Annotated in this window: 210 protein-coding genes and 2 pseudogenes (1 of these 212 running past the window's edge); 117 read left to right on the top strand and 95 right to left on the bottom strand. The window is 73.5% G+C overall.

Annotated elements, in window-relative coordinates:
- Both ACPCK6_RS01060 and wecB (ACPCK6_RS01055) read right to left on the bottom strand, forming a co-directional pair.
- A protein-coding gene (locus ACPCK6_RS01060; RefSeq protein WP_318333313.1) for a glycosyltransferase family protein crosses the window boundary here: on the bottom strand, positions 1-60 show its beginning. Its footprint begins 1,353 nt before the window's first position; the window shows 60 of its 1,413 coding nt (coding positions 1-60); it begins with the start codon at positions 58-60; its stop codon lies beyond the left edge, outside the window.
- 34 nt (positions 61-94) lie between these two features.
- Positions 95-1,180: a non-hydrolyzing UDP-N-acetylglucosamine 2-epimerase gene (wecB, locus tag ACPCK6_RS01055; protein WP_396880628.1), complete on the bottom strand. Its 1,086-nt coding sequence runs from the start codon at positions 1,178-1,180 to the stop codon at positions 95-97.
- A gap of 439 nt (positions 1,181-1,619) precedes the next feature.
- On the opposite strand from wecB (ACPCK6_RS01055), the gene ACPCK6_RS01050 reads away from it, so the two are divergent.
- Positions 1,620-3,533: a DUF6311 domain-containing protein gene (locus tag ACPCK6_RS01050; protein WP_423480059.1), complete on the top strand. Its 1,914-nt coding sequence runs from the start codon at positions 1,620-1,622 to the stop codon at positions 3,531-3,533.
- Positions 3,534-3,536: 3 nt separating this feature from the next.
- On the opposite strand, the gene ACPCK6_RS01045 is transcribed toward ACPCK6_RS01050, so the two are convergent.
- A complete protein-coding gene (locus ACPCK6_RS01045) occupies positions 3,537-4,727 on the bottom strand; it encodes a putative hexosyltransferase (RefSeq protein WP_423480058.1) in 1,191 nt (396 codons plus the stop codon).
- Between the two features lie 229 nt (positions 4,728-4,956).
- Between ACPCK6_RS01045 and ACPCK6_RS01040 the strand changes: the two genes are divergently transcribed.
- From ACPCK6_RS01040 to ACPCK6_RS01025, 4 genes are all read left to right on the top strand, one after another.
- Entirely contained in the window at positions 4,957-6,576 is a 1,620-nt protein-coding gene (locus ACPCK6_RS01040; RefSeq protein ID WP_423480057.1) for a glycosyltransferase family 4 protein, read from the top strand.
- Positions 6,573-8,141 carry a glycosyltransferase family 2 protein gene (locus ACPCK6_RS01035; protein ID WP_396880624.1) on the top strand — a complete coding sequence of 523 codons (1,569 nt, stop codon included), beginning with the start codon at positions 6,573-6,575 and terminating at the stop codon, positions 8,139-8,141. Before ACPCK6_RS01040 ends, ACPCK6_RS01035 begins: the two co-directional genes overlap by 4 nt.
- A 3-nt stretch (positions 8,142-8,144) precedes the next feature.
- On the top strand, positions 8,145-9,428 hold the full coding sequence (locus ACPCK6_RS01030; RefSeq protein WP_135239225.1) for a nucleotide sugar dehydrogenase: 1,284 nt from the start codon (positions 8,145-8,147) through the stop codon (positions 9,426-9,428).
- Between the two features lie 196 nt (positions 9,429-9,624).
- Positions 9,625-11,373 (top strand): CDP-glycerol glycerophosphotransferase family protein, encoded by a 1,749-nt coding sequence (locus tag ACPCK6_RS01025; RefSeq protein WP_423480056.1) that lies wholly within the window; start codon positions 9,625-9,627, stop codon positions 11,371-11,373.
- 55 nt (positions 11,374-11,428) lie between these two features.
- On the opposite strand, the gene ACPCK6_RS01020 is transcribed toward ACPCK6_RS01025, so the two are convergent.
- Both ACPCK6_RS01020 and ACPCK6_RS01015 read right to left on the bottom strand, forming a co-directional pair.
- Positions 11,429-11,971: an acyltransferase gene (locus tag ACPCK6_RS01020; protein ID WP_135239227.1), complete on the bottom strand. Its 543-nt coding sequence runs from the start codon at positions 11,969-11,971 to the stop codon at positions 11,429-11,431.
- A 67-nt stretch (positions 11,972-12,038) separates the two neighbouring features.
- The gene (locus ACPCK6_RS01015; RefSeq protein ID WP_135239228.1) at positions 12,039-12,377 is read right to left on the bottom strand and encodes a DUF952 domain-containing protein; all 339 of its coding nucleotides are present in this window, start codon (positions 12,375-12,377) and stop codon (positions 12,039-12,041) included.
- Between the two features lie 84 nt (positions 12,378-12,461).
- Between ACPCK6_RS01015 and ACPCK6_RS01010 the strand changes: the two genes are divergently transcribed.
- The gene (locus ACPCK6_RS01010) at positions 12,462-13,118 is read left to right on the top strand and encodes a response regulator transcription factor (RefSeq protein WP_013285276.1); all 657 of its coding nucleotides are present in this window, start codon (positions 12,462-12,464) and stop codon (positions 13,116-13,118) included.
- A gap of 10 nt (positions 13,119-13,128) precedes the next feature.
- A complete protein-coding gene (locus ACPCK6_RS01005; RefSeq protein ID WP_423480055.1) occupies positions 13,129-14,517 on the top strand; it encodes a sensor histidine kinase in 1,389 nt (462 codons plus the stop codon).
- A 6-nt stretch (positions 14,518-14,523) separates the two neighbouring features.
- Here ACPCK6_RS01005 and ACPCK6_RS01000 read toward each other — a convergent pair whose 3' ends face one another.
- From ACPCK6_RS01000 to ACPCK6_RS00985, 4 genes are all read right to left on the bottom strand, one after another.
- Positions 14,524-15,447: a TAXI family TRAP transporter solute-binding subunit gene (locus tag ACPCK6_RS01000; RefSeq protein WP_396880779.1), complete on the bottom strand. Its 924-nt coding sequence runs from the start codon at positions 15,445-15,447 to the stop codon at positions 14,524-14,526.
- Between the two features lie 71 nt (positions 15,448-15,518).
- Complete coding sequence (locus ACPCK6_RS00995; protein WP_423480054.1) at positions 15,519-16,163, bottom strand: hypothetical protein; 645 nt, start codon at positions 16,161-16,163, stop codon at positions 15,519-15,521.
- 109 nt (positions 16,164-16,272) lie between these two features.
- A complete protein-coding gene (gene yaaA / locus ACPCK6_RS00990) occupies positions 16,273-17,076 on the bottom strand; it encodes a peroxide stress protein YaaA (RefSeq protein ID WP_423480070.1) in 804 nt (267 codons plus the stop codon).
- A 16-nt stretch (positions 17,077-17,092) separates the two neighbouring features.
- Positions 17,093-18,697 carry a hypothetical protein gene (locus ACPCK6_RS00985; RefSeq protein WP_423480053.1) on the bottom strand — a complete coding sequence of 535 codons (1,605 nt, stop codon included), beginning with the start codon at positions 18,695-18,697 and terminating at the stop codon, positions 17,093-17,095.
- A gap of 82 nt (positions 18,698-18,779) precedes the next feature.
- On the opposite strand from ACPCK6_RS00985, the gene ACPCK6_RS00980 reads away from it, so the two are divergent.
- Positions 18,780-19,856: an App1 family protein phosphatidate phosphatase gene (locus ACPCK6_RS00980; protein ID WP_396880618.1), complete on the top strand. Its 1,077-nt coding sequence runs from the start codon at positions 18,780-18,782 to the stop codon at positions 19,854-19,856.
- Positions 19,857-20,058: 202 nt separating this feature from the next.
- On the opposite strand, the gene glgB is transcribed toward ACPCK6_RS00980, so the two are convergent.
- The 3 genes from glgB to ACPCK6_RS00965 form a co-directional block, all read right to left on the bottom strand.
- A complete protein-coding gene (gene glgB / locus ACPCK6_RS00975; RefSeq protein WP_423480052.1) occupies positions 20,059-22,161 on the bottom strand; it encodes a 1,4-alpha-glucan branching protein GlgB in 2,103 nt (700 codons plus the stop codon).
- Positions 22,149-24,245, bottom strand: coding sequence for an alpha-1,4-glucan--maltose-1-phosphate maltosyltransferase (locus ACPCK6_RS00970; protein ID WP_423480051.1), 2,097 nt, complete (start codon positions 24,243-24,245; stop codon positions 22,149-22,151). The genes glgB and ACPCK6_RS00970 overlap by 13 nt, the downstream gene beginning before the upstream one ends.
- 103 nt (positions 24,246-24,348) lie before the next feature.
- Positions 24,349-25,077, bottom strand: coding sequence for a class I SAM-dependent methyltransferase (locus ACPCK6_RS00965; RefSeq protein WP_423480050.1), 729 nt, complete (start codon positions 25,075-25,077; stop codon positions 24,349-24,351).
- Between the two features lie 60 nt (positions 25,078-25,137).
- On the opposite strand from ACPCK6_RS00965, the gene ACPCK6_RS00960 reads away from it, so the two are divergent.
- Both ACPCK6_RS00960 and ACPCK6_RS00955 read left to right on the top strand, forming a co-directional pair.
- Complete coding sequence (locus ACPCK6_RS00960; protein WP_366594372.1) at positions 25,138-25,377, top strand: AbrB/MazE/SpoVT family DNA-binding domain-containing protein; 240 nt, start codon at positions 25,138-25,140, stop codon at positions 25,375-25,377.
- Complete coding sequence (locus ACPCK6_RS00955) at positions 25,367-25,822, top strand: type II toxin-antitoxin system VapC family toxin (protein ID WP_423480049.1); 456 nt, start codon at positions 25,367-25,369, stop codon at positions 25,820-25,822. Before ACPCK6_RS00960 ends, ACPCK6_RS00955 begins: the two co-directional genes overlap by 11 nt.
- A gap of 123 nt (positions 25,823-25,945) precedes the next feature.
- On the opposite strand, the gene glgA is transcribed toward ACPCK6_RS00955, so the two are convergent.
- Positions 25,946-27,139, bottom strand: coding sequence for a glycogen synthase (gene glgA / locus ACPCK6_RS00950; protein ID WP_423480048.1), 1,194 nt, complete (start codon positions 27,137-27,139; stop codon positions 25,946-25,948).
- 93 nt (positions 27,140-27,232) lie between these two features.
- Here glgA and glgC point away from each other — a divergent pair, with 93 nt between their 5' ends.
- Together glgC and pgm are read left to right on the top strand one after the other, a co-directional pair.
- The gene (glgC, locus tag ACPCK6_RS00945) at positions 27,233-28,465 is read left to right on the top strand and encodes a glucose-1-phosphate adenylyltransferase (protein WP_194800913.1); all 1,233 of its coding nucleotides are present in this window, start codon (positions 27,233-27,235) and stop codon (positions 28,463-28,465) included.
- Positions 28,466-28,500: 35 nt separating this feature from the next.
- Entirely contained in the window at positions 28,501-30,144 is a 1,644-nt protein-coding gene (gene pgm / locus ACPCK6_RS00940) for a phosphoglucomutase (alpha-D-glucose-1,6-bisphosphate-dependent) (protein ID WP_423480047.1), read from the top strand.
- 6 nt (positions 30,145-30,150) lie between these two features.
- On the opposite strand, the gene ACPCK6_RS00935 is transcribed toward pgm, so the two are convergent.
- Entirely contained in the window at positions 30,151-31,080 is a 930-nt protein-coding gene (locus ACPCK6_RS00935; RefSeq protein WP_423480046.1) for an NAD(+)/NADH kinase, read from the bottom strand.
- Positions 31,081-31,206: 126 nt separating this feature from the next.
- Here ACPCK6_RS00935 and wecB (ACPCK6_RS00930) point away from each other — a divergent pair, with 126 nt between their 5' ends.
- On the top strand, positions 31,207-32,331 hold the full coding sequence (gene wecB / locus ACPCK6_RS00930; protein WP_423480045.1) for a non-hydrolyzing UDP-N-acetylglucosamine 2-epimerase: 1,125 nt from the start codon (positions 31,207-31,209) through the stop codon (positions 32,329-32,331).
- Positions 32,332-32,410: 79 nt separating this feature from the next.
- Here wecB (ACPCK6_RS00930) and ACPCK6_RS00925 read toward each other — a convergent pair whose 3' ends face one another.
- Positions 32,411-33,661, bottom strand: coding sequence for an O-antigen ligase family protein (locus tag ACPCK6_RS00925; protein WP_423480044.1), 1,251 nt, complete (start codon positions 33,659-33,661; stop codon positions 32,411-32,413).
- 279 nt (positions 33,662-33,940) lie between these two features.
- Here ACPCK6_RS00925 and ACPCK6_RS00920 point away from each other — a divergent pair, with 279 nt between their 5' ends.
- Entirely contained in the window at positions 33,941-35,299 is a 1,359-nt protein-coding gene (locus ACPCK6_RS00920) for a lipopolysaccharide biosynthesis protein (protein ID WP_423480043.1), read from the top strand.
- A 123-nt stretch (positions 35,300-35,422) separates the two neighbouring features.
- On the top strand, positions 35,423-36,715 hold the full coding sequence (locus tag ACPCK6_RS00915) for a glycosyltransferase (protein WP_423480042.1): 1,293 nt from the start codon (positions 35,423-35,425) through the stop codon (positions 36,713-36,715).
- A 46-nt stretch (positions 36,716-36,761) separates the two neighbouring features.
- Here the strand turns inward: ACPCK6_RS00915 and ACPCK6_RS00910 are convergent, their stop codons facing one another.
- Genes ACPCK6_RS00910 through ACPCK6_RS00900 form a run of 3 tightly spaced genes read right to left on the bottom strand, consistent with a single transcriptional unit; the run spans position 36,762 to position 40,038 of the window.
- Positions 36,762-37,667 (bottom strand): dTDP-4-dehydrorhamnose reductase family protein, encoded by a 906-nt coding sequence (locus tag ACPCK6_RS00910; protein WP_423480041.1) that lies wholly within the window; start codon positions 37,665-37,667, stop codon positions 36,762-36,764.
- A complete protein-coding gene (locus ACPCK6_RS00905; protein ID WP_423480040.1) occupies positions 37,664-38,980 on the bottom strand; it encodes a glycosyltransferase family 4 protein in 1,317 nt (438 codons plus the stop codon). Before ACPCK6_RS00905 ends, ACPCK6_RS00910 begins: the two co-directional genes overlap by 4 nt.
- Before the next feature lie 8 nt (positions 38,981-38,988).
- A complete protein-coding gene (locus tag ACPCK6_RS00900) occupies positions 38,989-40,038 on the bottom strand; it encodes a polysaccharide biosynthesis protein (protein WP_423480039.1) in 1,050 nt (349 codons plus the stop codon).
- Positions 40,039-40,317: 279 nt separating this feature from the next.
- Between ACPCK6_RS00900 and ACPCK6_RS00895 the strand changes: the two genes are divergently transcribed.
- Entirely contained in the window at positions 40,318-41,487 is a 1,170-nt protein-coding gene (locus tag ACPCK6_RS00895) for a polysaccharide biosynthesis C-terminal domain-containing protein (protein WP_423480038.1), read from the top strand.
- Between the two features lie 17 nt (positions 41,488-41,504).
- The gene (locus tag ACPCK6_RS00890) at positions 41,505-42,254 is read left to right on the top strand and encodes a sugar transferase (protein ID WP_423480037.1); all 750 of its coding nucleotides are present in this window, start codon (positions 41,505-41,507) and stop codon (positions 42,252-42,254) included.
- On the opposite strand, the gene ACPCK6_RS00885 is transcribed toward ACPCK6_RS00890, so the two are convergent.
- Positions 42,255-43,703: a D-glucuronyl C5-epimerase family protein gene (locus tag ACPCK6_RS00885; protein WP_423480036.1), complete on the bottom strand. Its 1,449-nt coding sequence runs from the start codon at positions 43,701-43,703 to the stop codon at positions 42,255-42,257.
- 186 nt (positions 43,704-43,889) lie between these two features.
- Here ACPCK6_RS00885 and ACPCK6_RS00880 point away from each other — a divergent pair, with 186 nt between their 5' ends.
- On the top strand, positions 43,890-44,912 hold the full coding sequence (locus ACPCK6_RS00880) for a DUF389 domain-containing protein (protein ID WP_423480035.1): 1,023 nt from the start codon (positions 43,890-43,892) through the stop codon (positions 44,910-44,912).
- Here ACPCK6_RS00880 and ACPCK6_RS00875 read toward each other — a convergent pair.
- Together ACPCK6_RS00875 and ACPCK6_RS00870 are read right to left on the bottom strand one after the other, a co-directional pair.
- A complete protein-coding gene (locus tag ACPCK6_RS00875; RefSeq protein WP_423480034.1) occupies positions 44,875-45,309 on the bottom strand; it encodes a hypothetical protein in 435 nt (144 codons plus the stop codon). The genes ACPCK6_RS00880 and ACPCK6_RS00875 overlap by 38 nt on opposite strands.
- A 259-nt stretch (positions 45,310-45,568) precedes the next feature.
- A complete protein-coding gene (locus ACPCK6_RS00870) occupies positions 45,569-48,031 on the bottom strand; it encodes a Tex family protein (RefSeq protein WP_423480033.1) in 2,463 nt (820 codons plus the stop codon).
- A gap of 101 nt (positions 48,032-48,132) precedes the next feature.
- Between ACPCK6_RS00870 and ACPCK6_RS00865 the strand changes: the two genes are divergently transcribed.
- Positions 48,133-49,644, top strand: coding sequence for a deoxyguanosinetriphosphate triphosphohydrolase family protein (locus tag ACPCK6_RS00865; RefSeq protein ID WP_396880597.1), 1,512 nt, complete (start codon positions 48,133-48,135; stop codon positions 49,642-49,644).
- Between the two features lie 42 nt (positions 49,645-49,686).
- Here ACPCK6_RS00865 and ACPCK6_RS00860 read toward each other — a convergent pair whose 3' ends face one another.
- The 5 genes from ACPCK6_RS00860 to ACPCK6_RS00840 form a co-directional block, all read right to left on the bottom strand.
- Positions 49,687-50,334, bottom strand: a complete 648-nt coding sequence (locus ACPCK6_RS00860; protein ID WP_423480032.1) for a GNAT family N-acetyltransferase — start codon at positions 50,332-50,334, stop codon at positions 49,687-49,689.
- Between the two features lie 135 nt (positions 50,335-50,469).
- Positions 50,470-51,618 (bottom strand): MBL fold metallo-hydrolase, encoded by a 1,149-nt coding sequence (locus tag ACPCK6_RS00855; RefSeq protein WP_423480031.1) that lies wholly within the window; start codon positions 51,616-51,618, stop codon positions 50,470-50,472.
- A gap of 99 nt (positions 51,619-51,717) precedes the next feature.
- Positions 51,718-52,662: an SDR family NAD(P)-dependent oxidoreductase gene (locus ACPCK6_RS00850; RefSeq protein WP_423480030.1), complete on the bottom strand. Its 945-nt coding sequence runs from the start codon at positions 52,660-52,662 to the stop codon at positions 51,718-51,720.
- Entirely contained in the window at positions 52,659-53,843 is a 1,185-nt protein-coding gene (locus tag ACPCK6_RS00845) for a zinc-dependent alcohol dehydrogenase (protein ID WP_423480029.1), read from the bottom strand. The genes ACPCK6_RS00850 and ACPCK6_RS00845 overlap by 4 nt, the downstream gene beginning before the upstream one ends.
- 74 nt (positions 53,844-53,917) lie before the next feature.
- Positions 53,918-55,126 (bottom strand): TetR/AcrR family transcriptional regulator, encoded by a 1,209-nt coding sequence (locus tag ACPCK6_RS00840; RefSeq protein WP_423480028.1) that lies wholly within the window; start codon positions 55,124-55,126, stop codon positions 53,918-53,920.
- A gap of 183 nt (positions 55,127-55,309) precedes the next feature.
- On the opposite strand from ACPCK6_RS00840, the gene ACPCK6_RS00835 reads away from it, so the two are divergent.
- On the top strand, positions 55,310-56,524 hold the full coding sequence (locus tag ACPCK6_RS00835) for an acetyl-CoA C-acetyltransferase (RefSeq protein WP_396880592.1): 1,215 nt from the start codon (positions 55,310-55,312) through the stop codon (positions 56,522-56,524).
- Between the two features lie 9 nt (positions 56,525-56,533).
- Complete coding sequence (locus ACPCK6_RS00830; protein ID WP_423480027.1) at positions 56,534-58,681, top strand: 3-hydroxyacyl-CoA dehydrogenase NAD-binding domain-containing protein; 2,148 nt, start codon at positions 56,534-56,536, stop codon at positions 58,679-58,681.
- Positions 58,682-58,869: 188 nt separating this feature from the next.
- Here the strand turns inward: ACPCK6_RS00830 and ACPCK6_RS00825 are convergent, their stop codons facing one another.
- Genes ACPCK6_RS00825 through ACPCK6_RS00815 form a run of 3 tightly spaced genes read right to left on the bottom strand, consistent with a single transcriptional unit; the run spans position 58,870 to position 62,286 of the window.
- Complete coding sequence (locus ACPCK6_RS00825) at positions 58,870-59,622, bottom strand: succinate dehydrogenase/fumarate reductase iron-sulfur subunit (RefSeq protein WP_013285329.1); 753 nt, start codon at positions 59,620-59,622, stop codon at positions 58,870-58,872.
- On the bottom strand, positions 59,619-61,553 hold the full coding sequence (locus tag ACPCK6_RS00820) for a fumarate reductase/succinate dehydrogenase flavoprotein subunit (RefSeq protein WP_423480026.1): 1,935 nt from the start codon (positions 61,551-61,553) through the stop codon (positions 59,619-59,621). The genes ACPCK6_RS00825 and ACPCK6_RS00820 overlap by 4 nt, the downstream gene beginning before the upstream one ends.
- 1 nt (position 61,554) lies before the next feature.
- A complete protein-coding gene (locus ACPCK6_RS00815; RefSeq protein WP_209310256.1) occupies positions 61,555-62,286 on the bottom strand; it encodes a succinate dehydrogenase cytochrome b subunit in 732 nt (243 codons plus the stop codon).
- Between the two features lie 35 nt (positions 62,287-62,321).
- Here ACPCK6_RS00815 and ACPCK6_RS00810 point away from each other — a divergent pair, with 35 nt between their 5' ends.
- Positions 62,322-63,254, top strand: a complete 933-nt coding sequence (locus tag ACPCK6_RS00810) for a LysR family transcriptional regulator (protein ID WP_396880589.1) — start codon at positions 62,322-62,324, stop codon at positions 63,252-63,254.
- Here ACPCK6_RS00810 and ACPCK6_RS00805 read toward each other — a convergent pair.
- The gene (locus tag ACPCK6_RS00805) at positions 63,251-63,829 is read right to left on the bottom strand and encodes a TetR/AcrR family transcriptional regulator (protein WP_396880588.1); all 579 of its coding nucleotides are present in this window, start codon (positions 63,827-63,829) and stop codon (positions 63,251-63,253) included. The two genes, ACPCK6_RS00810 and ACPCK6_RS00805, sit on opposite strands and share 4 nt — an antisense overlap.
- 67 nt (positions 63,830-63,896) lie before the next feature.
- Between ACPCK6_RS00805 and ACPCK6_RS00800 the strand changes: the two genes are divergently transcribed.
- On the top strand, positions 63,897-64,388 hold the full coding sequence (locus ACPCK6_RS00800) for an FBP domain-containing protein (RefSeq protein ID WP_423480025.1): 492 nt from the start codon (positions 63,897-63,899) through the stop codon (positions 64,386-64,388).
- Between the two features lie 41 nt (positions 64,389-64,429).
- Here ACPCK6_RS00800 and hrpA read toward each other — a convergent pair whose 3' ends face one another.
- Entirely contained in the window at positions 64,430-68,425 is a 3,996-nt protein-coding gene (hrpA, locus tag ACPCK6_RS00795) for an ATP-dependent RNA helicase HrpA (protein WP_423480024.1), read from the bottom strand.
- Positions 68,426-68,552: 127 nt separating this feature from the next.
- Here hrpA and ACPCK6_RS00790 point away from each other — a divergent pair, with 127 nt between their 5' ends.
- Positions 68,553-69,026 carry a cytidine deaminase family protein gene (locus tag ACPCK6_RS00790; RefSeq protein WP_194800957.1) on the top strand — a complete coding sequence of 158 codons (474 nt, stop codon included), beginning with the start codon at positions 68,553-68,555 and terminating at the stop codon, positions 69,024-69,026.
- A 26-nt stretch (positions 69,027-69,052) separates the two neighbouring features.
- Here the strand turns inward: ACPCK6_RS00790 and ACPCK6_RS00785 are convergent, their stop codons facing one another.
- Both ACPCK6_RS00785 and ACPCK6_RS00780 read right to left on the bottom strand, forming a co-directional pair.
- A complete protein-coding gene (locus ACPCK6_RS00785) occupies positions 69,053-69,412 on the bottom strand; it encodes a YciI family protein (RefSeq protein ID WP_013285335.1) in 360 nt (119 codons plus the stop codon).
- Between the two features lie 4 nt (positions 69,413-69,416).
- Positions 69,417-70,361: a MerR family transcriptional regulator gene (locus tag ACPCK6_RS00780; RefSeq protein WP_423480023.1), complete on the bottom strand. Its 945-nt coding sequence runs from the start codon at positions 70,359-70,361 to the stop codon at positions 69,417-69,419.
- A gap of 93 nt (positions 70,362-70,454) precedes the next feature.
- Between ACPCK6_RS00780 and ACPCK6_RS00775 the strand changes: the two genes are divergently transcribed.
- The 4 genes from ACPCK6_RS00775 to ACPCK6_RS00760 all read left to right on the top strand — a co-directional run bounded on the left by ACPCK6_RS00775 (position 70,455) and on the right by ACPCK6_RS00760 (position 74,468).
- Positions 70,455-71,501, top strand: coding sequence for a FecCD family ABC transporter permease (locus ACPCK6_RS00775; protein WP_423480022.1), 1,047 nt, complete (start codon positions 70,455-70,457; stop codon positions 71,499-71,501).
- A gap of 125 nt (positions 71,502-71,626) precedes the next feature.
- Complete coding sequence (locus tag ACPCK6_RS00770) at positions 71,627-72,637, top strand: FecCD family ABC transporter permease (RefSeq protein WP_396880584.1); 1,011 nt, start codon at positions 71,627-71,629, stop codon at positions 72,635-72,637.
- A complete protein-coding gene (locus ACPCK6_RS00765) occupies positions 72,634-73,491 on the top strand; it encodes an ABC transporter ATP-binding protein (protein WP_396880583.1) in 858 nt (285 codons plus the stop codon). The genes ACPCK6_RS00770 and ACPCK6_RS00765 overlap by 4 nt, the downstream gene beginning before the upstream one ends.
- 32 nt (positions 73,492-73,523) lie before the next feature.
- The gene (locus ACPCK6_RS00760; protein WP_396880582.1) at positions 73,524-74,468 is read left to right on the top strand and encodes an ABC transporter substrate-binding protein; all 945 of its coding nucleotides are present in this window, start codon (positions 73,524-73,526) and stop codon (positions 74,466-74,468) included.
- A gap of 57 nt (positions 74,469-74,525) precedes the next feature.
- On the opposite strand, the gene ACPCK6_RS00755 is transcribed toward ACPCK6_RS00760, so the two are convergent.
- Together ACPCK6_RS00755 and ACPCK6_RS00750 are read right to left on the bottom strand one after the other, a co-directional pair.
- Positions 74,526-75,785: an Nramp family divalent metal transporter gene (locus ACPCK6_RS00755; protein ID WP_423480021.1), complete on the bottom strand. Its 1,260-nt coding sequence runs from the start codon at positions 75,783-75,785 to the stop codon at positions 74,526-74,528.
- 239 nt (positions 75,786-76,024) lie between these two features.
- Positions 76,025-76,672, bottom strand: coding sequence for a hypothetical protein (locus tag ACPCK6_RS00750; protein ID WP_423480020.1), 648 nt, complete (start codon positions 76,670-76,672; stop codon positions 76,025-76,027).
- 186 nt (positions 76,673-76,858) lie between these two features.
- On the opposite strand from ACPCK6_RS00750, the gene ACPCK6_RS00745 reads away from it, so the two are divergent.
- On the top strand, positions 76,859-78,502 hold the full coding sequence (locus ACPCK6_RS00745) for a peptidase (RefSeq protein WP_423480019.1): 1,644 nt from the start codon (positions 76,859-76,861) through the stop codon (positions 78,500-78,502).
- Positions 78,503-78,568: 66 nt separating this feature from the next.
- Here the strand turns inward: ACPCK6_RS00745 and ACPCK6_RS00740 are convergent, their stop codons facing one another.
- A complete protein-coding gene (locus ACPCK6_RS00740) occupies positions 78,569-81,073 on the bottom strand; it encodes a DEAD/DEAH box helicase (protein WP_318333380.1) in 2,505 nt (834 codons plus the stop codon).
- A gap of 61 nt (positions 81,074-81,134) precedes the next feature.
- Positions 81,135-81,761 carry a tRNA (guanosine(46)-N7)-methyltransferase TrmB gene (gene trmB / locus ACPCK6_RS00735; RefSeq protein ID WP_423480069.1) on the bottom strand — a complete coding sequence of 209 codons (627 nt, stop codon included), beginning with the start codon at positions 81,759-81,761 and terminating at the stop codon, positions 81,135-81,137.
- Positions 81,762-81,900: 139 nt separating this feature from the next.
- Between trmB and ACPCK6_RS00730 the strand changes: the two genes are divergently transcribed.
- Complete coding sequence (locus tag ACPCK6_RS00730; protein ID WP_396880577.1) at positions 81,901-82,467, top strand: hypothetical protein; 567 nt, start codon at positions 81,901-81,903, stop codon at positions 82,465-82,467.
- A 389-nt stretch (positions 82,468-82,856) separates the two neighbouring features.
- Positions 82,857-83,468: a class F sortase gene (locus ACPCK6_RS00725; RefSeq protein ID WP_514132347.1), complete on the top strand. Its 612-nt coding sequence runs from the start codon at positions 82,857-82,859 to the stop codon at positions 83,466-83,468.
- 106 nt (positions 83,469-83,574) lie between these two features.
- On the opposite strand, the gene ACPCK6_RS00720 is transcribed toward ACPCK6_RS00725, so the two are convergent.
- Genes ACPCK6_RS00720 through ACPCK6_RS00710 form a run of 3 tightly spaced genes read right to left on the bottom strand, consistent with a single transcriptional unit; the run spans position 83,575 to position 85,670 of the window.
- Positions 83,575-83,889: an antibiotic biosynthesis monooxygenase family protein gene (locus tag ACPCK6_RS00720; protein ID WP_018784922.1), complete on the bottom strand. Its 315-nt coding sequence runs from the start codon at positions 83,887-83,889 to the stop codon at positions 83,575-83,577.
- A 25-nt stretch (positions 83,890-83,914) separates the two neighbouring features.
- Positions 83,915-84,712 carry an exodeoxyribonuclease III gene (locus tag ACPCK6_RS00715; RefSeq protein ID WP_423480018.1) on the bottom strand — a complete coding sequence of 266 codons (798 nt, stop codon included), beginning with the start codon at positions 84,710-84,712 and terminating at the stop codon, positions 83,915-83,917.
- A gap of 37 nt (positions 84,713-84,749) precedes the next feature.
- Positions 84,750-85,670, bottom strand: a complete 921-nt coding sequence (locus tag ACPCK6_RS00710; protein ID WP_194800969.1) for a proteasome assembly chaperone family protein — start codon at positions 85,668-85,670, stop codon at positions 84,750-84,752.
- Between the two features lie 393 nt (positions 85,671-86,063).
- On the opposite strand from ACPCK6_RS00710, the gene ACPCK6_RS00705 reads away from it, so the two are divergent.
- The 3 genes from ACPCK6_RS00705 to ACPCK6_RS00695 all read left to right on the top strand — a co-directional run bounded on the left by ACPCK6_RS00705 (position 86,064) and on the right by ACPCK6_RS00695 (position 87,940).
- Positions 86,064-86,915 carry a peptidase M23 gene (locus ACPCK6_RS00705; protein WP_423480017.1) on the top strand — a complete coding sequence of 284 codons (852 nt, stop codon included), beginning with the start codon at positions 86,064-86,066 and terminating at the stop codon, positions 86,913-86,915.
- Positions 86,916-87,010: 95 nt separating this feature from the next.
- Positions 87,011-87,157, top strand: coding sequence for a hypothetical protein (locus ACPCK6_RS00700; RefSeq protein ID WP_166456378.1), 147 nt, complete (start codon positions 87,011-87,013; stop codon positions 87,155-87,157).
- 39 nt (positions 87,158-87,196) lie between these two features.
- Entirely contained in the window at positions 87,197-87,940 is a 744-nt protein-coding gene (locus ACPCK6_RS00695; RefSeq protein WP_135239299.1) for an EcsC family protein, read from the top strand.
- Here the strand turns inward: ACPCK6_RS00695 and ACPCK6_RS00690 are convergent.
- Both ACPCK6_RS00690 and ACPCK6_RS00685 read right to left on the bottom strand, forming a co-directional pair.
- Entirely contained in the window at positions 87,917-88,771 is an 855-nt protein-coding gene (locus ACPCK6_RS00690; RefSeq protein WP_423480016.1) for a GDSL-type esterase/lipase family protein, read from the bottom strand. The two genes, ACPCK6_RS00695 and ACPCK6_RS00690, sit on opposite strands and share 24 nt — an antisense overlap.
- A 99-nt stretch (positions 88,772-88,870) precedes the next feature.
- Positions 88,871-89,464 (bottom strand): antibiotic biosynthesis monooxygenase, encoded by a 594-nt coding sequence (locus ACPCK6_RS00685; protein WP_423480015.1) that lies wholly within the window; start codon positions 89,462-89,464, stop codon positions 88,871-88,873.
- Between the two features lie 162 nt (positions 89,465-89,626).
- On the opposite strand from ACPCK6_RS00685, the gene ACPCK6_RS00680 reads away from it, so the two are divergent.
- From ACPCK6_RS00680 to ACPCK6_RS00660, 5 genes are all read left to right on the top strand, one after another.
- Complete coding sequence (locus ACPCK6_RS00680; RefSeq protein WP_366619161.1) at positions 89,627-89,890, top strand: DUF6343 family protein; 264 nt, start codon at positions 89,627-89,629, stop codon at positions 89,888-89,890.
- Positions 89,891-89,902: 12 nt separating this feature from the next.
- Complete coding sequence (locus tag ACPCK6_RS00675) at positions 89,903-91,315, top strand: NADP-dependent succinic semialdehyde dehydrogenase (RefSeq protein ID WP_396880572.1); 1,413 nt, start codon at positions 89,903-89,905, stop codon at positions 91,313-91,315.
- An 88-nt stretch (positions 91,316-91,403) separates the two neighbouring features.
- On the top strand, positions 91,404-92,369 hold the full coding sequence (locus ACPCK6_RS00670) for a TIGR03885 family FMN-dependent LLM class oxidoreductase (RefSeq protein WP_396880571.1): 966 nt from the start codon (positions 91,404-91,406) through the stop codon (positions 92,367-92,369).
- A gap of 37 nt (positions 92,370-92,406) precedes the next feature.
- Positions 92,407-93,987, top strand: a complete 1,581-nt coding sequence (locus tag ACPCK6_RS00665; RefSeq protein WP_423480014.1) for a Na+/H+ antiporter — start codon at positions 92,407-92,409, stop codon at positions 93,985-93,987.
- A complete protein-coding gene (locus ACPCK6_RS00660; RefSeq protein WP_210894907.1) occupies positions 93,984-94,241 on the top strand; it encodes a UBP-type zinc finger domain-containing protein in 258 nt (85 codons plus the stop codon). The genes ACPCK6_RS00665 and ACPCK6_RS00660 overlap by 4 nt, the downstream gene beginning before the upstream one ends.
- A 1-nt stretch (position 94,242) precedes the next feature.
- Here the strand turns inward: ACPCK6_RS00660 and ACPCK6_RS00655 are convergent, their stop codons facing one another.
- Both ACPCK6_RS00655 and ACPCK6_RS00650 read right to left on the bottom strand, forming a co-directional pair.
- Positions 94,243-94,776, bottom strand: coding sequence for a GNAT family N-acetyltransferase (locus tag ACPCK6_RS00655; protein ID WP_423480013.1), 534 nt, complete (start codon positions 94,774-94,776; stop codon positions 94,243-94,245).
- A gap of 23 nt (positions 94,777-94,799) precedes the next feature.
- Positions 94,800-96,047, bottom strand: a complete 1,248-nt coding sequence (locus tag ACPCK6_RS00650) for an MFS transporter (protein WP_396880568.1) — start codon at positions 96,045-96,047, stop codon at positions 94,800-94,802.
- A gap of 194 nt (positions 96,048-96,241) precedes the next feature.
- Between ACPCK6_RS00650 and ACPCK6_RS00645 the strand changes: the two genes are divergently transcribed.
- Positions 96,242-96,784, top strand: coding sequence for a DinB family protein (locus tag ACPCK6_RS00645; RefSeq protein ID WP_396880567.1), 543 nt, complete (start codon positions 96,242-96,244; stop codon positions 96,782-96,784).
- Here the strand turns inward: ACPCK6_RS00645 and ACPCK6_RS00640 are convergent.
- Both ACPCK6_RS00640 and ACPCK6_RS00635 read right to left on the bottom strand, forming a co-directional pair.
- The gene (locus ACPCK6_RS00640; RefSeq protein WP_194800981.1) at positions 96,762-97,082 is read right to left on the bottom strand and encodes a DMT family transporter; all 321 of its coding nucleotides are present in this window, start codon (positions 97,080-97,082) and stop codon (positions 96,762-96,764) included. The two genes, ACPCK6_RS00645 and ACPCK6_RS00640, sit on opposite strands and share 23 nt — an antisense overlap.
- 53 nt (positions 97,083-97,135) lie before the next feature.
- Positions 97,136-99,742, bottom strand: coding sequence for a glycoside hydrolase family 9 protein (locus ACPCK6_RS00635; protein WP_423480012.1), 2,607 nt, complete (start codon positions 99,740-99,742; stop codon positions 97,136-97,138).
- Between the two features lie 211 nt (positions 99,743-99,953).
- Between ACPCK6_RS00635 and ACPCK6_RS00630 the strand changes: the two genes are divergently transcribed.
- Positions 99,954-100,679 (top strand): PP2C family protein-serine/threonine phosphatase, encoded by a 726-nt coding sequence (locus tag ACPCK6_RS00630; RefSeq protein WP_423480011.1) that lies wholly within the window; start codon positions 99,954-99,956, stop codon positions 100,677-100,679.
- A 3-nt stretch (positions 100,680-100,682) separates the two neighbouring features.
- On the opposite strand, the gene hrpB is transcribed toward ACPCK6_RS00630, so the two are convergent.
- Both hrpB and ACPCK6_RS00620 read right to left on the bottom strand, forming a co-directional pair.
- Entirely contained in the window at positions 100,683-103,292 is a 2,610-nt protein-coding gene (hrpB, locus tag ACPCK6_RS00625; RefSeq protein WP_423480010.1) for an ATP-dependent helicase HrpB, read from the bottom strand.
- 132 nt (positions 103,293-103,424) lie between these two features.
- Positions 103,425-104,246, bottom strand: a complete 822-nt coding sequence (locus ACPCK6_RS00620) for a SigB/SigF/SigG family RNA polymerase sigma factor (RefSeq protein ID WP_135239312.1) — start codon at positions 104,244-104,246, stop codon at positions 103,425-103,427.
- 334 nt (positions 104,247-104,580) lie between these two features.
- On the opposite strand from ACPCK6_RS00620, the gene ACPCK6_RS00615 reads away from it, so the two are divergent.
- The gene (locus ACPCK6_RS00615; protein ID WP_423480009.1) at positions 104,581-105,318 is read left to right on the top strand and encodes a hypothetical protein; all 738 of its coding nucleotides are present in this window, start codon (positions 104,581-104,583) and stop codon (positions 105,316-105,318) included.
- Here ACPCK6_RS00615 and ACPCK6_RS00610 read toward each other — a convergent pair.
- On the bottom strand, positions 105,267-106,853 hold the full coding sequence (locus tag ACPCK6_RS00610) for a phospholipase D family protein (RefSeq protein WP_423480008.1): 1,587 nt from the start codon (positions 106,851-106,853) through the stop codon (positions 105,267-105,269). The genes ACPCK6_RS00615 and ACPCK6_RS00610 overlap by 52 nt on opposite strands.
- A 141-nt stretch (positions 106,854-106,994) precedes the next feature.
- Here ACPCK6_RS00610 and ACPCK6_RS00605 point away from each other — a divergent pair, with 141 nt between their 5' ends.
- The gene (locus ACPCK6_RS00605) at positions 106,995-107,120 is read left to right on the top strand and encodes a hypothetical protein (RefSeq protein ID WP_013285371.1); all 126 of its coding nucleotides are present in this window, start codon (positions 106,995-106,997) and stop codon (positions 107,118-107,120) included.
- A 43-nt stretch (positions 107,121-107,163) separates the two neighbouring features.
- Here the strand turns inward: ACPCK6_RS00605 and ACPCK6_RS00600 are convergent, their stop codons facing one another.
- Positions 107,164-108,150 (bottom strand): pirin family protein, encoded by a 987-nt coding sequence (locus ACPCK6_RS00600; protein ID WP_423480007.1) that lies wholly within the window; start codon positions 108,148-108,150, stop codon positions 107,164-107,166.
- An 11-nt stretch (positions 108,151-108,161) separates the two neighbouring features.
- Positions 108,162-108,644 (bottom strand): MarR family winged helix-turn-helix transcriptional regulator, encoded by a 483-nt coding sequence (locus ACPCK6_RS00595; protein ID WP_423480006.1) that lies wholly within the window; start codon positions 108,642-108,644, stop codon positions 108,162-108,164.
- Positions 108,645-108,758: 114 nt separating this feature from the next.
- Between ACPCK6_RS00595 and ACPCK6_RS00590 the strand changes: the two genes are divergently transcribed.
- The gene (locus ACPCK6_RS00590) at positions 108,759-109,346 is read left to right on the top strand and encodes a DUF1684 domain-containing protein (RefSeq protein ID WP_423480005.1); all 588 of its coding nucleotides are present in this window, start codon (positions 108,759-108,761) and stop codon (positions 109,344-109,346) included.
- A 39-nt stretch (positions 109,347-109,385) separates the two neighbouring features.
- Here the strand turns inward: ACPCK6_RS00590 and ACPCK6_RS00585 are convergent, their stop codons facing one another.
- A complete protein-coding gene (locus ACPCK6_RS00585; RefSeq protein WP_366619194.1) occupies positions 109,386-109,973 on the bottom strand; it encodes a general stress protein in 588 nt (195 codons plus the stop codon).
- 112 nt (positions 109,974-110,085) lie between these two features.
- Between ACPCK6_RS00585 and ACPCK6_RS00580 the strand changes: the two genes are divergently transcribed.
- Complete coding sequence (locus ACPCK6_RS00580) at positions 110,086-111,894, top strand: glycoside hydrolase family 15 protein (RefSeq protein ID WP_423480004.1); 1,809 nt, start codon at positions 110,086-110,088, stop codon at positions 111,892-111,894.
- 83 nt (positions 111,895-111,977) lie between these two features.
- Entirely contained in the window at positions 111,978-112,478 is a 501-nt protein-coding gene (locus ACPCK6_RS00575; RefSeq protein WP_423480067.1) for a metallophosphoesterase family protein, read from the top strand.
- A 2-nt stretch (positions 112,479-112,480) separates the two neighbouring features.
- Here ACPCK6_RS00575 and ACPCK6_RS00570 read toward each other — a convergent pair whose 3' ends face one another.
- Positions 112,481-112,705, bottom strand: coding sequence for a DUF3072 domain-containing protein (locus ACPCK6_RS00570; protein WP_396880558.1), 225 nt, complete (start codon positions 112,703-112,705; stop codon positions 112,481-112,483).
- Between the two features lie 53 nt (positions 112,706-112,758).
- On the opposite strand from ACPCK6_RS00570, the gene ACPCK6_RS00565 reads away from it, so the two are divergent.
- Complete coding sequence (locus ACPCK6_RS00565) at positions 112,759-113,748, top strand: NAD(P)/FAD-dependent oxidoreductase (protein WP_423480066.1); 990 nt, start codon at positions 112,759-112,761, stop codon at positions 113,746-113,748.
- A gap of 16 nt (positions 113,749-113,764) precedes the next feature.
- On the opposite strand, the gene ACPCK6_RS00560 is transcribed toward ACPCK6_RS00565, so the two are convergent.
- The 3 genes from ACPCK6_RS00560 to ACPCK6_RS00550 form a co-directional block, all read right to left on the bottom strand.
- Positions 113,765-115,054 carry a cation:proton antiporter gene (locus ACPCK6_RS00560; RefSeq protein ID WP_396880557.1) on the bottom strand — a complete coding sequence of 430 codons (1,290 nt, stop codon included), beginning with the start codon at positions 115,052-115,054 and terminating at the stop codon, positions 113,765-113,767.
- 101 nt (positions 115,055-115,155) lie between these two features.
- Positions 115,156-115,833: an HAD family hydrolase gene (locus tag ACPCK6_RS00555; RefSeq protein WP_396880556.1), complete on the bottom strand. Its 678-nt coding sequence runs from the start codon at positions 115,831-115,833 to the stop codon at positions 115,156-115,158.
- 9 nt (positions 115,834-115,842) lie between these two features.
- A complete protein-coding gene (locus ACPCK6_RS00550; RefSeq protein ID WP_423480003.1) occupies positions 115,843-117,996 on the bottom strand; it encodes a SpoIIE family protein phosphatase in 2,154 nt (717 codons plus the stop codon).
- Positions 117,997-118,196: 200 nt separating this feature from the next.
- Between ACPCK6_RS00550 and ACPCK6_RS00545 the strand changes: the two genes are divergently transcribed.
- Positions 118,197-119,057, top strand: a complete 861-nt coding sequence (locus ACPCK6_RS00545) for a mechanosensitive ion channel family protein (protein ID WP_194800995.1) — start codon at positions 118,197-118,199, stop codon at positions 119,055-119,057.
- 60 nt (positions 119,058-119,117) lie between these two features.
- Here the strand turns inward: ACPCK6_RS00545 and ACPCK6_RS00540 are convergent, their stop codons facing one another.
- A complete protein-coding gene (locus ACPCK6_RS00540; protein WP_318333403.1) occupies positions 119,118-119,480 on the bottom strand; it encodes a DUF6401 family natural product biosynthesis protein in 363 nt (120 codons plus the stop codon).
- 163 nt (positions 119,481-119,643) lie between these two features.
- On the opposite strand from ACPCK6_RS00540, the gene ACPCK6_RS00535 reads away from it, so the two are divergent.
- Positions 119,644-120,090 (top strand): hypothetical protein, encoded by a 447-nt coding sequence (locus ACPCK6_RS00535; protein WP_423480002.1) that lies wholly within the window; start codon positions 119,644-119,646, stop codon positions 120,088-120,090.
- Position 120,091: 1 nt separating this feature from the next.
- Here the strand turns inward: ACPCK6_RS00535 and ACPCK6_RS00530 are convergent, their stop codons facing one another.
- From ACPCK6_RS00530 to ACPCK6_RS00510, 5 genes are all read right to left on the bottom strand, one after another.
- Positions 120,092-120,304: a hypothetical protein gene (locus ACPCK6_RS00530; RefSeq protein WP_030499856.1), complete on the bottom strand. Its 213-nt coding sequence runs from the start codon at positions 120,302-120,304 to the stop codon at positions 120,092-120,094.
- 165 nt (positions 120,305-120,469) lie between these two features.
- On the bottom strand, positions 120,470-120,733 hold the full coding sequence (locus ACPCK6_RS00525) for a hypothetical protein (RefSeq protein ID WP_030270328.1): 264 nt from the start codon (positions 120,731-120,733) through the stop codon (positions 120,470-120,472).
- Positions 120,734-120,834: 101 nt separating this feature from the next.
- The gene (locus ACPCK6_RS00520; protein WP_013285389.1) at positions 120,835-121,296 is read right to left on the bottom strand and encodes an SRPBCC family protein; all 462 of its coding nucleotides are present in this window, start codon (positions 121,294-121,296) and stop codon (positions 120,835-120,837) included.
- Between the two features lie 58 nt (positions 121,297-121,354).
- Complete coding sequence (locus tag ACPCK6_RS00515; RefSeq protein ID WP_043325035.1) at positions 121,355-121,771, bottom strand: DUF2795 domain-containing protein; 417 nt, start codon at positions 121,769-121,771, stop codon at positions 121,355-121,357.
- Positions 121,772-121,828: 57 nt separating this feature from the next.
- Positions 121,829-122,851, bottom strand: coding sequence for a YihY/virulence factor BrkB family protein (locus ACPCK6_RS00510; RefSeq protein WP_260027786.1), 1,023 nt, complete (start codon positions 122,849-122,851; stop codon positions 121,829-121,831).
- 138 nt (positions 122,852-122,989) lie between these two features.
- Here ACPCK6_RS00510 and ACPCK6_RS00505 point away from each other — a divergent pair, with 138 nt between their 5' ends.
- Complete coding sequence (locus ACPCK6_RS00505; protein ID WP_423480001.1) at positions 122,990-123,394, top strand: ChaB family protein; 405 nt, start codon at positions 122,990-122,992, stop codon at positions 123,392-123,394.
- 60 nt (positions 123,395-123,454) lie between these two features.
- On the opposite strand, the gene ACPCK6_RS00500 is transcribed toward ACPCK6_RS00505, so the two are convergent.
- The gene (locus ACPCK6_RS00500; protein WP_423480000.1) at positions 123,455-124,888 is read right to left on the bottom strand and encodes an aldehyde dehydrogenase family protein; all 1,434 of its coding nucleotides are present in this window, start codon (positions 124,886-124,888) and stop codon (positions 123,455-123,457) included.
- 72 nt (positions 124,889-124,960) lie between these two features.
- On the opposite strand from ACPCK6_RS00500, the gene ACPCK6_RS00495 reads away from it, so the two are divergent.
- A complete protein-coding gene (locus tag ACPCK6_RS00495) occupies positions 124,961-126,553 on the top strand; it encodes a phytoene desaturase family protein (RefSeq protein ID WP_423479999.1) in 1,593 nt (530 codons plus the stop codon).
- A 446-nt stretch (positions 126,554-126,999) separates the two neighbouring features.
- Here the strand turns inward: ACPCK6_RS00495 and ACPCK6_RS00490 are convergent, their stop codons facing one another.
- Entirely contained in the window at positions 127,000-127,767 is a 768-nt protein-coding gene (locus ACPCK6_RS00490) for a polyprenol monophosphomannose synthase (RefSeq protein WP_194801004.1), read from the bottom strand.
- Positions 127,768-127,857: 90 nt separating this feature from the next.
- Positions 127,858-128,304, bottom strand: a complete 447-nt coding sequence (locus ACPCK6_RS00485; protein ID WP_396880549.1) for an SRPBCC family protein — start codon at positions 128,302-128,304, stop codon at positions 127,858-127,860.
- A gap of 182 nt (positions 128,305-128,486) precedes the next feature.
- Here ACPCK6_RS00485 and ACPCK6_RS00480 point away from each other — a divergent pair, with 182 nt between their 5' ends.
- The 8 genes from ACPCK6_RS00480 to ACPCK6_RS00445 are packed head-to-tail and all read left to right on the top strand — an operon-like array spanning position 128,487 to position 137,189.
- On the top strand, positions 128,487-130,151 hold the full coding sequence (locus tag ACPCK6_RS00480; RefSeq protein ID WP_423479998.1) for an HAD-IIIA family hydrolase: 1,665 nt from the start codon (positions 128,487-128,489) through the stop codon (positions 130,149-130,151).
- Positions 130,148-131,122 (top strand): glycosyltransferase, encoded by a 975-nt coding sequence (locus tag ACPCK6_RS00475; protein WP_396880547.1) that lies wholly within the window; start codon positions 130,148-130,150, stop codon positions 131,120-131,122. Before ACPCK6_RS00480 ends, ACPCK6_RS00475 begins: the two co-directional genes overlap by 4 nt.
- Positions 131,107-132,324 (top strand): glycosyltransferase, encoded by a 1,218-nt coding sequence (locus ACPCK6_RS00470; protein ID WP_396880546.1) that lies wholly within the window; start codon positions 131,107-131,109, stop codon positions 132,322-132,324. Before ACPCK6_RS00475 ends, ACPCK6_RS00470 begins: the two co-directional genes overlap by 16 nt.
- Positions 132,324-133,016 (top strand): D-sedoheptulose-7-phosphate isomerase, encoded by a 693-nt coding sequence (locus ACPCK6_RS00465; protein WP_396880545.1) that lies wholly within the window; start codon positions 132,324-132,326, stop codon positions 133,014-133,016. The genes ACPCK6_RS00470 and ACPCK6_RS00465 overlap by 1 nt, the downstream gene beginning before the upstream one ends.
- Positions 133,013-134,503, top strand: coding sequence for a PfkB family carbohydrate kinase (locus tag ACPCK6_RS00460; RefSeq protein ID WP_423479997.1), 1,491 nt, complete (start codon positions 133,013-133,015; stop codon positions 134,501-134,503). Before ACPCK6_RS00465 ends, ACPCK6_RS00460 begins: the two co-directional genes overlap by 4 nt.
- A gap of 55 nt (positions 134,504-134,558) precedes the next feature.
- Positions 134,559-135,260, top strand: coding sequence for an SDR family oxidoreductase (locus tag ACPCK6_RS00455; RefSeq protein ID WP_423479996.1), 702 nt, complete (start codon positions 134,559-134,561; stop codon positions 135,258-135,260).
- A complete protein-coding gene (locus ACPCK6_RS00450; protein WP_423479995.1) occupies positions 135,257-136,216 on the top strand; it encodes a glycosyltransferase family 9 protein in 960 nt (319 codons plus the stop codon). Before ACPCK6_RS00455 ends, ACPCK6_RS00450 begins: the two co-directional genes overlap by 4 nt.
- Positions 136,200-137,189 carry a DNA topoisomerase IB gene (locus ACPCK6_RS00445; protein ID WP_396880541.1) on the top strand — a complete coding sequence of 330 codons (990 nt, stop codon included), beginning with the start codon at positions 136,200-136,202 and terminating at the stop codon, positions 137,187-137,189. The genes ACPCK6_RS00450 and ACPCK6_RS00445 overlap by 17 nt, the downstream gene beginning before the upstream one ends.
- Positions 137,190-137,363: 174 nt before the next feature.
- Here ACPCK6_RS00445 and ACPCK6_RS00440 read toward each other — a convergent pair whose 3' ends face one another.
- The 4 genes from ACPCK6_RS00440 to ACPCK6_RS00425 form a co-directional block, all read right to left on the bottom strand.
- Positions 137,364-138,407: an AraC-like ligand-binding domain-containing protein gene (locus ACPCK6_RS00440; protein ID WP_423479994.1), complete on the bottom strand. Its 1,044-nt coding sequence runs from the start codon at positions 138,405-138,407 to the stop codon at positions 137,364-137,366.
- 123 nt (positions 138,408-138,530) lie between these two features.
- Positions 138,531-139,034 (bottom strand): hypothetical protein, encoded by a 504-nt coding sequence (locus tag ACPCK6_RS00435; RefSeq protein WP_135239346.1) that lies wholly within the window; start codon positions 139,032-139,034, stop codon positions 138,531-138,533.
- Between the two features lie 63 nt (positions 139,035-139,097).
- Positions 139,098-140,729 (bottom strand): RecQ family ATP-dependent DNA helicase, encoded by a 1,632-nt coding sequence (locus tag ACPCK6_RS00430; protein ID WP_396880539.1) that lies wholly within the window; start codon positions 140,727-140,729, stop codon positions 139,098-139,100.
- A gap of 67 nt (positions 140,730-140,796) precedes the next feature.
- On the bottom strand, positions 140,797-140,919 hold the full coding sequence (locus ACPCK6_RS00425; RefSeq protein WP_318333417.1) for a hypothetical protein: 123 nt from the start codon (positions 140,917-140,919) through the stop codon (positions 140,797-140,799).
- A gap of 140 nt (positions 140,920-141,059) precedes the next feature.
- Between ACPCK6_RS00425 and ACPCK6_RS00420 the strand changes: the two genes are divergently transcribed.
- Complete coding sequence (locus tag ACPCK6_RS00420; RefSeq protein ID WP_396880538.1) at positions 141,060-142,559, top strand: glycoside hydrolase family 3 protein; 1,500 nt, start codon at positions 141,060-141,062, stop codon at positions 142,557-142,559.
- A gap of 45 nt (positions 142,560-142,604) precedes the next feature.
- On the opposite strand, the gene ACPCK6_RS00415 is transcribed toward ACPCK6_RS00420, so the two are convergent.
- Together ACPCK6_RS00415 and ACPCK6_RS00410 are read right to left on the bottom strand one after the other, a co-directional pair.
- Positions 142,605-142,892, bottom strand: a complete 288-nt coding sequence (locus ACPCK6_RS00415; protein WP_396880537.1) for a GNAT family N-acetyltransferase — start codon at positions 142,890-142,892, stop codon at positions 142,605-142,607.
- Complete coding sequence (locus ACPCK6_RS00410; protein WP_423479993.1) at positions 142,889-144,115, bottom strand: cysteine desulfurase-like protein; 1,227 nt, start codon at positions 144,113-144,115, stop codon at positions 142,889-142,891. The genes ACPCK6_RS00415 and ACPCK6_RS00410 overlap by 4 nt, the downstream gene beginning before the upstream one ends.
- A gap of 100 nt (positions 144,116-144,215) precedes the next feature.
- Here ACPCK6_RS00410 and ACPCK6_RS00405 point away from each other — a divergent pair, with 100 nt between their 5' ends.
- From ACPCK6_RS00405 to ACPCK6_RS00375, 7 genes are all read left to right on the top strand, one after another.
- On the top strand, positions 144,216-144,575 hold the full coding sequence (locus tag ACPCK6_RS00405) for a hypothetical protein (RefSeq protein ID WP_262012339.1): 360 nt from the start codon (positions 144,216-144,218) through the stop codon (positions 144,573-144,575).
- A 65-nt stretch (positions 144,576-144,640) separates the two neighbouring features.
- Positions 144,641-145,462 (top strand): DUF1206 domain-containing protein, encoded by an 822-nt coding sequence (locus ACPCK6_RS00400; protein WP_396880534.1) that lies wholly within the window; start codon positions 144,641-144,643, stop codon positions 145,460-145,462.
- A gap of 75 nt (positions 145,463-145,537) precedes the next feature.
- The gene (locus tag ACPCK6_RS00395; RefSeq protein ID WP_318333422.1) at positions 145,538-146,734 is read left to right on the top strand and encodes a mechanosensitive ion channel family protein; all 1,197 of its coding nucleotides are present in this window, start codon (positions 145,538-145,540) and stop codon (positions 146,732-146,734) included.
- Between the two features lie 240 nt (positions 146,735-146,974).
- The gene (locus ACPCK6_RS00390) at positions 146,975-147,409 is read left to right on the top strand and encodes a phage holin family protein (RefSeq protein WP_396880532.1); all 435 of its coding nucleotides are present in this window, start codon (positions 146,975-146,977) and stop codon (positions 147,407-147,409) included.
- Complete coding sequence (locus tag ACPCK6_RS00385; RefSeq protein WP_013285415.1) at positions 147,406-147,747, top strand: DUF3618 domain-containing protein; 342 nt, start codon at positions 147,406-147,408, stop codon at positions 147,745-147,747. The genes ACPCK6_RS00390 and ACPCK6_RS00385 overlap by 4 nt, the downstream gene beginning before the upstream one ends.
- Positions 147,744-148,016 carry a DUF4235 domain-containing protein gene (locus ACPCK6_RS00380; protein WP_318333423.1) on the top strand — a complete coding sequence of 91 codons (273 nt, stop codon included), beginning with the start codon at positions 147,744-147,746 and terminating at the stop codon, positions 148,014-148,016. Before ACPCK6_RS00385 ends, ACPCK6_RS00380 begins: the two co-directional genes overlap by 4 nt.
- 289 nt (positions 148,017-148,305) lie before the next feature.
- Positions 148,306-148,509, top strand: coding sequence for a cold-shock protein (locus ACPCK6_RS00375; RefSeq protein WP_007075740.1), 204 nt, complete (start codon positions 148,306-148,308; stop codon positions 148,507-148,509).
- Between the two features lie 80 nt (positions 148,510-148,589).
- On the opposite strand, the gene ACPCK6_RS00370 is transcribed toward ACPCK6_RS00375, so the two are convergent.
- Together ACPCK6_RS00370 and ACPCK6_RS00365 are read right to left on the bottom strand one after the other, a co-directional pair.
- Positions 148,590-148,781: a hypothetical protein gene (locus ACPCK6_RS00370; RefSeq protein WP_423479992.1), complete on the bottom strand. Its 192-nt coding sequence runs from the start codon at positions 148,779-148,781 to the stop codon at positions 148,590-148,592.
- Positions 148,782-148,857: 76 nt separating this feature from the next.
- Positions 148,858-149,841 carry an aldo/keto reductase gene (locus ACPCK6_RS00365; RefSeq protein ID WP_423479991.1) on the bottom strand — a complete coding sequence of 328 codons (984 nt, stop codon included), beginning with the start codon at positions 149,839-149,841 and terminating at the stop codon, positions 148,858-148,860.
- An 84-nt stretch (positions 149,842-149,925) separates the two neighbouring features.
- On the opposite strand from ACPCK6_RS00365, the gene ACPCK6_RS00360 reads away from it, so the two are divergent.
- Positions 149,926-150,717, top strand: a complete 792-nt coding sequence (locus ACPCK6_RS00360) for a trans-aconitate 2-methyltransferase (protein ID WP_423479990.1) — start codon at positions 149,926-149,928, stop codon at positions 150,715-150,717.
- The gene (locus ACPCK6_RS00355; protein WP_396880528.1) at positions 150,714-151,739 is read left to right on the top strand and encodes an adenosine deaminase; all 1,026 of its coding nucleotides are present in this window, start codon (positions 150,714-150,716) and stop codon (positions 151,737-151,739) included. The genes ACPCK6_RS00360 and ACPCK6_RS00355 overlap by 4 nt, the downstream gene beginning before the upstream one ends.
- On the opposite strand, the gene ACPCK6_RS00350 is transcribed toward ACPCK6_RS00355, so the two are convergent.
- The 3 genes from ACPCK6_RS00350 to ACPCK6_RS00340 form a co-directional block, all read right to left on the bottom strand.
- Entirely contained in the window at positions 151,696-151,971 is a 276-nt protein-coding gene (locus ACPCK6_RS00350; RefSeq protein WP_355507746.1) for a hypothetical protein, read from the bottom strand. The two genes, ACPCK6_RS00355 and ACPCK6_RS00350, sit on opposite strands and share 44 nt — an antisense overlap.
- Positions 151,972-152,199: 228 nt before the next feature.
- On the bottom strand, positions 152,200-153,591 hold the full coding sequence (locus ACPCK6_RS00345; protein WP_318336326.1) for a HAMP domain-containing sensor histidine kinase: 1,392 nt from the start codon (positions 153,589-153,591) through the stop codon (positions 152,200-152,202).
- Positions 153,592-153,620: 29 nt separating this feature from the next.
- Positions 153,621-154,310: a response regulator transcription factor gene (locus ACPCK6_RS00340; RefSeq protein ID WP_318333429.1), complete on the bottom strand. Its 690-nt coding sequence runs from the start codon at positions 154,308-154,310 to the stop codon at positions 153,621-153,623.
- A 73-nt stretch (positions 154,311-154,383) separates the two neighbouring features.
- Between ACPCK6_RS00340 and ACPCK6_RS00335 the strand changes: the two genes are divergently transcribed.
- Positions 154,384-155,313, top strand: a complete 930-nt coding sequence (locus tag ACPCK6_RS00335; protein WP_423479989.1) for an ADP-ribosylglycohydrolase family protein — start codon at positions 154,384-154,386, stop codon at positions 155,311-155,313.
- Between the two features lie 184 nt (positions 155,314-155,497).
- On the opposite strand, the gene ACPCK6_RS00330 is transcribed toward ACPCK6_RS00335, so the two are convergent.
- On the bottom strand, positions 155,498-156,448 hold the full coding sequence (locus ACPCK6_RS00330) for a YcnI family protein (RefSeq protein WP_423479988.1): 951 nt from the start codon (positions 156,446-156,448) through the stop codon (positions 155,498-155,500).
- A gap of 203 nt (positions 156,449-156,651) precedes the next feature.
- Between ACPCK6_RS00330 and thrS the strand changes: the two genes are divergently transcribed.
- From thrS to ACPCK6_RS00310, 4 genes are all read left to right on the top strand, one after another.
- Positions 156,652-158,673: a threonine--tRNA ligase gene (gene thrS, locus ACPCK6_RS00325; protein WP_423479987.1), complete on the top strand. Its 2,022-nt coding sequence runs from the start codon at positions 156,652-156,654 to the stop codon at positions 158,671-158,673.
- Between the two features lie 10 nt (positions 158,674-158,683).
- Positions 158,684-159,244 (top strand): HIT family protein, encoded by a 561-nt coding sequence (locus ACPCK6_RS00320; RefSeq protein WP_423479986.1) that lies wholly within the window; start codon positions 158,684-158,686, stop codon positions 159,242-159,244.
- A 32-nt stretch (positions 159,245-159,276) separates the two neighbouring features.
- Positions 159,277-159,900 (top strand): CG0192-related protein, encoded by a 624-nt coding sequence (locus ACPCK6_RS00315; protein ID WP_423479985.1) that lies wholly within the window; start codon positions 159,277-159,279, stop codon positions 159,898-159,900.
- Positions 159,901-160,105: 205 nt separating this feature from the next.
- Positions 160,106-161,164: an aldo/keto reductase gene (locus ACPCK6_RS00310; RefSeq protein WP_423479984.1), complete on the top strand. Its 1,059-nt coding sequence runs from the start codon at positions 160,106-160,108 to the stop codon at positions 161,162-161,164.
- Between the two features lie 291 nt (positions 161,165-161,455).
- Here ACPCK6_RS00310 and ACPCK6_RS00305 read toward each other — a convergent pair whose 3' ends face one another.
- Complete coding sequence (locus ACPCK6_RS00305; protein ID WP_423479983.1) at positions 161,456-163,612, bottom strand: elongation factor G-like protein EF-G2; 2,157 nt, start codon at positions 163,610-163,612, stop codon at positions 161,456-161,458.
- A 252-nt stretch (positions 163,613-163,864) separates the two neighbouring features.
- Between ACPCK6_RS00305 and pgsA the strand changes: the two genes are divergently transcribed.
- The 7 genes from pgsA (at position 163,865) to ACPCK6_RS00270 (ending at position 169,873) form a co-directional block, all read left to right on the top strand.
- Entirely contained in the window at positions 163,865-164,485 is a 621-nt protein-coding gene (gene pgsA / locus ACPCK6_RS00300) for a phosphatidylinositol phosphate synthase (RefSeq protein WP_194802930.1), read from the top strand.
- Positions 164,482-165,414: a phosphatidylinositol mannoside acyltransferase gene (locus ACPCK6_RS00295; RefSeq protein WP_396880520.1), complete on the top strand. Its 933-nt coding sequence runs from the start codon at positions 164,482-164,484 to the stop codon at positions 165,412-165,414. Before pgsA ends, ACPCK6_RS00295 begins: the two co-directional genes overlap by 4 nt.
- Before the next feature lie 12 nt (positions 165,415-165,426).
- A complete protein-coding gene (locus ACPCK6_RS00290; protein ID WP_357208660.1) occupies positions 165,427-166,587 on the top strand; it encodes a glycosyltransferase family 4 protein in 1,161 nt (386 codons plus the stop codon).
- An 82-nt stretch (positions 166,588-166,669) separates the two neighbouring features.
- Positions 166,670-167,173 carry a hypothetical protein gene (locus ACPCK6_RS00285; protein ID WP_135239369.1) on the top strand — a complete coding sequence of 168 codons (504 nt, stop codon included), beginning with the start codon at positions 166,670-166,672 and terminating at the stop codon, positions 167,171-167,173.
- A 127-nt stretch (positions 167,174-167,300) separates the two neighbouring features.
- A complete protein-coding gene (pdxS, locus tag ACPCK6_RS00280; RefSeq protein WP_423479982.1) occupies positions 167,301-168,212 on the top strand; it encodes a pyridoxal 5'-phosphate synthase lyase subunit PdxS in 912 nt (303 codons plus the stop codon).
- 76 nt (positions 168,213-168,288) lie between these two features.
- Complete coding sequence (gene pdxT / locus ACPCK6_RS00275; RefSeq protein WP_423479981.1) at positions 168,289-168,894, top strand: pyridoxal 5'-phosphate synthase glutaminase subunit PdxT; 606 nt, start codon at positions 168,289-168,291, stop codon at positions 168,892-168,894.
- Positions 168,895-169,123: 229 nt separating this feature from the next.
- Positions 169,124-169,873: a YebC/PmpR family DNA-binding transcriptional regulator gene (locus tag ACPCK6_RS00270; protein WP_013285436.1), complete on the top strand. Its 750-nt coding sequence runs from the start codon at positions 169,124-169,126 to the stop codon at positions 169,871-169,873.
- Between the two features lie 66 nt (positions 169,874-169,939).
- Here the strand turns inward: ACPCK6_RS00270 and ACPCK6_RS00265 are convergent, their stop codons facing one another.
- The 4 genes from ACPCK6_RS00265 to ACPCK6_RS00250 form a co-directional block, all read right to left on the bottom strand.
- Entirely contained in the window at positions 169,940-171,001 is a 1,062-nt protein-coding gene (locus ACPCK6_RS00265) for an ABC transporter permease (protein ID WP_396880517.1), read from the bottom strand.
- A complete protein-coding gene (locus ACPCK6_RS00260) occupies positions 170,998-171,891 on the bottom strand; it encodes an ABC transporter ATP-binding protein (protein ID WP_396880516.1) in 894 nt (297 codons plus the stop codon). Before ACPCK6_RS00260 ends, ACPCK6_RS00265 begins: the two co-directional genes overlap by 4 nt.
- An 80-nt stretch (positions 171,892-171,971) precedes the next feature.
- Positions 171,972-172,649, bottom strand: a complete 678-nt coding sequence (locus ACPCK6_RS00255; protein ID WP_194802923.1) for a response regulator — start codon at positions 172,647-172,649, stop codon at positions 171,972-171,974.
- A complete protein-coding gene (locus tag ACPCK6_RS00250) occupies positions 172,646-173,935 on the bottom strand; it encodes a sensor histidine kinase (protein WP_423479980.1) in 1,290 nt (429 codons plus the stop codon). Before ACPCK6_RS00250 ends, ACPCK6_RS00255 begins: the two co-directional genes overlap by 4 nt.
- Before the next feature lie 87 nt (positions 173,936-174,022).
- Here ACPCK6_RS00250 and ACPCK6_RS00245 point away from each other — a divergent pair, with 87 nt between their 5' ends.
- Positions 174,023-174,583: a GNAT family N-acetyltransferase gene (locus tag ACPCK6_RS00245; RefSeq protein ID WP_423479979.1), complete on the top strand. Its 561-nt coding sequence runs from the start codon at positions 174,023-174,025 to the stop codon at positions 174,581-174,583.
- A 61-nt stretch (positions 174,584-174,644) separates the two neighbouring features.
- On the opposite strand, the gene ACPCK6_RS00240 is transcribed toward ACPCK6_RS00245, so the two are convergent.
- Positions 174,645-175,586, bottom strand: coding sequence for a permease prefix domain 1-containing protein (locus ACPCK6_RS00240; protein WP_423479978.1), 942 nt, complete (start codon positions 175,584-175,586; stop codon positions 174,645-174,647).
- Complete coding sequence (locus tag ACPCK6_RS00235) at positions 175,583-175,924, bottom strand: PadR family transcriptional regulator (protein ID WP_013474861.1); 342 nt, start codon at positions 175,922-175,924, stop codon at positions 175,583-175,585. Before ACPCK6_RS00235 ends, ACPCK6_RS00240 begins: the two co-directional genes overlap by 4 nt.
- Before the next feature lie 184 nt (positions 175,925-176,108).
- Here ACPCK6_RS00235 and dnaE point away from each other — a divergent pair, with 184 nt between their 5' ends.
- Entirely contained in the window at positions 176,109-179,642 is a 3,534-nt protein-coding gene (gene dnaE, locus ACPCK6_RS00230) for a DNA polymerase III subunit alpha (RefSeq protein WP_396880511.1), read from the top strand.
- A gap of 27 nt (positions 179,643-179,669) precedes the next feature.
- On the opposite strand, the pseudogene ACPCK6_RS00225 reads toward dnaE, so the two are convergent.
- Positions 179,670-180,083: pseudogene (locus ACPCK6_RS00225) on the bottom strand (golvesin C-terminal-like domain-containing protein); the annotation flags it as partial.
- A 232-nt stretch (positions 180,084-180,315) separates the two neighbouring features.
- Between ACPCK6_RS00225 and ACPCK6_RS00220 the strand changes: the two are divergent.
- Entirely contained in the window at positions 180,316-181,188 is an 873-nt protein-coding gene (locus ACPCK6_RS00220) for a DUF2268 domain-containing putative Zn-dependent protease (RefSeq protein WP_423479977.1), read from the top strand.
- A 258-nt stretch (positions 181,189-181,446) separates the two neighbouring features.
- The gene (locus ACPCK6_RS00215; RefSeq protein ID WP_423479976.1) at positions 181,447-182,484 is read left to right on the top strand and encodes an aminotransferase class V-fold PLP-dependent enzyme; all 1,038 of its coding nucleotides are present in this window, start codon (positions 181,447-181,449) and stop codon (positions 182,482-182,484) included.
- A 4-nt stretch (positions 182,485-182,488) separates the two neighbouring features.
- Here the strand turns inward: ACPCK6_RS00215 and ACPCK6_RS00210 are convergent, their stop codons facing one another.
- The gene (locus ACPCK6_RS00210) at positions 182,489-183,661 is read right to left on the bottom strand and encodes an acyl-CoA dehydrogenase family protein (RefSeq protein WP_423479975.1); all 1,173 of its coding nucleotides are present in this window, start codon (positions 183,659-183,661) and stop codon (positions 182,489-182,491) included.
- Between the two features lie 87 nt (positions 183,662-183,748).
- Between ACPCK6_RS00210 and ACPCK6_RS00205 the strand changes: the two genes are divergently transcribed.
- Genes ACPCK6_RS00205 through ACPCK6_RS00195 form a run of 3 tightly spaced genes read left to right on the top strand, consistent with a single transcriptional unit; the run spans position 183,749 to position 186,963 of the window.
- The gene (locus ACPCK6_RS00205; protein WP_396880507.1) at positions 183,749-184,402 is read left to right on the top strand and encodes a TetR/AcrR family transcriptional regulator; all 654 of its coding nucleotides are present in this window, start codon (positions 183,749-183,751) and stop codon (positions 184,400-184,402) included.
- Positions 184,403-184,447: 45 nt separating this feature from the next.
- A complete protein-coding gene (locus ACPCK6_RS00200; RefSeq protein ID WP_423479974.1) occupies positions 184,448-185,890 on the top strand; it encodes an aldehyde dehydrogenase family protein in 1,443 nt (480 codons plus the stop codon).
- Positions 185,887-186,963 carry an alcohol dehydrogenase catalytic domain-containing protein gene (locus ACPCK6_RS00195; protein WP_423479973.1) on the top strand — a complete coding sequence of 359 codons (1,077 nt, stop codon included), beginning with the start codon at positions 185,887-185,889 and terminating at the stop codon, positions 186,961-186,963. Before ACPCK6_RS00200 ends, ACPCK6_RS00195 begins: the two co-directional genes overlap by 4 nt.
- Here the strand turns inward: ACPCK6_RS00195 and ACPCK6_RS00190 are convergent.
- The gene (locus ACPCK6_RS00190; RefSeq protein WP_423479972.1) at positions 186,947-187,138 is read right to left on the bottom strand and encodes a hypothetical protein; all 192 of its coding nucleotides are present in this window, start codon (positions 187,136-187,138) and stop codon (positions 186,947-186,949) included. The two genes, ACPCK6_RS00195 and ACPCK6_RS00190, sit on opposite strands and share 17 nt — an antisense overlap.
- Before the next feature lie 154 nt (positions 187,139-187,292).
- On the opposite strand from ACPCK6_RS00190, the gene ACPCK6_RS00185 reads away from it, so the two are divergent.
- The 6 genes from ACPCK6_RS00185 to ACPCK6_RS00160 all read left to right on the top strand — a co-directional run bounded on the left by ACPCK6_RS00185 (position 187,293) and on the right by ACPCK6_RS00160 (position 192,832).
- Positions 187,293-188,054: an ABC transporter ATP-binding protein gene (locus ACPCK6_RS00185; protein WP_396880504.1), complete on the top strand. Its 762-nt coding sequence runs from the start codon at positions 187,293-187,295 to the stop codon at positions 188,052-188,054.
- Entirely contained in the window at positions 188,041-188,733 is a 693-nt protein-coding gene (locus ACPCK6_RS00180) for an ABC transporter ATP-binding protein (RefSeq protein WP_396880503.1), read from the top strand. Before ACPCK6_RS00185 ends, ACPCK6_RS00180 begins: the two co-directional genes overlap by 14 nt.
- Before the next feature lie 42 nt (positions 188,734-188,775).
- Entirely contained in the window at positions 188,776-190,032 is a 1,257-nt protein-coding gene (locus ACPCK6_RS00175) for an ABC transporter substrate-binding protein (protein WP_396880502.1), read from the top strand.
- Between the two features lies 1 nt (position 190,033).
- A complete protein-coding gene (locus ACPCK6_RS00170; RefSeq protein ID WP_423479971.1) occupies positions 190,034-190,915 on the top strand; it encodes a branched-chain amino acid ABC transporter permease in 882 nt (293 codons plus the stop codon).
- A 65-nt stretch (positions 190,916-190,980) separates the two neighbouring features.
- Positions 190,981-191,997, top strand: a complete 1,017-nt coding sequence (locus ACPCK6_RS00165; protein WP_423480065.1) for a branched-chain amino acid ABC transporter permease — start codon at positions 190,981-190,983, stop codon at positions 191,995-191,997.
- A 193-nt stretch (positions 191,998-192,190) separates the two neighbouring features.
- The gene (locus ACPCK6_RS00160; protein WP_423479970.1) at positions 192,191-192,832 is read left to right on the top strand and encodes a transcriptional regulator; all 642 of its coding nucleotides are present in this window, start codon (positions 192,191-192,193) and stop codon (positions 192,830-192,832) included.
- 50 nt (positions 192,833-192,882) lie between these two features.
- Here ACPCK6_RS00160 and ACPCK6_RS00155 read toward each other — a convergent pair whose 3' ends face one another.
- Positions 192,883-193,440, bottom strand: a complete 558-nt coding sequence (locus ACPCK6_RS00155) for a TetR/AcrR family transcriptional regulator (RefSeq protein ID WP_423479969.1) — start codon at positions 193,438-193,440, stop codon at positions 192,883-192,885.
- 54 nt (positions 193,441-193,494) lie between these two features.
- Here ACPCK6_RS00155 and ACPCK6_RS00150 point away from each other — a divergent pair, with 54 nt between their 5' ends.
- The 3 genes from ACPCK6_RS00150 (at position 193,495) to ACPCK6_RS00140 (ending at position 196,861) form a co-directional block, all read left to right on the top strand.
- Positions 193,495-194,556, top strand: a complete 1,062-nt coding sequence (locus ACPCK6_RS00150; protein ID WP_423479968.1) for an FAD-dependent monooxygenase — start codon at positions 193,495-193,497, stop codon at positions 194,554-194,556.
- Positions 194,557-194,675: 119 nt separating this feature from the next.
- Positions 194,676-196,241, top strand: a complete 1,566-nt coding sequence (locus ACPCK6_RS00145; RefSeq protein WP_396880497.1) for an MFS transporter — start codon at positions 194,676-194,678, stop codon at positions 196,239-196,241.
- Between the two features lie 11 nt (positions 196,242-196,252).
- The gene (locus ACPCK6_RS00140) at positions 196,253-196,861 is read left to right on the top strand and encodes a TetR/AcrR family transcriptional regulator (protein WP_423479967.1); all 609 of its coding nucleotides are present in this window, start codon (positions 196,253-196,255) and stop codon (positions 196,859-196,861) included.
- Positions 196,862-196,903: 42 nt separating this feature from the next.
- Here ACPCK6_RS00140 and ACPCK6_RS00135 read toward each other — a convergent pair whose 3' ends face one another.
- Together ACPCK6_RS00135 and ACPCK6_RS00130 are read right to left on the bottom strand one after the other, a co-directional pair.
- The gene (locus ACPCK6_RS00135) at positions 196,904-198,823 is read right to left on the bottom strand and encodes a helix-turn-helix domain-containing protein (protein ID WP_396880495.1); all 1,920 of its coding nucleotides are present in this window, start codon (positions 198,821-198,823) and stop codon (positions 196,904-196,906) included.
- Positions 198,824-198,837: 14 nt separating this feature from the next.
- Positions 198,838-199,620, bottom strand: coding sequence for a 3-hydroxybutyrate dehydrogenase (locus ACPCK6_RS00130; RefSeq protein ID WP_396880494.1), 783 nt, complete (start codon positions 199,618-199,620; stop codon positions 198,838-198,840).
- Between the two features lie 184 nt (positions 199,621-199,804).
- Between ACPCK6_RS00130 and ruvC the strand changes: the two genes are divergently transcribed.
- The 8 genes from ruvC (at position 199,805) to ACPCK6_RS00090 (ending at position 209,166) form a co-directional block, all read left to right on the top strand.
- Positions 199,805-200,332: a crossover junction endodeoxyribonuclease RuvC gene (gene ruvC, locus ACPCK6_RS00125; RefSeq protein ID WP_396880493.1), complete on the top strand. Its 528-nt coding sequence runs from the start codon at positions 199,805-199,807 to the stop codon at positions 200,330-200,332.
- Complete coding sequence (ruvA, locus tag ACPCK6_RS00120) at positions 200,329-200,931, top strand: Holliday junction branch migration protein RuvA (protein WP_318333451.1); 603 nt, start codon at positions 200,329-200,331, stop codon at positions 200,929-200,931. Before ruvC ends, ruvA begins: the two co-directional genes overlap by 4 nt.
- On the top strand, positions 200,928-201,992 hold the full coding sequence (gene ruvB / locus ACPCK6_RS00115; RefSeq protein ID WP_423479966.1) for a Holliday junction branch migration DNA helicase RuvB: 1,065 nt from the start codon (positions 200,928-200,930) through the stop codon (positions 201,990-201,992). Before ruvA ends, ruvB begins: the two co-directional genes overlap by 4 nt.
- A gap of 140 nt (positions 201,993-202,132) precedes the next feature.
- A complete protein-coding gene (yajC, locus tag ACPCK6_RS00110) occupies positions 202,133-202,477 on the top strand; it encodes a preprotein translocase subunit YajC (protein ID WP_423479965.1) in 345 nt (114 codons plus the stop codon).
- Positions 202,478-202,701: 224 nt separating this feature from the next.
- On the top strand, positions 202,702-204,615 hold the full coding sequence (secD, locus tag ACPCK6_RS00105) for a protein translocase subunit SecD (protein WP_423479964.1): 1,914 nt from the start codon (positions 202,702-202,704) through the stop codon (positions 204,613-204,615).
- Between the two features lies 1 nt (position 204,616).
- Positions 204,617-205,804, top strand: coding sequence for a protein translocase subunit SecF (gene secF, locus ACPCK6_RS00100; RefSeq protein WP_423479963.1), 1,188 nt, complete (start codon positions 204,617-204,619; stop codon positions 205,802-205,804).
- Positions 205,805-205,901: 97 nt separating this feature from the next.
- The gene (locus tag ACPCK6_RS00095; RefSeq protein ID WP_396880491.1) at positions 205,902-206,468 is read left to right on the top strand and encodes an adenine phosphoribosyltransferase; all 567 of its coding nucleotides are present in this window, start codon (positions 205,902-205,904) and stop codon (positions 206,466-206,468) included.
- A 226-nt stretch (positions 206,469-206,694) separates the two neighbouring features.
- Positions 206,695-209,166 (top strand): RelA/SpoT family protein, encoded by a 2,472-nt coding sequence (locus tag ACPCK6_RS00090; RefSeq protein ID WP_370585018.1) that lies wholly within the window; start codon positions 206,695-206,697, stop codon positions 209,164-209,166.
- 71 nt (positions 209,167-209,237) lie between these two features.
- Here the strand turns inward: ACPCK6_RS00090 and ACPCK6_RS00085 are convergent, their stop codons facing one another.
- The gene (locus ACPCK6_RS00085) at positions 209,238-210,080 is read right to left on the bottom strand and encodes a peptidylprolyl isomerase (RefSeq protein WP_423479962.1); all 843 of its coding nucleotides are present in this window, start codon (positions 210,078-210,080) and stop codon (positions 209,238-209,240) included.
- 83 nt (positions 210,081-210,163) lie between these two features.
- Positions 210,164-211,033: a peptidylprolyl isomerase gene (locus ACPCK6_RS00080; RefSeq protein ID WP_318333455.1), complete on the bottom strand. Its 870-nt coding sequence runs from the start codon at positions 211,031-211,033 to the stop codon at positions 210,164-210,166.
- Positions 211,034-211,267: 234 nt separating this feature from the next.
- Here ACPCK6_RS00080 and ACPCK6_RS00075 point away from each other — a divergent pair, with 234 nt between their 5' ends.
- From ACPCK6_RS00075 to ACPCK6_RS00065, 3 genes are read left to right on the top strand one after another with little or no spacing between them, the layout of a single operon-like run.
- Positions 211,268-211,987, top strand: coding sequence for an MBL fold metallo-hydrolase (locus tag ACPCK6_RS00075; RefSeq protein WP_302906106.1), 720 nt, complete (start codon positions 211,268-211,270; stop codon positions 211,985-211,987).
- A gap of 54 nt (positions 211,988-212,041) precedes the next feature.
- Positions 212,042-213,382, top strand: a complete 1,341-nt coding sequence (gene hisS / locus ACPCK6_RS00070; RefSeq protein ID WP_396880488.1) for a histidine--tRNA ligase — start codon at positions 212,042-212,044, stop codon at positions 213,380-213,382.
- A 51-nt stretch (positions 213,383-213,433) separates the two neighbouring features.
- Positions 213,434-214,372, top strand: a complete 939-nt coding sequence (locus ACPCK6_RS00065; protein ID WP_396880487.1) for an acyl-ACP desaturase — start codon at positions 213,434-213,436, stop codon at positions 214,370-214,372.
- Between the two features lie 109 nt (positions 214,373-214,481).
- On the opposite strand, the gene ACPCK6_RS00060 is transcribed toward ACPCK6_RS00065, so the two are convergent.
- The gene (locus ACPCK6_RS00060; RefSeq protein WP_318333458.1) at positions 214,482-214,982 is read right to left on the bottom strand and encodes a PaaI family thioesterase; all 501 of its coding nucleotides are present in this window, start codon (positions 214,980-214,982) and stop codon (positions 214,482-214,484) included.
- A 55-nt stretch (positions 214,983-215,037) separates the two neighbouring features.
- Between ACPCK6_RS00060 and ACPCK6_RS00055 the strand changes: the two genes are divergently transcribed.
- Both ACPCK6_RS00055 and ACPCK6_RS00050 read left to right on the top strand, forming a co-directional pair.
- On the top strand, positions 215,038-215,514 hold the full coding sequence (locus tag ACPCK6_RS00055) for a winged helix-turn-helix transcriptional regulator (RefSeq protein ID WP_396880486.1): 477 nt from the start codon (positions 215,038-215,040) through the stop codon (positions 215,512-215,514).
- Positions 215,515-215,715: 201 nt separating this feature from the next.
- Complete coding sequence (locus tag ACPCK6_RS00050; RefSeq protein ID WP_396880485.1) at positions 215,716-216,765, top strand: S1 family peptidase; 1,050 nt, start codon at positions 215,716-215,718, stop codon at positions 216,763-216,765.
- Positions 216,766-216,822: 57 nt separating this feature from the next.
- On the opposite strand, the gene ACPCK6_RS00045 is transcribed toward ACPCK6_RS00050, so the two are convergent.
- On the bottom strand, positions 216,823-217,521 hold the full coding sequence (locus ACPCK6_RS00045) for a DUF998 domain-containing protein (RefSeq protein ID WP_318333461.1): 699 nt from the start codon (positions 217,519-217,521) through the stop codon (positions 216,823-216,825).
- 149 nt (positions 217,522-217,670) lie between these two features.
- On the opposite strand from ACPCK6_RS00045, the gene aspS reads away from it, so the two are divergent.
- The 4 genes from aspS to ACPCK6_RS00025 all read left to right on the top strand — a co-directional run bounded on the left by aspS (position 217,671) and on the right by ACPCK6_RS00025 (position 222,370).
- Positions 217,671-219,476, top strand: a complete 1,806-nt coding sequence (aspS, locus tag ACPCK6_RS00040) for an aspartate--tRNA ligase (RefSeq protein ID WP_423480064.1) — start codon at positions 217,671-217,673, stop codon at positions 219,474-219,476.
- A gap of 65 nt (positions 219,477-219,541) precedes the next feature.
- A complete protein-coding gene (locus tag ACPCK6_RS00035) occupies positions 219,542-220,351 on the top strand; it encodes an SDR family oxidoreductase (protein WP_423479961.1) in 810 nt (269 codons plus the stop codon).
- Positions 220,352-220,412: 61 nt separating this feature from the next.
- Positions 220,413-221,027, top strand: coding sequence for an ArsR/SmtB family transcription factor (locus ACPCK6_RS00030; RefSeq protein ID WP_423479960.1), 615 nt, complete (start codon positions 220,413-220,415; stop codon positions 221,025-221,027).
- Complete coding sequence (locus tag ACPCK6_RS00025) at positions 221,024-222,370, top strand: MFS transporter (protein WP_423479959.1); 1,347 nt, start codon at positions 221,024-221,026, stop codon at positions 222,368-222,370. The genes ACPCK6_RS00030 and ACPCK6_RS00025 overlap by 4 nt, the downstream gene beginning before the upstream one ends.
- Positions 222,371-222,464: 94 nt before the next feature.
- Here the strand turns inward: ACPCK6_RS00025 and ACPCK6_RS00020 are convergent, their stop codons facing one another.
- Positions 222,465-223,205, bottom strand: coding sequence for a GNAT family N-acetyltransferase (locus tag ACPCK6_RS00020; RefSeq protein ID WP_423479958.1), 741 nt, complete (start codon positions 223,203-223,205; stop codon positions 222,465-222,467).
- A gap of 132 nt (positions 223,206-223,337) precedes the next feature.
- Here ACPCK6_RS00020 and ACPCK6_RS00015 point away from each other — a divergent pair, with 132 nt between their 5' ends.
- From ACPCK6_RS00015 to ACPCK6_RS00005, 3 genes and pseudogenes are all read left to right on the top strand, one after another.
- Positions 223,338-223,550: a hypothetical protein gene (locus tag ACPCK6_RS00015; protein ID WP_018785054.1), complete on the top strand. Its 213-nt coding sequence runs from the start codon at positions 223,338-223,340 to the stop codon at positions 223,548-223,550.
- A gap of 75 nt (positions 223,551-223,625) precedes the next feature.
- On the top strand, positions 223,626-225,116 hold the full coding sequence (locus ACPCK6_RS00010; RefSeq protein WP_396880479.1) for a replication-associated recombination protein A: 1,491 nt from the start codon (positions 223,626-223,628) through the stop codon (positions 225,114-225,116).
- A 2-nt stretch (positions 225,117-225,118) separates the two neighbouring features.
- A pseudogene (locus ACPCK6_RS00005) lies at positions 225,119-225,482 on the top strand (hypothetical protein); the annotation flags it as partial.

The raw sequence follows: 225,482 nt of genomic DNA, 5'->3' as shown, positions 1-225,482 counted from the left end.
GATGGCGTGCGGCCGCCTCCCGCCGCGCGAGCGGGGGAGCGGGACGGTGTGGTTGGTCATCGCTGATAACCGATCGTGAGGAGGGGGCGCGTCGTCATGCCAGGTGCCGTCGCAGCGTCTCGGCGACCCGCCGGGCCGCCCGGCCGTCACCGTACGGGGTGCCGCGCGGCGCCTCCGGGGCGGGACGCGTCGCGGTGGCCGCCCAGTTGGCGCCCAGCTCGCGCGGATCCGGCACCAGCACGTTCCAGCCGTCGGCGAGCGTCTCGACCCACTCCGTCTCGGTGCGCAGCGTGGTGCACGGCCGGTCCAGCAGGTACGCCTCCTTCTGGAGGCCGCCCGAGTCGGTGACCACGCCGGCGGAGCCGGCCACGGCGGCCACCATCCCTGCGTACGGCAGCGGCCGGCCCGCGTGCAGCGCGCCCCGGGTCAGCTTCAGCCCGTGCTGGTCGGCGCGGGCGACCAGCCGCGGGTGGGCCAGCAGCGCGACCGGCACGGGCAGGTCGGCGAGCGCGTCGAGCAGCGCGGCGAGCCGCTTCGGGTCGTCGGTGTTCTCCGCGCGGTGCAGCGTGGCGAGCAGGTACGGCGCGTCCGGGTCGATGCCGTCGGGCAGCGCCGGGCGGGGCTGCCCGCCCCGCGCCACGTCGTCGCGGACCCGCAGGCAGACGTCCACCATCACGTCGCCGACCAGTTCGGTACGGGCGGCCAGGCCCTCGGTGGCGAGGTGCCGGACGGCCTCCTCGGTGGGGGCGAGCAGCAGATCGGCGGCGTGGTCGGTGAGTACCCGGTTGTGCTCCTCCGGCATCCGCCGGTTGAACGACCGCAGCCCGGCCTCCAGGTGCGCCACCCGCAGGTGCTGCTTGACCGCCGACAGCGTGCCGGCCAGCGTCGAGTTGGTGTCGCCGTACACCAGCACCCAGTCCGGCGCCTCGGCGGCGAGCACCGGGTCCAGGGCGGCCAGGGTGTTGCCGGTCTGCACGCCGTGGCTGCCGGAGCCGATCCCCAGGTGCACGTCCGGGTCGGGGATGCCGAGGCCGGAGAAGAAGACGTCGGACAGGTCGGCGTCGTAGTGCTGGCCGGTGTGCACGATCACGTGCTCGCACCCGTCCTCGGCGAACGCCGCCGCGATGGGCGCCAGCTTCACCAACTGCGGTCGGGCGCCGACGATGCTGACGACCTTCACACGTGACTCCTCGTGATCTGCGACGGATTCTCGGTGCGGACCGGCCGCCGCCCGAGTCGGGAGGCCGTGGACCCCGGCCGGGTGGCCGGGCCGGTGCCCGCAGGCCCTAGGAATAGTAGTGCCCCACCCGCCGCCGGACGACGTACGCGGACGCGGCCGGTACGCGATGGTGGGCCGGGCCACCCGCCGTCACCGGACGCCGCCGCCCCGACGGGGAGCACGGTGACCGGTGGCGTGGAACGGGACACGAGGGACCAGCCTAACCGAACCGGCCGGATCACCCCGGTCCGGCGGGCGCCGGCCCGTCGGCTCGTCGCCGCCGCGGCACCGCCCGGTCACCGCCGGTACGTCCCGCCGCCGGGGGATCGTCGCCGAGTCTTCACCGGGCCGGGCGAGCCTGGCCCGGCGCCGCAGCCCGGCTTGCGTACACTACGGCGCCATGACCGCCCCCGGGCCCGAGACCCGTACCCGCACCGCAGACGCCGGTGGATCGGTGGCCGACGCCACCGACGAGACCGCGAAGCCGCCGGCCGCCGACGGCGCGGACCGGCCCGCCGAGGCCGCGCCGCAGCAGCAGGCGCAGCCGGAGACCACCGCGGCGGAGCGTGCCGACCGCCCCGGGCGGTGGCACCGGATGCGGCCGGATCTGCTGGTCGCGGCGATCTACCTGGCCGGCGCGTTCTGGGTGACCGCGCGGGGCTGGGTGAACCCCGACGGACGGCTGCTCGGCAGCCGCCCGAACGACCAGGGCTTCAACGAGTGGATGCTGGCGTACGCCGCGCACGCGGTCAGCAACCTGGAGAACCCGTTCTTCACCTCGTTGCAGAACGCCCCGGACGGCGTGAACCTCATGACGAACGTCGGCATGCAGCTACCCGGGCTGGTGCTGTCCCCGGTCACCCTGCTGTTCGGCGCGCCGTTCGCGTACCTGCTGTTCATCACGCTCAACCTGGCCGGCACCGCGTACGCCTGGTACCACGTGCTGTCCCGCAACCTGGTCTCGTCCCGGGCGGCGGCCTTCGCCGGCGGCCTGTTCTGCGCGTTCGCGCCGGCGCTGGTGTCGCACAGCAACGGCCACCCGCACATCACCGCCCAGTGGCTGGTGCCGTTCATCCTCTGGCAGGTGATCCGGCTGGCCCGGGACGGCCGCCCGGTGCGCAACGGCCTGGTGCTGGGAGCGCTCGTGGTGGCGCAGTTCTTCGTGAGCCTGGAGATCCTGTTCCTGACCGCGCTCGGCTGCCTGATGATGGTCGTCGGCTACGTGATCTTCCGGCCGCGGGAGGCGCTGCGCCGGGCCGGGCCGATGCTCGGCGGGCTCGCCATCACCGGCGTGCTCGTCGGTGCCGCCTCCGCGTACCCGCTGTGGATGCAGTTCGCCGGCCCGCAGCACCGGGTCGGTCACCCGGGCGACCCGGACGTCTACGCGCTGACCCTCGGCTCGTTCGTGCGGTATGCCACCGAGTCCGTGGCCGGCAGCCCCACCAGCGCCCTGCGCTGGGGCCCGAACACCACCGAGCAGGCCAGCTTCTACGGCTGGTCGGTGGTGATCCTCGCGATCGGCGCCGCGCTGTGGCTGCGCCGCGAGATCGTGGTCCGGGTGCTCGCCGTGGTCGCGCTGATCTCGGCGGTCTTCTCGATCGGCACCACCTGGACCGTGGGCACCCGCCGCACCGACGTGCCGGCGCCGTTCGCGCTGGTGTCCGAGCTGCCGGTGTTCGACTCGGTGGTGGTGTCCCGGTTCGCGCTGATCACCACGGTGGCGCTCGGCGTGCTGTTCGCGGTGGCCGGGGACCGGGTGGCCCGGGTACGGGCGGACGAGCCCGGCCAGTCCCGGCTGGTGCCGCGCCTGGCCGCTGTGGCGCTGTTCGCCGCGCTGCTGCCGATCCTGCCCACCCCGCTGGAGGCGCGCGGGCGCAACCCGGTGCCGGACTTCGTCACCGCCGGCGTCTGGAAGGAGCACGTCGCCCCCGGCCGCACCCTGGTGCCGGTCCCGGTCGACGGCATGACGTCGCTGTACTGGAGTTCCGCCGCGCTGGCCGGCTTCGCCGTACCGGAGGGGTACTTCCTCGGGCCGGTCTCCAAGACCGACAACACCGGCCGGTGGGGCGTCGAACCGCAGCCGACCGCGAAGCTGCTCACCGCCGTGTCGCGGGGCCAGCGGGACACCGCTGTCGGCCCGGCCGACGTCGAGCAGGCCCGCGCCGACGTGCGGCACTGGAAGGCCGACGCGGTGGCGCTGCCGGATCGGGCCCGCCGCCACGATGACCTCAAGGTGGTGCTCGACGCGCTCTACGGGCCGGGCCGGCGGGTGGCGGACGTCTGGCTGTGGGACGTCCGCCCGCTCACCCGGTGAGCGTCACGGCGACCGGGTCCAGATGAGCAGCAGGTAGCCGCCGAAGTAGGTCGAGAACGCGGTGAGCGCGACCAGTACGGTGACGGCCCGGGCCCGCCCGGCCCGGGCCAGGCCGACGGCGGCCGGCAGCAGCAGCGCGAACGCCGGCACCAGGAACCGCGCCTTGGAGTGGTAGTAGCCCGCCGCGCCGAGCGTGGTGACGATCATCAGCCCGCTGAACAGCAGCAACTCCCAGGGCTGGCGGTCGATCACGCTCAGCACGAAGAACATCAGCGCCAGCAGCAGCACCACGCTCACCACGAGCATCTGCGGCGTGGCGGACACCGCCAGCACCTCGCGTCCCCGCTGGAACGTGTCCACCCCGAAGTCGAAGTGGCTGCGCCAGCCGGCGGACTGGATGTGGAACCAGCCGTCCGGCCGCCCGGTCTGGACACCCACCCAGGCCAGGTAGGCGAGCCAGCCGGCCGGGGCGAGCAGCATCGCCACCCACGGCCGCCAGCCGTCCCGGCGCCGGACCACCGCCAGCAGCGCGGCCAGGCCGACCACCGGGATCAGTGACGAGGCGGTGGGCCGGGTCAGGCCGGCGAACAGGCAGAGCACGCCCGCGGTCAGCCAGTGCCGGCGCAGCAGCGCGTACAGCGTCCACGCGGCCAGCGCGGTGAACAGCGTCTCGCTGTAGGCCATCGACTGCACGACGGCGTGCGGCAGCGCGGCCCAGAGCGCGGCGAGCACCACGCCGGTACGCCGGTCGTGCAGGTACGAGCCGATCGCGTACAGCGCCCAGGCCGCCACCAGGCCGGCGAGCGTGGCCACGGCGAGCCCGGCGGTACGCGGGCCGAGCGGGGTGACCCGTTCCACCACGCCGATCAGGGCCGGGTAGAGCGGGAAGAACGCCATGTCGCTCTGCACCCGTTCGTACCCGTCGTAGCCCCGTTGGGCGATGGCGAGGTAGTACGTCGCGTCGGACAGGGTCAGCTCGCGTACCGGGGAGAGGTTCAGCGACCGCGCCCAGACGTACACGGCCGCCACACCGATCAGCCGGATCACCGCGTACACCGCCAGCGCGGGCGCCGCGTCCCGGGCGGCGTCGCGCAGCCGCCGGACGGGGCCGGGCCGGGCGCGACCGGCTGTGGCGGGCTCGATCGCCGGGGCTGGTGCGGGCCGGCGGGGTTCCTCGGTGGTCACCACGTCCATTGTGCGGTCCCGTTCGCGCTGAGCTGGGGTTGGCCGAGGGCCCGCGTGGCGCGGCCGGCGACCCGGCGAACGACCCGGAGCGGGCGCCGGTCGTTGAACAGGGTGGAGGGTAGCAACAGTCACAGCAGGTCGGGGGGCACCGGCGGCGGCGGGCGTCCGGGCCCGATCCGCTGTCGTAGACTCGCTCGGGTCCGCGGGCGCGGTGCTGGCGACGACGAAACGGGCAGGAATGGGATCTGACGGCACGACCGCAGCGGCGGGCACCCGGGGACGGGTCGTGATGCTGGTGGACAACGGGGTCATCGGTGACTCCCGGGTGCAGAAGGCGGCCCGGTCCGCCGCCGACGCCGGCTGGGACGTCGTGCTGCTCGGCCGGGCGCCGGTCGGCAGCCCGCGGAGCTGGCGCCTCGGCGCCGCCGAGGTACGCCTCGTGCCGATGCCCGAACCGCTGGCCCGCCGCCGGCACGAGTTCCGCCGGGCCTGGCTGCGGCACCCGCTCGCCTATCCGCCCAGCGGCATCGCGGCGCACCGTACCCAGGCGGTCAAGGCCTGGCGCGCGGACCTGGCGGTACGCCGGGCGGCGCTCACCGTCGCGGCCCGCGAGTCCGGCGTGGGCCGGCCGGGCGGGCTGCCCTGGGCCGCGCTGCGCGCCGAGGAGAAGCTGTCCGGCCTGACCCGCAAGTGGGTCGGCTTCCGCAACCGTCAGCTCACCCGGGCCCGCAAGGGCCGCAAGCTGGACGGCCCGTGGGACCGCGCGTACACGATGTTCTGGCGCGGGCTGCGCGGCGACGGCGCGTGGCGGCGCCTGGAGCCGGGCCTGTGGGACTACGAGCTGGCCTACGGCCCGGTGGTCGACGAGCTGGCGCCGGACCTGATCCACGCCAACGACTTCCGGATGCTCGGCGTCGGCGCCCGCGCGAAGGTCCGGGCCGCCGCGAAGGGCCGCCGGATCGCCCTGCTCTGGGACGCCCACGAATATCTTCCCGGCGTGCAGCCGTGGCGCGACAACGCCCGCTGGCTACCCGGCAACGTGGCGCACGAGCGGGAGTACGTGCCGTACGCCGACGCCACCATGACCGTCTCCGGTGGCCTGGCCGACCTGCTGCGCACCGAGCACGGGCTGGCCGAACGGCCGGCGGTCGTGCTGAACGCCCCGGCGGTGGACGAGCTGCCGGCCGACCCGGCCGAGCCGGTGCCGGACATCCGCGCCCGCTGCGGGCTCGGGCCGGACGAGCCGCTGCTCGTCTACAGCGGGGTGGCCGCCGCCAAGCGCGGCCTCGGCGTGATGGTCGAGGCGTTGCCCCGGCTGCCCGGCGCGCACGTTGCGTTCGTGGTGAACAAGCCCGACTCGGCGTACGTCCGGGGCCTGGTCACCCGGGCCGGCGAGCTGGGCGTGGCGGACCGGGTGCACGTGCTGCCGTACGTGCCGCACCACCAGGTCGTCCGGTTCCTCAGCGGCGCGCAGGTCGGCGTCATCCCGATCCAGCACTGGCCGAACCACGAGATCGCGCTGATCACCAAGTTCTTCGAGTATTCACACGCCGGTCTGCCGCTGGTCGTCTCCGACGTGCGCACCATGGCCGAGACTGTCCGGGAGACCGGTCAGGGCGAGGTGTTCCGCGCCGAGGACGTGGCCGACTTCGTCCGCGCGGTCACCGCGGTGCTCGCCGACCCGCAGCGGTACCGCGCCGCGTACGACCGGCCGGGCCTGCTGGCCGGCTGGACGTGGGAGGCGCAGGCGCGGGTGCTCGACGAGGTCTACTCGCGGCTGCTGCCGGACGCACCGCCCCGGCCGGCGCCGGCGGCGCACGCACCGGTGGAGCCGGCGCAGGTGGAGGTGGGGGCGTGAGCGTGCCGGACGTGACAGTGGTGGTCGCCGTCTACAACACCATGCCGTACCTGACCGCCTGCCTGGACTCGCTCGTCGGGCAGACCATCGGGCTGGACCGGCTGGAGGTCGTCGCCGTCGACGACGGCTCCACCGACGGCAGCGGCGCCGAACTCGACCGCTACGCCAAGCGGTACCCGGGCACGGTCCGGGTGCTGCACCAGGCCAACTCCGGCGGCCCGGCGGCGCCGAGCAACGTGGCGCTCGACCACGCCCGCGGCCGGTACGTCTTCTTCATCGGCTCGGACGACCACCTCGGCCCGGAGGCGCTGGAGCGCCTGGTCGACGCCGCCGACCGGTGGGACTCCGACGTGGTGCTGGGCCGGATGGTCGGCACCAACAAGCGCTACGTGCACCAGGCCGTCTACGCCACCACCCAGGAGCGGCTCGACCTGTTCGGCAGCGACCTGCCCTGGTCGTTGTCGAACACCAAGCTGTTCCGGCGGGATCTGATCGAACGGCACGGCCTGCGGTACCGCACGGACATGCCGATGGGCAGCGACCAGCCGTTCACGCTGGAGGCGTGCTTCCGGGCCAAGAAGGTGTCGGTCCTCGGCGACTACGAGTACTACTACGCGGTCAAGCGGGACAACGCCCAGAACATCACGTACGCCAGCCGGTTCGAGGAGCGGCTGCGCTGCGCCGAGGAACTCGTCGGTTTCGTCGCCGGGCTGATCGAGCCCGGCCCGCGGCGGGACGCGGTGCTGGTGCGTCACTTCACCTGGGAGGTGGCGAAGCTGCTCCGCGCGGAGTTCCTCGCCCTCTCCCCGGACGTGCAGCGGCAGGTCCACGACCGGATCCGCAAGCTCGCCGAGGCGTACCTGACCGACGGGGTGACCGCCCGGATGGCGCCGGAGGAGCGGCTGCGGGTCGCGGTGGCGCGTGACGGCGACCTCGACGCGCTGCGCACGATCGTCGGCCAGCACGCCGACCGGTCGCTGCCCGAGGTGATCATCGAGGGCGACCGCTGGTACGCCGGCCAGGTCGGCTTCCGCGACCCGGCGTTCGGCTACCCGGACGACTGGTACGACGTCACCGACCGCGCCGCCGCGATACTGGCCAAGCTGACCGCGACCGGGCTGGCCTGGGGACGCGACGCCGCCGGGGCCCGGGCCCTGGTGGTCACCGCGCGCAGCCGCTGGGCCGAGCTGGCCGAGTTGAGCGCGGAGGCGCTGCGGGTCAGCGTGGGCGATCTGACGGGTGTCACGTCGGTCGAGGCGTCCGGCCCCGGTACCGTCGTACGGACGGACTTCGCGGTGGACCGGTTGCTGGCGGTCGTCGCGGGGACTGGTGAGCGTCGTATCGTACGCGCCGAGGTCTCCGCCCTGGGCGGGACGGGCTCGGCGCCGTTGCGCACCGACAGCCCGGTCTCCGCACCCCGGCTGGTGGCCCGGCGCGGTGTCCGCTGGCACCTCGTCACGCCCACCACGAACCACAAGGGCCAGGTGATCGTCGCGATCACGCCGGTGACCCCCGGTCGGTTCCTTGCCCGCCTGCGCCGAATCTGGCCCTCTGGAGGAAAGTAGTTCATGAACATCTGCGTCGTCGCGCTCGGCAAGATCGGTCTGCCGCTGGCCGTGCAGTTCGCGTCCAAGGGGCACCGGGTGATCGGCGCCGACGTCTCCGAGCGGGTCGTCCAGCTGGTCAACGACGGTGCCGTGCCCTTCCCGGGTGAGGCCGACCTGGACGTCAAGCTCAAGGAGGCGGTGGCCGCCGGCCTGCTGTCGGCCACCACGGACACCGCCACCGCGGTCGCCGAGTCGGAGGCGGTCGTCGTGGTCGTGCCGCTGTTCGTGGACGCCGAGGGCGTGCCGGACTTCGGCTGGATGGACGACGCGACCCGGGCCATCGCCCGTGGGCTGAAGCCGGGCACGCTGGTCAGCTACGAGACCACGCTGCCGGTCGGCACCACCCGTAACCGGTGGGCGTCGATGCTCGCCGAGGGTTCCGGCCTGACCGCCGGCACCGACTTCCACCTGGTGTTCAGCCCGGAGCGGGTGCTCACCGGCCGGGTCTTCGCCGACCTGCGCCGCTACCCGAAGCTGGTCGGCGGCATCGACGAGGCGTCGGCCGCGCACGGTGTGCGGTTCTACGAGGCGGTGCTCGACTTCGACGAGCGCCCCGACCTGGACCGCCCCAACGGCGTGTGGGACCTCGGCTCGGCCGAGGCCTCCGAGCTGGCCAAGCTCGCCGAGACGACCTACCGGGACGTGAACATCGGCCTGGCGAACCAGTTCGCCCGCTTCGCCGACACCGTCGGCGTGGACGTCACCAAGGTCATCGAGGCGTGCAACACGCAGCCGTACAGCCACATCCACTCGCCGGGTATCGCCGTCGGCGGCCACTGCATCCCGATCTACCCGCGGATGTACCTGTGGAACGACCCGGCCGCCACCGTGGTCCGCTCGGCCCGCGAGGCCAACGCGGCCATGCCGGAGTACGCGGTCGACCTGCTCGCCGCCGCGTACGGCGACCTCACCGGGGTGGGCGTGCTGGTGCTGGGCGCCGCCTACCGGGGTGGCGTGAAGGAGACCGCCTTCTCCGGCGTCTTCCCGACCGTCGAGGCGCTGCGCCGCCGGGGTGCGGTGCCGTACGTCTCGGACCCGATGTACACCAACGAGGAACTGGTCGCGCACGGCCTGCCCGGCTACGACGGCGAGCCGGTCGGCGCCGCCGTCATCCAGGCCGACCACGCGGAGTACCGCACCCTCGCCCCGGCCGACCTGCCGGGCGTGACGGTGCTGGTAGACGGCCGCCGGGTCACCGACCCGGCGCGCTGGACCGGCGTGCGCCGGGTGGTCATCGGGGGCTGACCTCAGCGGTTTCCCGGGCCCCGGCCGTTCTCGGACGGCCGGGGCCCGTCGCATGCCGTCATCGTTGTGCCGCCGTCCGGAGTTCACCTGCCGGACACCCCGGCAATACTTGTGTCATGTGATCCGTTTAGGGTCGCAGCCGTCGGAGATCGACTCGGACCGACATCGGCGGGGCAGGGCAGACAGGGAGCGTTCGTTGTTGAGCAGAGTACGCAGCCAGCAGGGTCTCGCCGCGGTCGGCGCGACGCTTCTCGGCTACGCGGTCATGGTCCTCGCCGGAGTCCTCGGCCTGGTGGTCCCGTACGCGGTGGCCGCCGTGGTCGCCGTCACCGGTGAGCTGGCCCTGGCCGGGCGGCACACCGGGACCGCCACGCTGCTGGACAAGGCCGGTCTCGGCACGACCTTCCGGCGGCTGGTGCGGGACCTGTCGGTGGCCCTGCTGGTGATCGCGGCGGTGCGTCCCGGCGTCGCCGGCACCGTCGCCGTCCTGCTGCTGCCCGCCGCGCTGTGGACGGTAGCCGTCGCCACAGGCGCGGTGACCAAGGTGATCGACGGCCGGGTCGACCCGCCGGCGTACACCCGCAACATCGACCTCGGCGCGCTGCGGCGGGTGCCGGTGCCGCCGGCCTGGGCGCGACGGCTGGCCGGGCTGCACATGCCGCTGCTGAACGTGCTGCTGGTGCCCGCGGCAGTGGTGGCCGCCGCGCTCGACCGGGTCGCGCCGGTGGTGGTCACCGGCCTGGTCACGCTCGCCGCCGGCCTGGTCACCGCCGCGGTGCTGGCGCTCACCGCACTGCGCGGCCGGGGCAAGGCCCCGGGTGTGCTGCCCGCCGTGCACGACTGGATGGCCCGGGAGCGGCCCGAGGTGGCGCTCTACTTCGCCGGCCCGGCCAAGGACATCTACCAGGCCAACATGTGGCTCGCGCCGGTGGAGGCGACCGGCCGCCGCGCCGTCGTGCTGCTGCGCGCCGCGGACGCGTTCGAGCAGCTCGCCGACACCCGGCTGCCGGTCATCTGCGTGCCGGCCGGCGTGGACTTCATGAACCTGGACCTCAGCTCGCTGCGCGTGGCGCTGTACGCGGCGAACGTCGGCGCCAACATCCACCTGCTGCGGGAGCCGGGCGTCAAGCACGTCTTCGTCGGCCACGGCGACAGCGACAAGCAGGCGAGCGTGAACCCGTACAGCAAGGTGTACGACGAGGTCTGGGTGGCCGGGCCGGCCGGGCGGGAACGGTACGCCCGGGCCGACGTCGGCGTGCTGGACCGCGACATCGTGGAGGTCGGCCGGCCGCAGCTCGCCGGGGTGCACACGTTCGGCTCCGGTGCCGCCGACCACCGGTTCACCGTGCTGTACGCGCCGACCTGGGAGGGCTGGCTCGACGACGACCCGTACCACACCTCGCTCGTGCTGATGGGGGAGCGGATCGTGTCCGGCCTGCTCGCCGCCGGGGACGTCCGGGTGATCTACAAGCCGCACCCGCTGACCGGCACGCGCTCGCCCAAGGCCCGCGCCGTGCACGAGCGGATCGTGGCCCGGATCAAGGCGGCCGGCGGCGAGACCGACGCGTCCTCGCTGGACGGCGCCGCGCACCTCGTGGTCACCGGCCGCACGCCCGGACTGTTCGACTGCTTCAACGTCACCGACCTGCTGGTCAGCGACGTGTCCAGCGTGGTCTCCGACTTCGTGCAGAGCGAGCGCCCGTACGTGGTGGCCAACCCGGCCGGCCTGCCCGAGGACGAGTTCCGGCGGCAGTTCCCGACCGCGCGGGCGGCGTACCTGCTCTCGGCGGACTGCGGCGAGCTGGCGAAGATCCTCGACGTGACCCGGGCCGGCGACGACCCGATGACCGGGGCGCGGCGGGAGCTGAAGGAGTACCTGCTCGGCCCGGCCGGGTCGAACCCGATGGACCGGTTCCGGGACGAGATCGGCCGCCTCTGCGGCTGAGGCGTACCGGTGACGGGGGCGACGACCGGCGCGGTCGTCGCCCCCGGTCGTCCGGTCAGCCCTGCTGCGGCGGGTTGTCGACGTCGCGGGAGATGACCTCGCCCTTGGCGTCGACCCAGCCCTTCGGGCGGGCCGGGTTGCCGGCCACCAGCTGGTACGGCTTGACGTCGCGGGTCACCACCGAGCCGGCCGCGATCATCGCGTACTCGCCCACCTCGATGCCGCACACGAGCGTGGCGTTCGCGCCGATCGACGCGCCCCGGCGGACGAGCGTCGGGGTGATCGTCCAGTCCGGATTCTGGGCGCGCGGGCGGAAGTCGTTCGTGAACACCGCGCACGGGCCCACGAACACCTCGTCCTCGATGGTCACGCCCTGGTAGACCGAGACGTTGTTCTGGATCTTCACCAGGTCACCGACGGTGACGCCCGCGTCGACGTAGACGTTGCGGCCGATCACGCAGCCGGCACCGACCTGGGCGCTGGACCGGATGTGCGCCAGGTGCCAGACCTTGGTGCCGTCGCCGACCTGGGCGCCGGACTCCACGTCGGCCGTCGGGTGGACGAAGACGGAGGCGGACCGGTCGTTGCTGTCAGTCATCTCAACTCGCATCACATGCCAGGGCGCGTCGCGCCGTCGGGCGGGCTCGACGCAGCATAACGAGCGCTCACCCGAGTAGTTCGGCCACCGCGTCGGCGGCGGGCCGGTCGGCCGGCAGCGGGTGCGCGGCGACGACCGCGTCCACCGGCAACGCGCCGTACAGGTGCGGGAACAGCGCACCGCCACGGGACTCCTCCCAGCGCAGCGCGTCGCCGAGCCGGGACTCGTCCACCGCGAGCACGGTCAGGCCGGTGACGCCGGCGAAGAACCTCCGCGCGGTCTCCACCACCTGGTCGGCGGCGGACAGGTGGACGTAGCCGTCCTGCCGGTCCATCGCGGTGCCGGCAAACCGCCCGTCCGCCCGTGCCCGCGCCCACTCGTCGTCGGTGAGAATCTTGTAGATCACGCCAGCAGCCTAGAGCGGCCTCGCGTCCCGGCGGCGCGTCTGCCACCATTCGCAGGGCAACACGTCGAGGTGAGGGAGGAACGGGTGCGGATCCTCCTGGTCGAGGACGACCGACGGGTCGCCGCGGCGTTGTCGTCCGCGCTGACCCGGCGCGGCTACCAGGTGGAACACGCCGCCACAGTGGCCGCCGCGCTCTCCGCCGCCCCCTGCGACCTGGTGCTGCTCGACCTGGGGCTGCCCGACGGCGACGGCACCGACCTGTGCCGCGAGCTGCGGCGGCGCAGCAGCCGGCTCGGCATCATCGCGGTGACCGCGCGCGGCGAGGAACGCGACCGGGTGCTGGGGCTGCGGCTGGGCGCCGACGACTACGTGGTGAAGCCGTTCTCGATGGTGGAGTTGCAGGCGCGGATCGAGGCGGTGCTGCGCCGGGCCGCGCACACCGCGCCGCAGCGCAACCTCATCGAGGCCGGTACGGTCCGCATCGACGTGGGCGGCCGGACCGTGACGGTGGCCGGCCGGGACGTCTCGCTCACCCGCAAGGAGTTCGACATCCTGCTGTCCCTGGCCCGCCAGCCCGGGGTGGCGGTGCCGCGCGAGCGGATCCTGCTCGACGTGTGGGGCACCACCTGGGCCGACCGGCACACCGTGGAGGTGCACGTCGGGTCGCTGCGCGGCAAGCTCGGCGATCCGACGCTGGTGGAGACCGTACGCGGGGTCGGCTACCGGCTCCGCGAGGCGTGAGGGCCGGGTCGTGCGCCGCCGGCTGGTGATCAGCTACCTGCTGCTGATGGTGCTGGTCCTGATCGCCCTGGAGACGCCGCTGGCGGCCACGCTCGCGACCCGGGAGACCGACCGGGTCCGCGCCGACCGCCTCGCCGACGCCACCCGTTTCGCCTCGCTGGCCGGGCCGGCGTTGCGGGGCGGCAGCCCCGGCCCGCTGGACGGGGAACTGGCCGCCTACGACGCGCTCTACGGCATCGGCGCGGCAGTGGTGGACCGGGACCGCCGTACCGTGGTGGCCTCGTCCGGGTGGGAGCCGGGCGCGGGCACCCGCGCGGCGCTCGACACCGCCCTGTCCGGGCAGCAGTTCAGCGGCCCCGAGTCGGTCTGGCCCTGGGTCGGCGGCCCGGTGGTGACGGCCGTGCCGATCAACGACGGCGGCGAGGTGCTCGGCGCCGTCGTCACGACCAGCCCGGCGGACGGCGTGCGCCGCACCGTCACCGTGTGGTGGCTGCTGCTGGCGGGCATCGGCCTGCTGGCGGTGCTGGCCTGCGTCTCGACCGCGTTCGGGCTGGCCGGCTGGGTGCTGCGCCCGGTCACCGAGCTGGACGCGGTCACCCACGAGATCGCCGAGGGTCGCCGCGCCGCGCGGGTCCGCGCCGGACTCGGCCCGCCCGAACTGCGCCGGCTGGCGACCAGCTTCAACGACATGGCCGACGCGGTCTCCGACGTGATGGACCGGCAACGCGCCTTCGTCGCGCACGCCAGCCACCAGCTCCGCAACCCGCTCACCGCGCTGCGGCTGCGGGTGGAGGAACTGGGCCCCAGCCTCACCGACCCGGACGGGCGCGCCGAGCACCGGCTGGCGCTGGAGGAGACCGACCGGCTCGCCACGGTGCTCGACGCGCTGCTCACGCTGGCCCGCGCCGAGCGGGAGGAGAACGAGCGGGTGACTGTGGACGCCACCGCCACCGCCGCCTCCCGGGTGGCCGCCTGGCTGCCGCTGGCCCGGCACCGCGAGGTCACGCTCCGCCTCGACGCCGAGGACACGCCGGCGTACGCCCGGACCGTGCCGACCGCCATCGACCAGGCGCTGGACGCCCTGATCGACAACGCGGTGAAGTTCAGCGGTGCCGGGGGAGAGGTGACGGTGACCGTACGGGCCGCCGACGGCGGGACGGTTATGACCGTCGGCGACACCGGGCCGGGCATGACCACCAGTCAGCTCGACCAGGCCACCGAGCGGTTCTGGCGGGCGCCGGACGCGCAGAACGTGGACGGCGTGGGCCTCGGGCTGACCATCGCGGCGGTGCTCGTCGACGCCTCCGACGGCCGGCTCACCATGCGCCAGGGCGAGCCCCGGGGCCTGGTCGCCGAGCTGTGGTTCCCGGCGCCCGCCGACGAGCCGGTCCGGTGCTGACCCGCGTCAGGGCTTCGTGGCGCGATACCACTGCGCCGCGCCCGGATGCAGCGGCAGCGGAGTGGTGACGATCGCCGACCGGGGACTCATCCGTCCCGCCGCCGGGTGCGCGGCGGCCAGTTCCTTCCGGCGGTCCATCAACAGCCGGGTCACCTCCCGCACCAGCGCGGCGGGCAGGTCGGCGCGCACGATCAGGTAGTTCGGGTTCGCCACCGTGCTGACCGGGTCGGCCCGGTACACCGAGCGGGGCACGTCCCGGGTCACGTAGACCTGCCCGTACGCCCGGCGCAGCGGCTCGGTCCAGTCGCCCAGGTCGACGATCCGCAGCGAGGTCCGCTGGGCCAGGTCGGCGACGCCGCGCACCGGTAGCCCGCCGGAGAAGAAGAACGCGTCGATCCGCCCCTCCCGCAGGGCCGCCACCGAGTCGTCCAGTCCCAGGTGCTCCTGGCGCACGCGGTCGCCGCCGAGCTGCGCCACCGCCAGCAGGCGGCTGGCGGTGATCTCCGTGCCGGAGCCGTCGGCGCCCACCGACACCCGCCGCCCACGCAGGTCGTCGAGCGTGCGGATCGGCCCGCCGGCGCGGGTGACCAGGTGCAGCAGGTCGTCGTAGACCCGGGCCACCGCGAGCACCGACGGGTGTTCGGGCTCGCGAGGCGGCAGCACGTCGGCCTGGGTGAAGCCCAGCTCCGCCTCCCCGGCGCCGACCAGCCGCACGTTCTGTGCCGACGCGGCGGTGACCACCACCTCGGCCCGCACGCCTGGCAGCTCCCGGTTGAGCAGCGCCGCGAGCGACTGGCCGAAGGCGTGGTAGACGGCGGTCGGGCTGCCGGTGGCGATGCGGATGCGGGTCGGCTCGGACGTCTCGTCCCGGCACCCGGTGAGCCCGGCGACGAGCAGGAGCACCAGCACGAGCGGGGCGGCGGCGCGCACAGGCCAGTGTCGGCTCACGGGCTGCACTCTGCGCCGTGCACCCGCCGTGGCGCAAGCCCACGCCCGGCCGGTCAGCTCGCCGGGGCCAGCTCCGCGCTCTCGGTGATCCGCTCCCGGTGCTCGCCGTTCGGCACCACCACCAGGAAGCAACCCGAGCCCGGCCGCAGCGCCGCCGGCACGTCCAGCAGCGCCGCGCCGCGTACCAGCACCGCCGCCAGGTCCCGGTCGGCGAGCCGGATGCCGAGGCAGTGCCGGCGGACGTGCCGGCCACCGGCGAGCAGCGCGGCCCGCCAGGCCGCCGCCGCCAGCCGGGGCCGCCACAGCCGCCGCGGTGCCGATGCGCCCGGGACCGGCCCGCCGAGCAGCTCCCGGCGGCCCTGCCGCCAGCCCGCGGTCAGCAGATTCGCGTACGCCGCCCGGTGCGGCGGCGGCACCGACAGCCGGTGCAGCTCGTAGCGGCGGCGCAGGCCACCAGTGGTCAGCTCGTGCTCCACCGGCACGTCGAGGCGTCCCAGTAGCTGCCGCATCCGCTGCGCCGCGTCCTCGCGGTTGAACTCGGCGATCCCGCCCCGGTGCGGTCCGGAGTCGAGACGGCGGACGTCGGCGGCCGGCGGCGGCGTGCAGCGCACCATGCAGGCGACCTCGAAGGCGTCGGTCAGGGTCAGCCAGTCCAGCGGCGGCGACGGGCGCGGGCGGTCGAGCAGCGTGGTGAGCATCGGCGCGGCTCCTCGGTCAGAGTCGGGGTACCTCTACCGTCGCTGCCGAGCGCCGGGCCGGGAACCGATGCGCCCCAGCCTTGAGCAAAATTTGCGGGAAGCCCGCGGTTCAGAGTTCGGTGACGACCAGGTCGACCTGCCGGGGCCGCCCGGCCGCCCGGGGCGCCTCCTCGACCGTGTACTTCAGCTCCCGCAGCGCTCCCACCAGGGCGTCGGCGGTGCGCGGCCGGGCGTCGGCGAGCAGGAGATCCCGCACCAGCCGGCCCTTCGTGGCCTTGTTGAAGTGGCTCACCACCGACCGGGTCGGTGTGCCGTCCACGGTCCGTTCGTGCAGCACCCGTACCGTCACCGTGCGTTCGGCGAGCGCGCCGCGCGGCGTCCAGGTGGCCGCGTACGCGCCGGAGCGCAGGTCCAGCACCGGCCCGCGTCCGGCAGCCGGCTCCAGCACCGGCCCGAGCGCCTCCCGCCAGTACGCCGACAGCGCCCCGAGCCCCGGCAGCCGCGCCCCGATCGGGCAGCGGTACGGCGGGATCCGGTCGGCGAGGCGTACCGCGCCCCACAAGCCGGAGCTGATCAGCACCTGGCGGCGGGCCGCCCGCTGCGCGTCGGGCGGCAGCGTGTCCAGCCCGAGCGCCTCGTAGAGCACGCCGGTGTAGAGCCGCCCGGCCGGCGCGGTGGCCGCCTCCCGCAGCCGGGCGTTGCGCCGCAGCTCGCCGCGCTGACCCTCGGTGAGGCCCAGCGCGGTCCGGGCCGCCGTCTCGTCCGGCCCGGCGCACAGGTCGACGAGCGAGGTCAGGACCGCCTCCCGGGCCGGATTCAGCTCGGTCAGGGACAGCCGGGACAGGTCCAGCCGGCGGCCGGTGCCGGCCTCGGCCTTCCCCTCCGACGGGGGCAGCAGGATGAGCACCGGCACAGCGTACGGGCCGGGGTCAGCGCCACGGCCGGACGGCACGCTCGGGGTGGTACACGCGACTGCCGCCCACCTCGGCCACCACCGCCGCGTCGGCGCGGTCGCCCAGCAGCCGCCGCAGCGTGCGCTCGGCCGGGGAGCCGACCGCCATTACGTACCCGGGCCGCTCCGCGCGCGCCACCCGCTGCCAGTACGCCGGATAGCGGTTCTGCCCCGGCGTCAGCGTGCCGTCGAGCACACCGCAGGCCACCGTCTCGCCGGTGTTGAAGATCAGCCGGTTGCAGGTCCAGTAGTCCCCGTACACCTCGTGCAGACCGGCCGCCCGCACCGTGTCGGCCAGACGGCGGGCGGTGCGCTCCTCGTGCCGTACGCCCGGCACGCCGGTCAGGAACGCCACGGTCCCGGCGACGGTGGCGGCGGTCAGCCCGGCCAGCACCGCCGCCGCCGTGGCGCCGCCCAGCCGGGCCGCCCGTCCGGCGGTGCCCCGCACCGCGTGCGCGGCGGCCAGCCAGAGCGGCCACAGCACGGCCGGCAGCGAGATCTGGAGCACCGACAGGTAGCGGGCGTTGCCGAGCGGGTCGGTCGCGGCGAGCGGGCTGCGCACGTACGCCAGAAGTGTCAGCGCCGCGCCCACGACCAGGGCGAGGATCGCCACGGCCCGGACCCGCGCGGCGTGGTCGGCGGCCCGGCGGTACGCGCGCAGCCCGAGCGCGGCGGCGGCCACCAGCAGCACCGGGTAGAGCACGCCGAACCACTGCGCCCAGCGCGCGCAGCCGTCCATCGGGCACATGCCCGACGCCAGCGGCACCCCCTCCAGCAGCCCGCCGCGCAGCCGTTCGGCGAGCGACGGCGCGACCCCCTCCTTGGTGCTGATCTCACGGAACACCGACAGCGAGTCCTGCCCGGGTGGCGCGACGAGGTTGTCCTTGACCATCGGGGCGATCCCGGCGAGGAAGCCCGCCACCAGCAGCACACCGGGCCAGCCGATCAGGTCCCGGGGCACCGCCACCGCGAGCACCACCGCCGCTACCAGCAGGTACGGCGCGATCAGCCAGTCCGACCACAGCGCCAGCCCGGCGAGCAGCCCGAACGCGCCGGTGGCCAGCCAGTGGTGCCGGATCCGCCGGTCGCCGAGGGCCACCGCGATCAGCAGCATCGCCAGCACCGCCGGCTTCACCTCCGGGCGGCCGCCGACCGCGGTGAGCTGGTCGCGGACCACCCGTTCCGAGCCGAGCGCCAGCAGGCCCACCACGGCGACCGCCAGCCAGGGGGAGAACAGGCGGCGGGTCAGCCGGTACGCCAGCCACAGGAAGACCGCGAAGAGCGCGAGCAGCGGCAGCCGCAGCAGCGGCCAGCTCGGCCCGGCCCAGCCGACAAGCGGCGCGGCCAGGTACGACTCCAGCACGCCCATGTAGCGCTGCCCGTAGAGGAAGACCGGCCGCTCACCACCGCTCGCGATGTGCAGCGCGGCCAGGCCGAACGTGGCCTCGTCGCTGTTCGACGCGGGCACCGTGAGCAGCGTCAGCACCAGCCGGTAGCCGACAGCCGCGACGCCGAGCAGCAGCGCCACCAGCGCCGGCGCGTCCGGACGCGGCAGTACCCGGTCCCGCTTCGTCGTCGACACGACAAACGCCCCCGTCGTCGTCCCGACCGCAGTCTGTCACGGCGGCGCCCGCCGCCGGGTCGGATCGGCGTGGATCACTCGCGTGGCCCGGCCGGTCCGGTTGTGGCACTGTTGCCGTGTGCCGCCCACACCACCGGACCAGTTGGCCGTTCCGCAACTGCACCGCGCCGCGCGCTTCGAGGACGCCGTGCACGGCCTGGTGGAGCGCCGGTTGCGGCGCACCGGGTGGCAGCCGAACATCATCGCGTACGCGGGCTACGGCGCCCCGGGCTGGGCGCGCGTGCTCTGCCGGGTGCTGCTGGGCCGCCCGGACACGCGGCGGCGGGGCCGGCTGGACAAGGTGCGGGGCTGGCGCAGCTTCGCCACGCTGCCCGCCAAGCACATCACGGTGACGATCGAGGCCGACGGCGTGCGCCAGGAGGTGACCGCCGACCGCAGCGGCTTCGTCGACACCGTGATCGAGGCCGACTTCGCCCCGGGGTGGGGCTGCGTACGCCTCAGCGTCGCCGACGCCGAGCCGGTGGAGGCGCTGGTCCGCGTGCTCGACCCGGCCGTCCGCTTCGGCATCCTCTCCGACATCGACGACACCGTCATGGTGACCGCGCTGCCCCGGCCGCTGCTCGCCGCGTGGAACACGTTCGTGCTGGACGAGCACGCCCGCACCGCGGTGCCCGGCATGGCCGTGCTGTACGAGCGGCTGGCCACCGCCCACCCGGGCGCGCCGGTCTTCTACCTGTCCACCGGCGCCTGGAACGTCGCGCCGACGCTCACCCGGTTCCTGTCCCGGCACCTCTACCCGGCCGGGCCGCTGCTGCTCACCGACTGGGGGCCGACCGCCGACAGGTGGTTCCGCAGCGGCCGGGAACACAAGCGGGCCACGCTGGCCCGGCTGTCCCGGGAGTTCCCCGAGGTGCGGTGGCTGCTGATCGGCGACGACGGGCAGCACGACCCGGAGATCTACCGGGAGTTCGCCGCCGCGCACCCGGACAACGTGGCCGGGGTGGCGATCCGGCGGCTGTCCCCGACCCAGTCGGTGCTCGCCGGTAGCCTGCCCGCGCCGGCCGGGCGGTCGTCGTCCGGCCCGATCGGCCAGAAGTGGCTGAGCGCCCCCGACGGCGCCGGCCTCTGGAAGCTGCTGCGCGAAGCCGACCTGGTCTAACAGTCCCCTTCTCTGCGCCCCCGGCCTCCCGGCCTCCCGGCCTCCCGGCCTCCCGGCCTCCCGGCCTCCCGGCCTCCCGGCCTCCCGGCCTCCCGGCCTCCCGGCCTCCCGGCCTCCCGGCCTCTCCCCATCGATCATGAAGTTGACGGTTTTGTGGATCTCTTGAAGTGCCGTCAACTTCATGATCGACCGGGCGGACGGGTCAGCTGGGGGTGAGCCAGAGGACGCCCAGCGGGGGGACGCGCAGGGACGCCGACGCGGGCAGGCCGTGCCACGGCACGTTCTCCGCGTGCACCTCGCCCAGGTTGCCCACGCCCGACCCGCCGTAGTGGTGGGCGTCGGTGTTCAGCGCCTCCGCCCACGTACCTGCTGCCGGCAGGCCGATCCGGTAGTCCTCCAGCGGGGTCGCGGAGAAGTTCGCCACGCACACCAGCGTCTGCCCGTCCGGGGCGATCCGGATGAACGACACCGCGTTGTTGGCGACGTCGTCCCCGGCGATCCAGCGGAAGCCGGCCGGGTCGGTGTCCTGCGCCCAGAGCGCCGGGCTGGCCCGGTAGACCCGGTTCAGGTCGGCGACCAGCCGCTGCACGCCGGCGCGGGCCGGGTCGTGGGTCAGGTACCAGTCGAGGCCCCGCTCCTCGCTCCACTCCCTGTCGTCGGCCAGCTCGCAGCCCATGAACAGCAGTTGCTTGCCCGGGTGCGCCCACATGTACGCCAGCAGTGCCCGTACCGTCGCCAGCCGCTGCCACGTGTCGCCGGGCATCTTGCCCGCCAGTGACCCCTTGCCGTGCACCACCTCGTCGTGGCTGATCGGCAGCACGTAGTTCTCGCTCCACGCGTAGGCGAGGGAGAACGTGAGCTGATGGTGGTGGTGCTGCCGGTAGATCGGGTCCTTCGAGGTGTAGAGCAGGGTGTCGTGCATCCAGCCCATGTTCCACTTGAACCCGAACCCGAGCCCGCCCTCGGAGGTCGGCTTCGTGACGCCGGGCCAGGCGGTGGACTCCTCGGCGATCATCAGCACGCCCGGGTGGTGCCGGTAGACGGTGGCGTTCACCTCCTGGAGGAACGCGATGGCCTCCAGGTTCTCCCGGCCGCCGTGCACGTTCGGCGCCCACTGCCCGTCGGAGCGGGAGTAGTCCAGGTAGAGCATCGAGGCGACCGCGTCCACGCGCAGCCCGTCGATGTGGAACTCGGCCAGCCAGTACAGCGCATTGGCGACGAGGAAGTTGCGGACCTCGTTGCGGCCGAAGTCGAAGACGTACGTGCCCCAGTCGGGGTGCTCGCCGCGACGCGGGTCGGGGTGCTCGTACAGCGGGGTGCCGTCGAAACGCGCGAGGGCCCACTCGTCCTTCGGGAAGTGCGCCGGCACCCAGTCCAGGAGCACGCCGATGCCGGCGGCGTGCAGCCGGTCCACCAGATACCGGAAGTCGTCCGGGTCGCCGAACCGGGCGGTCGGCGCGTAGTAGCCGGTGACCTGGTAGCCCCACGAGCCGCCGAACGGGTGCTCCATCACCGGCAGGAACTCCACGTGGGTGAAGCCCATCTCCAGCACGTACGCGGTGAGCTGCTCGGCCAGCTCCCGGTAGCCGAGGCCGGGGCGCCAGGAGCCCAGGTGCACCTCGTACACGCTCATCGGCTCCTGGTGCGGCGCCTGCCGGGACCGGCGCGCGAGCCAGTCCGCGTCGCCCCACTCGTACCGTGACTCGTGCACCACCGACGCGGTGGCCGGCGGCACCTCGGTGCGCGCGGCCATCGGGTCGGCCTTGTCCCGCCACCGGCCGTCGGCGCCGAGGATGCGGTACTTGTAGCGGCTGCCCACCGGCAGGCCGGGCACGAAGATCTCCCACACGCCGCTGGAGCCGAGCGAGCGCATCGGCCACCCGTCGTCCGGCGCCCAGCCGGTGACGTCGCCGATCAGCCGCACGGCCCGTGCGTTGGGCGCCCAGACGGTGAACGCGACGCCCTCGTCGAACACGCGGGCGCCGAGCGCCGCCCAGAGCCGCTCGTGCCGGCCCTCGCCGATCAGGTGCAGGTCGAGGTCGCCGAGCGTGGGCGGATAACGGTACGGGTCGTCGTGCGTCGTGCCGTCCACCTCGACCCGGTAGTCGAGCACCTCGCCGGGGAGGACCGCCTCGAAGACACCGGCGTCGTGGACCCGTTTCATCGGGTGCCGTTCGCCGTCCGCGAGCACCGCCACCTCGCCCGCGCCCCGGCGCAGCGTCCGGATCGTGGTGCTCCCGTCGGCCGGGTGCGCGCCGAGCACGGCGTGCGGGTCGTGTACCTCGCCGGCGATCAGCTGGTCCATCGGGCGTCGTCCTTGTCGGCCGGTGCGGTCGGGGCGGTGCCGCCGGAGAGGTCGGCGGGTACGTCTTCCACTGTCAGGTCGGGCGCGGCCGGGTGCTCCGGTTCGGCGGGGGCCGGTGCGGCCGGGCGGCGCACGGTGAGCACGTGCGCCGGTTGCAGGTACGGGTCGAGGCGTACCGCGTTGCGCTGTCCCCAGTCGTACTCGGCGCCGGTCAGCTCGTCGCGCACGGTGAACCGCTCGTGCCAGTCCAGGCCGAGCGCCGGCATGTCGAGCGTGGTGTTGCCCCACTGCACCTCGCGGGAGTCGAACGAGCAGACCACGATCACCGTGTTGCCGGTCTGGAGGTCGCGCTTCGACCAGCACAGCAGCGCCGGGTTGTCGATGTCGTGGAACCGCAGGTTGCGCAGGTGGTGCAGGGCGGGGTTGTCCCGGCGTACCCGGTTCAGCGTGGTGACGAACGGCGCCAGCGACCGGCCCTGCGCCAGCGCGGCGTCCCAGTCCCGGGGCCGCAGCTCGTACTTCTCGTTGTCCAGGTACTCCTCGGCGCCCGGCCGGGCCACGTGCTCGAACAGCTCGAACCCGGCGTACATGCCCCATGAGGGGGACAGCAGCGCCGCCAGCACCGCCCGGATCTTGAACATCGGCGGGCCGCCGTGCTGCAACGACGAGTGCAGGATGTCCGGCGTGTTGGGCCAGAAGTTCGGCCGCATCCAGTCCACCGAGGCGACCAGTTCCTCGCAGTACTCCCGCATCTCGGCCGCCGTCGTGCGCCAGGTGAAATAGGTGTACGACTGGGTGAAGCCGATCTTGCCGAGCCCGTGCATGATCGCCGGCCGGGTGAACGCCTCGGCCAGGAACAGCACGTCCGGGTCGACCTTCTTGACCTCGGCGATCAGCCAGTGCCAGAAGTCGAACGGCTTGGTGTGCGGGTTGTCGACCCGGAAGATCCGGATGCCCTCGCCGACCCAGTGCAGCACCACCCGCAGCACCTCGGCCCGGATGCCCTCCGGATCGTTGTCGAAGTTCAGCGGATAGATGTCCTGGTACTTCTTCGGCGGATTCTCCGCGTACGCGATGCTGCCGTCGGCCCGGGTGGTGAACCACTCCGGGTGCTCGGTGACCCACGGGTGATCCGGCGCGCACTGCAACGCCAGGTCCATCGCCACCTCCAGCCCCTGCTCGGCGGCGGCCGCGACGAAGTCGCGGAAGTCCTCCGGCGTACCCAGATCGGGGTGGATGGCGTCGTGGCCGCCCTCGGCCGCGCCGATCGCCCACGGCGAGCCCACGTCGTCCGGCCCCGCGGTGAGCGCGTTGTTGCGGCCCTTGCGGTTGACCCGGCCGATCGGGTGGATCGGCGGCAGGTAGAGCACGTCGAAACCCATCGCCGCGACACCCGGCAGCCGCTGGATCGCGGTGGCGAACGTGCCGGAACGCGCGGGCGCGTCGACGGTGGCCGGGACCGCGCCCTCCGAGCGGGGGAAGAACTCGTACCAGGCGGAGAAGAGCGCCCGCGGCCGGTCCACCCACAGCGTGCGCTCCTCGCCGGTGGTGACCAGCTCGCGCACCGGGTGCTCCCACAGCAGGTCGGCCAGATCCAGCGCAGCGCTCACCCGCCGCGGCAGGTCCAGGCCGTCGTCGGCCAGGGCCCGCACGGCTTCGCGTACGCGATCACGGCCGGCCCTCGGCACCAGGTCGAGCGCGGCGGTCAGTACCCGTACGCCCTCGGCCAGGTCGTTCGCCAGCTCGGCCGCGCCCTGGCCGGCAGCGAGCTTCTTGGTGACCGCGTTCTGCCAGGTGAGGTACGGATCCTGAAACGCCTCCACGGCGAAGCGCCACAGGCCCACCGCGTCCGGGCGGATGGTGGCGTGCCAGCGGTCCTGGCCGGGCTCACCCGGGCGCATCCGGGTGAACGGGCGGGCCGCGCCGTCCGGGCCGAGCCAGACCACGTTGCATCCGAGCGCGTCGTGGCCCTCGCGGTAGGCGCGCGCCGACACCGGTACGACCTCGCCGACCACCGCCTTGGCCGGGTAGCGACCGCAGGAGACGACGGGGGAGACGTCTTCGATCGGGAACCGTCCAGTCACCCGCTCAACCTACTGCGCGAGATCCTCTCGCGCTCGGCGACTTCACCTCAGCCCTCAACCCGCGCTCACAGGGCGTCGACGATGCTCAGCCCGACGGCGACGTTCAGGTCGATCGCTGGGTGACGAACACGAATTCCCGGCCCGGGCGGTCGGGCGCCTCGCGCACGTCCACTACCCGGAATCCGGCGGCGGCCAGGCTCGCCTGCACCTCGTCGCGGTCGCGGAACCGCAGCGTCGAGTCCGACGTGACGACGGCGCCGTCGGCCGGGAAGCGGTAGGTGAACCGGAAGGACACGAACGGCAGCTCCACAGCGGTGACCTCGAGACGCCGTTGCACAGGCCCTTCGCCCGGCACGTCCCGGGTCACCGGCGCGGTGTCCGCCGCCCACTCCTCCCACGCGCGGCGTTCGGGGCGGCGCGTCTCGAACACGAGATGCTCGCCGGGCCGCAGCTCGGCACGTATGCCCCGCAGGGTGCGCGCCCAGTCGTCGTCGGTGCGGAAGGCCTGCGCCACGTTGCCGGTCATCACGGCCAGGTCGGCGCGCAGCGGCGGCAGCGTCGTGGCGTCGCCGTGGATCCAGCGGACGCGGTCGGCGCCGTCCTTCGCCCGGGCGACATCAAGCGACGCCTCGGCCGGGTCCACGCCCACGACGGTACGGCCGTGCCGGGCGAGCAGGAGGGCGAGGCTCCCGGTGCCGCACCCGAGGTCGAGCACCACGCGCGCGTCCAGCTCGTCGGCGATCGCGAGGTACGCGTCCAGGTCGTCCCGGTCGCCGTCGAACGCGTCGTAGACCGGCGCGAGCCGAGGATGGGCGAAGATCGCATCCGGCATCCGGGGACTGTATCCGCGTCCGTGACACGTATCATCTGTATTACGTGACGGGAGGATCCGATGAGGTTGAACAGCAAGGGGCAGGTGACCATCCCGGCCGAACTGCGTGCCCGGCACAACCTGCACGAGGGCGACGAGGTGGACGTGGTCGAGGAGGGCGGCGCTCTGCGTATCGTGCGTGTCGATGACGTGGAGACCCGTGGACGACGTCTGGTTCGGCGCATGCGTGGACGAGGCGCTGCCCGAGAGGTGGAGGGCATGTCGACGGATGAGCTGATGGAACTGCTCCGTGGCGAGTGAGCGGATCCGAGCCGTGGCGGGCCGAGCCACCGACACGGTCGCGACCCTGGTCGACACGAACGTTCTGCTGGACATCTTCACCGACGACCCGAAGTGGGCGGACTGGTCCAGCGACGCCCTGGCCGCTTCTCGTGATGCCGGTCTTCTGGTGATCAACCCGATCGTCTACGCCGAGGTGTCCGTGCGGTTCGCGCGCGTGGAGGACCTTGATGACGCACTGCCGGCCACCGATTTCCTGCGCGAGGAACTGCCCTACCCGGCCGGTTTCCTGGCTGGCAAGGCGTACGCGCGGTACCGGTCACGCGGGGGTGCCAAGCGTTCGCCGATCGCCGACTTCTACATCGGCGCGCACGCGGCGGTCTGCCACTACCGTCTGCTGACCCGGGACAGCAGCCGCTACCGCAGTTACTTCCCTGGACTGGCCGTGATCGCGCCCGACGTCTGACGTCCGGCAGCGTTGTCAGGCGGTTGTGCACGAGCGGGCTGCGGTCCAGGCAGGCTGCCGTCTCGTGCGGGTTGTTAAGAAGGGGCCCTTCCTCTACCGGGGGCGTTAATAGGGTGCCCTTCCTTACACGCCCACCGAGCGGTACACCTCTACCGTCTGGCGGGCGATCGCGTCCCAGGAGAAGTGCTCCACCGCCCGCCGCCGCCCCGCCGCCCCGAACGCCGCGATCCGGTCCGGGTCGGCCAGCAGCTCGTTCATGCGCGCGGCCAGGTCGGCAACGAAACGCTCCGGGTCCAGCGGCGTGCCGGAGCCGTCGCCGGCCTGCTCGATCGGCACCAGCAGCCCGGTCTCGCCGTCGGCCACCACCTCCGGGATGCCGCCGGTGGCGGTCGCCACCACGGCGGTCTCGCAGGCCATCGCCTCCAGGTTGACGATGCCCATCGGCTCGTAGACGGACGGGCAGGCGAAGACCGTGGCGTGGGTGAGCACCTGGATCACCTCGTGCTTGGGCAGCATCGCCGCCACCCAGATCACCCCGGACCGGGTGGCTCGCAGCTCCGCCACGAGACCCTCCACCTCGGCGGCGATCTCCGGGGTGTCCGGCGCGCCGGCCAGCAGCACGAGCTGGGTGTCGGCGGGCAGTTCCCGGGCCGCCCGCAGCAGGTACGGCAGGCCCTTCTGCCTGGTGATCCGCCCGACGTAGACCACGCTGGGCCGCGCCGGGTCGATGCCGAGCCGGTCGAGCACGTCGGTGCCCGGGTCCGGGGCGTACTGCGCGGTGTCGATGCCGTTGTAGACCACGCGTACCCGGTCGGGGTTCACCGCCGGGTACGCGGTGAGCACGTCGCGCCGCATGCCCGCGCTCACCGCGATGATCGCGTCGGCCGCCTCGAACGCGGTCCGTTCGCACCAGGAGGAGAGCGCGTACCCGCCGCCGAGCTGCTCTGCCTTCCACGGGCGCAGCGGCTCCAGGCTGTGCGCGGTCACCACGTGCGGCACCCCGTGCAGCAGCTTCGCGGTGTGCCCGGCCAGGTTGGCGTACCAGGTGTGGCTGTGCACCACGTCGGTGCCGGCCGTCCCGGCGGCCATCTCCAGGTCGACGCCCATGACCCGCAGCGCGGCGTTCGCGCCGGCCAGCGCGGGCGGCTCGGCGTACGCGGTCACGCCCTCCTCGTCGCGGGGCGCGCCGAAGCAGTGCACCCGGACGTCGGCGAGCCGGCGCAGCTCACGGGCGAGGTATTCCACGTGCACACCGGCGCCGCCGTACACCTCCGGCGGGTACTCGCGGGTGAGCAGGTCGACGCGCATCGGTGCCATGCCCGCACCCTAGTGCAGAGCGCCGCGTCGCACGCGGTGGCAAGTGTGGGCGTCCGAGTGGTGAAGTCGGTTCGAGGTGGTTAGCGTCTGAGCATGGCTGCCAAGGTGCTCGCGATCGTCCTGGCCGGCGGGGAGGGCAAGCGCCTGATGCCCCTGACGACCGACCGGGCGAAGCCCGCCGTCCCCTTCGGCGGGATGTACCGCATGGTCGACTTCGTCCTGTCCAACCTGGCGAACGCCGGCTTCCTCAAGATCGTCGTGCTGACCCAGTACAAGTCGCATTCGCTGGACCGCCACATCACCAAGACGTGGCGGATGTCGACGCTGCTCGGCAACTACGTCACGCCGGTGCCCGCGCAGCAGCGCCGCGGCCCGTGGTGGTTCGCCGGCTCGGCCGACGCGATCTACCAGAGCTTCAACCTGATCAACGACGAGCAGCCGGACTACGTGATCGTCTTCGGCGCCGATCACATCTACCGGATGGATCCCCGGCAGATGGTCGAGGACCACATCGCCTCCGGCGCCGGTGTGACGGTGGCCGGCATCCGGCAGCCGCTGTCGACGGCCGACCAGTTCGGCGTGATCGAGGTCGGCGAGGACGGCAAGCGCATCCGTGCGTTCCGGGAGAAGCCCACCGACGCGGTGGGGCTGCCGGACGCGCCGGACGAGATCTACGCCTCGATGGGCAACTACGTGTTCACCACCCGGGCGCTGTGCGAGGCGGTCGAGCGCGACGCGGCGGACAAGACGAGCAAGCACGACATGGGCGGCAGCATCATCCCGATGCTCGTCGAGCGCGGCGAGGCCAACGTCTACGACTTCAAGGACAACGAGGTGCCCGGCAGCACCGACCGCGACCGCGGCTACTGGCGGGACGTGGGAACGCTCGACTCGTTCTACGACGCGCACATGGACCTGATCAACGTGCACCCGGTGTTCAACCTCTACAACTTCGAGTGGCCCATCTACACCGAGCAGCCGCCGTACCCGCCGGCCAAGTTCGTGCACGCCTGGGGCGAGCGCGTCGGCCGCGCGGTCAGCTCGATGGTCTCGCCCGGCTCGGTGATCTCCGGCTCGCTGGTGGAGAACTCGATCGTGGCGCCGAAGGTGAAGGTCCACTCGTGGGCGCACGTCGACGGCGCCGTGCTGATGGAGGGTGTCCAGATCGGCCGCCACGCGGTCGTCCGGCGCGCGATCCTGGACAAGAACGTCCACGTCCCGGAGGGCGCCGAGATCGGCGTCGACCTGGAGAAGGACCGCCAGCGCTACACCGTGTCCGACAACGGCATCGTCGTCATCGGCAAGGGCCAGCGCGTCGAGCCCTGAGCAGTCCCCACCGCATCACCGAGGAGGATCCCGCAGTGGCCCACCCCCGTGCCGGCCAGCCCGCCCAGCCCGCCGACCTGGTCGACGTGCCCCGGCTGGTCACCGCCTACTACGCCGAGCACCCGGACCCGGACGACCCGGCGCAGCAGGTCTCCTTCGGCACCTCCGGGCACCGCGGGTCCAGCCTGCGCAACGCCTTCAACTCCGACCACATCCTCGCCGTCACCCAGGCGCTCTGCGACTACCGCCGCGAACAGGGCCTCTCCGGGCCGCTGTTCCTCGGCCGGGACACCCACGCGCTCTCCGCGCCCGCCGAGGCCGACGCGCTGGAGGTGCTCGCCGCCAACGACGTCACAGTGCTGCGCGACAGCCGCGACGGCTACACCCCGACGCCCGCCGTCTCGCACGCCATCCTCACCCACAACCGGGGGCGCACCAGCGGCCTCGCCGACGGCATCGTCATCACCCCGTCGCACAACCCGCCGTCCGACGGCGGGTTCAAGTACAACCCCACCCACGGCGGGCCCGCCGACACCGACGCCACGAAGTGGATCCAGGACCGCGCGAACGCCATCCTCGCCGCCGGGCTCAAGGAGGTGAAACGCATCCCGTACGCGCGGGCGCGCGCCGCCGCCACCACCGGGGAGTACGACTTCCTCGCCCGGTACGTCGACGACCTCCCCGCCGCGCTGGACATCGACGCGATCCGCGACGCCGGGGTGCGCATCGGCGCGGACCCGATGGGCGGGGCGAGCGTGGCGTACTGGGGCGAGATCGCCGATCGGCACCGCCTCGACCTGACCGTGATCAACCCGCTCGTGGACCCGACCTGGCGGTTCATGACGCTCGACGGCGACGGCAAGATCCGGATGGACTGCTCCTCGCCGAACGCGATGGCCTCGCTGATCGCCGCCCGGGACGACTACGCGGTCTCCACCGGCAACGACGCCGACGCCGACCGGCACGGCATCGTCACGCCCGACGGCGGCCTGATGAACCCCAACCACTACCTGGCCGTGGCGATCGGCCACCTGTTCCGTACCCGGGAGCAGTGGGGCCCGGCCGCGGCGGTGGGCAAGACGCTCGTCTCCTCCTCGATGATCGACCGGGTCGCGGCCGACCTCGGCCGCCCGCTGCTGGAGGTGCCGGTCGGGTTCAAGTGGTTCGTGCCCGGCCTGCTCGACGGCACCGTCGGGTTCGGCGGCGAGGAGAGCGCCGGCGCGTCGTTCCTGCGCCGCGACGGCGGCACCTGGACCACCGACAAGGACGGCATCCTGCTCTGCCTGCTCGCCGCCGAGATCATCGCCACCACCGGCCGTACGCCCAGCGAGCACTGGGCCGAGCTGGCCGACCGCTTCGGCGCGCCCGCGTACGCCCGGATCGACGCGCCGGCCGGGCGCGAGGAGAAGGCGGTCCTGGCGAAGCTGTCGCCGGAGCAGGTCACCGCCACCGAGCTGGCCGGTGAGCCGATCACCGCGATCCTCACCACCGCGCCCGGCAACGGCGCCGCGATCGGCGGGCTCAAGGTGACCACCGAGTCGGGCTGGTTCGCCGCCCGCCCGTCCGGCACCGAGGACGTCTACAAGATCTACGCCGAGTCGTTCCAGGGCCCGGAGCACCTGGCCCGGATCCAGGACGAGGCCAAGGCGCTGGTCGACGGCGTGCTCGCCACCGCCTGACCCGGCTCAGCGGGGCGGGGGCAGCTCCCGGCGGTTGAGCTGCTCCCGCAACCCGTCCGGCAACAGCTCCCGCAACTGGTCGGGCAGCAGCGGCAGGTCCAGCAGGCTCAGTTTGAGCTGGTTGCGCTCCTGGTAGCGGCGCGGGTCGAGACGGACCACCCGGCCGGCGTCCTTGACGTACCGGATGTGCACCGAACCCTCGGTCGCCGCCTGCCGGATCAGCAGGCCGTCCATCTCCACCGCCACCGGCGCCGAGTCCGCCCGCAGCTCCAGGTGCACCGTCTCGTGCGCGGAGAGCAGCACCGAGCGGGAGATCCCGGCCATCGGCGCGGACGGCGTCACCACCATCGCCTCAGTGGCCGGCGAGATCAGCGGCCCGCCGGCGGCATAGCTGTACGCGGTCGAGCCGCTCGGTGTGCTCACCACCAGCGCGTCGCACCGGTAGTAGCCGTACCGCTGGCCGTCCACCGCCAGGGTGGCCGTGACGAACCCGGCGCCGGGCTGCCGGACCAGGGCGATGTCGTTGAACGCCACCACGTCGTCGCCGCAGACGTCGCAGGCCAGGCAGGCGTGCGACTCGACGGTGAAGTCGTGCTCCACCAGCCGCTCCAGCGCCCGGGGCAGATCCGGCGGCTCCACCTCGACCAGGAAGCCGACCCGGCCCAGGTGTACGCCGAGCACCGGCTTCGGGTCGCGGACGGCCATCCGCAGCGCTCCCAGCATGGTGCCGTCGCCGCCGATGCTGATCAGGGCGTCGCAGCGGTCGGCCAGCTCGTCCGCCGCGATCGTCTCCACCGCCGCCGGTACGCGGGCGCGGTCCTCGGCGCGTACCGCCAGGGTGATCCGGTGCCGGGCGGCCCAGTCCGCGACGATGCCCACCACCTCGGAGACGTCCCGGGTGGGGTGCAGCACCAGACCCAGCACGTCACCCGCCACCGGTACAGCTCATCACAAGGGCGGGCCGCCCGCAGTGCCGATGGGGTGAACCGATGGCCGTTGCGTAACCCGGTCCGGATGGTCGCGTTGAGCCCGTGAACGCGCGACCGACGAAGGGAAGAGGCGATGACACGGGTGATGACGGTGGTCGGGACCCGGCCGGAGATCATCCGGCTGTCGCGGGTGGTGGAGCGGTTGGACCGTACGGTCGAGCATGTGCTCGTGCACACCGGGCAGAACTGGGACCCGTTACTGTCCGACGTCTTCTTCTCCGAGCTGCGGATGCGCCGGCCGGACCGGTTCCTGGGCGTCGACACGTCGTCCCTGGGGCGGGTGCTCGGCGGCGTCCTCGTCGGGGTGGAGGAGGCGATCGCGTCCTATCGGCCAGACGCGCTGCTCGTGCTCGGCGACACGAACAGCTGCATCGGTGCCCTGATGGCCCGCCGGATGCGCGTGCCGGTCTACCACATGGAGGCCGGGAACCGCTGCTTCGATCTGAACGTGCCGGAGGAGACGAACCGACGCCTGGTCGACCACATCGCGGACTTCAACCTTGTCTACACCGAGCATGCCCGGCGCAATCTGCTGGCCGAGGGCGTGCACCCGCGCCGGATCCTGCACACCGGCTCACCGATGCGGGAGGTGCTGGCGCACTACCGGAACGAAATCACCCGCTCCACCGTGCTCGACCAGCTCGAACTGGCCCCGGAGGGGTACTTCGTGGTGAGCGCGCACCGGGAGGAGAACGTCGACCGGCCGGATCGACTGCACCGCCTGCTGGACTGCCTGCGTGCGGTACGCGACGAGTGGGGCCTGCCGCTGCTGGTCTCCACCCATCCGCGGACGCGCAAGGCGCTGGAGGCGCTCGCGGTGGACGACGCCGCACTGGAGGGCATCGCCTTTCACGAGCCGTTCGGCTTCTTCGACTATGTGCGCCTGCAGACCAGTGCCCGCTGCGTGCTGTCCGACAGCGGCACGATCAGCGAGGAGGCCGCCATTCTCGGCTTCCCGGCGATCACCCTCCGGGAGTCGATCGAGCGTCCCGAGGCGCTCGACGCCGGTGGCGTCATCATGACCGGTCTGGACCGGGCCGGTGTCGTCGAGGCGGTTCGGGTGACTGTCGAGCAGGTGGCCGCGGCGGGGGTGCCCTGCCCGGCCGACTACCAGATCCCGGACGCCTCCCGCCGGGTGGTCGACTTCATCCTGTCCACAGTCCGCCGTCACCACGGCTGGGCAGGCATCCGAGTCTGACGACCGGGTGCGCCGGCCGCCCGGACCGCGTCGAGCGGTGCCGTGCGGCCGGCGCGCCGTCGTCTCGAACAGTTCCTGCTCACACGACAGCGGCCTCGGGCTTGCCGGGTACGCCCACCCCGGCGGCGCCGATGCGGGGTGCGACGGTCTTGGCCCGGCGGTGGCGGGCCCGTTCGGCCGGCCAGCGGCTGACGCAGTGTCCGAGGGCGAGCGTGAAGAAGAGGGTGCGGGCGTTCAGATCACCGGACACACTGGTCACAACGATCTCGAAGGCGAGCAGGGCCAGGACCAGAGCAGCGGTCGGCTCACTCCGGCTCGTCCTCGACAGTAGCCACACCGTCCGGACGACGATCAGGATGAAGAGTCCTCCGACGACCCAACCGGCTTCGGACAGCACCTCGAGCCACAGGTTGTGGGGGTAGGCGACGCGGGGGATGCCGGCGTACTCGGCCCACCTGCCGATGCCGACGCCGCCCGGATGGTCGGCGATGAGGCCGAGGGTGGGCTGGGCCAGGTCCAGCCGCTCCGACGAGTAGGCGGTGTCCGCCGGATCGACGATGAACGCGCCGATGCGTGAGTCCGCGGAGACGAGCCCGAAGGTCACGGCGGCGTAGCCTGCGATCAGGATCGGCGTGAGGACGATCGCGACCCGGGCGAGCCGCTGTTGCCGACCCGCGGTGGCGAAGACCAGTGTGATGCCGATCAACATCGCCACGGCGGGGCCCCGGGAACCGGTCGCGACGAGCCCGGCGGTGAGCAGCAAGCCCGCCGGTATCGCCATCGACCGCGGGATACGACGCTGGTAGACGAGCCAGACCAGCGCGACGGCCGGCGAACCGATGGCGCGGGCCAGCCAGATCGGATTGTTCCCGGCCATGCCGATCGCCCTGCCCGCCCCGTCCACGTCGCCGAGCAGGGCGAACAGAGACAGGCAGAGGCCGGAGATCAGCCACAGCCTGGCCCAGCGAACCACCTGCTCGCGATCGCTGAGCAACGCCGCCGCGAGCGCGGTGAAAAGGGTGAACGTGAACAAATTCTGTGCCTTGCCGATGCCGTACTCGCTGTCCGGTGGCCGCAGGTAGACCACCGTCCCGAAGAGCAGCGCCAGCAGGGCGACGACACCCAGGGCCGGGTGTATCAGCGGCAGGCGGCGTGCGAGCGCGTGGATGATGAACGGCACCGCCACGATCGCGAACAGCTCGTTCAGCGGGAACCCGGTGGTGGGAAGCATCGAGCCGATCAGGAGCAGCACCAGCACGGCAGCCCGCAGATAGTCGCCGGCCGCGGTGGAATCCCGCTGTGGCCGGACGTCCTGCTTCACCGTGACCATCGGTAACCTCCTCCGGTCGCTCAGCTCAGCCGGCTCGCCCGGCGGGATTCACTGGCCACCACCGGGTCAAACCGGTGCGGAGCCGCTCGGTGACGGCCAAACCTCATCGCCGATCGAAGGAACTCTCGGCGCTCCGGGGATCTGCGGTGTCGAATGGTGGGTTCCTCCGGACGAGCCGTTTCCGTAGGCCTTGCGTGACGCCACAGGTAGGGGGTCGTTGTACGGCGTGGGGTCCGGCGCCGAGCCGGCTCACCGGCGGGTGCGAAGGGGTGGCGGCGGATGGGCCTGCGGGCTGCGGTGCGGTCCCGGCTCACGGTCGGCACCCGTGGGGTGATCAGCATCGCCTCGGGAACCGTGGGTGGCCAGCTGCTTCTGCTCGCCGCCGCGCCGGTGTTGGCGCGGATGTACGGCCCGACGGACTTCGGCGTCTTCACCGTGATATCCACCCTGGTGGCGACGCTGGGCACGATCGCGGCGTTCCGCTTCGAGATGGCCGTCCCCCTGCCGGCGCAGGAGCGCGGCGCGCACGGCCTGGTCGCCCTGGGACTGTGCGCCGCGCTGCTGACCGCGCTCGTCGGCACCGCCCTGGTCGCCCTGCTGGGGGATGCGGTGGTCGCCGCCTTCGACGAGCCCGCGCTGCGGACCTGGCTGTGGCTGGTGCCCTGGGCCGCCGCGGCGATGGGCAGCCTGCTGGTGCTCAACCAGATGGCCGTGCGCGGCCGGCGGTACGCGGCGATCGGCCGGCGTAACCTGCTGCAGTCGGTCACGATGCTGCTCATCCAGTTGGGTGCGGGCGCTGTCGGGGTCCGCTCCGGTGGCCTGGCGCTGGGGCTGGCCGGCGGGCAGGTCGCCGGTGCGCTCATGCTGCTGCCGCAGGCACGGCTGGGCAGCGCGGAGGCCAAGGCGGCGCGAAGACCGCGCGAGCTGTGGCGGACCGCGTTGCGGTACCGCCGTTTCCCGCTGGTGCTGACCCCCTCGGGCCTGCTCAACGTGCTGGGCCTGCAGCTACCCGTTCTGCTGGTGGCCTACTGGTACGGCAGCACGACGGCCGGCTGGCTCGGCCTGACCCAACGGGTGCTGGCGGCTCCCGCCGCGCTGCTCGGTGTCGCCGTCGCGCAGGTCTACCTGGGGGAACTGGCGAGGGCGGCCCGGGGCAGCGCCGAGCGGGCCCGGCTGATCTTCCTCGGAGCGAGCCGCAAGCTGGCCCTGATCGCGTTACCCGGCGCGGTCGTCGTCGTCGTCGCGGCGCCCGCCCTCTTCTCGGCCCTCTTCAGCGCGCAGTGGGCGAACAGCGGGTGGTACGCGCAGGCGCTGGCGATCAGCACGGCAGCGCACTTCGTCTCCTCGCCGTTGTCCCAGACCCTCATCGTGTTCGGCCGGCAGGGCCTCCAGCTGATCTGGGACGTGAGCCGCGTCGTGCTCGTCACCGGCGCGGTTGCCGTGAGTGTGTCCACCGGCGCTTCGGCGCTGACCGCGATCTGGGCTTTCGGGCTGGCCGCCGCGCTCGCCTACGCGGTGTTGTGGTTCATGTCGCTGCGTACCGTCACCGTCGCGAGCCGCGCGGCGCGACGGATGCGGCGCGAGGTTGCGGCACCGGCCGGATCGGTGGGCAGGGCCGCCGCGGAGACGACAGCCTGACCAGCTCTGCGTAACCCGGTGACGACCGGGCCGTTGGTCAGCATGACGACCAGCGGGAGAAGCAGCCGCCCGGCAGGTGCGCCCGGCTGCTCCGCTTCCGCGTACTCAGGAACGAATCAGGACATGAAACCTCGACTGCTGATCATCGCGTACGACTTTCCGCCGTCCGAGTCGGTGGGCGCCCGGCGACCCGGTGAGCTGGCCAGGTTCGCCGCCGCGCAGCAGTGGGACGTGCGCGTGCTCACCGCGACTGCGGCACGACCGGACGCGCCGGACGCCAGCGTCCCGGAGAGTCAGATCGTCCGGGCCGCGCCGGTGCCGCGCTCGGCGCAACTCGTCTCGTCGGTACGGCGGGCGGAGGCACGCTCCCGGGTGGGCCGCCGGCAGTTGCTGACCATGCTCGGCGTCATCGGCCGGGAGGTGCTGATCCCGGACGCGTGCGTCAACTGGGTGGTGCCCGCCGTCCGGCAGTTCCTAAGCAGACAGCGAGGCTGGCGGCCGGACGTGATCATGGCGACCAACCCGCCCGCTTCCGCCTATCTGGTGGCCGCGGCGCTGAGCCGACGGCTCGGTGTGCCCTGGGTCGCCGACTACCGGGATCTCTGGACCGTGGGCAACGACTACTGGCCGTACGGTCGGACCCGGATCCGCCGTGCCGTCGACCACTGGATGGAACGGCGACTGCTTCGTTCGGCTGCCGCCTGCGTCACCATCTCCGAGCCGCTGGCCGAAATCATGCGGAACACCTTCGGCGTCGACACCCAGGTGGTGATGAACGGCATCGACCGGCGGCCGTCGCCGGTGGCGGCCGAGGTACCCGACCCGGGAACGGGGCCGGGGGCCAGGACGCTGACGCTGGCGCACACCGGACGGCTCAACCCGGGCAAGCGGGATCCTTCGCCGTTGCTGGACGCCGTCGCGTTGCTCGGGCCGCAGGCCGGCCGGGTGCATGTGGTGTTCGCCGGTGAGGACAACGGGGTGGCGCAGGCCGCCGTCGAGCGTGCCGGGGTCGCCGACTCGGTGACCAACCTGGGTGAGGTGTCGGCCGAGAAGTCGTGGCGTGTCCAGGCCGAGGCCGACGTCCTGGTGCTGGTGATGTGGAAGGACCCACGGGACGCCGGGACGGTGCCGGGGAAGTTCTTCGACTACCTGCGTGCCCGGCGCCCGATTCTGATGATCGGATACCGGGACGGCGTCGTGGCCGGCATCATCCGCTCCCGCCGGGCGGGCTTCGTGTCGAGCGATCCGCGTGAGATCGCCGACCAGCTGCGGGCCTGGCTGGCCGAGAAGGACGACTCCGGGCGGATTCCGGAGTTGCCCGCCTCGATCCTGGACGGCTTCTACCGGGAGGACCAGATGGACAGGTACCTGGGGATCCTCGCCGACACCGCCGCGCAGGGACGCTCGGCGCGCTGAACGCGACGGTGGCGGGCGACCGGAGTCGCCCGCCACCGTCGCGTCGTCACGCCGGCTGTAGCCCGGCGATCCTGGGCTGCTTCCATCGTGCCGCCGCCTCGTGCATCCGGCGGATCATCTCGGGCCAGCCGGGTGGCTCGTAGCCCGTCCTCGTCCGCAGAGCGTCCGCGGACATCGACCGGTCGCAGCGGAAGTCGTCGAAGGGCACGATGGTGCCGGGCCAGCCGTACACGTCGGCGATGAGACCGAGCAGCTCGTACTTGGAGATCGGCTGGGACGCCAGGTGGTAGAGGCCGGTGAGACCGGGATCCGGTAGCACGACGGACCGGAGCACCGAGCTGAACTCGACAGTGGTGACCCCGCTGTAGATCGCTCCCGTGTAGCCCCGCACGACGCCGGTCTGGGCGAGGAACCAGTCCACCAGCGACCGATGGCCCTGCAGCTCGTGGCCGATGATGGAGGTCCGCAGGGTCAGCGCGGTACCGTCCGTCGTCTCGCCGAGCAGCTTTGCCCGGCCGTAGAGATCGACCGGGTCGGGGCGATCGGCCTCGTTGTAGCCGCCCCGCTCGCCCGAGAAGACGCAGTCGGTGCTGACTTGGACGAGCCGGATGCCGCGATCCGCGCAGGCCTCGGCGAGCAGGTGCGGGAACAACGCGTTGACCGCGATGGTGGGCACGGGCTCGGTGGCCGTCGGCCGCTGTTTGATCACGCCCGCACAGTTGACGACCACGTCGGGACGTTTTCGGTCCAACTCCCGCCGGACACCTGCCGCGTCGGTGACGTCGAGACCGACGGTGATCCTTCGCGCGAGTGGCTCGGGGAAGAAGGCACGGACGGCGGCGCCGTCGCGAGCGCAGCCCCGCACGTCGAGTTCCGGATCCCGGCTCAGCTCCCGCATCAGGGTGTGCCCGAGCATCCCGGTCGCGCCGAGGACGAGCAGACGTGTGCTCATCGGGCACCACCGCTGGGTCCGCGCCGCCTGGACCGGGCCGCGTCGCGCAGCAGATCGGCCAGCGCGAACGCGTTGGCCTCCTCGCCGAGGTGGGCGAGGTAGTGGTCCCGGCCGGCCCGGCCCATCGCCCGCAGCCGCTCACGTGGCAGCGCGGCCGCCGTACGGATCGTCTGCGCCAGCTGCACCGGATCACCCGGTGGTGAGCTGAAGCCGGCGCCGGCGGCGTGGACCACCCGCGCCGCGTCGCCGGGCGCGCAGGTGAGCACGGGCTGGGCGCAGGCGAGGATCGACTGCACCTTGCTGGGCAGCGTGACGTGGAACAGCGGCTGGTCGGTCAGCGACACGAGCTGCAGGTCGGCCGCCGCCATCACGGCCGGGACCTGCTCCGGCTCCACCCCGTCGAGGAAGTGGACGGTCTGCAGGTTGAGGTTGGCGGCCAGCGACCGCAGCACCGGCTTCTCGATGCCGCCGCCGAGGAACACCAGGTGCACGTCGGGCAGGTCGCGCAGCTCGGCCATCGCGCGTACGGCCACGTCCAGTCCCTGGGCCGCTCCGTGATTTCCGGCGTACATCAGCACGAACTCGTCGGTCAGGCCGAGGCCGGCCCGGACCCGGGGGTCGGGAGCGGCGGGGCGCATCATCTTCTCGTCGGTCCAGTTGTAGACGACCGACACCCTGTCGGCCGGCACGCCGCGCTCGACGAGCGCGTCCCGCATGCCGGGGGAGGTCGCCGTGACGTGGTGGGCCCAGCGATAGGTCTGGTTGGTGAGCCAGTTCAACGGGGGCTCGGCCAGCCGCCGCGTGACTCCGCCGGACAGGAAGCCGGTCGCGAACACGGAGTCGGGCCAGATGTCCATGACCATCAGGACGTACGGCGTGCCCCAGCGCAGGCGTGCGAGCATGCCTGCGGCAGCGACAGTCGCCGGGGTCGAGTAGACCAGTGTGACGTCGGTGTGGCGTAGCGCCGCCGAGCCCAGCAGCGACGAGGAGAGCGCGAAGCTGGCGAAGTTCGCGCTCCGGCCGACGGCGGAGTGGTTGTGGCTCGGATAGAGGGGGGTGCGCAGCACCCGCAGGTCGCCCTGCATCTCGGTGCTGCGCCGCCAGGCCCGGTATCCCTCGTGGACCTTCCCGGTCGGGTAGTTGGGCACTCCCGTCAGCACGTCCAGCTCCAGCCCCTGGCGGCGCAACGACCGGGCCACCCAGCCCGGCATGGTCGTGGGCTCCGGGTCGAACCACTGGGTGAGGAACGTGACGCGGGGCTGGTCGGCAGCGTCTGGTCGGGCGTCGTGGTCCGCCCGGGCGGGAGATGACATGGTCCGCCTCACCTCGCGTTCGACAGCAGCGGCGAGGCGTGCCGGTCGAGGTGGACACGCACCTCGGGCAGTGCCGACAGCAGGGACATGATCTCCGGTACGCCCAGTCGTGTGGTGTTGTCCGAGGTGTAGTCCGCGCGGTGGTCGCTGACGTTGTCGCCCTCGTCGAAGTAGAGCGAGTAGTTGAGATCCCGGCTGTCGATGGGCACGCGGAGGAACTCGCCGAAGTCCTCGGCGCGCGCCAGTTCCTCGTGGCTGGCCAGGGTCTCGTACATCTTCTCGCCGTGGCGCAGGCCGAGGATGTCGAACTTGGGCGGAACCTCGAAGAGGTTGCACAGCGCGGTGGCCAGGTCGCCGATCGTGCAGGCGGCGGCCTTGCGGATGAAGATGTCGCCGGGCTGGCCGTGGGTGAAGGCGTGCTCGACGAGCTGGACGGAGTCGGCGAGCGACATGAGGAACCGGGTCATCGTCGGTTCGGTCACCGTCGGTGGCATCCCATTCTTGATCTGGTCGATGAACAGGGGGATCACCGAGCCGCGGGAGCACATCACGTTGCCGTAGCGGACCGAGCAGACACGGGTGTGGGCGGCCGGGTTGTTCCGTACGTGGGCCTGGGCCACCTTCTCCATCAGGGCCTTGGTCATGCCCATGGCGTTGACCGGGTACACCGCCTTGTCGGTGCTGAGGAACACCACGGCGGACACCCCGTTGCGGTCGCACGCCTCGACGACGTTCGCGCTGCCGAGCACATTCGTCCGCACGGCCTCCAGCGGGAAGAACTCGCACGAGGGCACCTGCTTGAGCGCCGCCGCGTGGAAGACGTAGTCGACGCCTCGGGACGCCTTTGACACCGCGTCGAGGTCCCGTACGTCGCCGAGGTAGAACCGGACCCGGTCGTCCCGTAGGCGCAGCCGCATCGCCTCCTGCTTGGCTTCGTCCCGGCTCAGCACTCGGACCTCGGCCGCGCCGGCTGCCAGGAGCCGGGCGAGCATGGTCTGCCCGAAGGAACCGGTCCCGCCCGTGATCAGCACTCGGCTGTTCGAAAGTGACGACTGCACATCTTCTCCTCTTGCTCGAACAAAAAGACACCAGGCAGGGGAGTCGCAGTGTGGAAGAATACCGACTAAAACGCCTAAAGGATTGCAAATCGGTATAGAGGGTGTAGCTGGGTCGCCACCGTCTGCGCCGATCGTCGTTCGCCATGTCATCAGGCGACTTCGGATGTTTTAGGTGCTTGATGTGGTTTCGCACTATATTGGCCGTGTAGCCCTCGTGGATCCCCGTATGCGGTCAAACGCGGATCCCTGCCGAAGAGTGACGACCAGACAGGAGCGGACGTGAACCTGCGCACCACCGAGGCTGGCACGACTCCGCGCAGGTGGGCCCTGACCGGGGCGGGCGGATTCCTCGGCTGGCACGTGCGGGTGCTCGCCCTCGCGCTCGGCTGGCCCGAGCCGATCCTGGTCGGCCGGTCCGAGCTCACCGACCCCGAGACGGTGGCGTCCCGCATCGATGGCGTCGACCTGCTGCTACATCTCGCTGGCGTCAACCTCGGGGAGCCCGGCGCCGTCGCGGCCGGCAACCGGGATCTGGCCCGCGTGGTGGCGGACGGGCTTGGTCGCTGCGCCACGCCGCCCGGCAGCGTGGTCTTCGCCAACTCGGTGCTGGCCGGCAACGGCACGCCGTACGGAGACTCCAAGGCGCGGGCCGAGGAGATCCTCCGGGCCGTCCGCCCCGACCTGGTAGACGTCCGGCTGTCGAACCTGTACGGCGAGCACGGCCATCCGCTCCGTAACGGCGTCACCGCGATCTTCTGCGGCCTGCTGGCGGCCGGACGGCAGCCGACGGTGCACGAGGACCGTGAGCTGGACCTGGTCCACGTCACCGATGCGGCCGCCCGGCTGCTCGGCGCGCCGCAGACCGGGCCGTGGGACGCCGCCATGCCGAGTCTGCGGCTCGGCGTCCGCGCGCTCGCCGAGCGCCTGACCCGGTACGCCACCGTGGAGGCCGGCGGGGACGTGCCGGAGCCGGCGGACCGCCATGCGATCCGGCTGTTCAACACCTACCGCTCGCACAGCTTCACCCGTCGATCGACCGGCCGGCTCGCGCGGCCTCTCCGGCCCGCCCGGCTCGCGGCCCTGACTTCCGAAGGGGCGCCCGGCGCCCGGGCCCGGCACGTGCTCGGCCCGGGCGAGAGCTGGGGCGACCGGTTCCATCTGGCGACGGTCCGGCGGCTCGTGGTGACGCGGGGGTCCGCCGAGATCGCGCTGCGCCGCGTCGGGCACCACGAGGTCGTCCGGCTCACCGTCAACGGTGAGCCCGAGGCCGTCCTCGACATTCCGACGATGTGGGCCTGTCGCGTGACGAACAGAGGGTCACGCCAGTCGCCCTGCGTCGTTTGGCACAACGACGTTTCCGATCCGGTAACACCGGACGCCTGGCACCATCTCGTGGACCTTCCGGATCCGGTCGGGAGCGGGAACGGTGGCCTGGCGGTCCTCGCCTGAACCTGGTGGAGAGAACGATGACTTCCCGCATGACCTACCCGGCCGACCGCCTGCCCGAGTTCCTGACACCTCCGGACCCGGGCCGGCGGCCCTCGCCGGCCCGCCCCTACGACCCGTTCAAGCGCGCCTTCGACATCGCCGCGGCCTCGGTGCTGCTGGTCGTCGCGGCGCCACTGCTGCTGGTCGTGGCGGCGGTCGTCCTGGTGACGCTGGGCCGGCCGGTGCTGTTCCGGCATCCCCGCCCGGGCCGTGACGGCGAGCTGTTCCAGATGGTGAAGTTCCGGACCATGCGGCACGTCGACCCGGCCCGCGGCCTGGTCGCGGACGCGGACCGGCTCACCCGGGCCGGACGCTGGCTGCGCGCGTGCAGCCTCGACGAACTTCCCGAGCTGTGGAACGTCCTGCGCGGTGACATGAGTCTGATCGGCCCCCGTCCGCTGCTGGTGCGCTACCTGGACCGGTACACCCCGGAGCAGGCCCGGCGACACGAGGTCCGGCCCGGCATCACCGGGCTCGCCCAGGTTCGTGGTCGCAACAGCCTGACGTGGGAGGACAAGTTCGCGTACGACGTCGAGTACGTCGATAACCGGTCCTTCCTGCTCGACCTGAAGATCCTGGCGGCGACCGTACGCGTGGTGCTCTCCCGGGAGGGGGTGTCCGCGCCCGGCGTCGCGACCGGCTGCGAGTTCCTCGGCACGTCCGCCCACCGCCGGGACGAGGTCTCCGCGGAACCCGGGCCCGACGGGATACCGGTGTTGCCGGTCTGATCAGGCCGGAACGAGGCCCGGACCAGCAGGCACCCACATCCCCGAGTACGCCCCGGCGGTGATCAGGTAGCTCAGTCGGCCGTTGACCCACGCGCTGATGGTGAACGGTGCGGCGGACGGCCGGGAGAAGGTGAAGGTCGCGCTTGTGGCCACGGTCCACGACGAGTCGTACCGGTAGCCGGTGTAGGTGCCGGCGTTGAAGGTGAGGAGTCGCTGCGGCGTGTACGTGTGGGCCACCACGGGCCCGCGCAGCACGCGTTCCCCCGGTGACTCGGGCACGAGGAAGCCGGCCAGCGTTCCGTCGGTGATGCGGTAGTAGATGCCCCGTCCATACACCCGGACGCGCTGGTCCGCGTTCGCCGCCGAGTCGCGCGACAACGTCAGGGTCCGGCGCTGCACCATTGCGCCCGTGGCGTCGAACGTGTAGCCGATGTGGGTTCCTCCGGAGAAGGAGACGAGCCCGGAGACGGCAGGCGCCGGGTAGTCGGACCTGAATAGATCGGCCAGGCCGGCGAAGACGGGCGCCCGTGTCAGAGTGTAGATCTTCAGCATCTGCTGGGCGTGCAGCGCGTGGTAGTTGGCGTAGGCACCCGGGCAGCCGACCGAGTACCGGCTGATCCAGTCCGGGACACGGAAGTCGACGGGCACCCGGTGGTGCAGCGTGGTGGTGGCACCGTCGAACAGGGCCAGGGCCTGCGCGTCAGCGGTGAGCCGCCAGTAGTCGTAGACGCCGTAGATCGCGAAGATGTGCCCGTTGAGAACCCGCTCCCCGGTGACGGCCGCACTGACCGGGTACTCCTCCAGCCACAGGTGGCCGTCGGCGTCCACCCAACTCGCCCACGGAGCGTTCGCGGCCGGTGTGACCAGCAGGCTGGCAAACGTACGGTCGGCGGCCGTCCGCCACTTCGGATCCTCGGTGACCTGGCTCAGGCGGACGAAGAGGCTGAGCAACTGGCCCTGCGCCATGGCGCTGTACCAGGGCGCCACCATGCCGGTCCGCTGGGCGCAGCGCGGGTAGTCGAACCCGTACGGATACCACCAGGCGCCCCGTGACTCGACCTTCCGGTCCAGGTTCCGTTGCGCCTGGGCGAGCGCCCGGTCCAGGAAGAACGAGTCCTGGGTGGCAAGGTAGGTGCGGAGGTTGCTCAGACCCCACTGCGCCTGCACCACCGGGTGGTCGTAGGTGACACCGTTGTAGCGGAAAAGCCGCACGCCCTGGGCGTCGTGCGGAAAGGAGTCGACCCTCGGCGCCAGCGCGGCGTCGTTGTACGGCAGCGCCGCCTCCGGCACGGTCTGCGGCCGGAAGCCGTCGCGGGCGAAGCCGGTCACCGTGTCCGCGCTCTCCGCGTGCGTGGTGGCTGCCGCGTTCGCCGGGGCCGGTCCGGCGAGCAGGCCGATCAGCAGGGTGGCCGTCAGCAGCGAGGTCTTTACCGCAGTTGTCTTCGACATCGCGAACATGCACTGAAAGTAGCCAGGGGGGTGCGCTGTGAAGTCCGCGAATGTCCCTGATCTGACACTGTCGTACGGTGTGCGGCTCCTGGGCTGGAGCGGCCACGTGGCGGAGCGGGAGCGGGGCGTGCCGGTGGGGCGGGTAGAGTCTTGCCGCCCGCACCGGTACCCCGCAAGGAGACCTCGATGCTGCACCTCCGGGTGATCGTGCCTGCGGATTGCGCGGACGAGGTCATCGGGCTGCTGACGGCCGAGCCCGGCGTGACGCACCTCGTGGTGCTGCCCGGCGCCGCCCGCCAGCCCGCTGGCGACTACGTCACCTGCGACGTCGTGCGGGAAAGCGCCGACGGTGTGCTGAGCCGGCTCCAGGAGATGGGTGTCGAGGCGCACGGGGCGGTCGCCGCCGACGACGTGGAGCTGACGCTGTCCGAGGCAGCCGACCGGGCCGCCGAGGAGGCCCCCGGCCACGGCGAGGACGCCGTGGTCTGGGACGAGATCGCCGCGAAGACCGGTGAGCAGACGGTGCTCACCGGCACGTTCCTCGCCCTGATCGTGGTGGCCACCATGATCGCCGGCATCGGCGTGCTGCTCGACCAGCCCATCCTGATCGTCGGCGCGATGGTGGTCGGCCCCGAGTTCGGGCCGCTCGCCGCGTTGAGCGTGGCGCTGCTGCGGCGGCAGCCGCGCGTGGTCGGCCGCTCGGTGCAGGCGCTGACTGTCGGTTTCGTCGTCGCCATGGTGGCCACCGTGCTGAGCACCTGGGCGCTCACCGCGGCCGGTCTGGTCGACCGGGACATGCTGCTGGCCGAGCGGCCGATGACCGACTTCATCTGGCGACCGGACGCGTTGTCGTGGGTCGTGGGCCTGCTCGCCGGTGCCGCCGGCATGCTGTCGCTGACGTCGAAGAAGTCCGGGTCACTCGTGGGTGTGCTGATCTCGGTCACCACCGTGCCGGCGGCGGCGAATGTGGCTGTGGCCTCCGCGTACGGCGTGTGGCACGAGGCGGCCGGCTCGGCCCTCCAACTGGTGATCAACCTGGCCGCGATCGTGCTCGCCGGATTGCTCACGCTCGTGGTGCAGTTGTGCTGGTGGCGGCACGTCGCCCGGCGCGCGCCGCACGCGGTACCGCAGCAGCGGACCGACCGACGGGCCGACCACCGGCCGGACGCGGTCAGCGCCAGCCGTCACCCGCCTCGAGACGCCGGCTGAGCAGCGTCGCCAGCGGCACCGACTCCCCGTCGCGGCCGCCCCGGCCGACCACCAGCGGCGGTGCGCTGGGCAGCGGGTCGGCCCCGAACAGCCGCGCCCGCAGACCCGGCGACACGGCGAGCAGGTAGAAGCGCCCGTCGGTGTCCACCGCGCGGCTGTGCGCCCGGTCCACGTACCAGCCGGTGATCCGCGTGCGGTAGCGACCGCGCCCGTCGTGGCCGGTAGCTGTCAGCCGGTCGGCACGCAGCCCTCGCCGTAGCGCTTCGGCGGCGAACCGGGCCACCAGCTCCGCGGCCTCCGCCTGCTCCGCCGCGCGCTCCCGCGCGGCTGCGTCTGCGTGCGCACGCACCGCGTGGCCGCGCAGCTCTCGCCACCGCTCGTCGTCCTCACCGCCCACGACCGCGAGGGTACGCGGAACTGGTGCCGCCCGGCGTGATCAACTCCAGCTCGCCGAAGTGGTGGTGTCGCGAAGCCTCTGATGCCACCACCTCGGCGAGATTGTGTTGATCAAGGGTGGTGATGCCGCCGTCCCGGTCGTCCCCGCGGCCGTCGTCCTGCGGGGCCGCGTGACCGCGACATGGGCCGGCCCGTAGCGGTTCCCCGGCGGGCGCTGCCGGGCTGAGCCGTTCGTGACCTCAGCCCGGCAGCGGGACGTGTCAGGCCAGCCCGGCGCGGCGCAGCGCCTCCGCCATGGCGTCGTTGACCGGGGCACCGCCACCGCGTCCGGACCGCTGCTGCTGGCCACCGCGCGACGCGCCGCCCTGCCCGCCACCGCGTTGCCCGCCGCCGCCCGAGCCGCCGCGTTGGCCGCCTCCGCTCTGCCCGCCGCCCGAGCTGCCGCCCTGGCCGCCCCGCCCCTGGCCGCCCGGCCGAGGGCTGGCGCCGCCCCGGTCCCGTCGGCCGTCGTCGCCCGCCGGGCGACCGCCACCGGCCGGCGCCTCGTCGTCCAGCCGCAGCGTCAGCGAGATCCGCTTACGCGGCACGTCCACGTCGAGCACCCGGACCTTCACCACGTCGCCGGACTTCACCACGTCGCGCGGGTCCTTGACGAAGGTGTGCGACATGGCTGAGACGTGCACCAGTCCGTCCTGGTGCACGCCCACGTCGACGAACGCGCCGAACGCGGCCACGTTCGTCACCACGCCCTCCAGCACCATGCCGGGCGTCAGGTCGCTGATCTTCTCCACGCCCTCGACGAACGTCGCGGTGCGGAACTCCGGACGCGGGTCGCGACCCGGCTTCTCCAGTTCGGCCAGGATGTCGGTGACGGTGGGCAGGCCGAACGTCTCGTCGACGAAGTCGGTCGCGCGCAGGCCGCGCAGGATGGCCGACTTGCCGATCAGCGCGCGCAGATCCTGCCCGGTGGAGGAGAGGATGCGACGCACCACCGGGTACGACTCCGGGTGCACGCTGGAGGAGTCGAGCGGGTCGTCGCCGCCGGGGATGCGCAGGAAGCCGGCGCACTGTTCGAACGCCTTCGGACCGAGCCGGGGCACCTTCTTCAGCTCCGATCGGGTGCGGAACGGCCCGTTGGCGTCGCGGTGCAGCACGATGTTCTCGGCCAGCCCGGCGCCGATGCCGGACACCCGGGTGAGCAGCGGCGCGGAGGCGGTGTTGACGTCCACGCCGACCGCGTTGACGCAGTCCTCGACCACCGCGTCGAGCGATCGGGACAGCTTCACCTCGGACAGGTCGTGCTGGTACTGCCCGACACCGATCGACCGCGGGTCGATCTTCACCAGCTCGGCCAGCGGGTCCTGGAGGCGGCGGGCGATCGACACCGCGCCGCGCAGCGAGACGTCCAGGCCGGGCAGCTCCTGCGAGGCGTACGCGGAGGCGGAGTAGACCGACGCGCCGGCCTCGGAGACCACCACCTTGGTGAGCTTCAGCTCCGGGTGCCGCTTGATCAGGTCACCGGCCAGCTTGTCGGTCTCCCGGCTGGCGGTGCCATTGCCGATCGCGACCAGCTCGACGCCGTGCGCGGCGGCGAGCGTGGCGAGCGTGTGCAGCGAGGCGTCCCACTGCCGGCGCGGCTCGTGCGGGTAGATCGTGTCGGTGGCGACCACCTTGCCGGTGGCGTCGACCACGGCGACCTTCACGCCGGTCCGCAGGCCCGGGTCGAGGCCCATCGTCGCCCGCGCCCCGGCGGGCGCGGCCAGCAGCAGGTCGCGCAGGTTGGTGGCGAAGACCCGGACGGCCTCCTCCTCGGCCGCCTGCCACAGCCGCATCCGCAGGTCGGCGCCGAGGTGGATGAGGATCCGGGTACGCCAGGCCCAGCGCACCGTGTCGGCCAGCCACTTGTCGGCGGGCCGCCCCTGGTCGCTGATGCCGAAGCGTCCGGCCACGGCGGCCTCGTAGCGGCTAGGTCCGGTGGCCGCGTCGGCGTCGCCGTCGGCCTCCGGATCCATGGTCAGCTCCAGCACGCCCTCCTTCTCGCCCCGGAACACGGCGAGGATGCGGTGCGACGGCAGCTTCGGGTACGGCTCGGCGAAGTCGAAGTAGTCGGCGAACTTCGCCCCGGCGGTCTCCTGACCCTCGCGTACCCGGGAGACCAGCCGGCCCCGCGACCACATCTGCTCGCGCAGCGTGCCGATCAGGTCGGCGTCCTCGGCGAAGCGCTCGATCAGGATGGCCCGCGCCCCGTCCAGTGCGGCAGCGGCGTCCGCGACGCCCCTGTCCGGGTCGGCGAACCCGGCGGCGACCGTCTTCGGGTCCTGCGCCGGGTCGGCCAGGAGGGTGTCCGCGAGCGGCTCCAGTCCGGCCTCGCGGGCGATCTGCGCGCGGGTACGCCGCTTCGGCTTGTAGGGCAGGTAGATGTCCTCCAGGCGGGACTTGGAGTCGGCGGCGAGGATCTGCGCCTCCAGCGCCTCGTCGAGCTTGCCCTGGCTCCGGATCGACTCCAGCACCGCCGCGCGGCGCTCGTCCAGTTCGCGCAGGTAGCGCAGCCGCTCCTCCAGCGTGCGCAGCTGCGCGTCGTCGAGCAGGCCGGTGGCCTCCTTGCGGTAGCGGGCGATGAACGGCACTGTGGCGCCGCCGTCGAGCAGCTCGACTGCCGCCCGCACCTGCCGTTCGGCGACGCCGAGTTCCTCGGCGATCCGCTGGTGCACAGACTGGGTCACGATTGTCATCCGCCTTCTCGGGTGGTTTCCGCCCTGCATTGTGCCGTTCGCCTCCGACCGCCTGTGCCCGGCCCGCCGCCGGCTGCGCTAGCGTGGCGATCATGGAGGCACCTGCGGATCCGCGGGCCCGGCGGCTGTTCGGCGGCAGCGCCCGGGCGCTCGGCGACCTGGCCGCCGGCCCGTTCCGGGCCGACCGGGACCGGATCGTCGGCTCGCCGTTCTTCGCCAGGCTGGGCGGCGTGACCCAGGTGATCAGCCCGGGCGGGTCCGGGCTGCTCGTGCACAACCGGCTCACCCACAGCCTGAAGGTGGCCCAGGTGGCCCGGGCGATCGCCGAGCGGCTCATCGCCGACCCGGCCGACCGGGACCTGCTGGACAAGCTCGGCGGCTGCGACCCGGAGGTGGTGGAGGCCGCCGCGCTCGCGCACGACCTCGGGCACCCGCCGTTCGGGCACCTGGGGGAGCGGGTGCTCGACCGGCTGGCCCGGCAGCGACTCGGGCTGGCCGACGGCTTCGAGGGCAACGCCCAGTCGTACCGGATCGTCACCAGCACCGAGATCCGCGGCGCGGCGACCACCGGGCTGGACCTGACCGCGGCGGTCCGGGCGGCGATGCTGAAGTACCCGTGGACCCGGCTGGACCATCCGGACCCGCATCCGCGCCACCTCGACCCGGCGCCCCGGGGCGCGGCGGCCCCGCCGGAGGACCCGGAGAGCGGTTCGGTGAAGTTCGGCGCGTACCGCACCGAGCTGGACGACCTGCGCCAGGCGCGGGAGCCGTTCGCCGGGCGCATCCCGGACTGGCAGCAGACGCCCGAGGCGTCGGTGATGGACACGGCCGACGACATCGCGTACGCGATCCACGACGTGGAGGACTTCTACCGCGTCGGGGTGCTCCAGCAGGGCGCGGTGGCGGCCGAGCTGATGGCCTGGCAGCGCGAGTGCGGGCACCTGCGGTCGATCACCGCGCCCGCGCTGGAGGCGGCGGGCCGACGGCCGGGAGCAGCGATCGAGCGGCTGCGCCGGCAACTGCACCGCAAGGACGCCTGGATCGCCGACGACGAGGCGTTCGCCGCCGCTGTCGAGCACGTCCGCGAGGAGCTGGTGGAAGGGCTGCTCGCGCTGCCGTTCGACGGCTCGATCGAGGCGGAGCAGTACGTGGCCCGGTTCTCCGCCCGCTGGTCCACCCGCTTCGTGGACGCCATCACGGTGACGCCGGACCCGGACGTCCGCTCCGGGTACGTGCTGCTGGCGAAGGCGCAGTGGCACGAGGTGCAGGTGCTCAAGTTCGTGCACCACCGGTTCGTGCTGGCCCGCCCGGACCTGGCCCTGCACCAGCGCGGCCAGGCCCGGCTGCTGGGCACGCTGGTGGAGGCGCTCTGGGAGTGGCTCCTGGACCCGGACGAGGAGTCCCGGCTGCCGCGCCGCCTGCACGACCTGGTGGAGCTGGCCGAGGCGGAGCTGCACCCGCGTACCCCGGACCGGATCGGCCGGGCCCGGGGCCGGGCCATCATCGACTTCGTCGCGCAGCTCACCGACGGTCAGGCGGTGGCGATGCTCGACGCGTTGTCGGGCCGCTCCGGCGCCTTGTGGACGGACGCATTCGTGCTGTGACCCGCCCGGGCCGACGGCTCGCGGCCCTCGGCCGGCGAGCGGTCAGTCGGCCCCGTGTCCCGCGGCGGCGGCGAGGCGGTCGTGGCCGTAGCCCGGCTCGGGTTGGGACGGGACGGACGGCCGGGGCCCGCACACCCGCTCGATGTACTCCTCCGCCGCGGGAAGGGCGTCGAAGTCGGACCGCAGGGCTGCGACCCGCAGCAGGTCGTGCCAGGTGCCACGGCGGAACGCGGCCTCGCGCTCCCGGCCCTCGATCCGCCAGCCGCAGTGCCGGACGTAGGCGCCGAGACTCGCCCCGTTGAACGGCAGGATGGTGCTGTGCAGGCGCCGGAGCCCGACCTCGTAGAAGGACCAGGCCATGGTGAGCATGATCGCGTCGGTGCCCGCGCCGCGTGGCGTGAGCCCCGGCATCAGCTTGATCCCGGTGAGCGCCCCCTGGTTGTGCCAGTCGATCTCCCACAGGCCGGTGGCCCCCCACGGCTGCCCCGACACCGGGTCGACGACTGTCATCCGCTGGACGCCGGGATTCGCCTGCGAACGCCGTAGCCACTCGGCCTGGGCGTCGCGGGCGACCGGCCAGCCCCAGCCGCCGACGTTGTGCCGCACCTGCTCGTGATTGGCCAGATCGGCCAGGAAGTCAAGGTCTTCGCTTCGGGTGGGACGGATCGACACCAGGCGGCCGTTCAGCATGCTGCTCCTCGATGAGGTGAACGAGCCGGCGGAGGGGACACCGGGACTGACGACGGAGCCGGACGAGGGACGGCTCACCCCAACGGTCTACCAGACATCGAGGGACGACCTCTCGTCAAAACGCCCGACAGGTGGTCAGGCGACCGACTGCCACCACCCGTCCACCGCCGGCGGCTCGTCCACCACCACCCGCTCACCGGGACGCGGCACTGCGAGCCGGACGTCGCGCGCCTTCGCCTCGGCCCAGAGCCGGTCCACCGGCTCGGACCAGTCGTGCAGGGCCAGGTTGAACGTGCCCCAGTGCACCGGCACCAGCAGTCCGCCGCGTACGTCGAGGTGGGCGGCGACCGCCTCCTCCGGGAACATGTGGATGTGCGGCCACGCCCTGTCGTACGCGCCGATCTGCATGAGCGTCAGGTCGAACGGGCCGTGCTCGGCTCCGATAGCGGCGTACCCGTCGAAGTAGCCGGAGTCGCCGGTGTAGAAGACCTTCCGGTGCGTCCCGGTGATCGTCCAGGAGCTCCAGAGCGTGCCGTCGCGGCGCAGCCCGCGCCCGGAGAAGTGCTGCGCGGCGGTCGCGGTGAGCGTCAGGCCGCCGGCCCGGTGGCTCTCCGACCAGTCCAGCTCGACGATGCGGTGCTCGGGTACGCCCCAGCGGGCCAGGTGCGCGCCGACGCCGAGCGGCACCACGAACGGCGCGGACTGGAGGTCGGCCAGCGTGCGGACGGTCTCCATGTCGAGGTGGTCGTAGTGGTCGTGCGAGATCAGCACCGCGTCGAGCGGGGGCAGGTCGGTGAGGCGGACCGGCGGCTCGTGGATGCGCCGGGGGCCGACCAGCCCGGACGGGGAGCACCTGTCGCTCCACACCGGGTCGAGCAGCACCCGCTGTCCCTCGATCTCGACGAGCGTGGAGGCGTGGCCGTACCAGACGACGTTCAGTTCGCGGGCCGGGTCGGCGGCGGTGGGCGCGGCACCCGGACGCAGCAGCGGCACCGGGCTGCCCGGCCGCCGCTTCTGCTTGCCGAAGACCAGCTCCCGGAGCAGGTTGCGGCCCGGGTCGGCGACCATCGTGGCGCTGGCGCCGGCCGGGTTGTGGAACGTGCCGTCGCGGAAGCGCGGTGACCGGGCCGCCCGGTCCGCCCGGGCGCCGGTGAGCCGTCCGCCGAGCTGCGCCGGTACGTCCCGCGCCGCCCAGGCCAGCCCGGCGACGGCGGCCAGCCCGGCGAGCTTCCACACCCGCCCGCCGCGCGTCCGGTCCGGTTCCCGCCCCGTCGGTTCCCGCATGTTCGTCCCCTCCGCCGTGTCCCGTCGTACACGGTAGCCACAGTCGTCCCGGTCCGCCCACGCGACGGCCCGCCCGCGCGACAGCCACCCCCGCGACGGTCAGGGCAGCCGGCGGCGCATCGCGGACGCCACTGTCGCCGCGCGTCCGCCGACGGCGCGGACCACCTGGGACACGTCGGGCAGCCACCCGCCCCGGACCGCCTCGCCGGCCGGGTTGGGCGTGAACACGATGCCCTGGTGTGCGGCGACCGGCGTCCGGGTCAGTCCGGCCCGGCGCATCAGCGGCCCGACCAGCGTGTCGTACACGCCGGGCAGGACGGTGAAGCCGAAGCGCATGACCACGTTGAGCCGGCCCACCGACACCTCCCGGCGCGGCCGGTCGAGGCATCCGACGATGGCCCGCGCCACCCGTTCGGGCGAGGCGATCGGGGGCGGCGGCCGGCCGACGCGGCCCAGGTAGTTGGCCGCCTGCCGGTAGACGGGCGTGTCGACGCTGCCCGGGTTGACCAGGCAGATCGCGACGCCGGGGGTTTCCCGCGCCTCCTGCTGGAGCGTGCGGGCCAGTCCCTGCAGGCCCCACTTGGCGGTCACGTAGCCGCTCATGTAGGGCGCGGTGATGTGCCCGAGCACCGAGCCGGTGAGCACGAGCGTGCCGCCGCCGTCGGCCCGGAACCGGCGCAGCGCCTCCCGGGCCACCGCCGCGGCGGCCAGCAGGTCGGTGCGGACCACCTGCTCGAACACCTCGGCCGGGGTCTCGTCGAAGCGGCCGTAGGACATCACCGCGGCGGTGTGCACCCAGGCGTCGACGCGGCCGAACTCGGCCCGCGCCGCGTCGGCGAGCGCGGCCACCGCGCCGGGCTCGGTCACGTCCGTCGGTACGGCGATCGCGCGGGCGCCGGCCGCCCGGCACTCGTCGCGTACCTCGTCGAGCGTGGCGGGGGAGCGGGCCGCCAGGACCAGCCGGTCCCCGCGGCCCGCCAGTTCCAGAGCGGTCGCCCGGCCGATCCCGCTGGTCGCGCCGGTGACGACCACCGTCCGGGTCACGGCGCGAGCACGACCTTGACGCAGCCGTCCTCCTTCTTCTGGAACATCTCGTACGCGCGCGGCGCGTCGGTCAGCGGCAGCCGGTGGGTCCGCAGGTCCTCGACGCCCAGCGGGTCGTCGTCGCGCTCCAGCAGCGGGATGATCTCGTCGACCCAGCGCCGCACGTGGCACTGGCCCATGCGCAGCTGGATGCCCCTGTCGAACATCTCCATCAGCGGCATCGGGTCCTGCTCGCCGCCGTACACGCCGGAGATCGACACGGTGCCGCCGCGCCGTACGGCCTTGAGCGCGGCGTGCAGCACCACGAGCCGGTCCACGCCGGCCTTGTCGGTCATGGCCTGGGCCAGCTTGTCCGGCAGCAGCCCGGCGGCGGTCTGGGCCATCTTGCCCAGCGGCGCGCCGTGCGCCTCCATGCCGACCGCGTCGATCACCGCGTCCGGGCCGCGCCCGTCGACCAGGTCGATGAGCGTGCCGGGTACGTCGTCGAGCTGGCTGACGTCGAGCACCTCGATGCCGTGGCGGCGGGCCATCTCCAGCCGCTCCGGCACCAGGTCGAGCCCGATCACCCGGCTGGCGCCCAGGTGGCGGCCGATCCGGGCGCTGAACTGCCCGACCGGGCCGAGCCCGAACACGGCGAGCGTGCCGCCGGGCGGGACGTCCGCGTACTTCACCGCCTGCCAGGCGGTGGGCAGGATGTCGGAGAGGTAGAGCCAGCGCTCGTCCGGGCCGGTGTCCGGGATCGTGATCGGGCCGAACTGGGCCTGCGGCACGCGCAGGTACTCGGCCTGGCCGCCGGGGATCGAGCCGTACAGCGAGGTGTAGCCGAACAGGGACGCGCCCTTGCCCTGGCTGGTCACCTGCGTGGTCTCGCACTGCGCGTAGAGCTGCCGCTCGCACATCCAGCACGAGCCGCAGGAGATGTTGAACGGGACGACCACCCGGTCGCCCTTCTTGAGCCGGGTCACGCCGGGCCCGACCTCCTCGACGACGCCCATCGGCTCGTGCCCGAGGATGTCGCCGGGCTTCAGGTACGGCCCGAGCACCTCGTACAGGTGCAGGTCGGAACCGCAGATGGCGGTCGAGGTGATCCGGACGATCGCGTCGGTCGGCTCCTCGATCCGGGGGTCCGGGACGTCCTCCACGCGGACGTCCCGCTTGCCGTGCCAGGTCAGTGCCTTCATGCCTGTATGTCCCCTCTCCGGTGCCGTCCATCGGACTGCTACCCGGCAGCGGGCCGTTGAATCGGCGGCGCCGGTCAGGCGTGCAGGACCGCGAGCACCAGCCGGGCGATCCGGGCGTCGTAGCCCTCGGTGTGGTCGAAGCGGCCGATCCGGCCGACGTCGGTGACGACGTTCAGGGCGGCGTGCACGAGGACGCGGGCGTCCCCGGTCGTGAGTTCCGGGCGTACGGCGCGGAGCAGGCGCACCCACTCCTCGACGTGCAGGCGCTGCGCGCCGCGCAACTGGTGCCGGTCCCGGTCGGGCAGGTTGTTGTTCTCCGCCAGGTAGACCGCGACGAGGTCGCTCTGGGCGAACGCGAAGGCGACGTAGGCCCGTACCACCCGGCGCAGCGCGTCGGCCGGGTCGCTCGCCTCGGCGATCGCGGCGGTCGTGGCCCCGGTCAGGCGGTCGGTGGCGCGGTAGTAGGCGGCCGCGAGCAGGTCGGCCTTGCCGGGGAAGTACCGGTACACGCTCGACGCCTGCATGCCTGCCGCACGCCCGATGTCCTCGACGGCGACGGCGTGGTAGCCGTGGCGGTGGAACAGGCGGATCGCCTCGACGAGCAGCAGCTCGCGGCGCGACGCCGGACGGACCGGCGCGGCGACCGGCGCCGGGTCCGCCGTGGCGTGCGGGCGGGGCGGCGCCGCGGGGGCGTCGGTCCGCAACAGGGTCCAGGCGACGCGGATGAGCAGGCGTTCGGTGTCGGTGCCGGTGGCGGCGGCCCGGTAGGTGGTGACGCTGGCGAAGGCGCTCAGGGCCGCCCTCGTCAGCAGGTCCGCCTGCCCGGCGGTCAGCTCCGGGCGCAGGTCGCGCAGCGGCCCGGCCAGGCGGCCGACGAGCGTGGCCATGCGCGCGGCGAACTCCTGCCGGTGCTCGGCGGTGAGATACCGGCCCTCCCACCGGTACAGCCCGGCCACCCGCCGCCTGTTCACGGCGACCCTGACGAGCGCGCGCAGCAGTTCGTCGAGCCGCCCCCGCGCGTCGTCGGCGGACGGCTGCTCGGACGCGGCGAGCAGCGTGCCGACGACCTCCCGGGTGGCGTGCACGAGGATCGCGTACTTGTTCGGGAAGTGCCGGTAGACGGCCGGCCCGCTGATGCCGACGGCGGCGGCGATCTCGTCGACGGAGACCCCGTGGTAGCCCCGCTCGCAGAACAACTCGGCACCCGCCAGCGCGATACGGGCCTTGCGGTCCTTCGGCCGTCTGGCAGGTGCCCCGGCGGTGTCGCCCACTGCTTGTCGCACCGCTACACGTTAGCGCCACCTTGCGGTGTACCCGCGTCACCCCGGCGTCGCCGCGGCCCCTGGGCGGGGGACAGGCAGACGTCAGCCAGAGCTCTGCGGCCATCGCCGCTTCTTGACAAGCTGCTGCGGGCTCCAGAAAAGTTAGCCGAAATTCGCATGCGGGTGAGCAATGAGGAGCTTGGCATGACGACCGATGCGTTCATCTACGACGCGTTGCGCACGCCGCGCGGGCGGGGCAAGCCGACCGGATCGCTGTACGGGGTGAAGCCGGTCTCGTTGATCACCGGCCTGATCGAGGAGACCCTGCGGCGGATGCCCGGCCTCGACCCGGCGCTGATCGACGACATCGTGCTCGGGGTGGTCTCCCCGGTCGGCGACCAGGGCGGCGACATCGCCCGGACCGCCGCCGTCGCCGCCGGCCTGCCCGACACGGTGGCGGGCGTGCAGCTCAACCGCTTCTGCGCCTCCGGCCTGGAGGCGGTGAACATCGCCGCGCAGAAGGTGCGCTCCGGCTGGGAGGACCTCGTCCTGGCCGGTGGCGTCGAGTCGATGTCCCGGGTGCCGATGGGCTCCGACGGGGGAGCGTGGGCGCTGGACCCGGAGACCAACGACATCACTGGGTTCGTGCCGCAGGGCATCAGCGCCGACCTCATCGCCACCGTCGCCGGCTTCGACCGGGAGACGGTCGACGCGTACGCGCTCCAGTCGCAGGCGCGGGCCGCGAAGGCGTGGGCGAACGGCTACTTCGCCCGGTCCGTGGTGCCGGTCCGCGACCGCAACGGGCTGACCGTGCTGGACCGGGACGAGCACATCCGGGCCGACTCGACGGCGGAGAGCCTCGGTGCGCTGCGCCCCTCGTTCGCCGAGATCGGCGAGCAGGCGGGCTTCGACGCGGTCGCGTTGCAGAAGTACCACTGGATCGAGCGCATCGAGCACGTCCACACGGCGGGTAACTCCTCCGGCATCGTGGACGGCGCCGCGCTCGTCGCGATCGGCAGCGAGGCGGCAGGCGCCGCCGCCGGTCTCACGCCGCGCGCCCGCGTCGTGGCCACCGCGCTCAGCGGCGCCGACCCCACCATCATGCTCACCGGTCCGGCGCCGGCCGCCCGCAAGGCGCTCGCGAAGGCCGGTCTCGGCGTCGACGACCTCGACCTGGTGGAGATCAACGAGGCGTTCGCCGCCGTGGTCCTGCGGTTCGTCGCCGACCTCGGCCTGAACCCGGACATCGTCAACGCCAACGGCGGGGCGATCGCGATGGGCCACCCGCTCGGCGCGACCGGCGCCATGATCCTCGGCACGCTCGTCGACGAACTGGAACGACGCGGCGGCCGCTACGGCCTGGCCACGCTCTGCGCGGGCGGCGGCATGGGCATCGCGACCGTGATCGAACGAATCTGAGGAGCACGAATGGCGAACACCATCCGGTGGGAGCACGGCGACGACGGCATCGTGCTGCTCACCCTCGACCACCCCGGCCGCTCGGCGAACGTGATGAACGCGGAGTTCGGCGAGAGCCTGGCGGCCACCGTGGACCGGCTCGAAGCCGAGCGTGACCGGATCACCGGCGTCATCGTCACCTCGGCCAAGAAGACGTTCTTCGCCGGCGGCGACCTGGAGACCCTGGTACGGCTCACGCCCGCCGACGCCGAGGCGTCGGCGGCCGAAGCGGCCGCGCTCAAACAGACCGTACGCCGGCTGGAGACGCTCGGGCGGCCCGTCGTCGCCGCGATCAACGGCTCGGCGCTCGGCGGCGGGCTGGAACTGGCCCTGGGCTGCCACCACCGCATCGTGCTCGACGACCCGGCCGTCGAGATCGGCTTTCCGGAGGTCACGCTCGGTCTGCTGCCCGGCTGCGGCGGCGTGGTGCGTACCGTCCGGCTGCTCGGCGTCACCGCCGCGCTGACCGACTGGCTGCTGCGCGGCCAGCGCCGCCGGCCGCAGGACGCGCTCGCGCACGGGCTGGTCGACGAACTCGCCGCCGACCGGGACGCCCTGATGGCCGCCGCCCGGGAGTGGATCGCCGCGAACCCGGACGCGACCCAGCCGTACGACCGCAAGGGCTACCGGATGCCCGGCGGCACCCCGTCCAGCCCTGGGCTCGCGATGCAGTTGCCGGCCATGCCGGCGCTGCTGCGCAAGCAGCTCAAGGGCGCGCCCTACCCGGCGCCCCGCAACATCCTCGCCGCCGCCGTCGAGGGCGCCCAGGTCGACCTGGACACCGCGTTCGTCATCGAGGGGCGGTACTTCACCGAGCTGGCCACCGGCCAGATCGCCAAGAACATGATCAAGGCGCTCTTCTTCGACCTCCAGACCGCCCGGTCCCGCACCGCCGGAGGCGACCACGAGCCGGTGCGCAGCGTCGCCGTCGTCGGCGCGGGCATGATGGGCGCCGCCATCGCGTACGTCTGCGCCCGCGCCGGGATGCGGGTGGTGCTCAAGGACGTCACCGCCGAGGGTGCGGCGCGCGGCAAGGCGTACTCGGCGGGCCTGCTCGACAAGGCGGTAGCCCGGGGCCGGTCCACGCCGGAGAGGCGGGACGAGATCCTGGGGCGCATCCACGCCACCGGCGACCTCGCCGACCTGGCCGGCATCGACCTCGCGATCGAGGCGGTCTTCGAGGATCCGGCGCTCAAACACAAGGTGTACGCGGAGATCGAGCAGGTGGCGCCGGACGCGCTCATCGCCTCCAACACCTCCACGCTGCCCATCACGCTGCTGGCCGAGGGCGTCAGCCGGCCGGAGGAGTTCGTCGGGCTGCACTTCTTCTCCCCGGTGGACAAGATGCCGCTGGTCGAGGTGATCCGCGGAGAGCGGACCGACGAGGCCACGCTGGGCCGCGCGCTGGGTGTCGTCCGTCAGTTGCGTAAGACGCCGATCGTCGTCAACGACAGCCGGGGCTTCTTCACCAGCCGGGTCATCGGCACGTTCACCAACGAGGGCGTGGCGATGCTGGCCGAGGGCATCCCGGCGGCGACCATCGAGCAGGCCAGCAGCCAGGCCGGCTATCCCGCGCCGGTCCTCGCGCTGATGGACGAGCTGACCCTCACCCTGCCCCGGAGGATCCGCCTGGAGACGGCCGCCGCGACGGTGGCCGCCGGAGGCACCTGGCAGCCGCACGCCGCCGACGCGGTGATCGACCGGATGATCGACGAGTGCGGCCGGACCGGACGCTCCGGCGGCGCCGGCTTCTACGACTACCGCGACGGGAAGCGGGCCGGGCTCTGGCCGGGGCTGCGGGAGCAGTTCGGCGGCACGAACCTCGACACGCCCTTCGAGGACCTCAAGGAGCGGATGCTCTTCATCGAAGCGATCGAGTCGGTGCGGTGCCTGGACTCCGGCGTGCTGACCTCGGTGGCCGACGCCAACGTCGGCTCGATCCTGGGCATCGGCTATCCGAGCTGGACCGGTGGCGTCCTGCAGTACGTCAACCAGTACGACGGCGGGCTGCCGGGCTTCGTGGCCCGGACCCGGGTGCTGGCCGAGCGCTACGGCGAGCGGTTCGACCCGCCGCCGCTGCTGGTCGCCATGGCCGAGCGGGGCGAGCGGTTCGAGTAGACGACGAAGTGGCCCGGCCGGTGCGGGACTCGCCCACCGGCCGGGCCGGGATGAACCCGTCCGGCCCGGAGAGACCGTGACGCGGCCGGCGCTTCGTCGCACCGACCGCTGGGGCGTACCCCGGGAGAGCGCGACCGCCGCGCCCCCGGTTGCGGGGCGCGGCGGTCGCCTGGTCGTGCGGTGTCCGGTCAGGAGCCGGAGCGCTTGGCCGTCGCCTTCAGGTAGTCCCGGTTGAGGCGGCCGATGGTGTTCAGCGGGATGCCCTTCGGGCAGGCCGCCGCGCACTCGCCGATGTTGGTGCAGCCGCCGAAGCCGGCCTCGTCGTGCGCGTCCACCATGCCGATCACCCGGGTGTAGCGCTCCGGCTGACCCTGCGGCAGCAGCGAGAGCTGGGTGATCTTCGCGGCGGTGAACAGCATGCCGGAGCCGTTCGGGCAGGCCGCCACGCAGGCGCCGCAGCCGATGCAGGCGGCCGACTCGAACGCGGCGTCCGCGTCGGCCTTCGGTACCGGCACCGAGTGCGCCTCCGGGGCGCTGCCGGTCGGCGCGGTGACGTAGCCGCCGGCGGCGATGATCTGGTCGAACGCGTTGCGGTTGACCACCAGATCCTTGACGACCGGGAACGCCCGGGCCCGCCACGGCTCGATGTCGATCGTGTCGCCGTCGGAGAACTGCCGCATGTGCAGCTGGCAGGCGGTGGTGCCGCGCTGCGGGCCGTGCGCCTCGCCGTTGATCATGAGGCTGCACATGCCGCAGATGCCCTCGCGGCAGTCGTGGTCGAACGCCACCGGCTCCTCGCCGTCGAGGATGAGCCGCTCGTTGAGTACGTCGAGCATCTCCAGGAAGGACATGTCCGGGGACACGTCCTGCACCGGGTAGGTCACCATCCGACCCTTGTCCTCGGGGCCGGTCTGGCGCCAGATGCGCAGGGTCAGGTTCACTTGTAGCTCCGCTGCGTGGGGTGGACGTATTCGAAGGTCAGGTCTTCCTTGTGCAGCACGGGCTCACCGGTGCCGGTGAACTCCCAGGCCGCCACGTAGGCGAACCGGTCGTCGTCGCGCTGCGCCTCGCCGTCGGGCGTCTGGTGCTCGGCCCGGAAGTGGCCGCCGCAGGACTCCTCGCGGTGCAGGGCGTCGATGCACATCAGCTCGGCCAGCTCGAAGAAGTCGGCCACCCGGCCGGCCTTCTCCAGCGACTGGTTGAGGCCCTCGCCGTCACCCGGCACGCGCACCCGCTGCCAGAACTGCTCGCGCAGCGCGCGGATCTCGTCGATCGCCTTGCGCAGCCCGGCCTCGGAGCGCTCCATGCCGCAGTGCTCCCACATGATCTGGCCCAGCTCGCGGTGGAACGAGTCCACCGTGCGGTCGCCGTTGATCGCCAGCAGCCGCTTGATCCGGTCCTCGACCTCGGTCCGCGCCGCGACCGCCTCGGGGTGACTGGCGTCGACCTTGTCCAGCGAGCTGGAGGCCAGGTAGTTGGCGAGCGTGTTCGGCAGCACGAAGTAGCCGTCGGCCAGGCCCTGCATCAGCGCCGAGGCGCCGAGCCGGTTCGCGCCGTGGTCGGAGAAGTTGGCCTCACCGATCACGAACAGGCCGGGGATCGTCGACTGGAGGTCGTAGTCGACCCAGAGGCCGCCCATCGTGTAGTGCACGGCGGGGTAGATCCGCATCGGCACCTCGTACGGGTCCTCGCCGGTGATCCGCTCGTACATCTCGAAGAGGTTGCCGTACTTGGCCTCGATGGCCTTGCGGCCCAGCCGGTTGATCGCGTCGGCGAAGTCCAGGTAGACGCCGAGGCCGGTCGGGCCGACGCCGCGTCCCTCGTCGCACACGTTCTTCGCGGCGCGGGAGGCGATGTCCCGGGGGACCAGGTTGCCGAAGGACGGGTAGATCCGCTCCAGGTAGTAGTCCCGCTCGTCCTCGGGGATGTCCCGCGGGCTGCGCTGGTCGCCCTTGGCCTTCGGCACCCACACCCGGCCGTCGTTACGCAGCGACTCGCTCATCAGGGTCAGCTTCGACTGGTGGTCGCCGGAGACCGGGATGCAGGTCGGGTGGATCTGCGTGTAGCAGGGGTTCGCGAAGTACGCGCCCTTGCGGTGCGCCCGCCAGGAGGCGGTGACGTTGCAGCCCTTGGCGTTCGTGGAGAGGTAGAAGACGTTGCCGTAGCCGCCGGAGGCGAGCACGACCGCGTCGGCCATCTCGGTGCTGATCTCACCGGTGACCATGTCGCGGACCACGATGCCGCGCGCCCGGCCGTCGACGATCACCAGCTCGAGCATCTCGTGGCGGGCGTTCATCTCCACGTTGCCCAGGCCGATCTGCCGCTCCAGCGCCTGGTACGCGCCGAGCAGCAGCTGCTGGCCCGTCTGGCCCCGGGCGTAGAAGGTGCGCTGCACCTGCGCGCCGCCGAAGGAGCGGGTGTCCAGCAGGCCGCCGTACTCGCGGGCGAACGGCACGCCCTGCGCCACGCACTGGTCGATGATGTTCACCGACACCTCGGCCAGCCGGTGCACGTTCGACTCGCGGGAGCGGAAGTCGCCGCCCTTGACCGTGTCGTAGAAGAGGCGGTGCACCGAGTCGCCGTCGTTGCGGTAGTTCTTGGCGGCGTTGATGCCGCCCTGCGCGGCGATCGAGTGGGCCCGGCGCGGGCTGTCCTGGTAGCAGTAGGACCGCACCTGGTAGCCCTGCTCGGCCAGCGTGGCGGCGGCGGAACCGCCGGCCAGGCCGGTGCCGACCACGATCACCGTCATCTTCCGGCGGTTGGCCGGGTTGACCAGCTTCATCTCGAAGCGGTGGCGGTCCCACCGCGTCTCGATCGGGCCGTCCGGGGCCCGGGTGTCGGCGATCGGGTCGCCCTCGGTGTAGAGATCCATGTCAGGACACCAATCCGGTGATCACGGCGAACGGAACCAGCAGGTAGCCGCCGACGAGCGCGACGGCGAAGACGAGCGCGGCGATCCGGGCCCGGCGCTCGCCCTTCGGCGTCTGCTGGCCGAGGCTGCGGAACGCGCTGAAGGCGCCGTGGCGCAGGTGGAAGCCGAGGGTCACCAGCGCGAGGGTGTAGAAGAGCGTGACGTACCAGCGCTCCGGGGCGAAGTCCGCGACGACGTTGCCGTACGGGTTGGCCGGGTCGCCCTGCGGGTTCAGGTGACCCGTGGTCAGGTCGAGGATGTGGTAGATCACGAAGAGCAGGATGATCACACCACCCCAGCGCATCGTGCGGGCCGCGTAGTTCACGTGGATCTTGCGGCGGTGCGCGTACCGGACCGGGCGGGCGGCCCGGGACCGCATCGCGAGCACGGTGGCCGCGCCGATGTGCCCGAGGACGGCGACCGTGAGCACGGTGCGCTGGATCCACAGGAACCACGTCGTCGGCAGCAGCGGCGTGCCGATGTCCCGCAGCCAGTGCGCGTAGTGGTCGAACGAGGTCTCACCCGTGAAGATCTTCAGGTTGCCGAGCATGTGCGCGATCAGGAACAGCACGAGGATGATGCCCGTCACCGCCATGACGGCCTTGAGGCCGACGTTCGAGCGGATGGGCGACCGAGTTTTCGTGATTACCACGCGGTCGACGCTAGGAGCACTTCGATCAGGCGTCCAATGCATCGAAATCGCAGCGTTGATAGCCGTAGGCTATGTAGATGCAGCTCCATCAGCTCCGGTACTTCGTGGCGGTCGCCGAAGTACGACATTTCACCCAAGCAGCCGATCTTGTCGGCATAACCCAGCCCTCGTTGAGTAAGCAAATTCACGCGCTGGAGACCGACCTGGGGGCCCCGCTGTTCGAACGGGTAAGGGGCAACATCACACTGACCGCCGCGGGTGAGGTGCTGCTGCCGCTGGCCAAGCGGATCCTCGCCGACGTGGAGACCGCCACCCGCGAGGTGCAGGAGCTGGTGGGGCTGCGCCGGGGCCGGGTCCGGCTCGGCGCCACACCCAGCCTCGCCACCTCGCTCGCCCCGCCGGTGCTGCGCCGGTTCCGCGACGCGCACCCCACGATCGACCTGCGCGTGGAGGAGGGCGGCTCGCAGGACCTCGTCCGTGACCTGCTCCGCGGCGACCTCGACCTCGCCCTGATCATCATGCCGTCGGCCGGCACCGACCCGGGGCTGCGCGCCGACCCGATCCTGCGGGAGAGCCTGGTGGTCGCCTCGGTCGACCCGCTGCCCGGCGCCTCCGAAGCCGGGGAACTGCGGATCACCGACCTGCGCGACCAGCCGCTCGTCATGTTCCGCGAGGGCTACGACCTGCGTGACGCCACGCTCCAGGCGTGCCGGGCGGCCGGGTTCGAGCCGACCCTGTCCGTCGACGGCGGGGAGATGGACGCCGTGCTCAGCTTCGTCGAGGCCGGGCTCGGCGTCGCGCTGGTGCCCGGCATCGTGGTGGCCCGCCGCGCGGGCATCCGGGTCACCCGGCTCGTCCCGCCCGGCGTCCGCCGGACCATCGCGGTGGCCCGCCGCCGCGACGTGGTGCCCACCCACGCCGGGCGCGAGCTGCGCCGCATCCTCCTGGAGTACGTCCACGACGCCACCGCCACCGGCCGGCTGCCGCCCGGCGTGGAGCCGCTGGCCTAGGTGGCGTCGGCCGTCGGCCAGTTGCACAGCAGGGCGTCGACGGCGTCCAGCACCCGTTCCCAGCTCTCCGGCGGAGCGGGTGCGCTGTGGTCGAAGCCGCCCCCCATCTCCAGGCCGACGAAACCCTGGAAGACGCTGCCGAGCAGGCGGACGGCGTGCGTCTGCTCCGGCTCGGGCAGGTGGTAGCCGCGTAGGATCGCCCGCATCATCTGGGAGTGCCGGATGCCGGCGCTGCCGGCCGCGGTCTGCGGGTCGAGCCGCAACTGGGCCGCGGCCCAGCGGCCCGGATGGCGGTGAGCGTAGTCGCGGTAGACGTTCGCGAATGCGGTCAGCGCCTCCTTGCCGGCCCGCCCGGCGAGCGCGTCGGCGGCCTCGTCGGCGAGTTCACCGAGCGCGAGCAGCGCGATCCCGACCCGCAGGTCGTGGGAGTTGCGGACGTGCGAGTAGAGGCTGGCGACCGTCACGCCGAACCTCCTGGCCAGCGCCGAGACGGTCACCTGGTCGAAGCCGACCTCGTCGGCCAGCTCCGCCCCGGCCTGGATCAGACGTCCTCGATTGAGTCCCGCGCGGGCCATGAGTCTCCTCTCACCACGACTCATTATGCCTTTGCCTAATACCTTTAGGAAAATTACCCTCGGGTGTATGACTCCGTTGACCGAACCCGAGATCCGTGCCGCCTTCGTGAACTGCACAAAGGGCGAGGCGAAGCGGCTGCACGTTCCGCGCGACCTCGGCGCCCGTCCCTGGGCCGACCTCGACTACCTCGGCTGGCGGGATCCCCAGGCGCCCGACCGTGCCTACCTGGTCGCCGCCCCGCAGGGCCGCCCGGTCGCCCTCGCCCTGCGGCGCCCGAGCCCCGGGCCCGGGCGGCGACGCCGCACCATGTGCTCGGTGTGCCTGACGAATCCGGCCGGCGGCGTCAGCCTGATGGTCGCGCGCAAGGCGGGCAAGGCGGGGCAGCAGGGCGACTCGGTGGGCATCTACCTCTGCGACGATCTCGCCTGCTCGCTCTACCTACGGGGCCGCAAGGACGCCGGCCCCGGCGCCCGCCTGCCCGAGTCGCTGACCCTCGAGGAGAAGATCGACCGGACCCTCTCCCACCTCACCGCCTTCATCACCCGCGTCACCACGTGACCCCTCCCCCCGCCCGCGGCGGGTGGGATGGGACGGGCGGGTCAGCGGGACTCGGCGTCGTCCATGGCTCGGTAGATCCGCTGCTCGGAGACCGGGTAGGGGGTTCCCAGGGCCTGGGCGAAGACGTTCACCCGCAACTCCTCGATCATCCAGCGGATCTGGCGGACCGCCGCCTCCTGGCGCCGCGGCGGCGGCAGCGCGGCCAGCATGTCCTGGTACTCCTTCTGCACCACGGCGACCCGATCCTGCTGCTGCTTGTCCCGCTGCGGGTTGCCCGGCAACCGGTCCAGCCGCCGCTCGATCGCGGTCAGGTAGCGCAGCACGTCGGGCAGGCGCGCGTACCCCGTCTCGGTGATGAAACCCCTGTGCACCAGGCCGGTGAGCTGGTTGCGGATGTCGGCCAGCGCGGCCACCACGGCGAGGTTCCGGGTGGCGCCGAGCCGCTGCTCCACCGCGTACGCGGACGCGAGTACCCGGCGTACCCGCTCCATCACCTCGACCACGGTGTCCACCAGATCGGCCCGCACCCGGTCGCGCAGCGCGGCGAAGCCCTCGGCGTCCCAGGCGGGACCGCCCGCGTCGCCGATCAGCTTGTCGATCGCCGCGCCGGCCGCGTCCTCGATCAGCTCCGGCACGCTGCCGTGCGGGTTGCGGGACAGCGCCAGCTTCGCCTCGTTGCTCAGCCGCCCCTGGAGGAACTTCGCCGGTGACGGCATCGTCAGCCGCAGCAGCCGCCGGGTGCCCGCCCAGTGCGCCGTTTCCTGCTCGGCGGCGGAGTCGAACACCTTCACCCCGACCGTCGCGCCCTCGTCCACCAGCGCCGGGTACGCGGTCACCGCGAAGCCGGCGCGGACCTGCTCGATGCTGCGCGGCAGCGCGCCGATCGACCACTCGGTCAGCCCGGTCCGGGCCACGTCGGGCGCGGCGGCGGCCACGACCTGGCGTACCTCCTGGCGCAGCTCGCGTTGCAGCGCCGGCAGGTCCTTGCCCTCGGCGACCGGCTTGTCGTCGTCGCCGAGCACCCGGAACGTGACCCGCAGGTGCGGCGGCAGCCTGCTCAGATCCCACGCGTCGGCCGGAACCGTCACCCCGGTCATCCGGCGCAGTTGCCGGGTCAGCGCGGCCAGCAGCGGTTCCTCGCCCGGCGTGATCGCGGCGAGCGCGGCGCGGGCGTAGTCGGGCACCGGCACGAAGTTGCGCCGTACCGGCTTGGGCAGCGACCGGATCAGCGCGATCACCAGTTCCTCGCGCAGCCCCGGCACCTGCCAGTCGAAGCTCTCCGCCGGCACCTGGTTGAGCAGCGGCAGCGGGATGTCCACAGTCACGCCGTCGGCAGGCGCGGTCGGGTCGAACGTGTACGTCAGCGGCAGCGTCACGCCGTCGGCCCGCCACTCGTCCGGGAAGTCCTCCTCGTCCACCCCGCCCCGGCCGTCGTTGACGAGCAGTTCGCGGGTGAACGTGAGCAGGTCGGGCCGCTCCCGGCGGGTCTTCTTCCACCACGAGTCGAAGTGCCGCCCGGAGACCACGTCGGCGGGGATCCGCTGGTCGTAGAAGGCGAAGATGGTCTCGTCGTCGACCAGGATGTCGCGGCGCCGGGCCCGGTTCTCCAGCTCCTCGATCTCGGTCAGCAGCTTCTGGTTGTCCCGCCAGAACTGGTGGTGGGTCTGCCAGTCACCCTCCACCAGGGCGTGCCTGATGAACAGCTCCCGGCTCAGACCTGCGTCGATCCGCCCGAAGTTCACCTTGCGGGAGGTGACGATCGGGATGCCGTACAGCGTGACCTTCTCGTAGGCCATCACCGCGGCCTGCTTCTTCTCCCAGTGCGGCTCGCTGTAGCTGCGCTTGACCAGGTGCTGGGCCAGCGGCTCGACCCACTCCGGCTCGACCCGCCCGGCCACCCGGCCCCACAGCCGGGACGTCTCCACCAGCTCGGCCGCCATCACCCAGCGCGGCGGCTTCTTGAACAGCGCCGACCCGGGGAAGATCGCGAACTTCGCGCCCCGCGCGCCCAGGTATTCGTGCTTCTGCGCGTCCTTGAGGCCGAGGTGCGACAGCAGGCCGGGCAGCAGCGACTGGTGCACCTTCGGGGTGTCGATCTCCTCGGGCAGGTCGGCGCCGGCGCCGCGCCGGCCCTCACCCTTGTCGGAGGTACGCAGGACCTGGCGCAACTGGCTGACGATGTCCTGCCATTCGCGTACCCGCAGGTAGTTGAGATATTCGGCCTTGCACATCCGGCGGAACGCGCTGGACGACAGCTCCCGCTGCTTGTCCCGCAGGTAGCGCCACAGGTTCAGGTACGCGACGAAGTCCGACTCCTTGTCGGCGAACCGGGCGTGTGCCTGGTCGGCCTGGGCCTGCTTGTCGGCCGGGCGTTCGCGGGGATCCTGAATGGAGAGCGCGGCGGCGATCACCACGACCTCGGTGGCGCAGCCGTTGCGCTCGCCTTCGAGGACCATCCGGGCCAGCCGGGGGTCGACCGGGAGCTGGGCCAGCCGCCGGCCCAGCGCGGTGAGCCGCTTCGCCGGGTCGGTCTCGGCCGGGTCGAGCGCGCCCAGCTCGTGCAGCAGGTTCACGCCGTCGGTGACGTTGCGCCGGTCCGGCGGGTCGATGAACGGGAACGCCGCGACGTCGCCGAGCCCGATCGAGGTCATCTGGAGGATGACCGAGGCCAGGTTGGTCCGCAGGATCTCCGGGTCGGTGAACTCGGGGCGCGAGTCGAAGTCCTGCTCGTCGTAGAGGCGGATGCAGATGCCGTCGGAGGTACGCCCGCAGCGGCCCTTGCGCTGGTTGGCGCTGGCCTGCGAGACCTGCTCGATCGGCAGCCGCTGCACCTTCAGCCGGCTGGAGTAGCGGGAGATCCGGGCCGTACCCGGGTCCACCACATACTTGATGCCGGGCACCGTCAGCGAGGTCTCCGCGACGTTCGTGGCCAGCACCACCCGGCGGTTGGAGTGCGCGGCGAAGACCCGGTGCTGCTCGGCGGTGGACAGCCGGGCGTACAGCGGCAGGATCTCGGTGCCGAGCAGCGACCGCTTCTTCTGGACCAGCTTGCCCAGCGCGTCGGCGGTGTCGCGGATCTCCCGCTCGCCGCTGAGGAACACCAGGATGTCGCCGGGCCCCTCGGCGGCCAGCTCCTCGACCGCGTCGCCGATGGCCTGGATCTGGTCCCGGACGTTCTCCTCGTCGGCCTCGTCCTCCTCGTCGGCCTCGGTGACCTCGACCAGCGGCCGGTAGCGGACCTCCACCGGGTACGTGCGCCCGGACACCTCGACCACGGGCGCCGGGTTGCCGTCGGCGTCGGCGAAGTGCTTCGCGAACCGGTCGGTCTCGATCGTCGCCGACGTGATGACGACCTTGAGGTCGGGCCGGCGGGGCAGGAGCTGCCTGAGATACCCCAGGATGAAGTCGATGTTGAGGCTGCGCTCGTGCGCCTCGTCGATGATCAGCGTGTCGTACTGCCGCAGCATCCGGTCGGTCTGCAACTCGGCCAGCAGGATGCCGTCGGTCATCAGCTTGACCAGGCTGTTGTCGCCCACTTGATCGGTGAAGCGCACCTTGTAGCCGACCACGTCGCCCAGCTCGGTGCCGAGTTCGTCGGCGATCCGGTCGGCGACCGTGCGGGCCGCCAGCCGGCGGGGCTGGGTGTGGCCGATCAGGCCGGTGACGCCGCGCCCCAGCTCCAGGCAGATCTTGGGGAGCTGGGTGGTCTTCCCGGAGCCGGTCTCGCCGGCCACGATCACCACCTGGTGGTCGCGGATCGCGGCGGCGATGTCGTCCTTGCGCTCGCTCACCGGCAACTGCGGCGGATAGGTGATCGCCGGCACGGCCGCGCGGCGCGCCGCCAGGCGCGCCTCGGCCCTTGTCACCTCGGCCGCGATCTCGGCCAGCGCCGCCTCCCGCCGCTGCGGGTCGCGCAGCCGGCGCACGCCGTCGAGCCGCCGCTGGATCCGGCGCTGATCGCGGAACATCAGGGGGGCGAGGCGGCGGTGCAGGTCGCGGGCGGTCTCAGGGGCGGCGGGTACGGCTGGATTCTGCATGTCGTCGCCAAGGATAGGCAGCCGCGCGGCGGACCGCCCCCGGGTTACCGGCGCTGGGCGTGCCCTCCCTGGTGCGGCCGTCCCCGCCGGATAAAGTTGCCGCCGACGAGGCCGACGAGGGGCGGGGATGATCATGCGGGACACCGACCGGGCGCTCGTGCAGGCCGCCACCGCCGTCGCGAAGCTGCGCTGCCGCAGCGACAACCACACTGTCGCCGCCGCCGTCCGCAGCACCGACGGCCGGGTGTTCAGCGGCGTGAACGTCTACCACTTCACCGGCGGCCCCTGCGCCGAGGTGGTGGCCCTCGGCGCCGCCGCGACCCAGGGCGCGGGCGAGCTGGAGGCGATCGTCGCGGTGGGGGACCGCGGCCGGGGCGTCCTCCCGCCGTGCGGGCGCTGCCGTCAGGTGCTGCTCGACTACTTCCCGTCGATCAAGGTGATCGTCGGTCCGCCCGACGGGCTGCGCGCGGTCCCGATCGCCGACCTGCTGCCCGAGACGTACGTCTGGTCGGACCAGCAGGTCGAGGTGCCGGCCGGCCCGCGTGCCCCGCTGTGGCCGACCCCGGTGGTGCCGGGAGTCCGGCAGGCCGCCGAGGACTGACCCGCGCACCGGCCGAGCCGCGACACTCAGTCGCCGGCCGCTGCCTCCAGCATCGAGCGGGGGACCGGCACCTGCTCGAAACGGACCTGGCCCTCCGGCACCATCCAGCTGCTCACCTGCGCGACGAGCCGGCCCGCGCGGACCGCCGGGTCGTTCGCGTACAGCTCACGGGCCATCTGCGGGTCCACCGACAGCACCACGAAACCGCGGACCCGCCCGTCGTCGCCGTCGAGGAACGGGCCCGCCGCGAGCACCGCGCCCTGCTCCACCAGCCCGGCCTGGTGCGCCAGGTGGGCGTCCTGGATCCGGTCGAGGGCGTCCTGCGGCAGGTCCGGCGCGTCGTCCGGGCGGACCAGGAGCACCACCGTGTGCCTGTCGAATCGCATACTCTCAGGCTAGGTGCTGCCGGGCGTGCAGTGCCCGGATCGACCAGTCCAGCACCGGCGCCAGGCTCTCGGCCGGCGGCCAGCCGTTGACCACGGCGAGCAGCTCCAGGTAGCGCTCCCGGCGAGGGTCGTGCGCGGTCCGCAACCGGTCCAGCATCCGCCGGCGCAGGCGGGCGTCGTCCGGCCGGCCGCAGAGCCGCGCGTACCGGGCCGCCGCCCGAGCCAGGATCGGATCGGCGTCCGGCGAGGCCGGCTCGACGCCGCCGGCGAGCGCCGGGGCCACCTCCTCCCGGACCACGGCGACCACGTCCCGGCGTACGCCCTCGGCGCCCACCCGGTCCGCCGCGTGCTGCTCGGCCAGCCGGCGTAGCCCGGCCCGGAATCCCGGGTCCAGGGCCAGCTCGGCCAGCTCCACCCACGCCTCGATCCGGCAGTCGTCCGGATCGTCCGGCAGCTCCGGCGTGAGTGACCGGCGGATGCCCGCGAACCCCGGCTCGGTCAGGCCGCCGAACGCCGAGTCGAGGAACTCGTCGACCAGCCGCCGTCGCTCCCGCGAGGCCAGGCCGGCCAGCCGGTGCAGCAGGTCGGCCTCGGACGGGGTGGCATCGCGCCGGGCGATCACCGTCAGCACCGCGCGACGCGTCCGCAGCAGGCGGATCTGCGCGGTCAGCGCGTCCGCGTGCGCCGAGGCGACCTCGCCCAGGGTGACCTCCCGCGCCACCACCCGGCGCACGGTGGGCAGGTCCACGCCCAGCTCGCGCAACGTCCGTACCAGGTCGAGCCGGGCCACCGCGGCCGCGTCGTAGCGGCGGTGGCCGGCCGGTCCCCGGTCGGTGGGCGGCACGAGGCCGCGGTCGGACCAGAACCGGATCGTCTTCACCGGCAGCCCGGTCCGCCGGGCCAGGTCACCGATCGAGTAGCGCTCCCCACCGTCCATGGCATCCACCATCGTGCCTCCCCCTGGTGGAGACGCAACCCGCTTAGGTACGCCTTACCAGGTCAGCTAAGGTAAGGCGCACCTAATCGGAAGGCGAAGCCCCCCGTGACCACCGTCGCCGTCCGGCCCGCGCGGGCCGGGACTCCCGTCCGCCGCGGCACCGTCCGCCGCGTCGCGGTCACCGTGGCGGCGGCGCTCCTGCTCCTGCTGGCGCTGCTGGCCAGCCTCGCGCTCGGCAGCCGTCAACTCCCCGTCGACCAGGTGTGGCACGCGCTCGTGTCCCCGGACGGCGGCGACGCCACCACAGTGGTCCGGGAACTGCGGCTGCCGCGTACCGCCCTCGGGTTCGTCGTCGGCCTGGCGCTGGCGCTGGCCGGGGTGCTGTTCCAGGCGGTCACCCGCAACCCGCTGGCCGAGCCGCGCATCCTCGGCGTCAGCGCCGGGGCGTCGTTCGGGGTGGTGCTGGCCATCGCCGTGTTCGGGGTGGGCACGCTCGCCGGCTACGTCTGGTTCGGCATCGCCGGGGCGCTGCTCGCCGGGCTGCTCGTGTTCGCCATCGCCAACCGCACCCGCGAGGGCGCCAGCCCGGTCACCCTCGCGCTCGTCGGCGCGGCCCTCGACGCCGGTCTCGGCGCCATCGTGTACGCGCTGCTCAGCATTGACGCCCGCACGTTCGAGGAGTACCGCTTCTGGGTGGTCGGCGGGCTGACCGGCCGGGGCGTCGGCGTGGCCGGGCAGGTGCTGCCGTTCGTGGTGGCCGGGGTGGTGCTGGCCGCGCTCGCCGCCCGAGGCCTGGACGCGCTCGCCCTCGGCGACGACGTGGCCCGGGGACTCGGGCACCGGGTCGCGCTGGTGCGGCTCGCCGCCGGGGCCGGTGGCGTGCTGCTCACCGGCGCGGCCGTGGCCGCCGCCGGGCCGATCGCCTTCGTCGGGCTGGCGGTGCCGCACCTGGCCCGGGCGCTGGTGGGCGCGGACCAGCGGTGGACGCTGCTGGTCGCCGCGCTGCTCGGCCCCGCCCTGCTGCTCACGGCCGACGTGGCCGGCCGTCTCGTCGCCCCGCCCGGCGAGATCCCCGCCGGCATCATCACGGCCCTGCTCGGCGCCCCGCTCCTGGCCTTCCTGGTCCACCGAGCCAAGACGGTGACGACATGACCACCCCCACCCCCGCCGCCGGCTCCCGCGATCTTGCACTTGCCGCCCCGGAAGGAGCATTCCGGGCACCCGAGGAGCCCGACGCGCAAGATCAACGGCGAGGGGTGCGGCCGCGGGGGCGTGGAGTGCTGCGGGTCGGGGCGGTCGTGGTGCCGTTCCGGTGGCGGCCGGTTGTCGTGGCGGCGGTGCTGTTCGTGCTGCTCTGTGTCGCGGTGGTGGTCAGTCTGTCGCTGGGTACGCCGTACGTCGCCCCGGTGGACGTGGTGCGGTCGCTCTCCGGCGCGGGCACCCCGTACGACCTCGTGGTGCGCGACCTGCGACTGCCTCGCGCGGTCCTCGCGGCGGTGGCCGGTGCGGCCTTCGGCGTGGCCGGCACGCTGATCCAGAGCGTGGCCCGCAACCCGCTCGCGAGCCCCGACGTCATCGGTGTCACCCAGGGCGCAGGGCTGGCCGCGACGATCGCGCTGACCAGCGGCGCGGCGGCGGTGCTGGTGGCGCCGGCGGCGCTGCTCGGCGGCCTGGCCGCCGCGGTGGTGGTGTTCGCGCTCGGCGCCCGGCACGGCCTGGCGGCCCAGCGGTTCGTGCTCGCCGGTGTGGCGGTGGCGTTCGCGTTCCGGGCGCTGATCGAGGTGGTCATGCTCACCGCCGACCCGATCGACGGGCTGCGCGCGCAGATCTGGCTGATCGGCACGCTCGCCGGCAAGGGGTGGAGCGAGGCGGCCTGGATCGCCGGCACGCTCGCGGTCCTGCTGCCGGTGCTGCTCTGGGCCGGGTGGGCGCTGCGCAGCAGCGCGCTCGACGACGACACCGCGCGGGGGATCGGCCTGCGGCCGGTGGCCCGGCGCATGGGGCTGGCCGGCACCGGTGTGCTGGCCGCCGCCATGGTCACCGCCCAGGTCGGCGCCGTCGACTTCGTGGCGCTGGTGGCCCCGCAGGTGGCCCGGCGGCTGGTCCGCGCCGAGCGCCCGCCGCTGCTGTGCGCCGCGCTGCTGGGCGCGTTGCTGCTGGTCCTCGCCGACCTCGGCGCCCGCCGGCTGCTGGCGCCGACCCAACTGCCGGCCGGCGTCCTCACCGCGGCGATCGGCGGGCCGTACCTGATCTTCGTGCTGCTGCGCACCCGAGGGAGGCGGTCGTGACCGCGCTGCTGTCCACCCGCGACCTGGTCGTCGGCTACGAGGGCCGCACCGTGCTGGACGGACTGGACCTCGACCTGCCGGCCGACACGTTCACCGTGATCGTCGGCCCGAACGCCTGCGGCAAGTCGACGCTGCTGCGCACCATGGCCCGGCTGCTCACGCCCCGGCGCGGCGCGGTGCTGCTGGACGGCGCGGCGATCCGGGATCTGCCGACCCGGGACGTGGCCCGGCGGCTCGGCGTCCTGCCGCAGAGCCCGCTGGTGCCCGAGGGGATCACCGTGGCCGACCTGGTCGGGCGCGGCCGGCAGCCCTACCAGCGCTGGTGGCGGCAGTGGTCGGCCGAGGACGGACGGGCGGTCGAGGAGGCCATGCGGCTGGCCGATGTGAGCGCGCTCGCCGACCGCCCGGTGGACACGCTCTCCGGCGGGCAGCGCCAGCGGGTGTGGATCGCCATGACGCTGGCCCAGGACACCGACGCGCTGCTGCTGGACGAGCCGACCACGTTCCTCGACCTGGCCCACCAGGTCGAGGTGCTGGACCTGCTGCACCGGCTGCGCGCCGAGCGGGGCCGGACCGTGGTGGCCGTGCTGCACGACCTCAACCAGGCCGCCCGGTACGCCGACCACCTGATCGCCATGCGCGACGGCGCGGTGGTGGCCGCCGGCGAGCCGCGCGAGATCCTCACCGCCGACCTGGTCCGCGACGTGTTCGGGCTGGACTGCGTGGTCGTGCCCTGCCCGGTCAGCGGCGCCCCGCTCGTGGTGCCGGCCCTCACCCAGACCGGATCCGCCCAGACCTCGGCCGTTCCGGCCGTCACGCCGGCTCCGGCCGGCGCCCCCGTCGGCGACGCCTGAGCGCGCCGACCCGCACCACCGAAAGGAACCTGATGCGTCGTCTCGCCGTCGCACTCACCGCCGCCCTCGCTCTCGGCGTCGGTCTCACCGCATGCGGGGAGAGTGACCCCGTCGCCGGCACCGGCACCGGGGAGACCCGGGAGATCACCCACGCCATGGGCACCACGAAGGTGCCCGCCGAGCCCAAGCGCGTGGTCGTGCTCGACACCGACAAGATCGACACCGCGCTGTCGCTGGGCGTCACCCCGGTCGGCGCGGCGACCGCCGGTGAGGCGAAGAGCTGGCCCACCTACTTCGGCGCGGACAAGCTCGCCGGCATCACCGAGGTCGGCGTGCTCACCGAGCCGGACCTGGAGGCGATCAACGCGCTCAATCCGGACCTGATCCTGGGCAGCAAGTTCCGCCAGGAGAAGTTCTACGACGAGCTGTCCAAGATCGCCCCCACCGTGTTCACCGAGAAGGTGGGCATCACCTGGAAGGAGAACTTCCTCCTCGACGGCGCGGCACTGGGCAAGGAGCAGCAGGCGAAGGACCTGCTGGCCGAGTACGAGAAGCGGGCGAAGGACTTCGGCACGAAGCTCGGCGACGCCTCGTCGCGCAAGGTCTCCATCGTGCGCTTCATGCCGACCGAGATCCGTCTGTACGGGCCTGACTCGTTCTCCGGCATCGTCGTCGGTGACACCGGCCTGGGCCGCCCCGAGCGGCAGATGCTCGCCGGCAAGGAGGACAAGCGGATGGACCGGGTCAGCCCGGAGCGCATCGCCGAGGCCGACGGCGACGTGGTGTTCGTGACCGCGTACGGCGAGAAGGCCGCCGCCGAGCAGGCCAAGGTCACCGGCGGCACGCTGTGGAAGGGCCTGTCCGCGGTCAAGGCCGGCAAGGCGCACGTGGTGTCCGACGAGATCTGGATGACCGGCATCGGCGTGGGCGCCGCCAACAAGATCCTGGACGACCTGGAGAAGTACCTGGCCGCCTGAGCCCCGAATCACCCGCGCCCGTCCAGCCCCACCGGGCCGGACGGGCGCGGGTGTGTTTCAGGCCGCCAACTGCCAGAGCAGGAACGCGTTGAGCGCCACCACGAACGCGGTGATCGCGACCGCCGCGGCGGTGGTGGACCGGCGGTTGACCAGGCTGCCCATCAGATCCCGGCGGCGCGTGAACATCACCACCGGGATCAGCGCGAACGGGATGCCGAAGCTCAGCACCACCTGGGACAGCACCAGCGCCCGCGTCGGGTCGACGCCGATCGCGAGCACCGCCAGCGCGGGCAGCAGCGTGATCGTCCGGCGGACCAGCAGCGGGATCCGGCGGCGCAGGAAGCCCTGCATGATGATCTCGCCGGCGTACGTGCCGACGCTCGTGGAGGCGAGCCCGGACAGGAGCAGAGCGACCGCGAAGCCGACCGCCGCCGCCGTGCCGAGCGTGGCGGCGAGCCCGGAGTGCACGCCTTCCAGGGTGTCGGTGCCGGGGATCGACGTGCCGTGGAAGCTGCTCGCGGCGACCAGCAGCATGGCCAGGTTGACCGCGCCGGCGATGCCCAGTGCGATCAGCACGTCGACCCGCAGGCCCTTGGCGACCAGCCGCCGCTGCGCCTCACCCTCGGCGGGCAGGCGGTTCGGGGTCAGCGCCGAGTGCACGTAGATGACGTGCGGCATCACCGTCGCGCCCAGGATGCCGGCGGCGAGCAGCATGCTGTCGGTGCCCTGCATCCGGGGCAGCAGTCCGGCCGCGGCGTCGGACACGTCCGGTTGCGCGCTGACCAGGTTGACCGCGAACGCCAGCACGATCACGCCGAGCAGCACGGCGATGGCGATCTCGAACGTCCGGAAGCCCCTGGCCCGCAGCGCGAGGATGGCGAACGAGGCGGCGCCGATGATCAGGCCGCCGGGGAGAAGCGGGACGCCGAACAGCAGGTACAGCGCGACCGCCCCGCCGATCACCTCGGCCAGGTCGGTGGCCATGGCGACCAGCTCGGCCTGCGCCCACATGACCCGGTTGAGCGGCCGGGGCAGGTGCTCCCGGCACAGTTCGGGCAGGCTGCGCCCGGTGGCCAGGCCGAGCTTCGCGGTGAGCGTCTGCACCAGCATGGCGGCCAGGTTCGCCGCCACGACCACCCAGACCAGCAGGTACCCGTACCGGGCCCCGGCGGTGGAGTTGGTGGCGAAGTTGCCGGGGTCGACGTAGGCGACCGCCGCCACGAACGCCGGTCCGAGCAGGATGAGGCGGCCGCGTACCGGGCGCGGGGCGCGGGCGGTCCGTAGCGGGGGTACGACAGGCGAGTCGTTTGTTACCACTGTTGCTCCTCGACGACGACTGGCGACGAACGGCGGGGGAGCCGGGGAGGGCGGCCACGCGGGGTGTTCCCGACGGATGCCCGCATATGCCACCAATCTGAGCCCAGAGGAGGAAAGCAGACACCGACGATGCCGTCCGCTGTTCGTCCACGGCGCGGAGTCCCCCCGCGGCGCACCGCTCGGGACGGCGAACGGCCGCCCCGGGTAGCGGGACGGCCGTTCGGTAGGTGGGCGGTCGGTCAGGCGGCGGTGGACCAGATGGCGCGGAACGCGGCCGCCTCACCGGCCAGCCACTGCTCGATCTGCTCGGGCTTCACGTCGGCGGGCATCCGGTGTGCCTCGCCGCGACGCACGTCGACCAGGACCGGCTCGGCGTGCGGCAGCACCGCGTCCATGTGCCGGGCCATCAGGTGCAGCGTGGCGAGCGTGGCCTCCTCGCTCGGCGGTGCCTCGTCGAAGTGCAGCCGGATCGCCTCGGCCCGGCCTTCGGCGTACCGGACGCCGAACTGCGGGTTGATCTTCACGGGCAGGTCGCCCAGCATGGCCAGGGCGTCGCGGGTCTGGGCCAGGTCGACGCCGGCTGGCTCGCCGAGCGACTGCAGCCAGCGGGTCGCGCCCGGCACGAGCGCCTCGTAGAGCGGACGCCAGCGCGGCTTGACCAGGTCGGCGACCTGCGCGAGGTGGGTGCCGCCGGTGTGGAAGGCGACATCGGCCTTGAGCGCCTTGACGAATTGGCCGTGCGGGTTGAAGCCGTGCCGGCTGGCCCGCTGCCGGCGCAGACCGCCGACGAAGGTGGCTTTCGTGGGCCCGGTGCGGTCGACGTACCGGGTGAATCCGAGGAGGGTGGCGTAGGGGGTGACAGGGGTCGCGGAGGTGGGCGCAGTCACGAGCATCCTCCCAGGTCAGCAGCTCGATTAGTACATACATTCTAATCGACGGGTCTGACATCGCCCAGGGTGCGAAAGGGGCATTGTCGATCCGTTCGCAGACGGCCTGCCGATCCGGACGGGACACCGCGCGATCGATCCGTCCCCTAGAGTGCGGTTCTTCCACACCTCTCTTTCGGAGTACCCATGCGATCCCTCACGGCCCGATGGCCCCGCCTCGCCGCCACCGCGGCGCTGCTGGCCACGACCGCGCTCTTCGCCCCGTCGACCCCGGCGCACGCCGCCGACGAGCTGCCCGACCTGTTCGTCTCCTTCAGTAGCGACCCCGTCGCGGAGATCGACAACAGTGGCACCACGGTCGGGATGTACGTCTACAACTACGGCCAGGCCGACGCGACGGCGGTGACCGTCACGCTCGACCTGGGCAAGCTGTCGTCCGACGTGGTCGCCTCGGTGCCGGACTGGAACGACTCCTGCAAGCTCGCGGCGGGGAAGGTCACCTGCGCCGTCGGTGGCCTGGTGGCCGGCCAGACCGATCTCCTCTACCCGCTCTCGCTGGCCAGCCGCACCGGTGCGACCCCCGGTGACGCCGGTTCGGTCGGCGTGACCATCGCCGGCGCGCAGGACGACGCCAACCCCGGCGACAACACGATCAGCTTCCCGGTCACGATCCGCGCCTCGGGCCCCGATCTGGTCGCCGCCGCCGACGACCTGAACGACAAGTCCAAGCCGGTCGGTGAGGGCGACCGCGTCCCGCTCTACAGCGGTGTGCTCAACGAGGGCGACAGCCCGGCGACCGACTTCACCGTCCGGGTCGACCTGCCCACCGGCGCCACCTTCGTCGAGCGGTACAGCGACTGCACCTACGTCGGCTACTACCCGAAGGCCAGCGGTCCGCCCTACGTCTACGGGCCGAGCCAGGTCACCTGCACGGTGCCGCTGACGCTCAAGCCCGGCGAAGGGCTGCTGCTGTTCGACGACGAGACGGGCGAGTCGCTGTTCAACATCACGTTCGGCCGCAACCTGCCCGGCCCGGACGAGAACTACGCCCTGTTCAGCACCGCGCTGGCCGGTGAGGCGGAGACGGCGAAGAAGGCCGCGGCGACCAAGGGCAACGGCCCGTCGTTCGCCACCGCCGCCGAGAAGCTGCACGCCAAGGCGGTCAAGGCGGGCCAGGCCCGCAAGGCCGTCGTGGAGCGCGAGCTCGACGAGTCGGACAACTACGCCGACTTCGGGTTCTGGAGCAAGAAGAACAGCCTCGACGTCGCCGTCACCGCCGCGCCGGTGAAGGGAGCGGTCGGCCAGACCGTCGATCTCACCTACGAGGTCGTCAACCACGGCCCGTCCGACGGCGGCGGCCCCGGTGTCCTCATCACCGCGCCGAGCGGCACCGTCCTGCTGCCCAGCGAGTGGTGCTACACCGACGGCCAGCCGGGCACGACGTTGCCCGAGTCGGCGAAGCTGCGGTGCAACTTCGAGAGCGAGTTCCCGAGCGTCGCCTCCGGCTACGGCCGGATCAAGCCCACCGTCCAGCTGAAGATCAAGTCGACGCCGGGTACCGACGGCACGATCGTGGTCGACGGCGCCACGTCCTCGACCGAATCGAAGCCGGCGAACAACACCGCTCGCATCGTCGTCGCCGTCGGCAACGGCGGCCCGGGCACCGGTGGCTCCGGAGACGGCAGCGGTGGCACCGGCGGCGGCCTGCCGATCACCGGTGCGCCGGCGGCCACGCTCGCCGGTGTCGGCGCCGCCGTGCTCGCGGCCGGCGCGGTCCTGTTCGTCGTGTTCCGTCGTCGTCGCGTGGCGTTCCAGGCCCCGCGCGACTGATCGGACACGACCGCGGGGGCGGAACCGGACCGGTTCCGCCCCCGCGGCGTACGTCAGGCGGCGCCGCTACAACTGGCCGACGTCGGTGATCCGGACCACCGCCGCGCCGGTCTCGTCCGATGCGGCCAGGTCGATCTCGGCGCTGATGCCCCAGTCGTGGTCGCCGTCCGGGTCGTCCAGGATCTGCCGTACGGTCCACCTCTCGCGGCCCTGCTCGATCATCAGCAGCGCCGGCCCGCGCGCGTCCGGGCCCACCCCGATCGCGTCGTACGCCTCGAAGTACGGCTCCAGCGCGTCGGCCCAGGCGTCGGCGTTCCAGCCGTCGCCCGCGTCCAGCTCGCCGAGCAGATCCCAGCGGCGCAGCGCGGCCAGCTCGACGCGGCGGAACATCGCGTTGCGCACCAGCACCCGGAACGCCCGCGCGTTGCGCGTCACCGCCGGCGGCCGGTCGTCGAGCGAGGCGGCCACCTCGGCCACGTCCGACGGGTTGCGCAGCCGCTCCCACTCGTCGATCAGGCTGGAGTCGACCTGGCGGACCAACTCACCCAGCCACTCGATGAGGTCGACCAGTTCCTCGGTCTTCGCGTCCTCGGGGACGGTCTGCCGCAGCGTCTTGTACGCGTCGGCGAGGTACCGCAGCACCAGCCCCTCGGACCGGGACAGCCCGTAGAACTGGACGTACTCGGGGAACGTCATGGCCCGCTCGTACATGTCCCGGACCACCGACTTGGGGGAGAGCTGGTGGTCGGCGACCCACGGGTGGCCCTGCCGGTACATCTCGTACGCGGACTCCAGCAGCTCGGCGAGCGGCTTGGGCCAGGTCACCTCGTCGAGCAGTTCGAGGCGTGCCTCGTACTCGATGCCCTCCGCCTTCATCGCGGCGACCGCCTCGCCGCGGGCCTTGAACTGCTGCGCGGACAGCACCTGGCGCGGGTCGTCGAGGATCGACTCGATCACGCTGAGTACGTCGAGCGCGTACGACGGGGACTCCCGGTCGAGCAGTTCGACGGTGGCCAGCGCCAGCGGTGACAGCGGCTGGTTGAGCGCGAAGTCGAGCTGGAGGTCGACGGTGAGCCGTACCCGGCGGCCGGTCTCGTCCGGCTCGGGCAGCTCCTCGACCACGCCGCCGGCGCGCAGCGCCCGGTAGATGGCGATGGCCCGGCGGATGTGCCGGCGCTGCGCGGCCGGATCCTCGTGGTTGTCGGTGAGCAGGTGCCGCATCGAGGCGAACGCGTCGCCGGGGCGGCCGATCACGTTGAGCAGCATCGAGTGGCTGACCTGGAAGCTGGAGGTGAGCGGCTCCGGCTCGGCCTCGACCAGCCGCTGGAACGTCGGTTCGCCCCAGCCGATCGAGCCCTCCGGCGGCTTCTTCTTCACCACCTTGCGGCGCTTCTTCGGGTCGTCGCCGGCCTTCGCGAGCGCCTTCTCGTTCTCGATCACGTGCTCGGGGGCCTGCACCACGACCCGGCCCAGCGTGTCGAACCCGGCCCGCCCGGCCCGGCCGGCGATCTGGTGGAACTCGCGGGCCTTCAGCAGGCGCGTCCGCACCCCGTCGTACTTCGAGAGGCCGGTGAACAGCACGGTACGGATCGGCACGTTGATGCCGACGCCGAGCGTGTCCGTGCCGCAGATGACCTTGAGCAGGCCGGCCTGGGCGAGCGTCTCGACCAGGCGGCGGTACTTCGGGAGCATGCCCGCGTGGTGCACGCCGATGCCGTGGCGGACCAGCCGGGACAGCGTCTTGCCGAAGCCGGAGGTGAACCGGAAGTTGCCGATCGCACTCGCGATCATGTCCTTCTCGGCGCGGGTGCAGACGTTCACGCTCATCAGCGCCTGGGCACGTTCCAGCGCGGCGGCCTGGGTGAAGTGCACGACGTACACCGGGGCCTGCTTGGTCTCCAGCAGTTCCTCGAGCGTCTCGTGCAGCGGCGTGGTCGCGTACGAGAAGAGGAGCGGGACCGGCCGCTCGGCCGAGCGGACGACGGCGGTCGGCCGCCCGGTGCGCCGGGTCAGGTCGTCGACGAAGCGGGTGGTGTCGCCGAGCGTGGCCGACATCAGCACGAACTGCGCCTGCGGCAGCTCGATCAGCGGCACCTGCCACGCCCAGCCGCGGTCCGGCTCGGCGTAGAAGTGGAACTCGTCCATGATCACCTGGCCGACGTCAGCGCGGCGGCCCTCGCGCAGTGCCAGGTTGGCCAGGATCTCCGCGGTGCAGCAGATGATCGGCGCGTCCGCGTTGACGCTGGCGTCGCCGGTGAGCATGCCGACGTTCTCCGCGCCGAAGACCTCGCAGAGCGCGAAGAACTTCTCCGAGACCAGCGCCTTGATCGGCGCGGTGTAGAAGGTCGTCCGGTCGTCGGCCAGCGCCGCGAAGTGCGCCGCGATCGCCACCAGGCTCTTGCCCGAGCCGGTCGGCGTATTCATGATCACGTTCGCGCCGGAGACGATCTCGATGACCGCCTCCTCCTGATGGGGATAGAGGTCCAGGCCGCGCTCGGACGCCCAGGAGGCGAACGCGTCGTAGAGGGTGTCGGGGTCGGCGGTCTTCGGCAGCGCGGCGGTGAGAGTCATGGCGGCTCCCATCGTGCCTGGATCACACCACGCCGCGCCAACCGGGTTCAGCGCAACGGGTTCAGCGCCGCCGGTGGATCAGGTCGAAGACCTCCCGGCCGGCGGTCAGCGCGCGCCGCTCGAACTTGGTCACCGGGCGGTGCGCCGGACGGGGCGCGTAGCCGCCGTACACGTCGACCATCTCCGGGTCGGCGGTGAGCGTCTCGCGCATCGACTCGGCGTACTCGGCCCAGTCCGTCGCGCAGTGCAGCGTGCCGCCCGGCGCCAGCCGGGACCGCAGCAGCGCCACGTGCGCCGGCGCGATGATCCGCCGCTTGTGGTGCCGGGTCTTCGGCCACGGGTCGGGGAAGAACACGTGCACCGCGTCGAGGCAGCCCTCCGGCATCGCCCGGACCAGGTCCAGCGCGTCGCCCTCGGCCACCCGTACGTTGTCCAGACCGTGGCGTTCCACCAGGTCGAGCAGGTTGGCGATTCCCGGCGTATGGACCTCGACCGCCAGATAGTGTCGGTCCCGGTCGGCCGCCGCCATTGCGGCGGTGGCGTCGCCCATGCCGGAGCCGATCTCCAGCACCAGCGGCGCCCGTCGTCCGAACAGCGCCGTCGGATCGCACGGCCCGTCGAGGGCGGCGATCTCCAGGCCGTACGCGGGCCAGAGCCGGGTGAGCGCGTCGCGCTGCCGCTCGCTCATCCGTCCGCGACGCGGATGGAAGGTACGGATGCGGCCGGCGGCGATGTCGGGGAGGGTCACAGCGACCCGAGCCTAGCCCGGATCGGATGTGATGTGCGCCCAGGGGTGAGAGGATTCATCCCGTACGCCGGGAGGGGTCATGGGGTCGTTCAGGGTACGTAGGGCGCTGCTGGTCGCGGCCGCCGCGTGCGCCGCCCCGCTGGCCGGCGCGCTGCCCGCCCAGGCCGAGCCGGTGCCGGAACAACCCCCGGCCGACGTGATCTTCGTGGAGGTCACCCCGGGCACCGTCTCGCCCGGCTACCTCGTCGGGATCCGGGCGAGCTGCCGGAACAACACCGTTCCGGCGATCGTCACCTCGGACGCGTTCGGCAGGATCCAGGTGCAGCCGCAGCGCGGCCTGCTCACCGCCTCGCCGATGGTCCACGAGCGCACCCGGCCCGGCAACTACCGGGTGAAGCTGGAGTGCCCGGGCGGGGAGACCGCTTCCACCATGCTCCAGGTGGTCAAGCAGGGGCAGCCCACCCGGCAGCCGACCCACCCGCCCAGTCACCTGCCCAGCCGCGGCCCGGCCACCGGTTTCGGCGGCACCGCCGGCCCCGGGCTCGGTGGCCTGCTGGTGCCGGTCGGGCTGGCGGTGACGGTGGTCGGCGCCGGGCTCGGCGTGGCCGCGTCCCGCCGGCAGGCCCGCGGCGCCGCCGGACGCTGAGGCCGGTCATGGCCGAGCACTTCGTTCCGCCGCCCGCCGGATCCCGGCGCTCCGGCCGGCCGTTCCTCGCCCTGCCCCCGCCCGCCGCGCCACCGACCGGCACCGCCCGGTTCTCCAGGGCTGATCCGGCCGCCGCGCCCCGGACCGGACCGCGCTCCGGGAGTGGGTCTGCCGCCGGGACGGGTCCGGCCGCCGGGACCGGATCGGCGGCCGTGCCGGTCTCCGGGTCGCGGCCGTGGATGCCGCCGCCCGCCGCGTCACGACCGTGGTATCCGCCGTCGGCCGATCCGCCGGCCCTGCGCCCCCGGCCCGCCGGGCCGCCGCCTGTCGAGCCGCCGTCGGCGTCGCCGGGCAGGGGAGACCGGGGCCGGGGCTCCTGGTCGAAGCCGCTGGCAGTGGTGCTGGTGCTGGTCGGCGTGTTCGCCACCGGTGCCGGCCTCGGGCGCACGGCCGGGCCGTTCGACTTCGCCGACGCGTCCACCGAGTCGAGCCGGTCGAACGGGTCGGGCGCGGCGGCTCCGGCGAGTGCCGCCGCCCCGGTCCGGAAACCGGCGAGCCGGCCGGTACGCCTGGCCGTGCCGGCCATCAAGGTCAACGCGCCGGTGACCCCGGTCGGGCAGGCGAAGGACGGCTCGGTGGACGTACCGCCGCTGACCGAGCACGACCAGACCGGCTGGTACGACAGGGGTGCGGTGCCCGGTGACCCGGGCCGGGCGATCATCGTGGGTCACGTCGACACCAAGAGCGGCCCGGCCGTCTTCTACCGGCTGCGCTCACTCAAGCCGGGCGCCCGGATCCAGGTGACCCGCGCCGACCGCAGCGTGGTGACCTTCAAGGTGGACAGCGTCGAGTACTTCGACAAGTCGAACCTGCCCGCCGCCCGGGTCTACGGCGACTCGGGCCCGGCCGAGCTGCGCCTGATCACCTGCGGCGGCGAGTGGGTCGGCGGCCGTACCGGCTACCAGGACAACGTGATCGTCTTCGCGTCCCTCACCCGCTGACCGTCCCCGCCCGACCGCCCGCGTCGATCATGAGGTTGGCGGTGACGAAACGGACGCTGAGTGCCGCCAACTTCATGATCGACCGAAAAGACAAGGGAATGCGGGGTCAGGGTTTGGCGGGGACCTGCTGGACCACCTCGAACTCCAGCAGGGTGGCGCCGGTGGCGACGGGCTTGCGGGGTTCGCCGCCCTCGGCGTGCGCGGCCCGCGACGGGCCCTGCGCCCACGCCTGATAGGCCTCCTCGCTCTCCCAGCGCGTGTACACGAAGTAGCGGGTGTCCCCGGCGACCGGGCGCAGCAGCTCGAAGCCGAGGAAGCCGGGGGAGTTCTCCACCGCGCCGGCCCGCGCCGCGAACCGCTTCTCCAGCTCCTCGCCGGCGCCGGACGGGACGTCGATCGCGTTGATCTTCACGACAGCCATGTGTCCACCCTAACCAGCGCCGCGCTCAGAACGTCTCGACGGCCGGTGCCAGGTCCGCGTCGACCACGATCGGAGCGTGGTCGGACGGGCCCTTGCCCTTGCGGGCCTCCCGGTCCACGTACGCGGAGCGGACCGCGCGGGCGAACGACGCGCTCGCGTACACCAGGTCGATCCGCATGCCCTTGTTCTGGTGGAACATGCCGGCCCGGTAGTCCCAGTACGTGAACGGGTGCGGCCCCTTCATCGGCGTCGGCACCACGTCCTCCAGACCCAGGTCACGCAGCGCGGCCAGGGCGGCCCGCTCGGCCGGGGTGACGTGGGTGGAGGTGACGAACAGCGCCGGATCCCAGACGTCCGCGTCGGTGGGCGCCACGTTGAAGTCCCCGCAGACGGCCACCGGCAGGGGGCCGGCCACCTCCGGTTCCAAGGCGTCGCGCAACGCCGCGAACCAGGCCAGCTTGTACGCGTAGTGCGGGTCGTCCGGCGCGCGGCCGTTCGGCACGTACACCGACCAGACCCGCAGCTCGTCGCAGGTGGCCGAGATGGCGCGGGCCTCGGGCTCGGGGAACCCGGGTTCGCCGGGGAAGCCGACGGTCACGTCGGCCAGCCCGACCCGGGACAGTACGGCGACGCCGTTCCACCGCCCGTCGCTGTGGCTGGCCACCTCGTAGCCCAACTCGCCCACCTCGGCGACCGGGAACGCCCCGTCGGGGCACTTGGTCTCCTGCAGGCACACGACGTCGGGTTTCGTGGTGGCCAGCCACTCGAGCAGCCGGGGCAGGCGGGCCTTCACCGAGTTGACGTTCCAGGTCGCCAGGCGCATGTCCCCAGCCTGCCGCATCGCCGCCCGCCCCGCCGCCTCAGCGCTCCGGGGTGTCGCCGGGGCGGGTCTGCTCGGCGAGGAAGCGTTCCAGTTCGGCACCGAGTTCGTCGGCGGTGGGCAGCGGCCCGGTCTCGCCGGCGAGCAGGTTCTTCTCGCCCCGGCCGCGGGCGAACGCGTCGTACTGCTCCTCCAGCGCCTGGACCAGCGTCGCCGCCTCCTCGGTCTGGGTGACCTGGCGGTCGATCTCCACCCGGACCGCCTCGGCGGCGGTCCGCAGCGCCTCGACCGGCAGCAGCAGGCCGGTGCTGCGGGACACGGCGGACAGCAGCGCCTCGGCGGCGGCCGGGTACTCGGCCTGGGCCACGTAGTGCGGCACGTGCGCGGCGAAGCCGAGGGCGTCGCGCCCCTGCTCGCCGAGGCGGTACTCCAGCAGGTGACCGACGCCGGCCGGCACCTGCACCTTCTGCAGCCACGGCTCGTGCCCGGCGATCAGGTCCTTGCGGGTGGCGTGCGCGGTGACGCCGCTGGGCCGGGTGTGCGGCACCGCCATCGGGATCGAGTTGAGCCCGACGGTGAGCCGGACGTCGAGGCGGGCGCTGAGTCCGGCGACGGCGGCCACGAAACGCTCCCACTGCAGATCCGGCTCGGGGCCGGTGAGCAGCAGGAACGGGGTCTCGTCGTCGTCGCGCAGCAGGTGCAGCTCCAGCGCCGGGGCGTCGTAGGACTCCCAGTGGTCCTCGACGAACGTCATCACCGGGCGGCGGGAGCGGTAGTCGAAGACCTGGTCCACGTCGAAGCGGGCGATGACCTGGGCGTCGAGCGAGGTGAGCAGCTGTTCCCGGGCCAGCCGGGTGGCGTTGCCGGCGTCGACGAAGCCGGTGAGCGCCTGGATCAGCACCGGCTGGCCGAGCTCGGGCAGCTCGTCGGTGAGTTCGTAGAGCTCGTGTGGATCGAGCACCGGTGGGGTCCTCCCTGTCGACGCGTGCGGGGGAGCGCCGAGTGTGCGGACTCCCCGGTTCGGCAAACGTACCGGGGTGGGTGGTCCATTCCGTTACGGCCACGTCCGATGCCCGGATGATGATCACGATTCGGCTACGCCCCGGTCCGGCGACCCATATCCGGATCGTCCGAACGGACGAGTTAGTCGATCATCGGGCGGGACCTGGAGGTCTGCGGCGTTCCTGCCCGCGCCGCCGCACGCGCCGTCGCCCGGGTGATTGGTCCGGTTCCCGAAGTCCGTGGTCCGCCGGCCCGCGCCGGGGTGGGTCGTCCGCTTCGGAGCGGCCAAAGTGTGGCGAGGGCCACCCTTTCGGCCTGGGTGATCCCGGTTTGCCCTGCCTAGCCTCGTCGGATGCGTAACGACGGCAACCTCGACGACCCGTTCGGCTCCGGCCGCCCGGCTGACCGTTCGGACGATACCCCCTCCACCGACCGTTCGGCGAAGCTCCAGGGACTCTTCCGGCGTACCCGCTTCTGGGCACCCATGAACCCCCGGCCCGGCCGGACGAAGCTGGCGGTCGCCACCGGCGCGGCCTGCTGCCTCGGCCTGGTCGGTGTCAGCCAGGCCGGCTTCGGCGCCCCGGACCGCGCCGCCGCCCCGGCGCCCTCGGCGGAGGTCGCCGAGCGCGCGGAGGTCGACCCGGCCTCCCGGGCCATGACCCGGCCGAGCACCGCCCCCGCCACTCCCACCCCCAGCGTCACCCCGTCCGCGACGGCGAGCCCCAAGGCGACCACCAAGCCCAAGCCGAAGAAGACGGTCCGGCAGATCGTCCCGGTCGCCGGCCTGGACCGCACCCAGATGAACAACGCCAAGAAGATCGTGCAGGCCGGCAAGGAGATGGGCATGCCGCGCCGCGCCCTGGTCATCGCGGTGGCGACCGCCATGCAGGAGAGCACCCTGCTCAACTACGCCAGCGGCGTGCTGCCCGAGTCGCAGAACTACCCGCACCAGGCGATCGGCTGGGACCACGACTCGGTCGGGCTGTTCCAGCAGCGCCCCAGCAGCGGCTGGGGCACCGTCGAGCAGCTGATGGACCCGGAGTACGCGACGAAGGCGTTCCTGTCCGCGCTCGCCGAGATCCCCGGCTGGCAGAGCCTGCCGCTCTCGGTGGCCGCCCAGGCCGTGCAGATCTCCGCGTTCCCGGACGCGTACGCCCAGCACGAGTGGCGCGCCGGCGAGGTGGTGGCCGAGATCCTCGGCTGACCCGGACGGGTGGTTGCGAAAGGGCCGATTCGGGTATCAGAGGGCTTGCCGGTCCCAGGTACACATGAAGGGGACCGCGGGACGGGAGGACTCTCATGTCGCTGATGCAACGGATCACCGCCTTCCTGCGGTCGCCGCGGGGCCAGCAACTGGTCGATCGCGGCCGGCGTGAGATGTCGAAGCCGGAGAACCAGGCCCGGCTGCGGCAGATCGCGACCCGGCTGCAGTCGCGCCGGCGCTGACCCGCGTCACCCCCGCCGCACGAGCCTCCGGAGCCCTTCGTGACCGACCCCGCCCCCGTCGACGGGGAGCCCAACGCCGTCCCCACCGCCCCCGTCCCGCCGGTGGAGGTGCCCGAGGCGCCACCGGCCAAGCTGTGGGACCGGATGCGGGAGGACCCGCAGTACGCGCCGGAGCACCTGGCCCTGGAGGCGGTGCGCCGGCTCGGCCCGGAGGCCGCCCAGTGGGCCGCCCGGGAGCGGGCGCTGCGGCCGGACGCCCCGCCGGAGCACCTGGCCGACCAGGCGGTCCGCAAGTTCGTCAACCACGCCCGGCTCTCCGGTGCGGTGTCCGGCGCGGCCGGGCTGCCCGGCGCGGTGATCGACGTGGGCGTGCTGGCCTGGACCCAGGCCCGGCTGGTGCTGCACGTCGCGGCCGCCTACGGCGTCGACCCGGCCCACCCCGACCGGGCCACCGACCTGCTGGTGCTCCAGCGGGTGCACAAGGTCGCCGAGACGGCCCGCCTCGCGCTGGGCGTGGCCGCCGGCCGGGAGCGGGCCGGTGCCCTGTTCGGCTCCGCCGGCGACCGGGCGCTGGGCCGGGTGATGCTCCAGCTCGGGGTCCGGCTGGCCCGGATGGCCGGGGTGCGTGCCGCCAAGCGGATGTTCGCCAAGGTCGTGCCGGGCGCCGCGATCGTGCTCGGCACCTGGGCCAACTCGTCGGCCACCAAGGAACTGGCCGACCGTACGCGTGCCCTCTACCGCGCCGCCGGTCCCCGGCAGCTACCGGGCCCGCGTCAGCCCTGACCAGCCGGAGGCGTTCCAGGCCACCTCGGCCAGCCGGCCCTGCCCGGTCGCGTTCGGGTGGAACCAGTCGAGCGCGTTGACCTGGTCCAGGTCGAAGCGGTGGCGGTGCACCGCGCCGCCGTCCCACCGGCAGCGTGACCCGTACGCCCGGCAGGCGGCGCGCAGTTGCCCGTCGTACGCCTCGATCCGGTCCCGGACGCGGGCCCGGCGGGCCACCGCGGCGGGTGCGGTCGACGTGGCATCGGCCAGCAGCGACGGGCAGACGCCCCGCGACCAGGCCCGCACGGCGCGGGGCTCGGTGTGGCCGATCTGCCAGAGCCGGTACAGGTCCGGGATGCTGACCACCAGCACCCGGGCCTTCGGCCGGCCCTCGCGCAGCACGCCCAGCGCCGCGTCGACCTGGTCGCGGAACGTGGCGACCGGTGTCATGTCGTCGACGTCGCCCCGGCAGGCGTCGTTCGCGCCGATCAGCACGGTGACCAGGTCGGCCTTGTCGCGTACCGCCGACCGGGCCTGGCCGGCCAGCGCGGCCGCGCGGGCCCCGGGCACGGCCCGGTTGTACGCCCGCAGCCCCGGCGCGTCGGCGCGCAGCCGCCGGTAGAGGCTCTCCACCCGCAGGCCGTCCCCGGTCGACCAGGAGTTGCGTTCGCAGCTCACCAGCACCAGGCAGGAGCCGTAGCCGGTGCTGACCGAGTCGCCGAGCGCGACCAGCACCCGGGGTTCGCCGGGGGCGGGTGTGCCGGAGGGTCGGGGTGACGCGTCGCCGGAGCCGTCACAGGCGAGCGCGACGAGCGCCGCCAGGCAGGCCAGCGCGGCGATCCAGCGTCTCATCGGTCCCCCGTCCGGCGGCGGCAACGGGCGCGTCGACCCTATGCCCCGGCGGGGTTCCGGTGGCGGTTCTGTCGGCTATCAGGCATCGACCACTGTCGTTCACATCTGTCGTGCCGGCGCAGGCCGGCCGTGCAGCCACCGGTGCAGCGCCCGGGTGATCCGGGGCAGCACCAGGTAGGTCATCAGCGGGGTGAGCACGAGCGTCATCAGCAGCGTCCGGCCGGCCAGCGGCACGCCGGCGAGGAACCGGGTGGTCAGCAGCGTGGCGGCCAGGCTGAGCGGGAAGAACGCCAGCCAGATCGTGACGGCCTGCTTCCAGCGCGGCGGCGCGGCCGGCTCCGGCTCGCCGAACGTCTCGACCACGTGGTCCACCGGCGGGTCGAACCAGCCCTCGATGCCGGTGCGCCGCTCGACCCGGGTGTGCTCGACGATGCCCTGGGCCGAGCCGAGCCACCAGCGCCGCTGCGGCGAGTCCTCCCAGTCGCGCAGCGTGTCCGCGTCGGCGAAGCGGTACATCACGTGCCACTCGCCGGAACCGGGGGCGCTGCGGACGAAACCGGCGCCGAGGAAGCCGGGGAAGCTCTCCGCGAGCGCCGTTCCGGCCCGCATCCACGCCACCACCTCGTCGGTACGCGCCGGGTCGGCGCGCCGGGACACGGCGACGGTCACGGGTACGGCCTGCGTCGTGGTCATGCCATCCTCTCCACCGTCCGCGGGATCTCCGCCGGTACCGGCAGACCGATGTAACGCACCCGCTGTCCGGACGCATCCGGCGCCTGCCCGCCGGGTGTCCCGGATCACCGGCGTTCCCGCCCCGGCCGGTTATCCCCGCCCGTGCCGGGGTAGGCCCCAGGAATGACCCGATCACAGCCCCGCCGTGCCCGCGGCACGGTCGGCCACGCGAACAGCGCCCTGAACCTGCGGCTCGCGCTCGCCACGTTCGGTCTGGTCGTGATGACCGTCTTCGCGGTGCTCGCGTTCGCCGCGCACATCGCCTGGCTGGGTGTCGTCTGCGCGCTGCTCGCCGTGGTGGCGGTGGTCGACCTGGTCGTGATCCAGCGCCGCCGCGCCGCGCGCCGCCGGGAGGAACCGGGCGTGCGGCACTCGCTGTTCGAGTGACAGGAGTACGAGATGCCCATCGCCACCACCAATCCCGCCACCGGACAGGTGCTCAAGACGTACGAGGCGATGTCGGACGAGCAGGTCGACGCCGCGATCGAGCGGGCCGACCTCGCCTTCCGGCAGTTGCGCGACACCACCATCGCGCAGCGGGCCCGCTGGCTCGTCGCCGCCGCCGACCTGCTCGACGCCGAGCGCGACGAGACGGCCCGGCTGATGACCACCGAGATGGGCAAGACGTACGCCGCCGCGAAGGCGGAGGTCACCAAGTGCGCCACCGCCTGCCGCTTCTACGCCGACAACGCGCCCCGGATGCTCGCCGACGAGCCGGCCGACGCCGCCGCGGTCAAGGCGAAGCGGGCGTACGTGCGCTACCAGCCGATCGGGCCGGTGCTCGCGGTGATGCCGTGGAACTTCCCGCTGTGGCAGGTGATGCGGTTCGCCGCCCCGGCCCTGATGGCCGGCAACACCGGCCTGCTCAAGCACGCCTCGAACGTGCCGCAGACCGCGCTCTACCTGGAGGACGTGTTCCGCCGCGCCGGCTTCCCCGAGGGCGCGTTCACCACGCTGCTGGTCGGCTCCGACGCGGTCGACCGGATCCTCAGCGACCCCCGCGTCCGCGCCGCCACCCTCACCGGCAGCGAGCCGGCCGGCCGGTCCATCGCCCAGATCGCCGGCCGGGAGATCAAGAAGACGGTGCTGGAGCTGGGCGGCAGCGACCCGTTCGTGGTGATGCCCTCGGCCGACCTGGACACCGCCGCCGAGGTGGCGACCACGGCCCGCTGCCAGAACAACGGGCAGTCCTGCATCGCCGCGAAGCGGTTCATCGTGCACACCGACGTGTTCGACGCGTTCGCCGAGAAGTTCGCCGCCCGGATGGCGGCGCTGCGCGTCGGCGACCCGATGGACGACGGCACCGACGTCGGCCCGCTGGCCAGCGAGCGCGGCCGCGACGAGGTGCACGCGCAGGTCACCGACGCGGTGGACCAGGGCGCGACGGTGCTCTGCGGCGGCGAGAAGCCGGCCGGGGACGGCTGGTACTACCCGCCGACCGTGGTCACCGACCTGCGCCCGGAGATGCGGATGTGGTCCGAGGAGGTGTTCGGGCCGGTCGCCGGGCTCTACCGGGTCGGCTCGTACGACGAGGCGATCGCCGTCGCCAACGGCACCAGCTTCGGCCTCGGCTCCAACGCCTGGACCAACGACCCGGCCGAGCAGGAGCGCTTCGCCGTCGACCTGGACGCCGGCAACGTGTTCATCAACGGCATGACCACGTCCTATCCGGAGCTGCCGTTCGGTGGTGTGAAGAACTCCGGGTACGGCCGTGAGCTGTCCGCCGCCGGGATGCGCGAGTTCTGCAACACCAAGACCGTGTGGATCGGCGAGGGTGAGGCCGGCGCGGGCGCCGGCGCGCACTCCGAGTGAGGTGTTAACAGGGGCCCCTTCCTCTACCGGAGGCGTTAAGAAGGGGCCCCTGCTTACATCTCGCCCGTGGTGGGTAGGAGTGCCCACCATGACGGCGTTCGGCTTCCACGCATCCCACGAGCAGATCCACCCGGCCCGGCTGCTGGAGGCGGTGATCCACGCCGAGCGCGCCGGCTTCGACGCGGCCATGTGCTCCGACCACTTCTCGCCGTGGAGCGAGCGGCAGGGCCAGTCCGGGTTCGCCTGGTCCTGGCTCGGTGCCGCGCTCCAGGCCACGAACCTGTCCTTCGGCGTGGTGAACGCGCCCGGCCAGCGCTACCACCCGGCGATCATCGCGCAGGCCATCGGCACGCTCGGCGCCATGTACCCGGGCCGGTTCTGGGCCGCGCTGGGCACCGGCGAGGCGTCGAACGAGCACATCACCGGCGAGGTCTGGCCGCGCAAGGACATCCGTACCGCCCGGCTGCGTGAGTGCGTCGACGTGATCCGGGCGCTGCTCGCAGGCGAGGAGGTCAGCCACGACGGCCTCGTCACCGTGGACCGGGCGAAGCTGTGGACCCGGCCGGAGGAGCCGCCCGCGCTGGTCGGCGCCGCCGTCAGCGTCGCCACCGCGCGCTGGTGCGCCGAGTGGGCCGACGGACTGATCACCGTCAACGCGCCGGTCGAGCACCTGCGGCGGATGATCGACGCCTACCGGGACGCGGGCGGACGCGGCCCGCTGCACCTCCAGGTGCACGTGAGCTGGGCGCCCGAGCAGGACCAGGCCGAGGCGATCGCGTACGAGCAGTGGCGCAGCAACGTGTTCGCGCCGCCGGTCTGCTGGGACCTGGAGACCCCCGAGCACTTCGACGTGGCGAGCGCCGACGTGCCGATGTCCAAGGTCGCCGAGACCGTGAACGTCTCCGCCGACCTGGGCCGGCACATCGGCTGGCTGGAGGAGTACGTGGCGCTGGGCTTCGACCAGATCGCGCTGCACCACGTCGGGCAGGAGCAGCGCGCGTTCATCGACACGTTCGGCGCCGAGGTGCTGCCGAAGTTGCGCTCCGCCGCCTGATCACACATCTGCCCGTCGGCGCTTAGGCTCGTCGTTCGTGGATGCTCTGTTCGAGGTCGTGGTCTTCCTGGCCATCGCGACCTTCGGTGCGGCGCTGGCCCGCCGGCTCGGCCTGCTCGCGCCGATCCTGCTGGTGGTGCTCGGCCTCGCGTTGTCCTACCTGCCGTTCTTCCCGCACGTGCGGCTGGACCCGGACCTGGTGCTGGTGGGCATCCTGCCGCCGCTGCTCTACGTGGCGGCGCTGGAGACGTCGGTGCCGGCGTTCCGGCTCAACCTGCGGCCGATCCTGCTGCTCGCCGTCGGGCTGGTCGTCTTCACCGCGTTCGCGGTGGGCACCGTCGTGCACTGGTTCCTGCCCGACCTGCCGTACGCGATCTGCCTGGCGCTCGGCGCGGTGGTGGCACCGCCGGACGCGGTCGCCGCCACGGCGGTGGCCCGGCGGGTCGGCCTGCCCCGGCGGGTCGTCACCATCCTGGAGGGCGAGAGCCTCGTCAACGACGCCACCGCGCTGGTGCTGCTGCGGGTGGCGATCGTCGCCGCGACCGCCACCACCGGCGGCGTCGGCGCCGGCGACGTGGCCCGCGAGGTGGTCGTCGCGGCCGGCGGCGGCATCCTGGTCGGCCTGCTGGGCGTGGTGGTCTTCGGCTACCTGCACAAGCGCATCACCGACCCGGTGCTGGACAACGCGCTGTCGCTGATCGTGCCGTTCGCCGTGGTCTTCGCCGCCGAGGAGATCCACGCCTCCGGCGTGGTCGCGGTGGTGGTGACCGGCCTCGGCATCGGGCACAAGCTGCCCACGCTGCTGTCGGCCGCCTCCCGGCTCCAGGTGACCGCGTTCTGGCGGCTGATCCGGTTCCTCCTCGAAGGACTGGTGTTCCTGCTGGTCGGCCTGCAACTGCCGGAGGTGGTCCGCGACCTCGACGAGCCGATCGGCTCGCTGGCCGCGATCACCGCCGCGGTGCTGGTCGCCGTCTTCCTGTCCCGGTTCGTCTGGGTGTTCCCGGCCACCTACCTGGCCCGGCTGGTGCCCCGGATCCGGCAGCGCGACCCGGCGCCGCCGGTGCAGTTCCCCGTCGTCATCGGCTGGGCCGGCATGCGGGGCGTGGTGACGCTCGCCGCCGCGCTGGGCCTGCCGCTCACGCTCGCCGGCGACGCGCCGTACCCGCGTGCGCTGCTCATCTGGCTCGCCTTCGCGGTGATCGTCGCGACGCTCGTCGGGCAGGGCGCCACGCTGCCCTGGGTGGCCCGGCGGCTACGGCTGCCCCCGGACGACCCGGTGCAGGACGCGCTGTCCGCCGCCGGGGTGCAGCAGCGGGCCAGCCGAGCCGCCCGGGAACGCCTCGACGAGCTGGCCGAGGGCGCGCCGGAGGCGGTGGTGGAACGCCTGCGCGGGCTGACCACCTCCCGGGCCAACCTGGCCTGGGAGCGGCTGGGCGGCACCGGACGGGAGACCCCCTCCCAGGCGTACGCGCGCCTGCGGCAGGAGATGATCGACGCGGAGCGGGAGGTGTTCCGGGCCGCCCGCGACTCCGGCCAGATCCCGGAGGAGGTGCTCACCCGCGCCTATCGTGATCTGGATCTGGAGGAGTCCATGCTGCGACAGGAGGTCGTCGAATGAGTTGCCAGCACCTGGCCGAGGCGGGCACGGCCGAGCCCGGCACCACGACCGAGTGCCCGGACTGCGTGGCCATCGGCAACCCGGACTGGGTGCACCTGCGCGCCTGCCTGACCTGCGGGCACGTGGGCTGCTGCGACTCGTCGCCGTACCAGCACGCCACGAAGCACTTCGAGTCGACCGGGCACCCGGTGATGCGGTCGGTCCAGCCGGGGGAGTCGTGGCGCTGGTGCTTCGTGGACGAGGAGATCGGCTGACTCAGCCGATCCGGCGCTCCAGCACCTGCCCGGTCCACCTCGGGCGGCCCGGCCGCTCCACCGTGAACGGCTCGGTGGCGGTGAACCCGCAGCGCTCGTAGAACCGCACGAGCGCCCGGTCCGGGCTGCGGAAGCAGTCCACCCGCAGCAGGCCGACGCCGCGGTCGCGGGCCAGCTCCGCCGCGTACGCCAGCAGCCGCGCCCCGACCCCGCGTCCCGCGTACGCCCGGTCGGTGACCAGCAGGTTCACGTACAGCTCCGGCTCGGTGGCCGACGGCACGTACTCGGTCGCCGCGCCCACCACCAGCGCGCCCGCCACCGTCGCGTCGATCTCGGCGAGGTACAGGCCGTCGCCGGTGGCCCACGCCTCGGCCTGGGCGATGCGGCGCGGGTCGATCGACGCCGGCTCGGTGCCCCACTGATCGGTACGCCCCAGTTCGGTCAGCCAGGCGGTGGCGCTGTCGAGCAGCCGCAGCAGCGTGGGCGCGTCGCCGGGCCCACCCGGACGGATCGTGATGCTCTGCCGGTCGGTCATCCCGCCATGCTGCTACACGCGGCTCACCCCGGCACACCGGCGGGCCGGGTCTCCGGCGCCCGCCGGTTCGCGATCGCCCGGCCGGCCAGCGCCGGGGCGGCCAGCCCGGCGGCGGCGAGGATCCCGCCGAGCACCAGCCAGCCGACCGGACCGCCGCCGAGCACCAGCAGCGTGAGCAGTCCCCGGCCGAGCGCCTGGGCCAGCCCGGCGAGCAGGCCGTCCGCACCTTGGTAGGCGCCGAGCGCGCCGGGTGGGGCCAGGTCGTAGGCCAGACCCGCGCCGGCCGTGCCGTGCCACAGGTCGCCCACCGTCCACACCGCAGTCGCGACGAGCAGCAGGACGACCGCCGGGAGCACCGGCAGGGCGGCTGTCGCCGCGTACAACGGTGTCGCCGCCGCGAGCACGAGCCCGGCCCGGCGCAGCTTCCGCGCGGCCGGCGCGGCCCGCTCGGCGCCCCGGCTCAGCCGGACCGCGAGCAGCACGGTGAGGACCGTGTTCGCCAGTAGCACCGCCGACACCACGGGTGGCGGCGCGCCGGCCCGGTCCACAGTCCACAACGGCACGACGAGCACGAGCACCGTCACGTGGGTGCTGAGCACCGCCGACACGCCGCTCACCGCGAGGAACCGCCAGTCCCGCAGCGGTCGCCCGCGCCGCGGCGTGCCCGGCATGCGTCGCTCTCCGGCGGCGACGGGTTGCGGCGGCAGGCGCAGCAGCAGCGCCGCCGAGAGCAGGTAGGTGGCCGCGTTGCCGACGATCAGGATCTGGTAGGCCCGGTGCGTGTCCACCGCGAGCGCGATCCCGGCCAGCGCGGTACCGGCGGTGATGCCCAGGTTCGCCACCGCGCGCAGCGTCGCGAACGCGTGCACCCGGCCGTCCGGGCCGCCCACCGCCGCGACGAGCGCCGCCCGTACCGCCAGGTTGCCGGCGGCGAGCAGCGCCTCCGGCACCGCCACCGCCAGCAACGCCGGAAACGAACCGACCAGCAGGTACGCCAGCGCGGCGACCGCCTGACCCACCTGGAGGACGGCCCGGAGCGTACGCGGATCCCACCTGTCCGCCAGCGCACCCAGCGGCACGCTCGCGCTGAGCCCGACCAGCCCGGCGACGGTGAGCCCGGCGCCCACCGAGGTGGCGGAGAGGCCCACGTCCCGGGTCAGGTAGAGCGCCCCGCCGGCCAGCCACAGTCCCCCGCCGACGGTGTTGACGAGCGTGGCGTACGCGAGCGTGCGCAGCGGCCCGGGCGGCGGGAGCGGCGAGACGCGTCCCATCAGCGGGGTCCGGCGAGGGCCATGCGGTCGACGCTAAGGCCGTTCCGCCGGGCCCGGAGCCCCGCCCGGGGCGACGCCCGTCACACCGCGAGGCGGCGCTGGGCCCTCGACCCGGCCGAGCGGACCGCGATGCGCGGCGGGCCGAAAGCGGTTAACCGGTCGACCGGGAACGCGGGCCGTGCCACGATCGCGCGGTGCCCGCCTCCGTGACCGCCCTGCTGCGCCGGCAGTTCGACCTGACCTGGGCGCTCGCCGAGTACCACCTCGACCGGCTGGAGCCGGCGGACTTCCTCTGGGAGCCGGCCGCGCTGTGCTGGACCATGCGCCGGGACCCGGCCGGCGGGTGGCGTCCCGACTGGGCCGACACCGAGCCGGACCCGGTGCCGGCGCCCACGATCGCGTGGCTGACCTGGCACGTCGGCTGGTGGTGGTCGGTCGCGGCCGACCACGTGCGGCAGCGGCCGGCGCGGGAACGCGACGACATCCGCTGGCCCGGGCCGGGCGCGGAGACGGTGGCGTGGCTGCGGGAGCTGCGGTCGGAGTGGACGGACGCGCTGGACGGGCTGACCGAGGCCGGCCTGGACCGGCCGTCCGCGTACCCCTGGCCCGCCGACGCCGGGCTCACCGTCGCTGACCTGGCCGCGTGGGTGAACGCCGAGCTGATGAAGAACGTGGCCGAGATCGGGCAGCTCCGGCTGCTGCGCGCGGCCGGGCTCAGTGCGCGCCGCCGAGGTTGAGCACCACCACCCCGGCGATGACCAGTCCCGCGCCGATCACCTTGGTCACGCTCAGCGGCTCGCCGAGGAACGCCGCGCCGATCGCCATGATGGCGGCCGTGCCGAGTCCGGACCAGACCGCGTACGCGACGCCGACCGGGATGTCCTTCACCGCGAGGGAGAGCAGCCCGAACGCGGACAGGTACGCCACCGCCAAGCCCAGTGTGGGCCAGAGCCGGGTGAAGCCGTCGGTGGCCTTGAGCAGACTGGTGCCGATCACCTCGGCGGTGATCGCGCCGAGCAGGAACAGGTACGCCATCGCAGGACCGTACCCGGTCCTGCGATGGCGTCCGGTCAGCTCGGTCGGCTCGGTCAGGAGACCGTGCAGGCCTTGCCGTTCAGGGTGACCAGCCCCGGATCCGGGTTCGGGAACCGGGAGGCGGTGCCGTTGAAGCCGAACGTGGTGGACGCGCCCGGCGCCAGCTTCGCGTTCCAGGACAGGTTCTTCGCGGTGACCGTGGCGCCGCTCTGCCCGAGCTGCGCCGACCACGCGTGGTCGACCTTCTGGTCGCCGAGGAACGCCCAGCGCAGGCTCCACCCGTTCACCGCGGTCGTGCCGGTGTTGCGCACCGTCACCTGGGTGGTGAAGCCGGACGGCCAGCTCCCGTGCGTGGTGTAGGTGACCGCGCAGGACGGTGCCGGCACCGCGCCGGCGTCACCCTGGTCGGCCAGGAACGACGCGAGCCAGGCCAGCGCCGAGTTCCAGTTGATCGCCACCTCGTTCGTCGCGTACGAGTTGATGTCGTCGACGTAGCAGAACATCGGCGCGCACCCGGCGAGCAGGTTCGCCGCGAACGGGTCCTGCAGCGCGGCGTTCGGACCACCGGCGAGCGAACCGGCCGGCGGGCGCGGCAGGTCCGGGTTCAACTGGTGGGCGAAGATGCGGCTGTGCTGGTTGCGGGCGTGCTGCTCGCCCCACCCGGTCACGTACGACATGTTCAGCGCGTTGCGGCCGAACAGGTAGTCGGCGGCCTGCACCGCGCCGTCCCGGTACTTCGCGTCCCGGCTCAGGTCGAACGCGGTGGCCAGCACGATCGCGTTGTTCACCAGGTTGCTGTTGCTGCCCCAGACGTACGCGTCGGCGCTGCCCGGGAACGGCAGCCCGTACGCCTGGCCGGCGATCGTGGCCAGGTAGCTGTCGGCGGCGGCGGTGATCGACTCGCGGATGCGGGTCTTCTCCGCGGCGGGCAGCGTGTTCGGCACGGTGGCCAGGTCGAGGCGGCCCAGCGCGGCGACGCTCTGCCAGCCGAACGCGCCGTTCGGGGCGAACACGTCGGCGGTGTGCAGCGGCGAGCCGGTGACGTCGGCCAGGTACGCCTTGTCGCCGGTGGTCAGCCACAGCTCGGCGGCGGCCCAGTAGAACTCGTCGGTGACGTTCGTGTCGTCGTACGCGCCGCCGCCGGTGCCGTCGCTGGCCGAGGCGTAGATCGCCGGGTGCGCCTTGGCCGCCGCGTACGCGGTCTTCGCGGCGGTGCCGCAGCGCGCGGCGAACGCGGCGTCGTACGGGGCGTACAGCCGCTGGCACTGCGCGGCGACGGCGGCCAGGTTCAGCGTGGCGGCGGTGGACGGCGCGTGCAGCTCGCGCGGCTGCGGGTCGTCCTGGGGCTGCAGCGGCAGGCCGGTCCAGTTCCGGTCGTGGATCTTGTGGTGGACCATCCCGGCCAGCGGCTTACCCGCCGGCACCTGCATGCGCAGCAGGAACTCCACCTCCCAGCGGGCCTCGTCGAGCACGTCCGGCACGTCGTTGCCGCGCTCGGGCAGCCGCAGCGTGGAGTCGCCCAGGGCGGCACCGCCGCCGGCGGTCTCGGCCGTCTTGGTCCGCTCGAACGTGCCCAGCAACTGGTAGGCGGCGATGCCGCCGTTGACGACGTACTTGCCGTGGTCGCCCGCGTCGTACCAGCCGCCGCGCACGTCCAGCGAGTAGTCGCAGACGCCGGCCTGGCACGGCACGTCGGTGTCACCCTGGTTGGGCGCGACGCCGAGGTGGCCGGCCGGGCGGGCGTACTCCTCGCCGATCAGGTCGCCGTCAATCTCGATGCCGCTGCGCTGGGCGTAGAAGAACTGCAGCGAGTCGGCGCGCAGCCGGTCGTAGAGCGCGCCGGAGATGTCGAACGGGTGGCTGGTCTCGCCGTCCACGGTGAGCGTGTAGCCGGTGCCCGGCGTGCGGTACGCGGAGAAGTCGACGGTCTGCACGTTCTGCGCGGAGGCGGCGTCGGTGCCGCGCGGCGTGGTCTGCCCGCTGGCGACCACCGCGCCGCCGCCCGACTTCAACTGCCACGGCAGCGCGTCGGTGGCCTCGGTGACCACTGTGGCGTGCTTCGGCCCGCCGGGCAGGTAGCCGACCTGGTTGACCCGGACCCGGGGCCCGGTGTCCGGCTCGTACGGCGGCGCCGGCTCCCCGCCGCGCAGCGACACGTTGTCCAGGCAGAACGTCTGCGCCTGGGCGCTGCCACCGACCTGGAAGATCAGCTGGGCGGTGGGGTTGTCGGCCGGGGAGGTGAACGTGGTGGTGACGTGCTTCGCGGTGCCGGTGGCGGTGGCGTCGACGCTCGCGTACGTGGTGTAGGGGGCGCTGCCGAGCTGGAGCACCGCCTTGACGGCCGCGCCGGGGGTCGCGGAGACGTCGAAGGACAGTTCGTACTCGGCACCCTGGGTCAGCGGCACCGCGTCCTGGCCGATGCCGGCGTCCCACGGGTTGGCGGTGCCCGCCGCGACGGAGGTGCAGAGCCGGCCGTCGACGACCGCGAGGTCGCCGGTGCCGTAGGAGAACCAGGGGGAGACGCCGGCGCTGAAGTCGCCGTTGCGCAGTTGTTCGGGGGCGTCCGGCGGCACCTCGGCGCTCGCCGGACCGGCGGTGAGGCCGGTGAGCGCCAGCGTGGTGGCCGCGAGCGCGGCGAGCCGACGACGGGATCGGGTCACGGAGGTTCCTTCCGTGCTCGGGGGTGGTGGGGAGACGGGGAGCTGGGAGCGCTCCCAATATCAGCCCGATGTTTCCATCGCGTTCCGTCGCTGTCAATCGATCCGGCCCGATGAGGCGCCCTGCCCGCGCGCGGCGCGATTCGGCGCGCCACGTACGATGTCAGTGATCTCCTAGAGACATCCGAGCCCTCGACCTGGCAGGCTGCGACCCATGACCCTGAAGCTTCGTTCCGTCGGAGCGAGCGACCGTGGGCTGATCCGCAGCGGTAACCAGGACGCGCAGCACGCGGGCGCCTGGCTGGTCGCGGTCGCCGACGGCATGGGCGGCATGGCGGCCGGCGACCTGGCCAGCCGCATCGCCATCGACGCGGTCGCCCCGCTGGACGTGGAGACGCCGGAGGACGCGCTCGTCGCCGCGCTCCAGGGCGGGATCGAGCTGGCCACCGTGCGGATCCGCCAGGCCGTCGAGGAGGATCCGGAGCGTCAGGGCATGGGCACCACGCTCACCGCGCTGCTGTTCGCCCGTACCGGCAGCTGCCTCGCGCTGGCGCACGTCGGCGACTCCCGGGCCTACCTGTACCGCGAGGGCGTGCTCAAGCAGGTCACCCGCGACGACACGTTCGTGCAGATGCTCGTCGACCAGGGCGTCATCACGGCCGAGCAGGCCAGCAGCCATCCCCGGCGGGCGGTGGTGACCCAGGCGTTGCAGGGCGACGAGGTCTCCCCGTCGTACGCCACGATGGTGCCCCGGTCCGGTGACCGCTGGCTGCTGTGCAGCGACGGCCTCTCCAACGTGGTCCGCGCGGACACGCTCACCGAGGTGCTCAGCGAGCAGCCGGAACGCGACGCCTGCGCGGCCCGGCTGATCGACCTGGCGCTGCGGGCCGGCGGCCCGGACAACATCACCGTCGTGATCGCCGACGTGGTCGAGGAGTAGCGCTCACCGCCGGCGCGGAGCGGCCCTCCGGGTCGGCTCGGCGGTGGTCGGATCCTCCGGCCACGGATGGCGCGGGTAGCGTCCGCGCAGCTCCGCCCGTACCTGCTGATAGCCGGTGTGCCAGAACGAGGCCAGGTCGGCGGTGACCGCCACCGGCCGCCCGGCGGGGGAGAGCAGGTGCAGCAGCACCGGCACCCGCCCGTCGGCGATGCGCGGCACGTCCCGCCAGCCGAACGTCTCCTGGAGCTTGACCGCCAGCACCGGCGCGGCCGGGTCGCCGTAGTCGACCCGGATCCGCGAGCCGCTCGGCACCTCCAGGCGCTCCGGGGCCAGCTCGTCCAGCCGCGCCGCCTGCCGCCAGTCCAGCAGCCGCCGCAGCGCCGCCGCCACGTCCACCCGGTGCAGGTCGGCCCGGCGCCGGGCGCGGGCCAGCTCCGGGCCCAGCCAGACGGGCGCGTCGGCGGTCAGCGCCGCGTCGGAGACGTCCGGCCAGCCGTCGCCGAGCGCCTGGCGGCAGAACGCCAGCCGGCGGCGCAGCCCGGTCGCCTCCGGCGTCCAGCGCAGCAGGCCCGGTCCCTCCTGCCGAAGCCCGTCCAGCAGCGCCGCCGCGACCAGCTCCGGGTCCGGCGCGGTGAGCGGCCGGTCGACCAGTTCGACGGCGCCGAGCCGGACCACCTCGCGGGCCACCACGTCCCCGCCGGACCAGGCCACCTCCCGCCCGGTGTCCAGCAGGGCCGCCCCGGCCTCCCGGGCGGTCGCCTCGTCGATCGGCGCGGCGAGCCGCACCCGGGCGGCGGGCGCGCCGGGGGAGCGGTCGGCCACCGCGACGGCCAGCCATGCCGCGCCGGTCAGCCCCGACCCGGGCGCCAGCTCCACGGCGGTGCCGCCGGCCATCAGGTACGCGGTCCCGCCCGGCCGCCGTGCCCGGGCCAGCCGTTCCGGGTACGCGAGTCCGGCGAGCAGCCCCGCGGCCAGATCGTGCGGCAGGCGCTCCCGCTCGTCTCCGGCCGACCGGCCCGCGTCGCGCCGCAGCGCAGCCCGGCCGGTCGGCGCGCCGGTCTGTCGCCGGTCCGCCGGGCCGGCGGGTGAGCCGGGGTGCTCGTCCGCGCCCTTTGCGGGCAGGGCGGCGCGCAGGCGGCGTACCTCGGCGCGCCAGCGGGCGGTGGCGGCCGGGTCGGTGCCGTCGCGCAGCCGCCGCCAGCGTGCGGGCAGGTCGTCCCCGGTCCCGCCCGGCGTGTCCTCGCCGAGGATCGCCACCACCTGGGCGGCCCGGTCGGCGCCGACCCGGGGCGCGCCGTCGAGAAGCGCCCGCGCCAGCCGGGGATGCGTGCCCGCCGCCGCGACCGCCCGTCCCCGCGCGGTGATCCGGCCGTCGTGGTCCACCGCGCCGAGGGTGGTCAGCGTCTCCCGCGCCACCGTGAGCGCGGCCGGCGGCGGTGGGTCGGGCAGCGCCAGCCCGGTGCCGTCCGGTGTGCCCCAGGCCGCCAGTTCCAGCGCGAACCCGGTCAGGTCGGCGGTGGCGATCTCCGGTTCGGGCTGCGGGGCGAGCCGTTCGTGTGCCGCCTCCGACCAGCAGCGGTAGACCGCGCCGGGTGCCTCCCGTCCGGCCCGGCCGGCACGCTGGGTGGCCCCGGCGCGTGACACCGGCACCGTCACCAGCGCGCCCAGCCCTCGGGCCAGGTCGGTGCGGGGTACCCGGCTCAACCCGGCGTCCACCACCACCCGGACGCCGGGGACGGTCAGGCTGCTCTCCGCCACCGCTGTCGCGAGCACCACGCGCCGTGCGGCGGCCGGGGTGAGCGCCGCGTCCTGGGCGGGCCCGGGCAGCCGTCCGTGCAAGGGCAGCACCGCGATGTCGCGGAGGTCGGCCAGACGGCGCGCGACGGCGCCGATCTCACCCGCGCCGGGCAGGAAGACGAGCACGTCGCCGTCGCGTTCGCGTAGTGCCCGGCGGACCGTGGCTGCCACGTGGTCGAGCAGTGCCGGGTCGACCCGGCCGGCGCCGGGCGGCGTCACCGGGCGCGGCGGCGGCGCCCACACCCGCTCGACCGGGTGCAGCGCGGCCTCGGCGCGTACCACGGGGGCGGGGTCGCCGGCACCGAGCAGCGCGGCGAACCGGTCGGTCTGCGGGGTGGCCGACATCGCCAGCAGCCACAGGTCGGGGCGCAGCGTCGCGCGGGCCTCGACGCCGAACGCCAGCGCCAGGTCGGCGTCGAGGTGCCGTTCGTGGCACTCGTCGAGCAGTACCGCGTCCACGCCGGGCAGTTCCGGGTCGTGGTGCAGGCGGCGGACCAGCAGGCCGGTGGTGACGACCTCGACCCGGGTACGCGGGCCGGTCCGGCGCTCGCCGCGCACCGCGTACCCGATCCGGTCGCCGACCCGCTCGCCGAGCAGGGCGGCCATCCGGTGCGCGGCCGCGCGGGCGGCGACCCGCCGAGGCTGGGCGATCACCACGCGGCCGGGGACCGCGTCGGCGACCGCGAGCGGCGCGGTGGTGGTCTTGCCGGTGCCGGGCGGCGCCACCAGGACGGCGGTGCCGCGCTCGCGCAGCGCGCCGACGAGCGCCGGCAGGACCGGGCGGACCGGCAGGTCGAGCGGGATGTCGGCGAGCACGGCCCCACTCTCGCACCGTGCCGCCGGACGGTCCGCGCTGCCCCCGGAACGCGGAACGGCCCGGCCGGCGCACCGCCGACCGGGCCGGGTGGCCGCCGCGCCGGGTCCGCCGACCCGGCCGCCGCCCCCTTGCTAGTACGTTCCGTCGAGCTGACCGCGCAGCTTGGTCAGGGCCCGGGCCAGCAGCCGGGACACGTGCATCTGCGAGACGCCGATCTGCTCGGCGATCTGCGACTGGGTCAGGTTGCCGTAGAAGCGCAGCGTGAGGATCTTCTGCTCGCGCTGGTCGAGCGTGGCGAGCGCCGGGCCGAGGGCGACGCGCATCTCGGCCAGCTCGAACTCGCCGTCCTCGCCGCCGAGCAGGTCGCCCAGCTCGGTGGCCCGCTCGCCGTCGCCGGTCGGGGTGGACAGCGACACCGCGTTGTAGGCGCGGGCGCCCTCCAGGCCCTCCAGCACCTCTTCCTCGGTGAGCTTGAGGTGGGCGGCGATGTCGGCGACCGTCGGGGAGCGGCCGAGCGTCTGGAGCAGCGTGCTGTTGGCGTCGGAGATCGCCAGGCGCAGCTCCTGGAGCCGGCGGGGCACCCGGATGTCCCAGGTGCGGTCGCGGAAGTGGCGCTTCAGCTCGCCGATGATGGTGGGGATGGCGTAGCCGGCGAAGTCGACGCCGCGCGACGGGTCGAACTTGTCGATCGCCTTGATCAGGCCAATCGCCGCGGTCTGTGCCAGGTCGTCGTTCGGTTCGCCGCGGCCGCTGTAGCGGTGGGCCAGGTGGTTCGCCAGCGGCAGCCACGCCTCGATGGCGCGGTCGCGCAGCGCGGGCCGGGACGGGTGGCCGGCCGGCAGCGCGGCCATGGCGGCGAGCAGGTCGGCGGCGCTGTCGGTGAGCGAGCGGGGGTCGAGCTTCGCGGAGCCGGCCGGCGTGGTCGCCGGGGCGCTGGTCGTGGGAGCGGTCATGGGTGGTCCTCCCTGCACCTCGTCCACGGAAGAAAAAAGACGTGACGCTTAGGTTTAGATATCGGTAGTACGTTCGGAAGCCACCATAGCCCGATCGTGCTGCGGAAATCTAGCCGAAAGTACGATGTACTTAAGGTGTAAACAGCCATGAAAGGCATGAGCCGGTTGATATCGCGCTCGCCGGGGTGGTGGGGCGGCGGTGGCCGGTCGGCTCCGGTCGTACCCCGATCGGTCAACGAAGAATCCGACAGGTGGTCGATGTGTCGGCTTTCTGTCGTTGTCCCGCCGACGGGACCGCCCGTAGCGTCCGTAGCGACACGTCAACGGAGGCACCGTGCTGGATCCCGCCGCGCCGCAACTCGTCATCAACGCCCGGACGCTGCTGTTCAGCTGGCTCCCGGCGGATCCCGGCGCGGTCGAGACCCTGCTGCCCGCCGGTCTGCGCCCGCACCCGCAGCGTCAGGTGTTCGTCAACCAGTACGTGGTAGACGACGAGACGCAGACCTCCGGCTTCGGCGCGTACTCGCTCACCTACCTGGGTGTCTCACTGGCGGACATGGATCCGCCCGACGGCGAGACGCCGGGCGGCTGGTGGACGCACTACCTCGCCTCCAGTGAGCGGGTCCGGCGGTACGCCGCCGCGCGGGGCGCGCCCGCAGCCGCCGGGGAGACCCGCCTGGACCTGCGGGGCGGGCGGCTCACCGCCGAGACCCGGGCCGGTGACGGCACGCTGCTGATCCGGGTCACCGCCCGGGTCGGGCACACCGGCACCGAGGCGCACATGGGCCACCACCGCTACCTCACCCGTAACGACGGCGAGCTGATCGTCACCGACTATCCGTACGTGGCCGAGCCGGTGTCCCCGTTCGAGGTCGAGTCGGTGGAGTTCCCGGCACCGGAGCACCCGGTCCACGCGCTGCGGCCGGCCAACCCGCTGCACGTGTGCTGGGGTTTCTACTCGCCGCGCGTGTCGTTCGCGTACCCGGCCCGCCCGGACGTGCCGGACGAGCCGGCGGACCTTCACCAGGTGCCGGCCCGGCGGGCCCGCAGCGGCCTGCCGTCCGGGTCGTAGACCAGCCGGTACGCGGGCAGCGCCCAGAGCCGCGTACGCCAGGGCAACCGCTCCGGGCGGTGCGGCCGCAACCGGCCCGGCGGACGGGGACCGGACCGGCCCCCGGCGTGCCAGCGCTCCAGCTCATCCGCCGCCGCGGTGATCGCCGTGACCGCGTCCGCCGGGTCCAGCAGGTCGTCGTCCTGCGCGCCGCCGGGATCGCGGTCCAGATGCTCGCGCCACAGCCGCAGCCGCAGGTCGCGGGCGAACACCCGGGCGCCGTCGCCCAGCCCCGCCGGATCGGCCGGCGCCCGCTCGTCGCGGGTGTCGTCGAGCACCGCGCAGGACAGCTCGCTGTCGTGCGTCCAGGACCGGCGGTTGAAGTTGTCGCTGCCCACGCTGGCCCACACGTCGTCCACCACGCAGACCTTGGCGTGCACGTAGACCGGCGTGCCGTCGTGGTTCTCCACGTCGAACACGTGCACCCGCTCCGGCGCGGCCCGGTGGCACAGCGACAGCGCCTGCTCCCGGCCGACCATGTTCGGCGGCAGCGCGAGCCGGCCGTCCACGTCCGGATGCCGGGGCACGACCGCCACCAGGTGCAGGTCCGGATGCTCCTGCAACGCCTGCGCGAACAGTTCGGCCACCTCGGTCGACCAGAGGTACTGGTCCTCCAGGTAGATCAGCCGCCGGGCCCGGCGTACCGCCTTGGTGTAGCCGCGGGCCACCGTGCGCTCGCCGTCCGGGGCGAACGAGTAGCGCCGCACCGCCGGGTAGGTGCGCAGCACCTGCACGTGGTGCGGCCCACAGGGCGGCGGGTCGGCGGGCTGCGCGGGCAGCGGGTCCGGGCGCAGGTCGGAGCCGCGCAGCCGGTCCCGCAGGTACGCCATCGGGTTCTCCGAGTCCAGCGGCATCGGGTCGGTCCACCGTTCCCGGAACGTGGTGTCGAGCGCGCCGACCACCGGCCCGCGCAGCGCGAGCTGCACGTCGTGCCAGGGTGGCGTGGGGCCGTACCGGGGCGACATGCCGACCGGCTGCGGGTCGCCGGCGTGGCTCGCGTCGTCGCGGCGGCTGTGGCACAGGTCGATGCCGCCGGCGAAGGCGATGTCGCGGCTCGGGTCGCCGGGCCGGCGCAGCACCACGAGCTTCTGGTGGTGCGAGCCGCCGCGGCGGACCCGCTGGTCGAGCAGCACCTCGCCGCCGGCCGCGCGGATCGCCTCGCTGAGGTCGCGGTTCTCCGCCTCGCTGTAGGAGAGCGTGTCGAGGTGGGAGCGCCAGAGCAGGCCCTTGACGATCACCCCGCGCTGGGCGGCCTGCGCGAACAACTGCGCCACAGTGGGGCCGTCCGGGCGCATCCGCTCGTCCGGGTCACCGCGCCAGTCGGTGAAGAACAGATGGTCGCCTGCGGACAGCGCCTCCACCTCGCTGACCAGGCGGTCGAAGTACGCGCCACCGTGAATCAACGGCTCGGCGAGGTTTCCATCGGCCCAGACGGGTAACTCAGACCCCGGGTTGGCGCGTTCCTGTGCGGTGAGGAACCAGTCCCGCAGAGTCACGTTCCACCCCCCGAGGTCGACGACGTCCTCACACGGTAGGACCCCCGGCAGGGCCCCGCACGTCGAGCAGCAGGTCGGCGTCGGTGCCGCGCGTCAGGGGTACGCCGGACCCCTGGATCGCGATACCGAGGAGGCACCGACATGCCCGCCGAGACGACGAACACCGTGACCGACCGCGACCAGGCGGTGGAGGGGGAGCGGGGTGCGCTGGTGGCGGTCCTGTTGATGGTGATCCTCGGGGTGGCCGGGATCTTCGCCGTCTCCTGAACCGTGCCCGGGCGCCCCGGCGGACCGGGGCGCCCGTAGCAGGTCAGGGCCGGTCGCTCTGGCCGTCGGTGTGCGGCACCCGCCCGGTCGGGATCACCCCGAGCCGGCCGGCCTGGAAGTCCTCGACCGCCTGGATCAGCTCGGCGCGGGTGTTCATCACGAACGGGCCGTAGTGCGCCACCGGCTCGCGGATCGGCTGGCCGCCCATCAGGTAGAGCTCCAGCGCCGGGGCGTTGGAGTCCTGCGTCCGGTCGGCGGTGATCCGCAGCGCCTCGCCGGGACCGTGCACGGCGAGCTGGCCGAGGTGGATCGGCCGCCGGTCGGTGCCGACAGTGCCGCGGCCGGCCAGCACGTACACCAGCGCGTTGAAGTCCGACCGCCACGGCAGGCTCAGCTCGGCGCCGGGCTGCAACGTGACGTGCGCGATGGTGATCGGCGTGTGCGTCGACCCCGGCCCCCGGTGCCCGGCGACCTCACCCGCGATGACCCGGATCAGGCCGCCGCCGTCGGGCGTGGTCAGCAACGCCGACTCCCGGCCGCGGATGTCCTGGTAGCGGGGCGCGCTCATCTTGGCGACGCTGGGCAGGTTGACCCAGAGCTGCAGGCCGTGGAACAGCCCGCCGCTCATCACCAGGTGCTCCGGCGGCGCCTCGATGTGGAGCAGGCCGCTGCCGGCAGTCATCCACTGGGTGTCGCCGTCGGTGATGGTGCCGCCGCCACCCGTCGAGTCCTGGTGATCCATGATCCCGTCGATCATGTAGGTCACCGTCTCGAAGCCGCGGTGCGGGTGCCAGGAGGTGCCCTTCGGCTCGCCCGGCGCGTAGTCGACCTCGCCCATCTGGTCGAGGTGGATGAACGGGTCCAGCTCGGTCATCGGCACGCCGGCGAAGGCCCGGCGGACCGGGAAGCCCTCACCCTCGTACCCGCTGGGGGCGGTGGTGACCCGGCGGACCTGGCGGTATTCGGTGGCCTCGCCGAGCTCGGGCAGGCGGGGCAGGACGAGGACGTCGTCGACGGTGATCGCGGGCATCGCGGGACTCCCTACTTGTCGGCCGGGGTGGACGACGCGGTGTGGTCGGCGCGCAGGCGCCGGCCGAGCCGCTCGAAGACCCGGGTGAGGCAGGCGACCTCGGCGTCGTCGAGGTCGTCGATCAGGTGGGCGCGGACGGAGCGCAGGTGGTGCGGGGCGGCCTCGCGCAGGGCGAGCAGGCCGGCGGCGGTGAGCACGGCCTCGCTGCCGCGCCGGTCGGCCGGACACGCCTCCTTCGCCACCAGGCCGCGCTTCTGCATGGTGGTGACCTGATAGGTCAGCCGGCTCGGCGAGAACACCAGCCGGTCGGCCAGCTCACCCATGCGCAGCCGCTGACCGGGCGCCTCGGAGAGCAGCACCAGCACGTGGTAGTCGGCGAAGCTCAGGTCGCTGTCGGCGCGCAGGTCGTCCTCGAGCCGGGTGAACAGCCGCTGGCTCGACTCGATGTACGCGCGCCAGCAGGCCATCCGCTCGGCGTCCAGGCTCTCCGTCATGGCTCCGAGAGTAGCACTATTTAAAATTTAAACAAGTGGCCCAGTCGCGCTCGGACGGCCAGGTTCGGGGAACTCTTCAAAACTTGAACGGGCGACCCGGGCTAGGGTCGGGGGATGGACGATCTCGACCTGCTCGACTGGCGGGAGCGGGTGGCCCGGCTCTACCTGTCCGACCTCGACCTGGCCGGGTTCCGGGCCGCGCGCGACGAGCTGTTCCGCACCCACCCCAGCAGCCCGGTGCCGCCCGCCGACCGGCCCGGCTTCACCGGACTGCGCTGGTACCCGCCCGACCCGTCAGCAGTGGTGGAGGCGCCGCTGCGCCCGGCCTCCGGTGAGCTGCGCATCGACACCGGCGGCCCGGACGGCGTGGTCGCGTACCGGCGGGTCGCGGTCGCCGAGACGCCGTGGGGGCCGCTGACGCTCTGGTGGATCGAGGCGTACGGGGGCGGGCTGTTCCTGCCGCTGCGCGACGGCACCTGCGGCGACGGCTCGTACGGCGGGGGCCGGTACCTCACCGACACGGTCAAGGGCACCTTCGGCCGGGGCCTGACGGTGCTCCCCGGCGACCGGGTCCGGCTGGACGCCAACTACCTCTACAACCCCAGCTGCGCCTACGACGACAGGTGGGCCTGCCCGCTGGCCCCGCCGGAGAACCGGGTGGACGTGCCGCTGCGGGCCGGGGAGCGGGCGTACCACGAATGAGGGGAGGGCCGCCCGGCCCTCCCCTCATTGCCCTACCGGTCAGCGGGCGGTGGCGCCGGTCGGTGTCAGGTGCATCCGGCTGAGCAGCTGCTGGGCCTGACCGGCCATCTCCGCGTCCACAGTCACCGCGTACTGGGCGGCCCGCAGTGAACTGGCCGACGTGAAGTCACGCTGCCCACCGCTCATGGCGTGCGCCACAGCGCCGAACACCGCACCCCAGATCGCGCCGATCACCAGCCCGACCAGGATCACCGCCAGCCAGTTGCCGGCCGTGAAGATGCCGAACAACAAGCCGATGAACAGACCGAACCAGGCGCCGGTGCCGGCCCCGAGCAGGGCCGCCCGGCCCGTGGTGAGCCGTCCCATCACGGTCTCCACGAGCGTGAGGTCCGTACCGACGATCGAGGTACGTTCCACCGGGAACCGGTTGTCGGCCAGATAGTCCACCACGCGCTGGGCGGACGGATAGTCCGGGTACGAGCCGATCGTGACGGTCGGTGCCCCGGCCTGCGGGCCGTGCCCGTCCCCGCTCGGCGGCGTCGGGCGACCGCCCGGGCCGGACGGGAGGTTGTCGCTGCCCGGCATTCCGGGTTGCCAGGCCGCGGTCGGAGTCGAGGGTCTGGTCATGAGCATCCTCCTTCGTCAACCCACCGCGTTCCCGGCGCCGGGCAGCGGTAACGCGCCGGGCCGGACCGATGTGGCGAGGCATGCCGGTGCCCCGGGCCGGGTAGCCACACCTGTGCCGACCCGACACATCAGCGAGCACGGCTTCCTCGCCGACGGGCGCAGCGCGGCCCTGGTCGACCGCGACGGCTCGGTCAACTGGTGGTGCCCGCCCCGGTTCGACGCGCCGTCGGTGTTCGGGCGGCTGCTCGACTCCGACGCCGGGCACTGGAGCATCCGCCCCGAGGGCGCGGCCACCAGCACCCGGTCCTACCTGGAGGACACGCTGGTGCTGCGTACCGTGTTCACCACGGCGACCGGCACGGTCGCGGTCACCGACGCGCTCGCGCTGGAGCACGGCGCGCGGGGTCACGACATCGGGATGCGCTCACCGCGGGTGCTCGCCCGGCTGGTCGAGGGGCTCACCGGCGAGGTTCCGATGCGCGTCGAGTACGCGCCGCGCTTCGAGTACGGCCGGGTCGGCGCCTACCTCACCGAGCACGACGGGGTGGTTGCCGCCACCGCCGGCGCCTGCCGGCTGGAGCTGCGCGCCGACGTCCCGCTGACAGTCGCCGAGGGGGCCGCCGCCGGACGGTTCACCGTCCGCGCCGGCAGCGTCCACCGCTTCACCCTCGGGTACGCCCCGGCGTACGCCGAGGCCGCACCGGCGCTGCCCGACGCCGCCGAGGTGGTGGCCGGGACGGTCGCCGGCTGGCGGTCCTGGTCGGCGCTGCACGACTACCAGGGCGAGTACCGCGACGAGGTGCGGCGCAGCGCGCTCGCGGTGCAGGGCATGACGTACGCGCCCAGCGGCGCCGTCGTCGCGGCGGCCACCACCTCGGTGCCGGAGAAGGTCGGCGGCGACCGCAACTACGACTACCGCTACGTGTGGCTGCGCGACTTCAGCCTCACGCTCCAGGCACTGTGGCGGGCGGCCTGCCCGGACGAGGCGGACCGGCAGTTCACCTGGGTGGCGCGGGCGATGGGCCGGATCGGCGACGAGCCGGTGCCGATCATGTACGGCGTCGAAGGGGAGCGGGACCTCACCGAGCACGACCTCGACCACCTGGCCGGGTACGAGCACAGCCGCCCGGTGCTGGTCGGCAACGACGCCTGGCGGCAGCGGCAGAACGACGTGCTGGGCGAGGTGCTCGACGCCGCCTGGCTGATGCGGTACTACCTCGACCCGATGTCACCGGAGGTCCGCGACCTGCTGCGGACGCTCGCCGACCAGGCCGAACGCGGCTGGCACCGGCCCGACGCGGGGATGTGGGAGGGGCGCGGCCCGCAGCGGCACTACGTGTCGTCGAAGGTGGAGTGCTGGACCGCGCTGGACCGGGCGGTCCGGTTCGGCTCCCGCATCGGCGAGCCCGCCGACGTGGCGCGCTGGGCCGCCGCCCGCGACGAGATACGGGCGACGGTGCTCACCCACGGCTGGAACGAGCGGGTCGGTGCGTACACCGGGGCGTTCGGCTCCGACGACCTGGACGCCTCGGTGCTGGTCATGCCGCTTGTCGGTTTCCTGCCCGCGAACGATCCGCGGATGCGCGCCACGATGGACGTGCTGGAGCGGCGGCTGTCCCGCGACGGGCTGCTGCGCCGCTGGGACGGCGACCCGGCCGGGTTCGTGATGTGCTCGTACTGGCTGGCCGCCTGCCTGGCCGAGGCGGGGGAGCTGGACCGGGCCCGGCGGCTGTTCGAGCGGCTGGCCGCCCGCACCAACGACCTCGGCCTCTACGCCGAGCAGATCGACCAGGACACCGGCGAGCAGGTCGGCAACTTCCCGCAGGCGTACTCGCACGTCGGCCTGATCATCGCCGCCGGTCGCATAACGGACGCCGCCGCCTCTTCCCACCACCCCGCGCCTGCTTCGCGTCGATCATGAGGTTGACGGCGAAGTCGATCTCCCTGGGTGCCGCCAACCTCATGATCGACCCGGGGGGAGCCGGGGTGGGGGAGGATGAGGGGGTGGAACTGGTCGTGATGGCTGACACGCATGTGCCCAAGCGGGCGCGGGATCTTCCGGCGGTGCTGTGGGCGGCCGTCGAGGCCGCGGACCTGGTGGTGCACGCGGGGGACTGGGTGGACGTGGCGCTGCTGGACGCGCTGGAGGCGCGGTCGCGCCGGCTGGTCGCCGTCTACGGCAACAACGACGGGCCGGAACTGCGCGCCCGGCTGCCCGAGGTGGCCCGCGTCGACCTGGACGGCCTGCGGGTCGCCGTGGTGCACGAGACCGGCCCGAAGACCCGCCGCGAGGAACGCTGCGCCGCCGCGTACGGCGACTGCGACCTGCTCGTCTTCGGACACTCGCACATCCCCTGGGACACCGTCGCCCCTGGTGGCCTACGCCTGCTCAACCCCGGCTCACCCACCGACCGGCGGACGCAGCCGTACGCCACCTACCTGACCGCGCGGGTGGCGGCGGGGCGGCTCGACCGGGTCGAACTGCACCGCCTGCCCCCGCGCTGACCTCAGCGGCCCCGGCCGGTCTCCGCCTGGAGCTCGTCGATCCGCCGGGACGCCTCGGCCTTGGTCAGGCCCTCCGGCACCGGCTCGCCCGCCTCCTGGGCCAGGGTGTGCAGGTACGACTCCTGGGCGGCGGTGGGCGGCTCGTCGCCGGTGACCCAGTCGTCCGGATCCTTGACGGCGGCGTCCGGGTTCACGTTCCCGCCGCTGGTGTTGGCGCGCTCGGCCATGCTGATCACCTCTCCTCGAACAGGTGTACCACTACCCCCGGCCCGGTGGGTTCATGCCGCCCGCCGCCTACGATCATCTGGTGACGGCGGAGCGGGCGGGCGTGGTGGTGGTCGGCGCGGGCATCGCCGGGGTGGCGTGCGCGACCGAGTTGGCGCGGGCCGGCATCCCGGTGCGGGTACGCGAACGGGCCCGGGTCACCGGCGGGCGGATGGCCAGCAAACGCTTCGACGGCCGCCCGGCCGACCTGGGCGCCGCGTACTTCACCGTGGACGACGCGGACTTCGCCGCCGTGGTGGACCGATGGCGGGACGCCGGGCTGGCGCGGGAGTGGACCGACACGCTGGTCGCATACGGGTCGCGCGGACGCGAGCAGGTCACCGGCCCGATGCGCTGGGCCGCCCCGCGCGGGCTGCGCTCGCTCGTCGAACACCTCGCCGCCGACCTGCCGGTGACGCACGACCGGCTGGTGATGACAGTCGGACCCGGCCCCCGGGTGGACGGCACCGCTGCCGAGGCCGTCGTGCTCGCCATGCCCGGCCCGCAGGCCGCGCTGCTGCTGGACCCGGCGCTGGCCGAGGCGACCCGGGCGGTCGCCGCGCAACGCTGGTCGTCGGCGCTGACCGGGGTGCTGCACTTCCCGGCCCGCCGCTGGGCCGACTTCCGTGGCGCGTTCGTCAACGACCACCCCGTGCTCAGCCTGGTCTGCGACGACGGCGACCGGCGCGGCGACGGCGCGCCGGTGCTCGTCGCGCACACCACCGCCGGGTTCGCCGCCGGGCACCTGCTCCAGCCCACCGCCGCCCGGCCGGCCATCGAGCAGGCGGTCCGCGACCTGCTCGGACTCCCCGAGCCGGCGGTGTCGGGCCACGTGCACCGCTGGACGTACGCCTCCCCGGACGCGCACGCCGGGAGCGCCACGTTCCACCTGGACGACGACGGCATCGGCCTGGCCGGTGACGCGTTCGGCCGCCCGCGCGTACAGACCGCCTGGCGCTCCGGCCGGGACCTGGGCCGCGCGCTCGCCGCCCGGCTGGGCGGATAGCCCCGGCCCGGTCCGGTCAGCCGGTGGCGCCCACCGGTTGCGCCGCCGACCCGGCCCGCGTGTCCTCGCCGGTGCGTTCGCCCTCCCGGTCCAGCAACTGCATCACCGGTGTCGCGGCGATCCCGTGCGCCACCACCGACACCACCACCACCAGACCCACAGTCGCCCAGACCAGGTCCGCCTGCGGGAAGTCGGTCTTGCTGGTGGCGTACGCCAGGTAGTAGAACGAGCCGACGCCGCGGATGCCGAACAGCGAGATGACCCAGTGCTCGGCCGGCTTGCCCGGCGCCCCGCGCAGCGACAGCCACCCGGCCAGCGGCCGGATCACCAGCACCAGGGCCAGCCCGGCCAGCGCTGCCGGCCAGGTCAGCGGCGCGAGCAGCCCGCCGATCACCGCGCCGCCGAACAGCAGCAGCAACAGCACGGTGAGCAGCCGCTCCACCTGCTCGGCGAAGTCGTGCAGCACGGAGTGGAACTCGTGCGTACGCTCGGCGGCCCGGATCGCGCGGGCGGCCACGAACACGGCCAGGAAGCCGTACCCGCCGATCACCTCGACCAGCCCGTACGCGAGGAACGTCGCGGCCAGCGCGAGGAAGCCCTCGGAGTGCCGGGCCAGCCGCAGCTTGCTCGGGGCGCGGAAGAACAGCTTGCCGAGCAGCCAGCCGACGAGCAGCCCGCCACCCACCCCGGCGGCGAGCTTGTAGAGCACGTCCACGGCGAACCACTCGGCCAGCCAGCCGGACGGCGCGAGCCCGGTGGTGGCGATCGCGATGGCCGCATACACGAACGGGAAGGCGAGCCCGTCGTTCAGGCCCGCCTCCGAGGTGAGCGCGAAGCGCACCTCGTCCTCCGAGTCCTCCACATCCGTCGGCTCACCCACCTGCACGTCGGAGGCGAGCACCGGGTCGGTGGGCGCGAGCGCCGCGCCGAGCAGCAGCGCCGCGGCCGGCACCAGACCGGCCCACCACCAGCCGAGCAGCGCCACCGCGGCGATGCACAACGGCATGGCGATCGCCAGCAGCCGCCACGTCGACGACCAGCGGGCCCAGCTCAACGGGCGGTCGATCTTCAGACCGGCGCCCATCAGCGCGACGATCACCCCGACCTCGGTGAGGTGGGTGGTCAGCTCCGGCCAGCGCAGCGGGTCCGGTGTGGGCAGACCGGTGGGCAGTACGAACACGAGCATGCCGAGCCCGAGGAACGCGATCGGCATCGACAGCGGCCGTCGCTCCAGGACCCGGGGCAGCACCCCGGCCAGCAGCGCACCGACGCCCAGCAGAGCGAACGCGACATCGACCGGTTCCACGACACCACCCTTCGGTCGCCCGTGGACCGGGCGGCGGAGTCCAGCAGTGCCCCGAAGCGGGCCCGGTTAAGCGTGCGCGTGCCCGTCGATCGGACGGGCCGTCAGCCGAGCGTGGCGATGGCGCTGTCCGGCAGGGCGTCCAGCAGCGCCGCCGGGTCGTCGTAGACCGCCACCGCGCCCGCGCCGGCCAGCTCCGCCCGGCCGGTGCCGCCGCAGGTCAGCCCGATGCAGGGGATGTCCAGCTTGCCGGCCGCGGCCACGTCCCAGACCGAGTCGCCGACGAACACCACCCGCTCGGCGGCCAGCCCCGACTGGTCCAGCGCGGCGACCAGGATGTCCGGCGCCGGCTTGCTCTCCTGCGCGTCGGCCGACGAGGTGACCGAGTCGATCACGTCGTCCGCGTCCAGCGCGGCGCGCAGCGCTGTCACCTCGTGCTCCGCGGCCGAGGTCGCCAGCACCACCCGCAGCCCGCGTTCGGCGCAGGCGCGCAGCAGTTCCCGCGCCCCGGGCAGCGGCGCCAGCCGCTCCCAGTACTCCGCGTACAGCGCGTCGTGCGCGTCGCGCAGCCGGCCGTCGGCGTCCCGGTCCCGCTCCGCGCCCAGCAGGTGGTCGAGGAGCTTGTCCGAGCCCATGCCGATGGACCTGTGGATCCGCGCCATCGGCACCCGGTGGTCGGCCTGGCGCAGCGCCTCCCACCAGCTCACCGTGTGCAGGTACGTCGTGTCGACCAGGGTGCCGTCCACGTCGAACAGGACACCGCGTCGCGTGTCGTCGGCCATGTCCGGCTCCTACCCGGCCGGGGCGTCGCCGACGCGCGGCTCACCCGCCGGAATGAGGATCTCGAACCACACAGTCGATCCGCGTACGGCCGGGTCGGTGCCCCACGCGTCGCTCAGCTCCTCGATCAGGCCGAGCCCGCGGCCCCGGCTGCTGAGCGTGTCGGTCTGCGCCCGGGTGACCTGACCCCGGGTGCCCGAGTCGGCCACCGACACCAGCAGCCGCTCCGCGGACAGGTCGACCTCGACCCGGGCGGCGGTGCCGGCGTGCAGCAGGGCGTTCGTGGTCAGCTCGCTGGTGCACAGCACCGCCGCGCCGATCACCGCCTCCGGCACCCGCCACTCGCCGAGCTGCGCGGTCATCCAGTGCCGGACCCGGCTCGGCGCGGTCGGCTCGGCCGGCACCTCCATGCTCGCCGACCGGCTGGGGCGCACCGCGTACTCGACGGCGAGCACCGCCACGTCGTCCTCGGTGGCGCCCGGCACCGACGCGGTCGCCACCGCGCACAGCGCGCGCGGATCGCCGCCGGCCGCCCCGGTCACCGCCGCGCCCAGCCCGGCCATCCCGGCGGCCAGGTCCTGCCAGCGCCGCTCCACCACGCCGTCGCTGTAGAGCAGCAGCGTGTCGCCGGGGCGGAACGGCACGGTGGCGGTACGTGCCCGTCCACCCAGGCCCAGCGGAGGAGCGGGCGGCACGTCGACGAACTCGGCCACCGGTGCGCCGGGCCCGGCGCGGCGGATCAGCGGCGCGGGATGACCGGCGCTGGCCAGCGTGACCAGCTCCCGGTCCGCCTCGACCACGCCGAACACCACCGTCACGAACAGCTCCTGGGTGCCGCCCTCGACGCCGAGGCTGGCGACCAGCCGGTCCAGCCCGTCGAGCACCGCGTCCGGCCGGGAGTCGACCAGGGCGAGCGCGCGCAGCGCGGCGCGTACCTGGCCCATCCGGGCGGCGGCCTGCACGTCGTGCCCGGCCACGTCGCCCAGCACCACGCCGAGCGCGCCGGTGGGCAGCAGGAACGCGTCGTAGAAGTCGCCGCCCGCCGCGTTGCCGTCCACGCCCGGGTCGTAGCGCGCGGCGATCCGGAGCCGGGGCAGGTCCGGCAGCCGTTCCGGCAGCATGCTGCGCTGCAACATCTGGGCGGTGCCGTGCTGGGTCTCGAAACGGCGGGCCCGCTCGGCGGCCTGGCCGACGAGTTCGGCGGACGCGGCCAGCAGCGCCCGTTCCGCCGGCGACCAGGGCCGCGGCGTCCGGTAGCCCACTGTGAGCGAACCCCGCACCACAGTCGTCCGCAGCGGCAGCGCCGCCAGCGCGCGGATCTTCTCGTCGTGCCGGTCCGCCGCGACGCCGCGCAGCGGCTGCCCGTCGGCGGTGAACGAGGCGACCCCGCTGCGCGCGGTCACCACAGCGGGCAACGCCGACTCGGCGGACATCCGCCGCCACAGCGGGGGCAGCCGTTCGTCGGCCTCGTCGAGCAGCTCACCGCGGATGCGGCGGACCAGCCGCCACGCGCTGCCCTCGTCCACCGCGAACGACACCCGGTCGGCGTCGAAGGAGTGCAGGCAGTAGCGCAGCGCCACCCGGGCCACGTCGTCGAGCGTGAGCGTGCCGGCCAGCGCCGCCGCGAAGTCGCTCAGGCTCTGCAACTGCTGGGTCAGCTGGGTGGTCTGCGCCGAGACGGTGAGCACGCCGACGATGCGGCCGGCCGAGTCGCGGACCGGGCAGTGACCCCTGGTGAACACGGCCGGCTCCGTCGGACCCTGCCGGTCGGCCGGCAGCACCGCCTCCCGTTGCAGGAACGGCTCGCCGTGCCGGTAGACGCGCTCCAGCGCCTCGCCGGCGCCCGGGTCGCGCCACACCTCGGCGAACGCCTCGGCCGCCGGCCGGCCCAGCGCCTCCGGGTGCCGGTCGCCGATCAGCTCGGCGTACCCGTCGTTGTAGAAGACCACCAGGTCGTCGCCGAGGAGCAGGGCCATCGGGACCGGGGAGGCGAGCACCACGTCCGCGACGGCGCGGACCGCGGGGTCCCAGGTGTGCGGGGCGCCCAGCGGCGTACCGGCCCACGGGTGGGCGGCCCCGGCCGCCTGCCCGCCGGCGACGGGATCGGTGGGCGCTCCCGGTGCGGGGGCGGACGGTGTGGGAACCCGACCGACGGTGCCTGGCATGACCGCAGCCTAACCGGAGCGTGGCCGGGTGGTTCCGATCATGCGTCCGTGGCGGATACGGGTGCCGCCAGGCGCGGATGTTCGGGCAGGTCACGGCCGGTTCGGCGAGCCATGTCGGGAAATTGCCCCGGTCCGGCCCGGCGTGCTGCCCAGGTCACCGGGTATGCGGGCGGCGCAGTTCACGCGACAGGAGGGACATCATGCCGAAAACCCTCGCGGTCGGACAGGTCGACATCAGTGCGGCCTGGACCGACTTCTGGAGGTCGGTGCTGCTCTTCGTACCGCGGGCGATCGCGTTCATCGCGATCCTCGTCGTGGGTTGGCTCATCGCCCGAGCCGTCCTCAAAATCGTGGACGCGGCACTGGAACGGGTCGGGTTCGACCGCGCCGTCGAACGCGGCGGCGTCAAACGGGCCCTGGAACGCACCAAGTACGACGCCAGCGACATCCTGGCCAAACTGGCCTACTACGCGGTCCTGCTGTTCACCCTGCAGTTCGCCTTCGGGGTGTGGGGACCGAACGCGATCAGCGACCTGATCCGTGGGGTGGTGTCCTGGCTGCCGCGGGCCTTCGTGGCGATCGTGATCGTGGTGATCGCCGCCGCCATCGCCAACGCCGTCCGGGACCTGGTCTCGGGTGCGCTCGGCGGGCTCTCGTACGGCCGGGTGCTGGCCGACGTGACGGCGATCTTCATCCTGGCGCTCGGGATCATCGCCGCGCTGAACCAGGTGGGCATCGCCACCACGGTGACCACGCCGGTGCTCGTGGCGTTCCTCGCCACCGTGGCCGGCATCCTGATCGTCGGTGTCGGTGGTGGTCTGGTCAAGCCGATGCAGGACCGCTGGGACGGCTGGCTGCACCGGGCCGCCGAGGAGTCCCGGGCGATCCGGCAGCAGCGGCAGGCGCAGCAGGCCGGCCGCGGCGACTACGAGCGGCGGATGGCCGACCGGGGCGGGCAACCGGCACCGGCGGCGCCGCAGTCGTCCATGTCGGGCGCGGGCACGTACCGCTCCGGCGAGATGGGCGACGAGACACAGCAGTTCCGCCGGCCGAACGGCTGACGGCAACGGTTGACGGGGTGTCCGCGGGGCGATCGCGGGCGCCCCGTAGCCGTGTCCGGGTCAGGCCAGGTGGCGCGGGTCCAGTCCACGGGCCAGCAGGCACACCGCGAGCAGGCGGGTGAGCGTCCAGTCCGGCGCGGACCAGTCCGGCTCGGCCGGCGGCGTCCAGCCGTGCTCGGCCGCCGCGTCGCGCAGACCCTCGGCGTACCCGGCCAGCGCCGCCACCGTCAGTGGCCGGCGGTCGCCGTCGAGGGTGTCGCGTACCCCGGCGGCGTGCTGGTCGACCTCGGCGAGCAGCCCGGGGTTCGCGTAGGCCGCGGCGAGGCCGGCGGTGCCGACGGCGGCGGTCAGCGAGGTGAGGGTCGTCCGCGCGGCCACGGCCGCGGAGCGGCGGGTCGCGACCCGGTTGTTCGGCACGCGCATGGTGTCCGAGGCTAACGCCGCCCGCCGCGGGCCGGCCTCGGCCGAGCGGGGGATGCCCGGGTCGTCCGGGGGAGCCGTCGCGTCGTCCGGCGGGATTGAGTCGCCCGTGCGGGGGCAGAAGTCCGGTACGCAGAGCACGCGACCGGGGTCACGGAGGGACACGATGGGACAGCGGGCCGACGGACCGGACCTGGCACACCGGCGCCCGGAGGGAGTGAGTGACGCCACGGTCGAGGCGCTGGGCAAGCTCGGCGAGGCCCTGGAGTGCGTCGAGCGGGCCCGCGGACACCTGTACGAACTGCACCAGCTCATCGGCCACGCCGACCTGATGCTCGACGACGCGGTGGAGATGTTCCGCGCCGCCGGTCACCCGGCGCTCGCCGAGCGGATCGACAGGGAACTGCTCGGCCGCAACGTCATCGCCGGGCGGTGGACGTTCCAGATCGTCGAGGACTTCGACGACGGCTACTACGCGCTCTTCCGGGAGCTGGACCGGCAGGCCCGCGACGAGTTGGTCGAGGGCCGGCGGCACCTCTACGAGGCGGAGATGAAGGAGCGCCGCCGCAGCCGGGGGATGCCGGGGCACGAGGCGCGCCCCGGCACACGCTGACTCAGTCGGAGGAGCGTGCGTCGGCCGGGCGGCGGCGGGCGCCGTCGTCGGCGATGATCACGGTCGCGACCATCAGCGCCACCACCAGGCTGAACAGCCAGGAGCTGTCTTCGGTGAACCGGGCGGAGACCGGAGCCTGGATCGCGGCGAGCAGGAAGCCCAGCCACGCGAGCTTGCGCTGACGGTTGGAGAGGAAACCGGAGCCCTGTTGCATCCCGAAAGTCTTGCGCGCATCAGGGGGAGTGCCGTCAGCCGTTCGGCCGATTCTAGATGGGCTGTCCGTTTTCCCGGCCGTCCGTACCGCACTTTCTGTCGTTTCGGCCGAGCATGAATCCGGCGGCCGCGGGCATCGGCACGGGTGCCCGCAGCCGCCCGGCGATCACATGCTGTCGGGGCCGGTCCGCCCGATCGTCGACGGCCGGTACGCCCGGTCCGCATCGGTCATCTCACGCCGCTCGGCCTCCGGGCCGGCGCCCCGGTCCACCGCCTCCGGGCCGTGCCCGAACGCGGCCTCCTCGCCGGCGTCGTTGGCGGTGACGTCGTCGCCCTGGCCGTCCGTGGCCGACCGGGCGATGGCCTGGTCCAGCTCGTGCAGGGGAGTGCGGTCCTCGTCGCGCCACACGTGGCGGTCGTTGTCGGTCATTCCCCTGCGGTACCCGGACCGGATGATCGCAAACGGCCGGACACGGCGATGGCCGCCGGCACCGCCGGCGGCCATCCAGACTCGGGTACGGGGGAGGTGGCTCAGGGGGTGGGGCGGTCGACGGCACCGCGCCAGGCGCCGGTCTCCTGACCGCGCCGCTCGATGAACTGCTTGAACCGCTCCAGATCGCCCTTGGCGCGCCGGTCGACCACGCCCAGCTTGTCGCCGGCCTGCTCGACCACGCCGTGCGGCTCGAACTCCATCTGCAGCGTGACCCGGGTGTGCCCCTCGTCGAGGCGGTGGAAGGTCACCACGCCCGCCTGCTGGGTGCCCCCGGTGGAGCGCCAGGCCACCCGCTCGTCCGGCAGCTGCTCGGTGATCTCGGCGTCGAACTCGCGCTTCACGCCCGCGATCTCGACGGTCCAGTGGGTCATCGTGTCGGAGAGCTGCCGGACCTCCTGCACGCCGTCCATGAAGTGCGGGAACTCCTCGAACTGGGTCCACTGGTCGTACGCGGTCCGGATCGGGACGTCCACGTCCACGTGCTCGGTAACGCCACTCATGTCGGGGTTCCTCCTGTTCCGCCGGTGGGTGTCTCGTACGGGCCGTGGGCCGGCCCGCTCACCAGCGCGTCGTCTCGTTCCTGTGCCCGAGTGCGGCCCACACCTCGGAGATCGTCTGGTAGTGGGCGTCAGCGGGCAGGGTCTCCAGGGCGGCGACGATGTCCGTCGGCGCCTCGTTCTCCCGCGCGTTCGCCAGCAGCGCCTCCCGGTCACCGGGCAGGGCGGTCATCGTGATGAACCGCCCCAGACGGCTGCGCGCCTCGACGTCCTCGGAGCTCATGCCCTGCGGCGTGCCGCTGCGCAGCTCCCCGGCCGGCGCCGTGGTGGCCTCCGGCTGGTCCTCGCCGGCCGGCTCCGGGATCCGGAACTCCTCGGCCCGCGAACCGCCGGTGCCGGCGCTCTGGACGAGACCGCTGACCTCGCTGCTCATCTGGTCGTCGACCCTGGGCGAGTGCTTGCTGCTGCCACGTTCCATGCCTTGGGAGATGCCCCGGGGGACCGCCGGTAAACCGGCGCCGCCCGGGAGAGCCGGTCATCCGGGCGGCAACCGGTCGGCCGTCTTCTCCCCGTCCGTCTTCTCGTCGCCGGCCGGGGCGCGGGGCGGCAGCACCGGGTCGTCCGGCTCCTCGACCCCGGCCTGCATCGCCCGCCCGCGTTGCAGCTCCGCGTTCACCTGCACGCCGAGCATCAACGCGCAGTTGGACAGGTAGAGCCACACCAGGAACGCGATGACCGCGCCGAGACTGCCGTACGTGACGTCGTACGAGCCGAAGTTCGCCACGTACAGGCCGAAGCCGAAGGACGCGAGCACCCAGGCCACGAGCGCCAGCGCGCCGCCCGGGGTGAGCCAGCGGAACCGCGGCTGGCGGACGTTCGGCGCGATCCAGAACAGCAGCGACAGCAGCGTCATCGCGACCACGGCGAGCAGCGGCCACTTCGCCACCGACCACGTGGTGCGGGCCACCGCCCCGGCGTGCAGCAGGTCACCCACCGCGTCGGTGACCGGGCCGCTGACGATCAGCCCGGTGGCCACCACCGCGAGCAGCACGATCGTCACCGCGGCCATGCCGATCTGCAACGGGCGCAGCCGGTAGAACGGCCGGCCCTCCCGTACCCCGTAGATCGCGTTGGAGGCGCGGGTGAACGCGCCGATGAACCCGGACGCGGACCAGAGCGCGCCGAGCAGACCGAAGCTGAGCAGCACCTTCGCCGAGCCCTGCTGCTCGACCACGTTGCGCACCACACCCACGAACGCGTCGTTGCCGACCACCGAACCGGCGCCGATCTCCCGGGCCAGGTCGATCACGGTGTCGACGGTGCGCGGGCCGTCGGAGACCAGGCCGACCAGCGCCACCACCACGATCGTGGACGGGAACAGCGCCAGCACCCCGTAGTAGGTGAGTGCCGCCGCCCAGTCCGCGCAGTTGTCGGTGACGAAACCCTTGCCGCTGCGCACCAGTACACCGCGCCAGGTGCGCCAGTTGAGCTGCCGGATCCGGCGCGGGAGGCGGGACCGTGTCCGGCCGCCGACCGTCTGTGGTGTCGTCACGGTCATGTCCGCCTCCTCCAGGCCCCGCCACCGGGCGTGGGCGGGCGGTACCCCCGGGGAGAAATCGACAAACCGGGTGCCGGTTTGCCCGCCGGGCGGCAGGGAACCACACCAGACAGCCGATCGAGACTCCAGGAGGACGAGATGCCCGGGCGCGAGGTACTGCCCAGCACGCTGCGGCGCTCCCCGGCGAAGGCGCAGCGGACCTGGGAGAAGACGCACGACTCGGCAGTCGAGACGTACGGCGAGGGGGAGCGGGCACACCGCACCGCCTTCGCCGCTGTCAAGCACGAGTTCGAGAAGGTGGGCGACCACTGGGAGCCCAAGGGCCGCAAGGGGCCCAGCGACAAGCAGGCCGAAGGCGGTGGCCCGGCCCGGCGCGCGCCGACGGCCGGCGGGGTGGACGCCAACGCCACGAAGGACCACCTCATGGAGGTGGCGAAGAAACTGGACGTGCGCGGCCGGTCCCGGATGACCAAGCCGGAACTGGTCAAGGCGATCGAGAAGGCGAACAACAACGCGACCCGCAAGGCCCGCGGGAGTCGCTGACCCCTGGGGGTACGCGTCGAGCCCGGGACCGCCTCGGTCCCGGGCTCGTGTCGTGCCGTCTCACCAGTGGCCGCCGCCCGGTGCCTCCAGGTGCACCGCCTTCACGGTGCTGAACTCGTCCAGCAGCTCCGGGCCGTACCCGAAGCCCTGACCGCTGCCCCGGCGCGGCTGGGCCGCCCCACCCGGCGCCCCGCCGAACACCGAATTGATCTTCACGGTGCCGACCGGCAGTTCCCGCCAGGCGCGCTGGGCGTGGCTCATCGAGCCGGTCAGCACGGTGGCGGCCAGGCCGTACGGGGAGTCGGCCGCGCAGCGCAGCCCCTCGCTGAACGAGTCGACCACGACCACCGGGGCGACCGGCCCGAACGTCTCCTCGCGGACCAGCGCCATGTCGTGCCGGCAGCCCTCGATCACCGTCGCCGGGTAGAACGCGCCCGGCCCGTCCGGCAGTTCGCCGCCGGCGCGTGCCCGGGCGCCGTCGGCGAGCGCGGCGGTGACCTGCCCGTGCACGTGGTCCCGGTGCCGCCGGTCCACCAGCGGCGCGAGCTGCGTTACCGGGTCACGGCCGGGGCCCACGGTGAGCGCCTCGGCACGCGCCACGAGCGCGTCCAGGAAGCCCTCGGCGACGTCGCGGTGCACGTAGATCCGCTCCACCGCCACACAGATCTGACCGGCGTTGGCGAAGCACCCGAGCGCCGCCTGTTCGGCCGCCCAGACCGGGTCGACGTCCGCGTCCACCACGAGCGGGTCGCTGCCACCGTTCTCCAGCAGCACCTTCGCCCCGGTCCGCGCGCCCGCGGCGGCGATCGCCCGGCCGGTGGCGGTGGAACCGACGTGGGCGATCACGTCCAAGTCCTGCCCGGCCAGCGCGGCGCCCACCTCGCCACCGCCGGTGAGCAGCGACAGCACCCCGGCCGGCAGCGCCGAGTCCAGCGCGCGGGCCAGCAGCCAGCCGGTGGCGGGGGTCCGCTCGCTCGGCTTGTAGACCACCACGTTGCCGGTGACCAGCGCGGCGCCGAGCAGGCCGCAGGACACCGCCACCGGGTCGTTCCACGGGGTGATCGCGGCGACCACGCCGCGTGGCTCGGGGGCCATGAAGTCCAGCGCGTCGTGCGCGCCGTGCAGCGTCCGGCCGCCCCGGACGGGGGCCAGTTCGGCGTACTGTCGGAGGGTGCCGACGCCCGCCGCCACCCCGCCCCGCGCGTCGTCGAGCGGCTTGCCCATCTCCGCCGTGGTCGCCTCGGCCAGCTCGTCGGCCGCCGCCTCGACCGCGTCCGCCGCCCGGTGCAGCGCCGCGGCCCGTTCCGCCGGTGCGGTCGCCGCCCACTCCGCCGCCGCGCCCCGGGCCGCCTCCACCGCCTTGGCCACCTCGTCGGCCGTCGCGACGGGCGTCCGCGTCACCGGCGAACCGTCCGCCGGATCGTGGACGACCAGCTCGCCGCCCTCGCCGCCGGCGCCCCACACCCCACCAATGAGCTGCGCAACCGTGTACATGCGGCCGTGCTTGCCCCGGCCTGGGCGGGACAAACGCGTTTCGCCCGGTGAGCGTCCGGGTAGCCGGATCCGATGACCTCCACCGCAGACGCCGTCGTCATCGGGGCCGGGCACAACGGGCTGGTGGCCGCGAACCTGCTGGTGGACGCCGGCTGGGACGTCGAGGTCCTGGAGGCCACCGAGGCGCCCGGCGGGGCCGTGCGCTCTGCGTACGTGACCGCGCCCGGTTACCTCAGCGACCTCTACAGCTCCTTCTACCCGCTCGGCTACGCCTCCCCGGTGCTCGACGGGCTGCACCTGGACCGGCACGGCCTGTCCTGGACGCACGCGCCGGACGTGCTGGCGCATCTGCTCCCGGACGGCCGCGCCGCAGTGGTCAACCGCGACCTGGACACCACCGCCGCCTCGCTGGAGGCGTTCGCCCCCGGCGACGGGGAGCGCTGGCGGCACGCGTACGCCGACTGGTGTCAGGTGGCCGAGCCGATGCTGCAGACCATCACCACCCCGTTCCCGCCGGTACGCGGCGGGCTGGGTCTGCTGCGGCAGCTCCGGGTCGGCGGCGCGCTCCGCCTGGCCCGCCGCCTCGTGCTACCGGTCCGCAAGCTCGGCGCGGAACTGTTCGAGGGCGAGGGCGGCACGGTCCTGCTGGCCGGCTGCGCCCTGCACACCGACCTGTCCCCGGAGGACGCCGGCTCCGGGGTGTACGGCTGGCTGCTCGCCATGCTCGGCCAGCAGGTGGGCTGGCCGGTGCCGATCGGCGGCGCCCAGAAGATCACCGACGCGCTCGTCGCGCGGCTGGTCGAGCGGGGCGGGCGGATCACGTACGGCGCCCGGGTCGAGCGGGTGCTCACCGCCCGGGGCCGGGCGATGGGCGTGCGCACCGCCGGCGGCACCGACTGGCGGGCCCGGCGCGCGGTGCTCGCCGACGTACCCGCCCCGGCGCTCTTCCTCGACCTGGTCGGCGCGGCGGCGCTGCCGCCCCGGATGGTGGAGGACCTGGCGCACTTCAAGTGGGACGGCTCCACCCTCAAGGTCGACTGGGCGCTGTCCGCGCCGGTGCCGTGGACGAACCGCGACCTGGCCGGGGCCGGCACCGTGCACCTGGGCGCCGACCTCGACGGGCTCACCACGTACGCGGCCGAGCTGGCCCGCGGCGAGCTGCCACGGGATCCGTTCCTGCTGGTGGGGCAGATGTCGGTGGCCGACCCGAGCCACTCGCCACCCGGCACCGAGTCGCTCTGGTCCTACACCCACCTGCCGTTCCGCCGCGACTGGCGGGCCGAGGAGGTGGCGGGGCACGTGGAGCGGATGGAGGAGGTGCTGGAGGCGGCGGCACCCGGGTTCCGGGCGTCGATCGTCGGGCGGCACGTGGCCGGCCCGGCCGACCTGGAGGACGCCGAGCCGAGCCTGGTCGGGGGAGCGCTCGGCGGGGGCACCGCCGCGGCGTACCAGCAGTTGTTCCTGCGGCCGATCCCCGGCCTGGGCCGCGCCGACACCCCGGTCGACCGGCTCTACCTGGCCAGCGCCTCCGCCCACCCCGGCGGCGGCGTGCACGGCGCGCCGGGGGCGAACGCGGCGCGGGCCGCGCTGGCACGCGACCGGGCGGTCACCGGCGAGGTGTACGCCCGCACGATCGCCGCCGCCCACCGCACCCTCTACCGCTGACCCGACCGCGCCTCCACCCGGAAGCAGCCGTAGATCTTGGTACGAAAGTGCCCCTATGGGGGCCGTTTCCTACCAAGATCTGCGAGCTGTTCGCGACGAGGCGCTCAAGCGGTGTCGGCTGACCGCCGACTGCAGCGAGGGCTGATACCGCCGCGCAATCGACGGCTGGCCGTTCACGGTGCGTCACGCTGAGTATTCGGCGCTGCCCCGGCGGTATCCACGCACCACCGCCTTTGCTCTGCACCCGCATACGCATCGGTCACGCACCGTGTCCGCCGCAGGTGCCCGGCGAAACGGTGTCCCGGACAGAGTCCCTGCTCGGGCGGTGCTGCGCCGATGGCTGCAGAGCAAAGGGGCCGACGAGGGACGGTGGCGAGACGACCGCGCCCTCACGCGCGGTGACAACGACGCAGCGTGAGGGCGCGGTGGAGGTGCGGGAGAGCGGGTCAGGAGTCCAGGTTGCGGTGCCGGCTGCGCAGCTTGAACGGCATCAGCGCGCTTTCGATCTTCGTGGCGGTGGTCATCTTCGAGTCGCCGTCGCGGCGCTCCTCGAAGCGGATCGGCACCTCCAGGATCGTGTGGCCCAGCTTGGTGGCGAGGTAGTGCATCTCCACCTGGAAGCTGTAGCCGTTGGACTGGACCCGGTCCAGCCCGATCGCGCGCAGCGCGTCCGCCCGCCAGATCTTGAAGCCGGCGGTCAGGTCGCGGATGCGGACCCGCAGCAGCGTGTGCACGTACAGGTTCGCCCAGCCGCTGAGCGCGCGCCGGTACAGCGGCCAGTTCTCGTCCAGCTCGCCGCCGGGCACGTACCGGGAGCCGATGACCACCGAAGCCTGGGTGGACAGCAGCGCGCCCAGCATGCCGGGCAGCGCCTCCGGCGGGTGCGACAGGTCGGCGTCCATCTGCGCGACGAAGTCCGCGCCGTCGTCGAGCGCCCGGCCGATGCCGTCCACGTACGCCCGGCCGAGGCCCTCCTTGCCCGGGCGGTGCACCACCATCACCCGGTCCGGGTGCTCGATGGCCAGCTTGTCAGCGACCTCGCCGGTCCCGTCCGGGGAGTTGTCGTCGGCGACCAGCACCTTCAGCCCCGGCAGCGGCAGCGCGAGGAGGCGCTCGACCAGCACGGGGAGGTTGCCCGCCTCGTTGTAGGTCGGAACGACGACGGTCAGGCGCGCATCCCCCCACGGGGAGGGTAACTGCACGGGTTCGATCATCACGGACATCCTCGGTCAGCCGACAGGTTCACCTGAGAGGGTAGCCAGTCCCTCGCACGGCGGCCGCACAGACGCCCCGCCGGCGATCGATCACCGCTCCGGCTTCTGCCGCGTCGCGATGTCGGACAGCCGGGCCAGCGTCTCCCGGTTACGAAGATGCAGCACCAGGTCGTTGAGCTTGGTCCGGATCCATCGCAACGGCCCGGCGGCGAAGTCCTCGCCGAGCGTCACCCGGGTCCGGCCGTCGTCGAGCGGCTCGAGTACGAACGCCACGATCGCCTCGCCGGCCGGCCACAGTCCGGCGCGCAGCACCAGCCGGTGCGGCACCTGGCACTCCAGCACCGTCGACTTGTCCTGGAGCGAGAACGGCCACGGCCCGGCCCGGTGGTGCAGCCGGCTGCCGACGCGCGGCCACGTGTCGTCCACGTCCCGCACGTGCGCGGTGCCCACCACCCAGTCGCTGTACGTCCACCCGTCCGCGAGCACCTCGAAGACGTGCTCCGGGGGCGCGTCGATCACCTTCTCCACAACCGCCATCACCGAGCGGTACCCCCGCGCGGGCGGTCGCTAACGGCGATCCTGGTTAGCTTCTCCGGGGCGGCGGGTATCGCCGGATCGGGCCGGTCGTGGCAGTCGTGCACCCGGCTGTGCGGCACCGGCGGGGCGGCCTGGCGCCGACGCCGACGTTTACTCCTCGGGGCCTCGGGAACCCGCCGCCCGTGCGACGGGACCAGGAGCGGGATCAGTGCAGGTCAGCCCGGGTTGACCCGGGTGCTGACCGGTTCCCGTCCGGCCTGTACGACGCGGTCCTGCTGGACCGGGACGGCACGCTCGTGGAGGACGTGCCGTACAACGGCGACCCCGAGAAGGTACGGCCGGTGCCCGGCGCCCGGGAGGCGCTGGACCGGTTGCGGGCTGCCGGGTTGCGGCTGGCGGTGGTCACCAACCAGTCCGGCCTGGCCCGGGGGTACTTCACCGCGCACGACCTGCGCCTGGTCAACGCCCGGGTGGAGGAGCTGCTCGGGCCCTTCGACCACTGGGTGATCTGCCCGCACGCGGAAGCCGACGGGTGCGCCTGCCGCAAGCCCGCGCCCGGCCTCGTCCACGAGGCAGCCCGCGCGCTCGGCACCACGCCGACCCGGTGTGTGCTGATCGGTGACATCGGCGCGGACACGGCAGCCGCCGCGGCTGCGGGCGCCGCCGCGATCATGGTGCCGACGCCGGCGACGCGGGCCGCCGAGGTGGCCGCCGCGCCCACTGTCGCGGCCGACCTGCCGGACGCGGTGGGCATCGTGCTGGCCCGGATGCGCCTGACTGCCGCGCCGCACCCCGCGCGCCGGTCGCGTCGCGGGACGGTGCTGGTGGTCCGCAGCGACGCGGCGGGCGACGTGCTGGTGACCGGGCCGGGCATCCGGGCGGTAGCGGCCGGAGCGGAGCGGGTGGTGCTGCTGTGCGGGCCACGCGGCCGGGCCGCCGCCGACCTGCTCCCCGGCGTGGACGAGATCATCGAGGCGCCACTGCCGTGGATCGACGCGCCCGCCCCGCCCGTCGACCCCGGCGCCGTGCGCGCGCTCACCGACCGGCTGTCGGAGGTACGCGCCGACGAGGCCGTCGTGTTCACCTCCTTCCACCAGTCCGCCCTGCCCCTCGCGCTGCTGCTGCGTATGGCCGGGATACCGCGGATCAGCGCGATCAGCGACGACTACCCGGGCAGCCTGCTCGACGTCCGCCACCGCGTTCCGGCGGGCGTACCCGAACCGGAACGTGCCCTGTCGCTCGCGGCCGCCGCCGGCTTCGCGCTGCCCGGCCACGACGAACCGGCGCTGCGCATCCGCACCGACCGGCTTCCGCCGCGCGCGGCGGACGCCGGCGAGCCCGGCTACGTGGTCCTGCACCCCGGCTCGTCGGTGGAGACCCGCGCCTGCCCGGAGGAACTGGCCACCCGCGTGGTGCGGGTGCTCGGCGCGGCCGGTTACCGGGTCGTGGTCACCGGCGGGCCGGACGAGCGGGAGCTGACCGCGCGCGTCGCCGCGGCGGGCGGCGTGGACCTGGGCGGGCGGACCGGGCTGGACGACCTGGCGGCGGTGATCGCCGGCGCCGGGGCGCTGGTGGTGGGCAACACCGGACCGGCGCACCTCGCCGCCGCGCTCGGCGTGCCGGTGGTGAGCCTGTTCGCCCCGACGGTGCCGTTCGGACAGTGGGGACCGTACCGGGTGCCGACGGTGCGGCTCGGCGACGCGGGGGCGGCGTGCCGGGACACCCGTGCCACCGTCTGCCCGGTGCCCGGGCACCCGTGCCTGTCGGCTGTCGAGCCGGGACGGGTGCTGGAGGCGTTGCGGCTGCTCGGCGTGCCGGCGCCGGTGGCGGGCGGGGTGGCCGGATGAACATCCTGCTGTGGCACGTCCACGGGTCGTGGACGACCTCCTTCGTGCACGGCAAGCACCGCTACCTGGTGCCGGTCACCCCTGACCGGGGGCCGTACGGGCTGGGCCGGGCGCGCACCTACCCGTGGCCGGACAGCGCCGTCGAGGTCACTCCCGACGAGCTGCGCGACACCGACGTCGACCTGGTGATCCTGCAACGCCCCGAGGAACTCGACCTGGCCGCCGAGTGGCTCGGCCGCCGGCCCGGGCGGGACGTGCCGGCCATCTACGTCGAGCACAACACGCCGAAAGGCGACGTGCCGAACACGCGGCACCCGATGGCCGGCCGCGACGACCTGCTGCTCACCCACGTCACCGCGTTCAACGAGCTGTTCTGGGACAACGGCGGCACCCGCACCACAGTCGTCGACCACGGCGTCGTACCGCCGGCCGTCGAGTGGACCGGGGAACTCGACCGCCTCGCCGTGGTCATCAACGAGCCGGTACGCCGCTGGCGGGTCACCGGCACCGACCTGCTCGCCCGGTTCGCCGCGCTGGCGCCGCTGGACGTCTACGGGATGAAGGTGGACGGTCTGGCCGCCCACCTCGGCCTGCCCGAGGACAGGCTGACCAGCCACGACGACGTACCCCAGCACGCCATGCACGCCGAACTCGCCAAACGGCGCGCGTACCTGCACCTGTGCCGCTGGACCTCACTCGGCCTCAGCCTCATCGAGGCCATGACCATGGGCATGCCCGTGGTGGCACTGGCGACCACCGAGGCGGTGGAGGCGGTGCCACCGGCTGCGGGCGCGTTGTCCACCCGCGTCGACACGCTCGTCGACGCCGCCCGTGGCCTGCTGGACGACAGGGAGTCCGCCCGCCGGGCGGGCGCCGTGGCCCGGGCCGCCGCCCGGGACCGCTACGGCCTGGAGCGATTCCTCGCCGACTGGGACCGGCTGCTGGAGGAGGAAGTATGCGCATCGCGATGATCTCGGAGCATGCCAGCCCGCTCGCCGTCCTCGGCGGGGAGGACGCCGGTGGCCAGAACACGCATGTCGCGGAGCTCTCCGCCGCGCTCGCGGCCGCCGGTCACGACGTGCGCGTCTACACCCGGCTCGACGCGGTGGACCTGCCGGTGAGCGTCCGCACCCCGGACGGGTACGAGGTGGTGCACGTACCGGCCGGGCCGGCCGAACCGGTGGCCAAGGACGACCTGCTGCCGTACATGCCGTCGTTCGGGCAGTGGCTTGCCGACCGGTGGCGCACCGGCGACTGGCAGCCCGAGGTGGTGCACGCGCACTTCTGGATGAGCGGGCTCGCGGGTCTCGCCGCGGCCCGCCGCGCGGGCGTGCCGATGGTGCAGACGTACCACGCGCTCGGCACCGTCAAGCGCCGCCACCAGGGCGTGCAGGACACCAGCCCCCCGGGCCGCGTCGAGCACGAGCGGAAGCTGGGCCGCTCGGTGGACCGGGTGGTCGCCCAGTGCCAGGACGAGGTCGCCGAACTGGTCCGGATGGGCGTGCCCCGGTCCCGGATGACAGTGGTGCCGTCGGGGGTGAACCTCACCACGTTCTCCCCGCTCGGCCCGGTCGCCGACCGCGACGGCGGCCGGGCCCGCATCCTCACCGTCGGCCGGCTGGTCGAACGCAAGGGCTTCCAGGACGTCATCCGGGCCGTCGCCGAGGTGCCGGACGCCGAGTGCGTCGTCGTCGGCGGGCCACCGGCCGGACTGCTGGAGACCGACCCGTACGCGCTGCGCCTGCGCGCGCTGGCCCACTCGCTCGGCGTCGCCGACCGGGTCCGGCTGGTCGGCGCGGTCCCCCGGGAGGAGATGGGCCGCTGGTACCGGTCGGCCGACGTGCTCGTGGCCGCACCCTGGTACGAGCCGTTCGGGCTCACTCCGCTGGAGGCGATGGCCTGCGGCGTACCGGTGGTCGCGACTGCCGTCGGCGGGCTGATCGACACGGTGGTGGCCGGACGCACCGGCGACCTGGTGCCGCCCCGGGAGCCGGCCGCCCTCGGCGCGGCGCTCCGGGGCCTGCTCGGCGACCGGATCCGCCGCTTCGCGTACGCCACCGCCGCGCTGGAGCGGGCCCGCACCCGCTACTCCTGGGCCACCGCGGCGGACCGCCTCACCGAGCTGTACGGCGAGGTGGCCACCGTGCGCCGCCCGACCCGGGTGGTCGCCTGATGACGGCCGGGACGCCGGCCGCCGGCGCGACCGTGCTGGAGGACCACCTGAGCCTGCTGGCCGCCGCGCTGCTGCCGCTGCGGGAGGCGGAACAGATGCTGGCCCGCTGGGGTGAGGAACTGGCGCAGCGGCTCGCCGCCGGTGGCCGCCTGCTGGTGGCCGGTAACGGCGGCAGCGCCGCCGAAGCCCAGCACCTCACCGCCGAACTCGTCGGCAAACTCCGGCACGACCGCCAACCCCTGTCCGCGATCGCCCTGCACGCCGAGACCAGCGCCGTCACCGCCATCGCCAACGACTACGGATACGACGAGACCTTCGCCCGGCAGGTCCGCGCCCACGGCCGGCCCCACGACCACCTCCTGCTCATGACCACCAGCGGCACCAGCACCAACCTCCTCACCGCCGCCCACGCCGCCCACCAGACCGGCATGCGCTGCTGGGCCTTCACCGGACCCGCACCCAACCCCCTCGCCGACCTCTGCCACGAGCACCTGGCGATCGACTCGCCGGACGGGCAGGTGGTGCAGGAACTGCACCTGGTGGCCTCGCACGTGCTCTGCGAGTACGTCGAACTGGCGCTGCCCGCCGCGCTCGCCGCCCGGCCCGCGGCCGGGCCGGTACGCGCCGGCGTCGAGGTGGTCGTCGGCGAGCCGGACCCGACGGCGCCGGCCGGACGGGGAGGCGCGGCATGAGGGGACCGGTGGTGGTGCTCGGTGACACGCTGCTGGACCGCGACGTCGAAGGTCTGGTGAACCGGCTCTGCCCGGACTCCCCGGTGCCGGTGCTGGACGAGACCGTCTCCGCCGACCGGCCCGGCGGCGCCGGGCTGGCCGCCGTCTTCGCCGCCGCGCAGGGCGCCGAGGTCGCGCTGGTCACCGCCGTCGCCGACGACGCGGGCGGGGCCCGGCTGGGCACGCTGCTCGCCGCCGCCGGGGTCCGGTTGTACGCGCTTCCGCTGGCCGGCGCCACCCCGGAGAAGATCCGGCTGCGGGCGCGTGGGCGGGTGCTGCTGCGCCACGACCGGGGCGGGAGCGCCGGTACCCCGGGTCAGCCCAGCGACGCCGTGCTGAGGCTGATCGCCGGCGCGTCCGCCGTGCTGGTCAGCGACTACGGCCGGGGCGTGGCCGCTCATCCGGTGCTGCGCGCCGCGCTGACCGCCACCCGGGCACCTGTGGTCTGGGATCCGCATCCGCGCGGACCGGCCGCCGTACCCGGTGTGCACCTGGCGACCCCGAACGAGCCGGAGGCCCGCGAGCTGGCGAAGACGCCGCCGGGTGGTTCCCGCCTGGCCGTCGCGTCCCGCAGCGCGCACGCGTTGCGCCGCCGCTGGCAGGCGCGCGCGGTCGCGGTGACGCTCGGCGGGGACGGCGCGCTGCTCAGCCACGCCGGATCCACGCCCCTGGTGGTGCCGGCGCCGCCCGCCGAGGGGGACACATGCGGGGCGGGCGACCGGTTCGCGTCCACCGCGACCCTCGCCCTGGCCCGGGGGGCGCTGGTGTCCGAGGCGGTGCAGGAGGCGGTCGCCGAGGCATCCGCGTACGTGGCCGGCGGCGGCGTCGCGGCCGCGCTGCCCGCGCCGGTGCGCGCGGTGGCCCCGGAGGTGGTCACCGGCGGCGGGGACCGGATCGGCGCCGGGGCGGCCGGCGAGGTGGTGGCCCGGGTACGCGCCGCCGGCGGCACCGTGGTCGCCACCGGTGGCTGCTTCGATCTGCTGCACGCCGGGCACGTGGCGACGCTCCAGGCGGCCCGGCAACTCGGCGACTGTCTGGTGGTCTGCCTCAACTCCGACGCCAGCGTCGCCGGGCTCAAGGGCCCGGAGCGCCCGGTCGTGCCGCAGGGCGACCGGGGACGGCTGCTCGCCGCGCTCGGCTGCGTCGACGCGGTGCTGATCTTCGACGAGCCGACCCCGGAGGCGGCGCTGTCGTGGCTGCGCCCGGACATCTGGGTCAAGGGCGGCGACTACGCCAGCGGTGGCGGCCCGGAGACGCTGCCCGAGACGGAGATCCTGGCCCGCTGGGGCGGCCACACGGTGGTCGTGCCGTACCTCGACGGGCGCTCGACCACCGACATGATCGCGGCGGCGCGGGCCGGGCGGGGCAGCGGCGGCTGGCCGGCCGCGCCGGTCGACCCGGCCGAGGCCGTCGCGCAGGTCCGGTCCACGGCGAAGGGAGCACGATGAACGAGCGACGCATCCGACCCGGCGCGGTCGCGCCCGCCGGTCCGACGGTGGCGGCGTGAGCGCCGGCGCGCCCGGAGCCGGGCCGACCGTCCTGGTCACCGGCGGCTCCAGCGGGCTCGGCGCGGCGGTGGTCGCCGCGGTGGCCCGCGCCGGGGGACGCCCGCTGGTGCTGGACCGGCAGCGCCCCGCCGACGGGGTGCCGTGGGTCGAGTGCGACCTGGCCGACACCCGCGCCGCCGAGGCCGGCACCCGCGACCTCGCGGAACGCTCCGGCGGGCTGGACGCCGTGGTCACCGCCGCCGGGATGGACGTGCCCGGGAAGCTCGCCGACATCCCGGCCGAGACCTGGGAACGCATCGTCACCGTCGATCTGCTCGCCACGGCCGCGGTGATCCGGGCCGCGCTGCCCTGGCTGGAGGCGTCCCGGGGCAGCATCGTCACCGTCGCCTCCACGCTGGGCGTGAAGGCGGTCAGTGACGCGACCGCGTACTGCGCGGCGAAGTTCGGGGTGGTCGGGTTCACCCGGGCGCTCGCCGCCGAACTCGCCGGAGCGGTCGGCGTGACGCTGCTGATCCCCGGCGGGATGCGGACCGCGTTCTTCGACGAGCGGGACGCGCAGTACCGCCCCGGCCCGGACGCGGTGCTCAACGAGCCCGCCGACACCGCCGCCGCGGTCATGTTCGCGCTGTCCCAGCCGGCCGGCTGCGCGGTACGCGAGATGGTGGTCTGCGCCGCGCAGGAGTCCTCGTACCCGTGATCCTGGTGCTGCGCGCGCTCGGGGTCGGTGACCTGGCGACCGCCGTGCCGGCGTTGCGTGGCCTGCGCGCCGGCCTGCCGGGCCGGGAACTGGTGCTCGCCGCGCCGGCCTGGCTGACGCCGCTGGCGGAGCTGACCGGGGCGGTCGACCGGGTGCTGCCCACCACCGGGCCGGACCGGATCGGGTGGACGGGGCCGGCACCGGAGGTGGCGGTCAACCTGCACGGCCGGGGACCGCAGTCGCACCGGGCGCTGGCCGCCGTCCGCCCCGGCCGCGTGCTGGCCTACCGCAACCCGGGCGCCGGGCACCCGGACGGCCCGGCCTGGGACGACGACGAGCACGAGGTCCGCCGCTGGTGCCGGCTGCTGCACGCGTACGGGCTGCCGGCCGTCCCGGGTGACCTGGCATTGCGACGCCCGGCGGCGACCGGCGTGCCGGCCGGGGTGACGCTGCTGCACCCGGGCGGCAAGATCCCGGCGAAGCGGTGGCCGGCGGACCGGTTCGCCGGGCTGGCCCGGGAGCTGGCCGCGCGCGGGCACCGGGTGGCGGTGACCGGCTCGCCGGACGAGCGGGCGCTGGCCGAGCGGGTCGCCCGCGACGCCGGGCTGCCGCCGCGGGCGGTGCTGGCCGGCCGGACCGGACTGGCCGAGATGGCCGCGCTCGTCGCGGACGCGCGGCTGGTGGTCAGCGGGGACACCGGCGTGGCGCACCTCGCCACCGGCTACGGCACCGCCTCGGTGGTGCTGTTCGGCCCGGTGCCGGCGGCACACTGGGGCCCACCGCCGGACCGGCCCCGGCACCGGGCGCTGGGTGCGATCGAGCCCACGCCCGTCAACCCGGATTCGACCGGGTCGGGCGGGGTAGGAACCCACCCGACATTGGATGCCATCGGGATCGACGAGGTGGTGGCTGCGGTGGCCGACGTGGAACGGGTCTCCGGTGCGGTTGCGGCGTAGCGATCCGGGCCGGCCGGGGTACGCGCGCCGGCGCCGCGGCAAGGGCTGGCTGTTCCTCGACCCGGCCGGTGAGCCGGTACGCGACGCCGGGGAGCTGACCCGGCTGCGCGAGCTGGTGATCCCGCCCGCCTGGCAGGACGTGTGGATCTCGCCGTACCCGAACGGCCACATCCAGGCCACCGGCATCGACGCGGCGGGCCGCAAGCAGTACCTCTATCACCCGGGCTGGCGGCGCAAGCGCGACGAGGCCAAGTTCGACCACGTGCTGGAGGTGGCGCACCGGCTGCCCGCGCTACGCGACCGGGTCACGCACGACCTGGCGCTGCGCGGCCTGCGCCGGGAACGGGTGCTCGCCACCGTCGCCCGGCTGCTCGACATGGGCGCGTTCCGGGTCGGCAGCGACCAGTACGCCACCGGGGACGACCCGACGTTCGGGGTGGCCACGCTGCGGCCCGAGCACGCCCGCTCCCGGGGCGGGTGCGTGGTGTTCGAGTTCCCGGCCAAGGGCGGCATCGACCAGGTCCGCCGGATCGAGGACGCCGAACTGTGCCGGGTGCTGCTCAACCTGCGCCGCCGCCGGCGCGCCCAGGAGCGGCTGTTCGGCTACTGGGACGGCCGCTCCTGGCGCGACGTGCGCAGCGACGAGGTGAACGACTACCTGCGCGACGCAAGCGGCGGCGAGATGACCGCGAAGGACTTCCGCACCTGGCACGCGACGGTGCTGGCCGCCGCCGAACTGGCCACCGTGGGCCCGCAGCGGTCCGCCACCGCCCGCAGGCGTGCCGTGGCCGGGGTGATGCGCTCGGTGGCCGAGCTGCTCGGCAACACACCGACGGTGGCCCGAACCTCGTACGTGGACCCGCGCGTGGTCGACCTCTACCACGACGGGGTGCTGGCGCCGGTGCAGCCGGAGATGCCGCGCGACGCGGTGGAGAAGTCGGTGCTGGCGCTGCTGGAGGAGGAGGCCGGCTGACCGCCGACCGGCCCCGTCGGTCCTGGGGGAAGCGCGACGGGGCCGGAAGACTCGGCCGCCGGTGCGGTCCCGGGGACGCATCACCGGGCGGGGCCGCCCGCGGCCGGGACCGCCGCGGGCGCCACGCCCGGCCCCCCGATATCCGTGGGCTCACCGCGAGCGGTAGCCCAGGTTTCAGTATGTACGGGACAGGTTGACGGCGGATGCCGTGCTGTTGACGATCCGTGCCGGTTCCAGGTGACGGGCCCGGAACGCCTGCGGTGTCTCACCCTGCGCGGCCCGGAAGACCCGGCTGAAGTGTGCCTTGTCGCGGAAACCCCAGCGGGCGGCGATGACCTGGATCGAGCGGTCGCTCAGCGCCGGGTCGGCCAGGTCGCGGCGGCACCGGGCCAGTCGCTCGTCCCTGATGTACGCGGCCACAGTGGTCTCCTCGTCCTCGAAGAGCCGGTGCAGCGAGCGCACCGAGATGTGGTGCGCGTCGGCGATCGCGCCCGGATCGAGCGAGGCGTCACCGAGGTGCTGGCGCACGTACGCGCGCACCTGGGCCTGGAGGGCGCGGCGCCGGACCTCGGTGGGCACCTCGTCCTCGGACACCAGGTTGCGGCCGAGCAGCGTGGCGATCAGGTCGAGCCCGACGGCGCCGAGCCGCTCCGCGTCGGCCGCGTGGTACTGCTCGGGGTGGGCGGTGATCCGGATGAGGAAGTCGGCGACCAGCCCGCCGACGCCCTCGGAGCCGGACATCCGGCCGGCGAACAGGGGAGCGAGCCGGCGGGGCGGCAACGGCAGCGCGTCGTACGGCATCAGCGCCACGATCGAGCGGGCGTACGCGGGCCCGGCGGTGTCGGCGTGGTGGCTGACCTCGTGCGGGCGGGAGCAGTCGTAGAAGGTGAGGTCGCCGGGGCGGCAGCAGGCGCGCTGCCCCGCCTGGTCGGCCTGGCTGGTGCCGGTGAGCGTCAGCGCCAGCAGGTAGTAGTCGGGGTCGGAGCGCTGGATCAGCTTCGAGGTGCGCACGCAGTCCACCGACGGGTAGCGGTAGCGGATGAGCTGCATCCGGCCCAGGTCGATGAACTCGGCCCGGGCGACGAAGTCGTCGGCGTGCGCGCTGTGCACCCGCAGCGGCGTCGGCGTGCCCGCCATCATGTCCAGCCACATGCCGAACCGCTCCGGCGGCGGCAGCGCCTCCGTGTCGAACACCTGACGTCGCAGCTTCCCGTCCATCAACGACCCCCGTGGCTCACCACTCCTGCTCTAAGCAGGACGCCCCACGGGGCCGAAAAGCGACACCTGTGGGGCGTGACGTCCGTCATTGACGGATCTGCGATTCTCCTGTTAGGAGTCCGTTCAGTCGTTCAGCACCTGGGACAGCCGGTCCCGGAAGCGGCGCTCGGAATCGGTCACCGCGTCGCCGCCCAGGCCCAGGATGCCGCCGGTGGAGGCCGCGCCGACCACCTGCTCGGCGATCTCCACCAGCCAGTGCCGGTACGCCCCGGCCTGCCCCTCGTCCACCCGTGCGGTGAGCAGCGCGGACGCCTGCCCGGCCCGGGCCAGCACGTCCTCGATCATCGCCTTCGGGTCCTGCGGCGTGATCACCGGCAGTTCCGCGCCGGTCTCCGGGTCGCCCACCCGGTCGACGACCTCACCGGCCACCGCGGCGACCAGCGGGCTGGCCGACTCGCGGCCGGCGGCGATGGTCTCCAGCCCGGCGGCGTTCTCCGCCATGGTGCGGCGGGTGCCGTCGGACTCGGCGGCGGCCGCCGCGGTGAGGACCGACTGCGGTAGCCCCACCAGCAGCCCCCACTCCTCGTCGGAGACGCCGAACCGGGTGTACGCCGGCTGCTCGATCACGATCAGGCCCCTTTCGCCGTGGTCGTCGTTGTCGACGGGCGCCCCCGCGGCGCCCGGGTCAGGCTAGTCCAGCTCCAGCAGGCCCTGTTCGGACACCACGCGCACGGACAGCGTCTTGTAGCCCACCTCGTCGAAGAGCACCGTCATCCGGTCCTCCTCGTAGCTGAGCACCAGGCCGGCGCCCCACTCCGGGTGGCGTACCTGGCTGTGCACCGGGAACGGCCCGACCGCGCCGTCACCGGCGACGCTGGTGCCCGCGTGGCAGTTGTCGCAGTGCCCGCAGACCTCGTGCATCTGCTCACCGAAGTACGCCAGCAGGGCCTGGCCCCGGCACCCGGTGGTCTCGGCGAACGCGCGCATCATGTCGGTACGCGAGCGGGTCACCGTCTGCTGCCGTTCCGCCTCGGCCAGCGCGGCCCGGCCCGACTCGGCGGCCGCCGGGGCGTACCGGGGCGCGCCGATGCGCTGCCTGGCGCGCGGCTCGGCGGCGCCGACCTGCTCCAGCAGGGACAGGTACTGCCCCAACTTGCGCGGACCGAGGCCGGTCAGCTCGCGCAGCTCCTTGCGGTTACGGGCCTTGCCGCGCAGCACCGCGGCGAGTTCGGTCAGTTCCTTGGAGTCCGGCAGGCCGCCGCTGAAGTAGCGCTGGAGGCCGACGTCCTCGGCGCGCCACAGCAGCAGCACCCGGGCCGGCGAGCCGTCACGCCCGGCCCGGCCGATCTCCTGGAAGTAGCTGTCCGGCGAGTCGGGCAGCGCCATGTGCACCACCCAGGCGATGTTCGGCTTGTCGATGCCCATGCCGAACGCCGACGTGGCCACCATGATCGGCACCCGGTCGGCGAGGAACGCCTCGTGCAGTTCGTGCCGGGCCGCGGTTGGCATGCCGCCGTGGTAGAACTCGGCCGGGAAACCGGCGCCGGTGAGCCGCTCGGCCAGCTCCTCGGCCGCCCGTCGGGTCGGCACGTAGATGATGCCGGGCCGCTCGTCGTCGCGCAGCAGCGCGATCAGCCGCCGCCACCGGTAGTCGTCGGTCGGGCAGTGGGCCACCTCCAGGAAGAGGTTGGGCCGGTCCAGCCCGGAGACCACCACCTCCGGCTCGCGCAGCCGCAGCCGGGCGATGATGTCGTCGCGTACCGGCGGGGAGGCGGTCGCGGTGAGCGCCACCACCGGCGGGCGGCCGAGGCCGTCGATCAGATGACCGAGCGCCAGGTAGTCCGGCCGGAAGTCGTGGCCCCACGCGGAGATGCAGTGTGCCTCGTCGATCGCCACCAGCGCCGGCTTCAGCTCGCGGACCTCGGCGAGGCGGTCCGGGTTGCTCAGCGCCTCCGGCGTGATGAACAGGAACTCCGCGCGCCCGGCCCGGATGTCCTCGATCGCCTCGGCCTGCTGGGCGGCGCTCTCGTCCGAGCTGATCCGTACCGCGCGCAGCTCCGGGCGCTGCCGTTCGTTGAGCGCGGCGATCTGGTCCTGCTGCAACGCCAGCAGCGGGGAGATCACCACCGTCGGGCCGGGGATCAGGCTCGCCGGGATCTGGTAGATCGCCGACTTGCCGGCGCCGGTGGGCAGCACCACGAGGGCGTCGCGGCGCTTCATCACGGCGCGCATGGCGGCGAGCTGGTTGGGCCGCAGCGCGGTCCAGCCGAACAGGTTCCGCGCCGCCCGGCGCAGGCTGGAGGAGTGCGTGGTCAGTTTCATCAAGCGCCTCAGCTACCCCCGGCGATCCCGCGCGAAACCGGCACCGCCGCTCGCCGCCGGGCGCGGATCAGCGGCGGAACATGGCCCGGATCGCGATCAGCAGGAACAGGCCGCCGACCACCAGGCCGAGCAGGCGTACGCCGGGGATGTCGGCGGCGCTGGTGGCGTCGGCGAGCGGCAGAACGGACATGTGGGAACTCTCCCACGCGAGGTCCGGGGGGCGCCAGCGGCTAACAGTAAGGATTGTTGACTATTTAGCTGGGCGGTGTGACCATGTCAGCACCCGCCGGCCCCGGCGGGTCCGTGGGGGAGACGGGGGTACGACAGCACATGAGCGAGCGGACCGAGGGATCGACCGGAGACCTGGCGGCGCTCGCCGCCGCCGTCCTGCAACCGGGGTTCGTCGGCACCACACCGCCGCCGTGGGTGTGCCGCTGGCTCGGCGAGGGCCTCGGCTCGGTGGTCCTGTTCGCCCGCAACGTCGTCGACCACGAGCAGGTCGCCACGCTCACCGCGAACCTGCGCGCCGAGCGGCCGGACGTCATCGTGGCGATCGACGAGGAGGCCGGCGACGTCACCCGGATCGAGTCCGCCCGGGGCAGTTCCCGTCCCGGCAACTACGCGCTCGGCGCTGTCGACGACCCGGCGCTGACCGAGGAGGTCGCCCGCGACCTCGGCGCCGAACTCGCGGCCGTCGGCGTCACGCTGGACTACGCCCCGGACGCCGACGTCAACTCCAACCCGGCCAACCCGGTCATCGGGGTGCGCTCCTTCGGCGCCGACCCGGACCTGGTCGCCCGGCACACCGCCGCGTGGGTACGCGGCCTTCAGGCCGGCGGCGTCGCCGCCTGCGCCAAGCACTTCCCCGGGCACGGCGACACCCGTGTCGACTCGCACCACGATCTGCCCCGCATCGGCGGCGACCGGGCCCGCCTCGACGCGGTCGAGCTGGCCCCGTTCCGCGCCGCCGTGGCCGCCGGGGCGCAGGCGGTGATGACCGGCCACCTGCTGGTGCCGGCGCTGGACCCGGAACTGCCCGCCACGCTCAGCCCGCGCGTGCTCGGCGGCCTGCTGCGCGAGGAGATGGGCTTCGGCGGCGTGGTGGTCACCGACGCGGTGGAGATGCGCGCGGTGGCCGACCGGTACGGCTTCACCGGCGCCGCGGTGCGCGCGCTCGTGGCCGGCGCGGACGCGATCTGTGTGGGCGGGGAACGGGCCACCGAGGCCGACGCCCGCGAGCTGCGCGACGCGATCGTGGCGGCGGTCATCAGCGGGGAACTGCCCGAGGAGCGGCTCGCCGAGGCGGCCAAGCGAGTCGGTCAGCTCGCCGCGTGGAGCGTCGCCGCCCGCGCCCGCCGGATCGCCGGCCCGCCGTCGGCCGACGGCTCACCGATCGGGCTCACCGCCGCCCGCCGCGCGGTACGGGTCACCGGCGACGCCGCGCTGCTGCCGCTGACCGGTCCGGCGCACGTGGTGGAGTTCGCGCCGCCGCGCAACATCGCCATCGGCGAGGAGACGCCGTGGGGCATCGCCGCGCCCCTGGCCCACCTGGCGCCCGGCACCACCACCGCCCGCTACGCCGCCGACGCCGTACCGGCCGACCCGGGCGCGACGCCCGCCGGCCGGCCGCTGGTGCTCGTGGTGCGCGACCTGCACCGCCACGACTGGATGCGGGACGCGGTACGCCGGGCGCTCGCCGCCCGCCCCGACGCGGTGGTGGTCGAGCTGGGCGTGCCCGAGCTGGTCACCGGCGCGGTGCACCTGGCCACCCACGGCGCCACCGCCGCCGCGGCGCGAGCCGCCGCCGAGGTGCTGACCGGGGCGCGCTGACTCCCGGTCCGGCCGGGTGGGGAGGTCCCCCGGCCGGGCCGGGCCTCACTGCCTGCCGGCCACCAGGTCGGCGTACTCCGGGTGGCGCTCGATGAACGAGGCCACGAACGGGCACTGCGGCACGATCCGGCCGCCCCGGGCGCGGACCTGGTCCAGCGCACCCCGGACCAGCGCGGCCCCGACGCCCTGACCCTGGAACCGGTCGTCGACCTCGGTGTGCGTGAACACGAGCGTCTCGCCCCGGGGCGTGTACGCGGTGAACCCGGCCAGCGCGTCGTCCACCAGGATCTCGAAGCGGCGCTCGGCGGTGTTCTCCTCGACCAGAAAGCTCACCGGATCATTCTCCCTCCGGGCCCGGCCAGCCGGTCCAGTTCGGCCAGCAGCCGGTCCACCTCGTCGACGGTGTTGTAGTGGTAGACGCTCGCCCGCACGGCCCCGCCGCTGCCCCGCAGGCCCATGCCCTCGAAGTACTCGTAGGCGTAGTAGTCGCCGTGCGACAGACACAGGCCCGCCTCGCCCAGCGCCGCCGCGGTGTGCGCCGGGGCCGCTCCGGCCACCCGGAACGACACCGTCGGGCAGCGCCGGGCGGGTGAGCCGTACACGGTCACGAACGGGCGGTCGGCGAGCCCGGCGAGCAGCCGGTCGAAGACCGCCTCCTCGTGCGCCTGCGCGGCGGCCAGCCCGGCGCGTACCCGCTCCCGCCGGTCGCCGGTCGCCTCCGGGTCCAGACCGGCCAGGTGATCCACCGCGGCCGTCACCCCGGCCAGCAGCGGGAAACTCGGCGTGCCGTACTCGAACCGGTCCGGCACCGCGTCGGCGGAGGGCACGAGCTTCGCCGGGCGCAGCGCCTCCCACCGCGCCGGGTCGGCGACCATCGCCGCCAGGTGCGGCCCGGACCACTTGTACGCGCTTGTCACCAGGAAGTCCGCGCCGAGCGAGGCCAGGTCGGTCGGGCCGTGCGGCACCGAGTGCACGCCGTCCACGCACACCAGCGCGCCGGCGGCGTGCGCGGTCTTGGCGATCGCCGCCACGTCCGGCACGGTGCCGATCGCGTTGCTGCCGGCGGTCACCGCGACCAGCCGGGTCCGCTCGGTGACCAGGTCGGCGTACTGACCGCCGGGCAGCTCACCGGTCGCCGGATCGAACTCGGCCCAGCGCACCGTGGCGCCGGACGCCTGCGCGGCCTGCACCCACGGGCGCACGTTCGCGTCGTGGTCCAGCCGGGAGACGACCACCTCGTCGCCCGGACGCCAGTCGGCGCCGAGCGTCCGGGCCAGCGTGTACGTCAGCGCCGTCGCGCTCGGCCCGAGCACCACACCCGACGGTTGCGCGCCGAGCAGGTCGGCGACCGCCGCCCGCGCCCCGGCGACCAGGTCCAGCGCCCGGCGGCCGGGCAGGAAGGCGGTGCTGCGGTTGCCCGTCGCGGCGCGCATCGCCCCGGCCACCGCCTCGACGACGACGGCGGCGGTCTGGGTGCCCCCGGCGCCGTCGAAGTGGGCGAACCCCTCGGTCAGGGCAGGGTAGGCGGCCCGGACCCGGGCGACGTCGAAAGCCATTCCGGCACCCTAGCGCGCACCCCGGACGCACCGCCCGGCGTGGCCGTCGCCGCGCCCGCCCGGGAGGGCGGTGTGGCGTTCGCCGCCTATCCTTGGACGGGTGACGATCCGACGCGCCACCTCCGCCCCCGCCCGTCGCGCCGCCGGTCTGCTCGCCGGTCTCGCCCTCGGCGCCGCACTGCTCGCCGGATGCAGCTCCGAAGGCGCCGAGACCGACTGCGGTCTGGACGCCTGCACGATCACCTTCGACCGTGGCGTGGAGGCCAGCGCCCGGATCCTCGGTGTCGAGGCGAAGCTGATCGGCGCCCAGGGCGACCAGGTGACCGTCGAGGTCGCCGGGGAACAGCTCTCGCTCACCGTGGGCCAGCAGGCCACCGAGGTCGCCGGCTTCCAGGTCAGCCTGGACAGCGTCGACGATCAGCAGGTGGTGGTACGGGTCGCCCGCGACCTGAGCGCCTGATCCGTTTCGGCCGTCCCGGCGGGCGGCGACGTTTGGAAAATCGCCCGCCGGGAGATTGAGGGCTCATGTCTCTCACCCGGAACGCCGGAGCCACCGCCGCCCAGGCTCGAAACAGCCGGTGGCTCGAACTGTTGACCCGTGGCGGCTTCATCGGATACGGAATCGTGCACCTGCTCCTCGCCTGGCTGGCGCTGCAGATCGCCTTCGGCAAGTCGGGCGAGGAGGGCAACCAGAACGGCGCGCTGCGCACCCTCGGTGAACAGCCGCTCGGAAAGTTCCTCCTGATCGCGATGGCGGTCGGCCTGTTCGCCATGGCGATCTGGCAGGCCTTCGAGGCGATCTCCGGCCACGTCTCCAGGACCGGCAAGGAACGACTGTTCGAACGGATCGCCTCGGCGGTCCGGGTCGTCGTGTTCGTCTGGCTGGGCTGGACCGCGATCAAGGTCGTCCAGGACGCCAGCTCCAACGCCTCCGACCAGCAGCAGCAGCTCTCCGAGAAGCTGATGGCCTCCGACGGCGGCCGGTGGCTGGTCGGGCTGGCCGGCCTCGCGCTCGCCGGGCTCGGCATCGGCATGGTGATCTACGGCCTGAAGAAGAAGTTCGAGCGCAACCTCAAGACCGGCGAGATGAGCCCGAAGACCCGCCAGCTCACCCGTCGTCTCGGCATGGCCGGCTACGCCTCCCGGGGCGCCGTGTTCGCCATCGCCGGCGTGCTTGTCGTCGTCGCCGCGGTGAACTACGACCCGGAGAAGGCGCGTGGCCTGGACGCCGCCCTGCGGACGCTGCGCGACCAGTCGTACGGGCCGTGGCTGCTGGCGCTCATGGCGCTCGGCATCGCCGCGTTCGGTGTCTACTGCTTCTTCCAGTCCCGGTACCGCAAGGTCTGATCCTGGTCGATACCCGGGCCGCCGGGCACCATTGGGCCTTTGCCCGATTCCGCCCGTCGGAGGGAGAGAGAGTTCGTGCAGAGTTACGTCGTGACAGTCGCCGCCGCGCTCGCCGCGGCGGCGATCGCGTTGGTGCTTGCCCAGGTGGTGCACCGCGTCATCCGCCGCCTCGGCCGCCGCTCGCTGCTGATGACCGAGCTGACCGAGCACGCGCACCGCGCGTTCCAGCTCGCCCTCACCGTGGCCGCGGTGCAGTTCGCGGTCCGGTTCACCACCGCGTACGCGGTCGGCAGCCCGTGGCGGCAGTTCGTCCTGCACACGCTGGTGCTCGCGACGATCGCCGCCACCGCCTGGCTGGTGGCCTCGCTGCTGGTGGTGGCCGAGGACACCGCGCTGGCCCGGTTCCGGGTCGACGTGCCGAACAACAGGCACGCCCGCCGGGTGCGGACCCAGGTGGTGCTCCTTCGCCGGCTCACCATCGCGGTGATCGTGATCCTCACGGTCGGTGTGATGCTGATGACGTTCCCGGCCGTACGCGGGATCGGCGCCGGTGTGCTGACCTCCGCCGGTGTGATCGCCGCGGTCGCCGCGCTGGCCGCGCAGAGCCTGCTCGCCAACGTCTTCGCCGGTCTCCAGCTCGCGTTCAGCGACGCGGTACGCCTGGACGACGTGGTGGTGGTCGAGGGGGAGTGGGGCCGGATCGAGGAGCTGACGCTCAGCTACGTGGTGGTGCAGATCTGGGACGACCGTCGGCTGATCCTGCCCACCTCGTACTTCACCAGCCGCCCGTTCCAGAACTGGACCCGGACCGAGGCGGCGGTGCTCGGCACCGCCGAGTTCGAGCTGGACTGGGCGGTCCCGGTGCAGGCGATGCGGGAGGAGCTGCGCCGCCTGTGCGAGGGCACCGAGCTGTGGGACGGCCGGGTCTGCGTGCTCCAGGTGACCGACGCGACCGGCGGCATGGTCAAGGTCCGCGCGCTGGTCAGCGCCGCCGACGCGGGCAGCCTGTGGGACCTGCGGTGCCTGGTCCGCGAGCACCTGGTGACCTGGGTACGCGACCAGCGCCCGACCGCCCTGCCCCGGCTGCGCGCCGAGGTCGGCGAGGGCACCGGCCCGCTGCCCTGGCAGGCGGTGCAGCCGCGCCGCCCGGTCCGCCGCCCGTCGGACACCGAGGCGCCCGACGACGCGCGTGTCTTCGGCGGCAGCGACGACGGCGAGGCCCGCAGTGAGGTGTTCGTGGGCCGGGAGGAGCACGCCGAGGCGCGTCGCTGACCCCGTACCCCGATCGGAACCCCCGGCCGCCCACGGCGCCGGGGGTTCGGCGCGTACGGGCGGCTTTCCGGCCGGACGGGTTTGGCCGGGCGGTTGCGGGGGACGTGGTGCGCACGCCCCGGATCCGGTGCCCGGCACCGGGTTCCGTCGGCGCGCGGCCGGGCGGACCGGCTGCTCCGCGCAGGATTGACGGGCGGCGACTCCGGGCATACAGCGCGGTGATGACGAAAGGAGGACAGCATGGCTGACGTCGCGAGTCGCAGCACGTCGCGGACCGGGAGCGAGCCGTCCACCGCCGAACTGGTACAGCGCGCCACCGAGCAGGTCACCCGCCTGGTGCGGGACGAACTGGCCCTGGCCCGCGCGGAGCTGACCCAGAAGGGCAAGCACGCCGGGATCGGGATCGGTCTGTTCGGCGGCGGCGGGGTGATGGCGCTCTACGGCGCCGGCGCCCTGGTCGCCACCGTGATCCTGCTGCTGGCGCTTGTCATGCCGGCGTGGCTGGCCGCCCTGATCGTGGCGGTGGTGCTGTTCCTGCTCGCCGGGATCCTGGCGCTGGTGGGCAAGAAGCAGGTCAGCCGTGCCGTCCCGCCGGTGCCCGAGGCGGCGGTCCGCAGCGTGCGGGCGGACGTCGACACGGTCACCGCCGCGGTGAAGGACGGGAGGCGGGCATGACCGGTAACGGGACCGGGGACGTGGCGGCGCTCCGGGAGGAGATCCGCCGGACCCGGGTGGAGCTCGGTGAGACGATGGAGCTGCTCGCGGCCAGGGCCGATCCGAAGGCGCTGGTGCGGCACTCCGCGGAGGCGGCGAAGGCACGGATGCGCGAGCAGGCGTCGCTGACCGCGGCGCGGGTGCGCGGGCGGGCGGCGGAGCGGGCCCGGCTGGTCCGGGCACAGGCGTACGAGAAGGGTGAGGCGGTCGGGCGCAACCCGTTGCCGTGGGCGGCCATCGCGGCCGGCGCGCTGGTGACCGCGGTGGTGCTGGTGATCGTCCGAGGGAGGCGCAGGTGAGCGGGAAGATCGGCAAGGCGGCGTACCGGCCGGTGGGGGTGCTGCTCGGCCTGGCCGCGGGTGCCGTCGCCGGGGCGATCTTCCGCCAGGTCTGGAAGGTGACGGCGGGTGACGGCGAGGCGCCGAGCGCCACCGACGAGGACCGCCGCTGGGGCGAGGTGCTGGCCGCCGCGGCCCTGCAGGGGGCCATCTTCTCGGTGGTACGGGCCGCCGTCGACCGGGGCGGGGCGGTGGGTGTACGCCGGCTGACCGGTCGCTGGCCGGACTGACGAAAAGGCCGGAAAGGCCCCTTTCCCGAGTGCGGGGGAGGGGCCTTTCGCATGGCTCCGGCGGGGCCGCGCAGCGCCGTCCGCGCGACCTTCAGGTCACATGTCGGAGAATTTCGTCCGCTAGGCTGTGCGAAGTTTTTGCGTACGTGGTTTGCTGTCTCACGCTGTTGAGAGACGCGTGGGTTGAGAGAAGTCTCCTGCATGGGGGGCCGCCTCAAGGCGCCGCTGCTCGAAAACGGCCAATCGGCCGCACGGCGTGCTCGGCCGCCAGTTTTAGAAGGAGATACACATGGCGCAGGGAACCGTGAAGTGGTTCAACGCTGACAAGGGCTTCGGCTTCATCACCGTCGACGGCGGGGGTGCTGACGTGTTCGTCCACTTCTCGGCCATCCAGACCAGCGGCTACCGCACGCTGGAGGAGAACCAGCGGGTGGAGTTCGAGATCGCCCAGGGTCAGAAGGGTCCGCAGGCCGAGCAGGTCCGCCCCATCTGAGCTGACCGCACCGGCCGCGCCGGCCGGTGCCGGAAGCCCCGCATCCCGTACGGGAGGCGGGGCTTCGCCTTGCCCGCGCCTCAGCGGCGTCGCGCCCGCATGCCCCACCAGAGCCCGGCCAGTCCGAACAGGACGAGCACCGGGCCGGCCATCGCCCAGATCCGCTTGTCGCTCATCGCGCTGCCCTCGACGTAGCCGAGGCCGAGCACCGTCCACAGCGCACCGATCACCACGGCGAGCAGCCCCACTGTGAGCCGGAACCAACCCCTCATCGTTCCCCCTCCGACGACAGTCCCGCTCCAGCATGCCCGCCGCCGGCGCCCGGCGACGCCGCGCCGCGCGGCCGGTTCACCACCGGTCGTGCACCTGCGGGCGGATCAGCTCGTCGTAGGTGGCCCGCACCGCGGCCAGCTCCACCTCGGTCAGTGCCGGCTGCCCGGCCGCCTCGGCGTTGCGCCGTGCCTGCTCGGGGGAGCGGGCGCCGGGGATCACCACCGTCACGCCCTGCTGGTCGAGAACCCAGCGCAGCGCGAACTGCGCCATCGTGCGGTCGTCGCCGACCAGCGGCGCGAGCCGGCGTACCGCCTCCAGGCCGCTGTCGTAGTCCACGCCGGAGAACGTCTCGCCGACGTCGAACGACTCGCCGTGCCGGTTGAACGTGCGGTGGTCGTTCGCCGGGAAGGTGGTGTTCTCGTCGTACCGCCCGGAGAGCAGGCCGCTGGCCAGCGGCACCCGGGCGATGATCCCGACCCCGGCGGCAGCGGCGGCGGGCAGCACCTTCTCCAGCGGCTTGTGCCGGACCGCGTTGAGGATGATCTGCACGCTCGCCACACCGGGCCGGGCGATGGCGGTGAGCGCCTGGTCGCAGGTCTCCACGCTGACGCCGTACCCGGCCACCCGGCCTTCGGCGACGAGTGTGTCGAGGGCGTCGAAGACCCGGTCGTCGGCGAAGACGGCGGTGGGCGGGCAGTGCAGCTGCACCAGGTCGAGCGTGTCGACGCCGAGGTTGGCCCGGGATCTGTCGGTCCAGGTCCGGAAGTTGTCCAGGGTGTACGCCTCGGGCGTCTGCTCCACCCGGCGGCCCATCTTTGTCGCGACGGTGAGCCCGTGCCCGGGGCGGGAGCGCAGGAACCGGCCGATCAGGGCCTCACTGCGGCCGTCGCCGTACACGTCGGCGGTGTCCAGGAAGGTGACGCCCGCGTCGACGGCGGTGGCCAGGACGGCGAGCGCCGCGTCCTCGCTGACCTCGCCCCAGTCCGCGCCGAGCTGCCACGCGCCGAGTCCGATGATGCCGACGTGCCGGCCGAGCCGGTCGAAGCTGCGCTGTTCCACCCGGTCGAGCCTAGTGAGCGGCTTGCCGTGGCGCGCGCCGGGCCGTACCGTCTAACAAGACGTACGTACGGTTTGGAGGCTGTCATGTGGGATCCGCGCACCTACCTGCGCTACGGCGACGAGCGCTCCCGGCCGTTCCACGACCTGCTGGCCCGCGTCGGCGCCGAGCACCCGCGCGCCGTGGTCGACCTCGGCTGCGGCCCCGGCACCCTCACCGCCACGCTCGCCGCCCGCTGGCCCGGCAGCCGCGTCACCGGCCTCGACTCGTCGGCGGAGATGATCGCCCGGGCGGCCGCCGAGGGCGGACCGGTCACGTACGCCGTCGGTGACGTCCGCGACTGGCGGCCGGAGCCCGACGTGGACGTCCTGGTCGGCAACGCCGTGCTCCAGTGGGTGCCGGAACACCGCGACCTGCTCCGCCGCTGGGCGCACGCGCTGCCGGCCGGAGCCTGGATGGCCTTCCAGGTGCCCGGCAACTTCGACGCGCCCTCGCACCGGCTGCTGCGCTCCGTCGCCGCGCAGGACCGGTGGCGCGACGCGCTCGCCGGGAAGCTGCGCGAGGCCCCCGTCGACGAACCGGTCGGCTACACCACGCTGCTGACCGACGCGGGCTGCGCGGTCGACGCCTGGGAGACTACGTACGTGCATCTGCTGCCCGCCGCCGGCACCGACCACCCGGTGCTGGCCTGGATGGAGGGCACCGCGCTGCGGCCGGTCCGCGCCGCGCTGGACACCGCCGGCTGGGCCGCCTTCCGCGCCGAGCTGGGGGTACGGCTCGCGCAGGCGTACCCGGTGCGGCAGGGTCAGGTGTACTTCCCGTTCCGCCGGATCTTCATGGTGGCCCGTACCGGCGCCCGCGCAGAGGAGAACTCGTGACCGACCTGCCCACCTTCATCGCCGGACTACCAAAGGTGGAGCTGCACGTGCACCACGTCGGCTCGGCCTCACCCCGGATCGTCGCCGAACTGGCCGCCCGGCACGAGGGGCGCAGCCCCGTCCCGGCCGACCCGGACGCGCTCGCCGACTACTTCGCGTTCCGCGACTTCGCCCACTTCATCGAGGTCTACCTGAGCGTGGTGGACCTGATCCGCGACGCCGACGACGTCTGGCTGCTCACCCACGAGGTCGCCCGGGAACTGGCCCGCCAGCAGGTCCGCTACGCCGAGCTGACCGTCACGCCGTACTCGCACGTCAACCGCGGTATCCCGGCGCCGGCGTTCTGCGAGGCGATCGAGGACGCCCGCAGGCGCGCCGAGGCCGACTTCGGCATCGCGCTGCGCTGGTGCTTCGACATCCCCGGCGAGGCCGGCCTGCCCGCCGCCGAGCAGACGCTGCGGATCGCGCTCGACGAACGACCCGACGGGCTGGTCAGCTTCGGCCTCGGCGGCCCCGAGATCGGGGTGCCCCGGCCGCAGTTCAAGCCGTACTTCGATCAGGCCCGGGCGGCCGGGCTGCGCTCGGTGCCGCACGCCGGCGAGACCACCGGCCCGGAGACGATCTGGGACGCGCTGCGCGAGCTGGGCGCCGAGCGGATCGGCCACGGCATCTCCGCCGCGCAGGACCCGGCGCTGCTGACCTACCTCGCCGAGCGGCGGATCCCGCTGGAGATCTCCCCGACGTCGAACGTGCGGACCCGGGCCGTACCCAGCCTGGACGCGCACCCGCTGCCCCGGATCGTCGAGGCCGGCGTGCCGGTCAGCATCAACTCCGACGACCCGCCGATGTTCGGCACCACGCTCAACGACGAGTACGCGGTGGCCGCCCGGCTGCTGCGGCTGGATCCGGACGGGGTCGCCGCGCTGGCCCGGGAGGCGGTGCACGCGGCGTTCCTGACGCCGGCCGAGCAGGCCCGGATCACCGCCGAGATCGACGCGTACCTGGCGAGCGCGGCGCGCTGAGCGGCCGTACCGGTGCCGGCCGCCGGGATCCCCGGGGCGGCCGGCGCCGCGCGGTCAGCAGCATCGCGGACAGCGCGAGCACGGTGAGCGCGACTGTGGGACCGGGAGCGGCGGGCGCGGGCCGGACGGGCCCGTGCGCGAGCACCGGGTCCTGCCAGACCGCGAGCGTGAGCGCGATGCCCAGGCCGATGACGGCGGCCCAGCGGAGCAGACGACTGACGGCCGGTGGCATGACGGTCACCTCGCGCCCGGGATCGACGGGAGAGCGCGCGCGACGGGAGCGAGGTGTGGGGGGACCGGACTCCCGCCGCGCGCATGATCCGACGGCCGGAAGGTCTTACGGGGCGTCCCGGCCGACGGAACTGATGGGTTCTGTCAGCGATCCTGGCAGTTCACGCCGGTTTTCCGGCCGTCGTTAAACCACCTTTAAGGAGAACTTGCGCCGGCACACAGCCACGGGTCAGCGCGGGCGCGGCCAGCGCCGCCCGGCACGCGGCTCGCGGGCCTCCCGGGCCATCCGCCCGACCAGCCCGAACCGGTTCACCTGCCGGGGCGCCGCGTCCGGATCGGCCAGCAGCATCACCACGCTCGCGCCGCCGAGCCGGGCCCGGTCGATGCTCACCGAACCGTTCGCCTGCAACGCGACCCGCTTGGCGATGTCCAGCCCGAGCCCGGTCGAGCCCTTGTCGCTCTCACCCCGGCGCAACGCGCGGTCCGGGTCGGCGATGCCCGGCCCGGCGTCGTCGATGCGGATCGCCACCCAGCCGTCCCGTCGGCTCACCGCCACCTCGAACGCGGTGCCCTGCGGCGTGTACCGGAACACGTTGCCGATCACCGCGTCCAGCGCGGCGGCCAGTTCGGCGCGGGGCACCGGCGCCGGGATGCGCAACTGCGCCCCGACCACCCGGTGCGGCCGGTTCTGGTCACCGGCCAGCGCCGACCAGAAGACCATCCGGTCCCGGACCACCTCGCTCACGTCGCACGACGCCGGCGCCGACTCCTGGGCGACCGCCTTGCGGGTCGTCTTGATGAGCTGGTCGACCTCGCCCTCCAGCGTGACGATCGCCTGCCGGATACGCCGGATGCCGCGCCGCCGGTCCAGTTCCGCCTCGCTGAACGTGCCGATGCTCGTGTCGTCGGACTCCAGCGCCTCGGCGTCCAGCCGCAGCGCGGTCAGCGGCGTCCGCAGCCGGTGCGACAGGTCGGCGACCAGCTCGTGCTCGTCGGCACGGAGCGCCACCAGCCGTTCCGTCATCCGGTTGAACGCGTGCCCGGCCTCGGCCAGCTCACGCGGGCCGGTCGGCTCGACCCGTACCCCCAGCTCGCCGTCGCCCACCGCGAGCGCCGCCTTGACCAGGTCGCCGGTGGCGTCCACGGCCCGCGCCGCCACCCGGTCGACCACGGCGACCGCCGCGCCGACAAGCGCCACGCCGATCGCGAACAGCAGCAGCCACCGCCCGCCACCGCCGGAGTCGAGCACCTCGTCGGGGACGAACACCTCCACCACGGCGACCCGGTCACCGAGCACCACCGGGTCCAGCCGCAGCACCCCGCCGTCCACCTCGGTCACCACCGACTGCCGCTGCGCGGCGGCGTCGGCGAGCACCCGCGGGTCGGCACGGCCGGCGGACTCGTCCGCGCCGATGCCGTGCACGACCGGGCGCATGGCCGGATCGTCGCCGGCCGCGGCGGCCACCGCGCGTTCGATGGTCGCGGTGTCGGTGCTGACCGCCAGCGCGCCGGTCACCAGCGCGGCCCGGCGGGCCGCGTCGGCCAGCTCCGCCTCCCGGGTCCGGTCAGCGAGGGTCAGCCCGAGCGGGATGAGGAAGGCGAGCGCGATCAGGCCGCACAGCCCCGCGGTGAGCCCGGCGAGGCTGAACCTCAGTCCGGCGTTACCAGCCGGAAGCCGACCCCCCGCACGGTGCGCAGGTAGCGCGGCTTCGCCGCGGACTCGCCCATTTTGCGGCGGAGCCAGTACAGGTGAACGTCGATGGTCTGGTCCTCGCCGACCGATGGCTGCCGCCATACCTCCTCCAAGAGTTCCCGCCGGGACACTACCCGGCCGGGACGCGCGGCGAGATACGCCAGCAGGTCGAATTCCTTGCGGGTCAGCGCCAGCGCCTCCCCGTCCAGCACCGCGCTGCGCTCGCCCACGTCGACGCGCAGGCCACCGACCGTGTGCACGGCCGGCGCGACGGTACGGCTGGCCCGGCCGGCCCGGCGCAGCACAGTGGTGATCCGGGCGTCCAGGTGCGCCCCGGTGAACGGCTTGACCATGTAGTCGTCCGCGCCGGCGCGCAGCAGCCGTACCACCGACTGCTCGTCGTCCCGGGCGGTGGCGATGATGATCGGCACGTCGGTGATGCCGCGCAGCATGCGCAGCGCGTCCGAGCCGTCCAGGTCGGGCAGACCGAGGTCGAGCACCACCAGGTCCGGGGTCTCCGCGGCGACCCGGCGCAGCGCGTCCAGCGCGGTGCCGACGGCGTGGACCGCGTGTCCCCGGTCGGTCAGCGACCGCAGCATGGCGCCGCGCACGACGTGGTCGTCTTCGACCAGCAGGACGGTTGCCACGTCAGCACCGTACTCGGCGTGGCAAGCCGGTCGCGTTGCGGCGGTCCGGCCAACCGGGCAAGCTGGGACGGCGATGACGTTCACGCTCTTCCCCGACACCCGCCTCACGCTCGCCCGCGACGCGCTGGCCGGCCTGTCGGTGGGCGACGCCCTCGGCTCCCAGTTCTTCGTCCCGGGCCGGCACCCGGACGACCTCGCCGCCGGGCGGCTGCCCGAACCGCCCTGGGAGTGGACCGACGACACCGAGATGGCGTGCTCGGTGGTGGCCGAGCTGGCCGCCGCCGGCCGCATCGACCGGGACCGGCTGGCGCTGGCGTTCGCGCAGCGCTGCGAGCCCTACCGGGGGTACGGTCCGGGCGCGGTGACGGTGCTGCGGCTGATCCGCACCGGCACGCCCTGGCCGGTGGCCGCGGCGTCCGCGTTCGACGGGCAGGGCTCCTGCGGCAACGGCGCCGCGATGCGCGTCGCGCCGCTCGGCGCCTGGCACGCCGACTCCACCCGGCGCGCCGCCGAGCAGGCCCGCGCCTCCGCCGAGGTGACACACGCCCACCCGGAGGGCGTCGCCGGTGCGGTGGCAGTCGCGGTGGCCGCCTCGCTCGCCGCCCGCGCCCGCCTCGACGGCGGCCGGCCCGACCCGGCCCGGCTGCTCACCGTCGTCGCCGGGACGCTCGACCCGGCCGGTGAGGTGCACCGCGGGGTACGCCGGGCCACCGCGCTGCTCGGTCACTCCGCTGCCGCGGCGGCCGACGCGCTCGGCAACGGCTCCCGGGTCACCGCGCAGGACACCGTGCCGTTCACGCTCTGGGTCGCCGCCACGATGCTGCACGACTACCCGGCCGCGATCCGCGTCTGCGTCGAAGCGGGCGGCGACGTGGACACCACAGCCGCGATCGTGGGCGGGATCGTGGCCGCGTACACCGGGGTGGGCGCGCCGGGCGGCGTGCCGGAGGGCTGGCTGACCGCCCGCGAGCCGCTCCCCGGCTGGCTAACCGCCCCCGCCTGACCCACCCCACCCCCGCCCCGCCGCCATAGGAGTCCGAGATCTTGGTACGAAACGGCCCTCCTGGGGGCCGTTTCGTACCAAGATCTCCTGCGGTCTCGCATCGTGGATGGGTGCTCCCGCTTTCTGGGTGGGCGGGTGGGTGGGACGGGTGGGTGGGACGGGTGGGTGGGTGGGTGGGTGGTGGTCAGGGGCGCGTGGAGGCGGTGCCGGCGGGGACGGGTTCGCCGGCTTCGGAGGTCGCGTTGTCGAGGGCCGCGCTGTCGAGGGGCACGCTGTCGGGGGTCGCGGTGGCGCCGGGAGGCGTGCGGCTGTCGGGGGTCGCGGTGGCGTCGGAAGGGCCGTCGCCGTCTTCCGGGAGGGTCATGGTGTCGCGTCGGCGGCGACTGAGCAGCCAGCCGATCGCCGCGCCACCGGCCAGCCCGGCGAGCAGGCCGCCGCCGAGCAGCAGGTCCGCGCTCGGCCCGTCGTCGACCGCCCCGGCCGCCGGTGCCGTGCCGCCCTGCGCGCCATTCTGCGCCCCGCCGAGGGCGCCCGGCGCGCCGTGACCGCCGTGCCCGGCGCCGCCCGCTCCGGGAGCGCCGTCGTGCGTCACGGTGCCCGGCAGCGGCGGCAGCAGCTCGACCGTCGGCGCGGGGTGTGCGCCACCCGCCGGGTCCGCCCACCGGACCACAGTGCCGTCGTCGTACGTCTGCGTCACGGTGAACCTGAGCCGGTCGGTGGCGGGCATCGGTCCCATGCCCAGCGGCAGCCGGGCCGCCCCGGTGCCGGTGCCGGGCATCCGCAGCCAGCTCACCGAGTGGGTCACCTGGTTCAGTTCGGCCGCGTGCATGCCGGGGACCGGCTGGTCGAGCGTGCGGGTGGTGATGGTGGGCGCCCAGTCCGGCACCGACAGCGGGTACACCTCGCCGATCGGGGCGTCAGCGGGCATGGTCAGCTCGATCCGGGTGGTCCGGGTGCCGGGCTCGTCCGCCGGCACCAGCACCGAGAGTTCGATCGCGTCGCCCTGGCGTACCTGGGCGGGCGAGGTCGTGACGGTCACCCCGGCCGCGTGCGCCGCGGCGGGCCAGCCCACCGCCCCGGCGAGTACGGCCGCCAGCGACGCCGCCGCCCACCGGCCCTGACGGGTCATCCTCATGGTCGTCCCCATCCTTCTCGACTGGGGCCGGTACCGGCTCCGGCCCCACCTGGTAGTTCGGGCGGCGGGCCGAAAAGGTTCAACCCGGCACGGAACTCGCCGGAGGCGGGCACCGGCGTCGGCGGCGGTCCGGGTCCGGGCGACCGATAGCATCGCAGGGGCCGGTCACCGGCCCTTCCGTACCGTCGACGACAGGAGTCACCGTGTCCGCACCCCGTACCCCCGTCGTGGCCGACCCCGTCGTCGTCGCCGCCGGGACCACGGCGGCCGACGCGGTGGCCGCGGCCGGCCTGCCGATGAGCGGGCCGAAGGCGATCGTGGTGGTCCGCGACCCGCAGGGCCAGCTACGCGACCTGGACTGGCGCCCGGCCGAGGACGTCGCCGTCGAGCCGGTCACGCTGGACAGCCCGGACGGGCTGAACGTGCTGCGCCACTCCACCGCCCACGTGCTGGCCCAGGCCGTGCAGGACGTCTTCCCGGACGCCAAGCTCGGCATCGGCCCGCCGATCGAGAACGGCTTCTATTACGACTTCGGCGTCGACAAGCCGTTCCAGCCGGACGACCTGACCAAGCTCGAGAAGCGCATGCAGGAGATCGTCAAGTCCGGCCAGCGGTTCCGCCGCCGCCGGTTCGCCGACCTGGACGAGGCGCGGTCCGAACTGGCCGCCGAGCCGTACAAGCTGGAGCTGATCGAGGTCAAGGGGGAGGGGCTGGACTCCTCCGAGGTGATGGAGGTGGGCGGCGGCGAGCTGACCATCTACGACAACCTCGCCGCGAACGAGGACAAGGTCTGCTGGTCGGACCTGTGCCGGGGCCCGCACCTGCCCAACACCCGGCTGATCGGCGCGTTCAAGCTGATGCGTTCGGCCGCTGCGTACTGGCGCGGGTCGGAGAAGAACCCGCAGCTGCAGCGCGTGTACGGCACCGCGTGGCCGACCCGGGACGAGCTCAAGGCGTACCTGAAGCTGTTGGAGGAGGCCGCCCGCCGCGACCACCGCAAGCTCGGCGCGGACCTCGACCTGTTCAGCTTCCCCGACGAGATCGGGTCCGGCCTGCCGGTCTTCCACCCCAAGGGCGGCGTGCTCAAGCGGGTGATGGAGGACTACGTCCGCGCACGGCACGTCGAGGAGGGCTTCGACTACGTCGGCACTCCGCACATCTCCAAGGAAGGTCTCTTCCACACCTCGGGACACCTGCCCTACTACAAGGACACGATGTTCCCGCCGATGGAGATGGAGGGCAGCGACTACTACCTCAAGGCCATGAACTGCCCGATGCACAACCTGATCTACCGGTCGCGCGGGCGGTCCTACCGGCAGCTGCCGCTGCGGCTGTTCGAGTTCGGGACGGTCTACCGGTACGAGAAGTCGGGCGTCATCCACGGCCTGACCCGGGTGCGCGGCTTCACCCAGGACGACTCGCACTCCTACTGCACCCGCGAGCAGGCGCCGTCGGAGATCAAGCACCTGCTCGGCTTCGTGCTCAGCCTGCTGCGCGACTTCGGCATCGACGACTTCTACCTGGAGCTGTCGACCCGCGACGAGTCGAAGCCGGACAAGTTCGTCGGCTCCGACTCCGACTGGGCCACCGCCACCGCGGTGCTGGAGCAGTGCGCGCTGGAGACCGGCCTGGAGCTGGTGCCGGACCCGGGCGGCGCGGCGTTCTACGGCCCGAAGATCTCCGTGCAGGCCAAGGACGCGATCGGCCGGACCTGGCAGATGTCGACCATCCAGTACGACTTCAACCAGCCCAAGGGCTTCGGGCTGGAGTACCAGGCCGCCGACGGCACCCGGCAGCAGCCGGTGATGATCCACTGCGCCAAGTTCGGGTCGATCGAGCGGTTCATCGGCGTGCTCACCGAGCACTACGCGGGCGCGTTCCCGGCCTGGCTGGCGCCGGTGCAGGTGGTCGGCATCCCGATCCGCGACGAGCACGGCGACTACCTGGTCGACTTCGCCGCGACGCTGCGCCGGCACGGCATCCGGGCCGAGGTCGACCTGGGCGACGACCGCATGCAGAAGAAGATCCGCAACGCGCAGCAGCAGAAGATCCCGTTCATGGTGATCGCCGGGGACGACGACGTGGCCGCCGGCACCGTCTCGTTCCGCTACCGGGACGGGTCGCAGCGCAACGGCGTACCGATCGACGAGGCGGTGGCGCACGTCCGCGAGGTGGTGGAGTCGCGCACCAACGCCGGTCCTGCCGCCGAGCGGCCCGGATCGTAGGATCGCCTGTGTGACAGGGGCGGAGCGGGACACCGGGTACGGCGGCGACAAGGGTCTGGCGGACGGGCTGGACCGGCTCTGGACGCCGCACCGGATGACCTACATCTCCGGCGAGGACCGGCCCGAGGGCGGATACGAGAAGCCGGCCGGCTGCCCGTTCTGCCTCGCGCCCGGCCTGCCGCCGGAGGAGTCCCTGGTGGTGGCCCGGGGCGAGCACGTGTTCGCGGTGCTCAACCTCTACCCGTACAACCCCGGGCACCTGCTCGTCTGCCCCTACCGGCACGTGGCCGACTACACCGAGCTGGACGAGCCGGAGACGGTCGAGCTGGCCGCGTTCACCAAGGCCGCCATGCGGGTGGTCCGGCACGTGTCCAGCGCGCACGGCTTCAACCTGGGCATGAACCAGGGCGGCGTGGCCGGCGCGGGCATCGCCGCGCACCTGCACCAGCACGTGGTGCCGCGCTGGGGCGGCGACGCCAACTTCATGCCGGTGATCGGCCGGACCAAGGTGCTGCCGCAACTGCTCGCCGACACCCGGGAGCTGCTCGCCAAGGCGTGGGCGGCGGCCTGACGGGGGCCCGCCCCGACAGTACGATCTTGCGCATGGCTCTCCTGCACCGCGCGGAACTGCGCCCCTCGAAACTGGAGCTGCTCGCCGGCTGGCTGCCCGGCCGGCAGTGGTTCGCCGGAGAGGCCGGCGCGCCGGTCAGCCGCGTCGCGGCGTACCGGTTCGACGACCCGGCCGGCGAGGTCGGCATCGAGACGCTTCTCGTGCGCGCCGGTGACGGCCCGGTGCTCCAGGTGCCGCTGACGTACCGGGGGGCGCCGCTGGCCGGGGCGGACGAGTATCTGGTGGGCGTCATCGAGCACTCGGTGCTCGGCCGCCGCTGGGCGTACGACGCCTGTGGCGACCCGGTGTACCCGCCGCTGCTGGCCGCCGCAGTGCTCGCCGACGCCGGGCAGGCCGAGGAGTACTTCGAGGTCGACGGGAAGCGCGAGGTGCGCCCGGCGAGCATGACGCTGACCGGCAGCCGTACCGGCCGCCCGGTGCCGACCCGTCCGGTGTCGACCGGCTCGGGTGACGGCGGCGTGACGGTGGTCCGGGTCGGGGACGTCGAGCTTGCGGTGGTCCGGCGGCCCGTACCGGCCGAGGTGCCGGGCTCCGGCGGGCTCACCGGCACCTGGCCGGGCCAGGACGAGCCGGTGCTGCTGGCCTACGCGCGCTGACGGCTCGCCCGGCAGCGGCTCCTCCTCGGAGGCCGGATCGAAGGGATGGCCTCGCACCGGTATGCCTGAGAGGCATATTCATGACTCTCAGGCATATCGCGTTCACCGCGACTGTGCGCCGCCTGGCGTCACGCGGCGTTATCGCGAACGGACTCTTCGGCTACGAATCGACCCGCGGTCGCCGGGCGGATGACAGGATGCGGCGGTGGCAGTCGACAAGCGACAGTTGGGGCGCAGCGGCATCGAGGTGAGCGCCCTCGGCATGGGGTGCTGGGCGATCGGCGGCCCGTGGGCCGAGGGCGCCCGCCCGTTGGGCTGGGGCCGGGTCGACGACGACGAGTCGGTACGCGCCGTCCGCCGCGCGCTCGACCTCGGCGTCACGTTGTTCGACACCGCCGACACGTACGGCGCCGGGCACGGCGAGCGGGTGCTCGGACGGGCGCTCGCCGGCCGGCGCGACGAGGCGGTGATCGCCACGAAGTTCGGCTACACGTTCGACGAGCGCACCCGGCAGGCCACCGGAGAGAACGCCTCGCCGCACTACCTTCGCCGGGCGGTGACCGACTCGCTGCGCCGGCTGGGCACCGACCGCATCGACCTCTACCAGCTGCACCTGGGCGACCTGCCGCTGCCCCGGGCCGAGGCGCTCATCGGCACGCTCGACGACCTGGTCGGCGCCGGCCTGATCCGGGCGTACGGGTGGAGCACCGACCGGGCCGACCGGGCCGCCGCGTTCGCGCAGGTCGCCCGCGGCGCCGCCGCCGTGCAGCACGCGCTGTCGGTGCTGCGGGACGCCCCGGCCATGCTCGACGCCTGCGACAAACACGACCTCGCCAGCCTCGCTCGGGGGCCGCTCGGGATGGGTCTGCTCACCGGCAAGTACACGCCGGAGTCCACTCTTCCCCGCGACGACGTACGCGGACTCGGGCCGACCTGGCTGGAGTGGTTCCGCAGCGGCCGGCCCGCCCCGGAATGGCTGCGCCGGGTCGCCGCCGTCCGCGACGCGCTGACCGCCGACGGACGCACCCTCGCGCAGGGGGCGATCGGGTGGATCTGGGCGCGCAGCGACCGGGCCGTGCCGATTCCCGGCGCCCGTACCGTCGCGCAGGTCGAGGAGAACGCCGCCGCGCTGGCCCGGGGTCCGCTCGCCCCGGACCAGTTCGCCGAGGTGGAGCGGCAGTTGGCGGCGGTACGCTCGGCTGCTCTCCGGGACGCCGACCGCCCTCACTGGCCGATGCCCCCGGTCCCCGCCGTCCGCCCCTGACCGCACCACCTCCTGAACGCCGCCTGCCCGACCGCGCCCGCCGATCGCCCCACGACGCAAGATGCGCTTCCCATTTCCCGGGACCACCGCAGATCTTGGTACGAAAGCGCCCTTACAGGGGCCACTTCCTACCAAGATCTGCGCACTCCTGACCCAACCCCACCCTCGTCGGCGCCGATCTTGCACCTACCGCCGTTCCGTTGCCGGGAACGCCCCATTTGTGGGGGCGGCAAGTGCAAGATCGCGGGCGTCACGCGGGGCGGGGCGGGGGGACGGGAGAGGGGGTAGCGGTCAGTGCGTGGTGGACTCCTTGCGGGCCTGGTCGGCCAAGTGGGCGGGCATCGGCTCGTGGCGGGCGAACTCGCGGCGGAACGTCCCCGTGCCGGCCGTCATCGAGCGCAGCTCGACCGCGTATCGCAGCAGTTCCGTGGCGGGCACCTCGGCGCGGACCAGCGTGCGCCCCTCGGCATCCGGGTCCGGCTCGGTGCCGAGCACCCGGCCGCGCCGCCCGGACAGGTCGCCCATCACCGCGCCGACCGACGAGTCGGGCACCCGTACGGTGATCTCGTCGACCGGCTCCAGCAGCGCGGGCGCGCCCTTCTCGGCGGCGTCCCGCAGCGCCAGCGCACCGGCGGTCTGGAACGCCGCGTCGGAGGAGTCCACGCTGTGCGCCTTACCGTCGACCAGCGTGACCCGCAGGTCCACCACCGGGTAGCCGGCGACCAGGCCGCGCTCCAACTGCGCCTTGACGCCCTTCTCCACCGACGGGATGTAGTTGTGCGGGACCGCGCCGCCGACCACCCGGTCGACGAACTCGAAGCCGGAACCCCGGGGCAGCGGCTCCACCTCGATGTCGCAGACCGCGTACTGGCCGTGGCCGCCGGACTGCTTGACGTGCCGGCCGTGCCCGCGCGCGGCGGCGGTGAACGTCTCGCGCAGCGGCACCCGGACCGGTTCGGTGTCCAGCTCGACGCCGCCGCCGCGCAGCCGGTCGAGCACCACGTCGGCGTGCGCCTCGCCCATGCACCACAGCACCAGCTGGTGGGTCTCCGGGTTGCGTTCGAGCCGCAGCGTCGGGTCGCCGGCGACCAGCCGGGACAGGTTGCGGGCCAGCGCGTCCTCGTCGGCCCGGCTGCGTGCCGTGATCGCCACCGGCAGCAGCGGCTCGGGCATCTCCCACGGCGCGATCAGCAGCGGGTCGTCCTTGGCGGAGATGGTGTCGCCGGTCTCCGCGCTGCCCGACTTGGTGATCGCGCACAGGTCACCGGCGACGCAGGCGGCCACCTCGCGCAGCGTCGCGCCGAGCGGGCTGTAGACGTGGCCGACCCGCTCGTCGGCGTCGTGGTCCGGGTGGCCACGCTCGGCCATGCCGTGACCCGACACGTGGATCACCTGGTCGGGGCGGAGCGTGCCGGAGAAGACGCGCACCAGCGAGACCCGCCCGACGTGCCTGTCGACTGTCGTCTTGACCACCTCGGCTACGAGCGGGCCGTCCGGGTCGCAGGTCAGCGGCGGGCGGGGCGAGCCGTCCACGCCGGTGACCGCGGGCAGGTCGTGCTCCAGCGGCGACGGGAACGCCGCGACCAGGCCGTCGAGCAGCGCGTCCAGGCCGACGCCGGTCTCCGCGCACACCGGCACCACGGGGTAGAAGTGGCCGCGGGCGACGGCGGTCTCCAGGTCGGTGATGAGCACCTCGGGGTCGATCTCCTCGCCGCCGAGGTAGCGGTCCATCAGGGTCTCGTCCTCGCTCTCCGCGATGATCCCCTCGATCAGCTCGTTGCGGGACTCCTGGATGGCCGGCAGGTGCTCCGGGTCCGGCTCGCGCACCGCCGCCGGCAGCCCGTCGGAGTAGTCGTACACCCGGCGGGTGATCAGCCCCATGAGCCCGGCCACCGACTCGCCGTCGTCGCCGAGCATGGGCAGGTAGAGCGGGAGTACGTTGTCGCCGAAGACGCGCTGGCACAGCGCCACCGCCTCGTCGAAGTCGGCGCGCGGGTGGTCCAGCCGGGAGACGGCCACGGCCCGGGGCATGTCGACGGCGGCGCACTCCTCCCAGAGGGCGGCGGTGGCGGCGTCCATGCCGTCGACGGCGGAGACCACGAACAGGGCCGCGTCGGCGGCGCGCAGCCCGGCGCGCAGCTCGCCGACGAAGTCGCCGTATCCCGGGGTGTCCAGCAGGTTGACCTTGACGTCGCGGTGCGTCAGCGGGGCGCAGGCCAGGCTCACCGAGCGCTGCTGGCGTACGGCGGCGGGGTCGTGGTCGCAGACGGTGGTGCCCTCGGTGACGGCGCCGGCCCTGCCGATCGTGCCGCTGGCGGCCAGCAGCGCCTCGACGAGCGTCGTCTTTCCGGCGCCGGAGTGCCCGACGAGCACCACGTTGCGAACCCTGCCGGGCTCGGTCACCACCGGCGCGCCGCCGGTGACACCCTTCTCGTTCTTCTGCGCCATCGCGGCGCACCTCCCTCAACCGGTGGTGGTGGCGACCGCCGCGGGCGACGGGGGAGCGGACCCGGGATGGGCGCCGCGGCGATATCTTCCGGTGATCTCCTGTTGGACGGGAACGCGGACCGGTGATCCGGTGAACTGGCTCACCTCCCGGCTCGATCTCACACCCGCGCGGGTGCCCGCACAAGGGCCGCCGGGCGGGTCGTGCGCCCGGCTGTGTCCCCGGCGGTTGCGGGCCGTTATCGTGGGACCGCCATGGCGAAGATCTTCCAAGTGACGGCCCGCGCGGGCATGACCCGCGTCGTGGAGCCGGTCGCCCGCGCGCTGCTGCGTGCGGGCGTGTCCCCCAACGCGGTCACCGTGACCGGTACCGCCGGCGTGCTCGTCGGCGCGCTCGGCTTCGGCGCGCGCGGCCATCTGGTCGCCGGCGCGCTGATCGTCACGGTCTTCGCCCTCACCGACCTGCTCGACGGCACGATGGCGCGGATGAGCGGCGGGTCCACCCGGTTCGGGGCGTTCCTCGACTCGAGCATGGACCGGATCGCCGACAGCGCGGTGTTCGGCGCGGTCGCGTACTGGCTGGCCACCGAGCACGACTACTCGGGCGTGGCGGCGGCGCTGATCTGCCTGGCCGCCGGTGGTCTCGTCTCCTACGTCAAGGCCCGCGCCGAGGGGCTCGGGATGACCTGCAACGTGGGCATCGCCGAGCGCACCGAGCGGCTGCTCATCGTCGGCGTCGGCGGCCTGCTCACCGGCGTGGGCGTGCGTCCCGCGCTGGAGATCGCGCTCTGGCTGCTCGCCGCCGTCTCGATCTTCACGGTGGGGCAGCGGATGGCCCACGTGTACCGCCAGGCCCAGCGGGTCGGCGTCGAGTGAACCTCACCGAGGCGGGCTTCGTCGCGGGCTGGCGCCTGATCCGCGCGCTGCCCCGGCCCGTCGCGGCCGCGGCCTTCCGGGTGGGCGCCGACCGCGCCCACCGCAAGGACGGCGGGGGTACGCGTCGACTGCGCGCCAACCTGCGCCGGGTGGTCGGCCCGGAGCTGCCCGACCCGGAGCTGGACGCGCTGGTGCGCGAGGGTTTGCGCTCGTACGCCCGGTACTGGATGGAGGCGTTCCGGCTGCCCGGCCTGAGCCGGGCGGAGATCCTCGCCGGGTTCCGCCTGGACGGGCAGGAACTGCTCGCCGCGGACGTGGCGGCCGGGCGGGGCGCGGTGGTGGCGCTGCCGCACGCCGGCAACTGGGACGCGGCCGGCGCCTGGGTGGCTGCTACCGGCTGGCCGATGACCACGGTGGCGGAGCGGCTCCCGGACGGCGTCTACGAGCGGTTCGTCGGGTTCCGGGAAGGGCTGGGGATGGAGATCCTGCCCAACCGCGGCGGCCCGCGTCCGGCGTTCGACGTGCTGGTGGACCGGCTGCGCGCCGGTTACGTGGTGCCCCTGCTCGCCGACCGGGACCTGTCGGCCCGGGGCGTGGAGGTCGACTTCTTCGGCGGCCGGACCCGGATGCCGGCCGGGCCGGCGCTGCTGGCCATCCGCACCGGCGCCCCGCTCTACGTGGCCTCGATGTGGTACGAACCGGACGCGGCGTGCGCGTCCATCGACGGCCCGCTGCCGCTGCCGGACCCGGACAGCGCCCCGCTCGACGAGCGGGTACGCGCGGTGACGCAGCGGATTGCCGACGGTCTGGCGGCGGGCATCGCCCGGCATCCGCAAGACTGGCACATGTTGCAGCGGATGTGGCTGGACCAGGGCCGGGACGGTACGCCCACGTCGGCGGCGCCGCCGGCCACCACCGGGACGGTCTAGGGGGAGGGCGCAGTGCGTATCGGCATCGTGTGCCCGTACTCGTTCGACGTGCCGGGCGGGGTGCAGAACCACGTCATGGACCTGGCCGAGGCGCTGCTCGGGCTCGGCCACGAGGTGAGCGTCCTGGCGCCCGCCGACGAGGACTCGGCGCTGCCGCCGTACGTGGTGTCGGCCGGGCGGGCGGTGCCGCTGCCGTACAACGGGTCGGTGGCCCGGATCGCATTCGGCCCGGTCTCCACCGCCCGGGTGCGGCGCTGGATCACCCGGGGTGACTTCGACGTGCTGCACGTGCACGAGCCGCTCACGCCGAGCCTGTCGATGCTGGCGGTGCTCTGCGCCCGCGGCCCGGTGGTGGCCACGTTCCACACCGCGATGACCCGTTCCCGGGTGATGTCGGCCGCGCAGGGCGTGCTCCAGATCGTGCTGGAGCGGATCACCGCCCGGATCGCGGTCAGCGCGCTGGCCCGCAAGGTGCAGGTCGAGCACATGGACGGCGGCGCGGTGGAGATCCCGAACGGGGTGGCGGTGGCGAAGTTCGCCGGGGTGCCGCCGCTGCCGGGCTGGCCGGGGGAGTGCGCCCCGGGTACCGGCGGCACGCTGGGGTTCCTGGGCCGGTTCACCGAGCCCCGCAAGGGCTTCCCGATCCTGCGGGACGCGTTCGTCGCGCTCGCGCCGCACCGCCCCGGGCTGCGTCTGCTGGTCGCCGGCCCGGGTGACGCCGACGAGCTGTACGGGCGGTTCCCGGCCGGGCTGCGCGACCGGGTCACGTTCCTCGGCCTGGTCTCCGAGGCGGACAAGGCACGCATGCTGCGCAGCGTGCACCTCTACGTCGCACCGAACACCGGAGGGGAGTCCTTCGGGATGATCCTCACCGAGGCGCTCGCCGCCGGGGCCACCGTGGTCGCCAGCGACCTGGACGCGTTCCGCCGGGTGCTCGACGGCGGGCGGGCCGGGCGGCTGTTCCCGACCGGCGACGCGACGGCGCTGGCCGCCGCGCTGTCCGAGCTGCTCGACGACGACGGCCGCCGCGCCGGGCTGACCGCCTGCGGCGACCAGGTGGTGGCGAATTTCGACTGGCCCGTGGTTGCCCGCCGCGTTCTGGAGGTATACGCAGCCGCGATCGAGGCCACCGACGGCCGGGTCATGGACCAGGAGTGGGCGGGACTGGGCTGACCGCTGTGGCCGCTGCGGCCGCTGTGACGAGCGCGTCTGCCGGTGCGAGCGCCGGCCGGCCGGGATGAGGAGCAGCACTACGATGCCGGGCATGTGGTGGGTGGTGGGCGCGGTCGCGGTGCTCGGGCTGCTCTCGGCGTACCTGATCTGGACCTCCGGCCGCGTGCAGCGGCTGCAGGTCCGCGCGGACTCGGCGGCCCGCGCGCTGGACGCGCACCTGCTGCGCCGCGCGGCCGCCGCCGCGGTCCTGGCCGAGCAGCGGTACGGCGTGGAGCTGTACGCCGCCGCCCGGATCGCGCTGGACGCCGCTCCGGAGGAGCGTGAGGCGGCCGAGAACGACCTGACCCGGCAGTTGCGGGCGGTGCGGCTGGACCCGGACGACGCGGCCTGCGCGGCGGTGATCGCGGCGAGCCGGCGGCTGGCGCTGGCCCGGCAGGTACACACCGACCTGGTCCGGGACGCCCGCTCGGCGCGGGGGCGTCCGGTGGTGCGGCTGTTCCGGATGGGGCGCGGGCGGGAGTGGCCGCGCTACTTCGACATCGACGACCCGACGCTGGCGTCGCACGCGGACGTGACCACCGGCTGACACCACCGGCCGTGACGGGGGCCACACGGCAGGCCACCGGGGGTTCGATTGGCGCTCGGAGCGGCGTCGCGCCGGTCGTAGCATTCCTGCGCAGTCACCTCCCGAGCACGCCGAGGAGCGATGTCCCGTGTCTGAATCCGTAGCCCCGACCCCCGCCACCGCCGTCGGCACCGCCCGCGTCAAGCGCGGCATGGCCGAGATGCTCAAGGGCGGTGTGATCATGGACGTGGTCACCCCCGAGCAGGCGAAGATCGCCGAGGACGCCGGCGCGGTGGCCGTGATGGCCCTGGAGCGCGTTCCGGCCGACATCCGCGCGCAGGGCGGTGTGTCCCGGATGAGCGACCCGGACATGATCGACGGCATCATCCAGGCCGTGTCGATCCCGGTGATGGCCAAGGCCCGCATCGGCCACTTCGTCGAGGCGCGGATCCTCCAGGCGCTCGGCGTCGACTACGTCGACGAGTCCGAGGTGCTCACCCCGGCCGACTACGCCAACCACATCGACAAGTGGGCGTTCACCGTCCCGTTCGTGTGCGGGGCGACGAACCTGGGCGAGGCGCTGCGCCGGATCACCGAGGGCGCCGCGATGATCCGCTCGAAGGGCGAGGCGGGCACCGGTGACGTCTCCAACGCCACCACGCACATGCGGAAGATCCGGCAGGAGATCCGCCGGCTCCAGTCGCTGCCCTCCGACGAGCTGTACGTCGCGGCCAAGGAGCTGCAGGCCCCGTACGAGCTGGTCAAGGAGGTCGCCGAGCAGGGCAAGCTGCCGGTGGTGCTGTTCACCGCCGGTGGCATCGCGACCCCCGCCGACGCGGCCATGATGATGCAGCTCGGCGCCGAGGGCGTCTTCGTCGGCTCGGGCATCTTCAAGTCCGGCAACCCGGCCCAGCGGGCCGCCGCGATCGTCAAGGCCACCACGTTCCACGACGACCCGGACGTGCTCGCCAAGGTCTCCCGCGGGCTGGGCGAGGCGATGGTCGGCATCAACGTCGACGAGATCCCGCAGCCGCACCGCCTCGCCGAGCGCGGCTGGTGAGTGAAAGGAAGGGCCCCCTGTTAACGCCTGCGGTAGAGGCGGGGCCCCTTGTTAACACGGCGGCGGGAGGAGCGGCGTGACCGTACCGGTGATCGGCGTGCTCGCGCTCCAAGGCGACGTACGCGAGCACGTCGCGGCGCTGACCGGCGCGGGCGCCGACGCCCGGCCGGTGCGGCGGCCGGGCGAGCTGGACGCGGTCGACGGCCTGGTGGTGCCCGGCGGCGAGTCCACGACGATCAGCAAGCTGGTGGACATCTTCGAGATGCGCGAGCCGATCGACAAGCGGATCGCCGCCGGCATGCCGGTCTACGGCTCCTGCGCCGGCCTGATCATGCTGGCCGCGCAGGTGCTGGACGGCCGCCCGGACCAGCGCGGCTTCGCCGGCGTCGACATGACGGTGCGGCGCAACGCGTTCGGCCGCCAGGTCGACTCGTTCGAGGCGCCGGTGGCGATCACCGGCGTCGACGGCGGCCCGTTCCACGCGGTGTTCATCAGGGCGCCCTGGGTGGAGCGGGTCGGACCGGACGTCGAGGTGCTCGGCCGGGTGTCCGAGGGTCCGGCCGCGGGCCGGATCGTCGCGGTACGGCAGGGCAACCTGCTGGCCACCTCGTTCCACCCGGAGCTGACCGGCGACCTGCGCCTGCACCGCCACTTCGTGGAGTTGGTCCGGGCAAGCCGCTGAGCGTCCGGTCCGTCCCTGGTTGTGCCGGTTCGGGCGGCCCGGGACGGCCCGGTGCCGTGCGGCGCGTGACAGTGACCCGCCGGTCGCCGGTAGGATTGCCGAGATTCGGCAGGGCCATCAGCCCGCCGCGGCTCCCAGCGAAGATCACAGCACCTCGACGTGCGCCGGTGGGGAGCGGGGCGTGTGCGGTGCGGTCGATGCAGACGGCGGGTAGCAACGGAGGTAACAGATGTCCGGCCACTCAAAGTGGGCGACGACCAAGCACAAGAAGGCGGTCATCGACGCCAAGCGCGGCAAGATGTTCGCCAAGCTGATCAAGAACGTCGAGGTGGCGGCCCGTACCGGCGGCGGCGACCCGGCCGGTAACCCGACGCTCTACGACGCCATCCAGAAGGCGAAGAAGAACTCGGTCCCGAACGACAACATCGACCGCGCGGTCAAGCGCGGCTCCGGCCTGGAGGCCGGCGGCGCCGACTGGCAGACGATCATGTACGAGGGCTACGGCCCGAACGGCGTGGCGATGCTGATCGAGTGCCTCACCGACAACCGCAACCGCGCCGCCACCGAGGTGCGTACCGCGCTGACCCGCAACGGCGGCTCGCTGGCCGACGCCGGCTCGGTGTCGTACATGTTCTCCCGCAAGGGCGTGGTGATCGTCCCCAAGGCGGGCACCAGCGAGGACGACGTGATGATGGCCGTGCTCGACGCGGGCGCGGAGGAGGTCAACGACCTCGGCGAGGCGTACGAGGTGGTCTCCGAGCCGGGTGACCTGGTCGCGGTCCGCACCGCGCTGCAGGACGCCGGCATCGAGTACGAGTCGGCCGAGTCCTCCCTCATCCCCAGCGTGAACGTGCCGCTGGACGAGGAGGGCGCGCGCAAGATCTTCAAGCTGATCGACGTGCTGGAGGACTGCGACGACGTGCAGAACGTCTACGCCAACTTCGACGTCTCCGACGAGGTCATGGCCGCTGTCGGCTGACCCGCCCGACGTGCCGAGCGCCGGCCCCCGGATCCCGGGGTGGCCGGCGCTCGGCGTCTCGCCCGGTCAGCCGATCGGCTCCCGCTGCCGCCACGCCGCCCGCACCGAGGTCCGCCCGTTGGTGCGCAGCAGCGAACCCTCGTAGATCCGCGCCCCGGCGAGCAGGAACCCGGCCGCCGCGAGCAGCAGCAGCGCCAGCGACACGATCGGCTCCCACGGCGCGGCGTCGCCGGTGAACAGCCGTACCGGCATCGCTGTGGGCGCGGAGATCGGCAGGTACGACAGGATCCGCATCGCGGCGGCGTTGTCGTTGAGGAAGATCACCGCGAAGAACGGCGCCATCACCGCGAGCTGCACCGGGGTGGACGCCCCGGCGATGTCCTCCTGCCGGTTCACCAGCGCACCGGCTGCGGCCCACATGGCCGCCAGCAGCAGGAAGCCGCAGAGGAAGAACGGTACGAACCAGCCGATCGCGGGCGCGATCAGGCCCAGCAGGTCACCGCCGTCGGTCAGGCGCATGCCGATCAGCGCGACTGCCGCGATCAGCGTGATCTGCCCGAGCGCCAGCGCGCCCGCGGCGAGGATCTTGCCGGCCAGCAGCGCCCGGGCCGGCACGGCGGCGACCAGGATCTCCACGATCCGGGTCTGCTTCTCCTCGGTGACGCTCTGCGCGATCTGCAACCCGAACGTCTGGGACATGAAGAAGAAGACGAACGCGAAGGCGAACGGCACCAGGTACGCGACGAGCGGGTCCACCGCGTCCGGGTCCAGCAGCTTCACCTGCGGGGCCGCGCTGAGCGCGGAGACCACGTCGTCCGGGGCCCGCTCGTCGGCGACCACCAGCGGACCGGCCACCACCGCGGCGTCCGCGTCGCCGTCGCGTACCGCCTGCTCGGCGGCGCCGTCGTCGGCGACGAGCATGACGTCCAGCCCGGCCGCGCGCAGCGGTTCGGCGCCGGCCGCGGTCACCGCCACCGTGGACGGACCGCTGCTCATCAACGCCGGCACGACGGTGGCGACGACGGCGAGCAGCAGGAAGACCAGCGTGCTGTAGAGGAACGTCTTGTCGCGGACCTTGACCTTGATCTCGCGGGCCGCGACCAGCCGGGTGGCCTGGAACGTGTTCACTGGTTGACCTCTCGGAAGATCTCGGCGAGGGACGGGGTGACCGGGCCGAACGCGCGCACCGGGCCGCGGTCCAGCGCCGCGCGCAGCACCGACTGGGCGTCGGCGGGCGGATCCACCTCGAACACGGCGCGCGCGCCGTCGAGGTCGACCAGCCGCACGCCGGGCTGGTCGCGCAGCCAGCCGGCGTCGCCGTCCACCACGAGCGAGAACCGGGGCAACGTGTACGCGGCGCGCAGCTCCTCGCGGGCCCCGGCGGCCCGGATCGTGCCGCCCGCGATGAGCACCAGGTCGTCGCAGAGCCGCTCGACCACGTCGAGCTGGTGGCTGGAGAACAGCACCGGCGCTCCGGCGGCGGCACGTTCCCGCAGCACGGCGACCACCATGTCGACGGCGAGCGGGTCGAGCCCGGAGAACGGCTCGTCCAGGATCAGCACCTCCGGGTCGTGCACCAGCGCGGCGGCGATCTGCGCGCGCTGCTGGTTACCGAGCGACAGCGTCTCCAGCAGGTCGTCGGCCCGCTCGCCGAGACCGACCCGCTCCAGCAGCGCGTCAGTACGCCGGCGCGCCCCGGCGGCGTCCAGCCCGTACAGCCGGCCGAGGTGGACCACCTGCTCGCGGGGCGTCATCTTCGGGTAGAGGCCGCGTTCCTCGGGCATGTAGCCGAACCGGGCCCGGGCCTCGCGGGTGAGCGGTAGCCCCCGCCACGTCACCTGCCCGGCGTCCGGGGCGAGCACGCCGAGGACGATCCGCATGGTGGTGGTCTTGCCGGCGCCGTTGCCGCCGACGAATCCGGTCATGCGCCCGGCGGTCACGTCGAAGGAGACGTCTTTGAGCACCTGACGGCCGCCGAAGCTGCGGTCGACGCCGTCGAGGCGGAGCACGCTGGTCATGATCCCGACGCTACGGCCGGCCGTCGTTTCCGTCGTCCCACCACGGAGCGATCATCGGGTCCGTCGCGCGGCGGACGGCCTCATCCGCCGGGCCGGACCACCCCGTGCTCGTACGCGAACACCACCGCCTGGACCCGGTCGCGCAGCCCGAGCTTGGCCAGCACGCGGCTGACGTGGGTCTTCACCGTCGCCTCGCCGACGTGCAGCACGTCCGCTATCTCGGCGTTGCTGGCCCCGCGCGCCACCAGTTCCAGCACCTCCCGCTCGCGCGGCGTCAGGTCCGCGGTCGCCGCGTCGTGCCGCGGGTCCGGCGGTACCGCGCCGGGCCGGGCGAACGTGGAGATCACCCGCCGGGTGAGCGCCGGCGCGATCAGTCCCTCTCCGCGCGCCACCACCCGCACCGCCTCGATCAGGTCCTCCGGGGTGCCGTTCTTGAGCAGGAAGCCGCTCGCCCCGGCGCGCAGCGCGGCGAACAGGTAGTCGTCGTGGTCGAACGTGGTGAGGATCAGCACCGCCGGGCCGCCCGGCGTCGCGTCGGCGGTGATCCGGCGGGTGGCCTCCAGCCCGTCCAGCACCGGCATCTCCACGTCCATCAGCACCACGTCCGGCCGCAGCGCGGCCGCCATCGACACGGCGCGCTGCCCGTCGGCGGCCTCGCCGACCACCTCGATGTCGTCCTCGACCTCCAGGATGACCCGGAACCCGGTCCGGACCAGGTGCTGGTCGTCGACGAGCAGCACCCGTACCGGGGCGGTCACGCCGCCCGCCCGGTGGCCTCGACCGGCAGCGGCATGCGCGCCCGGACCCGGAACCCGCCGCCGGGGCGCGGCCCGGCCTCCACCTCACCACCGTGCGCGGCGACCCGCTCCCGCATGCCGATCAGGCCGAGCCCGGCCCCGGCAGCCGGTACGGCGCCGTGTCCGTCGTCGCTCACGTCGATCTCCAGGTCCCTCGCCAGATAGCGGATCCGCACGTCCAGCGTGGTGGCGTGGGCGTGCTTGACCACGTTCGTCACCGCCTCCTGCACGATCCGGTACGCCGCCTGCGACACCGAGCGCGGCAGCGGCACCGGTTCCCCGTACACCCCGAGGTCGGCCCGCAGGCCGGTCTCCCGGGCCCGGTCGACGAGCGTACGGACGTCGTCGATGCCGGCGATGTCCTCCGGCGCGGCGGCCGCGCCGGCAGCGGCGTCCGGGTCGCGCAGCACGCCGAGCATCCGGCGCAGCTCGTCGACCGAGGTGCGGGCGGTCTCCTCGATCGCGGCCAGCGCGGTACGCGCCTTGTCCCGGTCGCGGTCGAACACGCGCCGGCACGCGGCGGCCTGCACGCCCATCACCGACACGTGGTGGGCGACCACGTCGTGCAGTTCGCGGGCGATGCGGACCCGCTCGCCCATCACCGCGCGCTCGCGCGCCTCGACCTGGGAGCGGCGCAGTTGCTCGGCCTGTTCCCGCAGCTCGTGCCGGCGGCGCGCGGCCACCCAGGAGGTCTGGCCGGAGTAGTAGGCGAACCCGAAGAACAGCACGTTGTAGAAGACGCCGTTCACGATGGCGGCGAGCACCGGCGGCACCGGGCCGGCGGCGTCGGCGAAGGAGGCCGCCGAGATCTGGTCGGCCCGCAGCGCGAGGGACAGCGCGAGCCAGCCGAACATCGCCACGATGATGCCGGCCCGCAGCCGCCCGGCCAGCCGCCGGTCGGCGCCCCACGCGCCGAGCGTGAAGAGGGCGGCGAACAGCGCACCCGACGGGAGCTGGGCGAGCGGGACCGCCCGCGCCTGCCCCGCGACGAAGGCGATGGAGATCACCACGGCGACGGCGGCGGGCCAGCGCCGCCGTACGGCCAGCGGGGCGGTCACCGCGACCGTCCACCCGACCTGCTCGGCGACGCTCGGCGGCGGCCCGAGCAGGAAGGCCCCGGTGCTGTACGCCAGCGTCAGCTCGAACAGGGCCAGCACGCTGACCGCGAGCCCGATCCAGAGGTCGGCGCGCAACTGCGCGGCCGTGGGGGCCGGCCGGCGCCAGGCGGTGGTGGGTGCGGTGCTCACCGTACGACCATGCCACCGCTGCCGCCGATGCGGTGCCCGGGGCGTAAACGGGTGGGCCGGACGACAGTGGCGGCATAGCCTGCCGGGGTGTTCGTGCCCGATCTGCCGTTGCGCACCGAGCGCCTGCTGCTGCGCGCCTTCTCCGCCGGCGACCTCGCCGTGGTCCGGGACTACCGGGGCCGCCCGGAGGTGACCCGCTACCTCTACCACCAGCCGTACGACGACGCCGCCGCCCGGGCCGCGATCGACCGGATGGTCCGGCGGACCGCGCTGCGCGCCCCCGGCGACGTGCTCAACCTGGCGGTGACGCTGGCGGACACCGGGGAGTTCGTCGGCGACGTGCTGCTGAGCTGGACCAGCGGGGAGCACCGGCAGGGCGAGATCGGGTACGTGGCGCACCCCGCGCACACCGGTCGCGGGTACGTCACCGAGGCGGCCCGGGAGCTGCTGCGGATCGGCTTCGACGGGCTCGGGCTGCACCGGATCGTGGGCCGGCTGGACGCGCGCAACACCGCGTCGGGGCGGGTGCTGGAACGGCTGGGCATGCGCCGGGAGGCGCACCTGCGGGAGAACGAGTTCGTCAAGGGGGAGTGGACCGACGAGGTGGTGTACGCGCTGCTGGCCCGGGAGTGGCGCGCGGCGGCCTGACTGCCCGCGTACCCGAAAGGCCCGGCACGCCCTCGACGGGGCGTGCCGGGCCTTTCGGGGCTCAGGCGGCGCGGCGGGCCTTGACCGCGCTGTCGATCAGGTCCCAGACCGCGACCAGCACGACCACCACGGCGGTCACCCGGGTGACCTGGTCGATGCCGCCCTCGCGCAGCCAGGCGAACCGCTCGACCAGCTCCGGGTTGAGCAGCCGGTCGGTGAACAGCAGCCAGAGCACCGGCGCCGTGAACGCGGCGTTGAGCACCGCGTTCATCGCCACCAGCGGCCAGGTCCACCGGCCGGAGCGGTACTTGGCGATCTCCAGGCCGACGGTGGCCAGCACCACCACGATCAGGGCCGGCAGCCAGAAGCTCCAGAGCGCCGGGTCGAGCACCGGCATCCGGGAGCCGTCGTCGGTGGTCCAGCGCTGGAAGTGCTGGCCGATCAGAGCACCGACGGTGGCGAGCAGGAACACCACCGAGGCGATGCTGTCGGATTGGCTGATCTGCCGCTCCCGGCTCTCATCGGGGAGCTGGTCGACGGTCCACTCGGGCAGGCCGAGCGGGGTCCGGGTGCGTTCCAGCACGGCGAACACCAGCGTGACCCAGAACGCGATCTGTACCGCGGTCTGCATCGCGGCCACGACCGCCGCGCCGACGGCCGCGCCCGGCTCGTCGTCGAACAGCGCCTTGACGAGGCCGGCGAGCACACCGACGATGGCCGGGATGTACGTGAGCAGCTGCCGCAGCAGCCGCCACCAGAGCAGGTAGTAGCGCGGGCCGATGAGTTGCAGGGTGCGGTCGCTGTAGCGGGCCGCGAGCTTCTCCGGGTGGCCCAGCTCGGTGAGCACCTCGCGCTCGGCGGAGGCGTGGTCCTGCCCGCCCGAGGTGCGGTCGTCGATCATGTCGGCGATGGAGCCGCGCAGTTCCTCGGCGAGTTCGAGGCGGCGTTGCGCGGGCACGGCCCGCAGGGTGGCGGCGACGTAACGGTCGGTCAGGGAACTCATCGTTCCGCTCCTTCGATCAGGTCGGTGACGGACGTCCGCACCGCGGTCATGTCGTCGAGCAGGCGGTTCAGGACGGCCTCGCCGTCGTCGCTGGTCCGGTAGAACTTGCGCGGCCGGCTCTCCTCGGTGTTCCACTCGCTGGTCAGCAGGCCCTGGTCCTCGAGCCGGCGCAGCAGCGGGTAGAGCGTGTTGGCGTCGACCGCGAAGCCGTGCGCGGCCAGCCGTTGCAGCAGGGCGTATCCGTAGTCGGGGCGGCGCAGGGCGACCAGGCTGGCCACCACGACCGTGCCGCGCCGTAGCTCCTGGAGGTGGGTCCGGAGGACCTCGTCGCTGACCATGTCCAACACGATAGTGTGTGCCACACACTATTGCAATGGCGAAGAACATCGCGTGCCGCACACCGGCTGGTGGGAGAGACCCGGACCACCCTCGGTGTGGACGGTGGAGCCCGCACGAGCACCTCGGTAGGGTGGGTCGGTCGACTCCGACGCAGCTTGATCCACAACCCGGGGGGCGCCACGCATGGGCGATTCGTTCGCGCATCTGCACGTACACACCGAGTACTCGATGCTCGACGGGGCGGCCCGGCTCAAGGACCTCTTCGCCGAGGCGGCGCGGCTCGGCATGCCGGCGGTGGCGATCACCGACCACGGCAACATGCACGGCGCGAACGACTTCTACAAGCAGGCCATGGACGCCGGGGTGAAGCCCATCCTCGGCGTCGAGGCGTACGTCGCACCGGAGTCGCGCTTCCACAAGGCCCGGGTCAAGTGGGGGCGCCCCGAGCAGAAGAGCGACGACGTCTCCGGCAACGGCGCGATCACCCACATGACCATGTGGGCGGCCAACCGCGACGGCCTGCACAACCTGTTCAAGCTCAACTCCCGCGCCTCCATGGAGGGCCACTACGTCAAGTGGCCCCGGATGGACATGGAGCTGATCGCCGAGCACGCCCAGGGCATCATGGCCACCACCGGCTGCCCGTCCGGCGCGGTGCAGACCCGGCTGCGGCTGGGCCAGTTCGACGAGGCGCTCAAGGTCGCCGCCGCGTACCAGGACATCTTCGGCAAGGACAACTACTTCCTGGAGATCATGGACCACGGCCTCGACATCGAGCGCCGGGTCCGCGACGGGCTCACCGAGATCGCCCGCAAGCTCGACATCCCGCCGGTGGTCACGAACGACTCGCACTACACCCACGAGGCGCAGGCCGAGGCGCACGACGTGCTGCTCTGCGTCCAGACCGGCAGCAACGTGGCCGACCCGAACCGGTTCCGGTTCGAGGGCGGCGGCTACTTCGTCAAGTCCGCCGACCAGATGCGCGCCGTCGACTCCTCCGAGCTGTGGCAGCAGGGCTGCCGCAACACGCTGCTGGTGGCCGAGAAGGTCGACCCGGCCGGCATGTTCACGTTCCACAACCTGATGCCGCGGTTCCCGATCCCCGAGGGCGAGACCGAGGAGTCCTGGTTCCGCAAGGAGACCTTCGCCGGGCTGAAGCGCCGCTTCCCGAACGGCATCCCCGAGGGCCACGTCGTCCAGGCCGAGTACGAGCTGGGCGTCATCATCCAGATGGGCTTCCCGTCGTACTTCCTCGTGGTCGCCGACTTCATCCAGTGGGCCAAGAGCCAGGGCATCGCGGTCGGCCCGGGGCGTGGCTCGGCGGCCGGCTCGCTCGTCGCGTACGCGCTGGGCATCACCGACCTCGACCCGATCCCGCACGGCCTGATCTTCGAGCGGTTCCTCAACCCCGAGCGCGTCTCCATGCCCGATGTCGACATCGACTTCGACGAGCGCCGGCGCGGTGAGGTCATCAAGTACGTGACCGACAAGTGGGGCGAGGACAAGGTCGCGCAGATCGCCACGTTCGGCACGATCAAGGCGAAGGCCGCGATCAAGGACTCGGCCCGCGTGCTCGGCTACCCGTACGCGGTCGGCGACCGGATCACCAAGGCCATGCCCCCGGCGGTGATGGGCAAGGACATCCCGCTGTCCGGCATCTTCGACCCGAAGCACCCCCGCTACGCCGAGGCGGGCGAGATCCGCGGCCTCTACGAGTCCGACCCGGACGTCAAGAAGGTCATCGAGACCGCCAAGGGCATCGAGGGCCTGATCCGGCAGACCGGTGTGCACGCCGCCGGCGTCATCATGTCCGCCGAGCCGATCATCGAGCACATCCCGCTGATGCGGCGCGACTCCGACGGCGTCATCATCACGCAGTTCGACTACCCGACCTGCGAGTCGCTCGGGCTGCTGAAGATGGACTTCCTCGGCCTGCGCAACCTGACGATCATCGACGACGCGGTGAAGAACATCCAGCTCAACCACGGCCGGGAGCTGGACCTGCTCGGCCTGCCGCTTGATGACAAACCGGCGTACGAGTTGCTGGCCCGCGGTGACACGCTCGGCGTGTTCCAGCTCGACGGCGGGCCGATGCGCTCGCTGCTGCGGTTGATGAAGCCGGACAACTTCGAGGACATCTCCGCCGTCCTGGCGCTCTACCGGCCCGGCCCGATGGGCGTGGACTCGCACACCAACTACGCGCTGCGCAAGAACGGCCTCCAGGAGATCACCCCGATCCACCCGGAGCTGGAGGAGCCGCTGCGCGAGATCCTCGCGCCCACGTACGGCCTGATCGTCTACCAGGAGCAGGTGCAGCGCGCCGCGCAGATCCTCGCCGGCTACACGCTCGGCCAGGCGGACCTGCTGCGCCGGGCGATGGGCAAGAAGAAGAAGGAGATCCTCGACAAGGAGTTCATCCCGTTCCGGGACGGCTGCCGCGAGCGCGGCTACTCCGACGAGGCCATCCAGGCCGTGTGGGACGTGCTGGTGCCGTTCGCCGGCTACGCGTTCAACAAGGCCCACTCCGCCGCGTACGGCCTGGTCTCCTACTGGACCGCATACCTCAAGGCGCACTACCCGGCCGAGTACATGGCCGCCTTGCTCACCTCGGTCGGTGACGACAAGGACAAGATGGCCATGTACCTGTCCGAGTGCCGCCGGATGCGCATCCAGGTGCTCCCGCCGGACGTCAACACCTCGGCCGGGCCGTTCACGCCGGTCGGCAAGGAGATCCGCTTCGGTCTCGGCGCGGTACGCAACGTCGGCGCGAACGTGGTCGCCTCGATCATGCGGTGCCGCGAGGAGAAGGGCGACTACGCCGACTTCTACGACTTCCTGTCCAAGGTCGACGCCGTGGTCTGCAACAAGAAGACCATCGAATCGCTGATCAAGGCCGGGGCGTTCGACGCGCTCGGCCACCCGCGCAAGGGCCTGCTCGCCGTGCACGCCGACGCCATCGACGCGTACGCCGACGTCAAGCGCAAGGAGGCGGTCGGCCAGTACGACCTGTTCGGTGCCGGCTTCGGCGAGGCGGAGACCGGCGGCACCACCACAGTCATGCCGGTCATCGGCGAGGGGGAGTGGGACAAGCGCGACAAGCTCGCCTTCGAGCGCGAGATGCTCGGCCTGTACGTCTCCGACCACCCGCTGTTCGGCCTGGAACACGTGCTCGGTGCCGCCGCCGACACCACGATCGCCGCGCTGTCCGAGGAGGGCACGGTGCCCGACGGCGCGGTGGTCACCCTGGCCGGCATCCTCTCCGGCGTGCAGCGCCGGGTCACCAAGCAGGGCCGGGCCTGGGCGTCGGCCACCCTCGAAGACCTCGCCGGCGGCGTGGAGACGCTGTTCTTCCCGAACACGTACGAGGTGATCGGGCAGTACATCGCCGAGGACGCCATCGTGGTGGTGAAGGGCCGGGTGGACCGGCGCGACGACACCCCGCGCATCATGGCGATGGACATGTCCATGCCGGACGTCACCAGCAACCCGGCGAACAAGCCGGTCACGCTGACCATCCCGGTGCACCGGTGCACGCCGCCGCTCGTGGAACGGCTCAAGGAGACGCTCGTGCTGCACCCCGGCGACACCGAGGTGCACGTCAAGCTGCTCAACGGCGGCAAGGTCACCACGCTGCGCCTCGGCCCGTTCCGGGTCGCGCCGACCACCGCGTTGATGGGTGACCTGAAGAGCGTGCTCGGCCCGGCCAACGTGAGCTGACCGGACCGGGCGCGCCGACGCGGAGAGCTAGACGCGGGTGACGCGGATGGCGTCGGCGATCACGTACCCGGTGCTGCCGGACCATCTGCTGACACCCACCTTGTTGGCGTCCCCGGCGGCCAGGGTGAAGGTGCCCAGTGAACGCCACGCGCCGCCGCTCGCCGTCTGGTTCACCGCTACCGTCTGGTTGCCGCTGGTGGTCGCCACGATGTACGGCGTGCTGGTGTTGTAGCCGGCGACGGCCGGATACCAGACCTCCACCCGGTAGGTAGCGGTCGCCGGGATGTTCACCTTGTACCAGGCGGTGTCGCTGGCCGCGACGGGGTTGGCGTACCGGTAGTCGGCGCCGTAGCGCTGCGCCGAGTACGTCGAGGTGCCCCAGTTGGCGCTCGCGGTGAACCGGCCGGCGGTGGTGTTGTCCACGATGGTCGACCAGGCGGTCGGCGGGGGCGTGGTGCCGCCGGTGACGAGCTGCATGTAGTAGGTCCAGTTCCAGTTCGACCCCGGGTCGGTGTGCGTGGCGCCCGGCACCTGGTTGTGCCCGATGATGGTGGTGCGGGTCTTCGGGATGCTGAAGACTTCCTTCAGAGAGGCGGCGTGCCCGGCGGGCGCGAGCTGTCCCCGTACCGTCGCGGTGTTGCCCGGCGGGCCACGGCCGGGCAGCATCGGGCGGATGCCGCCCACCGACCTGCTGCGCCTCCGTGACCTGGTGCCCGAGTTCCTGGCCGGCGCCGAGTGGATCGCGCCGTCGTGGTCCTCCCGGTATCTGGCCGGGCATCCGGACGTGGTCCGGGCGCTGCGCCGCGACGGCGACTGGTCCGACGCCGCGGGCGTGGCCGCCGCCCTGGACGGGCTCCGCGACCGCGCCGCCGACCTGGCCGCGCGAGCCGAGACGGTACGCGCGCTGCTGCCCGGCGGCGTCGCGGCGGTGGCGGACGCGCTCGGCTGGTCCGGCGACGGCGGGCCGGTCGAGTGCGTGGTGCTGGTCGGGCTGAACCAGGCCAACGGCTGGGCCGGCGAGCTGAACGGCGGGTACGCGCTCTTCCTCGCCGTGGAACAGCTCGGGCCGCCGGAGGACGTCGAGATGCTGGTGCGGCACGAGGCCGCGCACGTGGTGCACGACCGCGGCGCCGCGATCCGGGACTGGCCCGAGTACGGGGTGGCGAACGCGCTGTTCACCGAAGGACTCGCCACCCAGGTCACGGCGGAGCTGGACCCCGGCCGGCCGGACGAGGAGTACCTGTGGTTCGGCCGTCCCGGCCACCGGCGGTGGCTCGACGAGTGCCGCCGCCGATGGCCGGAGATCCTGCGGCGGGTCCGCGCCGACGTCGACGCCACCGACGCGGCGCACCACGCCCCGTACTTCCTGATGCGGGACTCGCCGCTGGCCGGCGGCCTGCCGAAGCGTTGCGGCTACCTCGTCGGCCTGACCGCGGTCCGGCACCTCCGCCGCCACCACACCCTGCGCGACCTGGCTACCTGGCCCCTGCCCCGAGTCCGAGCGGAGATGGCCGCCGCACTGCCCGACCTCCCCCCACCACCCTGACCCCCCGCGCTCTCCCCGCGTCGATCATGAAGTTGGCGGCGACAAATCGGACCGCGGTCACCGCTAACTTCATGATCGACGGAGCTGGCGCGCCCGCCGCGCGATCTTGCAGTTTCGGCCCTGCGGTTTGGGGTTTTGCACGATTTGCCGGGGCTGAAAGTGCACGATCGCCGAGGGCGGGGGAGCGAGAGCGGGGGTGGGCCACGGGGGTGGGATTGGCGGTGTCGGGGTGGGGCGGGGGTGATTAGCGTCGGTGGCATGGAGCTGGAGCAGGCGCAGAAGTTGTGGCAGCCGGAACCGGGCTGGTTGAACACCGCCACCTACGGGCTGCCGCCCGAGCCGGTGTGGGACGCCGTGCAGCAGGTGCTCGCCGACTGGCGGACCGGGCGGGTGTCGTTCGAGGTGTGGGACGAGTCGGTGGACCGGTCCCGGGCCGCGTTCGCCCGGCTGACCGGTGTGGACGTCGCCGACGTGAGCATCGGTTCCGCCGTGTCGCAACTGGTCGCGCCGATCGCGGCGAGCCTGCCGGAGGGCGCGACGGTGGTGGTGCCCGAGAGCGAGTTCACCTCGATCCTGTTCCCCTGGCTGGTGCAGCGGGAGCGGGGCGTGCGGGTCCGCACCGTGCCGCTGGACGGCCTGGTCGACGCGATCGACGCCGGCACCGACCTGGTGGCGTTCAGCGTGGTGCAGTCCGCCGACGGCACCGTGACCCCGTACGACGAGATCGTCGCGGCGGCCCGGGCGCACGGCGCCGTCGTGGTGGTCGACGCCACGCAGGCGTGCGGGTGGCTGCCGTTCGCCGCGGACCGCGCGGACGCGGTGGTGGTGGGGGCGTACAAGTGGCTGATGGCGCCGCGCGGCTCGGCGTTCGCCTACCTGGCGCCGGAACTGCGCGAGCGGATCCGTCCGGATGCGGCCGGGTGGTACGCCGGCCAGGACCCGCACGCCTCCTACTACGGGACGCCGCTGCGCCTGGCCGAGGACGCCCGGCGGTTCGACATCTCCCCGTCCTGGCTGTGCTACGTCGGTGCGGCGCCGGCGCTGGAGCTTCTCGCCGACCTCGACCCGGAGGCGGTGCGCGCGTACGACGTGGGGCTGGCCAACCGGTTCCTGACCGGGCTGGGTCGGCCGCCGGGTGACAGCGCGATCGTCAGCGTGGACGTGCCGGACGCGCAGGAACGGCTGGCCCGCGCCGGGGTGCGCGCGGCGGTCCGGGCGGGCCGGGTCCGCGCCTCGTTCCACCTCTACACGACCGAGGAGGACGTGGACCGGGCGGTCGAGGCGCTGACCGGCTGACCGCTCAGGCCAGGTGCCCGCCGATCTTCGTGTAGCCGCGCAGCAGATCCCGGGAGATGATCAGCCGCTGCATCTCGTCGGTGCCCTCGAAGATCCGGTACAGCCGGACCTGCCGGTACCAGCGTTCGATCGGCAGCTCCCGGGTGTAGCCCATGCCGCCGTGGATCTGGAGCACCCGGTCGACCACCCGGTTGACCATGCCGGCGCCGTAGAGCTTGCCCATCGAGGAGGCGTGCCGGGGGTCGAGGCCCTGGTCGACGGTCCAGGCCGAGCGCAGGATCAGCCAGCGGGCCGCCTCCAGCTCGGTCTCCGAGTCGGCGATCATCCACTGGATGGCCTGGTTGGTGGCGATCGGCGCGCCGAACGTCTCGCGCGTGTTGGCGTGGTCGATCGCCATCTGCAGGGCACGCTCGGCGATGCCGACGGCGTGCGACGGGATGGTGTAGCGGCCCTTGCCGATCCACTCCATGCCGAGCGTGAAACCCTGCCCGATCTCGCCGAGGATGTTGCGGTGCGGCACCCGTACGCCGTCGAAGATCAGTGAGGCGGGGCCGCCCTCGCCCATGGTCTGGATGAACTCGGACCGCCAGCCCATCGCGCGGTCCACCAGGAACGCTGTCGCGCCGCCGCGTCGGGCGCCCTTCTCCGGGTCGGTCACCGCGACCACGATGGCGAAGTCGGCGTCGTTGCCGTTGGTGATGAACGTCTTCTCGCCGTCGAGGATCCAGTCGTCGCCGTCGCGGCGGGCCCGCAGCTTGATGTTCGCCGCGTCGGAGCCCGCGCCGGGCTCGGTGATGGCGAAGCAGGAGATCCGCTCGCCCTCGATGGTGGGGATCAGGAACTCGCGCTTCTGCTCCTCGGTGGCGTGGAACAGGATGTTGTCGGCCTCGCCGCCGAAGCGGAACGGCACGAAGCTGCGGCCCAGTTCGGTCCAGATCAGCGACTGCATGACCGCCGGCAGGGCCATCCCGCCGTACTCCTCCGGCGTGGCCAGCCCCCAGAAGCCGAACTTCTTCGCCTTGAGCTGGAGTTCGCGCAGCTCGGAGCGGTCCAGGCCGGGCTGGTGGGCGCGCTCGCGGCGCAGCACCTCCGCCTCCAGCGGCATCACCTCGCGGGTGACGAACGTGCGGACGGTGTCCCGGATCGCGCGTTCCTCGTCGGACAGTGCGAAGTCCACGGTGCCCCCTCAGGTCGACTGGCTCTAAGCTAGCGCTGTAAGTTTTACCGCGTCCAGACCCGATGTCGAAGGGAGGATGATGACCAGGTGCCCCGACCCCGACAGGCCCTGCTCACCCGCGACCGGATCGTCGAGACCGCGCTGGCGCTGATCGACGCCGACGGGCTGGACGCGCTCTCGACCCGGCGGCTCGCCGCCGCGCTCGGTGTCCGCGGCCCGTCGCTCTACAACCACTTCGCCACCAAGGAGGAGATCCTCGACGCGGTGGCCGACGGCGTCGCGGCGACAGTCGACATCAGCGTCTTCGACGAGTACGAGTGGCTCGACGCGCTTCGCCGCTGGGCACGCTCGTACCGGGCCGCGCTGGCCGCGCACCCGAACATCGTGCCGTACCTGGCGCAGGGGCCGGGCCGCCGTCCGGCCGCGCTCGCCATGGCCGACGCGGTCTACGGCGCGCTGGTCCGGGCCGGCTGGCCGCCCGCGCGGGCCACCCACATCGGCGCCGCGATGCGTTACTTCGTGGCCGGGTCCGCGCTCGGCTCGTTCGCCCGCGGCTTCGTCGAGGACCCCTCGCTCTACGCCGCGCACCCGCACCTCAACCAGGCACACCGGCTCGCCGGGCACCAGCGCAGCGTGGACGAGGGCGCGTTCGCGCTCGGCCTGGACGCGCTGCTGCACGGGCTCGCCGCCGAGTACGCCGCCACCGTCGCCCCGCTGGAACGGGTCGGCGGTCCGGAGTAGCGTCGAAACTCCCACCGCTAGTTTCCGCCGCCCCCGAAGGACGCCATGGATCTCGCCGCCGCCCCGCCCGCCCTGCTGACGCGCCGCCACCTGCACGTCGCCGGTGACTGGGCCGACCCGACCTCGGGCGACACCATCCCGGTGGAGAACCCGGCCACCGCGAGCATCGTCGGCGAGGTGCCCGCCGGCACACCGGCCGACGTGGACCGCGCGGTCGCCGCCGCCCGCGCCGCGTTCCCCGGCTGGGCCGCCACCACCCCTGCCGAGCGGGCCGCGCACCTGGACCGGCTGCACACCGCGCTCGCCGCCCGCGCCGACGAGATCGCCCGCACCGTGGCGACCGAACTGGGCACCCCGCTCAAGCTCGCCACCCGCGTCCAGACCGGCCTGCCGCTGACGGTGCTGCGGAGCATGGTCGACCTGGCCGCCCGCCCGGCCGCCGAGCACACGGTCGGCAACTCCCTCGTCGTCCGGGAGCCGGTCGGTGTGGTCGGCGCGATCACCCCGTGGAACTACCCGCTGCACCAGGTGGTCGCCAAGGTGGCGCCCGCGCTCGCCGCCGGGTGCACAGTGGTGCTCAAGCCCAGCGAGCTGACGCCGCTGACCGCGTACCTGCTGTTCGACGCGATCACCGACGCCGGCCTGCCACCCGGCGTGGTGAACCTGGTGCCCGGCACCGGCCCGGTGGTCGGCGAGGCGCTCGCCGCGCACCCCGGCGTCGACCTGGTCTCGTTCACCGGCTCCACCGCCACCGGCCGCCGCATCGCCCACCTGGCCGCCGAGCGGATCGCCCGGGTGTCGCTGGAACTCGGCGGCAAGTCGGCGAACGTCATCCTGGCCGACGCCGACCTGCCCACCGCGGTCAAGGTCGGCGTCGGCAACGCGCTGCTCAACTCCGGGCAGACCTGCACCGCCTGGACCCGGATGCTCGTGCACCGCGACCGCTACGCCGAGGCGCTGGACCTGGTCGCGGCGGCGGTGGCCGGCTACCGGCTCGGCGACCCCTTCGACCCGGCCACCCGGCTCGGCCCGCTGGCCTCCGCCGCGCAGGCCCAGCGGGTACGCGACCACGTCCACCGGGCGCTCGCCGACGGCGCCCGGCTCGTCGCCGGTGGCCCGGACGCGCCACTGCCGCAGCGGGGGCACTTCGTCGCGCCCACCGTCTTCGCCGACGTGCACCCGGACAGCGCGCTCGCCCAGGAGGAGGTGTTCGGCCCGGTGCTCGCGGTGATCCCGTTCGCCGACACCGACGAGGCGGTCGCCATCGCCAACAACTCCCGGTACGGGCTGGCCGGCGCGGTCTGGTCCGCCGACTCCGACGCGGCGCTGGCAGTGGCCCGGCGGATGCGTACCGGCCAGGTGGACGTCAACGGCGGCGCGTTCAACCCGCTCGCCCCGTTCGGCGGCTACAAGCAGTCCGGCCTCGGCCGGGAACTCGGCGCGTACGGCGTGGAGGAGTTCACCGAGCTGAAGGCGATCCAGCGGTGAAGGCGCTCGTGGTACGCGGACGGGGCGCCACCCCGGCGGTCGAGGACGTACGCCTGCCCGCGCCCGGCCCGGGTGAGCTGCGGGTACGCATCCGCGCCGCCGGCATCTGCCACTCCGACCTGGCCATGGTGGACGGCACGCTGGCGCCCGCGTACCCGCTGGTGCTCGGGCACGAGGCGACCGGCGTGGTGGCCGAGGCCGGGCCCGGCACCACGATCGCCGTCGGCACACCTGTGGTGCTGAACTGGGCGCCCGCCTGCCGGGACTGCTGGCACTGCCGGCACGGCGAGCCGTGGCTCTGCGCCGCGAACCCCAACCCGTCCACGCCGCGGGGCGAGACGGCCGCCGGTGAGCCGCTGGAGGTCACACTCGGGCTCGGCGCGCTCGCCGAGGAGGTGGTGGTGCCGCAGCGCGCCGCCGTACCGGTGCCCGCCGGACTGCCGCCGGAGCAGGCCGCGGTGCTGGGCTGCGCGGTGCTCACCGGCGTCGGCGCGGTCCGCAACACCGCGCGGGTCGCGCCCGGCGAGTCGGTCGCGGTGATCGGGCTCGGCGGGGTGGGCCTGGCCGTGCTGACCGCCGCGCGGCGGGCCGGCGCGTCGCCGATCCTCGCGGTGGACGTGGTGGAGGCCAAGCGGAACCTGGCACTCGCCGCCGGGGCCACCGACTTCCTGCGCTCCGACGACCGGCTGGGCAAGGAGATCCGGGCCCGCACCGACGGGCGCGGCGTGGACCACGCGTTCGAGTGCGTCGGCCGGTCCGCCACCATCCGCGCCGCCTGGCGGGCGACGCGGCGCGGGGGAGCGGTCACCGTGGTCGGCATGGGCGCCCGCGACGACATGCTCAGCCTCTCCGCGCTGGACATCTTCCACTCCGCGCGCACGCTGCGCTCCTCGGTGTACGGCTCGACCGACCCGGACCGGGAGGTGCCGGAGCTGGCCGGCGCGCTCGCCGCCGGTGACCTGGATCTGGGTCCGCTGGTGAGCGGCACGGTGCCGCTGACCGAGGCGCCCGCGGCGCTGGAACGGCTGGCCCGGGGCGAGGGCGCCCGCTGGGTGGTCACGTTCCCGGACTGACGTCCCCCTCGATCGGGGCGGCGGCGCCGGACAGCCGCCGCCCGGCGTCGAGGACGTCGGTCTTCTCCCACGCGGACGGACCCGACCTGCCGGAGTGCGCCGCCGGCCGGTGACGGTGCCGCGCCACATGTCGACGGCCACCGATCGGACTGAACCGGTCGGGGGTGACCGACATCTATGGAGGCTGGGTCCGTACCGACCGGGGTGAATGTGTGGTGGGCCGACATGGCTCGACCACTTCGACTCCTCGTAGGTTTCCTGCACGCGACGCCCCTGTGACCCCGGTCACCGACCTGGCCGTCGCGTACGGACCTGCGAAGGGTGAGGCGATGGCCGGGCAAGCGATCCTGTCGGCCCGAGGGCTGACCCGGGACTTCCGGGGCTTCCGGGCCGTCGATCGCGTCGACCTCGACGTGGCGCCGGAGACCGTGCATGCCCTCGTCGGCCCGAACGGCGCCGGCAAGACCACACTGTTCAACCTGCTCACCGGCTTCCTGCCGCCCAGCGAAGGGCGGATCGAGCTGGACGGCCGCGACGTGACCGGGCTGCCACCGGAGCGGGTGGCCCGGCTCGGGGTGGCCCGGTCGTTCCAGATCACCAGCCTCTTCCCGCAGCTCGGTGCGCGGGAGCACGTCGAGCTGGCCCTCCAGTCGGGTAGCGGGCTGGGCTGGCGGTTCTGGCGGTCGGCGAAGCTGATGCGCCGCTACCGGGACCGGGCCGGCGAGCTGCTGGCCATGGTCGGCCTGGCCGACCTCGCCGAGGCGCCGGCCGAGGCACTCGCGTACGGGCGCAAGCGGGCCCTGGAGCTGGCCATCGCGCTCGCCCTCGACCCGAAGGTGCTGCTGCTGGACGAGCCGACGGCCGGAATGGGCCTGGAGGACGTCGACCGCACCGTCGACCTGATCGCCGCTGTCCGCACCGGACGGACCGTGGTCATGGTGGAGCACAACATGAGCGTGGTGGGCCGGCTCGCCGACACGGTCACCGTCCTGCAGGCCGGCAAGGTGCTGGTCGAGGGGCCGTACGAGCAGGTCCGCGCCGACGAGCGGGTCATCACCGCCTACCTGGGAGCCGCGGATGCTGCGCATTGAGAACCTCTCCGCCTGGTACGGCGAGGCCCAGGTGCTGCGGGAGGTGAGCCTGGAGGTGGCCGCCGGCGAGGTGGTCACCCTGGTCGGGCGCAACGGCGCCGGCAAGTCGACGCTGCTGCGCGCGGTGATGGGGCTGCACCCCGGCCAGCGCGGCGCGATCCACCTCGACGGCCGGGACATCACCCGGCTGCCCGCGTACCGGCGGGCGCGGGCCGGGCTCGGCTGGGTCCCCGACGACCGGGGCGCGTACGCCACGCTCACGGTCACCGAGAATCTGACCCTACCGCCCCGGGTCGGCCCCGACCCGTGGCCGCTGGAGCGGGTGTACGAGGCATTCCCGGCCCTGTACGAGCGGCGCGACTCGGCCGCGACCATGCTCTCCGGCGGCGAGCAGCAGATGCTCGCGCTGGCCCGGGTGCTGCGCATGGGCGCCCGGCTGCTGCTCTGCGACGAGCCCACCGAAGGGCTGTCGCCGCTGCTCGTGCAGCAGGTCGGTGACCTGCTGCGGGAGGCCAAGAAGCACGGCGTGACAGTGCTGCTGGTGGAACAGAACCTGCACTTCGCCACCCGCGTCGCCGACCGGCACTACCTGCTGGCCGAGGGACGGATCGCGGAGGCGATGGAGAACGCCGAGGTGCGCTCGCGGGAACGCGAGCTGCTGGCTTATCTCGGCATCTGAATCCGGACGGCTGACCCGCGCGGACCGCGCGGTACGAAGGGGATGAACATGCGTAGGAGCGTGGGTGTGGCCGCCGCCTCGGCGGTGGCGCTGATGGTGGCCGGCTGCGGCGGCGGTGGTCCGCAGTCCGGCGGCGAGGAGAAGCTGACCGGCGACAAGATCGTGCTGGGCGTGCTCAACGACCAGTCGGGCGCCTACTCGGAGCTGTCCGGGCGCAACTCGGTAAAGGCCGTGGAGATGGCCATCGCCGACTTCAAGGCCAAGCACGGCGACGACGCGGTGACCAGGAACATCACCGTGGAGACCGCGGACCACCAGAACAAGCCGGACGTGGCCAACAGCAAGGCCCAGGAGATGGTCGACCGCAAGGGTGTCGACGCCATCCTGGACGTGCCGACCTCCTCGGCCGCCCTGAAGGTCGCCGACGTGGCCAAGGAGAAGAAGAAGCTCTACTTCAACATCGGCGCGGCGACCACCGACCTGACCGGCAAGAGCTGCAACAAGTACACGTTCCACTACGCGTACGACACCTACATGCTGGCCCACGGCACCGGCACGGTGACCACCGAGCAGGTCGGCAAGAACTGGTACATCCTCTACCCGAACTACGCGTTCGGGCAGGACATGGAGAAGAGCTTCACCGCCGCCATCACCGCGGCCGGCGGGCAGGTCGTCGGCTCCGACGGCGCCCCGTTCCCGAACACCAGCGGCGACTACTCGTCGTTCCTGCTCAAGGCGCCGACGCTGAACCCGAAGCCGCAGGTGCTCGGCACCATGCAGGCCGGCGCGGAGCTGGTCAACGTGGTCAAGCAGTACAACGAGTTCAAGCTGCGGGACAAGGGCGTCGGGCTGGCCGTCGGCCTGATGTTCATCACCGACATCCACTCGCTCACCCCGGCCGCGCTGGCCGGCACCACCTACACCGACGCCTGGTACTGGAACTTCGACCAGCAGAACCGGGAGTGGGCCGACCGGTTCCAGTCCGAGACCGGAACCCGTCCGTCGTTCGCCCACGCGGCGAACTACTCCGCCGCCATGCAGTACCTGGAGGCGGTGCAGGCCGCCGGCACCGACGACGCGGACGCCGTGGTCGAGGAGCTGGAGGGCAAGGACGTCAACGACCTCTTCCTGCGCAACGGCAAGATCCGCGCGGAGGACCACCGGGTCGTGCACGACGCGTACCTGGCCCAGGTGAAGCCGCAGGCCGAGGTCAAGGAGCCGTGGGACTACGTGAAGATCCTCAAGACCATCCCGGCGGCGGAGGCCTTCCGCACCCCGTCCCCGGACTGCAAGCTCTGACATGTCCGGGTTCCTGCAGAACACGTTCAACGGGCTGGTGGGCGGGGCGTTCTACGCCCTGCTCGCCCTCGGGCTCGCGGTCATCTTCGGCATGCTCCGGGTGGTGAACTTCGCCCACGGCGCGTTCTACATGCTCGGCGCGTTCGGGGCGTACGTGCTGCTCGCCGAGGCGGGCGTGCCGTTCTGGGCCGCATTGGTGATCATGCCGCTGGCGCTGGGCCTGCTCGGCATGCTGCTGGAGCGGGCGGTGATCCACCGGCTGACCCGGCTCGACCCGCTCTACAACTTCCTGCTCACCTTCGGCCTGACGCTGATCCTGCAGGACCTGGTCAAGTCCCGGTACGGCGTGCAGTCCAGCCCGTACGCCACGCCCGACGAGCTGAGCGGGACCGTCGACCTCGGACTCTTCGACTTCCCGACGTACCGGGTCTTCATCCTCGGCTTCACCGTGCTTCTGTGCGTGGTGGTCTGGTGGGTGCTCGGGCGGACCCGGATCGGCGTGGTGGTCCGGGCCGCCACCGAGCGGCCGGAGCTGACCCGGGCGTTCGGCATCGACGTGGGCAAGTGGGTCACCCCGGTGTTCGGCTTCGGCATCGCCCTGGCCGGGCTGGCCGGGGTGCTCGCCGCCCCGATGCGGGCGGTCAACCCGCTGATGGGCGCCGACCTGATCATCGTGGTCTTCGCGGTGGTGGTGATCGGCGGCCTCGGCTCGATCTTCGGCTCGGTCGCCGCCGGCTTCGGCATCGGCCTGATCCAGGCGTGGGGCGAGGCGTACCTGTCCGACTACCCGCTGGTGTCGCAGACCGTCGTGTTCGTGGTGATGGCCGCCGTGCTGCTCTGGCGGCCGGCCGGCCTGTTCGGCCGAGAGGAGGCCCCTGCGTGAACGCGAGGAGTGAGCCGGGCCTGCGAGCCCCGCAGCCGCGAGCCGAGGCGGCGGAGACCACCCCTGTGGGAACGGACACCACGCCCGCCGGGCGGCCCGCGCCGCCGTCCGGGCTGCTCGCCGTCGCGCGGGCGCCCGGCTGGGTCCGGTATGCGCTGCTCGCCGCCGGCCTGCTCGTCGCGCTGTGGCTGCCGAACGGGCTCTACCCGGCGGTCGCGGTGGACATCCTGTGCTGGGCGCTCTTCGCCGTCTCGGTGGACCTGCTGCTCGGCTTCACCGGGTTGATGTCCTTCGGGCACGCCGCGTTCTGGGGCACCTCGGCGTACCTGACCGGGCTGGTCGCGATCCACGCCGGCCTGCCGTTCCCGGCCGCCGTGCTGGCCGGGGCGCTGGGCGCGGCGCTGCTCGCGCTGCCGATCGGCTACCTGGCGGTGAAGCGCACCGGGATCTACTTCGCCATGGTCACCCTGGCCTTCGCGCAGATGGTCTACTACGTGGCCAACGAGTGGCGTTCGGTCACCCAGGGTGAGAACGGCCTGCAGGGCGTGCCGCGCGCGTTCTTCGGCGTCGATCTCACCGACGACTACTACTTCTACTACGCGATCCTGCCGATCGTGCTGCTCGGCCTGCTCGCTGCCTGGCGGATCGTGCACTCGCCGTTCGGCCGGGTGCTGGTCGGCATCCGGGACAACCCGGCCCGGGCCCGCGCGCTCGGCTACCCGGTGCACCGCTACAAGCTGACCGCGTTCGTGCTCTCCGGCTTCCTGGCCGGGCTCGGCGGCGGGCTCTTCGCGGTCGGCCACCGATTCGTCTCGCTGGACGTGCTGCACTGGACCACCTCCGGCAAGGCGGTCATCGTGGTGGTGCTCGGCGGCATCGGCACGCTGTGGGGCGGGGTGCTCGGCGCGGCCCTGGTGGTCCGCCTGGAGGACTGGCTGTCGTTCTCCGGGTTCGAGGCGATCGGGCTGGTCACCGGCGGCATCTTCGTCCTCGTCGTGCTGCTGTTCCGCCGGGGTGTCTGGGGCACTGTCGCCGACCTGGCCCGGCGCCGGGCGGCGATCCGCCGGGACCGGTCGGGCTGATCCGGCGTTCGACGGCGTCCGCGGTCGGCTGCCGTCGGGACGCCCCACCGGACCCCGCGCCGGTGTGAGCCGCCCCACCGGCACGGCCTAGCCGGCGCGTCCCGTCCGGACCGGCCCGCCCCGGGCGCATCCAGGCCGCCCTCTTCCGACGAACCCCCCGGTAGTGACCGTCTACCGAGGGGTGCGTCCGGTGGTGACCGATCCGATCCCGGCCGATGTCGTCGAGTCCGCCCGCAAGCACCTCACGCTCGCGGCCGAGGATCTGGACGGCAACCGGGTCGCCGCGCTGATCGTCGAGGCCGCGGACCGGTGGGGGGTGGCGCCGGTGTGGGAGGGCGTGTGCGCGCCGATGCTGGCCGCGCTGCCCGGCCGCAGCGCCGCCGAGGTGGCCGTGGAGCACGCCTTATCGGAGGGCCTGCGGTCCGGACTGGACGTGCTGCTGCGCGGGCCGGGGACCCCACCCCCGGCCGGTGGCATCCTGCTCGCCGGGGCGGAGCAGGAGCTGCACTGCCTCGGCCTGCACGCCCTCGCCGCGGCCCTGCGTGAGGCGGGCCTGGGCAGCCTGCTGCTCGGTGCCGCGCTGCCCTGGCCGGCGTTGGCCAGCGCGGTGCGCCGAACCCGCCCGCACACGGTGGTGGTGTGGTCGCAGACGCCGATGACCGGGCGGGCATACCGGGTGGTCCGCTTCGCGCGGGAGTTCCCCTCGGTGCGGGTGCACGGCGCCGGGCCGGGCTGGATCACACCGCCGGCCACGCCGGCCGGACACCTGACCACGCTGTCGGACGCGCTCGCCGTGTGCCGCGAGGCGGCCGGCCACCGGAACGGGGAGCGGTAGGCGGGATCCGTCCGGCCGGGGGCACCGCACGGCAGCCGACGGGCGGCCGGTCAGCCGGCCCGGAAGCCGCGCAGCAGGGCGGCGACGGCGGACTCCGGATCGAAGTGGTCGTCGGGAGCGGCGAGCTGGTTGCCGAGGAGCCCGTCGACGAGCGCGAGCAGCGCCCGGAAGTGGGCGGGTGGATCGGTCGAGCCGAGCGCGGCGAGCAGCGGCACCCCCCACTCGGCCAGCCGCGCCCGCCCGGCCTCGATGGCGGGGCGCAGCTCGGGCCGCACGGCCGACTCCACGAACAGCGCGTATCGGGCCAGCGTGACCACCCGTTCCTCGTCGGCGAAGCGCCGGATCAGCCGGCCGAGTACGCGGGTGAAGCCGTCGACGTCGCCTGGCGCCAGGTCCACGGAGAGCCGTTGCCAGGCCGCCGTCTCCACCTCGACCAGCCGGTCGAAGACGCCGCTGACCAGCGCCTCCCGGGTGCGGAACCGGTTGGAGGCGGAGCCCTCGGGCAGGCCCGCCTCGGCGTCCACCGCCCGGTGGGTGAGCTGTCGCGGCCCGCCGGTGCCGAGCACCCGGATGGCGGCGTCGAGCAGGAGTCGCCGGCGATCGGTCACCCGGCCAGACTACAGGCGTAGTGCAGGCGACTACATCTGTAGTACGGTGACGGCATGGGCGGACGCGCGGTCGTGGTCGGGGGCGGGATCGGCGGGCTCGCGGCGGGCGTCGGCCTGCGGGCGGCGGGCTGGGACGTGACCGTCCTGGAACGGTCGGCCGCACTGCCGGAGACCGGCACCGGGCTCGGCATCTGGCCCGCCGCGATGCGCGCCCTCGACGCCCTCGGCGTCGGCGACGAGGTGCGCCGCCGGGGCAGCCGCCAGGCCGGCGGGTCGATCCGGCGCCCGGACGGCAGCCGGATCGCCACCATCGACGTCGACCGGCTGGAACGCCGGCACGGCGAGCCCGTGCACCTGGTCACCCGGCCGGTGCTGCTCGCCGTCCTGGCCAGCGCCCTGCCCGGACCGGCGCTGCGTCTCGGCACCCCGGTGACCGACCCCGGACCGCTGCGCGACGCGTACGACCTGGTGGTCGGCGCGGACGGGGTCAACAGCGTGGTGCGCGCGCACATGTACGGGCGGCGGTACCCGCTGCGGTACGCGGGCGCGGTGGCCTGGCGCGGCGTGGCCGACCTGGACGTGGCCGAGGGCGGCGAGACCTGGGGCCGGGGGCGCAAGTTCGGGCTGACCCCGGCCGGGCCGGGCCGCACCAACTGGTACGCCGCGGTGCGGCTGCCCGAGGGGCACCCGGCGCCGCCGGACGACCGCGCCGAGCTGCGCCGCCTCTTCGGCGACTGGCATCCGCCGGTGCCGCGGGTGCTCGACGCGCTCACCCCGGACGGCATCCTGCGGCACGAGATCCACGACCTGACGCCGCTGCCGTCGTACGTGGCCGGCCGGACCGCGCTGCTCGGCGACGCCGCGCACGCGATGACCCCGGACCTCGGGCAGGGCGCCTGCCAGGCACTCATCGACGCGGTCGCGCTCGCGGACTGCGTACGCGACGCCGGCGATCTGCCGGCCGCACTGCGCGCGTACGACGGGAGGCGCCGGCGGCCGACCCAGCGGATCGCGGCCGGCGCGCGGTGGGCGGGGCGGTTGTCCGGCGTGCGACGGCTGCTGCCGGTGCGGGACGCGGTGCTGCGGCTGGCGCTGGCCGGCGGGCCGCCCGCGTGACCTGAGACACATTCGATACGAACCGGTTCCGTATCGAAACTCGCTCACCTACGCTCGGCTCCGTTACGAGTCTGACCCGTATCGTATTCCGACGCGGGGAAACCGGGGGGAGCACGGACGTGGAACCACACGAGAACACCGGACACCCGAGGAGGTGGGCGATCCTCGGGGTGCTGGTGATCAGCCTCCTCGTGGTCGTCCTCGACAACACCATCCTCAACGTCGCGCTGCGCACGCTGGCCGACCCGGTGCACGGCCTCGGCGCCACCCAGGGCGAGCTGGAATGGGCGATCAACTCCTACACGCTCGTCTTCGCCGGGCTGCTGTTCACCTTCGGCGTGCTCGGTGACCGGCTCGGCCGCCGCCGTTTCCTGATCCTCGGGCTGGCGCTGTTCGGCCTGTCCTCGCTGCTGTCCGCGTACGCGCAGGACCCGGGCCAGCTGATCGCGGCCCGCGCGCTGATGGGCGTCGGCGGCGCGGCCATCATGCCGGTGACGCTCTCGATCATCTCCAACGTCTTCGACCCGCGCGAGCGCGCCAAGGCGATCGGCGTCTGGGCCGGCGCGGTCGGCCTCGCGGTGGCGATCGGCCCGGTGCTCGGCGGCGCGCTGCTGGAGCACTTCTGGTGGGGCTCGGTCTTCCTGATCAACGTGCCGGTGGTGGTGCTCGGCGTGGTGCTCGTCGCGGCCCTGGTCCCCGAGTCCCGCGACCCCAGGCCCGGCCGGGTCGACCTGCTCGGCGTGCTGCTCTCGGTGGTCGGCCTGGTCGCGCTCACCTACGGCATCATCGACGGCGGCGAGCACGGCTTCGGCCGCCCGCAGGTGTGGGTCGCGGTGCTCGGCGGCCTCGCGGTGCTCGGCTGGTTCGTCGCCCACGAGCTGCGCAGTGACCACCCGTCGCTTGACGTCCGGCTGTTCCGGGTGCCCCGGTTCGCCGCGCCGGTGGCCCTGGTCGGGCTGGTCTTCTTCGCCGCCATGGGCGTGATGTTCTTCGGCGCGTTCTATCTGCAGCTCGTGCGCGGCTACAGCCCGCTGGAGAGCGGCCTGCTGTTCCTGCCGTTCGCCGCGGCCCAGCTGATCTTCGCGCCGCGCAGCGCGGCGATGGTCCGCCGCTACGGCGGCCGGGCGGTCGCGGCGGCCGGGCTGCTGCTCACCACCGTGGCGCTCGCCGCGTTCGTCCTCATCGACGCGGACACCCCGATCTGGATCTTCTCGGCGCTGGGCTTCCTCCAGGGCGCCGGGATGGCGAACATCATGCCGCCGGCCACCGAGTCGATCATGTCGTCGCTGCCCCGGGAGAAGGCCGGTGTCGGTTCCGCGGTGAGCAACACCGTGCGGCAGGTGGCCGGCGCGCTCGGCGTGGCGGTGCTCGGCTCGGTGCTCTCCGCCGTCTACCGCGACCAGGTCGGCCCGGCGGTGGCCGCCCTGCCCGCCCCGGTACGCGACGCGGCCCGCGAGTCGGTGTCCGGGGCGTACGCGGTCGCCGGCCGGCTCGGCCCCGACGCACCGCGACTGATCGACGCGGCGAACGACTCGTTCGTCTCGGCCATGCACTGGGCGGCGGGCGCCTCCGCGGTGGTGGCCGCGCTCGGCATCGTGATCGTGCTGCGGTGGATGCCGGGCCGGCCGGTCGTCGCCCCCGACGCGCCGCCGGTCACGGACAGGGAGTTGGCCGGTACCGCATAGGTTCGTGGACAATGTATGACATGACTTCCACGGCGGATGCTCCGCGGTCGCCCGGGCGACCGCGGAGCACCCGCGCGGACGAGGCGATCGTCGACGCCACCCTCGACCTGCTGGCCGAGGGCAGCACCATCGAGTCGCTGTCGATCGAGGCGATCGCGAACCGTGCCGGAGTCGGCAAGGCCACCATCTATCGCCGCTGGCCGGGCAAGGACGCGCTGCTGCTGGACGCGTTGCGCACGCTCAAGGGGCCCGCGCCGCGCACCGACGGGCACTCCGTCCGCGACGACCTGGTGGTGCTCGTCGGTGCGGTGGGTCAGCACGCCGACCCCCGCGTCCGCAAGATCATGCCCTGCCTGGTGCCGGAGGTGAACCGCAGCTCGGCGCACCGGCAGGCGTACGAGGCGATCATCGAGCCCCGGCGGGCGGCGATGCGCGAGGTGCTGCTCGGCGCGATCGACCGGGGCGAGCTGCGCGCCGACCTCGACATCGAGGTGGCGATGGCGCTGCTCACCGCGCCGATGCTCACCCAGCGGATGCTGCGCTGGCACCCCGAGCGCGACGAGCGGCTGCTGCCCGAGCGGATCGTGGACGCGGTCCTGGACGGCTTGCGCGTCCGCTGACGCGGGCCGGGCCACCCGCCCGGCCGGTCCGCCGCCCGCCGCTCAGCGGGCGGGTGTGCGCAGCCGGTGCAGGCGCAGCGCGAGCTGCACCTCCAGCGCCCGCTCCGGCCGCTGCCAGTCCGCGCCGAGCAGGTGACCGACCCGCTCCAGCCGCTGGGTGACCGTGTTGACGTGCACGTGCAGCTGTTCGGCGGCCCGGGCCAGGCTGCCGCCCACCCCGAAGTACGCCTCCAGCGTCTTCACCAGCGCGGTGCCGCGCCGGGCGTCGTAGTCCAGCACCGGTCCCACAGTGGTGGCGAGGAACCGTGCCACGTCCCGGTCCCCGGCGTCACCGACCGCGCCCAGCAGCAGCCCGACGAAACCCAGCTCGGTGGTGCTCGCCCCCTGCCCGGCCCGGCCCAGCGCACCCAGCGCGGACAGGCAGCGCTCCGCCTCGGCGAACGTGACAGCGAGCGACGCCGGGCCGGTGGACGGCCCGCTCGCCCCGGCGGTCACCGGGCGGCCGGTCACCCGGGACAGGTCCCGGGCCACCGCGCGGGCCGCGCCGCCCGCGTCCTGGCCGGGCAGCATCAGCACCACCCGCCCGTCACGCGCCGCGGCCAGACCACCCCGGGTCGAGGCGTACGTGGTGGCCCAGGACAGCACCCGCTGCCGGGCCGAGCCGGTCTCGGCGAACGCGTCGTCACCGACCGCCACCAGCACGTGCGGCGCGTCCAGGTCCACCCCGATGCGGCGGGCCCGCGCCCGCAGCGCGTCGGTGTCGCGCAGCGGCCGGGCGATCAGGTCGTCCAGCAGCTCACCGCGGACCCGTCCCTCCGCCTCGGCCACGGTCCGGCGGAACAGCAGCAGCAACGCGGTCACCAGGGCGGCCCGTTCCAGGATGCGCTGGTCGGCGTCGACCAGCTCGTCGTCCGGGCGCAGCACCAGCGCGCCCAGGTTCTCCGCGCCGGCCACCACCGCGGCGTACCAGAGCGGACCCCGGCGCACGCTGCGCCCCTCGGTACGGGACGCGGCCACCGCCTCCACGATGTCCGCCCGGTCCGGCTCCTCGATCTCACCGACCCGGGCCAGCCGCCGGCCCTCGGCGTCCAGCGCCAGCAGCGCGCCGCCGAGCACCTCGGTGACCGCCGCCGCCACGTCCTCCATGCCGCCGCCGCGCACCACCAGCGCGGTCATCCGGTCGTGCGCCGCGGCGGCGCGCTCCACCGAGCTGCTGTGCGCCCGGATGGTGCTGTTCGCCGCCGACAGCTCCGCCAGCGCCGCCCGGGTCTCGGCGAGCAGCCGCGCGGTGTCGATCGCCACCGCCGCGTGCGCCGCCAGCGACACCAGCAGCGACACCTCCTCGCGGGCGAACGGCCGGGCCGAGCGGTTGGCCGCGTACAGCACGCCGATCACGCTGGACCCGAGCCGCAGCGGCACGCCGAGGATGGCCACCAGGCCCTCCTCGCCCACGCCGCCGTCGATCTCCCCGGTGTGCCGGAACCGCTCGTCCTCCTGGTAGTTCGAGGTGACGTACGGCGTGCCGGTCTGCGCGACCAGCCCGCCCAGCCCGTCGCCCAGCTCCAGCCGCAGCCGCTGGAACCGGGCCGAGATCGAACCGTCGGTGACCCGCATGTACGTGTCGCCGCGCTCGTCGTCGTTGAGCGTCATGTACGCCACGTCGGTGCCGAGCAGGATCCGCGCCCGGTGCACGATCGCCCGCAGCACGTCGTCCAGGTCGCGCAGCCCGGCCAGGTCGCTCGCGGTGTCGTACAGGCCGGACAGCTCGGTCTCCCGGCGCCGGCGGCGGGCCAGCAGCGCCCGTACCCGCAGCGCCACCACCTTCGCCTGCTCCAGCTCGGCGAGCCGTTCGGCGGGCAGGCCGGCGGCGCGCGCGGCGACCAGCGGGCCCTCGAACTCGACCGCGGCGGCCTCGCGCGCCAGCAGCTCCAGGAACTCCACCGGCGACGACATGACCGACATTGTGCGCGGGCCCACTAGTTCGCCGTCCAGCCCCCGTCGAGGGCGATCGAGGTGCCGGTGAGGAACGCGGCTGGCGGGGAGCACAGGTACGCCACCAGTTCGGCCACCTCGGCCGGCTCGATCAGCCGCTTGATCGCCGCCCGGGCCAGCATGATCTTCTCGACCACCTCGTCCTCGCCGATGCCGTGGGTGGCCGCCTGGTCGGCGATCTGGCTCTCCACCAGCGCGGTGCGCACGTACGCCGGGTTGATGCAGTTGGCGGTGACGCCGTGCGCGGCGCCCTCCAGCGCGACCACCTTGGACAGGCCCTCCAGCGCGTGCTTGGCCGAGACGTACGCGGCCTTGAACGGCGAGGCGCGCAGCCCGTGCACCGAGGAGATGTTCACGATCCGGCCCCAGCCGTTCGCGTACATCCGGGGCAGCGCGCGGCGGATCAGCAGGAACGGCGCCTCCACCATCACCCGCTGGATGTACTCGAAGCGCTCCACCGGGAAGTCCTGCACCGGCGCGACGTGCTGCAGCCCGGCGTTGTTGACCACGATGTCGGCGTCGACGCCGAGCCGGTCCACCGCCGCCGGGTCGGCCAGGTCGATCCCGACCGCCCGGCCGCCGGCCTCCGCGGCCACCGCCTCGGCCGCCGTCACGTCGCGGTCCAGCACCACGACCGTCGCGCCGGCCGCCGCCAGGCGCAGGGCACAGGCCCGTCCGATGCCGCCGCCACCACCTGTGACCAGCGCGGTGCGACCGGTCAGGTCGACGTGTACGACGTGGGGGACCGCCACGGGTTCTGCCGTCATGGCGCATGAACGTACGAGCCGGTTGCCCCCTGGCACATGGGGCGGCGACACATACTCCACCGCTCGCCTGTGTGGTGCGCCGCGTCACCGCCCGCACCCGGCGTGTCCGGCCGTCCCGGCGTCGGCGGGCACCAGTAGGGTGTGTCGAACACACGTACTGCTGGCGGCTCGGGGAGGAGGCGGCGTGCGCGTGCTGGGCGTCGACCCGGGGCTGACCCGGTGCGGGGTCGGCGTGGTCGAGGGTGTGCCGGGCCGCCCCTGCACGCTCGTGGCCTACTACGTGGTCTACACCGACCCTTCCGACGAACTGCCGCTGCGTCTGCTGCACCTGGACCGCTCGCTCACCGACCTAGTCGCCGAGCACCGGCCGGACGCGGTCGCGGTGGAGCGCGTGTTCAGCCAGCACAACGTCCGTACCGTGATGGGCACCGCGCAGGCCAGCGGTGTCGCGGTGCTCGCCGGGGCCCGGGCCGGGTTGCCGGTGACGACGTACACGCCGAGCGAGGTCAAGGCCGCGGTGACCGGCTCAGGGCAGGCGGACAAGAAACAGATGACCACCATGGTCACCCGGCTGCTGCGGCTGCCCGAGCCGCCGAAGCCGGCCGACGCCGCCGACGCGCTGGCGCTGGCCATCTGTCACGTGTGGCGCGGCGGCACCCGGTCCAAGCTGGCCGAGGCCGCGCAACGGGCCCGACGAGGAGGGACGCGATGATCGCGAGCGTACGCGGCACGGTGACCGCCACCGGCCCGGATCACGCGGTGGTGGAGGTGGGCGGCATCGGCCTGGCCGTGCAGTGCGCCCCCGGCACGATCGCCGACCTGCGCGTGGGCCAGCCCGCCCGGCTCGCCACCAGCCTTGTCGTCCGGGAGGACTCGCTCACCCTCTACGGCTTCGCCGACGACGACGCCAAGCAGTTGTTCGAGCTGCTCCAGACCGCCAGCGGGGTCGGTCCCCGGCTGGCCCAGGCGGTGCTCGCCGTGCACACGCCGGACGCGGTCCGCAAGGCCATCGCCAACGCCGACACCGCGGCGCTGACCCGGGTGCCGGGCATCGGCAAGAAGGGCGCCGAGCGGCTGGTGCTGGAGTTGCGCGACCGGGTCGGCCCGGTGCCGGTGGGCGCCGACGGCGCGGCCGGGGTGACCGCGGGCGCCTGGCCGGAGCAGGTCCGCCAGGCCCTCGTCGGCCTCGGCTGGACGGCCGGCCAGGCCGAGCAGGCGGTGGCCGCGGTGGCGGAGACCGTCGACGGCGACACCCCGCCGGTGCCGGTCCTGCTCAAGCAGGCGATCCGCCTCCTGGGCCGCACCCGATGACCGGGGAGAACCTGGTCTCGGCGTACGTCGACGACGCCGAGCGCGACGCGGAGGCGAGCGTCCGGCCGAAGCGGCTGGCCGAGTTCATCGCCCAGGACCGCGTCCGCGACCAGCTCGACCTGCTGTTGCAGGGCGCGATGCGGCGCGGCTCGCCGCCGGACCACATCCTGCTCTCCGGTCCGCCCGGCCTCGGCAAGACCAGCCTGGCCAACATCGTCGCCGCCGAGCTGGGCACCGGGATCCGGGTGACCAGCGGCCCGGCCATCGAGCGTTCGGGCGACCTGGCCGCGATCCTGACCGGCCTCGCCGAGGGCGACGTGCTGTTCATCGACGAGATCCACCGGATCGCCAAGCCGGCCGAGGAACTGCTCTACAGCGCCATGGAGGACTTCCGCGTCGACGTGGTCGTCGGCAAGGGCCCGGGTGCCACCGCCATCCCGCTCGACGTGGAGCCGTTCACGCTCGTCGGCGCCACCACCCGCTCCGGCCTGCTGACCGGCCCGATGCGCGACCGGTTCGGCTTCGTCGCGCACCTCGACTTCTACGCGCCGGCCGACCTGGAGACGCTGCTGCACCGGTCGGCCCGGATCCTCGGCGTGCCGATCACCGCCGACGGCGCGGCGGAGGTCGCCGGCCGGTCCCGGGGCACCCCGCGTATCGCCAACCGGCTGCTGCGCCGGGTCCGCGACTACGCCGAGGTCCGCGCCGACGGCGTGGTCACGCTGGAGACCGCGCGGGCCGCGCTGACCGTCTACGACGTGGACGCGCTCGGCCTGGACCGGCTCGACCGGGCGGTGCTGACCGCGCTCGTCGACTCGTTCCGGGGCGGCCCGGTGGGCCTGTCCACGCTCGCCGTGGCGGTGGGCGAGCAGCCGGACACGGTCGAGGAGGTCTGCGAGCCGTTCCTGGTCCGGGCCGGGCTGCTGGCCCGGACGCCTCGCGGGCGGGTGGCGACCGAGGCCGCCTGGCGTCATCTGGGCCGCACGCCCCCGAATGGTACATTTGGTGCGGATGCCCCTTCGGGGCCCGATCTGTTCTCGGTGCAGACCGATCAGCCGTGATCCGTTCGTGATCTGTGCCGCATTCGGTCTTCTCAGGAGCAGGGACTAGACTTCGCCGCGGTTTGTACAGGACGTGAGAATCCGCTTCCACTGCGGCGCCCTCCGGCGCCGGGGCGGACGCCAACCGGAAGGTCTACACCGTGCTTTACGCAGCAGCGAGTGGCGGGGGAGCCGGCAGTCTGACGCCGATCCTCATGATCGCTCTGCTCTTCGTCGTCATGTACTTCATGATGATCCGTCCGCAGCAGAAGCGCCGCCGTGAGGCCGAGCAGATGCAGGCCGCCCTCTCTCCGGGCGACGAGGTGGTCACCATCGGCGGCCTGCACGGCACGGTCACCGCGGTCGAGGACGACACGGTCCTGCTCGAGGTCGCCCCGGGCGTGCAGACCCGGTACGCCCGCCCCGCCGTCGCGCGGGTCATCAAGCGCGCCGAGGCGCCGGCGGCCGAGACGATCACCGAGGAAGCCGAGCCGGTCAAGGAGTGACCACCCGTCCCGGACGGGGCAGCGGATTCATCCGTACAAGTGGATAGTTGGGGTCGGCGCGCGGCGCCGGCATCCGGCCGGGCCGTGCGGCGCCCCCGCGCCGCGCTCCAGCCGGCGTGCCGTCCTCCGGTGCCGACCCGCCGGAGCAGTCGGGCGGACACCCCCGGCCCGACAGTTGTCGCCGCCGTGGAAGCGGCGCGACCGTACAGGGAGACAGGACAGCCGTGGCACCACCTCAGGGACAGATGCGGCCCGGACGGCAGCTCGCCGTGCTCGGGCTCATCTTCGTCGTCCTCTATCTATTGGTGTTCTTCTCGGGCGGCGCCAGCGGTGGCTGGAAGGACCGGCTGGAGCCACGGCTCGGCCTGGACCTCGTCGGCGGCACCCGGCTGACGCTCGAGGCCACCAACACGGTGGACGGCAAGCCCCCGACCGCCGACAACCTCGAGGAGGCCCGCCAGATCATCGAGAGCCGGGTCAACGCCTACGGCGTGGCCGAGGCCGAGGTGGTCACCGAGGGCAACCGCAACATCGTCATCTCCCTGCCCGGCCAGAACCGCGACCTGACCGATGTCGGTGAGGCCGCCGAGCTGCGCTTCCGCAAGGTGCTCAAGGCCACCGACGGCAGCGGTGCCGCCGCCGCGCCCGCCCCGGTCCCGAGCGCGACCCCGTCCGGTGCCGCCAGCCCGACGCCGTCGGGCAGCGCGTCGCCGAAGGCGAGCGCCAGCCCCAAGGTGAGCGGATCGCCGAGCGCCGGCGGCCAGGGCGGCATGGCCCCGGCCTCCCCGTCGGCGACGCCGAGCGCCGCCGCGCCGAGCGCGAGCCCGAGCGCCGCCGCGCCGAGCCCGAGCGCCAGCGCCGAGCCGGTGCCGCAGAGCATCGAGCAGCAGCGCAAGGCCGTCGAGCAGAAGGTCGGCACGGCCGCCTGGGCCGCCGCCTCGGGCCTGCAGGCCCCGGCGGACCTCACCACCGACCCGTCGCTGGCCGACAAGCTCAAGCCGTTCGGCACGCTCACCCCGCAGGAGATCGCCGTCCTGCCGGTGGAGATGCAGTTCAACGTCCCGACCATCACCTGCGCCCAGCTCGACGCGCGGCCCGCCGCCTCGATCAAGGACGAGAAGCAGAAGGCGGTCGCCTGCGAGTCCGGCGCGAAGTACCTGCTGGACGTGGCCAAGGTGCTCGGCACCGACGTCAAGAACGCCTCCGCCCAGCTCGACCAGACCAGCTCCTGGGTGGTCAGCCTGAACTTCACCGGCAGCGGCCAGGAGAAGTGGACCGCGCTGACCCGCGAGGCCTTCACCAACGAGGGCCAGGCCTGCGACCAGACCGCGCTCGGCCAGGACGGCAAGTGCCGGGTCGCCGTGGTGCTGGACAACGAGATCGTCTCGTCGCCGGAGATCCAGGGCGTGCTGACCGGTGACTCGCAGATCACCGGCAGCTTCGACAACAAGGCCGCGAACGCGCTCGCCAGCCAGCTGCGCTACGGCGCGCTGCCGGTGACGTTCGAGCCGCAGGAGCAGCAGAACGTCACCGCGACGCTCGGCGACAGCCACCTCAAGGCGGGTCTGCTGGCCGCCGGCATCGGCATGCTGCTGGTCATCATCTACTCGTTCTTCTACTACCGGCTGCTCGGCTCGGTCATCTTCCTGAGCCTGGTGCTCTCCGCGCTGCTGGTGTTCGGCGCGCTGGTGGTGCTCGGCCGGTCGATCGGCTTCACGCTCACGCTCGCCGGCATCGCCGGCATGATCGTCTCGCTGGGCGTCGCGGCGGACTCGTTCGTCATCTACTTCGAACGATTGAAGGACGAGATCCGGGAGGGCCGCAGTCCACGCAGCGCGGTGCCGCGCGCGTGGATCCGCGCCCGCCGGACGATCATCTCGGCGAACGCCATCACGCTGATGTCGGCGGTGGTGCTCTACATCGTGTCCGTCGGCGCGGTGAAGGGCTTCGCCTTCGCGCTCGGCCTGGCCACGGTGCTCGACCTGGTCGTCGTGTTCCTCTTCCGCCACCCGATCATGACGATGTTCGCCCGGACCCGGGCGTTCCTGTCGCCGCGGGTCAGCGGTCTGGGCCGGGCACTGCCGGCCCGGTCGGCCGAGCCGGGCACCGCCCGCAACCCGCGTGTGAAGGAGGCCTGAGATGGCTAAGAGCGGTCTGGCCGCCCGGCTCTACCGGGGCGAGGCGGATCTCAACATCGTCGGGCGGCGCAAGCTGTGGTTCGGCGTGGCCGGCGTGCTCGTGCTGATCGCCGTGCTGAGCTTCGCGATCAGCGGCTTCAAGCTCGGCATCGAGTTCGCGGGCGGCAACTCGTTCCAGGTGCCTGCGAGCGTCGGCACGCTGGACCGCGCCGAGCAGGTCGTCGACGAGGTGCTGGCCGCCGAGGCGCCGGGCGTCGAGGTGGTCAGCGCGCAGAAGGTCGGCGGCACGAGCGGCGAGTTCTACGAGATGCGCACCGGCCAGCTCTCCGCCGAGCAGGCCAACGCGGCCAAGACCGCGATGGCGCAGGAGTTCGGCATCCAGGCCGACCAGATCAGCGGCAGCCAGGTCTCCGAGGCGTGGGGCAGCCAGGTCACCTCGCGCGCGCTGCTCGGTCTGGTGATCTTCATCGCGGTGGTGTCGATCTACCTGGTGCTGCGCTTCGAGTGGCGGATGGCGGCCGCCGCGATCGCCTCGCTGCTGACCAACCTGGCCCTGACCGCCGGCATCTACTCACTGGTCGGCTTCGAGGTCACCCCGTCGACGATCATCGGCTTCCTCACGATCCTGGGCTTCGCGCTCTACGACGTGGTGGTGGTCTTCGACAAGGTGCAGGAGAACACACGCGGCATCACCGCGAACAACAACATGACCTACGGCGAGGCGTCCAACCTGGCGCTCAACCAGAGCCTCATGCGGTCGCTGAACACCTCGGTCGTGGCGCTGCTGCCGGTCGGCGGTCTGCTCTTCATCGGCGCCGGCCTGCTCGGCGCGGGCACGCTGAAGGACCTCGGCCTGGTGCTGTTCGTCGGTATGGCGGTGGCGTTCCTGACCTCGATCCTGCTGGCCACGCCGCTGCTGGTGCTGCTGAAGAACATGGACCCGCGGATCAGCGCCCACAACAAGCGCGTGCTGTCCCGCCGGGCCGCGATCGCCCGGGGCGAGATCACGCCGAAGGGCCGGCCGGCCACCACGCCGGCCGCCGACGCGCCGATCGACCCGGAGGCGGCCGCGCTGGCCGGCGCCGCACCCAAGGTGGGCGCCCGGCCCGCGGGCAAGCGCCCCAGCGGCGCCCGCGGCGGCCGTCCCGCCGGGGGCGGCGGCAACCGGCCCGGCGGCAAGCGCCGCTGACCGCAGGGCCGGACGGAATCGGTCCGACGGCGTCCGTCATGCTGTTGTCACGGCATGACGGACGCCGTCGTCGTTTCGAGAGGACATGGGACGCACCGTGACGGAGACCCACACCACAGGGGTACGGGGAGACAGCGGCCCGGAGGTCGCCCAGCTCGTCGCCAGCCGGCTGCTGGACGTGCCGGACTTCCCCAAGCCGGGTGTCGTGTTCAAGGACCTGATGCCCCTGTTCGCCGATGGTGAGGCGTTCCGGGCGGTGATCGACGGCATCATCGCGTATCACGGGCCGGACTCGTTCGACACCGTCGCCGGCATCGAGGCGCGCGGGTTCGTGCTGGCGGCGGCAGTCGCGTACGCCACCGGCGTGGGCGTGGTGCCGGTGCGCAAGGCCGGCAAGCTGCCCCGGGCCACGCACTCGGCCTCCTACGCCCTCGAATACGGCGAGGCGACGCTGGAGGTGCACCAGGACGCCTTCACCGCCGGCCACCGGGTGCTGGTGCTCGACGACGTGCTCGCCACCGGCGGTACCGCCGAGGCCACGCTCGACCTGGTGGAACGCGCCGGCGGGACGGTGGCCGGGTTCAGCGTGCTGCTGGAACTGGGCTTCCTGGAGGGTCGTAAGCGGCTGGCCCAGCGTCCGGTCCATGCCCTGTTGACCGTTTGACCAGGCCGGCCCGTCGGGCCGGTCGGCGCCGACCGTCCGGGGGAGCGGTGGCGTACCCTGCGTACGGGTAGCATTGCCCTTTGCCCGCCCCGGCCGAGCTGTCCGGGGCGGCGAAGGCGCCGGGGCCCGGCCCCGGTGACCGCGTGGAACAAGACCGGCCTCCGGGCCGGTTGAACCAGACGTCGGCCGGACGGCCGGCGCATCCCGGCGAGCGGTGAGGAGGCCGGTGTCCCACGATGTCGTCCCTCCGGTGGAGGGCACGGTGCACCCGACAGGCGACGCGGACGGCTCGGTGACCGAGCGCAGCGGCAACCCGCCGGCCCGGGCGACCGGCGCCACCGGCGGCGCGTCCGACGCGACGGCCGACGGCGGGGCGGTCGTGGTGCCGTTCCCCACCGAGGGTTCCACCGAATCCACTCCCGGCAGCGGTTTCGCCCTCTCCAACGCGCCGACCGGCCGGCGGGTACGCGCCCGGCTGGCCCGGTTCAACGCGCCCTGGCAGACCTCGCAGGTCAGCGAGGTGCTGGAGCCGCTGATCGCGACGCACCGGGAGAACCACCCCAAGGCCGACGCGCGGCTGCTCCAGCGCGCCTTCGACACGGCCGCGCGGTGGCACTCGGGGCAGTACCGCAAGTCCGGCGACCCCTACATCACGCACCCGCTCGCCGTGGCGACGATCCTGGCGAACCTGGGCATGGACACCACCACGCTGGTCGCGGCGCTGCTGCACGACACCATCGAGGACACCGAGTACACGCTGGATGCGATGCGCGCCGACTTCGGCGGCGAGGTCGCGCTGCTCGTCGACGGCGTCACCAAGCTCGACAAGGTCAAGCTCGGTGACGCGGCCAAGGCCGAGACCATCCGCAAGATGGTCGTCGCGATGGCGAAGGATCCGCGGGTCCTGGTCATCAAGCTGGCCGACCGGCTGCACAACATGCGGACGCTGACCTTCCTGCCCCGCCCGAAGCAGGAGCAGAAGGCCAAGGAGACGCTGGAGATCCTGGCCCCGCTGGCGCACCGCCTCGGTATGAACACGATCAAGTGGGAGCTGGAGGATCTGGCCTTCGGCACGCTGTTCCCGAAGCGGTTCGAGGAGATCAACCGGCTGATCGGGGAGCACCAGCCGCAGCGCGAGGCGCTGCTGCGTCAGGTGACGCAGAAGGTGTCCACCGACCTGAAGGCCGCCAAGATCAAGGCGGAGACGACCGGCCGGCCGAAGCACCTCTACTCGATCTACCAGAAGATGATCGTGCGGGGGCGCGACTTCAACGACATCTACGACCTGGTGGGTGTGCGGATCCTGGTCGACACGGTTCGTGACTGCTACGCGGCGCTGGGGGTCATCCACGCCAACTGGCAGCCGGTGCCGGGCCGGTTCAAGGACTACATCGCCATGCCCAAGTTCAACATGTACCAGTCGTTGCACACGACTGTCATCGGGCCCACCGGCAAGCCGGTGGAGATGCAGATCCGCACGTACGCGATGCACCGCACCGCCGAGTTCGGCATCGCCGCGCACTGGAAGTACAAGGAGCACAAGGGCACCCCGGTGGTGGGCCCGCCGGCGCACATCGACGAGATGACGTGGCTGCGGCAGCTGCTGGACTGGCAGCGTGAGGCGGCCGACCCGAGCGAGTTCCTGGACGCGCTGCGGTTCGACCTGTCCAGCCAGGAGGTGTACGTCTTCACCCCCAAGGGCGACGTCATCCCGCTGCCGACCGGGTCGACGCCTGTCGACTTCGCGTACGCGGTGCACACCGAGGTCGGGCACAAGTGCATCGGCGCGCGGGTGAACGGCAAGCTGGTGCCGCTGGAGTCGACGCTGTCCAACGGCGACGTGATCGAGATCTTCACGTCGAAGTCCGACACGGCCGGGCCGACGCAGGACTGGCTCGGCTTCGTCAAGAGCCCGCGGGCGCGTACGAAGATCCGCCAGTACTTCAACAAGGAGCGGCGCGAGGAGGCGATCGAGGCCGGCAAGGACGCGATCGTCAAGGCGATGCGCAAGCAGGGCATGCCGTTGCAGCGGATGCTCACCTCGGACGCGTTGATGGCGATCGCCCGGGATCTGCACCTCGCCGACGTGGCCTCGCTGTACGCGGCGGTCGGCGACAGCCAGGTCTCCGCGCAGTCGGTCGTGCAGAAGCTGATGGCCTCCTACGGCGGCGAGGAGGGCGCGGCGGAGGACATCGCCGAGACCGCCGTCGCCACCCGGCCGCCGCGCAGCCGGCAGAGCAGCGCCGACCCGGGCGTGGTGGTCCGCGGCGTCAGCGACGTCTGGATCAAGCTGGCCCGCTGCTGCACGCCCGTACCGCCGGACTCGGTGTTCGGGTTCGTCACCCGCTCCGGCGGGGTCAGCGTGCACCGGGACGACTGCGCCAACGCCGAGGACCTGCGCGCCCAGCCCGAGCGGGTGGTCGAGGTGAGCTGGAAGCTCACGTCCGCCTCCACGTTCCTGGTCGCCATCCAGGTCGAGGCGCTGGACCGGCACAAGCTGCTCGCCGACGTGACGAGGGTGCTGTCCGAGGAGCGGGTCAACATCCTCTCCGCGACCGTCACCACCACCCGCGACCGGGTGGCGGTCAGCCGGTTCAGCTTCGAGATGGCCGACCCGAAGCACCTCGGGCACCTGCTGGCCGCGGTCCGCAAGGTCGACGGTGTGTTCGACGCGTACCGGGTCACCTCCGGGGCCTGAGCCACCACGCACGCGACAGCGCCCGCCGGCTGCGATCAGCCGGCGGGCGCTTCGTCGTCGTGCGGGTGTGGTCAGCCGCCCTCGATCGGGCTCATCGTCACCTTGGTCATGGTGATCTCCTTCTTCGGGTGACCACCGCCGGCCTGCTTGGCGAACGCGCCGTCGTCACCGGCCGCGGCGACCTGCTTCACCACGTCCATGCCACCGGTGATGGTGCCCAGCACGGTGTAGTTCGGGTCGAGTGGCGAGTCGCCGTACACGATGAAGAACTGGCTGCCCGTGCTGCCCGGCTGGCCGGAGTTGGCCATCGCGATGACACCCTCCGGGTACGGCGGGCGCTTGTCGGTGGGGAGGTTCTCCTCGGCCAGGTTGTACGACGGGCCGCCGGTGCCGTCGGTGTCCCGCCAGCCCTTGCCGGTGGCGCTCGGGTCGCCGCACTGGAGCACCTTGATGCCCTCGGTGACGAGCCGGTGGCACTTGGTGTTGTCGAAGAAGCCCTTGCTCGCCAGGTGCGTGAAGCTGCCGGCGGTGCAGGGCACCTTGGCGCGGTCGATCTTGGCGGTGATCGGGCCCAGGTTGGTGTCGATGGTCATCGTCTGGGTGCCCTTGCCCGACTGCTGGGCCGGCGGCAGGCCGACGTCCTTGATCTGCGCCGGACGGCCCTCCTTCGGCACCTCCGTGTACGCGCACTGGACGGCCCCGGCGACGGCGGTGGTGCCGCCCTGCTTCTCGTCGTCGTCGCCGAGCGCGGCGACGAGCCAGACCGTGCCTGCTACGACGAGCACCAGCACCGCCGCGGCCCCGACGATCGCCTGGGTCTGCCGGCGCTTACGGGCCCGGCCGGCCCGTTCCGCCATCTCCCGCTCGAGCTTGGCCCGCGCCGCCGCGCGCTGGCGGTCTCTGGTGGACGTCACGGTCACTCCTCACCTGCTGCGTATGGGGGCGGCACGCGCGCCGCCGGGTCAGCCGACGGCCCGCCGCCGGGTCGCCTGTGTTCTCAGCCCGCGCTGGCGCTGGGCGACGGCGCGGGACTGCCGGCCGGCGCCGCACCGGGCTCGCCGACGGTGACGCTCTGGACCAGCACCTGCGTCTTCGGCTTGACCTTGGCGCCGTTGCCATTGTCCACCGTCGGCATGGCGCCGATCTTCTCCACCACGTCGAGCCCGCCGGTGACCTTGCCGACCACCGAGTAGGCCGGCTTGGCCGGGCTGGCGTCCTTGAAGAAGATCAGGAACTGGCTGCCGTTGCTGCCGGGCGGGTTGCCGATCATGGCGACGGTGCCCTTCGGGTACGTCGCCGGCTGCCCGGGCGCCGGGGAGGCCGACGGGCTCGGCTCCGCCGCGGCCGGGACGTTCTCGTCGTAGAACGAGTAGGTCGGGCCGCCGAGGCCGGTGCCGGTCGGGTCACCGCAGCGCAGCGCGCCCTCGGCGGTGATCTCGTGGCAGGTGGTGTTGTCGAAGAACGACCGGCCGGCCAGGTAGCTCAGGCTCGCCGCGCCGCACGGCGCGTCGGTCTGGTCCAGCTCGACGGTGATCGGCCCACCCTGGTTGGTGGTGATCGTCATCGGGCGGGTGCCGGAGGTGGGCAGGCCGGTGGTGGGCGGCTCGCCGACGTCCTTGAGGTTGGTGTTGACCGCGCCGTCCTGCGCGGTCCAGAGGCAGACGTCGTCGGCGGCCTTCTTCTCCGGCTCGGAGTCGAACGCGCCGAGCGCCCAGGCGGAGCCGGCCACGATCAGCACGAGCACCACCGCGGCGCCCACGCCGGCCCGGATCTGCCGGCGCCGCTTCGCGGCCGCCGCCCGCCGGGCGAGCTGCCGGTCGAGCTTGGCGCGCGCCAGTTTGCGCTGCCGGTCCCTGCTGGAAGCCACGCGCGCTCCCCTTCCTCTGCCTGATCGCCGCCGGCGCCGGGCGCCGTCCGCCGTTCCGATCGGGGTGCGCCACGCCACACGCCCGCCAGAGTGTACGGGTAGCGACTGTGAATGTGGTGTACGAGGTCCCGCCGTCTCAGACCGGCCGGGGCGACGGGCCGGTGGCGGACGTAACCCGCTGGCCCCTGCGACTAGGCTGCAACCAGACGACGACCGGACGGAAAGGGGAGCGACGTGCTCGTGGCCGGCTTTCCCGCGGACGCCTTCGGCACCAACTGCTACGTGGTGGCGACCGGGCCGGGGGAGCAGTGCGTGGTGGTCGACCCCGGCATCGGGGTGCTCGACCGGCTCGACGCCGTGCTCGCCGAGCATCGCCTGCACCCGGCCGCCGTGCTGCTCACCCACGGCCACCTCGACCACACGTTCTCCGTCGCCCCGGTCTGCGGCGCGCGGGGCATCCCCGCCTACGTCCACCCGGACGACCGGGAGCTGCTGGCCGATCCGAGCAAGGCGCTGTCGATGGACCTGACCCAGCTGTTCGGCGGCCGGCTGCCGTACGCCGAACCGGACGACGTGGCCGAGCTGACCGACGGCGCGACGCTGTCGCTGGCCGGGTTGGAGATCACCGTCGACCACGCCCCCGGCCATACCGGCGGGTCGGTGCTGTTCCGGTTGCCCGGCGCCGGCTCGCCCTGGGAGGCGGAGCAGATCTGCCTCTCCGGTGACGTGCTGTTCGCCGGCTCGATCGGCCGTACCGACCTGCCGGGCGGCAGCATGCCCCGGATGCTGACCAGCCTGCGGGACAAGGTGCTCCCGCTGGCCGACGACACAGTCGTCCTGCCCGGCCACGGCCCCGCCACGACGATCGGCCGCGAGCGCGCGACCAACCCGTACCTCGTCGAGGTGGCGGGTACCGGCGGCGCGCGCCCGGCCGCGCCCACCCGCGGCCTCTGACCGCCGCGACCCACGACGTTCGCCCGCGCGCCGCGCGGGATCGAGGAGTACGCCATGAGCAAGCCCACGCCCATCTCCGGCTTTCCCGAGTGGACGCCGGCACAGCGGATGATCGAGCAGTTCGTGCTCGACCGGATCCGCGCCACGTTCGAGCTGTACGGCTTCGCGCCGCTGGAGACCCGCTCGGTGGAGCCGCTGGACCAGTTGCTGCGGAAGGGGGAGACCTCCAAGGAGGTCTACCTGCTGCGCCGGTTGCAGGCCGACACCGACGGGCCTGCCGGTGACGACGCGCTCGGTCTGCACTTCGACCTGACCGTGCCGTTCGCCCGCTACGTGCTGGAGAACGCCGGCAAGCTGCAGTTCCCGTTCCGCCGCTACCAGATCCAGAAGGTGTGGCGCGGTGAGCGCCCGCAGGAGGGCCGCTACCGCGAGTTCCTCCAGGCCGACATCGACATCGTCGACCGGGACACGCTGCCGGCCCACTACGAGGCCGAGATGCCGCTGGTCATCGGCGACGCGCTGCGGTCGTTGCCGATCCCGCCGGTGCGGATCCAGGTCAACAACCGCAAGATCTGCGAGGGCTTCTACCGGGGCATCGGGCTGACCGACGCGGAGGCGGCGCTGCGCGCCGTCGACAAGCTCGACAAGATCGGCCCGGCCGGTGTGACGGAGCTGCTGGCGAGCACCGCCGGGGCGAGCGAGGCGCAGGCCAAGGCCGTGCTGTCGCTGGCCGAGATCTCCGCGCCGGACGCCTCCTTCGCCGACGCGGTGCGCGGCCTCGGGGTGAGCGACCCGCTGCTGGACGAGGGCGTCGCGGAACTGGCCGCCGTGGTGGAGACCGCCGCCGCGCACGCGCCCGGCCTCTGCGTGGCCGACCTGCGCATCGCGCGGGGCCTGGACTACTACACGGGTACGGTCTACGAGACCCAGATGATCGGCTACGAGCGGTTCGGCTCGATCTGCTCCGGCGGCCGGTACGACAACCTGGCCAGCGCGGGCAACGTCCGGTTCCCCGGGGTGGGCATCTCGATCGGGGTGACCCGGCTGCTCGGCCTGCTGTTCGGCGCCGAGGCGCTGTCGGTGTCCCGTTCGGTGCCGACCTGCGTGCTGGTGGCGGTCACCGCCGAGGAGGACCGGGCGGCCAGTGACGCGGTCGCGGCGGCGCTGCGGTCGCGCGGCGTGCCGACCGAGGTGTCCCCGTCGGCGGCCAAGTTCGGCAAGCAGATCCGGTACGCCGAGCGGCGTGGCATCCCGTACGTCTGGTTCCCCGGCGCGGACGGCGACGAGGTCAAGGACATCCGTTCCGGCGAGCAGGTGCCCGCCGCGGCGGGGGAGTGGACGCCGCCCCGGGCGGACCTGAAGCCGCTGGTCGGCCCGGCCGGCACTGGCGTCTGACGGCGTTTCGACCTACGGTGGCGTAAGTTACGCCACCGTAGGGAGAACGTCGTGACCGTGCTCAGCCAGACCGCTCTGCTCACCGAACTCGAGCCGGTGGTCGAGAAGAACCTCGACCGCCATCTGTCGCTGGCCAAGGAGTGGTTCCCGCACGAGTACGTGCCGTGGAGCGAGGGCCGCACCTTCGACGGGCCGTTGGGCGGCGAGGCCTGGTCGCCGGAGGACTCGACGCTGCCCGAGGTGGCGCGTACCGCGCTGATCGTCAACCTGCTCACCGAGGACAACCTGCCGTCGTACCACCACGAGATCGCCACCCTGTTCGGGCGCGACGGCGCGTGGGGCACCTGGGTGCACCGGTGGACCGCCGAGGAGGGGCGGCACGGCACGGCGATCCGCGACTACCTCACGGTGACCCGGGCGGTGGATCCGGTGGCGCTGGAGCGGGCCCGCATGGTGCACATGTCGGCCGGTTACCAGAACGTCCACGACCAGGAGATGCTGCACTCGCTGGCGTACGTGTCGTTCCAGGAGCTGGCGACCCGCATCTCGCACCGCAACACGGGCCGGGCCACCGGTGACCCGACGTGCGAGGCGCTGCTGGCGCGGGTGGCCGCGGACGAGAACCTGCACATGGTCTTCTACCGCAACCTGCTCGGCGCGGCGTTCGAGCTGGCGCCGTCGCAGGCGATGCGTGCCGTCGCGGACGTGCTCGCCAACTTCCAGATGCCGGGTGTCGGCATCGACGGCTTCGCCCGCAAGTCGGTGGCGATCGCGCTGGCCGGGATCTACGACCTGCGCCAGCACCGTGACGAGGTGGTGATGCCGGTGCTGCGCCAGTGGAACCTGTTCGACGTGACCGGCCTGAACCCCGACGGCGAGGCTGCCCGCGATCAGATCGCCGCCCACCTGGACACCCTGGAGACCCAGGCGTCCCGCTTCGAGGAGCGCCGAGCCGCCCGAGCCGCCCGCGTCGCCGCCACCACGGCCTGAACCCCGCCCTCTCCCGCGCGATCTTGCACGTACGGCCCCCGCACATGCCGCGAAACCGCCGCCGCGGGGGGCCGTGACTGCAAGATCTCGCCGAGAACGAGCGGCGCGGTCAGGGGAGGGGGAAGATCAGGCAGGTCGAGGTGGCGTGGGCTACCAGGCGGTTGGCCGGGTCCGTCAGGCGGGCCTCGGCCAGGGCGGTACGGCGGCCGCGCTGCACCACGGTGCCCTCGCAGCGCAGCGTGCCGGTGTCGACCGTCACCGGGCGCAGGAACTTCACGTTGAGGTCCAGCGACGTGTAGCCGACGCCGGCCGGCAGCGTGGTGTGCACGGCGCACGCCGCGGCGGTGTCCAGCAGTGTGGAGAGGACGCCGCCGTGCACGGTGCCGAGCGGGTTGTAGTGGAACTCCTGCGGCAGCAGCTCGACCGCGACCCGCCCCTCCTCGGCCTCCATCCGGGACATGTCGACGAGGTGCATGATCGGCGGCGCGTCCAGCTCGCCGGCGATCATCGCCCGCATCAGCTCCAGGCCGCTGCGCCGGCCCAGGTGCGCGGCGCCGGCCGCCGGGTCGGACCAGGTGAACGTGCGGGTGCGCTCCTGCGTCTGTGTCATGGACTCAGCCTCGCAGCGCGTTGCTGAGTCTGTCAATGAGACCTAGCCTGTCGGCATGAGACCCGCGGCACTGGACTGGTCGGTGGAGAACTGCACCATCGCGCGCGCCATGGAGATCCTCGGCGAGCGGTGGACCCTCGTCGTGCTCCGCGAGGTCTTCAACGGCGTACGCCGGTTCGACGACATGCGGGTGCGCACCGGCATCCCGCGTCAGGTGCTCACCAACCGGCTCGCCATGCTCGTCGAGCGCGGTGTGCTGCGCCGTGAGCCGTACCGGGAACCGGGCAGCCGGCCGCGCCACGAGTACCGGCTCACCGGGATGGGCCTGGACCTCTGGCCGGTGCTCGTCGCGGTGCTCGGGTGGGGCGACCGCTACCTGGCCGACCCGGAGGGCTCGCCGCTGAGCGTCGCGCACCGCGACTGCGGCGCCGAGGTCCGGGTCACGTTGCGCTGCGCCGAGGGGCACGAGATCACCGAGGCGCGCGACGTGCTGCCCCGCCCGGGCCCGGGGGCCCGCCGCCGCAACCCCTGACCGGCTCTGACAGATGGTGTCGATGTTGTTGCTCCGGCGTTACATCGGGCGCCGGTGCGAATCCGGGCAAAGCCATGTCTTGTTTACGATCTTAAATGTGTGAATACTTTGGGCACCCGGGCGGTTTCCCCAGGTCGCCCGGGTTGTCCTCGGGCGCGCCCCCATGACAGCGCCCGTTCACCCCCATTCGGAGGTTGTTACATGCGACCCACGAGGTCCACGCTCCGCCGCGCCGCCGCAGTAGCCGTCGCCGGCACCCTGGTCACCGGCTCGCTGCTCGGCGCACCCGCGCAGGCCGCCCCCACGGCCCTCTCGCCGGACGCCGCCGCCACTCTCGTCGAGAAGCTCGGTGCCCGCGCGGCCGGCACGTACGCCGACGCCAGCGGCAAGATGGTCGTCACGGTGACCGACACCGCCACCGCTCGTCAGGTGCGCGCCGCCGGCGCCATCCCGAAGATCGTGGCGCGCGGCGCGGACAAGCTCAACGCCGCCACCAGCGAGCTGGAGCGCTCCGCGAAGATCCCCGGCACCGCCTGGTGGACCGACCCGGCCACGAACCAGGTCGTCGTCTCCGTCGACAGCACCGTCACCGGCGCCAAGCTGGAGCGGGTCAAGGCCGCCGCCGCCCGGCACAACGGCGCGATCCGCATCGAGGCCGAGGCCGGCGTGCTGAGCACCCGGATCTCCGGCGGCCAGGCGATCTACGCCGGCGGCGGTGGCCGCTGCTCGCTCGGGTTCAACGTCCGCAGCGGCTCGACCTACTACTTCCTCACCGCGGGGCACTGCACCAACATCTCGTCGAGCTGGTACAGCAACTCCGCGCAGACCAGCCTGCTCGGCACCCGGACCGGCACCAGCTTCCCGGGCAACGACTACGGCATCGTCCGGCACAACAACTCGGCCAACGCGGCCGGCAACGTGTCGCTCTACAACGGCACCTTCCAGGACATCACCTCGGCGGGCAACGCGTACGTCGGCCAGTCCGTCCGTCGTTCCGGCAGCACCACCGGCCTGCGCAGCGGCAGCGTCAGCGCGCTGAACGCGACCGTGAACTACGCCGAGGGCAGCGTCTCCGGCCTCATCCGCACCAACGTCTGCGCCGAGCCGGGCGACAGCGGCGGCTCGCTGTTCGCCGGCACCGTCGCGCTCGGCCTCACCTCCGGTGGTAGCGGCAACTGCCGCACCGGTGGCACCACCTACTTCCAGCCGGTCACCGAGGCCCTCAGCCGCTACGGCGTGAGCGTCTTCTGATCCACGCACCGCTGTGAACGGGCCGCCGGGAGACCGGCGGCCAGTTCCGCGTACCCATCAGGTGCCTGCCCCGAGGCGGCCCGGACCGACCGGCGGCCCGTCCGGGCGCGGCGGCTCCGCCGGCCGGGCCGTCCAGTGCCGGTGGGCCCGCCGGGCGGACAGCACCGCGGCCAGCGGCCAGAGCGTGACCGCGAGCGCGGCCACCCGCTCGGCCAGCCCGGTCCGGGAGCCGCCGGTCACCTCGGCCACCGACCAGCCGAACAACGCCAGCAACACGGCCGTGACGGCCAGCGCCACCGGCCGGCGGAACGCCCACGGCGGCCGGCCCGCCGGAGAGGCGGCCACCTCGCGTGGCACCCTGCGGGGCAGGCGCAGCGCCGTCCCGGCCGGCCACAGCGACAGCGCGAGCACCGCCACCGTGGCCACCACGCCGTGCGCCGGGGAGCCGCCCACCTGCGGGCGGGGGAACGCGATGAGCGCGACGGTGGACACCCCGCCGACCGCGAGAAGGAAGCGGCTGGGCAGCCCGGCGGCGTGCAGCGCGGCGGCGGTGGCGCAGTAGCAGCAGCCGAGCAGCACCAGCGCGCCGCCCATCAGCCACGGATCGGTGGCACCCTCGCCGGCCAGCTCGCTGATCGTGTCCCGCACCGGGTCGTACCCCGGCCCCTGGCGGGCACCCGCCACCGTCCAGCCCGCCACCAGCAGCGCGGGCGCGGCGGCCGCGGTGGCCACGGCCCAGCTCGGTACGGCACGCACCCGGTCACGGTAACCGCCGGTGACGCCCTCCACCGGGGTTTGTCGCGCTCCCGGAGAGACCCGGCTCGACGGGTGCCCGGGAGCGGGCCCGCCCGCCCTGACAGAATGCGGGGGAGCAGTGAGTGGACCAGATTGAGGAGACGCCAGCCGTGATCCGTACCCACAATGCCGGAAGCCTGCGCGCCGCGGACGCCGGCTCGACGGTGACGCTCGCCGGGTGGGTGGCCCGCCGGCGCGACCACGGCGGTGTCATCTTCGTCGACCTGCGCGACGCCTCCGGCGTCGTGCAGGTGGTTTTCCGCGAGGAGGACGCGCACGCGCTGCGTAACGAGTTCTGCGTCAAGGTCACCGGCGAGGTGACCCGCCGCCCGGAGGGCAACGAGAACCCGGACCTGCCCACCGGCGAGGTCGAGGTGACCGCGTCCGAGCTGGAGGTGCTCTCCGAGGCCGCCCCGCTGCCGCTGCCGGTGGACGACCAGATCGAGGCCGGCGACGACATCCGGCTCAAGTACCGCTACCTGGACCTGCGCCGGGGCGGCCCGGCCAAGGCCATGCGGCTGCGCTCGCGGGCCAACCAGATCGCCCGCGGCGTGCTGCACGAGCGCGACTTCCTGGAGATCGAGACGCCGACGCTGACCCGCTCCACCCCGGAGGGCGCCCGCGACTTCCTGGTGCCGGTGCGGCTGCAGCCGGGTAGCTGGTACGCGCTGCCGCAGTCGCCGCAGCTGTTCAAGCAGCTGCTGATGGTCGGCGGCATGGAGCGGTACTACCAGATCGCCCGCTGCTACCGCGACGAGGACTTCCGCGCCGACCGGCAGCCGGAGTTCACCCAGCTCGACATCGAGATGTCGTTCGTCACCGAGGACGACGTGATCGACCTCGGCGAGGCGATCGTCTCGGCGCTGTGGAAGGACCTCGCCGGCTACGAGATCGCCCGGCCGATCCCGCGCATCACCTGGCACGACGCCATGTCCCGCTACGGCTCGGACAAGCCGGACCTGCGTTACGGCGTGGAGCTGACCGAGCTGACCGAGTACCTGCGCGGCACCGAGTTCCGGGTGTTCGCCGGCGCGATCGACGCGGGCGGCTACGTGGGCGCGGTGGTCATGCCCGGCGGCGCGTCGCAGACCCGCAAGGAGCTGGACGGCTGGCAGGACTGGGCCAAGGCGCGCGGCGCGCGCGGCCTGGCGTACGTGGTGCTGGACGCCGAGACCGGCGAGGCACGCGGCCCGGTGGCGAAGAACCTGTCCGAGGCGCACCTGGCCGGCCTGGCCGACGCGGTCGGCGCGAAGCCGGGCGACGCGGTCTTCTTCGCCGCGAGCACGAACATCCGCGAGGCGCAGGAGCTGCTCGGTGCGGCCCGGATCGAGATCGCCAAGCGGGCGAACCTGATCGACGAGAGCGCCTGGGCGTTCTGCTGGGTGGTCGACGCGCCCATGTTCGAGAAGACGGACGAGGGTGGCTGGACCGCCGTGCACCACCCGTTCACCTCGCCGAACGCCGAGTGGGTGGACCGGTTCGAGGAGGCACCGGACCGGGCGCTCGCCTACGCGTACGACATCGTCTGCAACGGCAACGAGATCGGCGGCGGCTCGATCCGTATCCACCGCGGCGACGTGCAGCAGCGGGTGTTCGACCTGCTCGGCATCACCGCCGACGAGGCGCAGGACAAGTTCGGCTTCCTGCTGGAGGCGTTCAAGTACGGCGCCCCGCCGCACGGCGGCATCGCGTTCGGCTGGGACCGGGTCTGCATGCTGCTGGCCGGCGCGGACTCGATCCGCGAGGTCATCGCGTTCCCGAAGACCCGGGGCGGCTTCGACCCGCTGACCGGCGCGCCCACCCCGATCACCGGGCAGCAGCGCGCCGAGGCCGGCATCGACGCCAAGCCGAAGCCTCCGGCCGGTGCGCACGCCGGCACCGCCGGTCCGGCCGCCCCGGTGGCCGACCCCACCTGATCCTCGCCTCGTCGAAAGGCCCGCGTCATGATGACGCGGGCCTTTTCGATCTTCCAGGGGGACTGATGCGTCTGCTCGTGGTGGGAGCCAGCGGCTTCCTCGGCGCCGAGGTGTGCCGGCAGGCGGTCGCCGCCGGGCACCGGGTGGCCGGCACGTACCACTCGACCGCCGTCGCGGTGCCCGGCGTCGCGCCGCACCGGCTCGACGTGACCGACCGCGCCGCCGTGCGTGAGCTGCTGACCCGGGTACGCCCCGACGCTGTCGTCGCCACCCCCTACCGGTACGACGACTGGGCGGTCACGGCGGACGGGGCGGCCCACATCGCGGTCGCCGCCGCCGAGGTGGGTGCCCGGCTGGTGCACCTGTCCAGCGACGCGCTGCACGCCGGGCGTCCGAAGCCGTACGCGGACGCGGACGTGCCCACGCCGCTGCACCCGTACGGGGCGGCGAAGGCGGCGGCGGAGACGGCGGTGCGGGCGGTGGACCCGGGCGCGGCGCTGGTGCGGACGTCGCTGATCGTGGGGGAGGGCAGCAAGCAGATCCAGCTCTGCCGGGACGCCCTCGCGGGGCGGGCCACGCTGTTCACCGACGAGCTGCGCTGCCCGGTGCACGTGGCCGACCTCGCCGCCGCGGTGCTGGAGCTGGTGCCGGGCGACTACGCCGGGCTGCTCAACGTGGCCGGGCCGGACGCGGTGAGCCGCGCCGAGCTGGGTCTGCTGGTGGCCCGGCACGACGGGGCGGACGCGGGCGGGCTGCGGACGACCACCATCGCCGCCGCCGGGCTGCACCGGCCGGGCGAGGTGGTGCTGGACTCCACCCGTGCGGCGGGGATGCTGCGGACCCGGCTGCGGGGCGTCGCCGAACTGTACGGCTAGGTGCACAGATTCTTTGCAAGCATCTTGTGCATGGAAAGTGTGCACAGATATTGTGCATCTCATGGAGGAGAACAAGGAACGCGCCGTACGCATCGACCACCGCCAGGTCCGCACGCTGGCCCAGCCGCTGCGCATGCGCCTGATCGGGGCGCTGCGCGTGGTGGGCCCGTCCACCGCCACCGCCCTGGCCGAGATGCTCGGCACCAACAGCGGCGCGACCAGCTACCACCTGCGCCAACTCGCCGAGGTCGGGCTCGTGGTCGAGGATCCCGACCTCGGCACCGGCCGGCAGCGCTACTGGCGGGCCGCGCACGACGTCACCAGCTGGGAATCCAGCGACTTCGACGACGACCCCGACTCGCGGGCCGCCATCGAGTGGCTGGAAGCCGACTACGTCCGGTTCTTCGCCGGGCACGCCGAACGCTGGTTCGCCCAGCGGCACCAGTGGGAGCCGGCCTGGCGCGACGCGTTCGGCATGGGCGACTTCTTCATGCGCATCCCGGTCTCCCGCCTCGAAGCGATCAAGGAAGAGGTCTTCGCGCTCTTCGAGCGGCACCGCGACGAGACCGACCCGGACGACCCCGACGCCGAGACGGTCCAGCTCTACCTCGCCGCCCTCCCGATGGACGCGGCGTTCCCGCGGCCCACCCCGCCGTCCACCGAGGAGAAGCCGTGACCACGCTGTCCGTACGCCAGATCCGGTTGCGCTACCTCACGCTGTACGGCCTGCGCTGGCTGCCCAGCGGCCTGCTCATGCCGGTGATGATCCTGCTGATGCAGGAGCGCGGGCTCACGCTCTCCCAGATCGGCCTGGTCGCCACCGCGCAGGGCCTCGTCGTGCTGGCGCTGGAACTGCCCACCGGCGGCTTCGCCGACGCGCTCGGCCGCAAACCGGTGCTGGTCGCCGCCTGGGTGCTCGGCCTCGGCTCGCTGGCGCTGATGGCGGTGGCCGACTCGTTCTGGATGTTCTTCCTGGTCTGGGCCTTGCAGGGCGTCTACCGGGCGCTCGACAGCGGCCCGATGGAATCCTGGTACGTCGACGCCACGCTCGCCGTCGACCCGAAGGCCGAGTACGAGCGCGGCCTCGGCTGGGCCGGCACCGTGATCGGTATCGCGATCGGCGCGGGCGCGCTGCTCAGCGGCGGCCTGGTCGCGCTCGGCCCGGTCGGCCCGGTCAGCGCGCTGGCCCTGCCGGTGATCGTCGCCGCCGTGCTCCAGGCCGTCTCCATCGTGGCGCTGCTGGCGCTGATGGCGGAGCGGCGGCCCGCGTCCGGCCCGGCCGCGCTGCGCGCCTCGGTGGTCGACGCGCCCCGCATGGTCGGGCAGGCCGTCGGGCTGCTGCGCCGCAACCGGGTGCTGGCGGCCCTGGTCGCCGTCGAGCTGTTCTGGGGCTTCGGCATGGTCACCTTCGAGTCGCTGCTCCCGGTGCGCCTCGCCGAGGTGCTCGGTGACCCGGACCGCGCGGCGGCACTGCTCGGCCCGGCCGGCACGGCGGCCTGGCTCGCCAACGCCGCCGGTGCCGCGCTCACCCCGTTCCTGCTGCGCCACCTCGGCGCCGCCCCGGCCGCCGCGCTGATGCGCATCCTCCAGGGCGTGACGGTGGTCGGCATGGGCCTGCTGGCCGGTCCGGTCGGCATCCTCATCGCGTACCTGGCCTGCTACGCCGTGCACGGCGCGTCGAATCCGCTGCACATGGGACTGTTGCACCGGCAGGTCGACGGCCCGTACCGGACCAGCGTGCTGTCGCTCAACTCGATGGCCGCCCAGCCGGCCGGCGCGCTCGGCGCGGTGACGCTGACCGCGCTGGCCGACGCCACGAGCGTCAGCACCGCCATGATCGTCGGCGGCGTCGTGCTCGCCGTGGCCGCGCCGCTCTACCTGCCGGCCTGGCGCGCCGCCCGCCGTACCCCGGATGTCACCGTGGAACCGGAGTCGACGGTAGGCGGCCCCGGCCACGCCGGCCCGCCCCTCGACACGGCCCCCGCAATGGCCGCCCCCGCCCCCGCCGGCCGCGACTGACCTCCGCGCCCGAAACGGACGAGATCTTGGTACGAGAGGGCCCCTATGAGGGCCGTTTCGTACCAAGATCTCGCGCGCTTGGGGGCGGCGCGTGTCAGGCGAGCGTGACGGAGGTGCGGCGTTCGGCGGCGGTGAAGCCGAGCCGGCGGTACAGCCGGATCGCGCCCACGTTGTCCGGGTAGACGCCCAGCGCCACGGCGTCGTACCGGCCGAACAGGGCGCACGTCATCCCGGCGGTCAGCGCCGCGCCCAGCCCTCGGCCGCGATGACCCGGTGCGACCGTCAACCCGGCCAGGAACCCGATGTCGCCGCGGCTGCGATCGGCGCCGCAGGCGAGCAGGCGGTCACCGTCGCGGATGCCGTACCAGTCGGCGATGCCCGGCTCACCCGGCCGGGAGGTGGTGGCCGGGAACGCCTCCTCGATCAGCGCGGCCAGCGCGGGGTGGTCGGCAGCGGTGAGGCGTACCACCCGCGACTGCTCCGGCTGGTGCGGCGGCGGCGCGGTGGTCCAGAGGAAGTCCCACTCGATCAGCCGGGCCACCGGCAGCCGCGCGGCCACCTCGTCCGGATCGGCACGGGACAGGTTGATCGACTGACCGGCCCGCAGCGTCCCGTCCGCCCGGTGGGCGGCGAAGACGTCGAGCGCCGGGCCGGGTGCGCCGACCGCGCCGCCGGCCGACCACTCGCCCGGCGGGAGCAGCCATCCGACCGTGCCGGCGTGCCGCCATCCGCGCGCGGCCTGGTCGCGCCGCAGCGCGTGCCGGGCGTACGGGTGGTGGCCGGCCGCGTCGAGCAGCGCGTCCCGCCCGGTCAGCGATTCGTCGACCGTGATCATTCCGCCAGCGTACGAGCATCCCCGCTGGTACCGACGGCCGAGACACCGCCTGTTCCACGGTGGAGATTGACGAACAGACCGATTGGGTACATCCGTCGCCGACCTGCTGGGAACCCCCACCGGAGGAACGACATGCTCGCCATTCTCGCGGCCATCGTGTTCGGTTTCGCGCTGCTGCTCGACTTCATGAACACCGACCTCGGCGCCCCCGATCTGTTCAGCACCTCGACCCTCATGCTCATCGGCTTCCTGCTGCTCTCGCTCTACCTGGCCGGTGTCGGCTCCGGCCCGCGCGGCGGCGGTGGCGGCCGGTGGTACCGGGGCCGGCGGCCGGGTCGCGGCTGACCGGAAAAGACCACCCCGGGCCGGGGCGGCGGCGCGATTCCGGCGTCGTCGGCCCGGCCCGGTACTGTCTTCGTGATGGAATCGGACGCCCTCTTCAGCCTCGGCGAGCCGGCCGGCGCACCCGCGGGCGCGGGCGGCGCCGACGGCTTCACCGACGCCCGGGCGGATTCGCCCCTGCCGGTGCGGATGCGCCCGGCGGGCATCGACGAGCTGGTCGGGCAGGAACACCTGCTCGCGCCGGGAGCGCCGCTGCGGCAGCTGGTCGAGGGCGCGGCGCCGATGTCGGTGATCCTCTGGGGTCCGCCGGGCAGCGGCAAGACCACCATCGCCCACCTCGTGGCCCGGGCCACCGACCGGCGGTTCGTGGCGATGTCCGCGCTCACCGCGGGCGTGAAGGACGTCCGCGCCGTGATCGACACCGCCCGTCGGCAACGCCGGTCCGGCGGCCCGCCGACTGTGCTGTTCATCGACGAGGTGCACCGGTTCAGCAAGACCCAGCAGGACTCGCTTCTCGCCGCGGTCGAGGACCGTACCGTCACGCTGCTGGCGGCGACCACGGAGAACCCGTACTTCTCGGTCATCTCGCCCTTGCTGTCGCGCTGCGTGCTGCTCACCCTTCAGGCCCTCGACGACGACGACGTCCGCGGCCTGCTGCGCCGCGCGGTGGCCGACGAGCGCGGACTCGGCGGCGCGCTGGTCCTGGCCGAGGAGGCGGAGGACCACCTGGTCCGGCTCGCCGGGGGCGACGTACGCAAGGCGCTCACCGCGCTGGAGGCGGCCGCTGCCACGGCGACCGCGCTCGGCACCGGCCGGATCGACCTGGCGGTGGCCGAACAGGCGGTCGACGTGGCGGCGGTGCGCTACGACCGCGACGGCGACGCCCACTACGACGTGACGAGCGCGTTCATCAAGAGCATGCGCGGCTCGGACGTGGACGCGGCACTGCACTGGCTGGCCCGGATGGTGGTGGCCGGCGAGGACGCCCGGTTCATCGCCCGCCGGCTGGTGATCTTCGCCAGTGAGGACGTCGGCATGGCCGATCCCACCGCGCTGACAGTGGCCACCGCGGCCGCCCACGCGGTCGAGTACGTGGGCCTGCCCGAGGCGCAGCTCAACCTGGCCCAGGCGGTCATCCACCTGGCCACCGCGCCGAAGTCGAACTCGGCCACCACAGCGATCGGCGCCGCCGTCGCCGACGTACGCGCGGGCCGGGGCGGTCCGGTGCCGCGCGGGCTGCGCGACGCCCACTACTCCGGCGCGCGGGGCCTCGGCCACGGCGCCGGCTACCGCTACCCGCACGACGACCACCGGGGGGTGGTCACGCAGCAGTACGCTCCGGACGACCTCGTCGGCACCGACTACTACCAGCCCAGCGGGCACGGCGCGGAGCGGGCGGTGGCCACCCGGCTGCCGCTGCTGCGCCGGATCGTACGCGGGCTGCCGGCTCCGGCGACCCGGGCGGAGGCCGGCGCCCCGGCCGCCGCGAACGGGGCCCGGGTGGGGGGCGGCGAGCAGGCCAGCGGGGCGAGTGAGGGCGGCAGCGACGCCGCCGAGGGGGGTCAGTAGTGATGGCGCGTGGTCCGGAGCGGCCGGCGGACGGCCCCGACGAGCGGCGCGACCCGCGGGGTAAGGGCCGCCGGTGGGGACGTGGCCGGGCCGAGCCCGAGCTGGACCCGACCGTCGTCGGCGAGGAACTCGGCTGGATCGACGACCTGCGCACCGCCAAGCACCAGGGCGGAGAACTCGGACCGGACGGTGACGTCCCGGCGCCGCACCCCGGTGCCGACCCGTCCTGGCCGGCCGCCGAACCGCGCCGCCCGGCCGCCGCGCCGGGTCCCGCCCCCGGCATGCCGCCCGCCGGCCGACCGGCGTCGCCGCCCACGGCACCGGGCCCACAGCCGCCCGCGGCCGGTCAACCGGTTGCGCCTCCCC

It is taken from the genome of Micromonospora sp. AB353, from assembly GCF_049538395.1.
Lineage (GTDB): Bacteria > Actinomycetota > Actinomycetes > Mycobacteriales > Micromonosporaceae > Micromonospora > Micromonospora aurantiaca.
Note: the sequence above shows the minus strand (reverse complement) of the source record. Positions and strands in the feature narration are given on the sequence as shown.

Excerpts from the sequence above, each read along its gene's own strand:
- ACPCK6_RS00675 (WP_396880572.1), top strand. The coding sequence starts at position 89,903 with ATGCCCATCGCCACCACCAATCCCGCCACCGGACAGGTGCTCAAGACG.
- hrpA (WP_423480024.1), bottom strand. The coding sequence starts at position 68,425 with ATGCAGAATCCAGCCGTACCCGCCGCCCCTGAGACCGCCCGCGACCTG.
- ACPCK6_RS00150 (WP_423479968.1), top strand. The coding sequence starts at position 193,495 with ATGGGCGGACGCGCGGTCGTGGTCGGGGGCGGGATCGGCGGGCTCGCG.
- ACPCK6_RS00440 (WP_423479994.1), bottom strand. The coding sequence starts at position 138,407 with ATGGACGGGAAGCTGCGACGTCAGGTGTTCGACACGGAGGCGCTGCCG.
- ACPCK6_RS00220 (WP_423479977.1), top strand. The coding sequence starts at position 180,316 with ATGCCGCCCACCGACCTGCTGCGCCTCCGTGACCTGGTGCCCGAGTTC.
- ACPCK6_RS00890 (WP_423480037.1), top strand. The coding sequence starts at position 41,505 with ATGACTTCCCGCATGACCTACCCGGCCGACCGCCTGCCCGAGTTCCTG.
- ACPCK6_RS00910 (WP_423480041.1), bottom strand. The coding sequence starts at position 37,667 with ATGAGCACACGTCTGCTCGTCCTCGGCGCGACCGGGATGCTCGGGCAC.
- ACPCK6_RS00810 (WP_396880589.1), top strand. The coding sequence starts at position 62,322 with ATGCAGCTCCATCAGCTCCGGTACTTCGTGGCGGTCGCCGAAGTACGA.
- ACPCK6_RS00845 (WP_423480029.1), bottom strand. The coding sequence starts at position 53,843 with ATGAAGGCACTGACCTGGCACGGCAAGCGGGACGTCCGCGTGGAGGAC.
- ACPCK6_RS00425 (WP_318333417.1), bottom strand. The coding sequence starts at position 140,919 with ATGTCCGTTCTGCCGCTCGCCGACGCCACCAGCGCCGCCGACATCCCC.
- ACPCK6_RS00550 (WP_423480003.1), bottom strand. The coding sequence starts at position 117,996 with ATGCCAGGCACCGTCGGTCGGGTTCCCACACCGTCCGCCCCCGCACCG.
- ACPCK6_RS00375 (WP_007075740.1), top strand. The coding sequence starts at position 148,306 with ATGGCGCAGGGAACCGTGAAGTGGTTCAACGCTGACAAGGGCTTCGGC.
- ACPCK6_RS00595 (WP_423480006.1), bottom strand. The coding sequence starts at position 108,644 with ATGACGGAGAGCCTGGACGCCGAGCGGATGGCCTGCTGGCGCGCGTAC.
- ACPCK6_RS00565 (WP_423480066.1), top strand. The coding sequence starts at position 112,759 with ATGCCGCCCGCCGCCTACGATCATCTGGTGACGGCGGAGCGGGCGGGC.
- pgsA (WP_194802930.1), top strand. The coding sequence starts at position 163,865 with ATGGCGAAGATCTTCCAAGTGACGGCCCGCGCGGGCATGACCCGCGTC.
- ACPCK6_RS00465 (WP_396880545.1), top strand. The coding sequence starts at position 132,324 with ATGACGGCCGGGACGCCGGCCGCCGGCGCGACCGTGCTGGAGGACCAC.
- ACPCK6_RS01020 (WP_135239227.1), bottom strand. The coding sequence starts at position 11,971 with ATGACTGACAGCAACGACCGGTCCGCCTCCGTCTTCGTCCACCCGACG.
- ACPCK6_RS00660 (WP_210894907.1), top strand. The coding sequence starts at position 93,984 with ATGAGTTGCCAGCACCTGGCCGAGGCGGGCACGGCCGAGCCCGGCACC.
- ACPCK6_RS00745 (WP_423480019.1), top strand. The coding sequence starts at position 76,859 with ATGCGATCCCTCACGGCCCGATGGCCCCGCCTCGCCGCCACCGCGGCG.
- ACPCK6_RS00655 (WP_423480013.1), bottom strand. The coding sequence starts at position 94,776 with ATGACCGACCGGCAGAGCATCACGATCCGTCCGGGTGGGCCCGGCGAC.
- ACPCK6_RS00865 (WP_396880597.1), top strand. The coding sequence starts at position 48,133 with ATGGAGGCACCTGCGGATCCGCGGGCCCGGCGGCTGTTCGGCGGCAGC.
- ACPCK6_RS00640 (WP_194800981.1), bottom strand. The coding sequence starts at position 97,082 with ATGGCGTACCTGTTCCTGCTCGGCGCGATCACCGCCGAGGTGATCGGC.
- ACPCK6_RS00410 (WP_423479993.1), bottom strand. The coding sequence starts at position 144,115 with ATGGCTTTCGACGTCGCCCGGGTCCGGGCCGCCTACCCTGCCCTGACC.
- ACPCK6_RS00860 (WP_423480032.1), bottom strand. The coding sequence starts at position 50,334 with ATGCTGAACGGCCGCCTGGTGTCGATCCGTCCCACCCGAAGCGAAGAC.
- ACPCK6_RS00605 (WP_013285371.1), top strand. The coding sequence starts at position 106,995 with ATGCCCGCCGAGACGACGAACACCGTGACCGACCGCGACCAGGCGGTG.
- ACPCK6_RS00360 (WP_423479990.1), top strand. The coding sequence starts at position 149,926 with ATGTGGGATCCGCGCACCTACCTGCGCTACGGCGACGAGCGCTCCCGG.
- ACPCK6_RS00305 (WP_423479983.1), bottom strand. The coding sequence starts at position 163,612 with ATGGCGCAGAAGAACGAGAAGGGTGTCACCGGCGGCGCGCCGGTGGTG.
- ACPCK6_RS00535 (WP_423480002.1), top strand. The coding sequence starts at position 119,644 with ATGGGACAGCGGGCCGACGGACCGGACCTGGCACACCGGCGCCCGGAG.
- hisS (WP_396880488.1), top strand. The coding sequence starts at position 212,042 with ATGAGCAAGCCCACGCCCATCTCCGGCTTTCCCGAGTGGACGCCGGCA.
- ACPCK6_RS00905 (WP_423480040.1), bottom strand. The coding sequence starts at position 38,980 with ATGTCATCTCCCGCCCGGGCGGACCACGACGCCCGACCAGACGCTGCC.
- ACPCK6_RS00590 (WP_423480005.1), top strand. The coding sequence starts at position 108,759 with ATGGACGATCTCGACCTGCTCGACTGGCGGGAGCGGGTGGCCCGGCTC.
- ACPCK6_RS00135 (WP_396880495.1), bottom strand. The coding sequence starts at position 198,823 with ATGTCGGTCATGTCGTCGCCGGTGGAGTTCCTGGAGCTGCTGGCGCGC.
- ACPCK6_RS00800 (WP_423480025.1), top strand. The coding sequence starts at position 63,897 with ATGACTCCGTTGACCGAACCCGAGATCCGTGCCGCCTTCGTGAACTGC.
- wecB (WP_423480045.1), top strand. The coding sequence starts at position 31,207 with ATGACACGGGTGATGACGGTGGTCGGGACCCGGCCGGAGATCATCCGG.
- ACPCK6_RS00995 (WP_423480054.1), bottom strand. The coding sequence starts at position 16,163 with ATGCTCACCACGCTGCTCGACCGCCCGCGCCCGTCGCCGCCGCTGGAC.
- ACPCK6_RS00760 (WP_396880582.1), top strand. The coding sequence starts at position 73,524 with ATGCGTCGTCTCGCCGTCGCACTCACCGCCGCCCTCGCTCTCGGCGTC.
- ACPCK6_RS01050 (WP_423480059.1), top strand. The coding sequence starts at position 1,620 with ATGACCGCCCCCGGGCCCGAGACCCGTACCCGCACCGCAGACGCCGGT.
- ACPCK6_RS00030 (WP_423479960.1), top strand. The coding sequence starts at position 220,413 with ATGGAGGAGAACAAGGAACGCGCCGTACGCATCGACCACCGCCAGGTC.
- glgC (WP_194800913.1), top strand. The coding sequence starts at position 27,233 with ATGGCTGCCAAGGTGCTCGCGATCGTCCTGGCCGGCGGGGAGGGCAAG.
- ACPCK6_RS00705 (WP_423480017.1), top strand. The coding sequence starts at position 86,064 with ATGCGTAACGACGGCAACCTCGACGACCCGTTCGGCTCCGGCCGCCCG.
- ACPCK6_RS00430 (WP_396880539.1), bottom strand. The coding sequence starts at position 140,729 with ATGAAACTGACCACGCACTCCTCCAGCCTGCGCCGGGCGGCGCGGAAC.
- ACPCK6_RS00175 (WP_396880502.1), top strand. The coding sequence starts at position 188,776 with ATGAACATGCGTAGGAGCGTGGGTGTGGCCGCCGCCTCGGCGGTGGCG.
- ACPCK6_RS00925 (WP_423480044.1), bottom strand. The coding sequence starts at position 33,661 with ATGGTCACGGTGAAGCAGGACGTCCGGCCACAGCGGGATTCCACCGCG.
- ACPCK6_RS00680 (WP_366619161.1), top strand. The coding sequence starts at position 89,627 with ATGACCCGATCACAGCCCCGCCGTGCCCGCGGCACGGTCGGCCACGCG.
- ACPCK6_RS00510 (WP_260027786.1), bottom strand. The coding sequence starts at position 122,851 with ATGACCGTGACGACACCACAGACGGTCGGCGGCCGGACACGGTCCCGC.
- ACPCK6_RS00010 (WP_396880479.1), top strand. The coding sequence starts at position 223,626 with ATGGAATCGGACGCCCTCTTCAGCCTCGGCGAGCCGGCCGGCGCACCC.
- ACPCK6_RS00260 (WP_396880516.1), bottom strand. The coding sequence starts at position 171,891 with ATGACCAGCGTGCTCCGCCTCGACGGCGTCGACCGCAGCTTCGGCGGC.
- ACPCK6_RS00270 (WP_013285436.1), top strand. The coding sequence starts at position 169,124 with ATGTCCGGCCACTCAAAGTGGGCGACGACCAAGCACAAGAAGGCGGTC.
- trmB (WP_423480069.1), bottom strand. The coding sequence starts at position 81,761 with ATGAGCGAGCGGCAGCGCGACGCGCTCACCCGGCTCTGGCCCGCGTAC.
- ACPCK6_RS00960 (WP_366594372.1), top strand. The coding sequence starts at position 25,138 with ATGAGGTTGAACAGCAAGGGGCAGGTGACCATCCCGGCCGAACTGCGT.
- ACPCK6_RS00515 (WP_043325035.1), bottom strand. The coding sequence starts at position 121,771 with ATGGAACGTGGCAGCAGCAAGCACTCGCCCAGGGTCGACGACCAGATG.
- ACPCK6_RS00785 (WP_013285335.1), bottom strand. The coding sequence starts at position 69,412 with ATGCGATTCGACAGGCACACGGTGGTGCTCCTGGTCCGCCCGGACGAC.
- ACPCK6_RS00485 (WP_396880549.1), bottom strand. The coding sequence starts at position 128,304 with ATGGCGGTTGTGGAGAAGGTGATCGACGCGCCCCCGGAGCACGTCTTC.
- ACPCK6_RS00630 (WP_423480011.1), top strand. The coding sequence starts at position 99,954 with ATGACCCTGAAGCTTCGTTCCGTCGGAGCGAGCGACCGTGGGCTGATC.
- ACPCK6_RS00200 (WP_423479974.1), top strand. The coding sequence starts at position 184,448 with ATGGATCTCGCCGCCGCCCCGCCCGCCCTGCTGACGCGCCGCCACCTG.
- ACPCK6_RS00520 (WP_013285389.1), bottom strand. The coding sequence starts at position 121,296 with ATGAGTGGCGTTACCGAGCACGTGGACGTGGACGTCCCGATCCGGACC.
- ACPCK6_RS00530 (WP_030499856.1), bottom strand. The coding sequence starts at position 120,304 with ATGCAACAGGGCTCCGGTTTCCTCTCCAACCGTCAGCGCAAGCTCGCG.
- ACPCK6_RS00525 (WP_030270328.1), bottom strand. The coding sequence starts at position 120,733 with ATGACCGACAACGACCGCCACGTGTGGCGCGACGAGGACCGCACTCCC.
- ACPCK6_RS00190 (WP_423479972.1), bottom strand. The coding sequence starts at position 187,138 with ATGTCGGTCACCCCCGACCGGTTCAGTCCGATCGGTGGCCGTCGACAT.
- ACPCK6_RS00715 (WP_423480018.1), bottom strand. The coding sequence starts at position 84,712 with ATGCGCCTGGCGACCTGGAACGTCAACTCGGTGAAGGCCCGCCTGCCC.
- ACPCK6_RS00650 (WP_396880568.1), bottom strand. The coding sequence starts at position 96,047 with ATGGGACGCGTCTCGCCGCTCCCGCCGCCCGGGCCGCTGCGCACGCTC.
- ACPCK6_RS00475 (WP_396880547.1), top strand. The coding sequence starts at position 130,148 with ATGAACATCCTGCTGTGGCACGTCCACGGGTCGTGGACGACCTCCTTC.
- ACPCK6_RS00215 (WP_423479976.1), top strand. The coding sequence starts at position 181,447 with ATGGAGCTGGAGCAGGCGCAGAAGTTGTGGCAGCCGGAACCGGGCTGG.
- ACPCK6_RS00180 (WP_396880503.1), top strand. The coding sequence starts at position 188,041 with ATGCTGCGCATTGAGAACCTCTCCGCCTGGTACGGCGAGGCCCAGGTG.
- ACPCK6_RS00020 (WP_423479958.1), bottom strand. The coding sequence starts at position 223,205 with ATGATCACGGTCGACGAATCGCTGACCGGGCGGGACGCGCTGCTCGAC.
- ACPCK6_RS00830 (WP_423480027.1), top strand. The coding sequence starts at position 56,534 with ATGGCGAACACCATCCGGTGGGAGCACGGCGACGACGGCATCGTGCTG.
- ACPCK6_RS01040 (WP_423480057.1), top strand. The coding sequence starts at position 4,957 with ATGGGATCTGACGGCACGACCGCAGCGGCGGGCACCCGGGGACGGGTC.
- ACPCK6_RS00500 (WP_423480000.1), bottom strand. The coding sequence starts at position 124,888 with ATGTACACGGTTGCGCAGCTCATTGGTGGGGTGTGGGGCGCCGGCGGC.
- ACPCK6_RS00490 (WP_194801004.1), bottom strand. The coding sequence starts at position 127,767 with ATGATCGAACCCGTGCAGTTACCCTCCCCGTGGGGGGATGCGCGCCTG.
- ACPCK6_RS00285 (WP_135239369.1), top strand. The coding sequence starts at position 166,670 with ATGCCGGGCATGTGGTGGGTGGTGGGCGCGGTCGCGGTGCTCGGGCTG.
- ruvB (WP_423479966.1), top strand. The coding sequence starts at position 200,928 with ATGACCGGGGAGAACCTGGTCTCGGCGTACGTCGACGACGCCGAGCGC.
- ACPCK6_RS00420 (WP_396880538.1), top strand. The coding sequence starts at position 141,060 with ATGAGCGAGCGGACCGAGGGATCGACCGGAGACCTGGCGGCGCTCGCC.
- ACPCK6_RS00880 (WP_423480035.1), top strand. The coding sequence starts at position 43,890 with ATGCTGCACCTCCGGGTGATCGTGCCTGCGGATTGCGCGGACGAGGTC.
- ACPCK6_RS00330 (WP_423479988.1), bottom strand. The coding sequence starts at position 156,448 with ATGAGGATGACCCGTCAGGGCCGGTGGGCGGCGGCGTCGCTGGCGGCC.
- ACPCK6_RS00390 (WP_396880532.1), top strand. The coding sequence starts at position 146,975 with ATGGCTGACGTCGCGAGTCGCAGCACGTCGCGGACCGGGAGCGAGCCG.
- ACPCK6_RS00805 (WP_396880588.1), bottom strand. The coding sequence starts at position 63,829 with ATGGCCCGCGCGGGACTCAATCGAGGACGTCTGATCCAGGCCGGGGCG.
- ACPCK6_RS00600 (WP_423480007.1), bottom strand. The coding sequence starts at position 108,150 with ATGCCCGCGATCACCGTCGACGACGTCCTCGTCCTGCCCCGCCTGCCC.
- ACPCK6_RS00780 (WP_423480023.1), bottom strand. The coding sequence starts at position 70,361 with ATGGTGGATGCCATGGACGGTGGGGAGCGCTACTCGATCGGTGACCTG.
- ACPCK6_RS00140 (WP_423479967.1), top strand. The coding sequence starts at position 196,253 with ATGTATGACATGACTTCCACGGCGGATGCTCCGCGGTCGCCCGGGCGA.
- ACPCK6_RS00470 (WP_396880546.1), top strand. The coding sequence starts at position 131,107 with ATGCGCATCGCGATGATCTCGGAGCATGCCAGCCCGCTCGCCGTCCTC.
- ACPCK6_RS00315 (WP_423479985.1), top strand. The coding sequence starts at position 159,277 with ATGGCTCTCCTGCACCGCGCGGAACTGCGCCCCTCGAAACTGGAGCTG.
- ACPCK6_RS01030 (WP_135239225.1), top strand. The coding sequence starts at position 8,145 with ATGAACATCTGCGTCGTCGCGCTCGGCAAGATCGGTCTGCCGCTGGCC.
- ACPCK6_RS00505 (WP_423480001.1), top strand. The coding sequence starts at position 122,990 with ATGCCCGGGCGCGAGGTACTGCCCAGCACGCTGCGGCGCTCCCCGGCG.
- ACPCK6_RS01045 (WP_423480058.1), bottom strand. The coding sequence starts at position 4,727 with ATGGACGTGGTGACCACCGAGGAACCCCGCCGGCCCGCACCAGCCCCG.
- ACPCK6_RS00920 (WP_423480043.1), top strand. The coding sequence starts at position 33,941 with ATGGGCCTGCGGGCTGCGGTGCGGTCCCGGCTCACGGTCGGCACCCGT.
- glgB (WP_423480052.1), bottom strand. The coding sequence starts at position 22,161 with ATGGACCAGCTGATCGCCGGCGAGGTACACGACCCGCACGCCGTGCTC.
- ACPCK6_RS00540 (WP_318333403.1), bottom strand. The coding sequence starts at position 119,480 with ATGCGCGTGCCGAACAACCGGGTCGCGACCCGCCGCTCCGCGGCCGTG.
- ACPCK6_RS00495 (WP_423479999.1), top strand. The coding sequence starts at position 124,961 with ATGACCTCCACCGCAGACGCCGTCGTCATCGGGGCCGGGCACAACGGG.
- ACPCK6_RS00885 (WP_423480036.1), bottom strand. The coding sequence starts at position 43,703 with ATGTCGAAGACAACTGCGGTAAAGACCTCGCTGCTGACGGCCACCCTG.
- ACPCK6_RS00235 (WP_013474861.1), bottom strand. The coding sequence starts at position 175,924 with ATGGTCAGCGACGAGGTCCTCCGGACCCACCTCCAGGAGCTACGGCGC.
- ACPCK6_RS00370 (WP_423479992.1), bottom strand. The coding sequence starts at position 148,781 with ATGAGGGGTTGGTTCCGGCTCACAGTGGGGCTGCTCGCCGTGGTGATC.
- ACPCK6_RS00815 (WP_209310256.1), bottom strand. The coding sequence starts at position 62,286 with ATGCATTGGACGCCTGATCGAAGTGCTCCTAGCGTCGACCGCGTGGTA.
- ACPCK6_RS00545 (WP_194800995.1), top strand. The coding sequence starts at position 118,197 with ATGCCGAAAACCCTCGCGGTCGGACAGGTCGACATCAGTGCGGCCTGG.
- ACPCK6_RS00170 (WP_423479971.1), top strand. The coding sequence starts at position 190,034 with ATGTCCGGGTTCCTGCAGAACACGTTCAACGGGCTGGTGGGCGGGGCG.
- ACPCK6_RS00050 (WP_396880485.1), top strand. The coding sequence starts at position 215,716 with ATGCGACCCACGAGGTCCACGCTCCGCCGCGCCGCCGCAGTAGCCGTC.
- ACPCK6_RS00730 (WP_396880577.1), top strand. The coding sequence starts at position 81,901 with ATGGGGTCGTTCAGGGTACGTAGGGCGCTGCTGGTCGCGGCCGCCGCG.
- ACPCK6_RS00460 (WP_423479997.1), top strand. The coding sequence starts at position 133,013 with ATGAGGGGACCGGTGGTGGTGCTCGGTGACACGCTGCTGGACCGCGAC.
- secF (WP_423479963.1), top strand. The coding sequence starts at position 204,617 with ATGGCTAAGAGCGGTCTGGCCGCCCGGCTCTACCGGGGCGAGGCGGAT.
- ACPCK6_RS00385 (WP_013285415.1), top strand. The coding sequence starts at position 147,406 with ATGACCGGTAACGGGACCGGGGACGTGGCGGCGCTCCGGGAGGAGATC.
- ACPCK6_RS00400 (WP_396880534.1), top strand. The coding sequence starts at position 144,641 with ATGTCTCTCACCCGGAACGCCGGAGCCACCGCCGCCCAGGCTCGAAAC.
- ACPCK6_RS00965 (WP_423480050.1), bottom strand. The coding sequence starts at position 25,077 with ATGCCGGATGCGATCTTCGCCCATCCTCGGCTCGCGCCGGTCTACGAC.
- ACPCK6_RS00060 (WP_318333458.1), bottom strand. The coding sequence starts at position 214,982 with ATGACACAGACGCAGGAGCGCACCCGCACGTTCACCTGGTCCGACCCG.
- ACPCK6_RS00835 (WP_396880592.1), top strand. The coding sequence starts at position 55,310 with ATGACGACCGATGCGTTCATCTACGACGCGTTGCGCACGCCGCGCGGG.
- ACPCK6_RS00350 (WP_355507746.1), bottom strand. The coding sequence starts at position 151,971 with ATGCCACCGGCCGTCAGTCGTCTGCTCCGCTGGGCCGCCGTCATCGGC.
- ACPCK6_RS00240 (WP_423479978.1), bottom strand. The coding sequence starts at position 175,586 with ATGAGTTCCCTGACCGACCGTTACGTCGCCGCCACCCTGCGGGCCGTG.
- dnaE (WP_396880511.1), top strand. The coding sequence starts at position 176,109 with ATGGGCGATTCGTTCGCGCATCTGCACGTACACACCGAGTACTCGATG.
- ACPCK6_RS00185 (WP_396880504.1), top strand. The coding sequence starts at position 187,293 with ATGGCCGGGCAAGCGATCCTGTCGGCCCGAGGGCTGACCCGGGACTTC.
- ruvA (WP_318333451.1), top strand. The coding sequence starts at position 200,329 with ATGATCGCGAGCGTACGCGGCACGGTGACCGCCACCGGCCCGGATCAC.
- ACPCK6_RS00790 (WP_194800957.1), top strand. The coding sequence starts at position 68,553 with ATGATCATGCGGGACACCGACCGGGCGCTCGTGCAGGCCGCCACCGCC.
- ACPCK6_RS00740 (WP_318333380.1), bottom strand. The coding sequence starts at position 81,073 with ATGACTCTCACCGCCGCGCTGCCGAAGACCGCCGACCCCGACACCCTC.
- ACPCK6_RS00130 (WP_396880494.1), bottom strand. The coding sequence starts at position 199,620 with ATGACGGCAGAACCCGTGGCGGTCCCCCACGTCGTACACGTCGACCTG.
- ACPCK6_RS00335 (WP_423479989.1), top strand. The coding sequence starts at position 154,384 with ATGACGTTCACGCTCTTCCCCGACACCCGCCTCACGCTCGCCCGCGAC.
- ACPCK6_RS00690 (WP_423480016.1), bottom strand. The coding sequence starts at position 88,771 with ATGAGACGCTGGATCGCCGCGCTGGCCTGCCTGGCGGCGCTCGTCGCG.
- glgA (WP_423480048.1), bottom strand. The coding sequence starts at position 27,139 with ATGGCACCGATGCGCGTCGACCTGCTCACCCGCGAGTACCCGCCGGAG.
- ACPCK6_RS00015 (WP_018785054.1), top strand. The coding sequence starts at position 223,338 with ATGCTCGCCATTCTCGCGGCCATCGTGTTCGGTTTCGCGCTGCTGCTC.
- ACPCK6_RS00720 (WP_018784922.1), bottom strand. The coding sequence starts at position 83,889 with ATGGCTGTCGTGAAGATCAACGCGATCGACGTCCCGTCCGGCGCCGGC.
- ACPCK6_RS00585 (WP_366619194.1), bottom strand. The coding sequence starts at position 109,973 with ATGACCAGACCCTCGACTCCGACCGCGGCCTGGCAACCCGGAATGCCG.
- ACPCK6_RS00670 (WP_396880571.1), top strand. The coding sequence starts at position 91,404 with ATGACGGCGTTCGGCTTCCACGCATCCCACGAGCAGATCCACCCGGCC.
- ACPCK6_RS00700 (WP_166456378.1), top strand. The coding sequence starts at position 87,011 with ATGTCGCTGATGCAACGGATCACCGCCTTCCTGCGGTCGCCGCGGGGC.
- ACPCK6_RS00685 (WP_423480015.1), bottom strand. The coding sequence starts at position 89,464 with ATGACCACGACGCAGGCCGTACCCGTGACCGTCGCCGTGTCCCGGCGC.
- ACPCK6_RS00570 (WP_396880558.1), bottom strand. The coding sequence starts at position 112,705 with ATGGCCGAGCGCGCCAACACCAGCGGCGGGAACGTGAACCCGGACGCC.
- ACPCK6_RS00915 (WP_423480042.1), top strand. The coding sequence starts at position 35,423 with ATGAAACCTCGACTGCTGATCATCGCGTACGACTTTCCGCCGTCCGAG.
- ACPCK6_RS00055 (WP_396880486.1), top strand. The coding sequence starts at position 215,038 with ATGAGACCCGCGGCACTGGACTGGTCGGTGGAGAACTGCACCATCGCG.
- ACPCK6_RS00820 (WP_423480026.1), bottom strand. The coding sequence starts at position 61,553 with ATGGATCTCTACACCGAGGGCGACCCGATCGCCGACACCCGGGCCCCG.
- ACPCK6_RS00855 (WP_423480031.1), bottom strand. The coding sequence starts at position 51,618 with ATGCGGGAACCGACGGGGCGGGAACCGGACCGGACGCGCGGCGGGCGG.
- ACPCK6_RS00620 (WP_135239312.1), bottom strand. The coding sequence starts at position 104,246 with ATGACCGCTCCCACGACCAGCGCCCCGGCGACCACGCCGGCCGGCTCC.
- ACPCK6_RS00555 (WP_396880556.1), bottom strand. The coding sequence starts at position 115,833 with ATGGCCGACGACACGCGACGCGGTGTCCTGTTCGACGTGGACGGCACC.
- ACPCK6_RS00035 (WP_423479961.1), top strand. The coding sequence starts at position 219,542 with ATGCGTCTGCTCGTGGTGGGAGCCAGCGGCTTCCTCGGCGCCGAGGTG.